Genomic DNA, 220032 nt, shown 5'->3' with positions numbered 1-220032 from the left:
GCACATCAGCTTCGGAGCCGCTCGCCTCGGAATTGAATACATTCGTACTGTCGCAAACAAGCGCCAGCACGCCCTCATCACCGATCGCGGTCAGCTCCTCGGGGGTCGAAGGCTGGCCCAGCAATGGCTTCTCGTCGATCTTCCAGTCGCCCGTGTGGAAAACACGTCCGTGAGGCGTGTCGATCAGCACAGCATTGCCCTCGGGGATCGAATGGGCCAGCGGCACATAGCGGAAGCCAAACGGCCCCAGCGCGAAGCTGCCTTCATTGTCGATGACATTCAGCTTGACCTCTTTGGTCAGCCCCTCTTCCTCCAGCTTCAACCTGATGAGGCCCGCCGTGAACGGCGTCGCATAAAGCGGCACGCCAAGGTCAGCGGCCAGATAGGGGATGGCACCGATATGATCCTCATGCCCATGGGTGAGCACGATGCCCAGCAGGTCGTCGCGACGCTCTTCGATGAAGGACAGATCGGGCAGCACCAAATCAACGCCGGGATAAGCCGGGTCCGCGAAGGTCAGGCCAAGATCGACCATCACCCACTTGCCCTGGCAACCATATAGATTGACGTTCATGCCAATCTCTCCCGACCCGCCAAGGGCCAGGAAGAGCAGCTCGTCTTTAGGTATCATCAGTTCTTCAAACTCCGTTCGTGCAACAGCGCCAGACCCAAAATGGTCAGGTCCGGCGCGATCGCATCGAAAATTTCACTATTCTCATCAAACAGGACGGCCAGGCCGCCTGTCGAAATCACTTTGGCTGGGCGGCCAATCTCCGCCCGCGTTCGGGCAACCAGCCCTTCCATCATCGCGACATAGCCCCAGAACACGCCGATGTGCATCTGCGCTTCCGTCGTGCGACCGATAACCGAACGGTTCTCCGGCGGCGCAATGGCAATCTTTGGAAGCTTGGCAGCGGCCGCGACCAATGCATCGAGCGACAGGTTGATCCCCGGCGCAATGATGCCACCCTTGTACGTCCCCTGATAATCGATGACGTCGAAGGTGGTCGCTGTTCCAAAATCGATGACGATCAAATCGCCTTCGTACAAATGGTGGGCGGCAATGGCGTTTACAACCCGGTCGGCACCCACGGAAGCAGGCTCCGCCACGTCCAGTTCAATGCCCCATTCGACCGGCGCCTGCCCCGCGACCAGCGCGGCTGTCTTGAAATATTTCTCCGCCAGCACCTGAAGATTATGCAGCGCGCGCGGCACGACGGTGGCGATGATGACCGCATCGACATCCGCAAGGGCATAGCCTTCCAGCATCAGTAACTGGTTCAGCCACACGGCATATTCATCCGCCGTCCGGCGAGGATCTGTCGCGATCCGCCAACGCGCGCGAATCTCCCGCCCTTCAAGCAGCGCGAAAACCACATTGGTATTGCCCGCGTCGATCGCGAGAAGCATGGCCCGTCCCCGGATATCAGATGAGAAGGATGTCGCCCGCATGAATGGCACGGGTGTCGCCATTCGCCAAGCGGAGGATCAGCATGCCCTGCTGATCAAGCGTATCGAAACTGCCCTCGACGGTCTCGCCGTCAGGCTGGACGACCCGCATCGCAGTGCCGCTGGGATGCGCGTTCAGCAACCAATGCGCCCGCACCGGCTCCAGCCCTTGCGCGCGCCAAATCGCCAGCCAATGTCCGAATAATTCGGCCAATCTCTCCAGAAGCGCGCCAGCTTCTGCATCGGCAGCCCCCTGCGCCGCCAGACTGGTAACAGGCCGGTCCAGCCCGACCGGATGACCCACTACATTGATGCCGATCCCGACCACGATGGCGTCACCCGCCCGCTCCAGCAGGATACCCGCGATCTTCGCGCCATCGACCAGAACGTCATTGGGCCATTTGATCCGCGCTTGCCCCTCGCACAAAGGGGCCACCAACGCATGCACCGCATTCGCGGCGACCAGCGCGAGTAGATGGGCAGGCGGATCACCCGCCCGCAACTGGACCAGCGTGGAACAATAGAGATTACCTACAGGACTTTCCCAGGTCCGGCCCATGCGGCCTCGACCACCCACTTGCCGTCCTGCGCGCAGCCACGTGCCTTCCGCCACGCCCTGCTCCGCCAACGCCAGCATATCGGCGTTGGTGGAGCCGGTCTCTTCGACGAAGCGAATATCGCTCAGAATAGCGACGCCGCAGCCGCCGCGCTTGCCTTGTCCAGCACGGGGTTCAACAGATATCCGACGACGATCACAGCCGCACAAGCGGTCAGGATGATATTCTCGACCGCCCCGCCCCGCGCTTCATAAGCTGCGGCAGGCTCATCGAAGTACATCGTCTTGATGATCTTCAGATAATAGAATGCGCCAATCACCGAAGCCGCGATACCGAACGCCGCCAGCGCGGTCAGCCCCGCAGCCACGGCCGCATCGAACACCAGGAACTTCGCCCAGAAGCCGAACAGGGGCGGGATCCCCGCCATGGAGAACATGAAGATCGCCAGCGCAGCAGCCAAGCCCTTACGCGACTGCGACAGACCCGCAAGGCTCGCAATGCTCTCCACCGGACGCCCTTCGGAATCACGCATTTGCAGGATGCAGGCAAAGCCACCGATCGTCATCACGACATAGATCGCCATATAGCTCATCGTCGCCGCCACGCCCGCAGGCGTCGCCGCGGCAAGGCCGATCAGCGCGAAGCCGACATTGTTGATCGACGAATAGGCCATCAGACGCTTGATGTTGGTCTGGCCGATGGCCGCCACCGCGCCGAAGATGATCGAAGCCAGCGCCACGAAGATAACGATCTGCTGCCAGTCGAGCCCCGCGGGACCCAGCGCCTCAATCGCGACACGCACGGTCAAAGCCATCGCCGCAACCTTGGGCGCGCTGCCGAAGAAGGTCGTAACCGGCGTCGGCGCACCTTCATAAACGTCGGGCGTCCACATGTGGAACGGCACCGCGCTCATCTTGAAGGCAAGACCGGCCAGCAGGAACACCATGCCGAACAGTTCGCCCTTACCCACGCCATCACCCAGCGCGACGGCGATGCCATCAAAGCTCGTGCTGCCGGTAAAGCCGTAAAGCAGCGCCGTGCCATAAAGCAGGATGCCGCTCGCCAACGAACCGAGCACGAAATATTTAAGGCCCGCCTCGGAAGACCGCTCGTCCTGACGCATGAAGCTCGCCAGCACATAGGCAGCCAAGCTCTGCATCTCCAACCCGACATATAGCGTCAGCAAATCACCGGCCGACACCATCATGCCCATGCCGATGCTGCTGAACAGAATCAGGACGGGATATTCCGGCCGCAACGCGCCATCGACGAGGAAGTAGCGCGGCGCGAGCAGGATCGCAGCGCCCGCCGATGCGTAGATCAGCGCCTTGGCAAAAACCGAAAACGCATCGGCCCGCACCAGCCCGTCAAAGGCGAGTGGCCCATGCGCCAAGGAAACCGGCAGCATCAAACCCGCAACGAGCAGGGTCAGCACCGACAGCCAGTTGACGGCGCGCGCGGTCCCGTCACCGCCAAAAGCGGCGATCAGCAGGAGGACCAGCCCACCCGCCGTGAGGACAAGCTCCGGCAGAACGGCAAGAAGGGAAGCGGAATCAATCATCAGTGCGCCTCCCCCGACGCTTTTTCATGGGACATTGCGCTATGGTCTTCGCCCTGATGAGCCGCCGCCGGTGGGACAGCCGGACCCATCTTGATCCTGGAATCGCCCACGGGAGCCGCAGAGGCAATGCGGGCTTCCAGCGCACGAATGTCAGACCGCATCGGCGCCAGGAAGCTCTCCGGATAGATGCCCATCCACAGGACGGCAGCAGCGATCGGCGCCAGCAGCCACATCTCCCGCATCGACAGATCCGGCATCGCCGCAGCATCGGCATTCTTCTGCTCGCCATAGCAGATGCGGCGGTAGAGATAGAGCATATAGGCCGCGCCCAGAATGATGCCTGTCGTGCAAACCAACGCGACCCAGCTCGAAGCCTGATAGATGCCCATCAGCGCCAGGAATTCACCCACGAAGTTGCTCGTGCCCGGCAGGCCGACGGACGCCATGGTGAACAGCAGGAACAGCACCGCATATTTCGGCATATTGATGCTAAGGCCGCCATAGCGCGAAATCTCGCGGGTATGCAGTCGATCATAGATGACGCCGACGCACAAGAACAGCGCGCCAGACACCAGGCCATGGCCCAGCATCACCATCATCGCGCCTTCGATACCCGCCTGGTTGAAGGCGAACAGGCCGACCGTCACGATCGCCATATGCGCGACCGAGGAATAGGCGATCAGCTTCTTCATGTCGGTCTGCACCAGCGCGACGAGGCTGGTGTAAACCACCGCCACCATCGACAGCCCCCACACCAGCCACGCCAGCTGCGCCGAAGCTTCCGGGAACATGGGCAGCGAGAAGCGGATAAAGCCGTAGCCACCCATCTTCAGCAGCACGCCAGCCAGAATGACCGAACCGGCCGTCGGCGCTTGAACGTGCGCGTCCGGCAGCCAGGTGTGGACCGGCCACATCGGCATCTTGACGGCAAAGCTCGCGAAGAAGGCCAGGAACAGCCAGACCTGCACATGCGGATCGAAATTATAGGCCATCAGCGTTGGGATGTCGGTGGTGCCCGCGTCGTGCACCATCCACATCATCGCGATCAGCATCAGCACCGAGCCGAGTAGCGTGTAGAGGAAGAATTTATAGGACGCGTAGATGCGATCCGCGCCGCCCCAGATGCCGATGATCAGATACATCGGAATCAGGCCAGCTTCGAACATCACATAGAAGAGGTACAAATCCTGCGCCGTGAAGACGCCGATCATCAACACCTCCATGAACAGGAACGCCGCCATATATTCGCCGACGCGCTTCTCGATCGCCTGCCAGCTCGCGCCGATACAGATCGGCATCAGGAACACGGTCAGCATGATCAGGACGAGCGCGATGCCGTCGATCCCGAGCGCCCAGGCGAAACGACCGAAAATCGGCGCATATTCCTGGAACTGCCACTGCGCCGCGCCGCCCGACTGATCGAAATTCGCCCAGAGCAGGACGCCTAGCGCCAGATCGACCAGCGTCGCCAACAACGCGATCCAACGCGCCTGGTTTGCACCGGCATAGAGACAGGCGATGGCCCCCGCCATCGGCACTGCCATCATCAGGGAAAGGATGGGGAAGCCGTCCATTATCGTGTCATCGCCCAGGTTGCGGCCGCGGCGAGGCCGATCAGCATCACCAGCGCGTATGTGTAGAGGTAGCCGGACTGAAGCCGACGGGTGACTTTATTGCCCTGCACGACCAGCGCGGCGAGCCCATTGGGACCGAAGCGGTCGATGAAGCCCACGTCACCGAACTTCCAGAAGAAGCGGCCGATGGCGAAGGCAGGCTTTACGAACAGGAAATGGTACAGCTCGTCAAAATACCATTTATTGAGCAGGAAGCGGTACAGCACGCCGAACTCGCCCACGAAACGGCGCGGCCAGTCGGTATTCTTGATGTAGCTGAGCCAAGCAATGACGAAGCCGGTCAGCATCACCGCGAAGGGCGAGAATTTGACCCAAGTCGGCACTTCATGTGCCGCGTGCATCAAATGGCTGTCGAACGCCAGCGCGCCCTTCCAGAACTCGACGCCGCCTTCGGCCCCGATAAACTGGTCGTGGAAGATCAAGCCAGCGAACACCGCGCCGAGGCTGAGCACCACCAGCGGCAGCAGCATGACCCAGGGGCTTTCGTGCGGATGATAGCCGCCGGTCCCGGTCGCGACATGACCATGATCGTCATGCGCCTCATGCCCATCATGCTCAGCCTCTTCCTCCGGCGATTCATGATGGCCATGGATCGCATGCTGGATATGCTCCGAAGCAGCCCAGCGCGGCTTGCCGAAGAAGGTGAGGAACACGAGGCGCCAGCTGTAGAAGCTGGTGAGCAGCGCAGCGAAAACCCCGACTAGGAACGCGCCGGTGCCATAGCCGCCAGCAGCGAAAGCCGATTCAAGGATCGCGTCCTTCGAATAGAAGCCCGCAAAGCCATAGCCGATCAGCGGAATGCCTACGCCCGTGATCGCCAGTGTACCCAGCGTCATCGTCCAGAAGGTGATCGGAATCTCCTTCCGCAGTGCGCCATAGTAACGCATGTCCTGTTCATGGTGCATCGCATGGATCACCGATCCTGCGCCCAGGAACAGCAGCGCCTTGAAGAAGGCATGCGTGAACAGGTGGAACATCGCCGCGCCATATGCGCCGACGCCCGCCGCGAAGAACATGTAGCCCAGCTGCGAACAAGTCGAATAGGCGATGACGCGCTTGATGTCGTTCTGCACCGTGCCGACCGTCGCCGCGAACAGGCAGGTCGCCGCGCCGATGAAGGTCACGAAACCCAGCGCCGTCGGCGACACCTCGAACATCGGCGACAGGCGACACACCATGAACACGCCTGCGGTCACCATGGTCGCCGCGTGGATCAGCGCCGACACCGGCGTCGGACCTTCCATCGCATCCGGCAGCCAGGTGTGGAGGCCAAGCTGCGCCGACTTCCCCATCGCGCCGATGAACAGCAGCAGGCAAAGCACGGTCATGGTATCAAAGCGATAACCAAGGAACCCGATGGTCGAACCGGCCATGGACGGTGCCGCTTCCAGGATTTCCGGGATCGAGATGGTGTTGAACACCAGGTAGGTGCCGAAAATCCCCAGCATGAAGCCAAGGTCGCCAACCCGATTCACAACGAACGCCTTGATCGCGGCGGCATTGGCCGAGGGCTTACGGAACCAGAAACCGATCAGCAGGTAAGAAGCAAGACCGACGCCTTCCCAGCCGAAGAACATCTGCAACAGGTTGTTCGCCGTCACGAGCATCAGCATCGCGAAGGTGAAGAGCGACAGATAGGCGAAGAAGCGCGGCTGATCCGGCTCTTCCTCCATATAGCCCCAGCTATAGAGGTGGACGAGGCTCGACACGCTGGTGATCACGACCAGCATGACCGCCGTCATCGCGTCAACGCGCAGCGCCCATTGAGCATCAAAACTGCCCGACTGAATCCAGGTGAAGGCAGGCGCCACATAGGGTTCTGCATGCCCGGTCAGGAAGGCGATGAAGATCGGCCAGCTAAGCGCGCAGGAAACGAACAGCGCGCCGGTAGTGATGATCTTCGCAGACAGCTTGCCCAGCGCCTTGTTGCCAAGGCCCGCGATGACAGCCGCGATGAGCGGAAGAAGGACGATAAGCTGGATCATCGAGCTTTAGCCCTTCATCCGGTTGACATCATCGACGGCAATCGTGCCGCGACCACGGAAATAGATGACGAGAATGGCAAGGCCGATGGCCGCCTCGCCCGCCGCAACGGTGAGCACGAACATGCTGAACACCTGCCCCACCAGATCGCCCAGGAAGGCGCTGAAGGCGACGAGGTTGATGTTCACGCTCAGGAGGATCAGCTCGATCGCCATCAGGATGATGATGACATTCTTGCGGTTTATGAAGATGCCCAGCACCCCCATCACGAACAGGATCGCGCTGACCACCATATAATGCTGAAGGCCGATCACAGCTCCACCCCCTGCCCCACGGGCTGATTGACGTTGCGCACGGCATCCTGCGGACGACGGCGGTTCTGACGGGCGATATTCTGACCCTTTACGCCGCCGCGTGCACGATGGGTCAGCACGATTGCACCGATCATCGCTACCAGCAGAACGATGCCTGCCGCTTCGAACAGGAAGATATAGCGCGTGTAGAGCAGCGTCCCGATCGCCTGTATATTGGACAGCTCCGGGTTCACCGGTGCCGCGCGCTGCGCAAGCTCAATCGGTCCCGCGCTCCAAATGCCAATACCCAACACAATCTCGGCCAGCAGAACCAGGGCGACCAGCATGCCAAAGGGCAGATAGTCGACGAACCCAGCCCGCAATTCCGCGAAGTCGATGTCCAGCATCATGACGACGAACAGGAACAACACGGCGACCGCGCCCACGTAGACGATGATGAGCAGCATCGCGATGAACTCGGCGCCCAGCAGGACCATCAGCCCCGCCGCGTTGAAGAACGCCATGATCAGCCACAGCACCGAATGGACCGGATTGCGCGACAGGATCGTCAGCGCGCCGCTGGACACCACCAAGATGGCGAACAGGTAAAAGGCAAGCACGTGAATCACAGGATCATATATCCTCTTCGATCGGGTCGCGGCTTAACGATAGGGTGCATCGGCGGCAAGGTTCGCGGCGAGTGCGCGTTCCCATTTGTCGCCATTTTCAAGAAGCTTCGCCTTGTCGTAGATGAGCTCCTCACGAGTTTCGGTCGAAAACTCGAAGTTCGGCCCCTCGACGATCGCATCCACCGGGCAGGCTTCCTGACAGAAGCCGCAATAGATGCACTTCGTCATGTCAATGTCGTAGCGCGTCGTCCGACGGCTGCCATCGTCACGCGGCTGCGCCTCGATCGTGATCGCCTGCGCCGGGCACACCGCCTCGCACAGCTTGCACGCGATGCAGCGCTCTTCGCCATTGGGATAACGACGCAACGCATGCTCCCCCCGGAACCGCGGCGAAATCGGGTTCTTCTCATAGGGGTAGTTGATCGTCGCCTTGGGCTTGAAGAAATATTTCAAGGTCAGGGCGTGCGCCTTCACAAACTCCCAGAGCGTGAAGGATTTGATATAGTAGCCGAGGCTCATTGAGCGCCTCCGTCTTTTTTGGGTGTTATATCACACGGACCGACAGCAGTGATCGGATAAGGGCGCGATTCCCAGACCAAGGGCGTATCGTCCTTCTGATCACGCAAAGTCGCAAATCCGTATCGGCCCCGAAGCTCAGAAACCTTCGCCGGGAAATTGAGATCGAGCGTATATACCTGATCGTCAAGCGAGCCCAATCCGCTATTCTGATTGCTTTTGGGATCGGTCAAATCAAGCATCACCCGGAACCAATCGGGACCGGTCCTAAAGTCTGCTCGCGTGCTGGCATTGAGAAAATGCCACTTCTTGTCAGCCGTTTCGACCCTTACTTGAATCGATCCACGACCGGGCGATCCATATTCACGAATATGATAATCGCCGGACAGCGCGATAGTTTTCCCTGCGGACGTCCTCAGCTGGCATTCGAAATTTTGTGCGACTTGTCGCTGAGGCAACGCCTGGGCTGAAGTCGATGCTAGTGCGAACGCTTCTATCATCCTCCATACCTCGTCAGCATCAAGAAGCCCGATACCAGGAACACAAACAACAGCGACGTCGGCAGGAATACCTTCCAGCCCAACCGCATCAGCTGATCATACCGGTAGCGGGGCACCGTCGCCTTCACCCAGGAGAAGACGAAGAAGAAGAACAGGATCTTGGCAAACAGCCAGATGATCCCGGGCACATAATAAAGCGGCGCCCAATCGATCGGGGGCAGATAACCACCCCAGAACAGGATCGCGTTCAGCGCGCACATCAGCAGCACGTTCGCATATTCGCCGAGCCAATAGAGCGCAAACGACATGGACGAATATTCGGTCTGATAGCCCGCGACCAGCTCGCTTTCGGCTTCGGTCAGGTCGAACGGGGCACGGCCCGTTTCCGCCATGGCCGATATCAGGAACATGATCGCCATCGGGAACAGCAGCGGATTGAACGCATGGCCGTTGATGAAGCCATAATAGCCGCGCTGGCTTTCCACGATCGTGGTCAGGTTGAAGCTACCCGCCCACAGCACCACGCAAACCAGGATGAAGCCGATCGACACCTCATAGCTGATCATCTGCGCGCTCGCGCGGATCGCGGAGTAGAAGGGATATTTGGAGTTGGACGCCCAACCCGCGAGCACGATGCCATAGACGCCCAGCGAACTGATCGCGAGAATATAGAGCAGGCCGACATTGATGTTGGCCAGCACCACGCCCGCCTGGAACGGGATCACCGCCCAGGCAATCAACGCCACCGTGAAAGTAATGATCGGCGCGATCAGGAACAGCGCACGGTTGGCGGCCGACGGAATGATGGTTTCCTGCAGGAACACCTTTGCCCCGTCCGCAAAGGACTGAAGCAAGCCGAAAGGACCTACGACGTTCGGCCCCCGGCGCAGCGCCATCGCCGCCCAGATCTTGCGATCCGCATAGATGATCATCGCCACCGCCAGCATCAGCGGCAGGGCAATCACTAATATGCCGATGACAGTGGACAGCAGCCACGCGCCGTTAAAGGGCATGCCCAGATTTTGGAAGAAAGCGGTCACTCTGCGGCCTCCGCGAAGCTCGTCTCATGGATCAGCTCGGCCGAGCATTGCTGCATCGTCGGGCTGGCGCGGCAGATGGCGTTGGTCAGGTAGAAATCCTTGATCGGCGAGCCAAACTCACCGCTGGCCCCGGTCGGCAGCGACGGTACGGACCAGCCATAATCGGCGAGGCCTTCGGCGCCCAGCGCCGGAACCGCCTTGGCCATTTCCGCCCGCAGCGCATCGAAGCTGTCGAACGGCAAAGTCGCGCCCAGAACTTCCGAAAGAGCGCGCAGGATCGACCAGTCCTCACGTGCATCACCCGGCGCGAACACGGCCTTTTCACCGCGCTGCACCCGGCCTTCCAGATTGACGTAGGTGCCCGCCTTCTCGGCATAGCTTGCGCCCGGCAGGATCACATCCGCCGCATGCGCGCCCTTGTCGCCATGGTGGCCGACATAGACCTTGAAGCTGTCGTCAAAGGCCGAATAATCGACCTCGTCCGCGCCCAGAGAGAAGAGCAGCTTGGGCTTGGCCGCAGCCACCGCCTTGATCCCGCCCTGCGTCGCATAGCCCAGCATCAGCCCGCCCATCCGCGCCGCCGCGAAATGCAGGACGTTATAGCCGTTCCAGCCGTCCTTGATCAGGCCCAGCGTCTCGACCAGCGCAAGCGTGTCGCCATGCGCGCCGTCCTTCGCCAGCACGCCGCCGCCGACGATCATCGCCGGACGCGCCGCCTTGCCGAAAGCCTCGACCACCGCTTCAGGCAGCTTTGCCAGCAACGACGCGTCATTGCCCAGCCACTCGACCTTATAGGTAAGATCGACTTGCGGGCCGAGCGCAAATACCTTCGCACCCCTCTTGATCGCCTTGCGAATGCGGGTGTTCACCAGCGGCGCTTCCCAGCGCAAATTGGTGCCGACCAGCAGAATCACGTCCGCCGTCTCGATGCCGTTCAGCGTCGTGTTAAAGTTCACCGCCGACAGGCTCGATACATCATAGGCAAGACCCGTCTGACGCCCTTCCAGCATCGAACCGCACAGCTTCTCGACGAGCAGCTTGCCCGCGAACATGGTCTCGCAATCGAGCAGGTCGCCCGCCAGCGCAGCGACGCTGCCGCCATGCTGGACAGCCGCGATCGCCTTGAACGCTTCTTCCCAGGTCGCTGGAACCAGCTTGCCATCCTTGCGGACGAAAGGCTTGTCGAGCCGCTTGCGCACCAAACCATCGACATTGTGCCGGGTCTTGTCGCTCGCCCATTCCTCGTTCACGTCGTCGTTGATGCGAGGCACCGCGCGCAGCACCTGACGGCCACGGCTATCGAGGCGGATATTGGTGCCGACCGCGTCCATCACGTCGATCGCCGGAGTCTTGCGCAACTCCCACGGACGCGCCTCAAACGCATAGGGCTTCGACGTCAGAGCGCCCACTGGACAAAGATCGACCACATTGCCCGAGAGCTCGCTCTTGGCGGCATGTTCGAGATAGGTGGTGATCTGCATATTCTCGCCGCGATAGATGGCGCCGATTTCCGGCACGCCCGCGACTTCCTCGGCAAAGCGCACGCAGCGGGTGCACTGGATGCAACGGGTCATGACCGTCTTGACGATCGGCCCCATATATTTCTCGGTGACGGCGCGCTTATTCTCGTCGAAGCGGCTGCCGCCACGGCCATAGGCGACCGACTGGTCCTGAAGGTCGCACTCGCCGCCCTGATCACAGATCGGACAGTCGAGCGGGTGGTTGATGAGCAGGAACTCCATCACCCCTTCGCGCGCCTTCTTGACCATTTCGGTCTGGGTGAAGATTTCCTGATTTTCCGCAGCAGGAAGCGCACAGCTTGCCTGCGGCTTAGGCGGACCCGGCTTCACCTCGACCAGGCACATGCGGCAATTGCCCGCGATGGACAGACGCTCATGATAGCAGAAGCGCGGAATTTCCTTCCCCGCCATCTCGCAAGCCTGAAGAACCGTAGCGCCCGCCGGGACTTCCAGTTCTACGCCGTCTACTTTGACTTTAGGCATCGATAAAAGTCCCGTCTTCCTTGATCCAATGGCATTTCTTCAAGCCACCGGAATTGGGCAGTCCGACACTGCCGCCGCCCTGCGCGGCGAAGAAATATGTAATGGATGAAATTATGTGCTCGTTAGAGCCTTCGCCGAACCCCCACGAATAAGCGGCAGGATTCTTGAACTCGGTATCGTTTAAGAAATAGCGCGTGCAGCGAAATGCCTTCGGATCAATCAGATCAGATCGCACTTCCAATGGCTTCGTCTTTTCTAACACAATTCGTATCGACTTTGCGTTGAAGCCTGGAGGTGATTTCTTGCCTATTGGAATTAGCTTTTGATGGCACGCGCCCTGCAAGCGATATTGAAGAACATACTCTGCCGGAGGTTGTGCCAAACCGTAGTCGCGCTTCGGCAAGGGCATTGCCAACCAATTATTGGCAGAACTCGGCACAGTTTCCCAAAGACATTTTGCCCACGCGTCATCGCTCTTGCCCGCATGAGCAGGCGCGTGGCCGAAACCAAGTCCAACTAAAAAGACAAAAAGGAGAAATGGAAGTCGTTTCACTCCGCCGCCTCCATCACAGGCACACCGCGCTCATTGATCCGCCGCTCGATCTCTGGCCGGAAATGCCGGATGAGGCCCTGGATCGGCCAAGCCGCCGCGTCGCCGAGCGCGCAGATCGTGTGGCCTTCGACTTGCTTCGTCACCTGCTGAAGCATGTCGATCTCGCCGATATCGGCTTCGCCTGAACGCAGTCGTTCCATTACGCGCCACATCCAGCCCGTGCCCTCACGGCAAGGCGTGCACTGGCCGCAGCTCTCATGCTTATAGAAGTAAGAGAGGCGACTGATCGCGCGGACGATATCCGTCGACTTGTCCATGACGATGACCGCAGCGGTGCCAAGGCCAGAGCCCACAGCCTTCAACCCGTCAAAGTCCATGGGCGCGTCCATGATCTGCGCCGCCGGAACCAGTGGAACAGAGGAGCCGCCCGGAATCACCGCGAGCAGATTGTCCCAGCCGCCGCGAATGCCGCCGCAATGCCGATCGATCAGCTCCTTGAAGCTGATGCCCATCGACTCTTCGACGACGCAGGGCTTGTTCACATGGCCGCTGATCTGGAACAGCTTGGTGCCCTTGTTCCCTTCGCGGCCGAAACTGGAAAACCATTCGGACCCGCGGCGCAGGATCGTCGGCGAAACCGCGATCGATTCCACATTGTTCACCGTCGTCGGGCAGCCGTAAAGACCCGCGCCCGCCGGGAAAGGCGGCTTCAGGCGCGGCTGGCCCTTCTTGCCCTCCAGGCTTTCGATCTGCGCAGTTTCTTCGCCGCAGATATAGGCGCCCGCGCCGCGATGGACGAAGACGTCGAAATCATAACCGGAGCCGCATGCGTTCTTGCCAAGGAAGCCCTTTTCATAGGCCTGCCCGACAGCGGCGAAGAGCACCTTCGCCTCATAAATGAACTCGCCGCGAATGTAGATATAGGCCGCGCGCGCCCGCATCGCAAAACCGGCGATCAGCGCGCCTTCGATCAGCTTGTGCGGATCGTGGCGGATGATCTCGCGATCCTTGCACGAACCCGGCTCGGATTCATCCGCGTTGATGACGAGGAAGCTCGGACGGCCATCCTTGCTTTCCTTCGGCATGAAGCTCCACTTCATGCCGGTGGGGAAGCCCGCGCCGCCACGGCCGCGCAGGCCCGACGCCTTGATGCGCTCGATGATCTCGTCCTGGCCGATCTCCAGCAGCTTCTTGGTATTATCCCAATCGCCGCGCTTCATCGCCGCGTCGATGCCCCAATCCTGGAAGCCATAGACGTTGGTGAAGATGCGATCCTTGTCGGCAAGGGGTGTGATGACGTCGCTCATGCGCGGCCTCCAGCATTCGTCATGCCAGCGCACGCTGGCATCTCAGGCGTTGGCGCGCTGAGGAGAAAGACCCCAGCCTTCGCTGGGGTGACGGAGTAGGGAGACGTCATTAGGCCCACTCCCCCCGATAATCATGATTTTCGCCGACCATCTCTTTCAGCGTCGTCGGCCCGCCTTCGGGGCAGCTCGTCTGACGCTCAATCTGCGGCCCGATCTTGGGCTGCTTGCCAGCGGCGAGATCGTCAAGGATCGCGCTCATGCTGTCATAGGTCAGGTCTTCGAAATTATCGTCATTGATCTGCACCATCGGCGCGTTGGCACAGGCCCCCAGACACTCGACCTCGCTCAAGGTAAACAAGCCGTCCGGCGTCGTGCCGCCCTTCACCAGCCCCTTGTTCTTGCAGGCCGAAAACACATCGTCGGAACCGCGCAACATGCAGGGCGTCGTGCCGCAAACCTGCACATGATAGCGGCCGACCGGAGCCAGATTGTACATGGTGTAGAAGGTCGCGACCTCGTAAACCCGCATATACGGCATTTCCAGCTGATCGGCGATATACTCCATCACCGGCACCGGCAGCCAGCCATTGGTCTGCGTTTCCGCGCCGACCTGCCGCTGAGCGAGATCAAGCAAGGGCATCACCGCCGACTGCTGACGACCGGCAGGATAGCGCGCGATGACCTTCTTCGCCTGCTCGGCATTATCAGTCGTCCACGCGAAATTGCCCCAACGGGCGCGCGTTTCCGCTTCGTCAGGGATATGAACTGCGTCAGCCATTAGCGGTCACATTCTCCGAACACGATATCCATCGCACCGAGGACGGCGGTGGTGTCGGCCAGCATGTGGCCCTTCATCATGAAATCCATCGCCTGCAGGTGCGAGAAGGCAGTCGGACGTATCTTGCAACGATAGGGCGAATTCGTCCCGTCGCTCACCAGATAGACGCCAAATTCGCCCTTGGGGCTTTCGGTCGCCACATAGACTTCGCCCGCCGGAACGTGGAAGCCTTCGGTGTAAAGCTTGAAGTGATGGATCAGCGCTTCCATTGATCGCTTCATCTCGCCACGACGCGGCGGCGCGACCTTGCGGTCAAGCGAAAGCACAGGACCTTCCGGCATTTCGCTCAGGCACTGTTTCATGATGCGCGCGGACTGGCGCACTTCCTCGACCCGGACCATGAAGCGGTCATAGCAGTCGAAATTGGTGCCCACCGGAATGTCGAAGTCCATGCGGTCATAGACGTCATAGGGCTGCGACTTGCGGATGTCCCAGGCAATGCCCGAACCGCGCAGCATGGGGCCGGAAAAGCCCCATTTCAGCGCATCTTCCTTGCTCACCACGGCGATATCGACGTTACGCTGCTTGAAGATGCGGTTGTCGGCCACCAGGCTGATCGCGTCCTCGAACAGGCGTGGCAGGCGCGTGTCGAGCCAGTCAGCGATGTCGGTGAGGAGCTTCAACGGCACGTCCTGATGGACGCCGCCCGGCCGGAAATAGGCCGCGTGCATGCGCGCGCCCGACGCCCGCTCATAGAAGTTCATGCAGTCTTCGCGCAGCTCGAACAGCCACAGATTCGGCGTCATCGCACCCACGTCCATGACGTGCGAACCGAGGTTCAGCATGTGGTTCTTGATGCGGGTCAGCTCCGCGAAGAACACGCGCAGATATTGGGCGCGCAGCGGCACTTCCAGGTTCAGCAGCTTTTCGATCGCCAGCACATAGCTGTGCTCCATCCCCATCGGCGAGCAATAGTCGAGCCGGTCGAAATAGGGCAGCGCCTGAAGATAGGTCTTATATTCGATCAGCTTCTCTGTGCCGCGATGGAGCAGCCCGACATGCGGGTCGCAGCGTTCCACGATTTCCCCGTCCAGTTCCATGACCAGACGAAGCACGCCGTGCGCCGCCGGATGCTGGGGACCGAAATTGATCGTGTAATTCTGGATCTCGGTATCGCCCAGCGTCGGATCTTCCGGGCTGGTCTTGTGCTCGAGTTCTTCGAGATAGGTAGACATCAGGCGTCACCCCCCTCATCCTTGGCGGGAGTTTTCGGCTTGCGCGTGCGTTTCGGCTTGGCGGTGTCCGCTTCGCCGGTTTCGGCCTTCGCGGCACGGGACCGGCGCACCGGCGTCGTCTGCGCGCCTTCGGCAAGCGGCTTCTCATCGGTCGCCTTGGCGGCTTCCGTGTTGGCGGGTTCGCCCGCGCCGGTATCTTCCTTCTTTTCCGTCACCTTGGGCGTCGCGCCAGCGGGCTCGCCCTTGGGCGCAGCGGGCGGCGGCGGTGGAGCGGCGACAGGCGACGGCGCACCCGGAGCCTGCGGCGCCTTCTCATCGCCCGGCAGCACATATTGCGCGCCTTCCCACGGGCTCATGAAGTCGAACTGACGGAAGTCCTGGGCCAGCTGCACCGGCTTGTAGACGACGCGCTTATCCTCCTCGCTATACCACATCTCGACATAGCCGGTCAGCGGGAAGTCCTTGCGCAGCGGATGCCCCTTGAAGCCGTAATCCGTCAGGATGCGACGCAGGTCGGCATTACCCTCGAAGATCACGCCGTACATGTCGAACACCTCACGCTCCAGCCAGCCAGCAACCGGCCAGATATGCGTGACGGTGGGCACGGGCGTATCCTCGTCGGTCGACACCTTGACGCGGATGCGATGGTTCTGCGTGACCGACAGCAGGTGATAGCAGACCTCGAACCGCTCAGCCCGCTCCGGGTAATCGACGCCCGCGATCTCCATCAACTGCTGATATTCGCCCTGTACGCGCAGCACATCCAGCGCCTCGGCCAGCCGATCGCGCACGACGGTGAAGCTCAGCTCATCAGCATGATCGACCGCTTCGATCAGCATCGGACCCAGCAACCCGGCGATCTTCTCCGCGAGCCCTTCCGGGTTCACGATCTTCGGTGCAGAATGACCCATATCAGCGCTCAATCGTCCCGATGCGGCGGATCTTCCGCTGCAACTGCATCACACCATAGAGCAGCGCTTCGGCAGTCGGCGGGCAGCCCGGCACATAGATATCGACCGGCACGATCCGGTCACAGCCACGCACTACCGAATAGCTATAGTGATAATAGCCGCCGCCGTTCGCGCAGCTGCCCATCGAAATCACATATTTCGGATTGGACATCTGGTCGTAAACCTTGCGCAACGCCGGAGCCATCTTGTTGCACAGCGTTCCCGCAACGATCATCACGTCCGACTGGCGCGGTGAGGCACGCGGCGCAGCCCCGAACCGCTCCATGTCATAACGCGGCATGTTGACGTGGATCATCTCCACCGCGCAGCAGGCAAGGCCAAAGGTCATCCACCACAGCGAACCCGTGCGAGCCCACTGGAACAGATCCTCCGTCGATGTGACGAGGAACCCCTTGTCACTGACTTCACTGTTCAGCGCGTTGAAGAAATTCTGGTCGGGCTGTGTCCCTGCGGGCGGCATCGTGCCGGGCGCGGGACTGGTCAGTTCTACTCCCAATCTAGGGCTCCCTTCTTCCACGCATAAACGAGGCCCAGCACCAGCTCCGCTATAAAGATCATCATCGTCGCCCATCCGGCCCATCCGATCTGGTCCAGGCTGACCGCCCAGGGATAGAGGAAGGCGGCTTCCAGATCGAAGATGATGAAGAGGATCGCGACCAGATAGAAGCGCACGTCGAACTGACTGCGCGGTTCTTCGAATGCCGGAAAGCCGCACTCATATTCCGACAGCTTCGCCGGATCGGGCTGATGCGCGCCGGTCAGGCGACCGACAAGCATCGGCAGGAACACGAATGCACCGGAAAGCAGCAATGCGATCCCGAGAAAGATAAGGATCGGCAGATATTGGGCTAGATCGACCAACGGAATCCCCTGGGCGAAAATGACTATGGGCGCGCTTTAGGCCTGCCGCATAAGCGAAGCAAGGCCCCGAGGCGTGAGAATGATTCGCAACAGTCTGCTTCTTGTACGCAGAAACAAATGCCCGCCTCAGCGCAGCGCACCAGCCACAAGCTTGTGCAATTTGCTGTGGATGGCATCATTGCCCGCGATCACTTCGCGGCGCTCGATCGGCTGATCGCCGCCCCTGAAATCGGTGGCGAACCCACCCGCCTCACGCACTAGCAGCAATCCAGCCGCGACGTCCCAGGGTTGAAGACCGCTTTCCCAGAAGCCGTCATAACGGCCGGACGCCACATGCGCCAAATCAAGCGAAGCCGCACCGAAGCGACGAATTCCCGCGACGGAGGGCGCGACCGCGCCGAAGATGCGAGTCCATTGCGCCATGTCGCCATGGCCCATGAAGGGAATGCCGGTCGCGATCAGGCAATCGCCCAGGTCGCGGCGTGCCGACACGCGAAGACGCTGGTCATGCCGCCACGCGCCCCGGCTCTTTTCCGCCCAATAGCTTTCGTCAGTCGCCGGCTGGTAGATAAGGCCGGTCGTCACTTCCCGCTTATTGCCGCCATAAAGCGGCTCTTCGACGGCGATAGAGATCGCAAAGTGCGGGATACCATGGAGAAAGTTGCTGGTGCCGTCGAGCGGATCGATGATCCAGCGCGGCTTGTTGGGATCGCCCTCGATCACCCCGCCTTCTTCCAGCAGGAATCCCCAGTCCGGCCGTGCCTTTTGCAGCTCTTCGACCAAAGTGCGCTCGGCTTGCTGATCGGCTTTGGACACGAAGTCCGCCGGTCCTTTGCGCGACACTTGCAGATGCTCGACTTCACCAAAGTCACGACGCAGCTTCGCGCCAGCCTTGCGCGCGGCGCGTTCCATGACGGTGAGAAGGCCGGAATGGGATACCATAAACAATACTCCCCCTCTCCCCTTCAGGGGAGAGGGTCGGGGAGAGGGGAACAACATATGCTCAGCTGCGGCCCCTCTCCCGCCTTCGCTGCGCTCGGCACCCTCTCCCCTGAAGGAGAGAGGGAATAATTAGCAGTTTAATCCGCCCGCTTCACATATTCCCGCTCATACACATCAACGATGATGCGCGTGCCAGTGACGATATGCGGCGGCACCATGACGCGCACGCCATTGTCCAGGATCGCGGGCTTGTAGCTCGCCGAAGCCGTCTGCCCCTTCACCACGGCGTCAGCCTCGACCACGGTCGCTTCGACCGTTTCGGGCAACTGCACGGAAATCGGCCGTTCTTCATACATTTCCAGCATGACCATCATGCCATCCTGCAGGAAGGCCGAAGCCTCGCCCACCAGATCCTGCGGCAAATTGATCTGCTCATAGGTTTCCGTATCCATGAAGACGAGCATGTCGCCTTCCGAATAAAGATACTGAAAATCCTTGGTATCAAGCCGGATGCGCTCCACCGTCTCGGCGGAGCGGAAGCGCACGTTATTCTTGCGCCCGTCGATCAGGTTTTTGAGTTCCACCTGCATATAGGCGCCGCCCTTGCCGGGCTGCGTGTGCTGGATCTTGACGGCACGCCACAGGCTTCCGTCATATTCGATATTGTTGCCGGGACGAATCTCGACGCCACTGATCTTCATGGGAAGAGCCTGCCTATATGTCTAAAAGTGAAAAGAGCCGGCCTGTTTAAAAGGCTGGGCGCGCCTCTACATCGTGCCGCCGCGAAGGGCAAGTAGGCTCATCGGATCGGCCGCGCCAGCAATGGGTAGGGATTGATCGCCCGGCCCCTGTACCATGGCTCGCCCGGCCTGATCTCATTGACGGCAAAATGCAGGTGCGGCGCTGCCGGATCGGCATTGCCGGTGCTGCCGACCACGGCGATCTTCTGCCCCCGCTTCACCATCTGCCCCTCCGCCAGTCCGGGGGCATAGGCATCCAGATGCGCATAATAATAGATGCGGCGTCCGTCCTGCGACCGCTGATAGACGGTCAATCCACCATCCTCACTTGTGAACAGCTTCTCGATACGTCCATCCGCAGCCGCCAGCACAGCCCGCCCCCGCGCCGCCATGATGTCGATCGCATCATGCGGCCGCGCGCCACCTGCCCTCGCCTGCGTGAAAGTGTCGGTCAACGCGGTCGGCGGCACACCCTCAACCGGGATCAGCAGCGACCCAGCCTCTGCCGCAGCCGGGCGCAGAGGCGGCGAAGCCGTCCTTTCCGGGCCACCCGGAACGATCCGTACGCACATTTTCAGGAACAGGAGCAGCAGCAGGACGGCAACTATGATGCCCAAAAATCCTCGCCGCCCCGGTCTCCTCATCCCTGGAACACCGCCTTCACCCCGCTCTTCACCATCTGCGCCAGCCTTGCTGCATCCCAGTTGGTCAGCCGGATGCAGCCATGGCTTTCGGTGCGGCCGATGGTCTGCGGTTCAGGCGTGCCGTGAATGCCATAATGCTGTTTGGACAGATCAATCCAAACGACGCCCACCGGGCCATTCGGCCCCGGCTTCAACACCGCCTTCTCATCCTTCGCATCGGCATCCCAGAACAGGTCGGGATTATAATGAAAATCGGGATTCCGGCTGATCCCCTTGATCTCCCAAGTGCCAAGCGGCAGCGGATCATGTTCCGATCCCATGGTCGCCGGGAATTGCGCGATCAGCTTGTTGGCCTTGTCAAAAACGCGCAGCACGCCGTCGGACTTGTCGACCACGATATGATCGGCCTGCGGCTGATCCTTCGCGACGGCCAGGCTAGCGAGCGTATTGCCCCAGCCGCGTTCATCGCCCTCGATCTGCGCCACCGGTTGATTGCCCACGGCTGGCACCCGCATCGTAGCCCCCGGCCCAAGCTTTGTATTGGGCGCATTCAACGCCACCAGCACTTCGGGCTTGGTATGAAATCGCTCGGCCAGCTTCTCGATCAAATTGCGATAACCCAGCGCAGGCAGCTTCGCCTGATCGGCATATTCCTTGGGAATTGCGGTGAACGGACCTCGCGCAAAACCTTCCGGGATCGTCACCAGCCATGTCGCGGGCGGCGGCTTGTCCCCCAGCAACGCCTTGGCTGTAGCCTCATCATATTTGCCGGTTTCCGGTAAGCCCTTCGCCTCCTGAAAACCCTTTAGTGCGGCGGTGAAGGACATCCCCTCCTTCCCATCCAGCACGCCGGGAGAAAAACCCGCCCGATCAAGCGCCACCTGTGCCTGCAAGATCGAATCCGCGCGAGCAGGCGCACCGCCCGGCTCGGGGACTATGGAGAAGGCATAAGGATCGCCAACAGGCTTAACCGCCGCACCCTGCGCTCCCTCCTTCTGATCTCCGGGAGCTGCTGTCCCGCTTTCATTGGCGTCGGTGACGGCAACCTTGCAAGCGGTGCAGAGCAGCGTGAGGGCGAACAAATATGTCTTCAAGGCGATACTCTCCCGATGTTCGGGGAGAGAAACGCGCAAATCTCAGGAAAGCTGCCTCCCTCGATCAATGCCCCTCGGGCGATCCCTTCAAGGCCCCGGCCAGCACAGCCGAAAATGCCGCAACACCCGCGCGCGGCCCGTCCGGATGCGCCCACACCGCGCTGCTCACCGCCAGAAAGTCCGCACCCGCCTCGACCAGAGGCGCGGCATTATCCGCCGTGATCCCCCCGATCGCCACACAAGGCAGCTCGAACAGGGTCGTCCACCAGCCAAGGATCGACGGCTCCGGCCGGTGATGCGTTTCCTTGGTCGTGGTGGGATAGAAGGCGCCGAACGCGACATAGTCCGCCCCCGCCTCGCCCGCTTCCATCGCAAGGTGACGGCTGTCATGGCAGGTCACGCCGATCTGCACCTTCGGCCCCAATATCTTCCGCGCCTCTCGCGGGTCGCCGTCCCCCTGCCCCAAATGCACGCCATCCGCGCCCAGCCGCTTGGCCAGCGCGACGCTGTCGTTGATGATAAAGGCGACCTCCCGCTCCGCGCACAGCTTCTGCAACGGCTCGGCCGCGAGGGCGATCGCGTCCTCATCCAAGCCCTTCAACCGCAACTGGAACGCCGCCACCTTGCCGCCGTCCAAAGCCTCGGCAAGCTGTGCCATGAAACCCTCGTCGATCGCGGGCGGCGATATGAGGTAAAGCTGGCAGGCCGGGCGGAAGCCCTTGTCGAACTGGTCGGCAAAATGCGGATCGAGCGCCAGCTCTTCGTCAGTAAAATCGGTCATGCGCAGCCCTTAGCGCGTTTCGCCGCCCAAGGAAAAGAATGGAACTGCGTTCAGGCCCGGCGGCTGGTCCTGCCATGATTGTGGTAGCTATCCGATTGTTCGAAAGACGAAGGCGATAAGCTGTCCAGCAGCTAACGACCATTTGCAGCCAGTAGGATGGTTTTTCTCTGTCTATACAATCGGACACAGAATTAATCAGCGCGACACGGGAACCTACCAATCTCGGCGCGAAGACCAAGCCGTTCGGCTTCCACCAAGTCGATGCACACCCCGTTCCTTACGGACCCTGTCCACACGATCTTTGGACCGGCTTCCGAAGGTTCAATGACCAGATAGTATCGTTTGCCCTTTCGCGGGCGCGCTGACGCTTGCATCCAAGAAACCGTAGATGTGGTCTTTGGCCCTGCAAGCAGCCGGTTTACCGTGAAGGTGACGCGAAACGAGCCATCGATTACGATTTGGCAATCGGCATCCACACATATTCGGGGAGCGTTTGGCATCTCGGAAACATCTTCAACGTGCGTGAGGGTGGCCTTGACCAATGATCCAGCAGGTTGAGCTGCAGGTGCAGGGAAGCAAACAACAGCGATTGCAAGACAGGCTCCTCGCACATTACCCCCGGCGTCAATTTTTTCGAACGTCCGCTTTGGTAGCGCAACTGCGGAAGACCAGACAATCCGGTAACCACCCCTTTCCCCGCACCGTTTCGCCGCTCATTTGCGCCCCATGCTAAGACAGGGAAAATGCCGTCGCAGCTATTTCACCAAACCACCCGGCTCCATGACGGCTGGTGACGCATATCGCCAACAGCCGTCATGTCAGGTCACGCCGCCTTCTTGGTCGAGGCGGTGTAGATTTCGTCGATCGCCTGACCCAGCGAAGCGTTGAACTCATCCTCGCTCATCTGGTGGCGCAGATCGTTCAGCAGCGCGCGGCTGAAGCTGGCGATGATGCCGCGATTCTTCGCCAGTTCGACGCATGCCTCAGCGCGCGAGAAGCCGCCCGACAGCGCGACGACGCGCAGCACCTTGGGATGGTCGACCAACGCGTCGAACAGGCCAGCCTTTGCCGGGAGCGACAGCTTCAGCATCACCTTCTGGCCTTCCGGCAGCGCGTCCAGGCCCTTGAGCAATTCCTCAAGCAGGATCTGGTCGGCGTCGGCGCGTTCGGGGCTCTTGATGTTGATCTCCGGCTCCAGCATCGGCATCAGCCCTGCGGCGAGCACCTGCGCGCCCACTTCGAACTGCTGCTTGACGATCGCGGCGATGCCCTCGCGGTTGGCGAGATTGATAACCGAACGCTCCTTGGTCCCGAACACCCCGAGCGACTTGGCGCGCTTCAGCAACGTATCGAGTTCCGGCATCGGCTTCATCATCTGAACGCCGTTCGCCTCATCTTCCAGCCCCTTGTCGATCTTGATGAAGGGCACGACGCCACGCTCGATCAGCGCCTGAGGCACGGACTTGCCGCCCGTCTGACCGTCCATCGTCCGCTCGAACAGGATCGCACCGATCACCTTCTCTCCCGAAAAAGCGGGCGAAGTGATGATGCGGCTGCGCATGTCGTGGATGAGGCCGAACATCTCCTCATCATTGCTCCACGCGCCTTCCTCGATACCATAGCCCTTGAGCGCCTTGGGCGTCGATCCACCGCTCTGGTCGAGCGCGGCGATAAAGCCGTTCCCGCCCGCAATCTTGCTCATCATGTCCTGATCCAGCATCTGCACATACTTTCTCTGTAGGAGTTTCACCGCCCCATCGGCGGCATCGGAAAGAGGAGAAGGCCGCCATCCTTTTGGACAGCGGCCTTCGAAGTTCACACCATCAATGCACTGACGCCGGGCAGGTCCTTGCCTTCCATCCATTCAAGGAAAGCGCCGCCTGCCGTGGACACAAACGTAAAGTCGCCCGCCACGCCCGCATGGTTGAGCGCCGCGACCGTATCGCCGCCGCCCGCCACAGACGTCAGCTGCCCTTCCTTGGTGAGCGCCGCCGCCGTCTTGGCCAGCGCCACCGTCGCCTTGTCGAACGGAGCGATCTCGAACGCGCCCAGCGGCCCGTTCCACACCAAAGTCCGGCAGTTCTTGAGCGCATCGCCCAGCGCCTCGACAGCAGCAGGCCCCACGTCCAGGATCATCTCGTCGGCGGCAACCTCATGCACATTGCATGTCCGCAGCGACGGCGGATTGGCCGCAAATTCCTTCGCCACCACCACGTCATAGGGCAAGTGGATAGTGCAGCCCGCAGCCTCGGCCTTGTCAAAGATCGCCTCGGCCGTCTCCGCCAAATCCTTCTCGCACAGCGACTTGCCGACATCGACGCCACGCGCGTGGAGGAAGGTGTTGGCCATACCGCCGCCAATGATCAGATGATCGACCTTGGCGACGAGGTTGTTGAGCACATCGAGCTTGGTCGAAACCTTCGCCCCGCCGACGACCGCCGCGACCGGCTTCACCGGCTCACCCAGCGCCGCCTGCAACGCATCGAGTTCCTTCTCCATAGACCGCCCCGCAAAGGCAGGCAGCTTATGCGCCAGCCCCTCGGTCGAGGCGTGGGCACGGTGCGCGGCGGAGAAAGCGTCGTTCACATAAAGGTCGCCAATCGCGGCCATGGCTTCCACCAGCGCCGGATCATTCTTCTCTTCACCGGGATGGAAGCGGGTATTCTCCAGGATCGAAATATCGCCCGGCCGCATCACCGCGATACCATCGACAGCCGCTTCGCCGCAGCAATCGGGAATGAATTGAACGTCACGCCCCAGCACTTGCGTCAGCGGACGCGTGATCTTCGACAGCGAATATTCCGGGTTCTTCTGCCCCTTGGGCCGTCCGAAATGCGCCAGGATCAGCACCTTGGCACCGCGATCTGCCAGCTCCAGGATCGTCGGCATCGCCGCCCGCAAGCGCGTGTCGTCGCTCACCGATCCATCCTGCATCGGCACGTTCAAATCTTCGCGCACCAGCACGGCCTTGCCGCGGATGTCGCCCATATCGTCCAGCGTCTTGAAGGGCTTGGCCACCATGATGCTCCCAGCCACCCTACCCGTCATCCCAGCGAAAGCTGGGATCTCATGCCTCCAGGCAGGGACTTGATAAACAAGATCCCAGCTCTCGCCGGAATCACGAAAAAGGGCGGGTTTTTAAGGCCCGCCCCGCTTCTCTTAAAGCAGGCCCGCAACCACGCCTGCGGTGTCGATCATGCGGTTCGAAAAACCCCATTCATTGTCGTACCAGCTCAGCACCCGTACCAGATTGCCGTCGATGACGGCAGTTTCCAGGCTGTCCACAGTCGAGCTACGCGCATCGCCATTATAGTCGATCGACACCAGCGGCTCGTCCGAATAGCCCAGCACACCCTTGAGCGGCCCCGCTTCCGAAGCCGCCTTCAGCAGCTGATTGACCTCATCCTTGGTGGTGCCGCGCTTGGCGATAAACTTGAGGTCAACGACCGAGACGTTCGGGGTCGGCACACGCACCGACGAACCGTCCAGCTTGCCCTTCAGCTCAGGCAGAACCTCGCCCACCGCACGGGCAGCGCCGGTGGTGGTCGGGATCATCGACAGCGCAGCAGCGCGGGCGCGGCGCATGTCGCTGTGCAGCTGATCCAGCGTGTTCTGGTCGTTGGTGTAGCTGTGGATCGTCGTCATGAAGCCCTTTTCGATGCCGATCGCATCGTGCAGGACCTTGGCGAGCGGGGCCAGGCAGTTGGTGGTGCAGCTGGCGTTGGAGATGACGATGTCGTCAGCGCCCAGCGCGTCATGGTTCACACCGAACACGATGGTCTTGTCGACGCCGGTCGCGGGGGCGGAAATGATGACACGCTTGGCGCCAGCGGTCAGATGAGCGCTCGCCTTTTCCTTGGACGCGAAGATGCCGGTGCATTCCAGGGCGATTTCCACACCCTGCGCCGCGTGCGGCAGCTTGGCGGGATCGCGCTCGGCGGTGACGGCAATGCGCTTGCCGTTGATGATCAGCGCATCGCCATCGACGCTGACGTCGCCAGCCCAATTGCCATGAACCGAGTCCCGCTTGAACAGCAGGGCGTTCGCCTTGGCATCGCCCAGATCGTTGATGCTGACCAGTTCCAGATCATGGTCGGTGCGCGACAGGATTGCGCGCGCCACCAGCCGACCGATACGTCCGAAACCGTTGATTGCTACCTTCGTTGCCACTGCACTAGCCTCCTGATTGGTAAATTATTCTCAATGATCGAGGGCGGCCGCAACCTGCGGCGCGATCTTGGCGGCCGTCAGGCCGAAATGGTCGTAAAGCGCTTCTGCTGGAGCCGACGCACCGAATGTGTCGATACCAAAACGCAAGCCTGCGATGCCGACATAGCGTTCCCAGCCAAATGTCGTGCCTGCCTCAATCGAGCAACGCAGCACATGGTGCGGAAGGAGATCATCCTTATACGCCTGCGGCTGCGCGTCGAAATGCGCCCAGCTCGGCATGGACACCACGTCCGCTCCGATGCCCTGCGCTTCGAGCAGGTCGGCGGTCGCAACGGCGATCTCAACCTCGGAACCGGTCGCGATCAGCACCACCTTGCGGCTGCCCGTCGCGGCGCGCAGGCGATAGGCGCCCTTCGCCGACAGATTTTCGCTCTTTTCCGTCCGCAGCTGCGGCAGATTCTGGCGGGTCAGCGCCAGTACCGAAGGACCATTTTGGTCCTTCAGCGCCAGTTCCCAGCATTCCGCCGTCTCGACAATGTCCGCCGGACGATAAACGTCCAGGTTCGGGATCATCCGCAACGACATGACATGTTCGATCGGCTGGTGGGTCGGACCATCCTCGCCAAGGCCGATGGAGTCATGCGTCAGCACATGGATGACACGCTGCTCCTGAAGCGCGGCCAGACGGATGCCGCCACGCATATAATCGGAAAAGACAAGGAAGGTGCCGCCATAGGGAATGACGCCGCCATGCAGCGCCATGCCGTTCATCGCGCAGGCCATGCCGAACTCGCGAATGCCGTAATAGACATAGCGCCCGGAATAATCGTCCTTGGTCAGCGGCCCGGTCGACTTGGTCTTGGTGTTGTTGGAGCCCGTAAGGTCCGCCGAACCGCCCAGCGTTTCGGGCAGCAGGTCGTTGATTGCGCCCAGAGCAAGCTCGCTCGCCCGGCGCGTCGCGACCTTCTGCGGATTGGCGATCAACGTGTCGATATAGCTATTGAGCGAGAAGTCAGCGGGCAACTCGCCAGCCATCCGGCGCTCAAATTCCGCTTTCTGACCATTGTCCGCCAGACGGCCTTCCCAGACAGAACGCGTCTCAGCGCCCTGTGAACCGATGCGGCGCCACTCGGCGGCAATATCCTCAGGAATAACGAAAGGCTCGGCCGTCCAGCCGAGGAACTCGCGCGCGGCGGCGACTTCCGCCTCGCCCAGCGCCGAACCGTGGACGCCCGACGTCCCCGCCTTGTTGGGCGCGCCGTAACCGATCTTGGTGGCGCAGGCGACCAGCGACGGGCGCGGATCGGCCAGAGCCTCATCAATGGCGCGGCGCACATCGGCGACGTCATGGCCATCGCACGAAACGACATGCCAGCCGGTCGCAGCATAGCGCGCCCGCACATCTTCGCTGCTCGACAGGTCAACCGCGCCGTCGATGGTGATTTTGTTATCGTCCCACAACACGATCAGGCGGCTCAGGTTCAGATGCCCCGCAAGGCCGATCGCCTCATGGTTGATGCCTTCCATCAGGCACCCGTCGCCCGCGATGACCCAGGTGCGGTGATCGACCAGATCGTCGCCGAACTGCGCATTAAGGTGCCGCTCGGCAATCGCCATGCCGACTGCGGTGGCTAGGCCCGAACCCAGCGGGCCGGTGGTCGCCTCGACGCCCGCCAGCTCGAAATTCTCCGGATGGCCAGCGCAGGGGCTGCCCAGCTGACGGAAATTCCGGATGTCCTCCATCGTCGGCCGCGCATAGCCGGTCAGGTACAGCAGCGAGTAGATCAGCATCGATCCATGGCCCGCCGACAGCACGAAACGGTCGCGGTCGGCCCATTTGGGCTGAGTCGGATCGAACTTGATATAGTCCTTGAACAATACCGTCGCGACGTCCGCCATGCCCATCGGCATGCCCGGATGGCCGCTGTTCGCCGCCTGCACTGCGTCCATGGAAAGCGCCCGGATGGCGCTGGCGAGCGACTTTTCGGATACGGTCATCTAGGCTGGCTTCTTCCCTGCTTGACTAAGCGGCCCCCTGCTGAGCCGACGAATCGAAATCCGGTCCCCTTTGTCGCGTTGCACCCAAAGCGTCAACCGTGGCAGGACCTCGGGAGACGCCAAGCCGTCCAATCACGGCTTTTGCAAGGCGAAAACTTTGTTTATGCGTGGGTCATGGCAAGCGATCGCATGATGCAGGCTATCGGCGCACTGGAGCGCGCGGTAAGTCGGCTGGAACAGGATGTGCAGGGTCTCGCGGTCGCGGGTCCGGCCTCTTCCGCCTCCCCCGGCATGGACCCGGCCGCCGCGCGCGCGGCGCTCCGCTCGCTCGATGAACTGATCGCCGATCTTAAAGGGGACTCGCGTGGCTGAAACCAACCTTCAGATCGCCGGGCGTCATTATGCGATCCGATGCCGCGATGGCGAGGAGGCGCATCTTGCCCATCTCGCCAGCCTGATCGAACGCAAGGCACGCCTTGCGCAGCAGAACACGCCGGGCCTTACCGAAGTGCGCACCCTGCTGTTCGCCGCTCTCTTCCTGGCCGACGAACTCAATGACCTGAAGCGAGAAGCGATCGGCCGCCAGCAGAGCCTGGCCCTCGATGGCGACGATGACGCGGCTGCCCGCGCGATCGAGGCGCTCGCCGCCCGGATAGAAAAGCTGAGCGACAGGCTTGCCGCACCGCAGCCGGACGCCTAGATAAGGGACGACGGGTACTGCCTCGTACGAGCTTTAGCGAACATCCCTGAGGCGATAATCACATCCAAGGGGGCTGTCCCTGGGCGGGTCCAGGCCCGATCTACATGGTCCCCACCTGACGTTGAGGCGTCAGAGGATATTCCAGCAAACGGCCAAGGCGGTCCCGTCACCCTCCTCGTTCTCCAAGCGCCATTCGTTTCGAGCAAAGCCTGTCCTGAGCTTCGGAGGGTTGAGAAACCGGTTTCCAGCCCCCTCCTCCGGGTCTAAACGCGGCCCCATGAGCGAAGACCTCGACAAGAGCGCCCTGCGCACCCTCGCCCGGACACGCCGCCGCGCCTTCGTGCAATCGCTCGATCCGCTGGCGCACCGGCTCGCCTTCAAGGCGCTCCCCTCTCCCCTCGCCCGCCGCCTCGATGATGCGCGGACCGTGGCCCTCTACATGGGCCTCGACGACGAAGCCCCCGCCCAACGCCTCGCCCCGCAACTCGCAGGGCTGGGCAAGACCCTCGCCCTGCCCCGCGTCATCGACCGGCTCGGCAGCATGGAATTCCTCGCCTGGACGCCGGAGGATCAGCTTCATCCCGGCCTCTACGGCACGCATCATCCCGAACCCAGCGGCCCGCCCGTCGCGCCGGACGTCATCATCGCCCCGCTGCTCGGCTTCGACCGTGCGATGAACCGGCTGGGGCAAGGCGGCGGCTATTATGACCGCGCCTTCGCCCGCCATCCCGACGCGCTGCGGATCGGCCTCGCCTGGTCGGTGCAGGAACAGGACGCCCTGCCCGCCGACCCGTGGGACCTGCCGCTCCACATCATCCTCACCGAAGTTGAACTGATCGAAGGACCCGACGCGTGAACCGCCAACCCGCTCCCTACGAACCCAGCTGGCGCAAGCCTGTGGGCGTACTCGCCATTGTCGGGCTCATCACACTTTGGGCAATCCTCATCGGCAGCCTGTCGGGGCTCATCGGCAGCCTGCCCATGATCGTGCAAGTGCCGGTCTATGCCTTCCTCGGCATCATCTGGATCTGGGTCCTGCCCCTGAAGCGCCTGCTCGCCTGGATGGAGACAGGACGCTGGCGGCGCGGCTGAGGCGCGTCCGTTCGCGCGGCCAAGGCGTCCAACTCCGCCGCTAGTAGCGCCCAACTCCGTCATCCCAGCGCATGCTGGGATGTAGATTCACGTTTGAAGTGCAACATTTGGATTGAAGCGTGAGAATGCCTCTGCGGGAGTAAGGAAGTCGAGGCATTTTCTTGGCGTATGATTGTATCGCTGTACGGCGGCGAGGATATCATCGGGGGTGATGGCATCGAGGTTGGTTTTGCGCGGCAGGCTGCGGCGGAGGCGTCCGATGGCATTTTCGACGCCGCCTTTTTGCCAGGGTGATCGGACATCGCAGAAGAAGGTCTGGATGCCGATCTGGCTTGCGAGCTGGTGATGCCGGGCGAACTCGGGTCCATTGTCAAAGGCGATGGAGCGTCGGAGGGTTTGGGGCAGGTCGGCCAGCATGTCCGCCAGATGGTCTGCGGTTCTGCGGGCCTTTCGATCCTGTGGCCGGTGGATGATCGTGAACCGGGAGGCGCGTTCATGGGCGACGAGGATGGCCTGGCCATAGCAGGCAAACAGCATGAAATCGGCTTCCCAATGGCCTGGGCTTTGCCGATCATCGGCGTCGGGCGGGCGCTCGGTCAAGGGGCGGCGATGCTTGATGATGTCGAGCATGCTCCCGCCGGTAGGGACAGGGTGACCGCGCCTGTGCCGGGCGCGTGGCAGCAGGCGATGCCAGTAATCCTTCTGTGCCGAACGGTGATAGATGAAGCGGTAGATTGACTCAGGGCTGATGAGGGTGCGACCATGTTCGCGCGTCAATCGGCCTGCGATCTGCTCGGGGGACCATCCCATCGCAAGGCCGTCCCTCACAAGGCCGCGCAGGTCCGGTTGGCGTTCCAGCTTGAAGCGGCAATCCCATCGGCGCCTGCGTTCGGCAAGCTGCTGGGCGCGGACAGGCTCATAGCCACCGGGCCAGACCTTGGTTCGCACGCTGTTGCGCCGCAGTTCGCGGCTGATCGTAGCCGGTGCCCGCCCGAGATGCGCCGCTATGGCTCTTTGCGATTTACCGCCTGCATGCAGGCGGTAAATCTCGATCCGCTCCTCAAGGCTGAGCTGGCCATATCTCTGTCCCATCGCAACAACACCCCTAGCAGGTGTTGCACTTGTTCCGTGAACTCAGCGGATCTCGTGAGGCTAGGCCGCACGCAAGGGCCTGAAATGCCAGCTTCCGCTGGCATGACACTCATCAAATTATTGTAAATTTTTGGCCCTTAAGGACCATCCACTCTTCCAAAAGAGTGGCGCGAGTGACGGGGCTCGAACCCGCGACCTCCGGCGTGACAGGCCGGCGCTCTAACCAACTGAGCTACACCCGCGTTCGGTGTGGGCGGGCATCTATGCGGGACCGCCGGACCTGTCAACCGGCTCTTTCGCCACTTTCTTCTTTCTCGTCATTTTCTTCGCGCAACGCCACCGTCAGCGTCCCCCGCTCGAACAGGAAACCAGCGATATCCGGTGTTCCAGCAGCCGCCACTACGGTCTGTATGATGATCAGCAACGGCACGCCCAGCAGCGCGCCCGGCGTCCCCCACACCCATCCCCAGAAAGTCAGCGACACCAGAATCAGCAGCGGGTTCATCGTCAACCGCCGCCCCAGCACCATCGGCGTGATCACATTCGCCTCCACCAGGTGAAAGCCGATCTGCGTCACCGCAGGCGCCAGCGCCCGCCACACATCGTCAAACACCATGAGGCCGCCCAGCGCCAACAAAGCCGCAGCCAACATCGGCCCAAAATAGGGCACGAAATTCAAGAGCGCGACGATCCCGCCCCACATCAGCGGCGAAGGCATGCCGATCAGCCACAGCGCAAACGCTACCGCCAGCCCAAGGCACAGGTTGATCGTCGCGATCGTCAGCACATAGGCGGATGTCGCATCGACCACATTCTGGATCACCCGCGCCACCGCCATCGCGCCGTCGAAGCTGCCCCGGCTGTTGATCGTCCGCCGCCGCAACCGCGTCCAACCGGCAAGGAAAAAATAGATGATGAGCAGCGCGAACACCATCTGGATGATCGCCGAAGGCGCCGATGTCGCGGCGAACTGCAACAGCGATCGTGGCGCATCCACCGCCGCCGTCTGCGCCGCCGCCACCGGCCCCGTCGCGAGCATCTGCACCGTCTCGTCAACGAAATGCTGCAACTGGGAATAAAAGTCGATCAGCGGCGCCAGATTGTCCTGAATCTTGGGCAAACGCTGTGGCAGCAGCCTGAACCAGTCGGTCGCCGGCACGACGATCAGCACCAGCGCGGTGTTCGCCACCACCAGGAACGCAATCACCGCCGCCAGCGCCGCCACGGCGGAAGGCACCCGCCGCCGCTCCATCCATTCGAGAAACGGCACCAGCGCAATGGCGATCACCACCGCCGCCGTCAGTGGCAGAAAAAACTCCGCCCCCTCACGCAAGGCAAAGGGCAAGGCAAGGAGCAGCCCAACGCCCGTCGTCAGCGCGATGGACGCCAGCAGCCGATCCCGCCGCCGGTTGATCTCCAGCTGTTCATGAGGTGTCACTGAATGATCGATCCTGCCCGCATGTCGACAATGTGTACGGGCAGCAACAGCCCGTCAATTTCATTCATCGGCCCGGACATGACTAAGGCTCATTAACCAAATTTTCGCTCCCCCTGTCCTAAGCAATAACGAAACAGGGATGGGGCTTTGAACGGATGATGCGTAAACTGGCGCTGCTGGGCATGGCGGGATGGGCACTGCTGTCCGCACCCTCGCTGGCCCGCACGAACCTGCGCATGGAAACGCAAATGTTCGTGGAGCGCGTCCATACCGATATCAACGGCCGAGCCCGCCGCACCCTCGCCAGCGCCAGCCGCGCAGCACCGGGCGCCCAGCTTCTTTTCGTCATCAACTGGCGCAACGAAGGCCGCCAGCCGGTACAGGGCATCGCCCTCACCAACGCGGTGCCTCGCGGCACCTTCCTCACCGCGCCCGATCCATCGATGCAAGTATCGGTGGACGGCGGTCAACGCTGGGGTCGTCTGGACGAGCTTTGGCTGCCCACCCCGCTGGGCGGCGTCCGCAGGGCCGTTCCCGCCGACATCACCCATATACGCTGGACCAGTCCCACGCGCCTGTCGCCGGGCGAGACTGCGCGCCTGAGCTACCGGGCGACAATGCGGTGACCAAATCCCCTCTCCCCTTCAGGGGAGAGGGTGGCGAGCGCAGCGAAGCCGGGAGAGGGGACTGTACTGAGCAAGTGTTGCTCCCCTCTCCCCAGCCTCGCAGGAAGTCGCGTGCCTTCCTGCGACCCCTGAAGGGGAGAGGGCGCAGCCATTCACTCCACGAACAACAGAACCGGCGTCTCCAGCAACCGCTTCACCGCCTGCACAAAATTCGCCGCGTCCCAGCCATCCACCACACGATGGTCGCAACTGATCGACAGGTTCATGAGCTTCGCCGCCACAACCTCCCGTCCTCGAAACACCGGCCGCTCGATCACCCGATTAGGCCCGATAATCGCCACCTCCGGCCGGTTGATGACCGGCGTAGTCGCCACCCCGCCCAGCGGCCCCAGCGACGTCAGCGTCAAAGTCGATCCGGAGAGCTCCTCCACTTTCGCCTTGCCCGATCGCGCGGCTTCGGCAAGCCGCCTGATCTCGCCCGCCAACTGCCAGATATTCCGGTCCTGCGCGTCCCGGATCACCGGCACCATCAACCCCGCGTCCGTCTGCGTAGCGATCCCCAAATGCAACGCGCCGAACCGCGTCACCACACCCGCTTCGTCATCATAGCGGGCGTTCAGCATCGGAAAGTCCGGCAGCGCCCGGCAAATCGCCACGATCAACAGCGGCAACATCGTCAGCTTCGGCCGATCGCCACGCTCATCATTCAACTGCGCGCGCATCCGTTCCAGTTCGGTGACGTCGATCTCTTCCACATAGGAAAAATGCGGGATATGCCGCTTGGACGCCGCCATATTCTCCGCGATGCGGCGGCGCAGGCCGATGACCTTCACCACCTCATCCTCGCGCCGCGCATGCTGTCCGGCGGGCCGATAGCCCTGCCCCGCGCCGTAGAGGAGGAAAGCGTCGAGGTCCGAATGGCGGATGTGATCGCCGGTCGGCTTCACTTGGGACAGGTCTATCCCGAGTTCCTTGGCGCGAGCACGAACGGCGGGGGAGGCAAGCACCTTCTTTCCCGCCTTCTCCTCCGAGAAAGACGCCTTCTGCCCCCTCTCCCCTTCAGGGGAGAGGGCTGGGGAGAGGGGCTGTGACGCGGACGTTTCGCCTAGCTCCCCCTCTCCCAACCCTCTCCCCTGAAGGGGAGAGGGTTCTTTGAGATTTCCTTCCGGAGAAGCTCGTTCAGCCCGCTCAACCGACGAAACAATCCCGTTCACCGACGAACCCGCTACCTCACGTCCTTCCGGTGTATCGGCTTCAATCTCCCCCTCAACCTCAATCTCCACCAACATCGCCCCGATCGCGACCTGCTCACCCGCTTCCCCTGCCAGCCGCGTCACCACCCCCGCGACCGGGCTCTCCATCTCGACCGTAGCCTTATCAGTCATCATGTCGGCGATAGGCTGGTCTTCCTCCACCCGGTCGCCGACCTTCACATGCCAGCCGACAATCTCCGCCTCGGAAATGCCTTCGCCAATGTCGGGCAGCCTGAACGTGAACAGGGGCATCGCTCAATCCCTCATGATCTTGTTGATCGCTTCCCTGATCCGCACCGGCCCGGGAAAATAGGCCCATTCCAGACTGTGCGGATAAGGCGTGTCGAATCCCGTCACCCGTTCGATCGGCGCTTCCAGATGATAGAAGCACCGCTCCTGCACCAGGGCGGAAAGCTCCGCGCCAAAACCGCTGGTCCGCGTCGCCTCATGCACGATCAGGCAGCGGCCAGTCTTCTTCACCGACTGCTCGATCGCCTCGATATCCAGCGGCACCAGCGTGCGCAGATCGATGATCTCAGCATCCACGCCCATCTCCGTGACGGTGCTCTCGATCACATGCTCCATCGTGCCGTAGCAGAGGATGGTCAGCGCCTCGCCCTCCCGCACCGTGCGCGCCTGCCCCAGCGGCACGCGATAATAGCCCTCCGGCACCATCGCGCCCGGATGCCCCGCCCAACTCTTCGCAGGCCGGTCATAATGGCCATCGAACGGCCCATTATAGATGCGCTTGGGCTCGAAGAAGATCACCGGATCATTATCCTCGATCGCCGCGATCAGCAGCCCCTTTGCGTCATAGGGGGTCGACGGGATGACCGTCTTGATCCCCGAAACATGGGTAAAGATGCCCTCGGGCGACTGGCTGTGCGTCTGCCCCCCAAAAATACCCCCGCCAAAGGGCGACCGCACCGTCATCGGCGAGATGAACTCCCCCGCCGACCGATAACGCAGCCGCGCCGCCTCGCTCACCAACTGGTCAAGCGCGGGATAGATATAGTCGGCAAACTGGATTTCCGGCACCGGCCGCAACCCATAGGCGCCCATGCCCACTGCGACGCCGATGATCCCGGTCTCGGTAATCGGCGTGTCGAACACCCGATTCTTGCCAAATTTCTTCTGCAACCCCGCCGTCGCCCGGAAAACGCCGCCAAAATAGCCGACATCCTCCCCCATCACGACGACATCGGGATCACGCTCCATCATCACGTCGAGAGCGCTGTTGACCGCCTGGATCATACTCATCTGGCGGGTGTCAGTCATTCCCCTCGCCCCTTCAGGGGAGAGGGTTGCGCAGACTTGGCGGCTCTGCCGCCTAGTCGAAGCTGGGAGAGGGGAACTCCGCCCTCTCCCCCCTCTCCAACCTCCGCTAGCCAGCGAGCTGGCAAGCTACGGTATCCTCTCCCCCGAAGGGGCGAGGAAAATTGCTTTACCCCCCTCACAACCCAGCCGCCTTCGCTTCATCCAGCATCTGCCGCTGCTGCTCCCGCAAGTGCCAGGGCATCTCCTCGAACACATCCTCGAACATGCTCTCCATCGGCTGATGGAGCCCATGTCCCAAAATCCCGTTCTTCTCCGATTCCTTCGCAGCCTCACGCACTTGCTCGGCCAGTTCCTTGTCCATCGCCGCGTGCCGTTCCTCGTCCCAGATGCCGATCGCGATACAATGCTGCTTCAACCGCGCGATCGGGTCGCCGAGCGGCCAGTGACTCCCCTCGTCCGCCGACCGGTAGGCGCTCGGATCATCGGACGTGCTGTGCCCCTCGGTCCGGTAAGTGAAATGCTCGATCAGCGTCGGCCCATGGTTGGCCCGCGCCCGGTCCGCTGCCCAGCGCGTCGCGGCATAGACCGCCAGCGCGTCATTGCCGTCGATCCGCAGCCCCGCGATGCCATAGCCGATCGCCCGCGCCGCAAAGGTCGTCGCCTCCGCTCCCGCAAAGCCGGAAAAGCTGCTGATCGCCCACTGGTTGTTGACCACGTTCAGGATCACCGGCGCGCGGTAGACGCTGGCAAAGGTGCAGGCGGAATGGAAATCCCCTTCCGCTGTCGAACCTTCCCCGCACCATGTCGCCGCGATCCGCGTGTCGCCCCGCGCCGCGCTCGCCATGGCCCAGCCCACCGCCTGCGGATATTGGGTGGCAAGATTACCGGAGATCGAGAAGAACCCCGCCTCCCGCGCCGAATACATGATCGGCAGCTGCCGCCCTTTCAGCCGGTCGCCCTTGTTTGAATAAATCTGGTTCATCATGTCGACCAGCGGCCAGCCACGCGCGATCAATATCCCCTGCTGGCGGTAGCTGGGAAAGCACATGTCGTCACTCGCCAGCGCCGCCGCCGCGCCGATCGACACCGCCTCCTCGCCGGTCGATTTCATGTAAAAGCTGGTCTTGCCCTGCCGCTGCGCGCGGAACATGCGCCCGTCGAAAGCGCGGGTCAGCGCCATGCCGCGCAGCATGCGGAGCAGCATCTCGGGTGGCAGTTTCGGGTCCCACGGCCCCACCGCGCGCCCTTCCTCATCCAGCACGCGGACAAGATCATAGGCCATTTCCCGCATCGTGCCCGCGTCCGCGGCCTCATCGGGCCTGCGCGAGGTTCCCGCGGGAGGAATGTCGAAATGACTGAAATCGGCTTCATCGCCCGGCCGAAATTGAGGTTCCGGCACATGCAACTGCAATGGCGGCAGGTTCCGGCCGCCCGCCGAAAGCTGCTCTCCGGCACCCCGGCCGCCTTGAGTCCCGGCCTTTCCAGCGCCCGAACCGTTCCGGTCGCCCATCCTGCCTCCTACTCGCATTTGCAATATTATTGCTTGATGCAATTATTATATTACAACGCTCCCGAAAAGCAAGAGTTCCGTCTTTTCGCTATTTCCTTCTCGACTTCAAACCGCCACCGGCGCCGCAATGTGGCTCTGCGGCGCATAATCCACCACCTCGAAATCCTCGATCCGATAATCGAAAATGCTCTCCGGCCGCCTCTTTATCCTGAGCTTCGGCGCCCCTCCCGGCGTCCGGCTGATCTGCTCCTCAACCAGTGCAGCATGGTTCAAGTAAAGATGCACATCCCCACCGTGCCAGACGATTTCCCCCGGCTCCAGATCGCATTGCTGCGCCAGCATCCGCGTAATCATCGACAGCCCGAAGATGTTGAACGCGAACCCAAGGCCAAGGTCACAACTGCGCTGGAACAGCAGCCCGTTGAGCCGCCCGTTCGCCACTTGGAATTGATAGGTCATATGGCAAGGCGGCAGAGCCATCTGCGCCACTTCCGCAACATTCCACCCGGTAAAAAGCAGGCGCCGCGATCCCGGGTTGTTCCTGATCCCCTGGACCAGTTCAGCAATCTGGTTGTGCCCCCTCTCCGCCCGCCGGAAGAGCCCGTCACCGACTGCTTCATAGCGCGGCCAGTTCACCCACTGCGCCCCATAGACCGGCCCCAGATCGCCCCACCGTCCCGCAAAGGCCGCATCCTCGACGATCCGCGCCTCAAAATCGTCCCGGCTGATGTCCTCGCCCGTAGCCTTGCGATAGGCATCCAGCGGCCAGTCGGTCCAGATATGCACCCCTTGACGCACCAGTTCACGGATATTGGTGTCGCCCGTCAGGAACCAAAGCATCTCCCGCGCGGCCACTTTCCAGTAAACACGCTTAGTCGTCAGCAATGGCACCGCATCATCGGCCAGCGAAAAACGCATGCTCGCGCCCAGCAGAGATCGCGTGCCCACTCCCGTCCGGTCGATCCGCTCGTCCCCGTCCGTCCAGATACGGCGCATCAGGTCCAGATATTGCTGTTCGTAATGCGCTTCGGCCGGAGTGACGGTACTGATCAACGGGGGTTCTTTCCTGCTGCGACGATTCCAAAATCGCCGCCCCGCTTTAGCCGAGCGAAGAGCCGCTAGCCAATCTTGCTTTCGCTTCGGATCATTCTACCTGCCTTCCCCTCCACAGTGGAGACAGTTGGCCGTGATTGCCGGTCGGCACGGCAGCATCCTGTCGCGATGACTATAACCGCAAACATGCAATTCCTGCTCTTGGACGATGATTGGCGCCCGTTGCACCGCGTGGATGGCAATGAAGATTGGCGTTGCATCGTGCGGGAACTGCTGCTGCGCGATAGCCACTGGCTGACAATCGAACAGCAGCGCCCCGACCAGCGATCCCCCTATCCATGTTGGAGCGACATTCGCCTTTCACGGACCGTTGCTCGCCGCTTCCGGCCTATGGAGGTCAAGCTCGCCGATCATATAATTCGGGGCACTGCGGACCAGTTCAGCTTTCGCGCGGCGGGCCTATTATGACCATGTCAAAAAAAGCACCCCCAGCCGCTTGCCAGCCCGAAAAGCCCCCTCTATAGACCCCGCCTGCCCAGCGGCGTTGCAAGCAATGCCGCTATCGGTCGGGGAGTAGCTCAGCCTGGTAGAGCACTGTCTTCGGGAGGCAGGGGCCGGAGGTTCGAATCCTCTCTCCCCGACCAATTTCTTTTCATATCAAAAGCCATAGAGGCGTCAGCCGCGCAACATGCGCCGCAGCCGACCACCCGTAGTTTTTTGCTGCATCCTGGCAGCACATAAAAAAGGGCGCGTTTCCGCGCCCTTTTATCATATGAGCTTTGCAGCGCCCGTCATGCTTCTCCAAACACGCGGCGGAAGATCGTGTCCACCTGCTTGAAGTGATAGCCGAGGTCGAATTTCTCTTCGATCTGCTCAGCGGTAAGAGCTGCGGATACCTCCGGATCGGCCTTCAGCAGTTCGAGAAGCGAAAGCTGGCCATCCGATTCCCAGACCTTCATCGCGTTGCGCTGGACATAGCGATAGCTGTCTTCGCGCGAGACGCCAGCCTGCGTCAGCGCCAGCAAGACCCGCTGCGAATGAACAAGACCGCCCATCTTGTCGAGGTTCTTCATCATGCGCTCGGGATAAACGAGCAGCTTGTCGATGACGCCGGTCATACGACCCAGGGCAAAGTCGAGCGTGATGGTGGCGTCAGGACCGATATAGCGTTCGACCGACGAATGGCTGATGTCGCGCTCATGCCACAAAGCGACATTTTCCATCGCGGGCAGCGCATAGCTGCGCACCATGCGCGCAAGGCCGGTCAGATTTTCAGTCAGAACCGGATTGCGCTTGTGCGGCATTGCCGAACTGCCCTTCTGGCCGGGTGAGAAATACTCCTCCGCCTCCAGCACTTCGGTGCGTTGCAGATGCCGGACCTCGACGGCAAGGCGCTCGATCGAGCTTGCGATAACGCCCAGGGTGGCAAAGAACATCGCATGGCGATCACGGGGAATGACCTGGGTCGAAACAGGTTCGACCGCCAGGCCCAGCTTGGCCGCGACATGTTCTTCGACACGCGGGTCGATATTCGCGAATGTGCCTACCGCGCCAGAAACAGCACAGGTCGCGATTTCTTCTCGTGCAGCGACAAGGCGGGTCCGGCACCGGCTGAACTCGGCATAGGCCTCAGCCATCTTGAGACCGAAAGTGACCGGCTCGGCATGGATGCCGTGACTGCGTCCGATCGTCGGCGTCAATTTATGCTCAAACGCACGGCGCTTGATGACATCGAGCAGCTGATCCAGATCCTCGATCAGGATGTCAGCCGCACGGGAAAGCTGCACGGCAAGGCAGGTGTCCAGCACGTCAGAAGAGGTCATGCCCTGATGCATGAAGCGCGCTTCGTCGCCGACCTGCTCAGCAACCCAGGTCAGGAAGGCGATGACGTCATGCTTGGTAACGGCCTCGATGGCGTCGATCGCTGGCACATCTATGGCCGGGTTGGTTGCCCACCAATCCCACAGCGCCTTGGCAGCTGATTTGGGCACCACACCCAATTCACCGAGTGCTTCGGTGGCGTGCGCCTCGATCTCGAACCAAATGCGAAATCGAGCCTCGGGCTCCCAGAGAGCTGTCATTTTCGGGCGGGCGTAGCGCGGGACCATCGAACGAATCCTGATTGCTGATAAAAGTTCGCGCGCCGCCTAGCAGTCCAGCCATTCAAGGGCAAATCGCGTCCTCATTTGAGTTCGCGCGTCCGTACCGGCAACTTCTTACCCCGAATATCGCAGCGTTCAAGGACGGGATGAGCCAGTTTCGCAGGCGAATTGCCGACGCTGAATGGATATTCAGGAAACGCAGTCGTCACTTATGTATTCATGGGTCAAGCTATCGAGCAACTGACCTGCTCGACAGCTGCCGAGGGAGAAAGTGATGTTACGCGGCCTCATATTTTCATTTGCGCTGTCTGCCGCCGTTCCGGCCATCGGACAGGTTGGCTCTGTGCCCGGTAGCCCACAGACAAGTGCGAGCACATCTCCTCAAAGCCCGGCGGCAACACAGACAGATACCGTTGCATCCATCGTCGATAGCGAATTCCCGGCCTATGATGCCAATGGAGACGGTCAACTCGACAAGGCCGAGTTTTCGCGTTGGATGGTTGCGCTCAAGGATCAGGAGATGAAAAACAGCGGTGAAAAACTATCCGCCGCTGACGTCACAACTTGGGCTGATGGCGCATTCAAGACAGCTGATGCGGACAAAAGCACGTCCGTGAGCAAGCCCGAACTCATCGCCTATCTGAGCCGCGGCGCCGCGTAATCTCCGCGCCGCTATTATCGAGGCTGACGAGAACCCGGTCTATGGGTCACAGCATGGGGCGGCGTGGAGCGAAGGCCATGCCGCCTCCCTTTTAGGCCGTACCAATCAGCCGCGTTTTTTATTCGTATATAGAAGGGCGGCAACGATAGCGGCCGATCCTATGCCGACTGCGGTGCCCATCCACACGCCTCGGCCCGCTGTCTTTCGTGCAGCCGTTGCCAGATCGGGCTTTGCTTCTGTTGCCTGTTCGGGGGCGCCCGCGTCGGGCGCGTCTTTGTCGGACTTGGTCATGGTGAATCGGCTTATGCAACAAGGTCGCGCCGGAGAAAAGATAGCTGTCAGATATCAGTTCAATAATCGGGCAGCGTCTGCCGCGCTTCTCCCCATCCCCGCATCTCTCGTGACGCCGCGCGGGTGATCAATTCATCCACGTCCGCGATAGTGAAAGCGCCCGGCCGATCAATATCCTCCAGTTCCTTCCAGTTGACGGGCACCGCCACCGGAGCATTCTCACGCGCCCTGACGACATAGGGAAGCACCGCCGTAGCCCCCCGCTGATTGCGCAGCCAATCGATGAATATCCGGCCCTTCCTCTTGGCCTTGCTCATCGTTGCCGTGAAACGATCGGGTTCGGCGGCGGCGAGCGCTCTTGCGAAGCGGTCTGCAAAATCCTTGACCTGCGGCCATTCGGCTTCGGGCGTAAGCGGGACAACCACATGCACGCCCTTCCCACCGGATAACATGGGAAAGCTGGTGAGCCCTATGTCCTCAAGCGTGCGGCGAATGTCGCGGGCAGCCTTCTTAACATCTTCAAAGTCGAGGCCTTCGTCCGGATCGAGGTCGAAGATCAGCCGGTCAGGCTTTTCGACATCCTCCACCCGGGAACCCCAGCCATGGAATTCAATCGTGCCCATCTGGACGCAAGCTATCAGCCCATCAATGTCGTCCACATAAAGATAGTCCTGCTCGTCACCGTCCTTCTCGCGAATGGGGACGTGCTTCACATGGTCACCAAAACTGCCGCTGTCATGCTTCTGGAAAAAGCATTTCTTCGCCCGTCCCTGTGGGCAGCGCACCAGGCTTATCGGGCGATGTGCTATCCAGGGCAGCATGATCGCCCCGGCCGCTTCATAATAGTCAGCCAACTGCCCCTTCGTCACCTTCGCTTCCGGAAAGATCAGCCGGTCACGATTTGAGACATGAACGTCGCTTTCCTGTTCAGGCACAGCCATCACCTTCTCCCGAGCTACTTCGCCCGCCTTCTTGTCCTCGCGTAGGCCAAGGAAACTCCCGTGACGCACGACATTGTCGCTCGTGAACTCGGCGAAGGCGATTTCGGCGACCAGGTCAGGGCGCACCCATTTAGCACCCCGAGTTTCGCTGCGTGGTACGTTCAAGGCAGGGGATTGGCGGGCACGTGTTTTCAGTTGGCGAAGCAGTCGATCACTGTTCCGCGCATTGAAACCCGTGCCGACCTTGCCCGCGTAGACGAGTCCCTGATCATCATTCTGCGCCAGAAGGATGTTACGGATCGCGCGCCCGCTTGCGGAACTGGGAGTCCATCCAACAATCACAAATTCCTGCCGACGGGTGCATTTGACCTTGAGCCAGTTCTTCGTTCGGGCGCCCCGATAAGGAGCATCCGCTCGTTTGCAGATTATTCCTTCCTGTCCGGCCTCGCACATCGTCCGGAACAGCTTTTCGCCAGCGCCGATAACATGGTCGGAAAAATGCACATGCGCGCTACCCTGACCCAGCAGAGCCGCGAGCTTTTCCTTACGCGCGACGTTGGGCTGCCATGTCAGATCCTCTCCTTCCAGTGAAAGAAGATCGAAGGCGAAGAGGTGGAGGGCACCTTGACCCTCGCCCTTCAACACCTGCTGCAATGTTGAAAAGTCCGGGTTTCCATCGACCCCGAGTGCGACGATTTCTCCATCTATCAGCATGGGTGGAAGGTTCATGCCGCCAATTTCCTTCGCTAGTGGGGCGAAGCGGTCAGTCCAGTCGAGACCAGTGCGCGTGAACAGCTGAACATGACTGCCAGAAACGCTGATCAGGCTGCGATAACCGTCATATTTGATTTCATGCAGCCAACCATTGCCCGTGGGAACGGCATCGACCAGCGTCGCTAGCTGCGGCGCCTGAAATGGCGGTGCTTTTTCCTGTCGGCGCTCGGCGGGAGGCTGAACCGGCGTCGCCCTCTTCGCTTGGTCCATGGCGGCATCGAAAGCCTTTCCGCGCTTGCCCTTTAGCGAGATCGCTGGCGCGTTGGCGGCAATCTCGCCCATGGTCCTGCCACTCTTGATGCTGGTCAGTTCCCGCCCCACGAGATCCTCGGCAGGGCCAGCATAAGCATCGTCGATCTTGCGGAGCAGCCAATTCTCCCTCTTTCCTTCGCCGGGCCGGGGCTTCAGGCGGATCAGAAGCCACTCCCCCTTCATGCGCTTGCCGTGAAGGACGAAGTGAAGATGGCCCTCCGCCAGGTCCTTCGCACTTTTCCCTGGCACGGGTTCCCAGCTGCCCTCATCCCACAGCATCACGGTCCCGCCGCCATATTCTCCCTTCGGGATCGTGCCTTCAAAGCTCGCATAGGATAGCGGATGATCTTCCGTGCGAACGGCAAGCCGCTTGTCGGCGGGATCGAGGCTGGGGCCGCGTGTCACCGCCCAGCTTTTCAGGACGCCATCCACTTCCAGCCGGAAATCATAATGCAGACGCGTCGCGTCATGCTTCTGGACGATGAAGCTATTGCCGCTTGTGCGTTTCCGTTTTCCCGCCGGTTCCTTCGTTCGGGTAAAGTCGCGCTTGCGATTATATTCCTTCAGAGGGTCGGCTTCGGCCATATGTCATGCCCGCTTGCGCGTGGTAGCCTTGGTGCTGGCGGTGCGCCGCGCAGCCGGTTTCTTGGCGGGCGCGCGTTTCGCCCCGGTATCGACGGATTTCTTCAGCGCCGCCATCAAATCGATAACGTTGCCGCTGCACTTGACCGGAGCCTCATCCTCGTCCTCGATGATGCGGCGGCCCTTGGCCTTCTTCTTCTTTTCGATCAGCCGCTCAAGCGCATCGACATAACGGTCGTGGAAGCTGTCGGGTTTGAAAGGCGCCGTTTTCTTTTCAATGAGCGCTTCGGCAAGGTCGAGCAGTTCCGGATCGGGCTTCACATCCTCAATTTCGCGAAAGTAGGACTGGGCGCGATTGACCTCATCGGCATAGCGAAGCGTCTCCAGCACCATGCCGCGACCACAAGGCTTTAAGGAAACGATATATTCCCGGCCGCGCATCGCGAGTTGACCCAGCCCGACTTTCTTCGCCCGCCGCAATGCCTCGCGCAGGACGATGAACGCTTCTTCGGCAAGATCATCTGCGGGCACGACATAATAGGGCCGCTCATAATAGAGAACGTCGATCTCGTCAGCGTCCACAAATTGCGTCAGTTCGAGCGTCTTCTTGCTGTCCAGCTTGACCGCATCAATCTCCTCGGGCTGAAGCAGGACATAGTCGCCCTTGCTGACTTCATAGCCCTTCACGATGTCCTCTGGCTTGACAGGACCAAGGCCGGGAACGGTCTTTTCGTAGCGGACGCGCTTGCCGCTTGGCTCATGAATCTGGTGGAAGGCAATCTGGGCGCCGGACTTGGTGGCCGCATAGATTTCGACGGGAATGGACACAAGGGCCAGCCTGATTTGCCCCTGCCAATATGCGCGCGCCGCCATGTCCTGAACCTCCTTGCCGCAAGGAAAATGCGCAGGCGGGCACAAGGGTTCCGGCATGCAAAAGAGCGGCTAATGCTCCACGGTGGCGAGCAAATCCGACGAGGCGCTTCCGAACTACGCCGAAATGGCCTAAGCTGGTTCGATTATCAGCTAGAGGACATGCCGAATGCAATTCCTGCGGACTGCCTTCTGGGTTGTCTTGGCCGTCGCGATTGCCTTGTTCTGCAAGGCGAACAACCGGCCTACCGAAATCAAGATATGGGGCGACATCGTGTGGGAAACGCGTATCTGGTTCCCCATACTCGTCGCCTTCCTGGTGGGCGCCGTTCCCTTCTGGATCATGGCCCGCACCACGCGTTGGCGGATGAAGAGGAAGCTGGAAAGCACCGAGCGGGCGCTGATCGCGGCAACCGCCACGGCTGGCCCCACCTTGCCGCCTGCCAGCAACGCCGACGACCTTTCCATTTCTTCTCCTTCCCTACCCGCTACAGGAACAGCATGAGCAGCCCAATTTACGTCGCGATTGATACACCCGACCTCACCAAGGCCCAGGATCTGGCCCGGCGTGTGCGCGGACATGTAGGCGGGTTGAAACTGGGGCTCGAATTCTTTTGCGCACACGGCCATCATGGCGTGCGGGAAATGATGAAATTCGATCTGCCGATCTTTCTTGACCTGAAGCTGCACGACATCCCGAATACGGTCGCAAAGGCCGTTCAGGCGCTCCATGGCCTCGAACCAGCGATCCTCACCGTCCATGCGGCGGGCGGGCGCGCCATGTTGGAGGATGCAAAAGCAGCTGCGGGCGTCAATACAAAGGTCGTCGCGGTAACCGTGCTCACCAGCCTGGATAATAGCGACCTTGTGGATATCGGGGTTGGCGGCAAGGCTGAAGATCAGGTGACACGGCTTGCCGACTTGGCGCGGAGTGCCGGACTGGACGGCATCGTCTGTTCCGGGGAAGAAGTTGCGCTAGCCAAACGTGCCTGGCCCGATGGCTTTTTCGTGGTGCCGGGCGTTCGGCCGCAAGGGGGCGCCATGGGTGATCAGAAGCGCGCCGTCACACCAAGAGAAGCATTGGACAGGGGTGCGTCCATCCTTGTCGTGGGACGGCCAATCAGCCTGGCGGAAAACCCGGACATGGCCGCACGGGAAATCGAAGCGACATTATAGCAGGAAGACGTGATAGGAGGATCAGCCGCGGCTGATCCTCCTGCCCCGTCAGAAGCGCCAGCCTACGCTGGCCACGACCTGATGACGATCCGTATCGATGTCGAATTCGCTGCTCGTCGCGCCATTCATGAAGTCAATGTGCGCGCTGTCATATTTTGAGTAGCGATATTCCAGCTTTCCGAACATATTTTCGTTGAAGGCGCGTTCAACGCCGCCACCTATGCGCCAGCCATCGAGCTTGAAGGCGGTGTCGGTGGTTTCGTCGGTATCGCCTGCAAGCACGTTCAGCTTGGTATTGGTGTAGCCACCCTTCACATAGACGAGAGTGTTCGGGCTTGCGAGGATACCCGCACGTGCGCCGATATACAGGTCACGGCCCTGGCTCACCCGGCCGAAACCAAACTGGCTGGTAAAGGGATTCCTGTTGCTCTTGGAAGTCGAATCCGTGAATTCGCCCTCAACACCCACGACAGCGCCACCCAGATTGAAATCGTAGCCCGCGCCTACGCCATAAAGCAGACCGTCGATCGACTGGTCATCTTCACCATTGTCATTGTCCACGCTGCTGCCTGCGCCGGTATGATCATAGCCCAAAATGGCTTCGACCCTTGGCCCGGTGAAAGTGGCACCGGCATCCTGTGCCAGGGCAGGAGAGGCTACGGCCGATCCAGCCAGCAGGGTTGCGACCATTATTTTCCGCATAGGATACTCCATTGTCACTCACCTCCTTGAGGAGGAAGTGGTGGAAGTCCCACGGACAGGCGATGGTTTCATGAACCTCAGATAAACAGCTGAAATTGTGGTATTTTGGCAACGGATAACGGCAATCCAGGTCAATAATCTTTCGATACGCGGACGTCCGCGCTTTCTCGGCCAAGAGTGGAAATCGACGCCAGCAGAGAAAGCCAACGGGTTACCTGATATTCCATGCGCGTCGCGGAATAGCCTTGGCCATCGGTTATGAGTTCAACATAGGTCTTGCGCGTCAGATATTTTCCAGCCGCGACTGAGGTCCCCTGCCCCTGCGTAGGATCGGCGGCGATGATGCGCAGCCGGTCAAGTCCGGCAGCCTTGCGCACGGCATTGATCGGATCAAGCCCTCCGCCACCCTGGAGCGATCCGACCGCAGAGGCGAGTTGCAACGCCTCCGGCGCGGAAAGATTGGTTATCGATGTTCCGAACAATATGCGGGAAAGCAGCTCGTCCTGCGGCAGGGCGGGCACGCTGGTGAAGCTGATGTCGGGCCTGAGACCTGTGCCACCCACATGGATCATCGCGGTGAGGTCGTTGACGTTGGCTTCCGCATCGATGTCGAGCATGGGATTCGTTGGCGTGCGACCATCAAACTGGATCTTGCCCTCACGCAGTTCGAAACGGCGCCCGGCGAAGGTGTAACCTCCACGAACGAGATCTGCCGTGCCAGAGATTGCAGGACTGGTCACGGTGCCAGCGATATCCAGATTGGCACGCCATTCACTATCAAGGCCCAAACCTGTGACCGTCAGGCGATTACGCGCCCGCGTCTTGATAGCGAGAGCCCACGGCCGATTTGTGCGGGGCCGTTCGATCTCTTCGCCGTTACGGTTGACCTCTGTGACGCGAAGCTCCGGAATCTGGGCGATTGCGGCTGCACGGCCCAAGGTGAAACGGCTGCGATTAAGCAACAGGTCGCCGCCGATAGTTCCATTGACGCCGTCAGAACGCAAGGTGATCGGGCCGGTGACCGTAGCGGCTATGTCGTCGCGGTCCAGCAGCGCGGCATCGTCCGCCTGCAACCGCAAATCCATGCCGACCCCGGCAATTCCGGCGAAGGTGAAGCTGCCCGTCCCGCTGACAGTTCCGCCATTCTTGGCATTGGCGGAAAAACTCGACATGACCAATTGCGCGCCGGAAAACCGTCCACGCGCCTTCACATTATGCAGCCGCATACCGGTCACGGCGCTGTTGATTGATGCCGTGTCAGTCGCGAGCGCGCCGGAAATCACGGGATTACCAAGCGTACCGCGCGCGTCGGCGGAAACACTCACGGGGCCGGAGATGTCGATTATCTCCACCCCGGTCAGGCGCCAAAGCGTATCCGCAGTCCCTCGGAATCGCAGCTGACCAAATAGAGGCGCCCGGTTCAGCCGATCGATCAGGCTCCCTTGCGTGCCAAGCGGCGTCAGCAAGACCTGCGCCCGCCCAATAGTCTGGCCCTCGGCGGCGAACAGCATGCGCGCCGCAAGCCGGTCATTGGTCAGAACCGCGTTCACCCCGGCATCGACGGGCCGGGAACTGAGCGACAATCCCGAACGCGACAGGCCGCGCACGCGTAGTTCCGCCTTTCCGGTGGGCATGCCGCCCCGGCTATGCACATAGCTGAGCGATCCTGTGGCGGTGCCGCCCAGGCCCAGATTATCGTAAGCGATATCCAGAAAGGAAAGCGGCAGCTTCTGCACGCGCCCTTCGATGCGCGTCGTCTGGCCGCTTAGCTCTCCACCCAATTGCAGGGAGCCGCCAGCATAGCTGATGGTCGCCGGTGACAATCGCCAACCGTCAGCACTGCGGGTCAAAAGCGCAGGCCGGGTCAGCCGGATCGCTCGCTTATCCACCGTGCCTCGTGCGGCGACGCGGATGCGATCGGGTTCGACCTGTGCTTCACCTTGCAAGTCAAAAAGACGGCCGCGCTGGCCCGAAAGACTGGCCTTCACCGTTCCGCGCCCGCCGGTCAGATCAGCATTAGCGGCCATCCTGCCGATCAGGATGCCCCCTACTCGCAAGCCTCTGGCCTGCGTCACGGCATTGATCGATGTCCCGGCGGGATCGAGCAGAACCGTCGCTTCCAGCTTGCCGCGACGCACCGCGATTTCCGTGGGACCATCAAAGCTGGCGTCCGTAGCGTCGAGCTTCAGGACCAGTTGCTGAATGTCGTTCACGGGGACAAATGCGATGCTTCCATTGACGGGACCAGCGACATTCAGCTGCCCTTCAAGGCCGCCCGTCATAGGACGCAGATCACCGCTGGCGGTTATCCCGGACAGGGCGAGCTTCGCCACCCTCACAACGGCCTGAGCGCCGCGTGGCAACAGAATTTGGCCCTCACCATTGAAGGCGCCCAGCGTCGATCCGCCTAGAGCTGTGAATTGATACCCGGCGTCGTCCGGGACCAGATGCACGCGCATGTCGGCGACGCCCAATGCGTCGAGTGGCCGTTGAAGCAGCAGGTCAATCGTCGGCTGCTCAATCCTGCCGTCAAGCGTCAGGCGTACCGGCCCATATCGCTGATGCGTGCCGCTGCCTTCAAAATGGAAGCTCCGGTCGGGCCGACGATATCCATCAGCCGAAAGACTGAGCAGCGGCGCTTCAAGGCGCAGCCCCGTGAACATCAGGCGTTTGTCGGCGCCAAGCGAAAGATTGCTCTTCACCACCGGGAGGCCGCCGCCCAGGCCTTGTAGGAAACTGTTGTCCAACCGGCGCACGCGCGCCATTGCCGTCCCGCTGAGGCTGAACGCGCCGTTTCTTCCCGGCACCGCGCGCAGCTTGGACGTCAGATCCACGATGCCGAGACCACGAATGGCCAAGCCGCGTATCTGTCCATCCAGACCGAAATCATAACGACCGGTCCTGAGATCGGCGAGCATGACCAGCTTGCCGCTCAGCTTGTCCGACCGAACCGGCATGGGATTGGTAAGAAGCTGCTGCCCCTTGATCTGCAACGCGCCACCCAGCACGAAATTGCGGATGATGCCTTCGACAAGGTCGCCCTGCCCATCCAGCCGCCGCGCACGCAGGTGCAACGGGATCAGCAACGGCCCATTGCCAACCTTGCGTCCTTTACCCTCTGCGCGCACGTCGCTGATCACCGTGCGGTCGAACGCAAGCTGTCTGGCTCTCAGCAGATATTCGTAGCCGACGCTGGAAAAGGCACCATCCAGCCGCACCCGCGCGGTGACGTCGCGTCCCCGCATCGACTTGAGCAAGGCTTGGGGCCGCGCAAGCTTCACATCGATCAGCAGATTATCAAATGCGGAGTTACGCAGATCGAGGGCGCCATCAGCACTCAACGCGATCGCTTCCGAACGCAGGGACAGTTTACCCTCCAGCACGCGGTCCTTCAGCTCTCCGTGCGCTTCCAGCGAAAGGCGCGGCGAAGCTAGACGCTGTACCAGCCCTTTTCCTGCTATGGCCGATGCTTCGATCGATCCGGTCGCGGAATAGATGCCACTGCGGGCTGCAAGCACCATGTCGACCGCAGGATCACCGTCCAGCGTACCAGCCAGCCTGCCATCCCAGCGTGTCCAGCTGCCCTCCCCCCGAATCCGCAGGTTGCCGTCCTGCCGTAATCCGGCCATGGTCGCTAGGACGCCGCCAGCGGGCGCATTGACAGTTACATCCAGGTCGAACCGATCGTCATCAGGGCGACTGTCGAGCGCGAGGTTGATCGCATCCTCCTGCCCCAGAACCCGGGCGGAAAGGTCGATGACCGCTCTTCGGTCACGTATGTCAGCGTCACCGGAAATGGTGGCCTGTTGAATGCGCCCGCTGATATTTTCGGCTATTATCAGTCGGCCTACCGAAAATTGCATCAACCGGATGTCAAAGCCGGGAAGGATCGGCCCCTTCTGCTTGCCGGGGTTAAGGCGTGGCAGCTTGTGCAGCGTCGCCACGGGAATGTTCAACCGGTCGATGTCCAGACGGTTTGAAAGCCAGGCCAGCGGCCACCAATCCAGTTCTATGCGCGGAGCCGTTAGAAAGGCGCCTTTGGGATCGGACAGCTTCACGCCATGAAGGATGGCGCGGCGGTAAATGCTGCCTTCGATCCGATCGACATGGATACGCAGGCCCGACGGCGGGCTGACCTTTTCGACACGCGCAACCAGGAAGCGGTGTCCGGCCGACGTATCGAGCCACACCAGCGCCGTCGCCGCGATGACCAGGAGAAGGGCAAGCATGCCGACTATCCAACGCTGCCATCGCCCGTCCCAGGCCCGATGGCGCCGCTGCGGCTGCTGCACCTCATCCTCGGCCATCAGAAGGCCTGCCCGAGAGAAACATAGACGGCAACCCGCGGATCACCCTTCTGCGGGTTCAGTGGCGTGCCAACGTCGATCCGGATCGGGCCGAAGCTGCTATAGTAGCGCAGCCCCATGCCCGCGCCGATGCGCATGTCTTTAAAACGTGGCAGGAAGCTGGTGGAGATATTGCCTGCATCCACAAATGGCACGACACCGAAGTTCCCGAAACGAACGCGGGTTTCCAGTGAGAATTCAGCAAGGCTTTTGCCGCCGATCGGATCATTGTTCGCGTCGCGCGGACCGATGTCCTGATAGCCATAGCCCCTGACCGAAGCGCCGCCACCGGCATAGAAGCGCCGCGACGGCGCGATCTGATCGACCGTGGAACCCAGGATCGTACCGAAGCGTGCGCGCGCCGCCAGCACTATCCGTTCATTCACCGGCTGATAAACGCTGCCGTCCAGCTGCACGCGGGAATAGCCGAAGGTCCCATTCTGGAAGGACAGTTCGGGACTGAACCGGCCGCCCAGACGGAAACCCCGGCTCGGGTTCAAAAGGTCGTCACTGCCATCATAGGTGAGAGTGAGCGGCACCGCTCCAATCAGGAATGTGCGCCTGTTACCGCCGCTGAAAGCATCTTTTTCATCCGACGCGATCAGTTCCGCCCCAACGCGCCAGACCCATTTCTTCTGAAACAAGATATTGGTTTGCCGTTCCAGCGCCCCCGACAGGGTAATCGTGCGCGCGTCATAGGCATCGCGCTTGATATTGCTGATCGACACCAGCCCGGTCAGCACATGGTCACGCTCCCGGAAGTTGTTGCGCCGGTAGGTGAAGGACGCGGTTTGTTCCTGCGTCCCAAGCACCCCGCGCAATGTGACGGCGCCTTCTGGCGGAAACAGGTTGCGGTGCTGCCAGCTTACGGCGGCGCGATAACCTTCGCCAGTGCCATAGCCCAGCTCGCCAGCAATGGTCCGCAGCGGCGCGGGCCGGACATCCACGGCCAGATCGACATGCTTCCCATCGCCAGCGTCCTTGGGCGTCAGCGTGACCGACGATACCAGACCGGTGGCAACGATCGCGCTGCGCAAATCCTCGACATCCGACGCCTTGTAAGGATCGTCACGTTCAAAGCGGGCGATGCTCTCCACATGGCGCGCGTTGAACAGCTTGTTGTCCTTAAGGATGACCGATCCAAAGGTGCGGTAGGCACCCGGCGTCACGATGATATCCAGATCGCCCTTGCGTTCTTCATGGTCGATCCGCACCTCCGGCTCGCCAACCCTTGCGAACGGGAAGCCATTTTCACTCATGGCGAGCGAAAGAGAAGCCTGCCCCGCCAGAATCGCATCGGCATCGATGGGATCGCCCGCATGGAGAGGGAAAGCTTCACGCAGCCTTGTTTGCTGCTCGCCCGCTTCGGCCAAGCCCTGGAGATCGACCGAGGAAAGCAGATAGCGCGTCCCCGGCACTATCTCGAACCGCACGGCCAGCCTGCCTTCCTTCTCAGGTGAAACGGAAATAGCGCTACGAACGCGGGCCGCATAATAGCCCTTCGCGCGCAGCAGCCGGTCGAGCAGCTCGCTATCTTCCTTGATCCGTCGGTTTATCTGCGCGAGATTTGCGGGCTTCCCTTCTCCTTCACGCAACACCGACAATTGCTTGAAGCGACTGTCGAACTGTGTGTCCGCTATCCCGTCCAAACCATTGAGCTGAACGGAATAACGCTTTTCCTCACCCGAATCCGCGAAGGCCGCGGCTTCATCAGGCACCTCGACATCGGGATTCTGAAGCCCGGGGCTTGTGACATCATCAGCAAGGTCGGGGGTATCAGCCGGATCGGGAGGCAGTGACGCAACCGCGTCGGGCTGCCCCAGGTCAGGCCATTCCACACCCAGATCAGGCATGGGGGCCAAGGGAAGCTCCTGGTCCGCCACATCCGCAGGCGGTTCCACGATTTGCGCATGCACGGCGGGAGCCGCCAAAAGCAGAGGCAGGATCAAAAGCCGGGAGGCTTGCGACATGGCTGATACGCGGCGAAAAGTCCGCAAGCCCGTGTTCATATCAACGGTCTAGCCCATTTGGGAAAGGAAGCGCCAGCCCGTACGATGATCCTCCGCAGGAAGAAGCGACGAAACGCTTTTCACAAGCCGACGTCAGAAGGCGGTGTTCAGGCGATCCATCAAGGCGCGAGCGGGGCTGTTGTCCACACGGCCGTGCGGACGAGCCATATGGTCCATCCTGTCTTGCAGGCGCGCGACGCGCCCGTACAGTTCCTGACTGGCCTCGATCAAGGCGCGGGCCGCGAAGGGGAAGGCTGCCGCAATATCCGGGTCAGTTTCCGTCGCGCGGCCCAGCCGGTATTTCTCGTCCATCAGGTCGGCGTCTGATAACTCGCCCCGCTGCCATGCCCGCTGGCTCAATAGCCAAGCGATGATGTGCATGAGCCGGGTCGTCACCTTAAGGGATTCGCAGGCGAACGAGACGCGGCGGAGGGGATCTTCGATCTCAGCTTCCGTCATATCACGGCGGTCGAAATAGGCGCGCGCCTCATCGGCCATAACCATGGCTTCAAGATAGAGGCCATCGACAAGACGCCGATGCAAGCCACGGTCCAGAGTGACGGCAGGAGACATAGGCCGAATCACTGACATAAAAGCGGCTGCTTGTCAGTCCCGATGCAGTGATCTGGGGGCAGATTGTATCATTCAGGGCCGTTGTTAACCAACAATCGCACGCAAGGGGCGGTCAGGCGATGATGTCGGGCACCAACGCATCCTCCAAAAGCGCGATCTCGTCGCGGAGTCGGAGCTTGCGTTTCTTGAGGCGGGCGATCTGCATCTGGTCGCGCCCTCCCGCGTCCACGAGCGCCTCGATGGCGCCATCAAGATCGCGATGTTCGACTCGCAGCAGTTCCAGCCGTCGCATGATATCTTCCCGGCTCACCCACTACCCACTTTCTCGGCCATGTTGCGGACAGGCTCCTGATAACTCCCCGGACACTATCGGACCATCGCAAATTTGCACGCGCCCCACCGCAAAGCACCGATTCCGGAAAGACAGGCGGGGCGAATCATGATCTACTCATTCGTCCATCACCCTCATCAGGAGAATGTCATGGAAAACAGCCACGTTTCAGCTCTTTCAGCCAAACATGCCGGGCTTGAGGCACGGATCAAGGCAGAGACGAGTCGGCCGATGCCCGACGCGATCCTGGTTGCCTCGCTCAAGAAGCAAAAGTTGCGGGTGAAAGAGGAAATGTCGCGAAATTGATCCGGCATTAAGATTGAGGGCACGGGGCCGCGGCAAAAGCGGCTCCGCCCTTACTTCCCGGACAATCGGGATTGGCGCGGCGCTGGGAAGCGGCGCGTTTTTTCGTGAAGGAAATGGCGAGAAGAACGCGTTTTGGTCAGCGGCCTATCTGGTGGAGGCGCAGATAGGAGGGGGCGCGGTGGGTGGCGCCGGAGGCTATGGGTTTGCGGGCGAGCCCAGGGTCGATCTCATGATCGAATGCAATACCGATCTTGCCATCTTTGGCCCACACGACCCGGCCGCTGACCCGCCCGACTCCGCGCAGTTCGAGCAGGATGTCGGCTCCCGAAGGGACAGGCCGTTCGCAATCGGCCATCAGGCCGGTTGCCGACAGATTACGCACGCGGGCGCGGCCTAGCGGCGTGCCCTCGTTCGTCGTGAGGTTGGTGAGCAGGAACAGGCTGTCCCGCGGGCCTGACCGTGCAGGTCCCCGTTCCGCCATTCCCTGATCGCTATCCATGCCCAATCCCTTGCAATGACCCGTTTATTTTGGGGCACATTGCCAACGACCAGTGGATAAAGTGTTAATCGTCGCGCGACACCTTTTCCTGCCGCTCATGACGCTCCTGCGCCTCGACAGTCATGGTCGCGATCGGGCGGGCTTCGAGGCGGCCGAGCGAAATGGGTTCGCCGGTCACTTCGCAATAGCCATATTCGCCCTCATCAATGCGGCGGAGCGCCGCGTCGATCTTGGAAATGAGTTTGCGCTGGCGGTCGCGGGTGCGCAGCTCAATCGACCAGTCCGTCTCGCTCGACGCGCGGTCGTTGAGATCGGGTTCGCGCAAGGGTTCATTTTGCAGCACGGCCAGCGTGCCTTCCGCCTCAGCCAGGATCTGCTTTTTCCAGTCCCAGAGCCGCTGGCGAAAATATTCAAGCTGGAGGGGATTCATGAACTCTTCGTCGGGCGAAGGACGATAATCGGGGGGAAGCGTAACAGCCGATTTCGGCGGATTATGGCCGTCTTTATCGGAATTCAGGACCGATGCCATCTGGCTCTCCGACTCGAGGGCTCCGGTTCAAAAGGGCCGGTAGCCCGTGACTTATGATTGACGGCGCCTAATAACGAGCGGCGCGGGGCGACACAAGCGCGCATTCAAGAGAGCGAGCCGAACGCCGGAATTTTGGAACGCTGGCAGCGCCATATGGGGCGATTTACGCGCGCTATCGACGGCATCGGTCACAAAGAAGAACTCAAGCCCGATCATTAACTCCCTTTGTATCAAAACGAGACGTTAACCATGAAGATTGGCGCTGTTCTATATCTGCCACCAACTTATAGCCTATATTCAAGGTTAATGGCGTTGAAGTTTAGCGGTTATCTTGTCTTGTTACAGGGCAGGAAACAGCTTCCGGGTCTCAGAAGGCAACTGACGCGACCAGAAGCTTGAAGACGAACAAGAGTGGATAGCTATGTCGGTACGGATGGCACTGGCCAAATTATGCGCCTGCACATGCGGTGGCGCGATCATCGGCGGTGGCGCCGTCCATGTCGCCGAGAGCGCCCGACCGGCAGGGGTCCAGAGCAGCAAGAGCGTGAAGGCCGCGCCCAAGCGCTATGCCGTTCGTCCGGTCAAGCGCAAGGTGGTGAAGACGGTATCCTGCGCACCGCAAACCGTGTCCGTAACGACGCATGCGGCGCCCATCCCCCTGCCCGCTCCGGTGGCTGCCGCTGAAATGCCGATCATGTCGGGCGGCGGCGGCGTCCCGGTCGTGATGGCAGGCGGCGGCGGCTTTGGCGGCGGCGGGTTCCTCGGCGGCTTCTTCGGCGGCAGCGGCGGTGGCAGCAGCGGCGGATCGGTGGTGATCTCATCGACCAGCAGCTCGACCGGGGGCATCAGCAGCTCGACCAGCTCGACGACGGGCGGCGTTTCGACCTCGACCGGAGGGGTATCGACCTCCACGGGCGGCGTGTCCACGTCCAGCGGGAATGTCTCCACCTCCAGCGGCAACGTGTCCACTTCGAGCGGGAATGTATCGACGTCGAGCGGCAACGTGACGAGCAGCTCGTCATCGTCGACGTCCAGCTCAACCTCTTCTTCCACGTCGTCAAGCACGTCCTCGTCCACTTCGACGTCGTCGAGCACATCCTCGTCCACCTCTTCGAGCAGCTCGGGCGGGTCCAGCAGCAGCGGGGGCCATGATGTGCCCGCGCCGCCAATGGTTCTGCTGTTCGGCGCGGGAGCTGTGGCGCTGATGGCGCGGCGGCGCTTTGCGGAGCGGAAGGCCAAGGCGGCTTGACAGCTTCAGCCCCGATCGGGGGCAGTGCAGCCTTTCACGCGGGGGCGTGAGGAGGGGCGGCCCGTGGGGGAGCCGCCCCTTTTTTGTGGTCAGCGCGTTCAGGCTTGCGCGATGATCTTTTCGATCTCCGGCACGGGGTGATTGGCGAGGTCCTTGGCAATTTCGCCGACCAGGCGGCTTTGCACCTCCTTGTGATAGCGTTTGCGCATTTGGCCGAGCGCAGTCGGCGGGGCGACGATGATCAGCTTATCAAAATCATTGGCGAGTGCGCGACGCTTGAGCAATTCGGTTGCCTCCACGGCAAAGCGCGTCTCTTCCTGCTCATGGAAATCGGTCTGTTGCATCGCGCTGCGATGGCTGCCCACCGAATTGAAGGCGCGGCCGGGCGCGTCGGACGCCTGATCGCGGTCGTAAGGATTTTCCTGAACCTTGACCGCCTCGGCTTCCAGATTGGGCGCCATGCGGTCGCCCTTGTTCCGGAAGAAAAGCATCTTGCGACCGTCGGCAACCAGCACCATCGCGTCATGATCGATCCACATTCCCGGCTCCTTTCCTAATGGCTTGCAATCCCTAACGGACAGGGGCGCACAGGGTTGCGCGGCTGGTCGCGGAACGGCATAGGGCGGACGCATGCATGATATCCGTTTCATCCGCGAAAATCCCGCAGCTTTTGACGCTGGCCTCGCCCGCAGGGGCTTTGCGCTTTCGAGCGCGGACATATTGGCGCTGGATGAGCGCAGCCGGGCGATCAAGACGGAATTGCAGCAGGGTCAGGCCCGCCGCAATGAAGCGAGCAAGGCGATCGGCGCGGCGATGGCGGCCAAGGACATGGAGAAGGCCGAGACGCTGAAGGCCGAAGTCGCGGCGCTGAAAGAAAGCATGCCCGCGCGGGAGGATGAAGACCGGGAAGTGAGCGAAAAGCTGCACGTCCTGCTGTCGGCCATTCCCAACCTGCCCGCCGCCGATGTGCCCGAGGGCGCGGATGAGGCTGACAATGTCGAGGTGAGCCGTTGGGGCGAGCCACGGGAGTTTGGCTTCACGCCGCAGGATCATGCGGATTTCGGCCCGGCGCTGGGGCTGGATTTTGAGGGCGGCGCGGCTTTGTCGGGCGCGCGATTTACGGCGCTGCGTGGGCAGATGGCGCGGCTGCACCGGGCGCTGGCGCAGTTCATGCTGGATCGCCAGTCGGGCGAGAACGGTTATGAGGAAGTGAACCCGCCGCTGCTGGTACGGGATGAGGCGCTATTCGGGACCGGGCAATTGCCGAAGTTCGCCGAAGACCTGTTCCGGACGACGGACGGGCGCTGGCTGATCCCCACCGCTGAAGTCTCCCTCACCAATCTGGTGCGCGAGCAGATTGTCGATGTGGCGAGCCTGCCCATGCGGTTGACGGCGCTGACCCCCTGTTTCCGGTCGGAAGCGGGATCGGCGGGGCGCGACACGCGCGGTTTCATCCGCCAGCATCAGTTCGAGAAGGTGGAACTGATCGCGATCTGCAAGCCGGAAGAATCGGAGGCCGAGCATGAGCGCATGTGCGCGGCGGCCGAGGGCGTGTTGCAGGCGCTTGGCCTGCCCTATCGCAAGGTGCTGCTGTGCACGGGCGACATGGGCTTTGCGGCGGCGAAGACATTCGACCTGGAAGTGTGGTTGCCGAGCCAGCAGACTTATCGCGAGATCAGCTCCATTTCCAACTGCGGCGATTTTCAGGCGCGGCGGATGAATGCGCGGTTCAAGCCCGAGGGTGAGAAGCAGACGCGGTTTCTGCATACGCTGAACGGGTCGGGGCTGGCTGTCGGGCGGACGTTGGTCGCGGTGCTGGAAAATTACCAGCAGGAGGATGGCAGCGTGATCGTGCCTGAGGCGTTGGCGCCTTATATGGGTGGGGTGACGCGGTTGGAGCCTCGGTGATACCAAAGGCCCTCCCGCATTTCGTCACCCCAGCGGAGGCTGGGGTCTCGGTCGGGGGTGGCGTGATCTGGCCTGAGATCCGCTGAGTTCACGGAACAAGTGCAACACCTGCTAGGGGTGTTGTTGCGATGGGACAGAGATATGGCCAGCTCAGCCTTGAGGAGCGGATCGAGATTTACCGCCTGCATGCAGGCGGTAAATCGCAAAGAGCCATAGCGGCGCATCTCGGGCGGGCACCGGCTACGATCAGCCGCGAACTGCGGCGCAACAGCGTGCGAACCAAGGTCTGGCCCGGTGGCTATGAGCCTGTCCGCGCCCAGCAGCTTGCCGAACGCAGGCGCCGATGGGATTGCCGCTTCAAGCTGGAACGCCAACCGGACCTGCGCGGCCTTGTGAGGGACGGCCTTGCGATGGGATGGTCCCCCGAGCAGATCGCAGGCCGATTGACGCGCGAACATGGTCGCACCCTCATCAGCCCTGAGTCAATCTACCGCTTCATCTACCACCGTTCGGCACAGAAGGATTATTGGCACCGCCTGCTGCCGCGCGCCCGGCACAGGCGTGGCCGCTATCCCCGTCAAGGGGGCAGCATGCTCGATATCATCCAGCAGCGCCGCCCGTTGACCGAGCGCCCGCCCGACGCCGACGACCGGCAAAGCCCGGGCCATTGGGAGGCCGATTTCATGCTCTTTGCCCGCTATGGCCAGGCCATCCTCGTCGCCCATGAACGCGCCTCCCGGTTCACGATCATCCACCGGCCACAGGATCGAAAGGCCCCAAGAACCGCAGGCCATCTGGCGGACATGCTGGCCGACCTGCCCCAAACCCTCCGACGCTCCATCGCCTTCGACAATGGACCCGAGTTCGCCCGGCATCACCAGCTCGCAAGCCAGATCGGCATCCAGACCTTCTTCTGCGATGTCCGATCACCCTGGCAGAAAGGCGGCGTCGAAAATGCCATCGGACGCCTGCGTCGCAGCCTGCCGCGCAAAACCAACCTCGATGCCATCACCCCCGATGACATCCTCGCTGCCATACAGCGATACAATCATACGCCAAGAAAATGCCTCGACTTCCTTACTCCCGCAGAGGCATTCTCACGCTTCAATCCAAATGTTGCACTTCAAACGTGAATCTACATCCCAGCGTCCGCTGGGATGACAGGAGTTTGGAGGGACCTGCGCGCACGATGAGGATCAATCCTGCCCGCCCTCCCCTGGCGCAGACCGGATTCCTGCGGCGGCGGTCTTCCATGCCGATATGGGCCGATCTGGCCTGGCGGGTGGGGCTGGTTTTCGGGCTGATCGCGCTGGTGCTGCTGATCCACTGGGTCGGGCGCGATGGACTGAAAGACAATCTGGACGACCATATAAGCTTCATCGACGTTTTGTATTTTACGACTGTGACGGTGACCACGGTGGGCTATGGCGACATTGTGCCGGTCAGCCCCGAAGCGCGGTTGTTCGAGGCGCTGCTGGTGACGCCGATCCGGCTGTTTGTCTGGCTGATCTTTCTGGGGACGGCCTATAATCTGTTTTTCCGCAACATCTTCTACAGGTGGCGCATGGCACGCATTCAGGCCGATCTGCACAATCATATCATCGTGACCGGATTTGGCACCAGCGGCGGCGAGGCTGTGCGGGAACTGCTGGCGCGCGGCATCGATCCGCGTGAGATCGTGGTGGTCGATCCCCAGGAAAGGCCGCTGGTCGAGGCGGAAGATCTGGGCTGCAACGTGATGTGCGGCGATTCGACGCGGGACAAGACGCTGAAGGATGTGGCGATCGACCGGGCGCGGTCCATGATCGTGTCGGCCGGGCGGGACGATACGTCGATCCTGATCACGCTGACGGCGCGGCATCTGGCCCCTCGTCTGCCGATCAGCATCGTCGTGCGGAACGAGGATAATGAGCTGCCCGCGCGGCAGGCTGGCGCGACGACGGTGATCAATCCGGTGAGCTTTGCCGGGCTGCTGCTGGCCGGAAGCACGAGCGGGCGGCATATCGCGGACTATATGGCGGACCTGGCCGCTTCGGGCGGGCGGGTGAAGCTGCACGAGCGCGTGGCGCTGGCGGAGGAGATTGGCGGGCCTTTGTCGGCGATCGGGACCGGGCTTGGCGTGCGAATCTATCGGGGTGAGCGGGTCATCGGCTTTTGGGAGGAAGGCGCGCAGAGACTCGAGCCGGGCGACCTTATCATCGAGATTGTTCAGGGGGATGGCGCGGACGAGACGCGCTAATCCGGCCGGTCTTTCGGGCGGGCGTGACATTTGGCGCAAAAATCCCTATGTGCGCGCCGATCATGGCAACCAAAATTCCTGAAGCGCCGAAGGTCGGCATGGTGTCGCTCGGCTGTCCCAAGAACCTGGTCGACAGCGAACGCATCCTGACCAAGCTGCGCTCCGACGGCTATCTGATGTCCGCCGACTATGCGGGCGCGGACGTGGTGCTGGTGAATACCTGCGGTTTCCTCGATTCGGCGAAGGAAGAGTCGCTGGAGGCGATTGGCGAGGCGATTGCGGAAAATGGCCGCGTCATCGTGACGGGCTGCATGGGTGACGAGGCGGACGTGATCCGCGCCAAGTTCCCGCAGGTGCTGGCTGTTACGGGCGCGCATCAATATGAGCAGGTGGTGAATGCGGTGCATGATGCGTCGCCGCCGGTGCCGAATGCCTTTGTCGATCTGGTGCCTGAGGGTGGCCTGAAACTGACGCCGCGGCACTACAGCTATTTGAAGATTTCCGAGGGCTGCAACCATCGCTGCTCCTTCTGCATCATTCCCTCGATCCGGGGCGATCTGGTGTCGCGCAGGATCGATGCGGTGCTGCGCGAGGCGGAGAAGCTGGTGCATGCGGGGACGAAGGAACTGCTGGTGATCAGCCAGGATACGTCGGCCTATGGCGTCGATACTCGGCATGAACCGCGCGCCTGGAAGGGCCGCGAAGTGCGGGCGCATATGACCGACCTTGCGCGTGAATTGGGGCAGCTGCGGACGAGCGAGGGCGTGGCCCCGTGGGTACGGCTGCACTATGTCTATCCCTATCCGCATGTGGATCAGGTGATCCCGCTGATGGCAGCGGGGCTGCTGACGCCCTATCTGGACATTCCGTTCCAGCATGCTTCGCCCACTGTGCTGAAGGCAATGAAGCGGCCCGCGAACGAGGCGAAGGTGCTGGACCGCATCCGCAAGTGGCGGAGCATTTGCCCGGACATCGCGATCCGTTCGAGCTTCGTCGTCGGCTTCCCCGGTGAGACGGAGGCGGATTTCCAATATCTGCTGGATTGGCTGGACGAGGCGCAGCTCGATCGCGTGGGGGCGTTCCGGTTCGAGCCGGTCGAGGGCGCGGCGGCCAATGAGTTGCCCGGCGCGGTGCCGGAAGAGGTCAAGGAAGAACGCTACCAGCGGATCATGGAGAAGACGGCTGCGATCAGCGCCGCCAAGTTGCAGGCGAAGGTCGGGCGCGTGCTGCCGGTGATCATCGACGAGGCCGGCGAGCCGGACGAGGACGGTTCGATCGGCGCAACCGCGCGTAGCCAGGCTGATGCGCCGGAGATCGACGGGAATGTTTTCCTGCGTGATGTCGGTGAAGGGCGGAAGGCTGGCGACATACTCGACGTGGTGATCGAGGATGCGGACGAGCATGATCTTTACGGAGCACCGGTGGCGTAATGTGAATCAACCCAGGAAGCATTACGCCTGGAAGAGAGTACTCTAATCTAAATCTCCTGACCCGTTCGGGCTGAGCCTGTCGAAGCCCTTCCCTTCTTAAGGAAGTAGAGCCCTTCGACAAGCTCAGGGCGAACGGAGGAGGGGTGGTGTTCTATGCAACAGCTATGGCCGGTCAGCCTCCCACGAACGCGTCCTGATATTCGGTCTTGATCGTTTTCAACATGACCCCATCGACGGCCAGCGGGACTTCATAGGTCCCTTCCGAATAGGGACCGGCGCTGTAGGGACCGACGACGACGACGATCCGGTCTATGAGCTTGCCGCCGCGCGAGGTGGGGACGAGGACTTCCTTCATCGGGTCGATGCATTGGGTGAAGGGATCATCGCCGCGCATGATCGGCCCGCCACGCTTTTTCGCGCGGGCCTTGTCCAGACCATCGCAGAAGGAATCGTGGATCGCGGCGGCGAAGGCGGTGGGCGAGGTCATGAGCGCCTGCACGCTGGTTTCCCGCTTGCGCGCCTTGTCCCATAGCAGCACGTCATAGCCAGTCATGCCATGCGCGCCGCCGGTGTAGGTGTAGCGGCTGGAACGGAGCGACAGGAAGCGCGGCGTGTCGGCGGCGACTGTCCAGCGCGTTTCCAGACTATGGGCGTGGAAGGGGAAGCCGGACTGCTGCGCCGATTTGCGGTCGTCCGCCGCCATCTTGAGCGCGTCGGCCTTTCCGCTTTCCATGTCCTTGCGCAATTTTGCGGCGATCTGCGGCACGGCGGAGGCTTGGGCAGGCCAGGCGTAGAGGAATTCCAGCGGGTCGGTCTTTTCAGCCTGTTGGAAAGGCTGGGACGGCGGCTTTGGCTGTTCGGCGCCTGCCATCCGGTTGACGAAATTGGCCGTGGCGACATCATTGCCGCTGTCAGCGACATTATCCGTTGCCTGGTCACCAACGGAGGGGGAGCAGGCACAGAGAAAGAGGGCCAGTCCTGCGACTGGCCCTGCCTTCATTCGCATCGGTAAGCGCTGCATCAGTGCGGCTTGGCCGCCAGACAACGCTCGCTGATCGCCTTGCGGGCATAGCTGCTCTGAAGAACGGCGGCGGCGTTGGGCCAACCTTCCGCGATCAGGGCTTGTTCAACCTGATGCGCGCCGTCAAACCGCCCGCTTTCGGCGAGTTGATAGGCACGCGCACGAAGCGCCTGCTGCCGCGCATTATCGCCATGCATTACCATGTCTCTCTCCTTGCCAGTTTGCGTTGACATCAATCTAGACCCTTTGCCGGTCAGGGGCAAATGCGGGATGGCCGCATCGAGGCGCCGACATCGCAAAAATGGGGCTTTCCAACCCCATCATCCTTGTCCAGAATCCTGCCCATGACCGATTATTCCGACCTGCTGAAAGCAGATAACAATCAGCCCGCTCATATGATCCAGATCATCGATGCGGAAAGCTTCGAAAGCTGGCTTTCCGCGCAGCCGCAGCGCGTCCGGACGATCATCGCGGCGCAGAAGTTCGCGGGCAAGGGATATGAGCATGCGATCATTCCGGGAGATGATCCGTCGGACTGGTCGGTGGTCGCGGGGGTCGCGAACAAAGCGAAACTCAGTAGCTGGTGCCTCGCCAAGCTGGCCGAAGCATTGCCCGAGGGTCAATATCGTCTGGCGGAGGGGACGGCCGGGCCAGCCATGCTCGGCTGGCTGACAGCGCAATATCGGTTTGACCGCTATCGCCGTGATGAAAATAGCGCAGGGCCGCGCGTGCTGCTGACCAGCGAGGTGGCGCAGATCGACCCGGCGGTCAGGCTGGCGGAGGCCGTGGCGCTGGTGCGCGACCTGGTCAATATTCCCGCTGGCGACATGGGGCCTCAACAGTTGGAGGAGGAAGCGGCGAAGGTCGCCGAAGCCTTTGGCGCGCGCTTCTCGGTGACGAAGGGGGACCCGCTGGAGCAGGGTTTCCCGATGATCCACGCCGTGGGCCGGGCAGCGGGCAAGGACTTTGCCCCGCGCCTGATCGAATTGCGCTGGGGCAATGCCAAGCATCCGCGCATCGCCATCATCGGCAAGGGCGTCTGTTTCGACAGCGGCGGGCTGGACATCAAGCCATCGTCGGCCATGCGCCTGATGAAGAAGGATATGGGCGGCGCGGCCCATGCGATCGCTCTCGCCCGGTTGATCATGGGTGCGCGCTTGCCGGTGCAGTTGCACCTGCTGATCCCGGCGGCGGAAAATGCGGTGGGGGGCAACGCCTTCCGCCCCGGCGACATATTGCGCAGCCGCAAAGGGCTGACGGTGGAGATCGGCAATACCGATGCGGAAGGGCGGCTGGTGCTGGCCGATGCCTTGGCGCTGGCGGGAGAGGATGAGCCCGAACTCGTCATCGACTATGCGACGCTGACCGGCGCGGCGCGGGTGGCGGTGGGTCCCGACCTCCCTGCCCTCTTCACCAATGATGATGCGCTGGCCGCTGAAATGGACGCGGCGGGCAGCGAAGTGGACGACCCGAGTTGGCGCCTGCCATTGTGGGATGGTTATGCCGACATGCTGAAGTCGGACATCGCCGATATCAACAATGCGGGCGAAGGGGGCTTTGCGGGCGCGATCACCGCCGCGCTGTTCCTGAAGCGGTTCGTGCCGGACAAGGCGAAGTGGCTGCATCTCGACACCTTCGCCTGGCGGCCGTCGCCAAAGCCCGGGCGGCCAAAGGGGGGCGAGGCATTGGGCCTGCGCGCCGTTTTCCGCATGCTGCAACAACGTTATGAAAAATCAGGGCAGAAATGACCTTTGGCATAGGGCCGTTACGCAACCGGATTGGCCATTGTGCGTTACGGGGGCATGGATGCCGCTTCTGCACAGGAACAGACGACTGAGCTGAACCGCCCAGGTCTGAAACAACTTGCCCAATGGATGCGCACGCTGGTCGATTATGTGCGATCCGGCAGGCCCGACCTTACCAACCGGCAAATGGCGTTGATGATGACCGTTTACATCAGCGCGGGGCCGCATACGGTGCGGGGACTCGCCGAGGCGCTGCATGTGTCGAAGCCGGTTATTACCCGCGCGCTGAACAAGCTTTCGGCGCTCGGATATCTTCGCCGGGAGCGGGATGCGGCCGATCGGCGTAATATTTTTATCACTCGCACCCCCAAAGGGGCGGAATTCCTTGACGCGTTTCACCATTTCATCGCAGGAACCGGCCGCGATGAACGCCACGACTTCAACTCCGCGGAACGCACCGCCTGAACGTATCCGGTTCAAACTAGACGGCCGCTCCGTCAAGCTGGACAGCCGCATCCACGCCGCGCGCGGAGACCTGGCTGACCTGTCGCTGGCAGGGGTGCTGTTCTCCGCGCATTATGCCCGTTCGATAGAACTGACCTGCGTTGCGGCGGGGACGCCTCTGCTGTCCTCGCCCGCCGTCACGGCTACGGCCGTCAGCGAATTGCTGCGCGGCGAAAGCTTCCATGCGCTGGACATGACCACGGACTGGGCCTGGGGCTTTTGCGGGCATGACGGCTATGTCGGCTATGTGCGGCGCGAGGCGCTGGACACGCATGAAGAGACGAACCACCGGATTTTCGCTGGCACCGCGCCGCTATTCAGCGCGGCCGACATCAAGTCGCCCATTCGCGATTACTGGCCGGGCGGCGCGCTGTTCACCGGACAGGCAGCGGACGGCTTCGTCGCTTGTGCCGAAGGATATGTCCATGAACGGCATGCCGTCAGCGCCGATGCCACGGAAAGCGATTGGGTCGCCGTGGCGCTGCGCTATCTGGGGCAACCCTATGTATGGGGCGGACGGGGACATCGGGGCATCGACTGTTCGGGACTTGTGCAGGTTGCTCTGGGCCAGTGCGAGATCAAAGCACCGCGCGACACGGATTTGCAGCGGGAAGGCATTGGCAACCCCCTGCCCTCCGACGAGCCGTTGAAGCGTGGCGACTTCGTCTTTTTCCCCGGCCATGTTGGCATCATGACGGACGGCGACAATCTGCTGCATGCCAATGCCCATTGGATGGCGGTAGTTGTTGAACCATTGGCGGATGTGGTCGCCCGGCTGGCGGCTGACCATGCGGAACCGATAATTTCGCGGCGGAGGATCGGCGCGTGACCCACAAGATTTTCATCGACGGCGGTGTCGGCACCACGGGGCTTGAGATTGTCGAGCGGTTGGCCGGAAGGCCCGAGCTGTCCTTTATCACGCTGGACGAGGACAAGCGGAAGGATGCGGCGGCGCGGCGGGAGGCTTTGAACGCCGCCAATATCGTGATCCTGTGCCTGCCCGATGATGCAGCGCGGGAAGCGGTGGCGTTGATCGACAATGACCGCACCCGCGTGATCGATGCATCGACCGCGCATCGCGTGGCGGACGGTTGGACCTATGGCTTTGCGGAGCTGGAGCCAGGGCATCGAGAAAAGCTGGCGAACGCGCGGTTCGTGTCCAATCCCGGGTGTTGGCCCACCGGCTTCCTGGCGCTGGTGCGGCCATTGGTGCTTGGCGGACTGCTGCCTGCCGACTGGCCGGTGACGGTGTCGGGCGCGTCGGGCTATTCCGGCGGCGGCAAGGCGATGATCGCGGAGTTTGAGGGGACAAGCGGCGCACCCAGTGCGTTCCGGCCCTATGGCCTGAGCATGACGCACAAGCATATCCCGGAGATGCTGCGCTATTCGGGGCTATCGCATCCGCCGATCTTTGCGCCTGCGGTGGCCAATGCCTATCGCGGCATGATCGTCGAAGTGCCATTGCAGCTGCGCGCTATGACGGGTGCGCCCAAGGTCGTGGACGTTCATGCCGCGCTGGCCGAGGCTTATGCGGGATCGCCGATCGTGAGCGTGGTTTCGCTTGAGGAGAGCGCTGCGATGGGTCAGGTCGCGATCGAGCATGTCGGTGCGACGGATCGACTGGCGCTGTTCGTGTTCGGCAATGAGGCGGCGGGTCAGGTGCGGCTGGTGGCGGCGCTCGACAATCTGGGCAAGGGCGCGGCGGGGGCTGCGGTGCAGAACCTCAATATTCTGGCGGGACTGCCCGAGACGGCTGGACTGCGGCTTTAGGGCACGCTGATGATAGGGCGCAGTGCGTCCAATCGAAACACTCAATCCGTTCGGGCTGAGCTTGTCGAAGCCCTCTTCTTCCTAAAAAAGTAGAGCCCTTCGACAAGCTCAGGGCGAACGGTATTGAGAGGGTGCCGATATAAAGCGCGAAGCTTAGTGAACCGTGCCGAGTGGCGCGTCGTAGGTGAGCAGCACGATCAGCCGCTCGATCTGACGCCAGTGGCAGAAATGGATATGGTTGCCGAGGTCGCGGCTGCGGTCGGCGCGCGCGGCGGCTTCATAGCCCGCATTGTCACCGAAGGCCGCCATCAGCTCCGCCGCGTCGTCATAGCTTTTGCGGTCGGAAAGATATGGCAACTGCATGTGAACCCCCGAAAAAATCTCGCCGCGATGGGAAACGAGGGTTCAATTGCCGTGCCAGTTTCCGGCTTCCACGGGTAGCAGCGGCTTTCGAGGGTGAATGGGACGTTAGGCAAGTCCCGTTGCGGTACAGTCGTCCTGCAACGGGACTGGGCTGTCTCGCGACGGGACTGGGCTGTCCCGCGACGGGGCGACCCGCAAAGGCTCTGGTCTTGGCGGGCGGGTCGTGGCAAGGGCGGTGCCGATGACCAATGGCAAGAAGAATCCGACCGGCGCGGGCGCCATTATCGCACTGCTGATAGTGGGCGGCGCGATCATCGGTGGCCTGATGGGGCAGCCGAGCGCGGGCCTGCTGACCGGCGCGGCGCTGGGGGGCATAATCGCGCTGCTGCTGTGGTTGCGCGAACGGGGCTGACGGGGCGCCTTGCCGCGCGGGAATTCGCAGCATAGACAGGCGGCATGAAGAAGCATCTGATCGCCATCACACTGATCCTCCTGCTGATCGCCGGGGGCGTCATTCTCTATCTGGCGCAAGGGGATACGGCGAAGCTGGCGGCGGGTGCGGACACGGGCAAAGAGCCTGTTTTCACCTCTCCTCGCAGCGAGCTCATACCCACCATCAACGTCGCTGAAGTGAAGCTGTGGACGGCGGGCGAGAAGCCGGTGGCGGCGAAGGGCCTTGCCGTTGCGCGCTTTGCCGAGGGGCTGGCGCATCCTCGATCGATGCTGGTGCTGCCCAATGGCGATATATTGGTGGCCGAGACGAACAGCCCGCCCCGTCCGTCTGGCGGGATCGTCGATCGGGTGATGACGTACCTGATGGACAAGGCTGGCGCGGGCGTGCCTTCGGCCAACCGCATCACCTTGCTGCGCGACGCGGATGGCGATGGGCGGGCGGAGGTGAAGACGCCGTTCCTGACCGGGCTCAATTCGCCCTATGGCATGGCGCTGGTGGAGGGCACGCTCTACGTCGCCAACACCGACGCGCTGATGGCCTTCCCCTATAAGGAGGGCGAGACGCGGATCACCGCCCAGGGGCGCAAGATTCTGAACCTGCCCGCGAATGCACCTAACCAACATTGGACGAAGAGTCTGGTCGCAGGTCCCACCGGGCTGCTCTATGTGGGCGTCGGGTCCAACAGCAACATCGCCGAGGGCGGCCTCGACGCGGAGGCGAACCGCGCGGCGGTGCTGGAGGTCAACCCCAGGACCGGCGACTATCGCATTTACGCTTCGGGCCTGCGCAATCCGGTGGGGCTGGCTTTCGAGCCCAATAGCGGGGCGCTGTGGGGCGTGGTGAATGAGCGCGACATGCTGGGCAGCGATCTGGTGCCGGACTATCTGACGCGGGTCGAATTTGGCGGCTTCTATGGCTGGCCGTGGAATTATTGGGGCGGTTATGAGGACCGCCGCGTCCAGCCGCAACGGCCGGAAGTGCGCGAATATACCAAGCGGCCCGACTATGCGCTGGGCAACCATGTCGCGCCGCTGGGGCTGGCCTTTGCCGACAAGGTGAAGATTGGCGAGGCGTTCGCGAACGGCGCCTTTGTGGGGCTGCATGGCAGCTGGAACCGGAAGCCTGCGGCGGGCTACAAGGTGGTCTTCGTGCCCTTTGCGGCGAATGGCGAGGTGGGCAAGGCGAAGCCCGTCGATGTGCTGACCGGCTTTCTGGATGCCGATGGCCATGCGCGGGGGCGGCCTGTGGATGTCGCGGGCGACGCGAAGGGTGCGCTGCTGGTCAGCGACGATGTCGGCGGCGTGATCTGGCGGGTGACTGGCGGCAAGTGATTGAGAGCGCGATCGCATTACGCGGGCCATCCGCATCAAGGCTTCTTTTCCGTCACCCCGGGCTTGACCGGGGTCCCGCTGCCTGGGCGGCGTAAGAAGCGAGACCCCGGATCAAGCCCGGGGTGACGATCACTCAAAACATGATCATGGTCTCGACCGATTCCCGAGCTTAAACCCAGTGCTGGTCTAAATCGCGGCAAACAAAGGATCAGAGCGCGCGGCCGTTGCGGCCCGCCAGTTCGACCACATATTGCCAGGCGACGCGGCCCGAACGGCTGCCGCGCTGGGTTGCCCACTGGACGGCCTCTAGCGGGTCGAAGCTGAGGCCTAGGCTGTCGGCATAGCCGGTGACGATGTCGATATAGGCCTGCTGATCCATGGCATGGAAGCCGAGGCTAAGGCCGAAGCGATCGGACAGCGCCATCTTGTCGTCGATCACGTCGCGCGGATTGACGGGGTCGTCCTGCTCCGACAGGTGACGCGGGACGATGTGGCGGCGGTTCGACGTCACATAGAGGCGGACGTTGGCGGGCCGGGCCGCCGTCCCGCCCTGAAGCAGCGACCGCAAAGCTCGCGCGTCACCGACGCCGCGTTCGTCGAACCCGAGATCGTCGAGGAAGAGGATGAAGGGCCGCTGCGTGCTGCGCAGGAGGGAGAAGAGGCGCGGGAGGCTGGCCAGTTCATCGATCGCGCATTGCAGCAGGGCGATGTCGGCGCCCTCCCGTTGGAGCCGGTCGATGACGGCGGCGACCACTGCGGACTTACCCGTTCCGCGTGCGCCCCAGAGCAGCGCGTCATGGGCAGCATGGCCAGCGGCGTGGCGGCGGGTGTTTTCGAGCAGCGTCGCCTTTTGCGCGTCGATGCCGGTCAACAGATCATAGTTCACCGGATCAAAGGCATCCACGGCCTGGATCGCGTGTCCATCCCAGACATAGGCGGACGCGGCGGCGAGGTCGGAGGAAATGGCCGGTGGTGGTGCGATCCGTTCCAGCGCTTGCGCGATGCGGCTGAGAATTTCGTCTTTCATGCGCCGGGCTTAATCCCCCTCCCCCGCCCCGGCAAGCCGTGCGGCCCTGTCATTCTTCTGTCGTAATGGACTTTTACTCTGCCGCGCTGGAGCTTATATCGCTGGGGCCGTGACCATCCCAAATCCTGTCTATTCCACCCGGATCAGCCGCTATGGCGCCGAAGCCCTGCGCGAGGCCGCATTGCTGATCCGCGCGGGCGAGCCGGTCGCGGTGCCGACGGAGACGGTCTATGGGCTGGCCGCCGACGCGACGGACGAAAGCGCGGTCGCGGCGATCTACAGCGCCAAGGGGCGGCCGAGCTTCAACCCGCTGATCGTGCATGTTTCGGACAAGGATATGGCGGAGCGGCTGGCGATCTTTTCGCCGGTGGCCGACAAGCTGGCGGCGCGATTTTGGCCGGGCGCGCTGACCATGGTGCTGCCGGTGCGGGAAGACAGCGGCCTGTCATCGCTGGTGACGGCGGGCTTGCCCACGGTCGCCCTGCGCTTGCCCGCCCATCCCGCGATGCGCGCGCTGATCCGGGAAAGCGGGCGACCACTTGCCGCGCCATCAGCCAATCGCAGCGGCGCGATCAGTCCGACACGGGCGGAGCATGTGCTGGCCAGTTTGAATGGCAAGGTGCGGCTGATCCTGGATGAGGGGCCGACGAGCGAGGGGCTGGAGTCAACGATCGTCGCCCCTGAGGATGGCCGTATCCGGCTGCTGCGGCCGGGTCCGGTGACGGCGGCGATGCTGGAGCAGGCGACGGGCCTTCCGGTCGTGACCGGCGTTGCCGATGCGAAGATCGAGGCGCCGGGTCAGTTGGAGAGCCATTATGCACCATCCAAGCCGGTGCGGCTGAACGCGCTGCGGGCGGAGAAGGACGAATATCTGATCGGCTTTGGCCTGATGCCGTGCAATATTAATTTGAGCCCGGATGCCGATGTGCAGGAGGCGGCGGCCAATCTGTTCGCGGCGCTGCATGTCGCCGATGCGAGCGCGGCGACGCATATTGCAGTGGCTCCGATCCCGGATGTGGGGATTGGAGTGGCGATCAATGACCGGCTGCGGCGGGCGGCGGCTTGAGGGTTCGAGAGCTTCGTGTTTTAGATAGGCATTACCTATTTTTTGCCCGTTCGCCCTGAGCCTGTCGAAGGGCTTTACTTCTTTTTGGAAAGAAGAGGGCTTCGACAAGCTCAGCCCGAACGGGGTGAGAGATTCAGATCAAAGTCGCGTCCTCAGCCGCAATCCCTGTAACCTGCCCGGCGGCATTCGCGACGGCGTTGCTCCTCGGCCTTCTTGCGTTCACGGGCTTCCTGGGCCTCCTGCTTGCGCATGCGGCGGCCGTAGTTGCGGTCGGATTCATCCTGGCTGGTGGTGGCCCAATCTGCGGCTTGTGCGCCGGCGCGGACAGGCATGGTGGCGACGTCGAGCGCCGTCTTTGCAATGCAGCCCGGGAGGGTCAGCATTATTCCGGCTGCGGCAATCGTCGCGAATGGGCGCATGGATATTCCCCTGTGAAATCCTCGCCTGAATGGCATGGTCGGGATTAACCTTAGCCTAAGCGATATTGGTGGGTTGGGGGAAAGTGTGAAGTTTCTCGTGGTTGTTAGTGTTTGAAGGCCACCCCCTCCCCGTTCGGGCTGAGCTTGTCGAAGCCTCTTCCCTTAAAAAAGAAGAGAAGCCCTTCGACAGGCTCAGGGCGAACGGGGGAGAGTTGGCGCGAACGGAACGGAGATAGGTCGAATACGGGCAGATCAGCCCTCGATCCGTTCCGCGAAGCCCTTGCGCAGTTTGGCGAGCTTGGGGGGGATGACCGCCATGCAATAGGGGTTACGGTCGCCGACGCGATCCCAATATTTCTGGTGATAATCCTCGGCCGGATACCATGGCGCGTCAGGTTCGATGGTGGTGACGATCGGGTTGCCATGATCCGGTTGCGCGCGGGCGATGGCGGCCTTGGCCTCCGCTTCCTGCTCCGGCGAATGCGGGAAGATTGCGGAGCGATATTGGGTGCCGATGTCGTTGCCCTGCCGGTTCAGCGTCGTCGGATCATGCGTCGCAAAGAAGATGTCGAGCAGGTCGCCATAGGAAATGACTTCCGGGTCAAAGGCGATGCGGATCGCTTCGGCATGGCCGGTCGCGCCGGAGCAGACCTGCTCATAGCTGGGATTGGGCAACTGACCGCCGAGATAGCCGCTTTCGACCGACCGGACGCCTTTCAGATTTTGGTACACCGCCTCGGTGCACCAGAAGCAGCCACCTGCCAGCGTCGCGATTTCCTCGGCCATTCGCCTGTTCCTTATCCTGTGTGGGGCACAAGATAGTTATGTTCAGGCGGCCGTTCCAGCCTGTCCTGCGGATGCCTCTGCCTTGGCGCGTTCTTCGGCGACCAGTTCCTTGCGCGACAGCTTGCCGACCAGCGTCTTGGGAAGGTTCAAACGAACCTCGACCTCGCAGACTTTTTCATGCTTTCCGAGTTGGGGATTAAGCCATGCCTTCAGCGCCTCGCCGTCCGTCTTAGCGCCTTCCTGAAGCGTGACGAACGCTTTGGGGGACTCGCCGCGATAGGGGTCGGGGATGCCGATAACGAGCGCCTCCTTCACTTCGGGGTGGTGGTAGAGCACCTCCTCCACCTGGCTGGGGAAGACCTTGAAGCCGCCGACCGCGATCATGTCCTTCAGCCGATCGACGATCTTCACATAGCCGTCCGCGTCGATCAGGCCGACGTCGCCGGTGCGCAGCCAGCCATCGACGAAGACTTCCTTGTCGGCGTCGGGGCGCTGCCAATAGCCCTTCATGATCTGAGGACCGGCAAAGACAAGTTCGCCCGGTTCGCCGGACGGCGGCGGCCGTGTCGGGTCCTCCCGATCCACGAGCTTGACGCGCGTTCCGGGGACGGGTTGACCCACGGTGCCGGGCTTGTTCAACCCCTCATAGGGATTGGAGCAGACGACCGGGCTGCTTTCGGTAAGGCCGTAGCCTTCGCACAGCTTCGCGCCGGTGGCGGCTTCGAACCGTTTCTTAAGTTCCAGCGGCAGGGGCGCGCCGCCCGAAATGCACAGGCGCAGCGATGAGAAATCGATGTTGGGCGTCGCCGGATGATCGAGCAGCGCCTGAAACATGGTGGGGACGCCGGGCATTGAGGTCGGGCTCGTCCGCTGAATGGCGGCGAGCACCTGCACGGCTTCGAACCGGGGCAGCATCACCATTTCGCCGCCGTTCAGCACCGTACGGTTAAGGACGCAGGTGTTGGCGAAGACATGGAAGAAGGGCAGGACCGCGAGGATGCGGTCGATGGCTTCGGGATGCGGATCGATGAGCCTGATTTGACGGGCATTGGCGGTCAGGTTCTGGTGGGTGAGCATCGCGCCCTTTGGCCGACCGGTGGTGCCGCCGGTATATTGCAGCAGAGCGACGTCGTTGACCGGATCGATCGCGACCGGCGTAGGATCCTCGCCATGGCGCAGTAGGTCGGCATAGTTCGTGATGCGCGGGTCGTTCGGGACCTGCGCGGTTTCCTTGCGCTTGAAGAGGCGGAACAGCACCGATTTGGCGGGCGGAAGCGCCTCTGCGATGCAGCCGACGATCAGCCGTTCGAGGCTGCTATTGTCCAGCACTTCCTGCGCCGTGGGCAGCAATGCCTTGGCAGAGAGGGTGAAGAGGATTTTGGTGCCGCTATCCTCGACCTGATGCTCCAGTTCGGCGGCGGTGTAGAGGGGGGAGAAATTGACGACGGTCGCGCCCGCCATCATGGCTCCATAATAGGCCGCAACATAATGGGGGACGTTGGGAAGGTAGAGGCCGACCCGGTCACCCTTGCGCACGCCCAGATCCTGAAGCCCCTTCGCGACCCGGCGAATGACATGGAGCATGTCGCCATAGGTCGTCTTGCGGCCGAGGAAATCGATCATCAACGCATCGGGATTGGCCGTCGCGCTGTCCACGACCATGTCCACCATCGACATGGGAGGAAAGGACTGATCCCAAGGATTGGGATGATTATAATGGTCTTTCCAGGCCGTCTCGATGCTCTCCATTAATGGAGGTGTAGGTCAGGCCCCTGCTTTACGCAAGCGTAAAGCAGGGCACGTCAGGGCAGGATCAGACCTGGCCCTGATTGTTGCTGAACGGGTCGATGATCGTGGCAGCGCCCGAGATCAGCTCCGCCTCGCTCTTCAACGCTGCCTCGGCACGGCGGGCGGCGTCGTCACGCTCGCGGCGCAGTTCCTCGATCAGCGCCTCGCGGTCGCCGTCCAGACGCGAGTCAGTCGGCGCTTCGATACCGAGCTTCTTCGCTGCCTTCGTCACCAGCGCGTCCAGTTCCCGCTGCGAACAGAGGCCGAGCGTCACCGGGTCCTTGGGCACGATGTTGGAGATGTTCCAGTGCGTGCGGTCACGAATGGCGGCGATGGTGGTGCGGGTGGTGCCGATCAGCTTGCCGATCGCGCCATCCGAGATTTCGGGGTGGTTGCGCAGGATCCAGGCGATGCCATCGGGCTTGTCCTGACGCTTGGAAACCGGCGTGTAGCGCGGGCCTTTCGTACGGCGGACCGGTTCGGGGCCTTTCAGCATCTTCAGGCGATAATCGGGGTTCGCCTCACCCTTGTGGATTTCCTCCATCGTGATTTCATGCGCGCGGACGGGATCGCGGCCGGTATATTTGGTGCCAGCCGTGTCATCGGCGATCGCCTGCACTTCCAGGATATGCAGCCCGCAAAATTCCGCGATCTGGTCAAAGCTGAGCGCGGTATTGTCGACCAGCCAGCTGGCTGTCGCATGGGGCATGAGAGGCTGGGACACGAGGATTCTCCGGCACTAAAAACAACAAGGGCCGCCCAAGCAGGGCGGCCACGCCCGTCCTGAGATAGTGCAAGAAGCCCCGTGGAGCAAGGAAAAGCGTCAGGCCGCGCTGTCTCTGACGAGGGGATCGATGCAGTGGAGGCCGGTCAGGAATTCGTCGGCGCTGCTTTCCCAGCTGAAGCTGCGGCCATGGGCGGCGCAGGCGGCACGGTCGCAATGCAGCGCGGCGGCGATGGCATCCTCCAGCCGTTCCGACAGTGCGCCGGTTTCGGGCGTCACTATGTCCATCGGCCCGCTGACCGGATAAGCGGCGACAGGGGTGCCACATGCCAGTGCCTCGATCATGACAAGGCCGAATGTGTCGGTGCGGCTGGGGAAAACGAAGACGTCGGCGCCCGCATAGGCGCCCGCCAGTTCCTCGCCGAACAATGGGCCAAGGAATTGCGCGTCGGGATAGGCGCGTTCCAGTTGCGCCCGTGCTGGACCAGCGCCGACGACCACCTTGCTGCCGGGGTGATCATTGGCAAGGAATGCCTCGAGATTCTTCTCGACAGCGACCCGGCCGACATAGAGCTGGATCGGGCGCGGGAGATTGGCGAATATCGCTGGCGGCGTTGCCACGGATGTGAAGGCGGACAGGTCCACGCCCCTGCCCCATGGCCGCACCTGCGCCAATCCATGGGCGCGCAATTGCTGCCGCACCGATCGGGTGGAGACCAGCACCGCGCGGGCAGGACCGTGGAACCAGCGGATGTAGGACCAGAACCAGCGGGCAGGCAGTCCGGTTCGGCGTGACACATAGTCAGGGAAATGCGTGTGATAGGCGGTGGTGAATGGCACCCCTCTACGCAAGCACCAGCGACGCGCGGCAAGGCAGAGCGGCCCTTCCGTCGCCAGGTGAACGGCATCCGGTTCAAAGGCCGCGATTGCGTCGCCCACCACGCCCGATCGCACGAAGGCCAGGCGGATTTCGGGATAGGTCGGACAGGGGAAGGAGCCGTAGAGATCGGGGGAGATGATCTTTACGGCATGCCCCCGCGCCTCCAGCTCCGCCTGAATGGTCTGGAGCGTTCGAACGACGCCGTTGACCTGCGGGGACCAAGCATCAGTGACGATCACGATGCGCATCAGGCGGCTATCCTCACCTGATCGCTGACGGCACGTGCCGCAACTTCATCAGCCCAATGCAGCACCTCCATGCGGCCGTCGAAATGTTCGACCAGGGCCGTGCATCCCTCGACCCAGTCGCCGTCATTATAATATTGGATGCCGCCAATCTCACGCATTTCGGCATTGTGGATGTGACCGCAAACCACGCCATCGACGCCGCGCGACCCGGCCTCATGCGATACCACTTCTTCAAAGCGGGAGATGAACTCGACGGCGTTCTTGACCTTGTGCTTGGCCATTTTGCTGAGCGACCAATAGGGCAGACCCATGCGCTGGCGCACCGCGTTCACCACGACGTTGAGGCGCATCAGCAAGCCGTAGGCGGCGTCTCCCACGAAGGCGAGCCAGCGGTGGGCCAGCATGATCGTGTCGAACTCATCGCCGTGCAGGACGAGGAGCTTGCGGCCGTCGGCGGTTTCATGGATCGCCTTGCGCCTGATCTCGACCCCACCGAAGCTGAGGCCCGTGAACTGGCGGAACATCTCATCATGATTGCCGGGAATATAGACGACGCGAGTGCCCCGCTTGGCCCGCTTCATGATGCGCCAAACGACGTCATTATGCGCGGCGGGCCAGTAGAAGCGCCGCTTGAGCCGCCAGCCGTCGATGATGTCGCCGACCAGATACATGGTCTCGCTATCGACGCTGTCTAGGAAGTCGATCAGCAGCTTTGCATTGCAGCCGCGCGTGCCGAGGTGGATGTCCGATATCCAGATAGTGCGGTAGCGGCGCCGCTTGCCATCCTGTTCCGGCGTATCGAAATGCTGGGCGCCTTCGTCCATGTCCGCCAGGAAAGGCAGGCGTGTGATGGCATTCATGATGCAACCCCTGGAGCTATTGTCCTCGGGGCCGAATCCTTAGCGGCGCAATGTTACAATCCCGCAGTGAATGTGACGGAAATGCTACCTCTGCGGGGTTTTAAGGCTAGAAAAATGAGAGTGGGCGACTGTTTTATAGCCAAGGAGAGGAGCTTTAATCCTCCCCATCGTCAGATGGGGAGGTGGCAGCGCGTAGCGCTGACGGAGGGGAAAATGCGCGACCTCGACCCATTTCCCCTCCACCAGCCTGCGGCTGGTCCCCCTCCCCACGCTTCGCGCGGGGAGGATTTGGGATGTCTGCAAGCCACCAAAAAAGGCGCTCAAACCGTCAGCACGATCTTCCCGAAATGCTCCCCCGCGTCCATGCGCGCATGTGCCCGCGCCGCCTGCGCCAAGGGGAAGCGCTGGTCCATCGCCGGACGGAGCCTGCCTTCTTCAACGAAGCTCCAAACCTCGCGGATGATCTCATCGGCCACCAGGCTCTTGAAAGCGGATGAGCGCGGCCGCAGCGTCGATCCGGTCAGCGTCAGCCGCCGGGTCATCACCGTGGGCAAGAAGATTTCCGCCTTTGCGCCGCCCAGCACCGCGATCGACACATGGCGGCCATCTTCGGCAAGGCACTGCAAGTTTCGGGGCACATAGTCGCCGCCGACCATATCCAGTACCGCCTGAACGCCTTGGCCAGCGGTAATACGCTTCACCTCTTCGACAAAATCTTGGGCACGATAATTGATGGCATGATGCGCGCCCCAAGCCTTCGCCTGCTCGCATTTCGCGTCGCTGCCGCAGGTGACGATGATGGTAATGTCGAAGAGCCGGCAGAGCGAAATCGCCATGGTGCCGATGCCGCTGGTCCCGCCATGCACCAGTACCGTATCGCCGCCGACGACATAGGCACGCTCGAACAGGTTGGTCCAGACGGTGAAGAGCGTTTCGGGCAAGGCCGCCGCCTCGACAATATCATAGCTATCCGGCACGGGAAGGCACTGGCCCGCGGGCGCAACCGCATATTCGGCATAGCCCCCGCCGGTGAGCAAGGCGCATACGCGCCGTCCAATCAGTTTCTCTGCGCTACCGCCAGCCGCGACGATCGTGCCGGAAACCTCCAGCCCCGGAATGTCCGACGCACCTGGGGGCGGCGGATATTTGCCCTGCCGCTGCAAGACATCCGGCCGGTTCACGCCTGCTGCCGCGACCCGGATCAGCACTTCATCCGCTGCTGGAACGGGAACCGGGCGACGCTCAGGCACTAGCGCCTCCGGGCCACCGGGCACCGGGATGGCAATCGCCGTCATCTCATCAGGCAGTGCCGCCTCAAACCCCATGATGGCCGTTCCCCCCGCAATAATCTGGCACCGCAGCTGAAAATAACAAGCGGCATAAGGGCGTTATTGACAGACCGGCCCCGGCGGTCAACATTGGCATCTATGGACATGGACGACGATCTGCCTCGCAAGATTGATGATCCGCTGGCCCAACTGCTTCGACAGGATTTGGGTCCACTATCCCTTGCCGATCTGGAAGAGCGCATCAGGGCGCTGGAGGGCGAAATCGCCCGAACCAGATCAAAGATTGAAAGCGCCGTTAACCACAAATCAAGTGCTGAGGCGTTATTCAAGCGATGAACCCGCGCTCCGCCCCTTGCGGCCCTGACATGGGCTTCACCGGGTACGGGCAGTCTGGCAATTCCGGCGATCAGGGACCCCTCCTTGTTCTGCCGTCGAGCAATGCCGACATATGGTTCAAGTCAGCCCCTCTTTGGGGCTCAGGAGTAGAATAGAAATGCCATCTTTCGCACCCGCCCTTGAAACCACGCTGCACAACGCGCTGACCCATGCGTCGGAACGTCGTCACGAATATGCGACGCTGGAGCATCTGCTTCTCGCGCTAATCGATGACGAACATGCGTCGAAGGTGATGCAGGCGTGCGGCGTGGAACTCGGCGAGCTGGGCGACGCCGTCACCCAATATCTCGACAGCGAACTCGACAGCCTGAAGGTGGAAGGGTCCAGCGACCCCTCCCCCACCAGCGGTTTCCAGCGCGTCGTCCAGCGCGCGATCCTGCACGTGCAATCTTCCGGAAAGGATGAAGTGACGGGAGCCAATGTGCTCGTCGCGCTTTTCTCCGAGCGGGAGAGCTATGCCGTCTATTTCCTCCAGCAGCAGGACATGAGCCGCCTCGACGCCGTCAGCTATATCAGCCACGGCGTCGGCAAGGGGACTGCAGCTCCTGAACAAAGCGCCGCCAAGGGCGCTCCGGAAGAGGAAAAGAAGGCGCAGGACAGCAAGGGCAAGAAGGACAGTGCCTTGGAGCAGTTCACGGTCAACCTCAACGAGAAGGCGATGCGGGGCAAGGTTGACCCGCTGATCGGCCGCAGCGCCGAAGTCGACCGGACGATCCAGATCCTGTGCCGCAGGTCGAAGAACAACCCGCTCTATGTGGGCGATCCGGGCGTCGGCAAGACCGCGATTGCGGAGGGCCTTGCGCGCAAGATCGTCGAGGGCGATGTTCCCGATGTCTTGAAGGAAGCGGTGATCTACTCGCTAGACATGGGCGCGCTGCTCGCGGGCACCCGCTATCGCGGCGATTTCGAGGAGCGGCTGAAGGCGGTCGTCACCGAACTCGAAAAGATGCCGCACGCGGTTCTCTTCATCGACGAGATCCACACCGTGATCGGCGCTGGCGCGACCAGCGGCGGGGCGATGGACGCGTCCAATCTGCTCAAGCCCGCTCTGTCAGGCGGCACGATCCGCTGCATCGGCTCGACCACCTACAAGGAGTTCCGCAACCATTTCGAGAAGGACCGCGCCCTGCTGCGCCGGTTCCAGAAGATCGACGTCAACGAACCGACCATCGAAGACACGATCAAGATTCTCGCTGGGCTGCGCAGCGCCTTTGAGGAACATCACAACGTCAAATACACTCCCGACGCGATCAAGGCGGCGGTGGAGCTGTCGGCGCGCTACATCAACGACCGCAAGCTGCCGGACAAGGCGATCGACGTGATCGATGAGGTCGGCGCGATGCAGATGCTGGTGGTGCCGTCGAAGCGGAAGAAAACGATCACCCCCAAGGAGATCGAGCAGGTCATCGCGACCATGGCGCGCATCCCTCCCAAGACCGTCTCGGCCGACGACAAGTCGGTGCTGGGTTCGCTGGACACAGACCTGAAGCGCGTCGTCTTCGGCCAGAACCGGGCGATCGAGATACTGTCCTCCGCGATCAAGCTGTCGCGGGCGGGACTGCGCGATCCGGAAAAGCCGATCGGCAGCTACCTCTTCTCCGGCCCCACCGGCGTCGGCAAGACGGAGGTCGCGCGTCAGCTCGCCAATCTGCTCGGCATTCCGCTCCAGCGGTTCGACATGTCGGAATATATGGAGCGACACTCGGTCAGCCGCTTGATCGGCGCCCCTCCGGGCTATGTCGGTTATGATCAGGGCGGTCTGCTGACCGATGCGGTCGATCAGAACCCGCACAGCGTGTTGCTGCTGGACGAAATCGAGAAGGCGCATCCTGATCTGTTCAACATCCTGTTGCAGGTCATGGACAACGGCCGCCTGACCGATCACCACGGCAAGACAGTGGATTTCCGCAACACCATCCTCATCATGACCACCAACGCCGGTGCGTCGGACATGGCGAAGGAGAGCATCGGTTTCGGCGAACTGACCCGCGACGATGTGCAGGAGGATGCGGTGAAGAAGCTCTTCACCCCCGAATTCCGCAACCGTCTCGATGCCATCGTTCCCTTCGGCTATCTGCCGCCGGAGATTGTGGCCCGGGTCATCGACAAGTTCGTGCTGCAACTCGAACTGCAACTGGCCGACCGCGACGTCCACATCACACTGGACGACGATGCCAAGGGCTGGCTCACCAAGAAGGGCTATGACAAGCTCTACGGCGCCCGCCCGATGGGCCGCCTGATGCAGGAGAAGATCAAGCAGCCGCTGGCCGAGGAACTGCTGTTCGGCAAGTTGGTGCACGGCGGCGAGGTCCATGTCCGGTTGAAGGACGAGGCGCTGGCCTTTGAGATCACCCCGGCTGCTCCGAAAAAGGGCAAGAAGGGTGGCAAGGCGAAGCCTGCGGAATCGGCCAAGTAAACAGGCCGAGGCACGAGATATGAAAGGGCGGCTCCCACGGCCGCCCTTTCTTTTTGGGCAGAGCCTGCGAGCGTCAGGAGGATCGCATCCCCCCTCCCGCAAGCGGGAGGGGGTTAGGGGGTGGGCAAGCGCAACATCAAAGGCGATCTGAAACGGCCACCTCACAATCAAAATTCTAATGGCCGACACCACCAGCATTTGCCAATCTGGTGCCCCCGAATTCCAACCACGTCTCCACGAGGTAAGAATCACATGGCTGCAGACATCACCTTCTACACCAACCCCATGTCGCGCGGGCAGATCGCCCGCTGGATGCTGGAAGAAGTTGGCCAGCCCTATGACATGATCATCCTGGACTACGGCACCACCATGAAGGCGGCCAATTATCTCGCCATCAATCCGATGGGCAAGGTTCCCGCCATCGTGCACAAGGGCAAGGTCGTGACCGAAGCCGCCGCGATCTGCGCCTATCTGGCCGACGCTTTCCCCGCCGCAGCCCTCGCGCCTCCGCCGGAGGATCGGGCAGATTATTATCGCTGGCTGTTCTTCGCGGCTGGCCCGGTGGAGGCGGCTGTTTCCAACAAGGCGACGGGCCTCACCGTTCCTGAAGACCGCGAACGCTCCATGGGCTACGGCACCTATGATCAGACACTCGCAACGCTGGAACAGGCCGTGTCGGGCGATCAATGGATCTGCGGCGACCAGTTCACGGCAGCTGATGTCTATGTTGGCTCCCAGATCGATTGGGGGATGAGTTTCGGCACTATGCCGGTTCGTCCTGCTTTCGAAACCTATGCCGCCCGCCTGCGCGAGCGCCCCGCTTACAAGCGGCAGAAAGAACTCGACGGCGTCCTAATCGCGCAGATGCAAAATTCGGCCTGAACCCTCAAAGCCTCCCATAACAAAAGGCCCGGCGGATCACTCCACCGGGCCTTTTCAATTCGTCTGCAAAAGCGCGATCAGTCGCGGTTGCCCATGAAGCGCAGCAGGAACAGGAACATGTTGATGAAGTCGAGATAGAGGTTCAACGCCCCCATCACCACCGACTTGCCCATCATGTCCGTGCCCGCAACATGAGCGTAAATGCTCTTGATCTTCTGCGTATCGTAAGCGGTCAAGCCAGCGAACAGCAGCACGCCGATGAAGCTCACGACCATGTCCATGGCGCTCGACCGCAGGAACAGGTTGATCAGCATCGCAACCAGCAGACCGACCACGCCCATGATCAGAAACGTGCCGAAGCCCGACAGATCCTTCTTGGTCGTGTATCCCCACAGGCTAAGGCCTGCAAAGGCCGCCGCCGTCGCGAAGAATGTCTGCGCAACCGACGTACCGGTATAAACCAGCAGAATGGAGGATAGCGAGAGCCCCATCGTCACCGCATAGGCCCAGAACATGGCCTGCATTGCGACAGTCGAGAGGCGATTCATGCCAAAGCTCATGACCATCACAAAGGCCAGAGGCGCGAACATGATGACATATTTCAGAATGCCAGGGCCAGCCAGGATCTGATAGGCGAACCCGCTGGAAGCGAACAACATGGCGACGATCCCCGTCAGCAGCACGCCACTCGCCATATAATTATAAACCGACAGCATATAGCTGCGCAGGCCAGCGTCGAAAGCCTCGCCGCGCGCAACCGTCGTCCCGCCGAAACCGGCAATGTCCGAGCGGGGGTCAGACCAATTGGCCATGAGATAATCTCCTTCACCGGCGCACTTCACCGACATTGCTATTATCGCCATATCTGGCCGCTAATTCAAGGGAAGAGCGACCGAAATGCCCTAACAACATGCTGGAGCATGATCCGATCAGATTGATCGGACCCTGCACTATATAATCTTCAGTTTTCCGCCTTTTCCGCCCAGCAGCTAGTGACACCCGCTTGGAAAACAGCCTGGGGCCTCGCGCCTTCTCATTCGGCGTACTCAACCGCTCCCGCTGACACCATCGCGCCGCCTTACTATACCGGCATGATGCACCGCCTGTTCGTTGCCATTCGCCCGCCGGAACAAATCCGGGCGCATCTCTTGTCGCTGATGAGCGGCATCGCTGGCGCACGATGGAAAATTGAGGATCAACTGCACCTGACCTTACGCTTTGTCGGAAACGCCGACCGGCACCAGGCCAACGACCTAGCCGGGGCATTATCAGCCGTGCGCTTCGCTCCTTTCGCGATCTCCCTGTCCGGCCTCGGACAATTCGAACGCAAAGGACGCACCGACACCTTGTGGGCAGCCGTTCAACCTCGCGATGCGCTCGACCAGCTTCATCGGAAGATCGACCGCGCCTGTGTTGCGGCGGGCTTTCCGGCTGAGCAACGCGCCTATCTGCCCCACATCACTCTCGCCCGCTTCGGCCGCGACGGAGGCAGCACCGACGGCTTCCTGACCTATCATGCCGGACTCGCCAGTCCCCCGTTCCTGGTGGATGAATTTGCCCTTTTCGAAAGCCACCTGACGCAGAATGGAGCGCATTATGAAATGGCGGCAGCATATCCTGCCGACCCCTCCGCCCTCTAAAATACTCGTCCGCCCGCCGGCTTCAGTCGGCGGACAATATACCACAGGCAATGCGCCCGCCTGCGTTACCCGCAGGATCGGTCTTGTTGTCATCCGCCTGAGCATGGATCACGATGGCGGCGCCATCTGCGTCCAGGACCGCATTGGTCCCACTGCGCAAGGTCGCGCCGGGGACCACGAACTCCATTCGCCCAGTCCCATCCGGTCCAGCGGTCAGGTTTGGCATGTCTCCCATATGCATGCCCGCCGGGTTATCCCGGCCATGTTGGCGCGCGGTTGGATTCCAATGGCCGCCCGCGCTGGTGAAGTCGGGCGGCGTGCATGTTCCGGTCATGTGGATATGGACCGCATGAATACCAGGCGTGAGTCCACTTGCCTGCACATCGACATGCAGGCCATCCGTCGCTTCCGTCACCTTGGCTTCGCCCCGAGCCGACCCGTCCGCAGCCAACAAGACAGCGCGGGCATTTAGCATCCCGGCCGACCCGGAATTCAAAGCCCCGCCATCCCCGCTCGCGCAGGCAGTCAGGCAAAGTGCGAGGGGCGCAAAGACGATTAGGGCGTTTTTCATGATCAAATGCACTCCCGGTGAAGCAATAGCTGGCGAACGCAACAAGTCGCCATTTGTTGCGCATATAGTCCACAATGCCAAGCGATCTCCCCAACGCTGACGGCCAGACGGTGGCTATGAAACCACTCGCTCGCCGATGCGCCTGATCACCGCAAAGGAAAAGGGGCCGGTCTTTCGACCAGCCCCTCAACCTTGTTCCATCCGCGAAGATGGAAATCTTGCTTACTGACCCGAACCCGGACCGTAAGTGATTTCCACGCGACGGTTCTGCAGTTCGCGAACACCGTCGGCGGTTTCGACGCGGGGGTTCGATTCACCGAACGCCTGGGTCGTGATCACGCCGTCAGGGATACCCTTCGACGAGATGTAGGCCTTGACCGCGTCAGCACGGCGCTGCGACAGGCCGACGTTGTACGATGCCGAACCCGAACGGTCCGCATAACCTGCCAGCATGACCTGGGCGCTGCCGCAGTTGCTGTAGGCCGAAACCGCGTTGTCCAGAATGGTGGCGGCATCAGGCGTGACGTCCGACTTGTCCCATTCGAAGAACACGATGTACGGCCCGGGGCTGCACTCAGCGACCGGCGGAGGCGGCGGAGGCGGCGGCGGGGGCGGCGGGGGCGGCGGCGGCGGCGGCGGCGGAGCAGCCGGTTCACCACCGAAGTTGTAGGTCAGGCCCAGCAGAAGGCTGTGCGTACGCAGCTTGGTGCTGACATCGCCACCGGCAACGCCCACCGCAGTGGTGTAGGCCGGAACCAGGTCGATGTTGTCCTGGTTGAAGAAGCGATACTTCAGCGACACGTCAACATTGTTGGTCAGCGGATAACGAACGCCCGCAATCGCCTGCCAGGCGAAGCCGGTGTCGCTGTCGTTGACCAGATCATTGGCCAGCTTGGCGCGCGAAACGCCAACGCCGCCACCGACGAAGCCCTGCAGGCCGTCGTCCGAACCGAAGTCAAGCAGACCGTTCAGCATGAACGAAAGGGCCGACGCGGAACCGCCGAAACCGCTGTTGTCCAGGTCAACCTTGGCACGCTTGTAACCAGCTTCGGCTTCAAGACGGAAACCGCCGAAGTCGTAACCGATGACCGCATCACCGTCCCAACCCTTGTGGTAGTCGACATTTTCCAGCGTGGTGCTGGCAGTGCCAAGACCAGTCGTCGGATCGATACCGGGCGTGAAGGTTATGTCCTGATCTTCAACAATGGTAACACCGGAATCGATTCCGATATACCAGCTGTTATCACGCGCCAGGGCCGGGGTGGCCAGGGCGGAGGAGGCAAGCACAGCCGCGAGGGCAAGCTTCCGCATTTGAATTCCCCTTTCAAAAGTGTCACGAAGGACTGCTGAAACCATGTATCGGCAAGAAAGTTTCATGGCAAGTCCACAATTGGTGAAACTGTTGCTCAAATACATCACACGGCTCCAGAAGCCCCGTAGCATAAGCATTTCCGCACGCCTCTATTGTAAAAGATGGACACCCCTCAAGTCATGGTTCGATCAGTCCGTGACTGCGCATCGCATTTAAAATCGCGACCAGGGAACTTCTCGCCTCACTGTCGACGGAGCTTCCCCCCACGGGGTTGGCTATGGCCGGTTGCCGCGCCCCCGCAATCCGCTCGCCCTCGACATAGAAGCCGTCGCTGCGAGCCGCTGCATCCTGCCAATCGCTGCCGTCGAAATACATCGAGTGCCCCCGGTCCACGACCCGCAGCCTCAAGCCCGCACGCGGCGCGACAAACCGCCATCCGCCTCCAGTCCAACAGGCGACCGACCCATCCTGCCCCGACCAGCTTTCTGAAGCGCCTTCCGCCACGATCCAACACTGGCCCTCATCGGGCGAAGTTGGCGGCACATCCTCGTCAGCGCTTTCCACCGCGCCATGCAGCAGCATGTCGATCCGTGCCAACGCCTCGTTGTGAAAGACTTCCTTCTGTGCCTGCCCGGCGAAAAGCTGGGGCAGTGCCCAGCGAGGCGTCGCATCGCTCGTCATGATCGAACTTCCTTTTTCCAATTGTCGGTTATCAAAGCGGCAAGACGATCCGCGCTGCCCGTCCCAGGGCGAAAGAGCCGATCTGCCGCACCTCGATCGTCAATGCGCCGCCGCCATCCGCGTCGAATGCGTCCGCGTCATATGTCCATGACGGCGATGTGGTTTCGATCCGGCGCATCAAGGTGCCATCCGCCAGCACGCGCAGTTCGTAACGCTCGCTCTCCTCGCCCAGCGGCACATCCGCCCCGCTGATCCAGCGCCAGCCATTCCTGCTCCGCCGGACCCAGCTCAGATTCCATCCCCCCGCCCCGTCGGCAACAGCGCGAAGGTGAACGGGCGCCACCGGCGTCACCGCTTCCCCGCTGACGGTCAGCTCTGCCTCTACCGGCTCCGCATCGCCAATCCCGACCGCCGAAAGCCGCAGCGTGCTGCCGATCTCGCCATTGCCCAAGCCTGCAAAAGGTTCGGCGAGCCGCTCCTCCTCGATCAGCAGAAACGGCTCGCCAGCGACATGCGCATCCATAGCCCATTCGGTCCCGAACAATCCCCGCCGCAGCCCTTCCAGCCGGAAGCTCGCCGCGCCCGTCTGCACCGCGCGGGAAAATTGCAGAAGCTCCCGTCCAACCATGCAAAGATTGCGTCCCTGCGCCAAAGCCGCCTCATCCGCATCGCCAAGCTCCATGTCCGCCGCCAGCAGCGTCACATGCAAGCTGTTGACCAGATCGATCAGAGCCCAGCTCCCCGGCCCCAACGCCTCGTCGGCCTCCCCCATCACGGCACGCGGCGCAGTGCGGCCGACCGGATTGGCTTCCCCCGTCTCACTCATCACGAACAGGGCCGCGTTCCTCCACCCCTCCCCGCCACTGGCCGCCGCAGCGATCAACGGCGCGGTGGCCGCCGCCTCCCGCAGCGGCGGAAGGTCGGTCAGCATCAATACAGTAGGTCCATGCGGCGCATCCGCCTGCCGCACGATCGCGCCGGAGGACGCTCCCGCAGGCAAGACGCCTCCCGCCCCCGGCACCCGCCGCAGCGCCAACCGAACGGCCATGGCTTCCCATTCCCGTTCCTCCACCCGCCAGCGGCCCGGCATGGCCTCGACCGTCACCAGATCACCGGGCTCATGGCGCAGGGCGTCCCACCCGCACCGCAGCGTCATGGCGGATCGGCCCGTCCAGTCATGACCAAGATGACGGGCCGCCAGACGGCGCGCAGCATCGCCAGACATGGTGACCGGCAGATCGATCCCGCGCTCGACCCGCCCCGCCCCCGGCCGACTGACGCGCTGCACCCCCGCCTGATAGTCCCGCGCCGCATCATAATGGCGCAGCGACAGCGCCAGCGGCACCGCATCGGCGCTTTCCCCCGACTGTTCGACGGCATCGATGGCACGCCCATTGATACGCTTGCACAAAGTGCCCGCGCCGATCTCACCACCCGTCTCATCGCCCCCCGTGCCGGTCAGCCGCAGCCCATCTTCACCAGCAACAAAGGCAAGGTCCCATGCCTCCACCAGCGGACCAATCGCATCGATCACATCAGCTCCGCCCGCCGCAAAGCCATCGACGGCCCCGTCTGCGGCAGCAGCAAGCGCGCCACCACTCAGATCGACGGCCACCGTCCCGATCGTCACCACCCCCTCATCCGCCTCCACCTCAAAGGTCAGCGAAGGAATGCGATTGCCATAATCGGCAAGCTGAAGATCCTCGAACACGGCATAGGCAATGCCCCGATGCCCCGGCGTCCGGTCAACGCCCTCCGCAGAAGCGATGAGTGGATCGGCAGCCTGATCTTCGCCCCCCAAATGCAGACGGAACGCACCCAACCCCGACTTGAAATCCCCCGCAGCCCCGCGCAGCAGATTGCCGTCCGCCCATATGCGCCGCACCGCCCGCACCCGCCGCGCCGACAACGCAACCGCGAAACTCGCGGAATAGCTGTAGCTGGTGACGCTCGGCCGCCCCTTGCCACCGCCACTCTTGTTGCGCTTTTCCTTAAGGTCGGTCGCCCAGATCACCGATCCGGCGGCCCGCATCGTGCCGAACAGCTTCGGGATCTGCGCGCCATAGCTCGATGTCTGCAACTGCAATTCGGTCAGCCGCCTGCCCTCGCGCCCCTTGGGCTTGAACAGCACCGCCTGATCCAGGCTGCCGCCGATCAATCCGCCGATCGCTCCGCCCAGAGGCCCGCCGATCGCCGTGCCCAGCGCCGTCAGCACTAAAGTCGCCATGTCCGCTCCTATATCGCCCGCCAATGGCCGATGACGGGCCAGGGCGAAGGCCCCGGCGTCTCGACCACGCGCCCCAGTCCCGCATGGGCATGCACATGCCCGCCGGGGACCAAAATCATTAGATGCAACTGCAACGGCCCCGGCCGCACCAGCGCCAGGTCGCCCGCCTGCCCCCGCTCAACCGCCTGCAAGCCCGCCCGCTCCAGCCAGTCGCGCGCCAGAGCCGCATCGCCCGACCGCAGCCCATAGCCTCGCGGCGGTGTACCCTTGTGCCCCGCCTCCGCCAGCGCCAAAGCCGCCAGCCCGACGCAATCGATGCCGCTCGTCCTGCTGCGCCCTTGCAGCCGGAAAGGCACCCCCACCAGATCGCGCGCCGCCGCCACGATCCGGTCCCCCATTGCGCCGCTCACGCGCCCGGATAGCGCGTCAGAAGGTCCGTCCCCGGCAAATAAGGCTCCCCCCTGAAGTTCACGACATTGGCGAAGCGCGTCCCGCACGTATCCAACTGCCGGTCACAACCTTCCGTCAGCAGCGCCAACGTCCTCGCCGCCACCGCAAAAGATGGCGGATCGGCCAGCGTCACCCCACTAGCCCCATTATCCACCACAGCCTGCACCGCGCCTGCATTAGCGCCCGTCAGCCACCGCAAAGTGCCAAAGGCATAGACACCCACAGCCAACCCCGCCGTACTCACCTCCACATCATCGACAGCCGACACCGCCACGACCTTCCGCCGCGCCGCCAGATCGACCCGGCACTGCCGGTCCCCCAGCCGCGCCCGGCAATCGGGCGAGGTAGAGGGCGCGACCGGAGCCTTCAGCGCTGCCATCGCCCCCACCAACTCCGCCGCGAAAGCCCCGCCCTTGCGCGCCACGCTGCCAATCTCGCCCTTCGCGAGCATCAGCCACATCTCGCCCGGCGCCTCCCACTCCGTCAGCCGCAACTCCAGCGCGGCCCCATCCCAGCGCCCCGCCATCAAATCCGCCTCATTGATCGCATCCGCAATCAGCGCGCCAGCCAAGTCGGTATCGCCCGCCTCCGCACTGATCCCGCTGCGAATGGCCGAAGGGGTCATCCCCGGCGCGGCACGATAGCGCACATGCCCAATCTCCAGATCGCGGTCATGGCTCGTCAGCCCGATCGTCACGCCATCCCGCCGCTCCAGCCGCCAGCAGAAAGCGAGCGTCGCCAGCGGCTTGTCCAAAGCCTCCAGCCCGCTCATTCCCGTATCTCCACGAGCGGCACCGAAGGCGCCTCCCCCGCCGCAAAGGTCGCGCGGTTCACGTCCAGCCTGTCCTCGGCAAAGCGCACCGGCACGTCGAATCGAAACCCCGCCGTCAGCAACGCGCCCACCGCCGGAGCCTCATCAAAGGCGATGACGCCCAATCCCGCATGGCTCCAGCCGTCAGTCAGCTCCACGCCGTCCACCGCCACGCGAATGCTGCCCGTCACCGGCCGGGTAATCCGCCGCACCTGCGCCTCCTCACCCTCGCCATAATAGCGCTGCAACGGAAACTCCGTCCGCACGCCATCCCCCGTCCCCAGACGCTGATCCAGCGCGCCCGGCGCCATCCCCGGCGCACAGCTCCGATCATCATAGGGATCGGTAAAGCGAAACCCCCGCGACGCCCCGCGACGCGCCCGGAAAAAGGCGATCAGCTCGACAATGTCCGCCTCCGATCGCACCCCCGGCCCCGCATCGAAGGACAGCCGCGCATCCGCCCAGTCGCTGCTCCGCCGCTCATGCCCGGACGGGCTTTCCACCACCTGCGTCGAAAAAGCAGGCGACAGGCTCGCGTCCCGCCCGATGGCGATCGGAAACGCCACATCGTCAAAGGCTTGCATGTCATCATCCCCCTGAAGTCTGAAGCAGGTGAAGCCATCCCGCGCCACCTGCGGCAGCGCCCAGACAAAGGTCGCCGCCGTCCCCCGCCGCACCGCCGCCTCCGCCGCGTCAGCAATCAGCCGCCACTGCGCCGCCTGCTCAGCCAGCAGCACGAAGCCCGAAAAATAATGCTGCTCGTCCACCGGATAACCGAGCCGCGCCGTCGCCACCTCGATCCCCCGAGCCGTGCGCGTAGGGCGCCCCTCCGTCACCCAGTCATAATCCTCCAGCTGCAACACATCGAAGGCAGGCGCAGCCCACCCCACCGGCATGTTCGCCCGCTTGGCCTCCGGCGCGAGCGGATCGAGCACCGTCGGCAGATAAGCGAGCAAATGCGTCACCGCCCCCGGCGCCACCCCCTTCACCCAGGCGCACAGCGCCGCCGTCGAAGCCGCCAGCACCGCCCCCGCCTGATCCAGCACAGCCTTTTGCGGCTCACTCAACGTCCCCCGCACATCGCTGATCGACACCCGACTCCCACCAAAGGCCACCTGCGCCGCCGCGTCATAAATGCAGATCCGCCCATCGACAGGCATCACCCACCACCACGGTTCACCCACCTGAAACTTGATCGAAATTCCGGCGCTCAAACCAATGGAAACAAACGCCCCCGCAACCAGCCGCAAATAACTCATCGCCCCATCATGCGCAGGCGACAGCAAAGTCGAAGGCGGCGACCATCCTGTCAGCGCCGGATCGCCATTCTCCGCCCGCTGCTTCCAATCATTCCAGCAATGCGCGTCCAGCAACTCGTAGGAAAGCGACCAGATCACCCCCAGCCCCAGCGCCTTTGCCCGCCGCGCAAAGTCCGCATGCCACGCCGCACAGGGCGCGTTCAACACGCCTCCCGCCAGGCTCACATAAAAACCGCCACCCAGCGGTTCGAGCCGGAAATAATGGCTCATCCCCACATAATGATTGATGTCGCCGCGATAGCCGAGCGCATGGATAGCATCGACAATCCGTTCAGGCGTCTGGTTGAAACAATCATCATAGCCCGTCGCCATAGACAGCCCATGTTCCGGCACCATCACATCGCCAACGCTCAGCACCGACCCCGCGCCATCGCAACGCATGCCCGACAGCTCGACCCAGCCCTCAACGCCCGCCACGAAAGCCGTAGTCCCAGCATCATAATCCGGCGCGCCGAGCGAAATGAACATCCGATCCACATCACCCGCCCAAACCGGATCAGCCTCGCCCGGCAGCAAGAACCCGCCATCCAAATCAGCGAAGTTCAGAACAATATCAGCATCTTCTGCCGATCCGCTCGCATAGTTCCAAAGCCGCACATACCAAGAGCGCGGACTACCTCCCGCATCCCGCCCCTCGATCGTCAGCGTAGGCCCATGCACCTCGTCCAGCCGCTTCAGTCCCCCGCTCCGCCAACGGAACCGCAACACACAAACCCGAAAATCGCGAGCCGTCTCATAAGCGAGAAGCGGATGGCTCCACTTGTCCTCCGCCTCCCAGATCAACCCCGCAAGATCGCCCGAGCCATAAAAGACCGCATCCACCCGCAATGCATCAGGCGCCGTCGTGACGACACTCGCCATCATCGGCCGCGGGAAATTCACCGTCCAATGCGTTGGCGCGAAACGCTTTATGAAGCGCTCCTCCTGCCCCCGCCGCGCGTCCGCCAGCCAATAGCCAAGCCCACTCATCCGTTCAGCGCCCCCCTGACCGCCCGCGCCACCTGCCGCGCACTCCGCGCCAGCATCCGCGCATTGTCGAACCCTTCGCCACGCCCCTGCACCGCGATGTTCACCCGCACATCCCGCGCACCCGCGCCACCATTCGCCATCACCTGCCCGCTCGCCGTGGGCACAAACAGTTCAGGCCCCCGCTCACCCACCACATAGGCCCGCCCCGGCGACACCGGCCCACCCGTCGCCCGCCCAGGCAGCCCGAGCGCCGCCGCTCCCAACGTCAGCAAGGAACCCCCGACGCCCCCAACACTCCCGGCACCAGACCGCACCGCCCCCGCCGCAATCTCTTCCAGCACCGACAGCGCGACCTGCTTCAGTTCCTCAAACCCAAAGCGCCCGCTCCGCACCGCACGAAGCAACCCCTGCTCAATCCGCCGCCCAGCCCGCTCCGCACCCGAAGCCAGCGGCCCTTCCAACGCCCCCCGCATCGCTTCCACATCCCGCGAAAGCCCCTGCGTATCCGCCCGAACCCGCACCACCAGCGTCTCGATTTCCTCGTCCATGACCCGCTCCCAACCTGCAATAGCCCCTCCCCTTCAGGGGAGGGGTTGGGGTGGGGGCTAGCCCCACATCACCCGCCTCAATCCGGCATCACCCCCCGAAGCCGCGCCAACTCCCCCTTATCAACCCCAACCACCGGCTCCTCCTCACCCCGAGCCGCCCGCAAAACCGCCTCCAGCTCCACCGGCGTCGCGCGCCAAAACTCATCCGGCCGCCACCCCAGCAACCATCCCGCGACGCCAGCCAGCCGCGCCGCCGCTTTGAAGAAGCTCATCGTCCCCCCAAAATCTGCCTGATGATCCCACTCAGCACCGGCGACAGCTTCGCCAGCCCCGCCTCAACAATCGCCTCGCCCAGCTTGTCGCGCGTCAGCCCCACAGGCGGATCGGCCAGGCAATGCCAAAACAGCCCCGCCATATCGGCAAGCGACAACTTCCCCTGCGCCGCCCGGTCCACCAGCTCAAACAGCGGCCCCAATTCCTGCTCCGCCGCCACCAGCGCCGCAAAGCTCGGCCGCAGCCGCAAAGCCTCGCCAGCCACCTCCAGCGCAGCCTCGCCGCGTGCCTCATTCACCGCGCTCATTCCGACACCACCGGGCCGGAGCTTTCCAGGCTAAGCGCATAATTACGCTCACCATTATAATCGCCCGCATAGTCGAGCCGCGTGACCAGAAAGCGCCCACGCATCCGTTCGCCACTTTCAAAGCTCAATTCAAACTGCTCGATAGTCCCAGCCAGCGCATGATTGCGAATGCGCACCTCCGCCGCCGACCCGGTAAATATCCCGGCCGCCGACACACTGACAGACCGCACCCCCGCGCCCGACAGCAACTCGCGCCACCCACCGGAATCCTTGGACGTCACATTGACGCCCTCGCCGTTCACCGACAGCTGCGTGGTCCGCATCCCGGCCACCGTCGCATAGGCCACAGGCGACCCGCCATCGCCTACTTTCAATAGAAACGCGCTTCCCTTTTCCACTGCCATGGAGCATTCTCCTGTAAGATAAACCGTGCCTGAATTGCGATTGGAGAGGTTCGAATGCTGTTCGTTGCTCCCCTCATGATGATGCTGGCCGCCTCGGCCCAAAACGGCGATGCCGTCGGCGCTGGCCGCAAGGCTTTTTCCGAGTGCTTGTCGAAAGAGATCAGCCCCGCGCTGGACAGGAAACTGTCGCTCAGCGACTTCCAGTCCACGCTGAAATCGAAATGCAGCGCCAAGGAAGCCGCCTTCCGCGCCGCGATCGTTGCCGACGACAAATCCACTGGCATGTCCGACAAGGACGCCCAAGCCGACGCCGACGACCAGATCGCCGAATATGTCGACAAGATCACCGGCGAGTTCGAGGATTATTCCAAGCCCGGCGGTTGAAGGGCGCGGAGTCCTACGCGCACAGCCCAACCACCCCCGTTCGGGCTGAGCTTGTCGAAGCCCTCCACTTCTTAAAAGAGAAGACCCTTCGACAAGCTCAGGGCGAACGGAGGAGAGGTGGTAGTCCCAATGGCAAGTGCTAGGGCCTAACCCGCCTCCCGAACCACCCGCACCCGATAATCGATCACCGCCTGCCACGCGTCCTTCTCGCGCCCCTTCACCACCCGCGACCGGATCAACCGCACCCCCACAATCCGCCAGCCCTCGGCCAATTCCAAAACCTGCATCACGCCATCAACGCGCTCCAGCAGCACCGCCAGCAGCCCCGGCGTCTCCCCCGCATCATTCAGCCCAATCGTCAGCCGCAGCTCACGCCCATCCACATCCTTCGCGCCCCACTCGCTGGCGATACACTCCCCAACCACCGCATAAGGCACGCTAGCCCGCACTGGCTGACCATCGAACAGGCCATTCAACCCGGCCATCAAGTCCGCATCACCGCCCAGAGCAGCAATCACCGCCGCCCGCACCTTCACTTCCGCACTCATCCCCCGCCCCTCACCCTCTCGCGCAGATCAAGGTCGCCCAGCCATCGCCGCATCAGCGCCCGCCCCGACAACAGCACAGCCTCCCCCTCGATCCGCGCATCCTCCATGCCAGCCGCCAGCATCGCCTCGGCCACTTGCCCACGCCGCCGCGCCGCCCGCGCCTCAACCAGCCGCGCCAACGTCGCCAGCTTCATGCCAGCCGCATCCGCCGCCACGGCCGCCACAGCGCGCTCACCACCGCAGGCGGGGTCGCCACATCACCGCCACGCGCGGAAAAATGCTCCGCCGCCAGCCGGACGATCCCCTGCCGGATCGGCTCGGGCAGTCCATCCGCGTCCTCGGCCATCCCCGCCCGGTAATGCACCGCCAGCACCCGCTCGCCAGCCAAGGGCCGCGCCCGCACCCAACCATCCCCCGCCGCATCGATATCAACCGAATAGGTATCGACAGCCAGCGCTTGCCCCGCGCCATCAGGCCCCACCGCATCGACCCCCAGGATCGCCACCACCGGTGTAGCGGACAGCCGCTGCCATCCCTCATCGGCCCGCACCGTCTCCCGCGCCTCGCCAATGATCAGCCATTGCCCCAGAAACTGCTCGCACAACGCCGTCGCACTTCTAAGCAGCCCCTCGAGCAACCCATCCTCGCCACTCCCACTAATCCGCAGATAATCCTTCAATTCCGCCAGCGACGCCGCCGCCACCCCAGCCTCTTCCCGCACCAACACCAACCGCCCCTCCCACAAAAAAGGAGGGCGCCCCGCACGGACGCCCCCAAACCTTCTCCCGCAGGCGGGAGAAGGATACGAAGCCTTGGCCCGGAACGGGCCTAGGCGCAGTTGGATGAGGGTTTAAGAAGCCGCGAACTTCATCAGCTTGATCGCCTCCGAGTTGGCAACCGCGCCACCAATCCGCTTCACCGCATAGAAATGCACGAACGGCTTGTTGCTGAACGGATCGCGCAGGATGCTCGTCTCGCTACGCTCCGAAATCACATAGCCCGCCTGGAAATTACCAAAGGCGATCGACAGCGAGCCCGCCGCGATATCCGGCATGTCCTCGGCCTCCACCACCGGATAGCCCAGCAGCGTCGCAGGCTGCCCAGCGCTCAGCGAAGGCTGCCAGATAAACGCCCCATCGCTCGTCTTCATCTTGCGAATAACGGCCAGCGTCGCCGAATTCATGACAAAGCACGCCCCCTGACGATAGGGCGCACGCAGGCTCTGCACCAGGTCGATCAGCTTCTCCTGACCCGACGCAGCAAAAGCACCCGAAGCCCCCGAAGCCACATATTGCAGCGATCCGAACGCACGCACGCTGTCCGCCTCATTGGTCGCCGTATAGGTCAGGAACCCCTTGGGCTTGTTCGTGCCATTGCCATTGACAAAGGCCGCCCCCTCCGCCGCCGCAAATTCACGGGCGATCTCGCCCGCCAGCCAGCCTTCGACATCAAACTGCGCATCATCCAGCATCGCCTGGCTTGCCGCCGGATTGGCATAAAGCTCACCATAAGGCGGCACGATCTCATTAAAGCTCGGCGTCGCCGTCTCGGCCCGAGCACCCGTCTCACTCGCCCAGCCCGACACGATGCCGCCCGAAGTCACCAGCTTGCGATAGCCAGCACTGCCGGTGCGCACGACATTGGCGACCGACCGGATCGGCGAGATGCTCTTCAGCGTAGCATCAATAATCTGGTCAATCTCACGCGGCACAGCATAGCCGCCCGCCGCACCACTCGCGCCGGAAAAGCTCTTCAGCTCAACCCCCGCCTCAAGCCCCTGCCGCACATAACGCTCCACAAAGGCGGCCCGCTTGGGATCGAACGTCCCACCCTTCACGCCATCCAGCGCAGGCCGCTGCTGCTGCACCAGCGCCCCTTTCAGCGCCACAACCTCACCCTCCAGCGCCTCGATACGCTCACCCTGCACCACCGCATCAAAGCTCGCTTCCAACTGATCCGTCATCAACCACTCCCACAAAAAAAGCGGCCCCAAAGGACCGCCCGAAAACTTCAAAATCCTCCCCATCACCGATGGGGAGGGGGACCGCCAAAGGCGGTGGAGGGGAGCGCCCAAAGGGCGCCAAAGCCTACCCCTCCACCGCAATCACCCGAGCCAAAGGCTGCATCGGGTGCGTCACCACGCTCACCTCCACCAGCTCCAGCGCCAGCAGCTCACGCGGCCCAGCTCCCCGCGCCTCCCGCACCCGATAGCCAAAGGACAGCCCATCCACCGCGCGATCCCTCAAAGCCCGCGCCGCTGCCCTCCCAGCGCCAGTCCGCCCCGACACTCGCCCGATCACGCGCAATCCGCGCGCATCCTCCTCGACCCGCTCGACCGTCCCGATCGCCTCACCCGGCAAATGCTGCCACAGCAGCGGCACCCCCGCCGCCACGCCCGCAAAGGCCCCCGGCCGCACCACGTCGCCGCCATGATCCACCCGATCGAACACCGCCGCATACCCCGCGAACCGAACATCCCCCTCTCCAACCTCCGTTCGCTTCGAGCGCAGTCGAGAAGCGTCAAGCACCCCCTCCCCACTCATCCGCGCACCATGCTGATCAGCCCAGCCTTCACCGCCACGCCCAGCAGCACCAGCGCCATCACGATCCGCACCGCCCATCCAACCACAGCCCCACGCGCCGCCTTCTTCGCGTCGCGCCAGGCGGACAACAGCTCACGCAACTCCCGCACATCGCCCTCCGCGCTCCGATCGCTAAGCCCCAGCCGCTCCAACGCCCGCCCCGCGCCCAACTCGCTCGCCTCCTCGATCAGCGCGCGGATCATCACCATGTCCATCTGCCCCGGCGCAGCCTCAGCCTGCGCCACCAGCCGCGCCAGCATCTCGCCATCATATTTCATCAAAACAGCCCTCCTTCCCCTCTCCCCTTCAGGGGAGTTCGGGGTCGGTCATGCCCCCAGCATGACCTAAACAACACGGGGTGTTGTTTACCCCGAACTGGCAGCGAGACTTGGCGGCGCCAGCCGCCTAGTCGCAGCGGGAGAGGGAAACACCCTCTCCTCAAACTCCCAACATCGCCCTCTTCTCATCCGCCGAGAGAAAATCCGCCGAAGCCACCCGCTCCCACAAAGCCGCCCGCTCATCCGACAATGCAGGCACCGCATCCATATCAACCGCCAAAGCCAAACCCGGCCACCACCCCTGCAACCCTTGCGCCAGCCCACCGCAGATCTTCGCCACCAACGGCAGGATCGTCTGCCGCCACAACGCCTTGTTCGCCTCACGATAATTGGCGTAAGCATTATCCCCCGGCAGCCCCATCAGCATCGGCGGCACCCCGAATGCCAGGGCGATCTCCCGCGCCGCCGCCGCCTTCAATCCGACAAAGTCCATCTCCGCAGGCGTCAGACTCATGGCCTTCCAATCCAGCCCGCCCTCCAGCAACATCGGCCGCCCGGCATTGGCCGCGCCGGAAAAGGCCACCTCCATCTCCCGCTTCACCCGCTCGAACTGCTCAGGCGACATCACCGACCCGTCCCCCGGATCGTAAACCATCGCTCCCGAAGGCCGCGCCGCATTGTCCAGCAAAGCCTTGTTCCAAACCGTCGCCGCATTGTGGATCGCCACCGCCCCCGCAGCCGCCCCAACACAACCCAGCCCATAATGATCATCCAGCGGATGCAGCGCCTTCAGATGCAGGATCGAAGCCCGCCCCGCCGCATCCTCAGGCAGCAACCGCGTCACGCTGTCCCCGACCCGATAGAGATAAGCCGCAGGCCACCCCCGCGCATCCGCCTCGACGCTCACGCGCTCAGGCCGGAGCGCGTACAATTCGACCGGCTTGCCGTCCGCCCCCGCCATCACCTGCACATAACCATTGCCATGCAACAGCAAATGGCTCGCCAACGTCTCCACCAACCCCTGCCCCGCCGAACAGCGCGTCAGCAGCGAAAGCACAGGCCCGCGCTCCTCCTCCTCAACCCCGTTCACCGTCAACGAAGTCGCCCCCGCACCCTCCGACACCAGCCGCAATGCCCGCTGCGCCACCGGATTACCGATCACGCCGCTCCGCACCTGCGCCTCATAGGAAGCCGGCCACTCCCCCAAAGCCACCGCGCCCGAACCCCAGGCACGCGCCAACACCGGCCGCGCGCCCCCGGGCGCCGCCCTCGCCCCAAAGAATTTCATGAGACCCCCAAAAACAAAAATCCTCTCCCCTTCAGGAGAGAGGATAGTGAAGCTTGGCGGCGCTCAGCCGCCTAGCGAAACTTGGAGAGGGGGAACCCCCTCGCCCCAACTCAAGGATTACGCCGCAAAACCCGATCGCATTCCGCGTTGGTCCCCTCACTCTTCCCAATAACACGCCCAGCCACAGCCCCAGCCGCACCCGCCAGCAAGGACTCACCCAAACTCCCGCCAGCCAGCGCACCGACGCCAGCACCGCCAGCCGCACCAATCACCGTCCCACGATCGCGCCCCTTCTTCGCCTGCAACAGGCAATAGCGCACATCGTCGCGATCACGCGGCGCCGCCCGCGCCACCCGCGCCCGTTCCTTCCCGTTGAGCGAAGCCGCCATCACCGGCGTCGCAACCAAAGTCGCGCCAACCGCCATCATCATGATCTTTGCAACCCTCATGACATTCTCCTTTGTAGGACTTCCGTTCGTTTCGAGCGAAGCCTGTCCTGAGCTTCGTCGAAGGATCGAGAAACGAGTTTAATAAGCTGACGAGGGTGCGAAAGTTCCTCAAACCGCCCGTACCCGCGCATCCCCGCGCCGTCCCAGCATCAACTCGGTCAAAGCCCAGACCAACGCATCCGCCCGATCCGGCGACCGCCCCGGCCCGACATAACCACCCCCGGCGATCAGCCCGCACATCTCATCCTCCAATGCCCAAAACGCCCCGCGATGCCGCACGCGCCCAGCCTCATAAAGCGCCGCCACCGGTTCAGCCCGCGCAGCCTTCCCCCGGCTCGCATGGACCAGCCGCACAGGCAGCGCCGCCTCCGCCGCACGCAGCACGCTTTCCACCATCGCCCCGCCATTATTCGCTTCAGCAATCACCCGATCAGCACCATGCACCGCCGCCGCATCAGCCACCGCCCGCGCCCAGCCTTCGGGGCTCGCCTTCTCCACGCTCGCGTCGGCGATGACATAGGCCCGGCCGTCACCGCCAATCCCTGCCACCACGATCCCGCAAGCATCACCATGCGCCGAAGCCGGAGGATCGACCCCGATCACGACCCGCGACAGCAACGCCCCGCCATCCCCACCACCCGGCACATGCGCCACCCGGCACCGCTCCAGCAGCGCCCGGTTCCAAAGCGCGCCCTCGACCTCCTCGATCAGCTCGCCATCCAGCTCCTGCCGCCCCAGCCGGGTCGCGCCATAGCTCCGCTCCATCGCCGCCACGAAGCCATCGGCAAGGTTCACTACATTGTCCGCCGTCCGCCCCCGCGTCACCGCGACATCGGCACCGTCCCGCGCCACCAGCCCGCGCACCAGCGCCACCGGGCGCGGCGTAGTCGTCGCCATCACCTGAGGCGCCTGCCCCAACCGCATCCCCATCATCATATTGTCCCACGCCGCTTCCCCCTGCGGCCATTTCGCAATCTCGTCCGCCCAGCCATGGCTGAACTGTGGCCCACGCAGCGATTCCGGGTCCGCCGCCCCAAACAGCAGCGCCATGGCTCCATTGGGCCACAGCAGCCGCCGCAGCGCAGGCGAAAAGACCGGCCGGTTCCACCAGGGCGCAATCGACAACAGCCCCGAAGGTCCCTCCACCATCACGCTCCGCGCCTCACCCAAAGTCGCGCCCACCAGCGCAATCCGCGCTTGACCGTCACTCTCCGCAACCCGCCGCACCCATTCCGCCCCGGCCCGCGTCTTCCCAAAGCCACGCCCCGCCATCATTAACCAGATGCGCCAGTCTCCCTCAGGCGCCAACTGCTCCGGCCGGGCGAGCCATCCCCACTCATGTTCCAAGGCCTGCGCCGCCGCGCCGTTCAGCCCCGCCAGCACCCGCTCACGCGCCGCATCAGGCAGGGCCGCCAACCTCTCGAAATCCGACATGCCACCCATCGGCTGCCCCTTTTGCGTCATATTTGGACCAGCCCCACCAACCAACATGTCCCCCTCCCGCAGGCGGGAGGGGTTAGGGGTGGGCGCGAGCGCAGCGAGCTCCAAAAATCAGCCGTCGCAAAGCGACGCCTATTGTAGCGCAAGCCCACCCCCGCCCCCACCAGGTGGGAGGGAAGATGAACCAAACTCACCCCTCGCCACGCCGCTCCCGCACCCGCTCCAACGCCTCCCGCAACCGCTCGACCGCATCCGCCCCATCCGGCCTCTCAACCGCATCCGCCGCCAGCCTCTCCCCCGCCTCGCGCCGATGCTGCACCAGCAATCGCACCCCCACCGCATTGGGATGCCCTCGCTTCACCTTGCGGCTCTTCACCATCCCCTCGCCGTCCAGCACCACCTCTTCCTCTTCCGTGCCGAACAAAGCCTGGCGCAACAGCAGCGCCTCCAGTTCGGCATAGCCGACGCTCAGCGCCTGCGCCCATTCGCGCGCAAATCCCGGATCGCGCCGCTTCTGATAATAGGCGCTCGACAGGTTCTTCCCCGCCACCCGCGCCGCCTCGCTGACATTACAAGTCGCCGCCAGCGTCTCCATGAAGACCTTGCGCCGCTCGGCCGTCCAGCCGTCCCGGCGCACCGCCCGCAACTGCGCGCCGCTCCCGGTGGCGCCGCGCTGGCTCCGCTGCACGGTCAACTCCCTGTCCGGCGCGTCGCTGGCTTTGCCTGAAAAGCGCCGAACCACCTTCGCGCCATTCTCATGCCCCATCCCCTCGCCCCTCCGCTATCCCAACGAAAAAGGGCCGGTCCCTTTCGGACCAGCCCTTGCCGCGTCACCGTTCCGGCGACTCACAATTCCCAATATCGACTTAACTGCCAGAACAGCGTGACGATGTCAAGATATATGTTCCAAATAGGTTCGTTCAGGATGCTCGCATGACTTCAATGCCCTTCATTTCCGCCACCAGCGCTTCGGCAAAGCTCGGCCGCGCGCAGATTTTCTCCAACCATTGCTCCAACCGGGGCCAGCGCCCACCTTTCAAGCTCGAACTGCAATAGCCGACATTGATCAGCGGACAGGCAACAGCAATATCGGCCAGGGTAAAGCGATCCTCCACCAGAAAGCCGCTTTCCGGAAGAATCTTCTCGACATAATCGCCAATCTTCGGAAGCTGCTCCGTCTCCGCCCGGTCTGCCGCCGCCAAATCCTGCGGCATCCCCAGCAACGGAGCAACCATGCGATTGAAGAAGATAGCGGCCCCGGCGGATTGCACAATGGTATCGCCAAACTCCTCATACCAGATCGTCCGCGCACGCGCTTTCGGTTCTGCCGGGATCAATGCGGGATCGGGCTTGACGGCATCCATATAGGTTATGATCGCGCTGCTGTCGCTGATCAGGAAATCACCATCCTGGAACGCAGGCATCTTTCCGAAAGGCGACGCCCGCTCGAAAATCTCCCCGCCCTGGCCAAAGCCGCCGGGCTTCACTTCCGCCGCCAGCCCCTTCTCGGCTGCAAATACGATAACCTTGCGCACAAAGGGCGATGGACGCGCGCCATAAATGATCATGAGAGTCTCCCTACTAATCGACGGGACACCTCATCTCACATCAGTATCGAAATGCAACCTAAATTCACATGCGCGCCCTGCCGCTGTCGGCAGGCGCACGGCTATAGTCGATCCTGATCCGCACCCAGCTTCCGACCATCGCCTTCCCATTGACGCGCGGCGGGCGCACAAGAAACTGCCACGCCGCCAATCGCACCGCGCGGGCAAAGCCCGATCCCTGCGGCGATTCTCCCAGCGCCTGGCAATTTTCCACGCGGAAATTTTCCACCGTCTTGCACGCCACCAGCCCCCATCCACCGGCAGGCGCATTGGCGGGCATATACCCGCCCAGTTCCGCTGGGGTTGGCCGCCTGTACCATTCCGCCTCGAACAGCTGAACGCCGCCCGGCCCTTCGCCCGGACCCGCCGCTGCCGGACTATTTCCCTGACCTTCCGTCCCCGATCCGGGCTCCTTCGGAGCCATCTTTCCGATATCCGCCGACGCCATCTGCGCGCTGTCGAGTTCCAGAAACGGCACGGTGACAGGCGGCGAAATCACCGGCAGCTCCACCAGCGGCTTTGGCACCGGCATTGGTGGTTGAATTTCCGCCTTTTTCTTCGGCACCGCCGCTTCGGCCCGTTTTTTCTGCGGCTCAACGCTTTTCTTCGCGGCAGCCTCGGGCGCGGCAGCCATTTCGAACGTCACGAGGTTACGCGGGTCCTCCTCGCGCAACTCGGGACGCGGCGCCAGAGTGAGCAGCGCCAGCAGAAGCAACCCGTTCAGCCCCAGCGCAAACAGCAGCCCACCCGCGCGTTCACGCACTTTCGACCAGGATGGAGAAGTCATCGTCACGTAATAGGGCGGCCGGGCTGTTGACACAGGAACGGGGTTGATGCCCAGACGCCACCCCCGCGTCAACGCCGCCACATTGTTTCGACTTCGCAATGAAATCGAAAGCGCTGGCCGTCCCCTGCAATCTCCGCTAGGCCCGCCTCCGATGCTCACCAAGCTTTATCAATGGACGCTGGCCAAAGCCGCCCACGCCCATGCCGAACGCTGGCTCTTCGTCATCTCCTTTATGGAGAGCAGCTTCTTCCCCATTCCCCCGCATCCGCTGCTCGGCCTGATGTGCCTTGCCCGGCCGGAACGGGCGATCCGCTTCGGCATCATCTGCACCATCGCCTCGGTGCTGGGCGGCATGCTCGGCTATGCGATCGGCCATTTCCTCTATGAGGCCATCGGACAACAGATCCTCCACGCCCTCGGCCTCGCCGCCAAATTCCCCGTAGCTGCCTGCTATCTGCGCGACTATGGCGCGGAAATCATATTGGTGAAGGGCGCAACGCCCATCCCCTTCAAGCTCATCACGATCACGGCAGGCTTCATTGGCCTGTCGCTCTTCACCTTCCTCTGGGCCAGCATCCTGTCCCGCGCCTTCCAGTTCATGCTGGTCGGCTTCCTCTTCTGGAAATTCGGCCGCCCCATAAAGGCGTTCATCGAGAAATATCTCGGCCTTCTCTCTGCGGGATTCCTCGTCCTGGTAGTCGGCGGATTCATCGCGGCTTCGATGCTGTCGGGCGGCGGGCACAAGAACGACAAGTGCAGCCACGCCACCATGGCCACCATCCGCTGATCCCTACCCGATGATCCAGCTTCCCGCCCGCTTCCCAAAGCTCACGGCCCTGCTCGCCGGTTTCATCGCCGCCACCGGATTTGAACCGCTCAAGCTCTGGCCAGTCACCCTCGCCTGCTTCGCGCTGCTCCTCTGGCTCATCGAAACCGCCCCCAACCGCCGCGCCGCTTTCACGCGTGGCTGGCTGTTCGGCCTCGGTCACTTCACCCTGGGCCTAAACTGGATCGCCCACGCCTTCACCTTCCAGGACGCCATGCCCCACTGGTTCGGCTACGGCGCGGTGGTCCTCCTATCCCTCTACCTCGCGATATATCCCGGCCTGGCAACGCTGGCGACGTGGTGGCTCTCCACAACCTTCCCCTCCCGCAAGCGGGAGGGGCAGCGAGACTTGGCGGCTATGCCGCCTAGTCGCAGCGGGGTGGGCACCAGCACCCTCCCCTTCACTCTTCTCTTCGCCGCCTGCTGGATCGCCAGCGAATATCTCCGCGCCACAGCCTTCACCGGCTTCGCCTGGAATCCGCTAGGCGTCGCCCTGCTCCCCACCGGCATAGCCATCTCTGCGACCCTGATCGGCACCTATGGCCTGGGCGCCCTCACCATCCTAGCCGCCGGAGCCCTCCTCCTAGCAACCCGCCGACACTTCCGCGCAGCAGCCGCCCTCACCGCACCCCTCGCCGCTCTCGCCCTCTGGGGCCTCCTCACACCTGCCCTGCAAACCCCCGCAGGCGCGCCCCGCATCCGCGTAGTCCAACCCAACATAGGCCAGGACGAAAAATACTCACCCGAACTGGAAGAAGCCCACTTCCGCACCCTAGCCACCCTCTCCGGCACACCCCGTCCCGCACCGCGCCTCATCTTCTGGCCCGAAGCCGCCATCCCCGCCTATCTCGACATGGAACCGCAATGGCGCGCGCGCCTCGCCGCGCTGCTCGGCCCCGGCGACCTGCTCATGACCGGCGCGACCAAAGTCTATTTCAAGCAGGTCGAGCAAAACGGCATCACCACCGACGCCCTCGCCGGAGCGAACAACAGCCTCTTCATCGTCTCTCCCCAGGCACAACTGCTCGGCCGCTATGACAAGGCGCACCTCGTCCCCTATGGCGAATACCTCCCCATGCGCGCCCTGCTCCAGCCGATCGGCCTCTCCCGCCTGGTCCCCGGAGACGCCGACTTCTGGCCCGGCCCCGGCCCGCAAAGCCTGACCTTGCCCGCCACCCTCGGCCGCCCGGACCTCAAGATGGGCGTCCAGATCTGCTACGAAATCATCTTCTCCGGCCATGTGATCGACGCAAAGAACCGCCCCGCCTTCCTCTTCAATCCCTCCAACGACGCCTGGTTCGGCAATTGGGGACCGGTCCAGCACCTCGCCCAGGCCCGCCTGCGCGCCATAGAAGAAGGCATCCCCATCATCCGCTCCACCCCCACCGGCGTGTCAGCGGTGATCGACGCGCGCGGCCACGTCCTGCGCGCGCTCGGCCTCCACCGCGCCGGCTATCTCGAAGGCGCGCTGCCCCCCGCGCTCCCGCCGACGCTGTTCGCGCATCTGGGCAATTGGGCGCCCTTCCTGTTCATGGTGCTGCTCGCCGGACTTGCCATTGCCATCCGCAAGGCGAAGGGCTAATAGGGCACATAAACTTTTCTTTATGTCGCTTTTGAAGCCATCCTGCTAACTGGAGTCCCATGCGCAGCAACTATCTCTTCACCTCGGAATCCGTGTCCGAAGGCCATCCCGACAAGGTCGCGGACCAGATTTCCGACGCCATCGTCGATCTGTTCCTGTCCAAGGACCCCGAAGCCCGCATCGCCTGCGAAACGCTGACTACAACGCAGCTGGTCGTGCTGGCTGGCGAAATCCGCTGCAAGGGCGTCTATGAAAATGACCAGTGGGCTCCCGGCGCACAGGAAGAGATTGAGCGCGCCGTCCGCGAAACCGTAAAGCGCATCGGCTACGAGCAGGACGGCTTCCACTGGGAAAGCTTCCGCTTCGAAAACAACCTCCATGCCCAGTCCGCCCACATCGCGCAGGGCGTCGACGCCGCCGGAAACAAGGATGAAGGCGCTGGCGACCAGGGCATCATGTTCGGCTTCGCCTGCGACGAAACGCCCGACCTCATGCCCGCGACGCTCGACTACAGCCACAAGATCCTCGCCAAGATGGCCCACGACCGCCACAGCGGCCGCGCGCCCTTCCTGGAACCGGACGCCAAGAGCCAGGTCACGCTGCGCTTCGAAAATGGCAAGCCCGCCGCCGCGACCGCCATCGTCGTCTCGACCCAGCATGCCAAGGGCTATGACGAAGGCGCCAACGAAGCGGAGCTGAAGGACTATGTGAAGGGCGTCATCGCCGAAGTCCTTCCCGGCGATCTGCTCTCGGACGAGACCGTCTATCACATCAACCCCACCGGCAGCTTCGAAATCGGCGGCCCGGACGGCGACGCAGGCCTCACCGGCCGCAAGATCATCGTCGACACCTATGGCGGCGCATCGCCTCATGGCGGCGGCGCCTTCTCGGGCAAGGACCCGACCAAGGTCGATCGCTCGGCGGCCTACATCACCCGCTATCTCGCCAAGAACATCGTCGCCGCTGGCCTCGCCCGCCGCTGCACGATCCAGCTCGCTTACGCCATCGGCGTGTCGGAGCCGCTCTCGCTCTATGTCGATACCCACGGCACGGGCACTGTCGACGATGCAAAGATCGAGGACGCGATCAAGTCGATCAAGGAACTGGGCGGCCTCACCCCGCGCGGCATCCGCACCCATCTCGGCCTCAACAAGCCCATCTATCGCCCCACCGCCGCCTACGGCCATTTCGGCCGCAAGGCTGAAGGCGACTTCTTCCCGTGGGAGCGCACGGACCTGGTCGAAAAGCTGAAGGCCGCGCTCTAAGCTTTCCTACTGGACAAAAAAGGCGCGCGCGGCACCTGCCACGCGCGCCTTTTTTTGACTAGCCGTCCATCCTATGGAGTGTGGTTACATTGGCGCGCTTTCCCATCACCGTTCGCCCTGAGCCTGTCGAAGGGCTTTACTTCCTTTTAGAAAGGAAGCGGCTTCGACAAGCTCAGCCCGAACGGATCGGGTGATCCATGTAAGAAGGCAGGCCCAACCAACCCCGCAAACCATCCCGCTTGCCCCCAAAGCCCCGCCCCGCTAAGCGCCCGCCCATGACCGCGCACAAATCCGGCGACCCCACCACGCTCAACCGCCTCTATGGCCGCCAGTCGGGCCACAAGCTCCGCGCCGGTCAGCAGGAGCTGGTCGATACCCTGCTCCCCGCCCTCTCCGTCCCGGAAGAAGGGGAGATCACCGCCGCCAACCTCTTCGGCTATGAGAGGCCGCTCCATTTCGAGATCGGCTTTGGCGGCGGCGAACATCTCGCCTACCGCGCCGACCTGCTGCCCGATCACGGCTTCATCGGCTGCGAGCCGTTCCTGAACGGCGTCGTCACCGCGCTCGGCCATGTCCGCGATCAGGCGCTCGGCAACATCCGCCTCCATATGGGCGACGCGCTTCAGGTGCTCAGCCGCATTCCCGACGGCGCGCTCAGCTTCGTCTACCTCCTCCATCCCGACCCCTGGCCCAAGGCCCGCCATGCCAAGCGCCGCATGATGAACCCCGGCCCGGTCGAAATGATCGCCCGCAAGCTGAAGCCCGGCGGCGAATTCCGCTTCGGCACCGACCATCCCGTCTATCTGCGCTGGGCGATGATGGTGATGAACGGCCACCCCGATTTCGACTGGCTGGCGAGCGAGCCCAAGGACTTCCTCACCCGCCCCGGCGGCTGGCCCGAAACCCGCTACGAAGCCAAGGCCCGCCGCCTCGGCCATGAAGTCTGGTATTTCCGTTACAGGCGCAAGTGAATGAACGATCATCCGACATCCGCAATCCCCTGGGATCAGCCCGCCACCCTCATCGACCTTGAAGGCCGCGCCCCCGTCATCGGCACGATCCGTGACTGCGCCCAGCATTTCGCGGTCTTCAAGCCGCACGCCCGCGAACAGGCCCGCGTCCTCCTGACGCAACCCATTCACCGGGCGGGGCGCAAGACTCGCACCTGGATCCTCGAACCCTTCGAAATCGAGCAACTCGCCGACCGGCTCCGCACAGAAACGCACTGATCGCAACCGGAAGCGGTGGCCCTGCGCCAAATGGGCCGTTAGAACAGCGGGATGAGCGTTCCTCCCCTGATCACCCGCCCCCTTTCGATGATGCGCGCCTTCCTCGCGGCGGAGGCAGCGGGCGGCATCATCCTGATCGCGGCTGCGGCTCTGGGAATGCTGGTCGCCAACTCCGCCCTGTCGGCCGACTATTTCCACACGCTCCACATCGACCTGGCGGGGCTCAGCCTGCTCCACTGGATCAACGACGGCCTCATGGCGCTGTTCTTCCTGATCGTGGGCCTCGAAATCAAACGAGAGGTGCTGGACGGGCAACTCGCCCGATGGCCTGACCGCCTGCTGCCCGGCCTGGCAGCAGCCGCAGGCGTGATCATGCCCGCCGTCATCTATGTCGCCATCAACCGGGGAGACGCTACCGGCCTTCGCGGCTGGGCGATCCCTGCCGCCACCGACATCGCCTTTGCCCTCGGTGTGCTGGCCCTCCTCGGCCCGCGCGTGCCCGGATCGCTCAAGATATTCCTGGCGGCGGTGGCGATCATCGACGATCTGATCGCCGTCCTCATCATCGCCCTCTTCTACAGCGGACAGCTGAGCCTCCTGCCCCTCGCCCTGGCCGTCGCAGGTCTCGCCTGCCTCGCGCTCTGCAATCGGGCGGGGGTCGACAGCCTCTGGCCCTATGTACTGATCGGCGTCTTCGTCTGGTTCTGCGTGCTGCAATCCGGCATCCACGCCACGCTGGCCGGGGTCGCCGTCGCAATGACCATCCCCTTGCGAAAGACCCCAGCCGCCCCCGACGACCAGCATTCGCCGCTGTCCCGCCTTGAACATGGCCTCCATCCCTGGGTCGCCTATGCCATCGTCCCCTTGTTCGGTTTCGCCAATGCCGGCGTGTCGTTAAGCGGGGTCGCGCTATCCGACCTGGCTCAGCCCGTCCCGCTCGGCATCGCGCTCGGCCTTTTCGCAGGCAAGCAACTGGGCATATTCGGCACCGTCTGGCTCCTGACCCGCCTCGGCTGGGCCAGCCGCCCGGCCCATTCCACATGGATGCAGGTCTATGGCGTCGCCCTCCTCTGCGGCATCGGCTTCACCATGAGCCTCTTCATCGGCGGCCTTGCCTTCGCGCCCCATCCCGATACAGGCGATGCGGCAAAGCTCGGCATCCTGCTAGGCTCTCTCGCCTCCGCCACCGCCGGTTTCCTTATCCTGCGGCTCGCGCCCGGCCTGATCAGAACGGAAAAAACATACTGATCGCCGCCACCGCGACCACGCAGGTGATCAGATTCAACGGCAATCCCACCCGCACGAAATCCATGTAGCGATAACCGCCCATCTGATAGACGATGACATTGGTTTGATAACCAAAGGGCGTCGCAAAGGCTGCGCTTGCCGCCATCATCACCGCGACCAGGAACGGCCGGGGACTGACCGCCAGACTATCGGCCAGCGCCACTGCAACCGGAGTCACCAGCACCGCCACCGTCGCGTTCGACAGCAACTCCGTCAGCACCATCGTCACCAGATACAGCACGACCAGCGCGATCAGCGGGCTCAGCCCATGCACGCTGCCGATCAGCATCCGGGAAGCATCCGCCGCCAGCCCGCTCTGCTCCATCGCGATGCCGATCACCACCATGCCCGCGATCAGGATCAATATCTGCGGCCGCAGCCCGCTATAGGCCTCATCCGCGCTGATCACCCGCAACAGGATCAGCACCACCGCCCCGGCAAAGGCGCTCGCCGCGATCGGCGCGACATCGATCGCCGCCAGCCCCACCGCCGCCGCAAAGACACCCAGCGCGATCGCCGCCTTCGCGGGCTTCAAAGGCCGAGGCTCGGCAAACACCGCCGGGTCGCCCACCTGCGCGCTGTACACATGCAGGGCATCGATCGGCTGCGCTTCTCCCTCCCGCTCGTCCGCCTCATGACGGCCGCCCAGCAGCTTCTTGCTGAACAGGAACAGGTAAAGCCCGCCGGCAAACGCCATCGGCACACCCACCGGCGTAATCTCGAAAATGCCAAAGCGCGGCTGCCCCGCCACGCTCGCCATGTCATCCACCAGCAGGTTGGTCGACGTGCCGATCAACGTGCAGCAGCCTGTCAGGATCGTGATGTAGGACAGCGGCATCAGGAACCGCTTGGGCGAAAGACCCAACGCATTGGCGACGTCGCGCACCACCGGCGCGCCCAGCACCACGATCGGCGTCGAATTGAGGAAGCAGGAGACCGCGCCGATCATCGACAACAGCAGCCACATGCCGGTCGCGCCCATCCGCCTGCACATCGCCACCGCCATCGCGATCGCCCGGTCGAGCAGGCCCGACAGCTCCAGCGCATAGGCAATGACGAACAACGACGCGAGCGCGATAATCGCGGGGCTAGCGAACGCGCCCTGCACATCGACCGGCCGCACCACGCCCGTCATCAACAGCACCGCCGCCCCGGACAGCGCGACGACATCGGCGCGCACCTTGTCCCAGATCAGCGCCGCGACGACGGCGGCCAGCACCAGCAGCGTCAGAACTTGGTCAATCGTCATGCGCCCCCTGCCTCGTGCCTGCCGCCGCCCCTGTCAACGCAGCAAGCGGGAAAAAAGATGTTTATGCTCTGGAGGATGAAGCCATTTTTGCTATCAATGGCTTATGCGTGAACCCAGTGCCAGAACCAGTCGGCTCGCCATAGCCGCAGGGTTAGCCGCTTTCATCGCCATCGGCGCGGGCGGTTTCCTGCTGGGCCGCGCCACCGCGCCAAAGGCTCCGCCCCCTGCCCCCACGCCGGTGGCCGTCATCCCGCCGCCATTCCCGGTCCAGCCGCAATTGCCGCGCCTCTGGGGCCGCGCAGAGATAGCCGACCTCACCCGTCGCGCCGCCGACGCCCTGTCATCGGGCAAGCCGCTGCCGGATGACATCGCCGGGGCCGTGGGTCAGCGGTTCGATCTCTCCCTCCCCTTCGGTTGCTCGGGCGCTGCGGAAAAGGACAGCTCCACCCCCATGCGCTGGCGCTATGATGAAGCGGCTGGCGTGCTCCGCGTCCATGTCATGCCGATTTCGTGGCAAGCCGCCGATTTCGGACTCCCCACCGAAGGGGAAGGCCATGATGCCGAGGGCTTCTGGATGCAGCGACCCTGGTCGACCAGCGACGAATGCCCCGCCCCTGCAAAAGCCACCGCGCCCGAACCGGACGGAACCACGCCCACGCCCGACCAAAGCCTGGCCCTCGCCCAATTCGGCCAGAATGACGGCAACGACCTATGGCGCCACGGCCGTCCCTTCGAAAAGGTGCTGCGCCTCGCCCCTGAAGACTTCACCCCCTCGCGCGGGCTGAGGCTCCGGCTCATCGGCCGCATTGAACGCGTGCCCGGAAACGGCCCGGTCCACTGCGCCCAGCCGCTTGGGATCGAACAACGGCCCGTCTGCGTCCTCGCCGTCACCCTGCGTGAAGTCCGCATGGAAATGCCGGGCGCGGACGCCCCGATCGCCATCTGGGAAAATCGCAGCACCAGCGGTTAAGCCGTCCGTCGCAACGCCATGAACCATCCCCTCCCCCAAGTGTTGGCCGGGAAAAGGAGATGCGCCATGCCCGACACCCCATCCGACAATCATGAAGATATGATCCACGAAGACGGCTTGCCCGGCCACGAAAGCAAGCTGGAACCGAAGCCCGAATGGGAACCCCGCTATCCCGGCTCCGGCCGCCTCGAAGGAAAAGTCGCTCTCATCACCGGCGCGGACAGCGGCATCGGCCGCGCCGTCGCCGCCCTCTACGCCCGCGAAGGCGCCGACGTCGCCATCCTCTACCTGTGCGAACATGACGACGCGAAGAAAACGGCGCAGATCGTGGAAGCAGAAGGCCAACAGGCCCTCACCATCGCCGGAGACATTGGCGAAAAATCCTTCTGCGACGACGCCGTCAAACAGGTGGTCGACCGCTTCGGCCGCCTCGACATCCTCGTCAACAATGCCGGGGAACAGCATCCCGATCAGGACATAACCGACATCAGCGAGGAACAGCTGCGCCGTACCTTCCAGACCAACATCTTCGGCATGTTCTTCCTGACCCAAGCCGCCCGCCCGCACCTCAAAAAAGGCGCGACAATCGTCAACTGCACCAGCGTCACCATGTATCAAGGCTCATCGGAACTGCTCGACTATTCAAGCACCAAGGGCGCCATCACCGCCTTCACCCGCAGCCTGTCGGAAAATCTCGTGAAGGACGGCATCCGCGTCAACGCGGTCGCTCCCGGCCCCATCTGGACGCCGCTCAACCCATCCGGCGGCGCAAGCCCGGAAAAGCTGGAACATTTCGGCGAATCCACCCCCATGGGCCGCCCCGGCCAACCCAATGAAGTCGCCCCCGCCTTCCTGTTCCTCGCCTGTGAAGACAGCAGCTATATGTCCGGCCAGGTCCTCCACCCCAATGGCGGCACGATAGTGAATGGATGAACCTCTCACAAAAATCGCTCCCCACGACTTGACGCTACGGACCCTAGGCCAAACGACAGTTGCGCAGCGCGCCGTCATCCGACAAGTGAATCCGATGGCAGAGGAACGCTTTGAATTTGTGGCAGGACACAAGCCCGGGACGCTGCGAATCGTCTTTCGAGGCTTTTGGGATGACGATGCCGTGGACAGCTATCTCGCGGCGCTACGGCAACGCGCCGCTATGACCGCCAGACCCTCACCGATCAACCGCGTCCTGCTCGATATGAAAGCATGCACCGTTCAATCCCAAACTGTCATGAACAGCTTCATGAAGATCATCACCAACTATGCCGCCCAGATCAGCGAATATGGAGTCCTTCTCCCCGAATCCGCTCTCCTCAGACTGCAGATGGAACGACTGATGCGAGACACCCCAGCGGTGTTCTTCAGCGAGGAAAGCCAAGCCCTGCAATGGCTGGCATCCTGAGTAGAGCAGGGGAAGCGCCCGAGAATAGCCTTCCCAAATCCTCCCTGCGCGAAGCGTGGGGAGGGGGACCAGCCGCAGGCTGGTGGAGGGGAAAATGGCACGACCTATGAGATTTTCCCTCCACCATCCGCTTCGCGAACGGTCCCCATCTCCCGATGGAGAGGATGAATGCCCCCAAACCACCCACCTCCGTCATCCCAGCGTTCGCTGGCATGACGCAATGGGGACCGTCGGCTAGCGACCAAAATCAGACGTTCCCCTCCCGCAGGCGGGAGGGGCTAGGGGTGGGTGCGAGCGGAGCGAGCTTCCGGGCAAGCCTTGGAATGAACTTCACTAAAGTTGCGCTAGCCCACCCCCGGCCCCTCCCGCCTGCGGGAGGGGAGAAAGTCCGTTATCCACCCATCGTTGCTATTCGGCCTCCTCGTTGCCGAACACGCGGTGGACTAATTCCCAGAATAACGCTGTGCCCATTACACCTGCTGCCGCAAGGGGTTGGCCATCGAATACCAACCAGCCTGCCAATGCGAGTGTGGAAACCCAAAGCGCGATAACCCATGGCTTCGTCATACGTCCGGCCTACAGCGAATTGCGTCAGCTTACCATTATGTCTGGCTCAACAGCGGACCATCTCCTTTCCACCCATCCAAAATGACGAACTGGCGCGCCCGTTACAGGATGTACCGCATCCTCAATGGCAAACAGTCCATGTCGCTCGTAGAAGCGATGTGCTGCAAGGTTGGTGGCAGGAGTACGCAGTGTTAACCCAGCAGGAAGTTGCCGCTTCGCTTCGTCAAGCAACGCTGCGCCAATACCTCGACGCTGCGCCTCGGGCGTCACGAACAGCTGATCGAGAACGTTGTCTTTCGGAATGGTGGCGAGAAGACCAACAATCTTCCCCTCAACGACGGCAACCTTCAAGCTCCACCCGTCCGCAAGACTGCTGATGATTCGACCGACTAGACTGTCTGGCTGATCGAGGATGGGCGCTCCCCCGTCCATTTGACTAGCGCTTTCATACCAGATAGCGGCTATAGCCTCATAATCTTCCGGCTGAGCAGTTCTTATCTCCATGGCCCTATGCTAGCGGGATGACTGCTTCTCCTCCAGTTTTCCATAGTGCCATCCCCGCCACCCCCAAAAAAGCAACAGCGCCACGAGCCCCGCCCGCAGCGCGGTCACACCCTCACCCCTCACCCCTCCACCGGAAGAGCGCCCGGACCTCAGTTCGCCTTACTCATATCCACCTTCTCCACCCACTCAGGGTAGAAGGTCGGCTCCCGGTTAGACCACCCGACAGCCGTCGCCGCAGCCTCACTGATCGACTGCAACAACGCCCGGCGCTTCTCCGGATGGAGATGCGGCAAGCTCGCCGCCGCGCAGAACGCCCCCGGCAACCACGGCCTGGCCCCCGCCCCCAACAGCCGTTCATACAAAAACCGATAGGCCGAAAAGCTGCTCAGTCGATCCTGCCCCAGATCAAAAGCGGACACGGTCACCAGCGGCGCCATGAACGGCTCCATCTGATCCAGCCCGCTGTCGTCGGGCACCCGCGCCTTGATCTCGTCCAGCCGCCCATAAATGCGGGCCTGCGCGCGGATGCTCGCTTCCTCCACCATGTCGCGCGACCATAGCTTCATGGCGTCACGACGGTGAAGGCCGATATCCAGCGATCGGCGAATATAGCGCTGCGTGGCAGACGGGAAACTGGCGAATTCGCGCAATTCCGCCAGGGTGATTGCCCCGTCAGCCGGTCTTGCATTGGTGCCCATGCTCTTGCCCTCCGACTTCAAGTCGATCAGCAGAACATGCGCTCAACATGGTTACTGTAAGATTAAGCGCCGGTTCTGCCGACAACCACAGGGAATCACGTTTCTTTGTGCGTCGCAACATGTAATTTTTGTGAATGCGCTAAATAGAAACGTTCCAGCTCCGAATCGGTTCTCTGTCAGCTGGTCAGAATGCATATTTTTGCAGGCCCGGATAAATCGGCAGGCCTTTTACTGCGCGCCCTGCCCCGGCAACGGCTCGCCCCGCAATTCCCGCGCAAGGTCAGGCCAATGCGACCGTCCCGCCGCGCTCGTCGCCGCCTTCTGCAACCCGCGATATTGGGCAAGCACGCTAAGCCCCAAATCCGTCAACACCGCACCCTCACTGGACGTCGCCACCAGCGGCGCAGACCAGCATCGGTTCATCACGTCCACCAGCATCCAGCACCGGCGATAACTCATCTTCAGCTTCCGACCGGCCGCCGAAATCGACCCCTCGCTGGCAATCGCATCCAGCAGGTCGGCCTTGCCCGGCCCCATGGCGATCTCGTCGCCACAATAAAGCTGTATCTTGATCTTCAGGGCCGGGCCGCTCATCCGCCCGTTATGGCATGGGCAGGCCGCCCCGCCAATCGCTGCGTCAGGTTCGCCGTTCCAACACCGCGCCGATCATGCTGCGCCACACGGCAACGTCGCCCGCCTGCGCCATCTGCTCATCAGGCTCGCGCAGCGTGTGCAGGATGGCATAGGCATCATCCAGATAGTTTTGCCAGCTCGCATCCACCGCGCCCGACGCATGGGGATCATCGCCCTCGCCATTCAGGCTCAGCTGGCGTCCGGCCAGCACCCGGGCAATGCGTTCGATCGCGGGAGTAGCGGAAGTCGGCATCAATAAGGCTCCTCTCACCTTGCAGCGTCGTGCGCTTGGCGAACCGCCCGGCCACCGCCGATCCGGTTCGCCTCGCCCTTGGATCATATCACCAATATCGCCGCCGTCTATCGCCCAGCCTTCTCATCCTCATCTTCTTCTTCGTGGAATCCCGACGAAGGAACCGGGTCGCCATGGTCGCCCGGCTTGGTGGCCGATGGCGGATCGGACGCATCCATGCTGTCCATCAACCCTTCCTCCAGCTGCTCCTCGGGGGTGACGGCATGGTCCTGCGCATCGGTGGGGCGCTCATCATGCGCTTCTTCACGGCTGTTGGGACGGATATCGGTCTTCTCGCTCATCTTGCTCTCCTCGGCGCAGCGAACGTCGCGCGCCACGCAGGATCAACGGCCAGTCCTGATAGCCGGTTCCAAACCAGCATCCTCCGCCGAACGGGTGCAAGCAGGCCATCGGAGGAACCAGACATGAGAACGCCCCCGGCGCAAGGGATGGCCGGGGGCGTATCCGGGATGCTGTCGGGCTATCCGGGATCTCTCATATCTACAGAAGCCGAGACGCCACCGCCGCAGCTTTGCCGTCGCGACCCTTATACACCCGATCGGTTAATATCGCTCTATCTTTCGGCGACCCGCCGCTTGCTCGCGCTGAAAAACATAGGCCGCTTGCGGGCCGCCACCTGCTATCCCATATCCGCGCCCAATAGCCCGGCAACGACCTTGCCCCCAAAGAACAAATCTGGAACAACACGCCCCATGAGTCTGACCACAATTTCCGTACGCGGCGCGCGTGAGCACAACCTCAAGGGCGTGGACGTCGATCTCCCCCGCGACAGCCTGATCGTCATCACCGGCCTGTCCGGCTCAGGCAAGTCGTCCCTCGCCTTCGACACCATCTATGCCGAAGGACAGCGCCGCTATGTGGAGTCCCTCTCCGCCTACGCCCGCCAGTTCCTCGAAATGATGCAGAAGCCCGATGTCGAGCATATTGACGGCCTCTCCCCCGCCATCTCCATCGAGCAGAAGACGACCAGCCGCAACCCGCGCTCCACCGTCGCCACCGTCACCGAAATCTACGACTATATGCGCCTCCTCTGGGCGCGCGTCGGCATCCCTTACTCCCCCGCGACCGGAGAACCGATCTCCGCCCAGACCGTCAGCCAGATGGTCGACCGCGTGATGCAGTTGCCGGAGGGAACCCGCTTCTACCTCCTCGCCCCCGTCGTCCGCGGCCGCAAGGGCGAATATAAGAAGGAGCTGCAGGAGTGGCAGAAGGCTGGCTACACCCGCGTCCGCATCGACGGCGAAATGTACCTGATCGAAGACGCCCCCGCCCTCGACAAGAAATACAAGCATGACATCGAAGTGGTGGTGGACCGCCTAGCCGTGGACGCCGACATGGGCACCCGCCTCGCCGACAGCTTCGAACAAGCCCTAAAACTCGCCGATGGCCTGGCCTATATCGACCTAGCCGACGGCACAGTCGACTCCCTCTCCCCTTCAGGGGAGAGGGCCGGGGAGAGGGGAGCAACCCCCGGCAAAATGAAAAACGCCGGCATCCCCGAAAACCGCATAGTCTTCAGCGAAAAATTCGCCTGCCCCGTCTCCGGCTTCACCATCCCGGAAATCGAGCCCCGCCTCTTCTCCTTCAACGCCCCCCAAGGCGCCTGCCCCGCCTGCGACGGCCTCGGAGAACGCCAGTTATTCGACCCCGAACTAGTCGTCCCCAACGAAGCCCTAACCCTCAAAAAGGGCGCCATAGTCCCCTGGGCCAAGTCCAACCCACCCAGCCCCTACTACATGCAAGTCCTAGGCTCCCTAGCCAAGGAGTTCGGCTTCAACCTCGAAACCCCGTGGCAAGACCTCCCCCCAGAGGTAAAAATCATCATCCTCCACGGCACCGCAGGCAAACCCGTCACGCTAAAGTTCGTAGACGGCAAAAAATCCTACGAAGTCAAAAAACCCTTCGAAGGCGTCATAGGCAACCTCAACCGCCGCCTGCTCCAGACCGACTCCGCCTGGATGCGCGAGGAACTGAGCAAATACCAGACCGCCATGCCGTGCGAGACCTGCCACGGCGCCCGCCTCAAACCCGAAGCCCGCGCCGTCAAGATCGCGGGAGAGGACATCTCCATGTCCACCCGCCGCAGCGTGGTGGACGCGCTCGGCTTCTTCTCCACCCTCCCCGCCCAGCTCAACGACCAGCAGAACCAGATCGCCAAGGTCATCCTCAAGGAAATTGTCGAGCGCCTCGGCTTCCTCAACAATGTCGGCCTCGATTATCTGAACCTCGACCGCACCAGCGGCACCCTGTCGGGCGGCGAGTCCCAGCGCATCCGCCTCGCCAGCCAGATCGGCAGCGGCCTGTCGGGCGTCCTCTACGTCCTCGACGAACCCAGCATCGGCCTGCACCAGCGCGACAATGACCGCCTGCTCGTCACCTTGAAGCGCCTGCGCGACCTCGGCAACACCGTCATCGTCGTGGAGCATGACGAGGACGCGATCCGCATGGCCGACTATATCGTCGACATGGGGCCGGGCGCGGGCGTCCATGGCGGCACCATCGTAGCCCAAGGCACCCTCAACGAACTGCTCGCCCACCGCGACAGCCTGACCGCGGATTACCTCAACGGCACCCGCCGCATCGAAGTCCCCACCAAGCGCCGCAAGGGCAATGGCAAGAAGCTCACCGTCCACAACGCCCGCGCCAACAATCTGCAGAACGTCACGGCCAGCATCCCGCTCGGCACCTTCACCTGCATCACCGGCGTGTCGGGATCGGGCAAGTCCAGCTTCACCATCGACACCCTCTACGCCGCGTCCGCCCGCACCCTGAACGGCGCCCGCATCGTCGCAGGCCCGCACGACAAGGTCACCGGCCTTGAACATTGCGACAAGGTGATCGACATCGACCAGTCGCCCATCGGCCGCACCCCCCGCTCCAACCCGGCCACCTATACCGGCGCCTTCACCAACATCCGCGACTGGTTCGCCGGCCTCCCCGAAGCGCAGGCGCGCGGCTACAAGCCCGGCCGCTTCAGCTTCAATGTCAAGGGCGGCCGTTGCGAAGCCTGCCAGGGCGACGGCGTGCTCAAGATCGAGATGCACTTCCTCCCCGACGTCTATGTCACCTGCGACGTCTGCCACGGCGCGCGCTACAATCGCGAAACGCTGGAGGTGAAGTTCAAGGGCCACAGCATCGCCGACGTGCTCGACATGACGGTCGAGGACGCGGTCGAATTCTTCAAGGCCGTCCCCCCCATCCGCGACAAGATGGCGATGCTCGCCGAAGTGGGCCTCGGCTATATCAAGGTCGGCCAGCAGGCCACCACCTTGTCCGGCGGCGAAGCCCAGCGCGTCAAGCTCGCCAAGGAACTCTCCCGCCGAGCCACCGGCCAGACCCTCTACATATTGGACGAGCCCACCACCGGCCTCCACTTCGAAGACGTCCGCAAACTGCTCGAAGTCCTCCACGCCCTGGTCGAACAGGGCAACAGCGTGGTCGTGATTGAGCATAACCTGGACGTCATCAAGACCGCCGACTGGATCATCGACATGGGGCCAGAGGGTGGCGTCAAAGGCGGCGAAGTCGTCGCCGAAGGCACGCCGGAAAAGGTCGCGAAGAACGCCCGGAGCTTTACCGGGCGGTACTTGGCGCCGTTGTTAGGGTTGGAGGCTGTGGCGGCGGAGTGAAGATATTGAACGGGAACTGGCTCTATCTGAAATGAGAGCGCCACTCCCTCAATATGCCACGATATCTCAGTCTGAAGCTATCTTCCTCAGAACCCTCCAGTGGAAACTTGTCGATGGAGAATGTTTCTCCTCGGATGACATCCAATATTCGCATGTCTCGAATATCCAAGTCAGGCAGCGCCTTACTCATAAGCCACAATCCCAATCGAGCCGCTGCGGGCGTGAGAGCTGGTTTTTCAGAGAAATAAGGATAAATATACCTATGCCTGTCTTCGCCTAATTGCAGAGACAAAAGGTTCTCTACTTTTACCACACCCTCTATCTCTTCAAAGCCGAAGCTCGAATTTATCGAGCGCGGCAGCTCCGAAATTGGTTCATTTATCCAGCGACGGTTCTCATTCCACCATGCCAAGAACCCTTTCTGAAGCAGAGGATAGAGTCGCTTACGGCGCCAGTTTTTCTCCACGAGATCTTCCACCTCGTGTCGAAGGTCGCATTTGTTCGCAGCGTGCCCTTTTGCCGCTTTCCAAAACGGCATTTGAAAATGGCCTCCCCCACCCGTGGGGCCTTCGTCACGCTTTCTCATTTCCTCCCGCGCATCCTTCCGAATAGCCGTAGATCGGTGCGCTTCCTTCAACACAAACAATCTCAGTAGCTTATTCAGGTGTATGCGGTCCAAAGCCATAGATTCCCCCATTGACCATAGGGAACATACATAGGTTATATTGGGAACAAAAGCGGGAAATCATTAAGGAGGAGTGCCACCAGTTACACAGATGATGCGCTCACAGGTGCGTGACCCAATGCTTTTCTGACACTATAGCAATAGGCAAGCCAGAATCACGAAGATCACACGCTTTTATTATCTTATTTCCAAACGAAGAATGCTTCCAAGATTCCGTGGCATAAAGACCTATCACAAGAAAATTGGTATTCTTTGTCAGGCCGCCGCATAGCCCCCCTCGTTCTACCACCGCCTCTTCACAGTATTTACGTTGTCCAAAATTAAACGTCCCGGTGAAGCAGTAGATTTTGTCTTCAAACGACATCACGGGGGCTGGATTACAAAGTGGCAAACTGGTTGATTTCAAAACTTCACCCAGTTCAAAGTCTCGATCGCAAAACTGGTTCAAAGTGTCGAGCAAATCGCGCGATTCCTCAGCATCAAGCGTCCCGTCCTGCAGCATCGCTGTAACACGATCATAAAGCGTCCGAATAACCGGCTGGTCGCTGATACCAAGATTGGCGGCGAGCCATTTCTGCAGAAACTCAGCTTCAGCCTGATTCACCTGGCCGTCCGCTGCCAGCCCTCGCGAAATGCCGATCAGTTCATCGACTTGACGAGACGAAATACGGTCGCCGCTCACCCTGTTGTAAAATGCTTCGTCCTTCATTGGTGTCCCCTCGATCAAATCAAATGACAGCATAACTTCGACTTGCTCTCAACCCCCGCCTCCGCAACCGCTCCATTTGCGACATTCCGAATCTCTGATACATAGCCTCTATGACTAAGTTCACTCCCATCGAGTCCGAGTTCGCGACGTCTGAGGATGCCGCCGCCCATGACGCATGGGTGCGCGCCAAGGTTGAAAGGGCGCTCGCTTCCAAAAAGCCTCGCATCCCCCACGATCAGGTGATGGCGAAGGCACAGGCGATCATCGATAAATATAAATGACCCTTCCCCTCGTCTGGAGTGACGAAGCGGAAGCCGATCTGCTCGACATTCTCGAATATATCTCGGTTCGTAATCCGTCGGCCTCGCAGCGGCTGCACGAAGCCATAATCTATGCAGCCGAACGCCTGCCCGACCACCCCTATATTCACCGCCCCGGCCGCATACCCGGGACACGTGAGGCGGTAGTGCATCCAAATTATATTCTCATCTACAATATCTCTGTCCACGCCATTGAAGTGCTCACCCTCATACACGCTCGCCAGCAATATCCTTGAGGGGACGACAAGGAGCGCACCGATGACCGACAAACTCGAGCGCCCCGTCATAGACATGGCCGAACTTGGCGCCCGCATCGCCCGCCGCCGCGCCGAACTCGGCATCACCGACGCCGACATACCCCGCAACAGCGGCCTCCGCCGCACCGCCTCCAAAAAGGCGCTGCTCAAAGCCATCAAGGACGCTGGCGGCAACTGGTAACCCCTCACACCACCGTTCCCATTTTGTTCTGTCCTACAACCCCTCACCTGTTATACCCTCCCGGGCAAACCCTCCCATAAAAAGGAGCTTGCCGCCCATGTCCTATCACTTCTCCTCCCTCCCCACGGCCGCCGATCAAGTCCGCGCCGACGGCTGGAGCCCCGCGCGCCAGCGGCTCTTCCTTGAAACCCTGGCCGCCACCGGCATCATCCGCTCCGCCTGCGACGCCGCGCAGATCAGCACCCGCGCCGCCTATGCCTTGCGCATCCGCCGCGACGGCGCGGCCTTTCGTCTCGGATGGGACGCGGCCATCCTCATCGCCCGCGCGCGCCTTGCCGACGAACTGCTCGCCCGCGCCCTCACCGGCCATGAGGAAGTGATCCGCAAAGACGCCGACGCAGGCGAAATCACCCGCCACCGCCACGACAACCGCCTCGCCATGTCGATGCTCTCCCGCCTCGACCGCATGGCCGACAACCCGCCGGAGGGCTCCGACGCCGCCCTCGCCCGCGTCGTCGCGCAGGATTTCGCCGCCTATCTCGACATGCTCTGCCCGCCCGAGCAAGCCGAAGCAGCCCACCCCGCCACGCCGGAGCGCCGCGAAGAAGCCCTCCCCGATCCCACCCTGTCCGACAGCATCGAAGCCACCGCCACCGCCCTCTCCCCCGGAGCCTCCGCCGCGCTCTTCATCGCCGCGCGCATGGCGCTGCATGAGGGGAAAAAGGCCGATCCCCACCCCTCTCATGAACGGTGTGAACTTCGCCCTCAAATCGTCGATCGCGCCACCCTTCCACCCGACGAAGCCGCCGCCCGCCTGCGCGGCGCATGGTGGGATGAGGAGCGCGAAGCCTGGCGCACCGACTATCCCGCCCCGCCCGGCTTCGACGGCGAAGAAAGCGGCACCATCTACGACATAGACGCTTACGAACGCGCCCTGACCCCACAGGAAAGCGAAGCCCTGTCCGCGCTGGAGGAAGCCCAACGCCGCCCCTATGAAGCCGCCGCCGCCCGCGCCCGCGACGCCTTTTTCGGCTTCGCGGCGCTGGAAGAGGCCGGGTGATGGGAGGGGCAGGCCGAGCAAGCAAGCCTGCGGGGCGTACGTCTCTTCTGCCCTACAACCCAACCTCCGTTCGGGCTGAGCTTGTCGAAGCCCTTCCCTTCTTCTTCTTCCCAGAAGGAAGTAGAGCCCTTCAACAAGCCTGTCCTGAGCCTGTCGAAGGGCTCAGGGCGAACGGAAGTGGGGATTGTCCCGTGACAAGCCCAGGCCGAACCGGAACCAGCCCCTCCAACCCCTCCCGCCAAGCCTCCACACGCCCCGCCCTTGCAATTTCCTCCCCCAAGCCCCACATAGGCCGGGCTACAGTCGCAAATCGACGGTCTTTCGGCGCTTTGCGGCACCAAACTTCCTTCTTTCCCTGCCCCTCTAGCGACCGGTCCGTCCACGCTGGACAGACCGTACGAACGAAGGAACTACCATGAGCATCACCGGAACCGTCAAATTCTTCAACGCCGACAAGGGCTATGGCTTCATCGCCCCTGACGACGGCACCCCCGACGCGTTCGTCCACATCACCGCTGTCGAGCGCGCTGGCCTGGCCACGCTGCGCGAAAAGGACCGCGTGACCTATGATCTGGAACAGGATCGTCGCGGCAAGATGGCGGCCGTAAATCTTCAGCACGCTGAATAAGCCATGCTGACCGTCCGGGCGCCGTTTCCATGGCGCCCGGGCACTATCTGACAAAGGAGCGCTTATGACGCACCCCGACTATCGCGCCCTCGCCGCCCAGGCTCGCAACGAAGCCCAGGCCGCCACCCTCACCAACGTCCGCGACCGGTGCCTCCGTTCGGAAGCGACCTTCCTCGCCATGGCCGAACGCCAGGACCTCGCCGACCGCAACCGCGCCCGCCGCGAAGCTGCCTCAGCCGCCGCGCTTGCACAAAGCAGCGCTGCCAACGCCTGAAGCATTGCTGGCCGGGCACACCCGGTCATGCCCCCTGCCGAGGCGATCGATCGACAAGGCTGGGAAATACGCACCGGGAAAAACACGCGGATTCCTGCGGCTCTGCCCTGTGACATCACCGCCCCGACGGCCCGCCCCTCCGGCACATCGCCACAGCCGCTCATCTTGTCGAATACTCCAAAGCGTCCGGAACCCGACGCCTCCTGACCGGTTATCTCCGCGACCCTGACAGGAACATCCGGCAAGGAGCTAGACGCAATGATCCGCACTCTGATTTTCGGCGCCATCGCAGGTTATGTCGGCAAAAAGCTGTATGACGAAGGCAAGCTGACCGAGTTCAAAGAAGACCTCGTCACCCGCTATAACAAGGCCCGCGACGACATCTCGAACCGCACCAGCAGCTCCACCAGCAGCACCCTCGGCGGCAGCAACATGCCCCCGGCGATCACGCCCACACAACCGCGCCACACGACGTCGGGCTCGCCCCTCGCCAGCTGACACGCGGCCGACACTTTTAAAATCCCAATCCGGCGGCTTATCCCTCTGGCCGCTGGCCACCGCCCGCCCGGCCCGCGTTTCCCCCCTTTCGCGGCGCCGTGGCGGGTGGACTATTTCTGCTCACCTCTCTCCACAAAGCCGTTCCGCCCACGCAACTTACCCCGATTTGAAGGGTTGTTACGCAACCGGGGGGCCAAAGAATAGGAGAGTGACTGATGCGCACCCCGATAATCGCCGCTGCCTTGCTGGCCCTGCCGCTGGCGGCCTGCACCACCGATCGCTACGGCGACCGCTATGGCTACAACCGCCCCGCAGGAGGCTATTACGGCCGGGTGATCACCGATGACGACTATATCTACCGCGACAATGACGGCCGCTATTATTGCAAGCGCAACGACGGCACCACTGGCACGATAGTCGGCGCAATCGCGGGCGGCGTTTTGGGCAACATCATCGCCCCCGGTGGCTCAAAGACGCTCGGCACCATCCTCGGCGCAGGCGGCGGCGCAATCGCGGGCAACGCCATCGACCGCAGCAGCGTCCGCTGCGAATAAGAAAAAGGGCGCGACCACCGGCCGCGCCCTCTTCACTACCTTTACGGAATGTGACTTCCGAAGCCTTACAGCTTGCCAGTCAACTCCGGCACAACCTTGAACAGATCACCGACCAGGCCGATGTCCGCGACCTGGAAGATCGGCGCATCCTCGTCCTTGTTGATGGCGATGATGGTCTTGCTGTCCTTCATGCCCGCCAGATGCTGGATCGCGCCGGAAATACCGACGGCGATATAGACCTCAGGCGCCACGATCTTGCCGGTCTGCCCGACCTGATAATCGTTCGGCACATAGCCCGCATCAACAGCAGCACGCGAAGCGCCAACCGCCGCGCCCAGCTTGTCCGCCAGCGGATAGATCACCTCTTCAAAGGTCGGCCCATCCTTCAGCGCACGGCCACCCGACACGATGATCTTGGCCGAAGTCAGTTCCGGACGCTCCTGCTTGGCGATCTCAGCGCCAACGAAGCTCGACAGACCCTTGTCGCCTGTCGAGGCCACAGCTTCCACCGCGCCCGAACCACCCTCGCGAGCCGCCTTCTCAAAAGCGGTGCCGCGCACGGTGATGACCTTCTTGGCGTCCTTAGACTTGACGGTCGCGATCGCGTTGCCCGCATAGATCGGGCGCGTGAAAGTGTTTTCGCTCTCGACCGACAGGATGTCGCTGATCTGCATGACATCGAGCAGAGCCGCGACGCGCGGCGCGATATTCTTGCCGTTGCTGGTGGCAGGCGCGACGAACGCGTCATGGCTGCCCATCAGTTCGACGATCAGCGGCGCGACATTTTCGGCCAGCGCATGACCAAATGCCGCGTCGTCAGCGACATGGACCTTGCCCACGCCAGCGATCTTCGCGGCAGCTTCACCCACGCCGCCGACGCCAGCGCCAGCGACCAGCAGATGCACTTCACCCAGCTTCGCAGCGGCGGTGACGGCGGAAAGGGTCGCGTCCTTGACGGCGCCGCCCTCATGTTCAACCCATACCAGAGTCTTCATGCTGCAACTCCCAGAGCCTTGAGCTTCGCGACCAGTTCATCGACATCGGCAACCTTGACGCCAGCCGAACGCTTGGCGGGCTCGGTGACCTTCAGCGTCTCCAGACGCGGCGAGATATCCACGCCATAATCGGCGGGCGCCTTCGTCGCGAGCGGCTTGCTCTTCGCCTTCATGATGTTTGGCAGCGAAGCATAGCGCGGCTCATTGAGGCGCAGGTCGGTGGTGACGATCGCGGGGATGTTCAGCTTCACCGTCTCCAGGCCGCCATCGACTTCGCGGGTCACGCTGACCTTGTCGCCCTCAACCTCGACCTTCGATGCGAACGTGCCCTGCGGCAGGTTCAGCAGAGCCGCCAGCATCTGGCCGGTCTGGTTGCTGTCATCATCGATCGCCTGCTTGCCCAGGATGATCAGGCCAGCGCCTTCCTCTTCCTGCACCTTGGCGAGCAGCTTGGCGACGCCCAGCGGTTCGACTTCATCGTCGGTCTGGATCAGGATCGCGCGATCCGCACCCATCGCCAGCGCCGTACGCAGCGTTTCCTGCGCCTTGGCGACGCCGATCGACACCGCGACGACCTCGGTCGCCACGCCCTTTTCCTTCAGACGGATGGCTTCCTCGACCGCGATCTCGTCGAACGGGTTCATGCTCATCTTGACGTTCGCCAGATCGACGCCCGTGCCGTCCGCCTTCACGCGCGGCTTCACATTATAGTCAATGACCCGCTTCACGGGCACAAGGATCTTCATCGCAACATCCTTTCGTTTCACGCCATCGCCCGCATATGCGGACAAGGACGCAGGCGGCCCCTAAAGACCGCCTGCGCCCCATGGTGTTCGGTTAAAGTGGCTTGGAAATCAGGCTGCCTTCCTCACTTCCGCCACGATCTTCTTGGCCGCGTCTCCCAGATTGTCCGCCGGGACGATGGCGAGGCCGGACGAGGCCAGAATGTCCTTGCCCTGCTGGACGTTCGTGCCTTCCAGGCGAACGACCAGAGGAACCGACAGGTCAACTTCCTTGGCGGCGGCGACGATGCCCTCGGCAATAATGTCGCACTTCATGATGCCACCGAAGATGTTGACGAGAATGCCCTTCACCGCCGGGTCCTTCAGGATGATCTTGAACGCCGCAGTCACCTTTTCCTTGGAAGCGCCGCCACCGACGTCCAGGAAGTTGGCGGGGAATTCGCCGTTCAGCTTGATGATGTCCATGGTCGCCATGGCGAGGCCTGCGCCGTTCACCATGCAACCGATGTTGCCGTCCAGCTTGATGTAGGCGAGGTCATATTCACTCGCTTCGACTTCGGCCGGATCTTCCTCGGTCAGGTCGCGCAGTTCGGCGATGTCCTTGTGACGGAACATGGCGTTGCCGTCGAAGCCAACCTTGGCGTCCAGCACCAGCAGGTTGCCCTGTTCGGTCAGAGCCAGCGGATTGACTTCGATCTGCTCGGCGTCGGTGTCCAGGAACGCGGCGTAGAGCGACGAGGCGACCTTGGCGGCCTGCTTCGCCTGATCGCCGGTCAGACCCAGAGCGGCAGCGATCGAACGGCCGTGGTGCGGCTGGAAACCAGCTGCGGGATCGACGGTAAAAGTGTGGATCTTTTCGGGGGTCGAATGAGCGACCTCTTCAATGTCCATGCCGCCTTCGGTCGATACGACGAAGGCGATGCGGCTGCTGCCACGATCGACCAGCAGCGCGAGGTAGAATTCCTTCGCGATGTCGGCGCCGTCGGTGATGTAGAGGCGGTTGACCTGCTTGCCCGCTTCGCCGGTCTGGATGGTGACCAGCGTGTTGCCGAGCATGTCGGTGGCGTGGGCCTTCACTTCATCCAGGTTGAAGGCCAGGCGGACGCCGCCCTTCGCTTCAGGAGCCAGTTCCTTGAACTTGCCCTTGCCACGGCCACCAGCGTGGATCTGCGACTTCACGACATAGAGCGGCCCGGGCAGCTTCTTGGCGGCTTCGACGGCTTCTTCAACGGAAAAAGCGGCGTAACCGGCGGCGATCGGCGCGCCATATTTCGCCAGCAGTTCCTTCGCCTGATATTCGTGAATGTTCATGGGCCTGGCCCGTCCTTTCGCCTGAAAAGCTGTTGGAGGGGCTAAAGCACAGGCGCCGAAGCTACGCCAGACTCATTTCGCAAACCAACTTTGCAAAATTGCAAAATCACTTCCCTGAATCGCGTTCAATTCACCACTTCCTTCATTCAATAGCGCAGACGATCGCCGCCTTGCTCGTCACCATGAATGTCTCCGGATCCTCCAGCGCCCGCACTTTGTAGAGGAATCGATCAACCGTCATCTCCCCCATGTGCGACTTGCGGAGCGACGCCAACGACTGCAACCGCCGCAGCTGCACCAGACTTAGCCGGTCCACCATCCGCTCCGCCATGCACCCGGCCATCCGCGGCGAAAGCCCCGCCTCGATCAGCCCCGCACGCGCTTTCGATTCGGGCGACACCGTCGCGCAGGAAGACAGCAGCAAAGCAGCGGCAGGCAAAGCGAGCGCAAAGGCGCGAATGGATATGGTCGTCATGCGCGCTTCATGGCAATCAGAGCCTGAACACAGGGTAAATGGGCCGCCACGGGGACAAGACATGGACAAAATTTTCGGAGCCTTCGCGCATCGCGTCGCCAGCTGGTCCGGGCAGCCTCTGGCGTTTATATTGGCGTCGGCCACCATCATCGGCTGGATCGCGACAGGCCCGATCTTCCATTATTCCGATACTTGGCAGCTCATCATCAACACGGGCACGACGATCGTGACCTTTCTCATGGTCTTCCTGATCCAGAACGCTCAAAATCGCGATGGGTCGGCGATCCAGGCAAAGCTTGACGAACTCATTCGCGCCGTCGGCGATGCCCGAAACGACTTCATCGGCATCGAACATCTGACAGAAACCGATCTTGATCGCCTGAAAGCTATGCTGGAAAGGGAATATGGCAGCGAAGAAAGCCACCACCAGTCAATAGAGCGGCTGATTCAGCGGCGCTGACGAGCGCCGCCGCCATCAGTGCGCGGTTCTCACCAGGCGAACATTCTCCTCGCGATATGCGACGATCTGGTCACTATAGCCACGAGCGAGCCCCTCATAGGCGGCACGCCCCTTTTTGGAATGGCTCATCTGTGCTCGTATCAACGATACCTGCTGCCTGTGCAGGAGGTAATTGACATCCATATCTCCGGTCATTCAAGCCCTCCTACCTATCGTTGATGAGACTGGTTGGGGTGCCGCGACTCTTTAGACGAGTCGTCTTTCCGGCAGTAGAGATGTTAGCACCGCCGCGTCAGCGAGGCCATTCCATCCAACGCACTGCTGGAGCAACTTGACGGAAATCGCGCCCGTTCGGAGCCTTCAGTGAATAGCCAAAGCTTTCCGCCCTGCGCAAAAAATATGCACGAGGGCTATGAAATCCCATGGTAATTTGCCAATGCGCCTCGGCTTGCAGGGGGCATTTCAACATGGCGCAATCGCTGACGGCGGTTCTGGCGATTATCTATCATGAGATTTTATTGTTCGCCGTGGTGGGACTGGCCATTGGCGGGATCGACGATTTTCTCGTGGATGTCCTGTTCCTGGGCCGCCGCTGGTGGCGAAACATAGCGGTCTATTCTCGCCACACACGGATGACGACGGCCACGCTGCCCGCCTCTTCAAAGCCTGGCAAGATAGGCATCTTCGTTCCCGCCTGGGGTGAAGCGGACGTGATCGGCCCGATGTTGCGCAATGCGCTCAATCAATGGTCTGTCGGCGACTATCGCATTTTCGTCGGTGTCTATCCCAATGATCTTGCCACCTTGGCGGCCGTCAACGCGATCGCGGACCAGGACGATCGTCTCGTCGTCTGTATCAACGACCGCCCGGGTCCCACGACCAAGGCGGACTGTCTCAACCTCCTCTGGCGCGCCATGCAGGAAGAGGAGGCGCGCGTCGGCAGAATGTTCAAGGCCATAGTCTTGCATGACGCCGAAGATGTCGTCCATGCCGACGAAGTCCGGCTGTTCGATGTGATGATCGATCGTTTCCAACTGGTTCAGTTGCCGGTTCTTCCACTCACCGGAGAAGGCGGTTGGTGGGCACGCTCCATCGCCAATCATTATTGCGACGAGTTCGCCGAGAGCCATGGGAAATATTTGACGATCCGCGAAGCTATGGGTGCGTCGGTTCCGTCCGCCGGAGTTGCCTGCGCATTCGAACGACTGACACTTGAACGGCTCGTCAATCCGGCGAACGGGGGTCCGTTCGACCCCGCTTCCCTCACGGAAGATTATGAAGTCGGCCTTCGGATCAAGAATATGGGCGGGCGCGGCGTTTTCGTGCGGATGCGCGATGCCGCAGGCGAGCTTGTCGCCACGCGTGAATATTTTCCGGACAGCCTGGACGGCGCCGTCCGCCAGAAAGCCCGCTGGATGGTCGGAATTTCGCTTGCTGGTTGGGACCGCATGGGCTGGCAGGGCGGCCCCACCGAATGGTGGATGCGCATCCGTGACCGGCGCGCGGCGATCGCCGCTTTTGTTCTCTTCGCGGCTTACGTCGCCTTTCTGCTTTGGGGCTTGCTTTTCATGGCAAGCTGGTTCGGCCTCGAAACCGCTTACCAGCCATCCCCGTTCGTCGAATTGCTGCTCTGGCTGAACTTCGCTTTCATGACCTGGCGCGCCGCGATGCGGGCCATTTTCGTCGGCCGCAGCTACGGATGGATTTATGGGATCGGCGCGATCCCCCGTTCCATTCTCGCCAATCTGATTGCGATGCTTGCGGCCCGCCGCGCGGTGTTCCTCTACCTCCGCTCCCTGTTCGGAAAGCCGCTGGTCTGGGACAAGACGCAGCATCGCTTCCCCCAGCTTTAAAGATCAACATGACCAACAGCGCCAGCGGACGGCCGGTCCGCTTTTTCCTGGTGCTTATGACCGGCTGGGTGATTATCCGGGTCGCAAGCGCCTTGTTTGGAGGAAGCGCCGTCGCGCCCTTGCTGCCACGACCGATCCCGGTTGCGACAGCACAGCTGATGGGATCTCCTCCACCAAAGGTTGTGCCGGTTGTCGCCCCGTCAGCCCAATTGCGTGTCGCCAAATGGCCCGCAAAGAACGTCTTCGCCGCAGGGCCGAAAAACGGCATTATCCCTGCCTCTACCACTTCGCCTCAGGGCGCCACGGACGAGCCTGAAGACACGTTAGTGACTTTCGATCGGGAAATCGCAGAAGCCGCTGAGAGCCGCAGACCATCCACCTTTGTTCAGCCCGCCCCGCCCGCATGGTCGCTAACGCCCTCGAACGGCACCAAAGTGCGCCGCTGGCGCGGCAGCCTGTGGCTCCTCTGGCGCGACGGCAGCGCAAATCCGCAGGATCTTGTCACGGGCGGCAGGCTCGGCGGGTCGCAAGCGGGGCTCCGGCTCGATTATGATCTGACGCCAGCCAGCACCGGCCGCGCCGCCCTCTATGGCCGCGTGAGCCGCGCCTTCAATCGCCCCGCCTCGCCTGACGCTGCCGCCGGGATAGCTTGGCAACCTTCCAGATCAATTCCGGTCTCCATCGCGGCGGAGCGCCGGATCTCCCTGGGAGATGGCGCACGCAATGCCAATGCGGTGTTTGCGGTAGGCGGTTTCGGTCCCACTCCAATTCTGGGTGAATTGGAAGCGGAGGCTTATGGGCAGGCCGGTCTGGTCGGGTTCAACCGGCGCGACCTGTTCGCTGACGGCAAACTGTCCCTGCTCACGCCCATATCGGGGACGCCAGTACGCACCGGCCTCAGCGTATCGGGAGGCGCGCAGCCACGGGTGGAGCGCGTTGATATCGGGCCGGAGGTTCAGGTCCGTCTGCCACTCCCCCGCGTCGCATCGCGGCTCAGCATCGAATGGCGGGGACGCGTAGCGGGAGAAGCATCGCCCTCATCCGGCCTCACTCTCACCCTTGGCGCGGATTTTTAACGCGGAGCGGAGACGCGGCGCCTTTATCTTGCCATCCATTCGGCCTAACCCTGTAGGCACATGGATCTCTACCTGCCCATCGCCAATCTGTCGGTGAACGCGCTGGTGATCATTGCCCTGGGTGGTGTGGTCGGCCTGCTCTCCGGCATGTTCGGCGTCGGCGGCGGCTTCCTGACCACGCCCCTGCTGATATTCTACGGCATTCCGCCAACCGTGGCGGCCGCATCCGCCGCGTCCCAGGTAACTGGTGCCAGCGTATCGGGGGTCGTCACTCACATGGCGAGGGGCACCGTCGATTTCCGGATGGGCGGCGTTCTGATCGGCGGCGGCGTGATTGGGGCAGGCATCGGCGTGCTGCTGTTTCGGCTGCTCCAGTCCATAGGGCAGATCGATACGGCGATCGGCATCCTTTATGTCCTGATGCTCGGCGGCATCGGCATTTTGATGGCCAAGGAATCCGTTCAGGCCCTTGTCATGTTGAAGACAGGCAAACGCATGCAGGCCCGCAAGCGCCGCCATCACCCCTTGGTCGCTGCGCTGCCGATGCGGTGGCGCTTCTATCGCTCGGGGCTCTATATCTCTCCCCTCGCGCCATTGCTGCTCGGTGTTGCGACGGGGATACTGACGACCCTGCTGGGCGTCGGCGGCGGCTTCATCCTTGTGCCCGCGATGCTATACCTGCTTGGCATGACCACCCAGTCGGTGGTGGGCACTTCGCTGTTTCAGATATTGTTCGTCACCATGGCAACGACGATGATGCACGCCATGACCACGAAGGCAGTCGATCTTGTCCTCGCGTTGCTGCTTCTAGTCGGCAGCGTGACGGGCGCGCAGATCGGCACCCGCATCTCGATGACCGTTCGCCCCGAATATCTGCGTATATTATTGTCCGTGATCGTGCTGCTGGTCGCCGCGCGCATGGCGTTGGGTCTCGGCTTCCGCCCGGATGAGATTTACACGGTGGAAGTGCGTTGAGCCTGCGCGCCCGTCTCGCTCTTCTCCTCCCCCTCTCCACATTGCTTGGCGCGGCAGGGGAGCCGACGCTAGTCCCCGACGTCTCGCAACGGGAAGTGGAAATCCAGTACAGCTTCACCGGCGCCGACCTCCTGCTGTTTGGAGCGATCGTCTATCCCGACGGTCGTCGGCCCAGCAAAGCCGCAGACATATTGGTCGTGCTGAAAGGTCCCGACCAGTCCATCACCATGCGCGAAAAACAAAAGGTCGCTGGCATCTGGGTCAATGCGGACAGCGCCCGCTTCCGCTCCGCACCCAGCTTTTATGCGGTCGCCTCTTCCCGTCCAATCGCCAATGTTGTCGATGAACGGACGGCAGCCATTTACGAGCTGGGCGTGGACAAGTTGCAACTGTCCCCGTCCTCTCTCAATGACAGCGCCGAGCTTGATCGCTTCCAGGCCGGGTTGATCGATCTGCGTGAACGATCGGGATTGTTCGCCGAAAGGCCCGGCTCGGTGGAGATCACCGATGGAGTGTTATACCGGGCACGCATCCCGCTCCCCGCGCGCGTCATCGTCGGCGATTATACAGCGGAAACCTTCCTCGTGCAGGATGGGCGGGTCGTTGCCGCCGCCGTGCGCGACATCACCATCCGCAAATCGGGGTTCGAACGTTTTATGGCGGTCGCCGCCGAACGATGGTCCTTCTTGTACGGCCTTACCGCCATTTTGCTGGCGGTCGGCATGGGCTGGACCGCTGGAGCCGTCGCGCGGCGATTCTGACGGTTCAGGGCTTCAGGTCCACACGCTCGTCATCCGGGAAAAGATATTCCAGCAATAGGGAGCGATGGCATCCGTCCGCCTCCCGCTCAAAACACAGCAAAGCCGTGGGCCGCTCCCGCGCCATATCACGCAACTGTTCCGCCTGGACGATAGCTTCCGGAAGGTCGAGTTGCCCCGAATAAGTCTCCCGAAGTTTCGCATGATTGCCCTTGCGAGCCGCCTCCCGACCCTCGGCGGGCGTACCCAGCGCCTTCAGCCCGACATAATCGATCCCGGCCTCCTTCAACCCCGCCGCCAGAATGTTCTTGGAAAAGCCCGGCCGTCGCGACAGCGGAACCGCCCTTATGTCCGCCAGCAGCTTGACGCCCGCGTCCCTCAGCGCCGCTATCAGCTCGCCTTGCGTAGCCCCTTCATACCCGATCGTGAAAATCCGCATCCCATGCAGATAGGAAAGCGGACGGAACTTCCAAGCTTCCCGACTTGCCCTCTTTCCTGCCCTCGCCTAAAGGGTCCGTTCATGCCCGACATAACCGTTCCCCCCGCCTCGTCCGACCTGACCGGCCGGGCGTTGTTTCCGCATCGGCATCTTCTCTCCATCGCCGACCTGAAGCCTTGGGAAATCCGCTTCCTCCTGGATGAGGCGGAACATTGGGCGCGAACCAACCGGGGTAATGCGCGCAAGCATGACGACCGCCTGGCAGGAATGACGCAAATCAACGCCTTCTTCGAAAACAGTACCCGCACCCTGCTGTCGTTCGAGATTGCGGGCAAGCGTCTGGGCGCCGACGTTGTGAACATGCATGCCGGGCAGTCGAGCGTAAAGAAGGGGGAGACCCTGATCGACACGGCGATGACGCTCAACGCCATGGCCGCCGACGTTATTGTCATCCGTCATGCCAGTTCGGGCGCTGTTGCCCTGATCTCGGACATGGTGGACTGCCCGGTCCTCAATGCTGGCGATGGCTGGCACCAACATCCGACCCAGGCCCTGCTGGACGCCCTCACCATCCGCCGCCGCAAGGGAGGGTTTGAGGGTCTTATCGTCGCGATTTGCGGGGATGTGCTGCATAGCCGCGTCGCGCGCTCCAACATGCTCTGCCTCGCGGCTTTGGGCGCGCAGGTTCGCGCCGTCGCGCCACCGACCTTGATGCCGCCCGAGGTGGAGATGCTGGGCGCCACGCCCTATAATCGGATGGACGAAGGGTTGGATGGCGCCGATGTCGTGATGATGTTGCGCCTTCAGAATGAACGGATGGACGGCGCCTTCATCCCCTCGCCTCGCGAATATCACATGCTTTACGGCCTGACGCCCGAGCGGCTTGCCATAGCCAAGCCGGACGCATTGGTCATGCACCCCGGCCCCATGAACCGCGGTGTCGAGATATCGAGCGTGGTGGCCGATGATCCGAACCGTTCCGCCATCACCGAACAGGTGGAAATGGGCGTCGCCATCCGCATGGCCTGCCTGGATGTGCTGACCCGTGGCGCGCGCGGTGTGGAGGGTTGGGCATGAGCAAGCTTGCCATCATCAACGCGAAGCTGGCCGACCCCGCTGCCCGCGACGTCCACACTGGTGCGATCCTGATCGAAGGCGACCGGATCATCGCCTCGGGCAATGTCGATATGCCGGACGACGCGGAAAAGATCGATGCCGCCGGGCTGGTGGTGGCACCGGGCCTCATCGATCTGGGCGTGTTCGCTACCGACAAGCCCGCCTTCCACTTCGGCGGGATCACGCGGGCCGCCCTGATGCCCGACCAGTCCTCCCCGCTAGATGAGGCTGGCCTCATCCGTCAGGCCGCGCGCGCGGGAAAGCCCGATTTCTGGGTCCATCCGATCGCTGCCGCCACGCGGGGCCTCAAAGGGGGTGAGCTGGCGGAAATCGGCATGATGCAGGCAGCGGGTGCCAAGGCTGTTGCCACCGGACGCCAATGGATAGCGGATTCAGGCGTGATGATGCGGGTACTCGCCTATGCCTCCGGCCTCGGCCTGACGGTCATCACGCATGCCGAGGACAGCGGCCTCGCGGGCAAGGCAGTCGCAACCAGCGGCGAAACGGCGACCCGGCTGGGCCTGCCCCACGCACCGGCCTGCGCCGAAGCAATCGCGATCGCGCGCGACCTCATGCTGGCGAAGGAAACGGGCGCCGCCATCCACTTCCGGCTCGTGACGACAAAGGCGGGCTTTGACCTGATACGCGCGGCAAAGGCGGAGGGCGTAAGGGTCACCTGCGGGATCAGCCCGGCCTATCTTTACCTTGCCGACAATGCCGTCACCAACTTCCGCACCTTCGCGCGACTGTCGCCGCCGTTAAGGTCGGAGGATGACCGCAAGGCCTCGATCGTCGCGGTCGCCGACGGCACGGTCGATGTGATCACCTCCAGTCACGATCCCCGTGGCCCCGAGGATAAGAGGTTACCCTTTGCCGACGCTTCTCCCGGCATGGCCGGAGCCGAAACATTGCTTGCCCTGTCGTTGAACCTCGTCCGAGAAGGACATCTGTCGATGACGCGGCTGATGACGCTGCTCAGCGCCAATCCTGCCCGCATATTGGGCGTCGATGCAGGAAGCTTCGCGGCCGGTAGCGCCGCCGACCTCATCTTCATCGATCCCGATGCGCCATGGATCATAGATTCTGCAAAAATGGCGGCGCAGGCGGGCAACACGCCCTTCGATCGGATGCCGGTACAGGGCCGCACCCGCCGCGTGATGAAGGGCGGCATTTTCCTCTAAAGTTTCCTGCTTGCTCTCCCCCGCAGGCCACGCTAAAGCGCCCTCCTTCGCCGGTACAGGAGTGTAGCTCAGCTGGTAGAGCGTCGGTCTCCAAAACCGAATGCCGGGGGTTCGAGTCCCTCCACTCCTGCCAGGTCGCTGAGCGCTGATCCTTGATTTTTCAAAGGTTCGCGGTTAGTTGCCCCAGCGAAGATGGGTCGCGGAGCCAGCGGCCGCACCCCGGGACGCCGACATGGCGGGGTCCGGAGGGCGGACTGTTGCTTCGCGCTTTGGTGTTTGTTCGAAAGTTGTTGAGGCAGTGATGGCGAAGGTTTCTCCGGGCGAATTCGTCAATCAGGTGAAGACCGAAGCGTCGAAGATCGTGTGGCCCACCGGCCGCGAAACGGTCATGACTGCGGTGATGGTCGGTATCATGACCACGCTGCTCGGCCTCTTCTTCTTCGGCATCGACACCTTTTTCGGTGCGGTTGTTCAGTGGCTGCTGAGCTTCGCCGCCGGAAGAGCTTGAGTTTTTTATCTGCCGCGGTTTCCCGGGAAATCGCTTGTGGGAGTTTGAAACGGTAACATGGCGCGCTGGTACATCATCCACGCCTATTCGGGCTTCGAAAACAAGGTCAAGGAATCGATCCTGTCCGAAGCCGAGCGCATGGGCCTCTCCCAGCTGGTCGAACAGGTGGAAGTCCCCACCGAGACCGTGACCGAAGTGAAGCGCGGCAAGAAAGTCCAGGTCGAACGCAAGTTCATGCCGGGCTACGTCCTCGCCAAGCTGGCGATGAACGACGACATCTACCACCTCGTCAAGAACACGCCGAAGGTCACCGGCTTCCTTGGCTCGAGCGGCAAGCCGCAGGCGATCAGCGAAGGCGAAGCCGCCCGCTATTTCGGCGCGCAGAAGGCCGCCGAAGCCGCGCCCAAGCACAAGGTCAATGTCGATTACGAAATCGGCGACAGCGTCAAGGTGCTGGATGGCCCCTTCGCCAGCTTCAACGGCACGGTCGAGGAACTGGATTTCGAAAAGAACCGCGTCAAGGTGTCCGTGTCGATCTTCGGCCGCGCCACGCCGGTCGAACTGGACTTCGAACAGGTCGAACTGTCGAAGTAACCCCTTTCCCTCTCCCGCAAGCGGGAGAGGGCAGCGAGACTTGGCGGCTCCGCCGCCTAGTCGCAGCGGGAGAGGGCACAGCCCCCTCTCCAACCTACGCTAGCCAGCAAACTGGCAAGCTACGGTATCCTCTCCCCTGAAGGGGCGAGGATAATACAGTGCGGAAGGCATCCTCAGGGATTGCTGCTTGACCGCTAAACTTGAACCGGGCGGGTCGCTTGCGATCCTCCCAGCAACAGAGTGAGTGAAAATGGCCAAGAAGATTACGGGCTATATCAAGCTCCAGGTGCCCGCTGGAGCCGCCAACCCCTCGCCGCCGATCGGTCCGGCGCTGGGTCAGCGCGGTGTGAACATCATGGAATTCTGCAAGGCGTTCAACGCCTCGACGGAAAAGATGGAAAAGGGCACCCCGCTGCCGACCATCATCACCGTCTATGCGGACCGTTCGTTCAGCTTCGTCACGAAGCAGCCGCCCGCCACCTACCTGATCAAGAAGGCCGTCAACCTGAAGTCGGGTTCCAAGGAACCGGGCAAGGTCGTCGCTGGCAAGATCACCCGCGCCCAGCTCGCTGAAATCGCTCAGGCCAAGATGGTTGACCTGAACGCGAACGACATCGACGCAGCGACGAAGATCATCGAAGGCTCCGCTCGCGCGATGGGCCTCGAAGTGGTGGAGGGCTAAGACCATGGCAAAGCTGACAAAGAAGGCGAAGGCTCTCGCCACTGCGGTTGACCGCGAAAAGCTGCACGGCGTTGACGAAGCGCTGGGCCTCATCAAGACCCACGCGACCGCCAAGTTCGACGAAAGCGTCGAAATCGCGATCAACCTGGGCGTCGATCCGCGTCACGCCGACCAGATGGTCCGTGGCGTCGTCACCCTGCCCGCCGGCACCGGCAAGGACGTTCGCGTCGCCGTGTTCGCTCGTGGCGACAAGGCTGAAGCCGCGACCGCCGCTGGCGCCGACATCGTGGGTGCCGAGGACCTGTTGGACAGCATCCAGGCTGGCAACATCGACTTCCAGCGCGTGATCGCGACCCCCGACATGATGGGTCTGGTCGGCCGTCTCGGTAAGGTTCTGGGTCCCAAGGGCCTGATGCCGAATCCGAAGCTCGGCACCGTCACCCCGAACGTCGCCGAAGCCGTGAAGGCCGCCAAGGGTGGTCAGATCGAATTCCGCGTCGAAAAGGCTGGCATCATCCACGCCGGTCTCGGCAAGGCGAGCTTCTCAGCCGAAGACCTGCGCAAGAATTTCGACGCTTTCGTTGACGCCATCGTCAAGGCGAAGCCGTCGGGTTCGAAGGGCAAGTATGTCCGCAAGATCGCCCTGTCGTCGTCGATGGGTCCGGGCGTGAAGGTCGACGTGGCGGAAGTCGCTTCGGTCTGATCCCTCGCAATAGTTAATATAGGGGCCGCCTTCCCTCTTTGCGGGGGAAGGCGGCCTTCTTATTTGGGTGCCTTCCGGCACCCATTTCTGCCTAGCGCAGAAGTCCCTCAGGGACGGTGTGAACTTCGGGGTGTGTGACCTTGCATCCCGGGCTCCGGCAGCGGCCGAAGCACATCAGGTCATCATGTATCCGTCGGGAATGGCGGGTCGCTTTACCGACGGAAAATATAATGTCTTTTGAACATCTCCCGCCCCTCCTCTCGGACGCCCTGACGCGAAAAGGCTATGAAAGCCTGACCCCCGTTCAGGCCGAAGTCACCCAGCCCGAAGCGGAAGGCCGCGACCTCATCGTCTCGGCGCAGACCGGTTCAGGCAAGACGGTCGCTTTTGGCCTTGCCATGGCAGGCGAATTGCTGGGTGAAGAGATGCGCCTGCCCGTGGCAGGAAAGCCGCTCGCGCTCGCCATCGCCCCTACCCGCGAACTGGCGCTGCAAGTCAGCCGTGAACTGGAGTGGCTCTATGGCGAAGCCCGCGCCCGCATCGCCACCTGCGTGGGCGGCATGGACGCCGCCAAGGAACGGCGCGCCCTTTCCCACGGCGCGCACATCGTCGTCGGCACGCCCGGCCGCCTGCGCGACCATCTCGAACGCGGCGCACTGGACCTGTCGGGACTCAAGACCGTCGTCCTCGATGAAGCTGACGAAATGCTCGACATGGGTTTCCGCGAGGATCTGGAAGAGATCCTCGACGGCGCGCCCGAAGGCCGCCGTACCCTCCTCTTCTCCGCCACCATGCCGAAGCCGATCGTTGCGCTCGCCAAGCGCTACCAGAAGGACGCGCTGCGCATTTCGACTGTCAGTGACGAGCGCGGCCATGGCGATATCAGCTATCAGGCCGTCACCGTTGCGCCCGCCGACATTGAGAACGCGGTGGTCAATTTGCTGCGCTATCATGAAGCAGAAACCGCGATCCTCTTCTGCGCCACCCGCGACAATGTCCGCCACCTCCACGCCAGCCTCACCGAACGCGGTTTCGCCGCCGTGGCGCTGTCGGGTGAGCATAGCCAGAATGAGCGCAACCATGCGCTGCAAGCCCTGCGCGACCGCCGCGCCCGCGTCTGCGTCGCCACCGATGTAGCCGCGCGCGGCATCGACCTTCCCAACCTCAGCCTCGTCGTGCACGTCGAAATCCCGCGCGATGCAGAAACGATGCAGCACCGTTCCGGCCGCACCGGACGCGCAGGCAAGAAGGGCACCGCTGTCCTCATCGTCCCCTACCCCCGCCGCCGCCGGGTCGAATCCATGCTGCGCGGCGCGAAAATCCCGGTTGAGTGGGGCACCCCCCCCAGCAAGGAAGCGATCCAACAGCAGGACAATTCCCGCCTCCGCGAGCGCTTGATGGAAAAGGCGGAGCTGGACGAGCTGGACTGGGCGTTGGGCGCCGAACTGCTGGAAACCAAGTCCGCCAAGGAGATCGCCGCGATGCTGGTCAAAAGCGCCCGCGCCGCCCTTCCCGCGCCCGAAGAACTGCTCGACGCCAGCGAGGCCCCGCCGCGCCGCGATGGGCCTCGTCCAGGCTTTGAGGATACCGTCTGGTTCCGCATGGACATCGGCCGCCGCCAGAACGCCGACCCGCGTTGGATCCTGCCGCTGATCTGCCGCCGAGGCCATGTGTCACGCCAAGACATCGGCGCGATCCGGATCGCCGCAAACGAAACGCTGTTCGAAATCCCCAGCGCCATCGTATCCCGATTCATCGGCTCAGTGAAGCGGACGGGCGAGGCGAGCGACGAGGGCGCTGAAGTCCAGTTCGAACAGATTGAGGGAACACCTCGGGACACGGCGCGCGAGAACCGCCGCGAAGGGCCGCCGCGCGGCAAGGGACGTCCCAATGAAGGTCGTGGTCCAAAGCCAGCCTATGGCGCCCGGCCGTTCAAGGGCGGCCCTCGCAAAGGCCCGCCTCGCAAGCCACGCGGATAAGACACCCGCTCCCAAAACGATGTGCTCCTGGCTTCACAGGAGCACATCGTTGACTGAGACAGCCTCAACCAACGTTCAGCCCGCGCCGGACAACTGAAGCATCCGCGCTGCCAGCTCGCGCTCTCCCATGACGACATGGGGCACGCCTATTCCTTCCAAGTGTGCAACCTCCGCGTCACTATGCGCCCGCGCAATCACCTGCAGATTGGGATTGAGGCGGCGCGCATGTTCATGAATCGCGCCACCTTCAAACCCTTCCGGCACCGCGATCAGTAGCCTTCGGGCCTCGCAAATACCGGCGGCTATCAGATAACGGTCCTCCAGCGCGCTTCCTCGTACTACCGGATGGCCCGCCTCCGCGGCCTCCTCCGCCCGTTCGGGGTCCGTCTCCAGCACAACGAAATGGGCATTGCGTTCGGACAGGCGCTCCGCGATCATCTTGCCGACCCGGCCATATCCGACCAAGATCACGTGGCCGATGTGCGGCCGCTGGCGCGCCCTTTCTGCTTCCGCCTCCTCCTCAATCTCCTCCTTCTTGTGCGCTCGCACGATCATCGAGAAGATGAACGGATTCAGAAAGATCGACACGATCGCCCCGGCAAGAATCAAGTCGCGTCCTTCCGCAGGCAGCACGCCTAGGCCAGTGCCCAATGTAGCAAGGATGAAGGAAAACTCGCCGATCTGCGCCAGGCTCGCCGCGATCGTCAGAGCCGTATCCCCTGGGTGGCCGAAGGCGCGTACGATCGCGAACGCGGCGATAGACTTGCCGACGATGATGATCGCCACGGTCGCAAGCAGGGGCAACGGCTGTTCGACAAGCACCGATGGATTGAACAGCATGCCCACGGACACGAAGAACAACACAGCGAATGCATCGCGCAGCGGCAGCGTTTCCTCCGTCGCGCGGCGACTGAGCGGCGTCTCGCCCAGTATCATGCCCGCGAAGAAGGCGCCCAACGCAAATGACACATCGAACGCCACGGCCGCGCCGAAGGCCACGCCAAGGGCGATCGCCAGCACAGCCAGGCGAAACAACTCCCGCGATCCGGTGTGAACTACCCAGTGCAGCGCCCAAGGAATGACTCGTCGGCCCACCACGAGCATCAGGGCTACAAAACCGGTGACCTTCAGCAAGGTGCTGAGCAGCGGTGCCAGCAGGTCACCCATTCCGGCCGATGCGTCTGCATTGTTCATAACCTTCGCCAGCGCCGGTAGCAGTACCAACGCCAGCACCATCACCAGATCCTCGACGATCAGCCAGCCAACAGCTATGCGCCCCCGCCGCGTCTCCACAAGATCGGCCCCCTGCAAGGCGCGCAGCAAAACGACTGTACTCGCCACCGAAAGAGCGAGGCCAAACACAATGCCGCCCATCACTGGCCAGCCCATATAGTGCGACAGTCCCATGCCGAGCAGCGTTGCCACCGCGATCTGCCCGATGGCGCCGGGTACGGCGATATTCTTCACCGACAGCAAGTCACGCAGCGAAAAATGAAGTCCCACCCCGAACATCAGCAGAATGACACCAATCTCGGCCAATTCGTTGGCCAGACTGGTGTTGGCGACAAAGCCTGGGGTGAAAGGACCAACCATGATCCCCGCGATAAGATAACCGACCAGCGGCGAAAGTTTGAGACGATGGGCAATGGCACCCATTATGAAAGCAACAACGAGGCCCGCGACGATTGTTCCGATCAGGGGCGTGTGATGAGGCATGGACGTCCTTCCCTGTCTGCCGGTGCGGCCCTCTGAACCTTCACCGGCAGCCTATCATATTTTCATTCTGCGACCGCTAGCATAGCGGCTGACAATAAGGCTCCGGCAGCACCCAGCCCAGTGAACACGGCGGGTACGAACCACCATGGCGGCCGTCGGTTGCTGCGGCGTGACCGTCTGCGGGTCATGGATCTCTCCTGTCTGACGATTAACGGAGTGGGCGTTAAGTCAGGACAGGCGGAGCGCGAGCGTGAAAGAAGTGTGAAATACGCCGACGCAAGAGCGAGGGGCGGGTACGGACATACAGGGGATTAGATCGCGACCACCCCACGGCGGCCAGCAGTCCCGCTACAGATACCAACCATGGCATCAATGACGATAACAAGGGGGTGTCGCCCGAACCATCGGGCTGGGTTAGGCGGTAGTCGGCCGGTGCCGATTGGGTCCGGGCCTTCAGCACAACGCCTGTGGTGGCAGGATTGAACGCCGAGCCCGTTGCCATGCTGGACGGTGGCCCCAATGGCGTGAGGGCACTTAATAACGCAACACTGATCGCCATCCACAGGGTCAGCATGAAGAGCAGCCTGCCTCTCATGCTGTCAGTCCTGTAAGATGTCGGCATCATGCGCGGCGGGTTCCCTTCGACACGGGAAGATAGGCACTGGCCCGCGCAAAAACCACCCCTAAGAAGGGGGCTTCCCGGTTGACAGAAGCGAGTCAGTCCACTACCGGGCCACATTCCCGCGCGGGTCAACAGGACGTCATGTCCTCGGCGATTTGCGTAAAGCAGATTTGAACGAGAAGAGAAGAGCCATGTTCGCAGTCGTGCGCACGGGCGGCAAGCAGTATCGCGTAGCCGCCGGAGACAAGATCGTCGTCGAGAAGCTGGCCGGTGAGGCCGGTGACAAGGTGACGCTGGATGACGTCCTGTTCGCCGGCGAAGGCAGCGACGTGAAGGACGCCAGCAAGCTGACCGTCGCCGCCGAAATCATCGCGCAGGCGAAGGGCGAGAAGGTCATCGTTTTCAAGAAGCGCCGTCGTCACAATTACCGTCGCAAGAACGGCCATCGCCAGAACCACACGATCCTGAAGATCGTGTCGATCGCCTGAGCCGCAGTAGAGTTTCGAGGAGTTTGAGTCATGGCACATAAAAAAGCTGGCGGTTCATCGCGTAACGGTCGCGATTCGGAATCGAAGCGCCTTGGCGTGAAGAAGTTCGGCGGTCAGGAAGTGATCGGCGGCAACATCATCATTCGCCAGCGCGGCACCCGCGTATATCCCGGCCGCAATGTCGGCATGGGTAAGGACCACACCCTCTTTGCCCTGGGCGAAGGCCGCGTGGTATTCCACACTGGCAAGCTCGGCCGCAAATATGTGTCGGTCGATGCCATGGCTGAAGCAGCCGAATAACGGACGATCAATGACGGATCGTCCCTCATTATTGGGGCGATCCTTCCAGAAGATGGTCTTGGACCATCTCTGATAATCCGAGGGAAAAAGGGGCGCCCCATCCGGGAGCGCCCCTTTTTCCATTCGGCGGCACCTCCCCTCATTTTCCCTCAAACCTCTGGAACCCTGAGCCTTCTCGCGCGTCATGCGGGCGGGGCACAGCCAGAGGAAAGAAGTCGTCAAGCCGTAACTTTTTACGGCCATTGACGTGTCGATCAGAGGAGAGATTTTCAAATGTTCGCCCGTACCCCCCGCCTGCTTCTGAGACCCGGCTGGATGGAAGACGCATCCGCGCTGGCCGAAGCGATTGGCGATCCGGCGGTCCTGCGCAACCTTGTCCGCGTGCCGGCGCCCTATGGCATTGATGACGCACGCAGCTTCCTTGCCCTTCCGCAGGATACACGCCTGCCGCGTCTTCTGGCTTTTTCCCGCACTCGCGGTGCTCCGCGCCTCGTCGGCGGGTGCGGCATCCATTTGACCGAAGATGGCACGCCTGAACTCGGCTATTGGATAGCGCGTCCCTATTGGGGGCTGGGCTTTGCGACGGAGGCCGCCAGCGCGGTGTACGGCATGGCACGGGCGGCAGGCGTCAGCGGGATTCGCGCGGCGCATTTCGCTGACAATCCGGCGTCGGGCAATGTGCTTCGGAAAATCGGCTTTCGTTACACCGGCCGGGTGGAGCAACGTTATAGTCCGGCGCGCGGAAATGCGGCTGAATGCCTGGTCTTTGAAGAAGGTGTGCCCGGACGCATGATGATTGATCCTGCAATGGACCTTTATCACGACGCCATGCCCGCGCTCGCGGCCTGAACGAAGAAGGGACGGGGCCAGCAGACGCCGTCCCGCATGGAAAAGGTGAGTTTCGAGCGATAGCAGACGGCAAGGTTTAATTCCGCGTCATAAGCGGCTATGGGCCAGCCCATGCATTTTTTGGATCAGGCGAAGATATACATAAAATCCGGCTGGGGCGGCCCCGGCGCGGTCAGTTTCCGGCGGGAAAAATATGTCGAATATGGCGGCCCTGATGGCGGCAATGGCGGCAAGGGTGGAGATATCATCTTCGAAGCCGTAGCTGGCCTCAACACCCTGATCGACTTCCGCTACACCCAGCATTTCAAGGCACAGCGCGGTATGCCGGGTGCGGGGAAGAATCGCTATGGCGCTGGCGGCAACGACCTCGTCATAAAAGTTCCCGTAGGAACGCAGATCCTCTCCGATCCCCAGCCCATAGAGGGCACGGAGGACGAGGATGGCTATCCGGACTATGAAGATCAGGAACTGCTCGCCGACTTCACAGAGGTAGGACAGCGCTTGGTCCTGTTGCGCGGCGGCGATGGCGGCCGGGGCAACCTGTCTTACAAGACCAGCACCAACCGCGCGCCACGGCAGCATGGAACGGGCTGGCCGGGACAGGAAATGTGGGTCTGGCTGCGGCTGAAATTGCTTGCCGACGTCGGCTTGGTCGGCATGCCGAATGCTGGCAAGTCGACCTTCATCAATCAGGTGACCAATACCAAGGCCAAAGTCGGGGCCTATGCCTTTACCACCACCAAGCCACAGCTCGGCGTCGTCACGCACCGTGACAAGGAATTCGTCCTGGCAGACATTCCCGGCTTGATCGAGGGTGCAGCCGAAGGTGCTGGCATCGGCGACCGATTCCTTGGCCATATCGAGCGCTGCCGCGTGCTGCTGCACCTAGTCGATGCCACTGGCGACGATCCGGTCGAACAGTTCCGGATCGTGCAGGATGAACTGGAAGCCTATGGCGAGGGGCTGGCCGACAAGCCTCAAATCGTCGCCCTCAACAAGGGCGACCTGCTCGGGCCGGAATTGATGGAGGACATCGCCACCCAAATTCGGCGCGAGGCTGGCGTGGAGAAGATATTCATCATTTCAGGCGCGACTGGCGAAGGTGTGCAACCACTGCTGGATGCTGTCCTGCCATTGCTTGCAGACGGCAGACCGATGGAGGAAAAGGCCAGTGACGAAGGCGACGCTTCATGGTCGCCAATCTGAACATTCATCAGTCGCCACTTATTCTTCACGTTCCAGGCGAACGGAACTGATCCCGTGACTTCCTCTCTTTCAGGCTTCCCACCCTTCCAAGTTCGGCGACTGGTCATCAAGATCGGCTCGGCCCTGCTGGTCGATGGGAATGGCGAGGTTCGCGAAGCGTGGCTCCGAACCTTGGTCGAAGATGTCGCTGACCGCAAAGCAGCCGGGCAGCAGATCATTATCGTTTCGTCAGGCGCAATCGCCCTGGGTGCACGGCGATTGAAACTGCCAAAGGGTGGGCGCGGCAGTCTGGAAGACGCTCAGGCCGCAGCGGCAACAGGACAGATCGCGCTATCGCAATGCTGGGCTCGGTTGTTGCAGGACAAGGGGATCACCGCCGCGCAGATGCTGGTGACGCTGGACGATCTTGAGCATCGGCGGCGCTACCTGAATGCTTCTGCGACTTTGGAACGCCTGATCACACTCAATGTGGTGCCGGTGGTAAATGAGAATGACAGCGTCGCCACAGCGGAGATCCGTTTTGGCGATAACGATCGACTAGCGGCACGTATCGGACAGGCAGCACGGGCCGACGCGGTGGTGCTGCTTTCCGACGTCGATGGGCTTTACACCGCCAACCCGCATGTCGATGCGAGCGCCATGCTGATAGACACAATCGAGCGCATCGACGCGCGGATCGCAAATATGGCGGACAGCGGATCCGCGTCCGGAATGGGGTCGGGAGGCATGACCTCCAAGATCGAGGCGGCGCGGATCGCGACGGGGGCCGGAGCGCATCTCGCGATCATTTCCGGCAAGGTCGATGCTCCGCTGTCACATTGGATCAATGGTGGCAAGGGATCGATCTTCCTCGCGGCACCTGCCAAGCGAGCGCGGAAGGGATGGCTCGCAGGACGTCTTACCGTTCGTGGACGCATAATCGTTGATGCGGGCGCGGAAAAAGCATTGGGACGCGGGAACAGCCTGCTGCCTGCCGGTGTGGCGAAAATAGAGGGCGCGTTCGTGCGAGGTGATGTCGTTGATATCGTCGCGCCGGACGGCCGGGTGATCGCGCGTGGGCTGAGCGAGTATGACAGCGAGGAAGCGGCGAGGATCGCGGGCAAACGCAGTGAGGATATCGCGGCTCTGCTGGGCCACCTGCCACGATCCGTACTCGTTCATCGCGATCAGATGGCCATGGTCTGATCCCCATGAAATTGCGCATTGCCATGACCGGCGCGACAGGTTTTGTCGGCGCCGAAACGCTCAATCAGGCTTTGGACGCTGGGCATCATGTGACAGCCATCACCCGAAAGGCGCAGCCGCCCCGCGCCCGGCTGAAATGGGTGCCCGGATCGCTTGAGGACCGTGCGGGGCTGAACACGCTGGTACGGGACGCCGACGTGGTGGTCCATATAGCAGGCGTCGTAAACGCGGCCGATCGCGACGAGTTCGAGGCCGGGAACGCGCGTGGGACGATGGCCGTCATCGATGCCATGCGGCAGCGTGGCGTCCGGCGATTGGTCCATGTGTCATCGCTGGCCGCGCGGGAACCTAAACTGTCCGACTATGGCTGGTCCAAAGCGCTCGCCGAACGTCACGTCAAGGCGAGCGGACTGGATTGGACGATCGTGCGGCCGCCTGCGATCTATGGGCCGGGTGATCGGGAAATGCTTGAGCTGTTCCGGATGGCGAAGCGGGGCATCATGCTACTGCCCCCGGGTGGGAGGCTTTCCCTGATCGAGGTAAGCGACCTTGGCCGGTTGCTGCTGCGCCTCGCTGGCGAGACGGAAATGAGCCTTGCTCACAGTTATGAGGCGGACGACGGCACGCCGGGCGGTTGGGACCACCTGGACTTCGGACAGGCGATCGGGCGAGCAGTCGGAAGGCCCGTGCGGACTTTTGCCACGCCCAACTGGGCGCTGGGGTTGGGTGCTCGGCTGGATCGCATGTTGCGGGGCAAGGCGGCGAAGCTGACGCAGGATCGGGTCAGCTATTTCTGCCATCCCGATTGGGTGGTCGCGAAGCGAAAGCAGCCTCCCAAAAAATTGTGGGTGCCTGAAGTTGCTACCGAAGAGGGATTGAAAGCAACAGCGGACGCTTACCGCGCAAAAGGCTGGCTGTAGCGATTAGTCGCTTTCGACGTCCGCCTTTGTGGCGCGGCGTTCGGCCACGAATTCGCTGATCGCCTGGCCGCTGGCGTTGAGCAGCGGATAAGTGCGGGCGTCGGACAACCAATCGGGGCGGCGCTCTCCGCTGCCGTAGAAGGTGTCGTAGGTCAGGCTGAACGCGAGGAAGACCAGCGTTGCCCCGATCAATCCCTTGATGGCGCCGAAGCCGCCGCCGAGGACGCGATCGATGGGGCCAAGAATCGACTGGCGGGTGCGGCGGCCGATGGCGTGGGCGAGGAGTTTTCCTGCGCCGAAGGTGATGCCGAAAACAAGAAGGAATGCGAGAATTGACGCGCCTCCGGAGGTTCCGACCAGAGGGGTGAGAAGTTCGGTGGCGGAGGGGTGGAAGAGGCGGATGGCGAAGATGCCGAGGACCCAGGCGATGAGCGAAAGGGTTTCAAGAACGAAACCACGAAGCAAGCCCAATACGGCGCACCCGCCAATGGCGAGAAGGACGAGGATATCGACGGCGTTCATGAGCGCGGGGCTATCCGCGGCCGAGCATCTGGTCAACCAGTTGGCTTAAGGCGCGGTAGCCGCTGACGGCTATCCCCTTCACCCCGTCGGCAACCGCGGAGGGAACATAAGCGCGTTCGAAGCCGAGCTTGGCCGATTCGCGCAGGCGCAGCGGGGCATGAGCGACGGGGCGTATTTCCCCGGACAGCGCGATTTCGCCGAAGAGGACCAGATCAGCGGGCACCGGCCGTTCCGCGAGTGCGGATATGAGCGCGGCGGCAACCGCCAAGTCAGCGGCGGGATCGGACAGGCGATAGCCGCCAGCGACGTTCAGATAGACTTCGCAGGTAGAGAAGCTGAGGCCGCAGCGCGCTTCCAGCACGGCAAGGACCATGGCGAGACGGCCGCTGTCCCAGCCCACCACCGCGCGCCGGGGGGTGGCCCCGCTGGACAGGCGGACGACGAGCGCCTGTATCTCCACCAACACGGGGCGTGTGCCCTCGAGCGCAGGAAAGACGGTCGCGCCGGTTACGGTTTCGTCACGATGGGTGAGGAACAGCGCCGATGGGTTGGAGACTTCCTCCAACCCCTCCGCGACCATCGCGAAGACGCCTATCTCGTCGGTGCCGCCGAAGCGGTTCTTGATCGCGCGCAGGATGCGATATTGATGGCTGCGTTCGCCCTCGAAGCTCAGGACCGTATCGACCATATGTTCGAGCACGCGCGGCCCCGCGATGCTGCCGTCCTTGGTCACATGGCCGACGAGGATGACGGCGGTGCCGCGCTGCTTGGCGAAGCGGATGAGTTCCTGACTTGATGCGCGCACCTGGCTGACGGTGCCGGGGGCGCCTTCGATCAGGTCACTGTGCATTGTCTGGATGGAGTCGATGACGAGCAGCGCGGGCGGCTCCCCCTCCCCCAGCGTCGTCAGGATGTCGCGGACGGAGGTCGCGCTGGCGAGTTGCACGGGCGCGTTGCCAAGGCCGAGGCGCTGCGCCCGCAGTCGCACCTGATCCGCCGCTTCCTCACCGCTGATATAAGCAACGGACAGGCCACGCGCGGCTATGCGGGCTGCGGCCTGAAGCAACAGGGTCGATTTGCCGATGCCCGGATCGCCGCCGATCAGCGTGGCGGAACCCGGAACGATGCCGCCGCCCAGCGCACGGTCGAACTCCGCGATGCCGGTGCTGGTGCGCTGAGGTAGTTCAACCTGACTGTTCAGGCCTACGAGCGTCAGGGCGCGTCCGCCGCTTTGCAGATCATGGCGCGCGGAAAAGATGGTTTCGGACGCTTCCTCGACAATGCTGTTCCATTCGCCGCAGTCATCGCATTGCCCCTGCCAGCGGGAGGAGAGCGTGCCGCACTGCTGACAGACGAATTTGCGCTTTGCCTTGGCCATGGGGGAGCTATGACTTGCCACGGTGAACGTTTCAAGAACAAAGAACGGATGGGCCACCCCCCTCGCCCCGTCCGCCTTATGACGAAGAAGTTTGGATACCGTCCAAGAGCGCTGGAAACTCATGCGGATGTGGCGCATTGTTTCGCCATGAAGTCGTTACGCGTTGCCAGCTACAATATCCGCAAAGCCATTGGCACCGACCGCCGCCGCAGCCCCGAACGAGTGCTGGAGGTGCTGGGAGAGTTGGACGCGGACGTGATCGCGTTGCAGGAAGCGGATCGCCGTTTTGGCGTTCGATCGGCCGCCATTCCGCCCTGGCTGCTGGAATCGATGAGCCAGTACAAGCCGGTGCCGTTGAACGTGCATGTCGATTCGATGGGCTGGCATGGCAACGCGATATTAGTGCGGAAGGAGGCGGATATCCGCACCCATGACGTGCTGCACCTTCCCTGCCTGGAACCGCGTGGCGCGACGATGGCGGAGGTTGAACTAGGCAAGGCGAAGTTGCGCGTCTTTGGCATGCATCTCGACCTGTCGGGCCTGTGGCGGCGCAAGCAGGCGGCGGCGGTCATCCACGCGGCAGCCCAACGCGACGCGATGCCAACCGTGCTAATGGGCGACCTCAACGAATGGAGCGCCAATCGGGGGTGTCTGGCGGACTTTGCGCGCCATTATAGTTTCGCGCCTTGCGGACGGAGTTTCCACGCGCGGCGGCCGGTCGCGCATCTCGACCGGATCATGCATTGCGGGCAATTGAAGCTGGTGGACAGCGGCGTGCATGACAGTGCGGCGTCGCGTAAGGCTTCGGATCATTTGCCGATCTGGGCGGAGTTTCGGTTGTGAGTTCGGTGTTTTCGTTTGGACTGGACCATACGAAGCCTTTGCCTGCGGCATCAAAGACAAGTGAAGCCCTTCGACAGGCTCAGGGCGAACGGGGGATGGGTTCGGGACAAGACTGCGGCACCTGCAGCATAAGGCCTGAGGGCTACGCATCATGAAGGAGCGCGAACTTCGACTGGCGCTGGTCTGCTATGGGGGGATCAGTCTGGCCGTCTATATGCACGGCATCACCAAGGAAGTGTGGCGGCTGGCGCGGGCAAGCCGGAGTTTTCATGACGGCACCCCGAGCAGCAGAGGCAGCGAGGCGGTTTACAGGAAACTGCTGGAAGATCTGGAAGCGGCAAGCGGCATCCGGTTGCGCGTGATGCCCGACATCATCGCCGGGGCGAGCGCGGGCGGAATCAACGGCATATTTCTGGCGCAGGCGATCGAAACGGGGCAATCGCTGGAGCCATTGACCGACCTGTGGCTGGAAAATGCCGATGTGGAGCAGCTGCTGCACCCGGATGCGCGTCCCGCGCGGCGGATCAGCAAATTCTGGGCGACGCCGCTGGTGTGGATGGCGGCACGACGGCCAGGCGACACGATCGAACGCACGGTCGCCCCGGACACGCGCGAGGAGGTGCGGCACAAGCTGTCCCACTTCATCCGCTCCAGATGGTTCGAACCTCCCTTTGGCGGCGAAATCTTCACCGGCATGATGCTGGACGCCTTCGACGCGATGGAAGCGGCAGAGCGCGGGCCGCCGCTGTTGCCCGAGGGGCACCCGTTGGACCTGTTCGTCACCGTCACGGATTTCGAAGGCCATCCGCAAAGCCTGAACCTGAACAGCCCACCACAGGTGGTGGAGACCGAACATCGCCTTTCCATCGGTTTCCACGCGCGGGGGCGTGGCGACCGCCTGTTCGCCGATCCGGCCGAGCTGGTATTCGCCGCGCGGGCGACGGCGAGCTTCCCCGGCGCATTCCCCCCCTTCACCGTGCGGGAGCTGGACCGCGTGTTGAAACAGCGGCATCGCGCATGGCCGACCCGGGATGCATTTTTGGCCCATGCCCTGCCCCGCCACTGGGCGCGCGGCAATGCAGAGGACGCGATACTGATCGACGGATCGGTGCTGGCGAATGCTCCCTTCGCACAGGCGATCGGCGCGCTGCGTAACCGTCCGTCGCGGCGCGAGGTCGATCGGCGTTTCGTCTATATTGATCCCAAGCCGGGCCGTCGATCCATCCGGCTGAACCGGGAGGGCGAGCAGGAAGACGCCACGCCAGAGGACAAGGCTCAGCTACCCGGTTTTTTCCGCACCATCTTCGGCGCTCTGAGCGATATTCCGCGCGAGCAACCGATCCGCGACAATCTGGAAGCGATTGATCGTCATTCTTCGCGCATCCGCCGGATGGTGCGCATTCTGAATGCTTTGAGACCGGGGATCGAGGCGGAGGTCGAAAACACGATTGGCGGCATGCTGTTTCTCGACCGTCCGACGCCCGCGCGGCTTTCCGCCTGGCGCGCGAAGGCGCAGTTGCGGGCTGCGAACTCGGCAGGCTTTGCCTTCCCGGCCTATGGTCATCTGAAACTTTCGGGCATCGTCGAGGATCTGGCCGGTCTGCTGTTCCGCCTGAGCGACGAGGACAGTCCATTGATGCGGGAAAATTTCCGGCAGGCGCTGTGGTCGCACGTCCGGACGATCGGCGCGGACAAGCTGATCGAGGATGTCGGGCCGGGATCGCCGCCGGTCGCCTTCTTCCGCACCCATGACCTGAGTTTTCGCATTCGTCGCCTGCGCTTTTTGGCGCGGCGGCTGGCCGAAACGCTGGAGATCGATTCTGAGGCTGGCGACGCCGCGATCCAGAAAATGCACGACGCCATCTATCAATCGATGGCGCATTATACGGAATGCGAAGGCACCGATTTCTATAATGGCGCGATCCGCGCCGCAGCCAAGGAGGTGCCGTCCGACCCGGCGGCAGCGCTGGACGCCATCGCACAGGCACGCGACCTGAAGGCGCGGGATGACATAGCGGAGATGATGCTGGCCGACGCGCTCGCGGGACTTCCCAAGGCGGAACGGCGGATCATGCTGCTCTCCTATCTGGGCTTTCCCTTTTACGACATCGCCACCCTACCGTTGCTCCAAGGCCACGCCATGGAAGAATATGATCCGGTGAAGGTGGACCGGATTTCCCCGGAGGATTGCAGCGCGATCCGATCAGGTGGGGCCGAAGCGACGTTAAAAGGCATTGAATTCAATAATTTCGGTGCGTTTTTTAGCCGGACCTATCGGGAGAATGACTATTTGTGGGGACGCCTTCATGGTGTCGAACGGCTGCTGGATATCGTAATTTCCGCATTACCCGCAGCAAGCCGCCTTTCGGAAGAACGCGTGCGCGATTATAGGCAAGCCGCATTCATGGCGATTCTCGATGAGGAGGAACAGCGGCTGCCGCATGTCGCTGATCTCATTGCCATTTTGCGGGAGGAAATCGGTGGGCGCACGGGTGGGGCTGGTTCCATTGGTGATGATTCTGGCGCTGACTGCGGCTTGCCGTGATGCGTCTGGCGATGCCGCGTCCGCGGACAATGCCTCGGCCCCGCCATCAGCGCTTTCTATGAACGCCATCGAGGGCGAGCCGATCGAGGTGGTCGCCGCGCCGCAGCGCCCGTCCGCCGAAGTCACCGTGCAGGCGCAGCCCGCGCCGCGCGGATCGCTGGACCTGCCCCCCTCTCCCGATGCCGCGCTGGCCATGCCCTTCCCGCAGGAAGTCACCAGCTTCATGGTCGATCGGGACAGTTGCGACCATTTTCGGGGTGAGGAGCCCTATGATGGGGACAGGCGCGTGTTCCTGATGGAAAGTATCGCCGAACTATGCACCGGCACCGACGCGAAACTCGCCATGCTGCGCCGCCGCTATGCCGGTGACCCGGCTGTGACCGCTGCGCTGCATGGTTATGAGGATCGCATCGAAGGGCGACCCTGATCAAGCCGTCCGCTCAAGCGGTGAGCAGCGCGTCGATCGCCTTTGCGAGATCTATGTCACGGCGCGACAGGCCGCCGGCGTCATGCGTCGTCAGAGTGATGTCCACGCGATTATAGACGTTGAACCATTCGGGATGGTGGTTCGCCTGCTCGGCCAGAAGCGCGACGCGGGTCATGAAGCCGAACGCGGCATTGAAATCCGCAAAGGTGAAGCGCCGCTGGATGCCCTCAGGGTCGTTCACCAGCGTCCAATCGACAAGAGAAGCAAGCTCCTGCGCCCGTTCGTCGCCGGACAGTTTACCAATCATGGCTCTATCCTCATAATATTGTTTCGCCTATGTCGCAGCCATGTCAGACACCGGTCAACCCCCTCTTTTCGCGCCAACCATAGCTCAGATCGAACGACTGGCGCTTGAGGCGCTGGGGCGGTTGCCCGATCCTTTCCGGTCCCATCTGTCCAACGTGGTCCTGTTCGTCGAGGATTTTGCCGACGAACGGATATTGAAGGAGATGGAGATTGACGATCCGTTCGGTCTGACCGGCCTTTATACCGGGCGGCCGGTGGGCGAGCCCGAGCAGACGGGCGACGGCCCGCCCATGGTGCATCTTTTCCGGCGGCCGTTGCTGGATGAATGGGTGGAAACGGGCGTGCCGCTGAACGCGCTGATCACGCATGTGGTGGTGCATGAGATCGGCCATCATTTCGGCCTTTCCGACATCGATATGCATGTGCTGGAGGACATGGTCGCGCCATGAGCGACGCGGCGCTGCGCTTGTCGGGCATCGCTTGCGCGCGTGGTGGGCGGCTGTTGTTCCGTGGCGTTGATCTGGCGCTGGAGCCGGGGGGCAGCGCTCTGCTGCGGGGGCCGAACGGGATCGGCAAGTCGAGCCTGATGCGTATTTGCGCGGGGCTGTTGCGGCCGATGGCGGGGGCGATCGAGCGGCGGGGAAGGATCGCGCTGGCCGATGAGCGGCTGGCGCTGGATCTGGAAGAGCCTTTGCGCGAGGCGCTTGGTTTCTGGGCGCGGCTGGACGGTGCGGATGCTGGTGCGCTGGACGGCGCGCTGGAGGCGATGGCGCTGGGGCCGCTTGGCGGGATTCCGGTGCGGATGCTTTCGACCGGGCAGCGCAAGCGGGCGGCGCTGGCGCGGGTGATTGCGAGTGGCGCTGGGCTGTGGCTGCTGGACGAGCCGGGCAATGGGCTGGACGATGCGTCGCTCGAGCTGCTGGGCGCGGCGGTGGCGGCGCATCTGGCAGAGGGTGGGATCGTGGTTGCGGCGTCGCATCAGCCGTTGCCGATGGCTTCGCCCGTGGTGATCGACCTTAGCGCTTATGTCGCGGAGGAGGCGGCGTGAGGGTGATGGCGCTGCTGGTCACGCGGGATTTGAGGCAGGCGTGGCAGTCGGCGGGCTTGTGGTTGCCGGTGGCTTTCTTGCTGCTGGTGGCCAGCCTGTATCCTTTTGCGGTGGGGCCGGACGCTGCGCTGCTGCGGCGGTCGGGTGGCGGGATGCTGTGGATCGCGGCGCTGCTGGCGAGCCTGTTGCCGGTGGACCGGCTGGTCGCGCCTGATCGGGATGCGGGGGTGCTTGATCAGATTGCGCTGCGCGGCGTCGGCGATGAAATGGTGATGCTGGCGCGGCTGATCGCGCATTGGCTGGGCTTTGGCCCGGCGCTGATGATCGCGACGTTGCCCGCTAGCGCGCTGCTGAAGCTGGATGGCGCGACGGTCGGGATGCTGGAACTGGGGCTGCTGATCGGCACGCCCGCGCTCGCGGCGCTGGGGCTGCTGGTGGCGAGTTTGACGGCAGGGCTGCGGTCGAGCGGGGCGCTGGCCGGACTGCTCGCGCTGCCGTTGGCGGTGCCGTTGCTGATATTTGGCGCGGGGACGCTGGGCGATGGGAGCGGAGCGGCGCTCAAGTTTCTGGGGGCTGCGTCGCTGTTGCTCGTCGCGATCACGCCCTTTGCGGCGGGCGCGGCGATACGGGCGGGGCGCGAGTGATAGGTTTCGGCGCTTCGCTGCTGTTCGTCCTGATCTGGTCGACAGGGTTCATCGTTGCGCGCGGGACGGTGCCCCATGGGGCGCCCGAACTGATCCTGAGCGTGCGCATGACGCTGACGGCGCTGCTGCTGGGGTTCGTCGCGTGGCGGGCCGGGCAGAAGCTCCCTCGTGGCAAGCGGCTGATGCTGCACCTGGTGGCGGGCGCGATGCTGCACGGCGTTTACCTGACCGTCAGCTGGTGGGCAGTTTATAATGGCATGCCCGCTGGCATCATGTCGCTGCTCGGCGCGCTGCAACCATTGATGGTGGCGGTGGCGGGCGCGTTCCTGCTCGGTGACCGGCTGCTGGCGCGCGGATGGGCGGGACTGGCGATCGCCATTGCGGGCGTGGTTTGCGTGCTGCTGCCGGCCATCGAGAAGTCGGGCGCGGGGGCGGTGCCGATTTTGCCTGCGATCGCTGGATTGCTTGCGGTGGTCGCCATGGCCGCAGGCACGCTGGTGCAGCGCGGCTCCATAGCGGGCGACGGCATCTGGATTTCCGGCGCGGTGCAGAATGCAGGCGGCGCGATTGTCGCGATCGCCGCCGCGCTGATTATGGGGGAGGCCCGTTGGGATGGCGCGCCCATATTATGGCTGGGCTTGGCTTGGTCAGTGCTGGGCCTGTCGGCAGGCGGCCTGTCGCTGCTGGTCTGGCTGGTGCGGACGCAAGGCCCGACACGGATGTCGATGCTGTTACTGCTGGTCCCGCCGCTTGCTGCGGTGGAGGCTTGGCTGCTGTTCGGCGAAAGGCTGGTGCCGGTTCAGCTGGCGGGCTTTGCGTTGGCGCTGACGGGCGTGCTGCTGGGGCGGTCGCAGGGCAAAAGAGAAACGGTTAGCGAACCGGCTTGAGGCACGGCGCCTTTTGGGCGTGGGATCAACAGTGGGGTTTCAACGGAGCCCCTTGCCTTCGGTATAATGGCCTTGCTTGCCTCCCGAAGAGAAGTAAGGCCGTTGGCTTCGCCGGCCTCCGGCTCGACAAGCTCAGGGCGAACGGGGAGAAAATAATTCCCTCAGGCGTCCCGCAACCGTTCGTGATGGCGGATTACTTCGTCGATGATGAAGCGCAGGAATTTTTCGGTGAAGTCGGGATCGAGATTAGCGTCCGTCGCGAGCTGGCGAAGGCGGCTGATCTGCCGTTCTTCCCGGCCCGGATCGGCTGGCGGCAGGGCGTGCGTCGCCTTATATTCGCCGACGGCCTGCGTGATCTTGAAGCGCTCGGCGAGCATGAACACGAGGGCGGCGTCGATATTGTCGATGCTCTCACGATACCGCTTCAAAGTGTCGTCCACGCTCATCCTCCAAATATCCGCGCGCTTTTTGCTCCATCCGTCGCTCCGTGCAAGCTATTCCCGCTTGCCATCTGCATTTTGCACCGCCACATGGGCCACGTCATGACCGCACCCGCCTCCGGCCCCTCCTCCGGCCCAATCTCCGGCAACGTCCACCCCATCGGCCGCGCCAACGGCGCGCCTTCGCTCACCCCTATGATGGCGCTGGTTGCCGACGGCATGAACCAGGTCAATGCGGTGATCCTGGATCGGATGCAGTCGCGCATTCCGCTGATCCCTGAATTGGCAGGTCATCTGATCGCGGGCGGCGGCAAGCGGATGCGGCCGATGCTGACCCTCGCCTGCGCGCAGCTGGTCGGCTATGCGGGCAGCCGCCATTACAAGCTGGCGGCGGCGGTCGAGTTCATTCACACCGCTACCCTGCTGCACGACGACGTGGTCGATGGGTCTGGCCTGCGCCGGGGCCGCAAGACAGCGAACATCATCTGGGGCAACAGCGCCAGCGTGTTGGTGGGCGACTTCCTCTTCTCCCGCGCTTTTGAGCTGATGGTCGAGGCCGAGTCGCTCAAGATCCTCAAAATCCTGTCCAACGCTTCGGCGGTGATCGCCGAGGGCGAGGTCAATCAGTTGACCGCCCAGCGCCGGATCGACACGAGCGAAGAGCAATATCTGGACATTATCGGCGCCAAGACTGCTGCCCTGTTCGCCGCCGCCTGCCGCATATCCGCCGTGGTCGCGGATCGGGACGAGGCCGAGGAAAAGGCGCTGGACGTCTATGGCCGGAACCTGGGTATCGCATTCCAGCTGATCGATGATGCCATCGATTATGAATCGGACGGCGCAACCATGGGGAAGGACGCGGGTGACGATTTCCGCGACGGCAAGGTGACGCTGCCCGTGATCCTAGCCTATGCGCGTGGCTCCGAGGAGGATCGCGCTTTCTGGAAGCAGGCGATCGCAGGCAATCGGGTGAGCGACGAGGATCTGGCGCATGCGACGCAGCTGCTTCGCAAGACCGGCGCTATTGACGATACGCTCGCGCGGGCGCGCCTCTATGGCCAGCGCGCCATCGATGCGCTGGGCCGATTCGATACGGGCAAGGCGAAGGCAGCGCTGACCGAGGCCGTCGAGTTCGCAATCGCCCGCGCTTATTGAGCCACGCCTCCTGCTCCAGCGGCGGCAGGCTCGGCGCGCATCGACGCCAAGTGGCGCGGCGGATAGCTGAGGTGAGGCGCCGTTGGACTTAATCCTTTCTCCTGAAACGCTGGCCTTCCTGATGGCTGCGGCTTTGATATCCGGGTGCATCGACGCCATGGCGGGAGGCGGCGGGCTGATCTCACTGCCCGCATTGCTGGCGGCGGGCGTCCCGCCCGTGGCCGCCGTGGGCACCAACAAGCTGCAATCATCGCTAGGCACCTTTGGCGCCTGCATCGCCTATGCGCGCGCCGGGCACATGGACCTGAGAGCCTATCGCTGGCCCATTGTTGCGGCATTTATAGGGTCAGTGGGTGGCGCCTGGCTGATCCAGCGGGTCGACCCGGCCATTTTGGCGGGATTGATGCCCGCGCTGCTGATCGCGCTGGCGGGCTATTTCACCTTCTCCCCCCGAATCAGCGAAATGGATCGGCACAGCCGGGTGGGATTGGCGGGACTAAGCCTGTTGATCGGCGCTATCGGCTTTTACGATGGCTTCTTCGGCCCTGGTGCCGGAGCATTTTACGCGACCATTTTCCTGGCGCTGGGGGGCCTCGGCCTCGTCCGCGCGACGGCTCAGACAAAGGCCGCCAATTTGGCTAGCAATGTGGCAGGGCTGTTGACGATGATGCTAGGCGGCCATGTCATGTGGATTGCGGGACTGACCATGGCCGTCGGCAGCATCACCGGCAGCCAGATCGGATCGCGTCTGGCCATGCGATTTGGCAGCAAGCTGATCCGGCCCCTGCTGATCATCATGTCGCTGGGGCTGACGGCGAAGATGCTGCTCGATCCGGGAAACCCGATGCACGAGTTGCTATTCGGATAAGCTCATTCTTTTCGGTGCTGCCTTTCGCCTCGCACAGCGGGATTGCACCGGATGCCGATTGGCGCGAGAGGGACGGACATGAATGCCGCGCTGCCGATCCATGATATCCTTCCCCGGCTGCTGGACGCATTGCGGCGGGGGAATAGCGCCGTTCTGGTCGCGCCGCCGGGAGCAGGCAAGACGACGGCGGTGGCGCCCGCGCTGCTGGATGAGCCATGGTGCACGGGGCAGGTGCTGCTGCTGTCGCCCCGCAGGCTGGCGGCTCGCGCGGCGGCAGAGCGCATCGCCGAATTGATGGGCGGCGTGCCGGGCGGGATCGTCGGCTATGCGACGCGGATGGACAGCAAGCAGTCCGCCGCGACGCGCCTGCTGGTGCTGACGGAGGGCATTTTCGTCCGCCGCATTCAGGATGATCCGGAGCTTACGGGCGTATCGGCTGTCCTGTTCGATGAAGTGCATGAGCGGAGTTTGGACAGCGACTTCGGGCTGGCACTGGCGCTGGATGCACAGGCGGCATTGCGCCCGGACCTGCGCATCGTGCCGATGTCGGCGACGCTGGATGGGGCGCGCTTTGCGGCGTTGCTGGACGATGCGCCGGTGCTGGAGAGCGAAGGGCGGATACAGCCGCTGGAGTTGCGGCATATCGGCAGGGCTGCGGAAAAACGGATCGAGGATGAGATGGCCGGGGCCGTGCGAAGGGCGCTGGCGGAAGAGGCGGAGGGCGACCTGCTCGCCTTCCTGCCCGGCGTGGCGGAGATTGAGCGGACGGCGGAACGGCTGGAGGGGCTTGGCGTCGAGGTGCATCGGCTGCACGGCAGTCTGGACCCGGCGGCGCAGCGGACCGCTATCCGTCCTTCGCGGGAGGGGCGGCGCAAGGTCATATTGGCGACGTCGATCGCGGAGACCAGCCTTACGATTGATGGGGTGCGGATCGTGATCGACTCCGGGCTGGCGCGGCGGCCGCATTATGACCGGGCGGCGGGGGTGACGCGGCTCGTCACGGAACGGGCGAGCCAGGCGGCTGCGACCCAGCGCGCGGGGCGTGCCGCAAGGCAACGGCCGGGCGTCGCCTATCGGCTGTGGGAGGCGGCGGCCACGGCGGGAATGCCGCCCTTCGATCCGCCCGAGATATTGGAGAGCGACCTTTCCAGCCTGCTGCTCGACTGCGCGCTGTGGGGGGTGAGCGATCCGGCGAGCTTGCGATGGCTCGACCCGCCGCCGCCCGCTGCGCTGGATGAGGCGCGCAAGCGGCTGACGGTGCTGGAGGCGCTGGACGAGGATGGGCGGATAACGGCGCATGGCAAAGCGCTGGCGCGATTGCCGGTGGAGCCGCGTATCGGGCATATGTTGGTGCGCGCGGGCGAGCTGGGACTCGCCGAGGTGGCGGCGGAGGTGGCCGTGCTGCTGGGAGAGCGCGGGGTTGGCGGGCAGGATGTGGACCTGTCGCAACGGCGGACGCGCTGGCGGCGGGAAAGCGGGAAGCGGGCCGATGCAGCGCGGGCGATGGCGAAGCGCTGGGCAAAGCTGGTTGCCTCCGGGCAGAAGGCAGCGGCGGGGGAGCATGATGTGGGGCTATGCCTTGCGCTGGCCTTTCCTGACCGGGTGGCCAAGCGGCGCTCCGCCGATGGTGCGGAATGGGCCAGCGTTGGTGGGCGCGGGTTCCGGCTTGATCCGTTGAGCCCGCTGGCGCGTGAGGAATGGCTCGCGGTAGGAGAAGTGCAGGGAAGCGCGGCTGGGGCGCGTATCCTCTCCGCCGCGCCGATCAGTGAAGTCGAAGTGCTGCGCCTGTTCGGCGGGCGGGTGAAGGAACATCGGACGGTGCGGTTCCGGGTGGGCACGGGCGGCGTAGAGGCTCTGCGGGAAAGGCGGCTGGGCGCGGTACGGTTGTCGTCGGGATCGGATGACAGGCCGGACCCGGAGGCTGTCGTCTCGGCTCTGCTGGAGGGCGTCAGGCAGGGTAGGCTTGACCTGCTGCCATGGTCTGATGCAGCGCGATCGCTGCGGATGCGGGCTGGCTTTGCGGGGGTGGAGGCGCTGTCGGATGCTTCGCTGCTGGCGACGCTCGACGATTGGTTGGCGCCCCTGCTCGCGGGCAAGCGGCGACTGTCCGACATTGACCGATCGCAATTGTCCGGCGTTCTGGAGGGCATCATTGGCTGGGATGGCAAGCAACAACTCGACAGGCTGGCTCCTCCAGCATTTCAATCGCCCGCCGGGAGCAGCCATGAGATCGACTACGCGGCCGAGGGCGGGCCGCGCGTGGAGCTTCGGGTGCAGGCGCTGTTTGGGCTTGCCGAGCATCCGGTCGTCGGCAGCGGGCGCATACCGCTGGTCCTGTCCCTCACCTCTCCCGCCGGACGGCCGATCCAGACTACACGGGACTTGCCGGGTTTCTGGGCGGGGAGCTGGAGCGCGGTCGCAAAGGAGATGCGCGGGCGCTATCCCCGGCATCCCTGGCCCGACGACCCGGCTGGCGCCGCCGCCACGCTGCGCACGAAACGCGCCGATGCCCGTGGCAAGCCTTGACTTCCGCCCGTCCGCTGGTGCAACGGACGCATCGCCCTTCCCAGGAGTTTGACGCCACGATGGTTGCGCGCATCTATCAGATTCAGAAGAACGCCCTCCAGTCCGGCAAGGCGCGGACCGACAAATGGGTGCTGGAATTTGCGCCGAGCGAGGCGAAGAAGCCCGACCCGCTGACCGGCTGGGCCGGATCGGGCGATACGCAGAGCCAGGTCAAGCTGACCTTCCCATCGCTGGACGCGGCGCGCGCCTACGCCGACAGATATGAAATCGGCTACACTTTCATCCCGACGCCGCCCAAGACGCTGAAGATCCAGGCCTACGCCGACAATTTCCGTTAAAGGCGCGCACGGGGCGGCTCATAATCGGGCGCGATGCTGCCCGATTGCCGCCTTATTCCCTTGCCAAAAGGCGGGACTTGGGGGCAAAAGTCGCCCTTTCATGGGAAAGCTTTGAACAGATAATGACGGATCGCCAGCAGATTTTCGACAGCATCGCCGCGCAGATCGCTCCTTTCAACAAGAAGGGCGTTGACCTCAGCGAGGCTACCAGCTTTGCGGGCGACCTGGAGTGGGACAGCCTGACCGTCATGGACTTCGTCGCAGCGATCGAGGATGAGTTCGATATCATCATCACGATGAACATGCAGGCCGAGATCGAAAATATCGGCCAGCTTGTGGACGCTGTTGCGAAGCTGAAGGCCGCCTGATTTTTTGGACGCCGTTCGTCCTGAGCGAAGTCGAAGGATGCTGCCGGGCGGAGGCGAGGATTGCGCCTCACCCGGCTCCGAACAGGGCTTTGATTTCACTCGGCCGGAACGGCTTGGGGACTCCTTATGACCGACGCTGCTGAAACCGCCACCGACGCCCACACGCCTGCTGAAGTGCCTGGCGCGCGCGACCTCTTCTCCAAATTCGATCCGCTGATCGCCGAGCGCGAGGCGCTGCTGGCGACCGGCGTGCGCGATCCCTTCGCGATCGTCATGGACGAGGTGAAGTCCCCCACCCAGGCGGTAATCAAGGGCAAGGACACGATCCTGCTCGGCACCTATAACTATATGGGCATGACTTTCGACCCGGACGTCGTCGCGGCGGGCAAGAAGGCGTTGGACGAGTTTGGTGCAGGAACGACCGGCAGCCGCGTGCTCAACGGCACCTATCAGGGCCATAAGGAAGTCGAAAACGCGCTGATGGACTTTTACGGCACTTCGGGTGCCATGGTGTTTTCGACCGGCTATCAGGCCAATCTCGGCATGATTTCCACATTGGCGGGCCGGGGCGACTATGTCGTGCTGGACGCGGACAGCCACGCGTCCATCTATGACGGCTGCTTCCTGGGCGATGCGGAAATCGTCCGCTTCCGCCACAACAGCGTCGAGGATCTGGACAAGCGCCTTGGCCGCTTGCCCGCCGACGCACAAAAGCTGGTGGTACTGGAAGGCGTCTATTCCATGCTGGGCGATGTCGCCCCCCTGCCCGAGATGGTGGCGGCGGTGCGCAAGCATCCCAACTGCATGATCCTGGTCGATGAAGCTCACGGCATGGGCTTTTTCGGCGCCAATGGCCGCGGCGTGTATGAGGAGCAAGGCGTCGAGAAGGATGTGGACTTCGTCGTCGGCACCTTCTCCAAGTCGGTCGGCACGGTTGGCGGCTTCTGCGTATCGAACCACCCCAAGTTCGAGGTGCTACGCCTTGTCTGCCGTCCCTATGTCTTCACGGCTTCCCTGCCGCCGAGCGTCGTCGCGACAGCCGCAACGTCCATCCGCAAGCTGATGCACGCGGGCGAAAAGCGCGCGCATCTGTGGAAGAATAGCCAGCGGCTGCACAAGGGCCTTACCGATCTTGGCTTCAAGCTCGGCACGGAGACGCCGCAGTCAGCGATCATTGCCGTGATCCTGACGGATCAGGCGCAGGCGGTCGCCATGTGGCAGGCGCTGCTGGAGTTGGGCCTCTATGTGAATATGGCGCGCCCGCCCGCCACACCGGCAGGGACCTTCCTGCTCCGTTGCTCGCTGTGCGCCGAGCATAGCGACGAGCAGGTTGGCCAGATTATCGGCATGTTCGAGGCAGCAGGCAAGGCAACGAAAGCAATCGGCTGACCGCGAGCGGCCACGATTGCCGCGATAGGAGGAGATAGAAGGGCAGTGAAGCGTAGCTGCCCATTGGCACCTTTTATTCCTTGATATTTCGTCTGTAATGCTGTTCGACTAAGATCTGGGGTTAATGGCAGACAGCTATTACATGGACGACCAGGATTCTGGCTGGCGGGCTGCGGTAAGACGCTTCCTTCCGCTGGTTCTCGTGATATTGCTGGTAGGGGCGCTTGGCACCCTGCTCTACAGCGCGAGCAACGCGTCGCGCGACCATGAACGAGCGTTGCAGGAACAACGCCGCAGCTTTGAAATCATCGCCCTGGCCAGAGCTTTTGAAGCCAAGACGGCACGCGCCGAAGTCACCCTCGCTCGATATGTGATCAGCCTCGATCCCGATGTTGGCCGTCTCTTTCAGGATCAGTGGCGCACGGCATCCAGCCAGCTCAAGCTGCTGAACTACGCCACCCGCCGGTCAGGATGGCAGCGCACCAATGTCCGCGAATTGCAGCAGGCATTCACACAGCGTGGCAAGACGCTGAGCGAAATCGGGCTGCGCACGACCTATGATCAGAAGATGGCCGCGCTCGCCCAATTCCACAGGGCTGGGCGATCCGAAGACCTGAAACACATCACCACGTTGCTGGATCGCGTCATCCAGGCTGAAAATGCCCGCCTGCGCGAGCGGAGCCTCGCCGTGAAACTGGCTGGCAACCGGACGCAATCTGTGGACCGCACGTCGCGGCTCTTCGGACTGGTGCTGCTGATATGCGTCCTCTTTGCCCTTTGGGTCGCCAATGCCGCCTATACAGAGCGGCGCAACGCGCGGCGCATGGCTGAAATGGAGGCCGAACGCGCCGACCGGCTGGAGGAAGCGGTGACGGCACGCACCGCCGAACTGTCCGATGCCTATGAACAGTTGAAGAAGGAAACGTCCGAACGCGCGGTGGCCGAAGAAAATCTGCGCCAGATGCAGAAAATGGACGCGGTCGGGCAGCTCACAGGCGGCATTGCCCATGACTTCAACAATATGCTGGCGGTGGTCGTCGGCGGACTGGAACTGGCCAAGCGCAGATTGCGTCTCAAGCCGCAGGAGGCCGCGCGTCATCTGGACAATGCGATGGAAGGCGCCAATCGGGCCGCCGCCCTGACCCGCCGCCTTCTCGCCTTTGCGCGGTCAGAACCGCTGCTGCCCAGCGCCGTGGACCCTGACGCTCTGGTCAGTGGCATGGTGGAGTTGATTGACCGGTCGATCGGCGATCAGATCACCGTTGCGATCGAGAACCAGGCCAAGGGCTGGCGCATCTTCGTCGATCAGCATCAGATGGAAAATGCCATTCTGAACCTGTGCGTCAATGCGCGGGACGCGATGGATGGACGCGGGCGGCTGGTGATCGGCACGGGCCAGGTGCATCTCGCGGACCACGAGATCGGCGAATGTGCCGAGGGCGATTATGTCACGCTGAGCGTCAAGGACGATGGCTGTGGCATGACGCCCGATGTGCTGGCCCGCGTGTTCGAACCTTTCTTCACCACCAAGCCGGTGGGCAAGGGAACAGGCCTGGGGCTCAGCCAGATTTTCGGCTTCGTCCGACAGAGCCAGGGTGAAATCCGTATCGAATCCCAGGTTGGTGAAGGCACCTGCGTTTCCCTATATCTGCCGCGCAAGGCAGTGGCCGACAGCGCGCTACAAACGGACCCGTCGCTGCCCGAACGCGAACCGGTACTGCATCCGCCGACACGCATATTGGTGGTGGAGGATGATCCCCGCGTGCTGAACCAGACGATGGCGGCTCTCGCGGAACTGGGCCATTTGCCCGTTGCCTGCGATCATCCGTCGAAAGCGGCGAAGCTGCTGACGAGCCATCGCGACATCGGCCTGATCATAAGCGACGTGCTGATGCCGGAAATGACCGGCCCGGAAATGGTCCGCACCCTACCCGCCGCCTATGCCAGCCTGCCAGTGTTGTTCGTCACCGGTTATGCGGGGGACATTGCGGAGGGCACTGACTTTGGCGGACATGAGGTGTTGCGCAAGCCTTACACACTGAAGGGCCTGTCACACGCGCTGTCCAACGCGCTTAGCGGATCGCACCACCCCGGAACAGCCGCGGCAGCAGAGTAAGCGCGCCGATCAGGGGCCAGCGGCGCTGCCAGGGCTTTATCTGGATCGCGGTTCCGGCATGGCGGTTGATCTTCCACGCCAGATAATCGATGCCGCTCGCATAGGTGAAGCTGGCCTTTGCCAGGCGAATGACGGACAGATATTTGCCGCGTCGTTGCAGCGCGCGCCAATGCTTGGCGGGTTTCGGCGGCGATGGCGGCAGGCCCTGTGCCAAGGCGGCTTCTCCGAAGCGGCGATAACGATCGGGGTCGGCATCGACGATCGAAACCGAACGCCCCTTCTTCTCCGCTCGTAATTCGGCATTGTAGGTAAGCGTGAAGCCAGCCTTCCACAGCGATAGGGCATCCTGCGCGTCCGTCATGGGACCAGCGAGCGACAACAAGGTGGGTGCGGCGCCCGCAACTGCGCTGATCGCTCGCTGCCGGGCGAGGTCGTCCGCTGCCCACAGCAGCCGGGAGGGTTGGGCAAAGCGCGCCCAGACCGAGACATTGTCAGCGGCTGGGCCGTTGAGGCGCGCGAAGTCCGCTTCCGACAGCACAGCATATTTCGCCATCAGGCCATTATGTTCGAACGGAAAGACATTGGGCGGGATCAGCCGGTTGGCCGTGGCGAGCCAGCGCTTTCCATAGGCCGCGCGATAGTCCGACACGATAAGGTAGAAATCGAGCATCAGCCCGTCGAGATTCTGCTCACGCAGACAGGAGCCGTAAAAGAGCACAGCGCGGGCGGCATGCGGATATTGCGCCGCCAGAGCCCCGCCCATCGCCGCCGCGCGTGGATCGGCGGGCGCGGTGAGTTCGGCGGTCACAAGGGGCAGGAGTTGATTGGGCATTGCGCTTCCCATATCCGTTCGGCCTAAGCTTGTCGAAGGGTCAGCGCGGGCCGGCTTTCAGGAAGAAGCCCTTCGGAACAACAGCGACAGATTGTTGGCGGGCATTTCCACAAGCCGCTCCAACGCCAGCCCGCTCGCCCCTGCGGCTGCGACAACATCCTCGACGCGGCGCAAGCCCCATTGCGGATCGCGCGCCTTTAGCGAGGCGTCGAAGGCAAGATTGCTGGGCGCGGTGTCCACATCATCGCGGATGAACGGCCCATAGAGGTAGAGCAATCCGCCCGGCGGCAGCGCCCTCCCCGCCCCCGCCATCAGGCCAAGGGTCGCCGCCCATGGGCTGATATGGGTCATGTTGATGCAAAGGATCGCGTCAGCTGTTGTGACCGGCCATGCGGCGGCGGCATCAAGTCTGATGGGGGCGCGAAGGTTCGGAAGCTGCGCCTCGGCGCGCCATGCCTCGATCGATGCCAGCGCAACGGGATCGGGGTCGCTCGGCTGCCATTCGAGGGCGGGCAGCGCCGCCGCGAAATAGCAGGCATGTTCGCCGCTACCACTCGCCACCTCCAGCACCAGGCCAACGGGCGGGAGCGCCTCACGCAATATCGCAAGGATGGCGTCGCGATTGCGCTGCGTCGCGGGCGCATGGCGCTTGCCCGACGCGACGGGACCGGAGCCGGGTTCCCACGGCTCCGGCCTGTCTGTCATTCGGCCGCTTCCGCGAGTGCCGGGTCGCTCCAGCTAAGGACAGGCTTGCGCGCGGCGAGCGTTTCGTCGAGGCGGCGGCGGGGCGCGAAATAGGGCGCGCCCTTGAGCGCATCGTCACCCGCCTTCGCGCGTTCAGCCAGGCTGCGCAGCGCCATGATGAACTGATCGAGCGCGGCCTTGCTTTCCGTTTCGGTGGGTTCGACCAGCATCGCACCGTGGACGACCAAGGGGAAATACATGGTCATCGGGTGGAAGCCTTCGTCGATCAGGCCCTTGGCGATGTCTAGCGTGGTGAAGCCTTCTGCCAGCCCCTTGTCGCTGAACAGCGCCTCATGCATGCAGGGGCCGCTCTGCCCGAACGGTGCGTCCAGTACATCGTCCAGGCTGCGCAGGATGTAATTGGCGTTCAACACCGCGTCGCTTGCGACCTGACGCAGGCCGTCCGCGCCGTGGCTGAGGATATAGGTCAGCGCGCGGGTGAACATGCCCATCTGGCCGTGGAAGGCGACCATGCGACCGAAGCTGCTGGCATGATGTTCGCCGGCGGTTTCTTCCTCGATCAGCACGAACTGGCCGTCCTGCTTTTCCACGAAGGGCAGCGGTGCGAAGGGGGTCAACGCCTCCGATAGCACCACCGGGCCGGAGCCAGGACCTCCGCCGCCATGGGGCGTCGAAAAAGTCTTGTGCAAGTTGATGTGCATTGCATCGATGCCGAGGTCGCCGGGGCGGACCCGGCCGACGATCGCGTTGAAGTTCGCGCCGTCGCAATAGACCAACGCCCCGGCGGCATGGACCGCATCGGAGATGGTCTTCATCTCGCGCTCGAACAGGCCGCAGGTGTTGGGATTGGTGATCATCACCGCCGCAACATCCGGGCCGAGGCGGGCTTTCAGAGCTTCGAGGTCGACGCGGCCGTCCGGGGTCGCGGGAATATCCTCGACCTTGTAACCGCAGAAGGCTGCGGTCGCCGGGTTGGTGCCGTGCGCGCTTTCGGGCACGAGGATGACGCTACGCGCGTCACCACGGGCTTCGAGCGCCGCGCGGATCGCGAGCAGGCCGCAGAGTTCGCCATGCGCGCCCGCCTTGGGGCTCATCGCGACCGAATGCATGCCCGTCAGCTTGATCAGCCATTCGGCGAGTTCATGGATCACCGCCAGCGCGCCTTGCACCGTCGACTGCGGGGCAAGTGGGTGAAGGTCGGCAAAACCGGGGATCCGCGCGACCTTTTCATTGAGGCGCGGGTTGTGCTTCATCGTGCAGCTGCCGAGCGGGAACAGGCCAAGGTCGATGGCGTAATTCTGGCGGCTGAGGCGGGTATAGTGGCGCACTGTCTCCTGCTCCGACAGGCCGGGCAGACCGATAGCGTCAGTGCGGGCGAGATTGCCGAGGCGGCTGGCGACCTTGGGTGCATCGGCAAAGTCAACGCCGGTGGTTTCGGTCGAGCCGATCTCGAAGATCAGGGCTTCTTCCAGCATCAGCGCGCGGTTGCCCGTGGCGGTTACGGGCGCGCTGTCGGCTCCGGTGATGGCCTGGGGCGCGGTGGGGCGGCCTTCCTTCAGCATGGTCATGCCAGTTCCTCCTCAAGCGCCTGAGCAAAGGTTTCGATATCCTCCGACGTTACGGTCTCTGTGACGGCGACAACCAGGCCGTTGCCGATCTCCGCCGCATCCGGGAACAGGCGGCCGAGCGACACGCCGCCAAGCACGCCCTTGTCAGCGAGGTTGCGGACGACATCGCGGGCATCTTTCGACAGGACCAGCGTGAACTCGTTGAAGAAGCTGTCGTTGAGCAGCTTCACGCCCGGCACCTTGACGAGGCGCTCGGCTGCCTGAACAGCGAGGCCATGGTTGAGCGTCGCGAGGTCCCGCAGGCCCTTTTCGCCCAGCAACGTCATGTGGATGCTGAACGCCAGCGCGCAGAGGCCCGAATTGGTGCAGATGTTCGACGTCGCCTTCTCACGGCGGATATGCTGCTCGCGGGTTGAGAGGGTCAGCACGAAGCCACGCTTGCCCGCCGCGTCCACCGTCTCGCCACAAAGGCGTCCGGGCATCTGGCGGACATATTTCTGTTTGCACGCGAAGAGGCCGAGATAAGGACCGCCGAACTGGAGGCCGACGCCGATCGACTGGCCTTCGCCAACCACGATGTCCGCGCCCATATGTCCCGGCGCCTTGATCGCGCCCAGCGCGACCGGTTCGGTCACGACCGCGACCAGCAGCGCGCCTGCTTCATGAGCGGCATCGGCGAGCGGGGTCAGGTCAGTGATGCGGCCGAGGATGTCGGGATATTGAACGACAACGCAGCTCGTATCCTTGTCGATCCCGGCGATCAGCGCATCGATATCGGTGGCAGCGTCGAGCGTAGGCGTCCGATGCACCAGCGCGTCGCCGGTGAACTTCGCCATGGTGTTGGCGACCGAGACATAATGCGGGTGCAGGCCGGAGGACAGGATCGCCTTGCCGCGCTTGGTGATGCGGCGGGCCATGCCGATCGCTTCCCAGCAGGCGGTCGAGCCGTCATACATGGACGCGTTGGCGACGTCGCAGCCAAGCAGACGCGCCACCTGCGTCTGGAATTCGAACAGCACCTGCAATGTGCCCTGCGCGATTTCGGGCTGGTAAGGCGTGTAGGCGGTAAGGAACTCGCCGCGCTGGATCAGATGATCGACGCTGGCGGGAACATGATGTCGATATGCGCCCGCGCCGAGGAAGAAAGGCGCCTCCCCCGCCGACAGATTCTTCCGCGCGAGAGCCGCCATGTGGCGCTCCACCGCCAGTTCGCTGGCATGATCGGGCAATCCCGCGATCTTGCCGGAAAGGCGGGCCTCGGCGGGCACGTCCACGAACAGGTCATCGACCGAAGAAGCGCCGATGACGGACAGCATGTCCTGCCGGTCGGTGTCGGTAAGGGGTAGGTAGCGCATTCATATCTCCTCTCCCCTCCCCTTCAGGGGAGGGGCCGAGGGTGGGGGCTTACCGCCGGGCACAGTGCGTTGGGCGATCCCCCACCCCACCCCCCCCTGAAGGGGAGGGGCTATTTGGTTCTCAAAGCGAGGCCACGAACTTCTTGTAGGCGGCTTCGTTCATCAGTCCTTCCAGCTCGCTGGCGTCGGCGATGCGCAGCTTGAAGAACCAGCCATCCTCTTCGGCATCGCTGTTCACGAGGGCGGGCTCTTCCTCCAGCGCGCCATTTGCTTCGACGACCTCGCCGGAAATCGGCGCATAGACGTCCGAAGCGGCCTTCACGGATTCCACGACGGCGGCGTCGTCGCCCTTTTCGAAGGTTGCGCCCTCGGCAGGCAGTTCGACGAACACGATGTCGCCCAACTGTTCCTGCGCATAATCGGTGATGCCGACGGTGGCGATCTCGCCCTCTACGTCGATCCATTCATGTTCGTCGGTGAAATAACGGCTCATTTTACTGCTCCCCTCGGAGTGATTTACTTGAAAATCACGACCAACAAAAAACCAGGAAATTCAGGCCTTGCGGCGGTAACGATGCGGCACGAACGGCATGGGTGCGACGGTGGCGGCGATGCGTTTGCCGCGCACTTCGATTTCCAGCGCGGTGTCGATGGCGCTGTGCGGCAGGCTGACCCAGCCCATGGCGATGGGAGCGCCTACGGTTGGCGCAAAGCCGCCAGAGGTGACCTCTCCCACCTTCACACCATCCGCAAAGATGGGCGCGCCTTCGCGGGCGGGCAGTCGGCCTTCGATCTTCAGGCCCACGCGCTTCGAGCCCGGCCCGTCGGCCAGTTCCTTCATAACCCGCGCATGACCGATGAAGCCGCCCTCCTCCCGGCGGCGCTTCTGGATGGCAAAGCCAAGATCCGCGCCGATGGTGCTGACAGCGGGCGTCAGGTCGTGGCCGTAAAGAGGAAGTCCCGCCTCAAGTCGCAGGGAATCGCGTGCGCCCAGCCCAATTGGCTTCACCTGCGGCAAGGCGCATAGCGCATCGGCCAGCAGGGTGACATCAGCGGCGGAGACGCTGATTTCGAACCCGTCTTCGCCGGTATAACCCGAACGGCTCACCCACAGCGAAACGCCCCGCCAGGTGAAAAGGCCCGACTGCATGAAAATGAGGTCGGCGGTGCCGGGGATCAGGCTGGCCAGCGCCTCGCCCGCTTCCGGACCCTGCAGGGCGAGCAGCGCCTGCTCGTCCATATGGTTCATGACGACCTCATCAGGCAGATGTTCGATCATCCAGCCCATATCGTCATATTTGGTCGCGCCATTGACGACCATATAGATGTCCGCGCCGTCAAACGCCCCCGCACCAAGGCGCGAGACCATGAGGTCGTCAAGGATGCCACCCTCTTGATCAAGCAGCATCGAGTAACGCTGGCGAAAGGGTTTCAGACCCTTGATGTCGCTGGGCAGCAAATGCTCCAGCGCCTCGTCAACGCCTTCACCAGAAAAGGTGAGCTGACCCATATGGCTGACGTCGAACAGCCCGGCATGTTCGCGGGTCCAGGCATGTTCGGCCATGATGCCTTCATATTGGATCGGCATGTGGTAGCCCGCAAAGCCGACCATGCGCGCACCCTTGGCGCGATGCCAGGCGTCGAGCGGCAGGTCCTGCAGCGGCAATTCTTCTTCGATATGGGCGATGTCGTCATTGCCGGACATGAGAGCGGCCTTTCGTGGCAAGGGTCATGGCGACAGACTAATGATCCGGAGTCGGAATCCCGGCGTCTGCCACCCCCTCTGTCACGGAACCTGAGAGCTTTGACCACCGGTCCAGCGACCGGATGGCTTACCCCTTCGGTGGGACGGAATGACCCGTCCGCTTTCCAGAGTGCCTGCCCATGATGCGGTCCTTTGGCCTGAGAGATTCCGGGGCGGTTGCTCCTTCGGCGACGGGGTGGCCTGAAAGGCTTCCCATGCTCTCCCGCATCATGTCCGGACCCGAATCTATCGGGCGCCGGGGACCCTCTCGCATTGCGGGAAATGGGAGGCGCCGTCAATTGCTCAATCGGCTGGCTTGTAGTGATGGTCTTGAAAATGGGGTGCGTTCAGACGAGCGCCGTCTCTCCGAAAATTTCCGCATGGCGCTTTTCTGCATAACGATCAGTCATGCCCGCGATGAAGTCGCCTATATGCCTGCTGCGACCCGGCTCATTCAGTAGACGCTCGTCCTGCCATTCGGATGGCATGAGTTCCGGTTGCTGCTGATAAGCCCGGAACAGGTCGCGCACGATGATCCGCGCACGGTTGGCGGCGGCGAGTTGCGCCGGATGGTGATAGAGCGACGCGTACATGAAGCGCTTCAGGTCGCGTTCCTGCGCCGCGAGTTCAGGCGAGAAGCAGACCAGAGGGCGTCCCGCGGATCGCACATCCTCGACCGTTTCAACGCGGGCCTCGGCGATGTTCCGCCGGGTGGAAGCGATGAGATCGTTTGCCATGAGGCCGATCTGTTCCCGCACCAGTTCGCGAAGCAGGCGATCCTGCGGGATGTCCGGATAGCGGGCGCGCACCCGGTCCCAGCAATGTTTGACGACGGGCACGGCAAGCAGCTGATCCAGCGTCAGCAGGCCCGCGCGCAGGCCATCGTCAATGTCGTGATTGTCATAAGCGATATCGTCGGCGAGCGCCGCCAGTTGCGCCTCCAGCGAGGCATGAGAGGACAGCTCCAGCGGAAAGAGCGCATCGACTTCCCGCATAGCCCAGCCGGGATGGTCGATGGGACCATTATGCTTCGCAAGGCCCTCCAGCATCTCCCAACTGAGGTTCAGCCCCTGGAAACAGGGATAAGGCGATTCAAGCAGCATAAGCGTGCGCAGGGTGTGCGCGTTGTGATCGAAGCCGCCATGATCATCCAACGCCGCTTCCAGCGCGTCTTCGCCCGCATGGCCGAAGGGCGGATGGCCGATATCATGGGCGAGGCACAGCGCTTCGGTCAGGTCCTCATTCAGGCCCAGAGTGCGTGCTGTCGTCCGGCCGATCTGCGCCACCTCCAGACTGTGGGTCAGGCGGACGCGGAAATGATCGCCATCGGGGGATACAAAAACCTGGGTCTTGTGCCGCAACCTGCGGAAGGCGATGGAATGGATGATGCGATCGCGGTCGCGCTGGAAGATGTCACGGGGACCACGCGTCTCGCCTCCCGCTTCGGGATGCAGGCGGCCACGGCTTCGGGCGGGGTGCGCAGCATAGGGGGCGAGCGTCGTCATCCGGACGCCCTTACTTGCCTCCGAGCTGTTCGACCACCTCGCCCGCGTCGCTTTGCCAGGCGAAGGCATCGGCACCGGCGGACTTCAGCTTCGCTTCCACCGCCTTGGCGCGCGTGAAGCTGGCGAAGGGACCGATCAGCAGGCGGTTGGTACGGCCCCAGCTGGCGACCCAACCGTCCTGCGGCGCAACAGCGTCATATTTCCGGCGAAGAGCTTTGAGCGTGAAGCCCAGCGCATTGCGGTTGGCGCCTGTGCCGATTTGCACCCAATTGCGCGAGGGATTGGCGGCGAGCCGCGCCTTTTCCTCGGCGGCCTTCTTCGCCTTTGCGTCAGCTTCCGCCTTCGCTTTGGCCTTGGCTGCTGCGTCGGCCTTTTCCTTGGCCGTAGCGGCTGCCTTCTTCGCCTTGTCGGCGGCGGCCTGTCGTTCTGCGCGGCGGGCGGCCTGAAGCGCTTCGATCTCGGACAGGTCGACAGCGGCTACGCTCGCCTGGCGTTCGGATTCGGGGACGTCGATGGCATGGATGATGTCGGCCAATGTCCGGGTCGCTTGCGGATCGGGCTGCTGGCGCTGGACGGGGGTGGCGGCAGCGGTCTGCTGCGGCGCTGAAACGGATGCTGGCGCGGGGGCGCTGGGCTGGCTTGCGGGAGCGGCCAGCGAGGCGGCCGGGCGGGTGGCCGGCGCCGGAAGCGGGTCGGGCGGCCCCTGTACCTGTGCCGGGCGTGTTTCAGTTGATGTCTGCGCGAAAGTGGAGGGCGCGGGGCTGGCAGGCGCCGGGCGGGCGGACGGCGCGGGCGGCGCTGGCGTGGCTGCTATCGAAGGCCGGGTTGGCTGTGGCAGTTGCGCGCGCGCCGCCGGGATGGCGGGCTGCGCGGGAGCCGTGGGCGCTGCCTGAGTTGGAGTCGGGGCCACCGTTGGCGCGGAAGGCCGGGGCGTTGCAGCCGCCAGCGACGTCCCCACATTGGTCGGGAAATGACCGAAATGCACCGCCGCCGCTTTCTGCGCCGGGGTGAGATAGGGCATCTTCTCCATATAGGGCGCCAAAGCTGCGGCAAGTTGCGCGGGCAGAGTCTGGCTGGCGATCTTTCGGGCTTCGGCCTGCTTGTTGTTCATCGCCAGAATGAACGCGCGGTATCGCCACGCGGCGCGGTCACTTTTGTACAGCAGTGGCTGGAGCGCCTTTTCGGCCGCATCGACCTGACCCGAAATCCCCAGCGACGCGGCATAGCGATAGGTTAGTTCGGCATCATCGGGGGCACGCTTGAGGGCCGCCTGATAATCGCGCTGAGCCCCGGCCTGATCGCCGGTCATGTCCCGCGCAAGGCCACGATCCGCCAACAGCGTTGCCTCGCCGTAGCCGAGACGGGTAGCCTGATCGAACAAGCGCAACGCCTCGGCGGGATTTTGCGCCTTGAGCGCGGCGCGGCCAAGCCCGGCCTTCACTCGACCATTATTCGGCTGGATCGCATCGGCACGCGAGAAGAAGCCCGCCGCCGCGCGCATGTCGTCCATCTCGATCGCAGCCTCACCCGCGCCGATCAGCGCATCGACGTCACGGGGATTGGATGCGAGGCGAGACAGGTTCCGGCTGAGATTTTCAGCGCCTGACGGCCTGATCGACTGAATCTGGGCGGGCTGTGCCTGGGCGGTTCCTGTCAGGAGCAGGCCGCCAAGGATCCATAAAGCTGAGCGTTTCACACTAGCCCTTTACCGGATCGATGCGTGAATGGGAAATTTACCGAAGGATAAAGCGCGCCCGACCGCCCGATGCAGTCGATGGCGCGCTTCAAAACATAAAACAGCCTATGGACCGCCGTCTTACTGGTTGCTTTGACGGTTGAGGAACCGTGGAATGTCGGGCGTCGATCCGGCATCGTCGCTCAATCCGGCATTCTTGTCGGAACCCCGCGTGAGACCGGCCATACGTTCGAACAGCGTTCCGCCAGAAGCGGCGCGCGGCGCGGCCTGAGGTCCTGGAGCCGGAGCGGGCGCAGGCTGTGCTTCAACTTCCTCTGCGCCGAGCAGCAGTTCATCCTGCGACGGGTCCTCATCCGAAAACACGGCAGCAGGACGCGCGGAGGCAGCCGCCGGGGCAGGCCGGGGCGCTGCGGCGGCCCGTTCCTCGACCGGCGCGGCGATCGGCGCAGGTTCGGGCGCGGCAGGCACATCGAGTTCGAGCGTTTCGGGCTCGGCTTCGGGAGCTGAAGCCGAAGCGGGCTGCGGAGCCGGACGCGATGCTGCGGCAGGAACGGCGACAGCCGGGCGGCTGGCGAAGCTGAACGGCTGGGTCAGCGGCGCGGCGCCGCCAGTCGCTTCGCTGTCGATGCCCGTGGCAACAACCGAAACGCGGATCTTGCCGTTGAGGCCGTCATTGAAAGCCGACCCCCAGATGATATTCGCATCCGGATCAACCAGTTCGCGAATGTGGTTCGCGGCTTCGTCGACTTCCATCAGGCGCATGTCGTCGCCGCCAACGATGGAAACGATGACGCCCTTTGCACCACGCATCGACACGCCGTCGAGCAGCGGGTTAGCGATCGCCTTTTCCGCCGCCTGAAGCGCACGGCCGTCGCCTTCGGCTTCGCCAGTACCCATCATCGCCTTGCCCATCTCGCCCATCACCGAACGGACGTCAGCGAAGTCGAGGTTGATGAGGCCCGGCATGACCATGAGGTCGGTGATGCCGCGAACGCCCTGTTGCAGCACCTCATCAGCCATCTGGAAGGCTTCCTTGAAGGTGGTGTTCGGGTTCGCGATCAGGAACAGGTTCTGGTTCGGGATGACGATGAGGGTATCGACATGCTTTTGCAGTTCCTCGATGCCACTCTCGGCCGACTTCATGCGGCGATTGCCCTCGAAGGTGAAGGGCTTGGTCACCACGCCGACGGTCAGGATGCCCTTGTCGCGCGCCGCCTTGGCGATGACGGGCGCAGCGCCGGTCCCGGTGCCACCGCCCATGCCGGCGGCGATGAAGCACATATGCGCGCCGTTCAGCGCCTCTTCGACCGAGACGATGGTTTCTTCAGCTGCCGCTTTGCCGATTTCCGGACGCGAACCTGCGCCCAGACCTTCGGTGATCTGCGGGCCAAGTTGAATACGGCGCTCGGCGGGCGAGGCGTTCAGGGCCTGCGCGTCGGTGTTGGCGACGATGAAATCCACGCCCTCAACCGACGCGGCGATCATGTTCGCGATGGCGTTGCCGCCCGCGCCGCCTACGCCGATCACCGCGATGCGAGGCTTCAACTCGTCCACATGCGGTGGGCTGATCTCAATGCTCATAAATTCTAGCTCCCTCCAGCTTCGGCGACATGAGCGAAACTGTCATCGAAAGTTAATGCAACAGAAAATAGCGTATTTCACTAGCAAAGTTCGTCTGGCTTTAGATTTATTCAATAGTTTGTCTTCATCGCCCGCACCATCCGCTGCCACCATTGGGGCGCGTTGATACGATGAACGGTCTGCGGCGCAGGCGCTATCGTTCTAAGATCAACCGGGTTTGATGCGCCGTAAAGCGCCAGACCGGCCAGCGTGGCGAAGGCAGGCCCGCTGTGCGCCTCCGGCAGCGCAGCCAATCCACGGGGCCTGCCGATCCGCACGGCCCGGCCTAACGCGCCTTGAGCATAGTCGGCAATGCCCTTCATTTCCGCGCCGCCGCCGGTCAGCACGACCTGACGCCCCGTCGGCGTATTGAAGCCCATGCCCGCGAGCGCCGCGTTGATTTCCGTCATCAACTGGTTCAGCCGCTCGCAGATGACGGCGACCAGCGCGGCCCGCGTGATCTTGCCGCCGTCCGCGTTCGGGCCAGCGCTCTGCCCCGGCACAGCCACGTCTCCATGGGGCGCCGCGATCTCAATCATCTCCCGGAAGTCCCGGCGGTTCTGCATTGCCGAACCGTAAAAACATTTGATCCGCTCGGCCTGGCTGCGGCGAATGCCGAATGCAGAGGCGATATCATCCGTAATGTCCGACGCGCCGATCGGGATGCTGTGCAGGCCGACCAGCATACCGCCTGCGTAAAGCGAGACATTGGTGACGCCTGCGCCCAGCTCCACCAAAGCGACGCCGAGGTCCCTCTCCTCCTCCGACAGGCAAGCAAGTCCCGTCGCAATCGGAGAAGCAACGATCGAATTGACGTTGAGATAGGCCCCACGCACGCACAGGTCGAGATTGGCGAGCGGCGCGCCATCCGCCAGCACGACATGGATATCGACGCCCAACAGGTCGGCATGCATGCCAAGCGGCTTCTTCACCGGCACCTTGCCGTTGATCGTGAAGCAGGTGGGCTGGGCATGAAGGACGACCCGCCCATCGGGATCGATGCCCTGCTGGCCCGTCGCGAGCAGATCATCGATATCGGGCTGCTCTACGCGATAGCCGCCCATATCGCGCTCGACCGTCACAACGTCGCTGACGAGGCTTCCGCCAGAGAAGCTGACCCACACATCCTCAATGTTGGTGCCCGCAACGCGTTCCGCCTGCTCGACCGTTTCGCGTACCGCCAGTTCGGTGCGCTCCATGTCGGCGATGAAGCCCCGCCGTACACCACGGCTTTCCCGTTGGCCCGTGCCCAAAATGGCCAATTCACCCGTTTCGGTCCGGCCAGCAATAAGCGCGGAAACCTTCCACGATCCGATGTCGATCGCGGTGACGAGCTTATCGACCTTGGGCTGGCCCATGCGCGTCAGCCTTCCTCGCCCTGAGGCGCGGCGGGAGCACTTACTTCGGCTTTATCGCTCACCTGGTTCTGCGGCAGGCGCAGGATGAAGCGATCCGGGTCGCGCATGTCGAACTTCACGATGCCGCGGCCCAGCAGGCGGTTGACGCCGTCCATGCGCGCGAAATTGACGAGCGCGGTCGCAGAGGCCCTGTCTCCTTCAGGCAGCGAAAGCGTTTCGCCGGACTGAAAGCGCAAATCCCAACGGCGGTTCCCGACCCAGGTCGCACCGGCCAGCATGGGCTTTAGCGCGGGCGCGTTTTCCATAAGCTTGTTGAGGCCCGCAGTCTGGCGGTTCGCGTCGGGGCCGACGACCAGCGGCAAGTCCGGCATCGCATCCGTAGACACGGATTGAAGCACCACGCCCTGAACGTCGATCAAGTGCAACTGCCCATCATGCTGCCACACAGCGACCGGATCGCGCTCCACAATATCGACCACCAGCGTGTCCGGCAGGCGGCGCGAAATGCGCGCGTCCTTGACCCAACCGAGCTTCAGCATTTCGTCGCGCACCTTGGGCAGGTCGAGCGACAGCATGGAGCGGTCTACCTGACCCAGCGCGATATTATAGACTGGCAGTTCGTCCATGCGCTCGACGCCGCGCACTTCGACCTTCTGAACCTCGAAACCGGCATTGGCTGCGACCTCCGCCGCCTTCTGTCCGGCCATTGCGGGCACGCCCAGCAGCATGGCGATGCCACCGACGGCGGCGATGACGATGCCCACGATGGCCCAGCTCGCCATGCGTTGCAGCGTGTCTTCGCTGACTGGAAGTGCATGAAGCATGCGACCAAACCAGGAACGACGCTTGCCCGGCTTGCCCCGACCCGATCCATTGCGGCCGCGAGGTCCACCCGCACCCGTCAGACGCGCCGTGCTTCCCCGCCGGATGCGTGCTTCAGCCATGCCCTGCCCCCTTAGCGCCCTGTTTCTGCATCAGCGCATCCTCGACAATACGCTCGACCAGCTCGGCATAGTCAATGCCCAGTTTCGCCGCCTGCTCCGGCACAAGGCTGAGCGGCGTCATGCCGGGCTGGGTGTTCACTTCCAGCAGGTAGAGCCCCTCTACCCCCTGCGTATCGTCCCAGCGGAAATCAGAACGCGAGGCACCCTTGCAGCCCAGCAACTGGTGCGCGCGCAGGGCGATCGCCTTGCACGCTTCGCCGATTTCGTTCGGGATTTCGGCGGGGCAGACATGCTCGGTCATGCCGTCCGTATATTTGGCGTCGAAATCATAAAAGCCGCTCTTGGGACGGAGTTCCGTGACCAACAGAGCCTCATCGCCCAGCACGGCGGTCGTCAGTTCCCGACCCCGGATATAAGGCTCGGCAAGCAGTTGATCGAAATGCTGCCAGGGGCCTTCAACATCACGGCCGATGGGCGATCCGTAATTGCCGTCCTGCGTCACAATGGCAACGCCGACGGAGCTGCCTTCGTTGACCGGCTTCACCACATAGGGGCGCGGCAGGGGATCGGCTTCGAACAGGCTGGCGCTGTCGACGATGTGGCCGCCGGGCATCGGGATGCCTTGGGGGACCAGCGCCTGCTTGGTCAGTTGCTTGTCTATGGCGATCACAGAGGTGGCGAGGCCCGAATGGGTGTAGGTGAGGCCCATCAGGTCCATCATGCCCTGTACCGTGCCATCCTCGCCCGGCACGCCATGAAGCGCGTTGAACACAACATCTGCCTTCGTTTCCGCCAACCGGGCGGCGACGTTGCGGTCCATGTCGATCCGCGTGACCTTGTGCCCACGCGATTCCAATGCCTTTGCAACGCCTTCGCCGCTCATCAGCGACACCGGGCGCTCGGCGGACCAGCCTCCCATGAGGACGGCGACATGCCAGGGGCCACGGGTCATTGGTAGAACTCCAGAACAAAAATATCCGTCATCTCAGCGAAAGCTGGGAAGGAGGAAGGAGATCCCAGCTTCCGCTGGGATGACGAGAAGGCGGAGAGGGTCACTTCTTCACTCCCACGCGCTGGATCTCCCATTCAAGCTCGACGCCGCTCTTTGCCTTCACCCGGCGGCGCACTTCCTCACCCAGCGCCTCGATGTCGGCGCTGCTGGCGTCGCCAAGGTTGAGGAGGAAGTTGGTATGCTTTTCCGAAACCTGCGCGCCACCCAATTGCAGTCCCCGGCAGCCCGCCTCATCGACCAGAGCCCAGGCCTTATGACCGTCCGGATTCTTGAAGGTCGATCCGCCGGTCTTGCTGCGGAGCGGCTGGCTTTCCTCGCGCGCTGCGGCAATGCGATCCATTTCGGCCTGAATAGCGGCAGGATCACCCGGAACACCCCGGAACACGGCGCTGACCACCACCGCGCCTTCGGGCAGGCTGCTATGCCGATAGGTGTAGCCTAAGGCGTCAAGCGGCAGCGTCACCCGCTCGCCGGAGCGTAGCACCACGTCGCATTCGACCAGAATGTCGCGGGTTTCACGGCCGTAGGCGCCGCCATTCATTCGCACGAAACCGCCCACTGTGCCGGGGATCGAGCGCAGAAACTCAAGCCCAGCGATGCCCGCGTCCCGCGCGGTCGAGGATACGAGGATACCGGACGCCCCTCCCCCACAGCGGAGCGAGGTGGCGTCGATCTGCTCAACCTTTGCGAAGGGCTTGCCCAGACGCACGACGACGCCCGGAACGCCGCCATCACGCACGATCAGGTTAGAGCCAAGACCAAGCGCCATGACCGGAATCGCCGGATCGAGATGCGCCAGGAACTCCGACAAATCATCGGCATCCTTGGGCTCGAACAGCCACTGCGCGACGCCGCCCGCCTTGAACCAGACGAGTGGAGCCAGCGGGGCGTCAGCCTTCAGCGACCCGCGAACCTGAGGAAGGGGCGCCACTGTCGTGGTCAACCCGATGCCCTCAGCGCCAAGGTTTGAGGCAGGCTCATCAGGCGGCTTCTTTCGCGGCGACGGCTGCGGCCAGACCGGCCGCCCACTTGGTGATGTCACCCGCGCCAAGGCAGATGATCATGTCGTCAGCCTGAAGATCGTCAGCGATCACGCGGGCCAGATCGTCCGCGCCCTCGACCGTAGCGGCGTGGCGATGCCCCCGACGCTTCAGGCCCGCGACAAGCTCAGCACTATCGACACCTTCGATCGGCTGCTCGCCCGCTGGATAGACTGGGGCCGCATAGACGATGTCGGCATCGTTGAACGCCTGCTGAAATTCATCCATCAGGTCACGCAAGCGCGTGAAACGATGCGGCTGGACGACAGCTATGACGCGGCCTTTCGCACCCTCGCGCGCAGCGGCGAGCACGGCCTTTATCTCGACCGGGTGGTGGCCATAATCGTCGATGACGGTCGCGATCCCCCGCCCCGCTGGAATCTCTCCGACTTTGGTGAAACGACGCTTCACCCCGCCGAACTTTGCGAAACCCGTCTGGATCGTCGCGTCATCGATGCCCATTTGCAGGGCCACGCCGATCGCCGCCATGGCGTTCAGTACATTGTGGCGGCCGGGCATCGGCATCTCAATGCCTTCGATCCGGCGGAGCGAGCCGTCGCGCTCGCGGATTTGCACATCGAAGCGGTTGCCACCGGGGATCGGCTGCACATTTTCGCCGCGAATGTCGGCCTGGGCCGAGAAACCATAGGTAACGATGCGCCGGTCCTGCACACGCGGCAGGATCGCCTGCACCTCCGGATGGTCGAGGCAGAGCATCGCCGCGCCGTAGAAGGGCACATTTTCGACAAACTCGACAAAGGCGTCCTTCACCTTGTCGAAGCTGCCATAATGGTCGAGATGCTCGGGATCGATGTTGGTGACGACCGCCAGCGTGCCGTCAAGGCGCAGGAAGCTGCCGTCGCTCTCGTCGGCCTCGACAACCATCCAGTCGCTTTTGCCAAGGCGAGCGTTGGAGCCATAGCTGTTGATGATGCCGCCGTTGATGACGGTCGGATCCACCCCGCCAGCGTCCAACAGCGCCGCGACCATCGAGGTCGTCGTGGTCTTGCCGTGGGTGCCCGCGACCGCGACGGTGGACTTGAGCCGCATCAACTCGGCCAGCATTTCCGCGCGGCGGATGACGGGCACACGCTTTTCCAGCGCCAGATCGACTTCCGGATTGCCCTTCTTGATCGCGGTCGACGTCACGACCACGGCGGCGTCGCCCAGATTTTCAGCCTTGTGGCCGATCATCACGTCGATGCCCTTCTTGCGCAGCCCTTCGACGACATAGCCTTCGGCTACGTCGGAACCCTGAACCTTGTAACCCAGATTGTGCATCACCTCGGCGATACCGGACATGCCGATGCCGCCGATGCCGATGAAATGGATCGTGCCGATGTCGGTGCCGACACCCTTCATGCTTGATATCCCTTATACAAACATCCGTTCGCCCTGAGCTTGTCGAAGGGCTCTACTTCTTTAAAAGAAGGAATGGGCTTCGACAGGCTCAGCCCGAACGGGGAGAGGTTGGTGTTCTTCATGCGGGCACGCCCTGCAAATTCAGGCTGGTCGGGATCGGGCCGACCTTCAAAGGATCGTTCATGATCGGCGCGGGGCCGATGCTTTCCAGCAGATCGGCCATGTCACGCGCCGCGTTGGGACGGCCACAGGCGCGGGCGCGCTTGGCCGCGTTCTGAAGCGCACCGGGCTCCATCGCCATCTTCTGCATCTGCTTGGCGAGTTCCACGGCGGTGAAGCGCGACTGCGGAATAGTCCGCGCGCCGCCTGCTTCCGTCATCTCACGCGCGTTGACGGTCTGATGATCATCCATCGCGCTCGGCAGCGGGACGAGGATGGCGGGACGACCTGCACAAGTCAGTTCCGCCAGCGTCGATGCGCCCGCGCGCGCAATTACCAGATGCGACCAACTCAGCTTTTCCGGCACATCATTGAAATAGGTCGCCAAATCCGCCGGAATCTCAAGGTCGGCATAGAAGCGCCGAACCCGCTCGATATCCTCGGCCCGGCATTGCTGCGTCACCTGCAAACGGCGGCGCAGGCTGAGCGGCAACATGCCAAGGCCATCCGGCACCACCGACGAAAGGATGCTGGCGCCCTGACTGCCGCCGATCACGAGCACGCGGAAGACGCTTTCGTCTGTCAGCGCCGGGAATTCCTCGTCCCGGAGCGCCTTCACTTCCTCACGAACCGGATTGCCGACCAAGTGGACCTTGCCCGCATATTTGTCGCGCAGGCGCTCAACCTTCGGGTAAGCCGTAGCGATCGCATCGACGCGGCGGGCGAGGAAGCGGTTGACGCGGCCCAGCACGGCATTCTGTTCGTGGATGGCGGTCGGGATGCCGTCCGCCAGTGCACCCAACAGCGCGGGCATGGCGGGATAGCCGCCAAAGCCGACGACGGCAGTGGGACGGAAGGTCTCGTTCAGGCGACGAGCCATGGCGCGGCCTGCGAGAATGGCCTTAAGCGCGCCCAGCCAGCTTTTCGGGTTCTTCGTCATGCGCCCGGCGGGCAGGACATGGACCTGCGCGCGATCGAAGATGCCGGGGATCTTGGCGCCGCGCTCGTCCGTCACCAGCGCGACATGATGGCCGCGCGCCATCAACTCTTCCGCAACCGCATGCGCCGGAATCATGTGACCGCCCGTCCCACCCGCGGCGAGGACGAAGTGACGGGAAATGCTCATCGACCACTCCATTTGACGACGGTATGCCGCCCCATGAAGGGATTGCGCCGTGTGAACGCAAGCAGCAGGCCGACCCCGATACAAAGGGCCAGCATAGAGGAGCCGCCATAGCTGATAAAGGGCAGCGTCATGCCCTTTGAAGGAAATATCTGGGCATTGACGCCCATGTTGATGATCGCCTGCAACCCGAACTGCGTTGTGAGTCCCGCTGCGGCCAGAATCGTGAAATTATCATCCTCATCCAGCATGCGCAGCAGGACGCGAACAACGATCGCCAGATAGACGCAGGCGATGCCGATACAGGCGAGCAGGCCGAACTCTTCGCCGATCACAGAGAAGATATAGTCGGTATGCGCTTCGGGCAGGCGGAATTTCTCCTGGCCGCCCCCCGGCCCAACCCCGGTGAAGCCGCCATGGGTGATCGTACGGAACGCCAACTCCGTCTGGTCCGGCCCCGTATCCTGCGCGACGCCGATGCCAAGGAAGTCATTGATGCGCTGACGGCCATTTTCGTAGAACATGTACATGGCGATCAGGCCAGCCAGCGCCACGCCGCCCATCATGCCAATGAACCGCATTGACACACCGGACAGCAGCAACAGGCAGCCCCAGCAGGCAAGGAAGATGACCGTCTGGCCAAAGTCCGGCTGCTTCATCAGGATCGCCGCAATCAACAGCGTCAACACGCCGGTCAGCGGAATGACCGGCAAGGACATGTCCTTGCCCCGCAGTGAAAGCAGCCATGCCATGGAGACGACATAGACAGGCTTCAGAAACTCCGAGGGCTGGAAGCGAAATCCGGGCAGGTCGATCCAGCGCCGCGCGCCGTTTACGGTCGATCCCAGGATCGGCACGCACAGCAGCATCACGATGAAGAAGGCCGTCATGAACATGGCCAGCCGCCTGGCCTGTTGGCGGGGCAACATCGATATGACGAGCATGATCGGCAGGCCGATGAAGACCCACATAAGCTGGCGATAGAAATAGATGAGCGGCGTGACGGATACGCTGCTGGTCGAACGATCGATCGCCGCCACGGGCGACGCGGCCGCGACCGCGACCAGCCCGATCGCCATCAGCGCGACGATCAGCGAGAGGAGAACGCGATCAATCTCCCAGAACCAGATGGCCAAGGCCGTGCGTTCGCGCGGAACGGTGCGGTTCTTGAACCCCTTCACCAGTTCGCCTGCCCTGAACATCTTATCTGTCGCCCCTTCTTCGCCCCTGCGCCGCCCTTAACCGTCCAGGCCCCCTTCTTCCAGCGCCGCGACCGCGGCGACGAAGGCATCGCCTCGCGCCTCGAAATCCCGGAATTGGTCGAAACTGGCACAGGCTGGCGAAAGCAGCACAACGTCGCCCGGCTGTGCTACACGCGCCGCGCGGCGAACGGCGGCCGATAGCATCTCGCTATCATCCACCGCCATATGATCTTTGAGCAGGTCGGCGAACATATGACCCGCTTCACCGATGGTGTAAGCGGCAGCGACATTGCCGAACCATGGCGCGCATTCGTCCAGATTATCGGTCTTTGCCAGACCCCCGACTATCCAGTGCAGGCGTGGACGACCTTCGACCGGGGGATAGGCCGCCAACGCGGGCGCGGTGGAGGCAGGATTGGTCGCTTTGCTGTCGTTGACGTAAAGAACGCCGTTCAGCTCCTTCACGCGCTGCATCCGGTGCGGCAGGCTGGCATAGCTTTGCAGCGCGGCCTCGATTGTCGCTTCATCGATGCCCAGCGCGCGCCCGACGGCGAGGGCTATCGCTGCGTTCTGCGCGTTGTGCGGCCCCTGAAGCGACGGCCAGTTCGCCTGCGCGGCGGGATCGATGTCCCCGGCCTTCACCTCTACCCGTCGAGCGCCCGGCTGAGCCGCGATGGATCGGCTCGGCTCGTCCTCAGTCGCGATCACCGCGACATGATCAGCTGACTGCATGGAGAACAGCCGAGCCTTGGAAGCGACATAGCCTTCAAAGCCATTATAGCGATCAAGATGATCCGGCGTGATATTGAGCAGCACCGCCACATCGCAGTCGAGGCTTTGCGTCAGATCGATCTGATAGCTGGACAGTTCCAGCACATAGATGCCGCCTTCCGGCAGCGGCTCCTGCCCCAAAATGGGCAGACCGATATTACCGCCCATGCGGGTCGGGATACCCGCCGTTTCTATGATGTGGTGAACGAGCGCGGTGGTGGTCGACTTGCCGTTGGTGCCGGTAATACCGACCACCCGATGTGCGGGAAGTGTCGGACGGGCGAGCGCGAAAAGCTCGATATCGCCGATGATGGGCACGCCTGCGAGCTTGGCATGCATGGCGATCGGATGTTTGTTGAGCGGCACGCCGGGAGAAACGACAACGCCGTCAAAGCCCGCGAGGTCGATCTCCAGCGGGTCCGCCAGTTCGGCCTTGTCCGCGACGGCCGCGCGTGCTTCGTCCCGATTGTCCCAGGCGACAACGCGGGCACCGCTGGCCACAAGTGCCTCTACGGTCGCCAGTCCAGACCGGGCTAGGCCAAGCACCGCATAGGTTTTGCCAGCGAAGGCGGAGGAGGTAAGGGTCATCCCGCTCACCGCAGCTTCAGCGTGGCGAGACCGGCAAGGGCCAGCACGAAAGAGATGATCCAGAACCGGATCACGACCGTCGGCTCGGCCCAGCCCAGCTGCTCGAAATGATGGTGGATCGGCGCCATCTTGAACACGCGCTTCCCGGTGCGCTTGTAGAAGAACACCTGGATGATCACGCTCATCGCCTCGACCACAAACAGGCCGCCGATCACGCCCAACACGATTTCATGGTGCGCGGTCACCGCGATGACGCCGATCGTGCCGCCAAGAGCAAGGCTGCCGGTGTCGCCCATGAAGACGGCGGCAGGCGGGGCGTTGAACCAGAGGAAGGCTAGGCCTGCCCCAATGATCGCACCGCACAATATGGTGAGATTGCCCGCGCCCGGCACATGCGGGATGCCAAGATAGGCCGCAAAGTCCGCGCGACCGACCAGATAAACGATCGCCATGAACGCCATGCAAGCGATGATAACCGGCATGGTCGCAAGGCCATCGAGACCATCGGTCAGGTTCACAGCGTTGCCGAACGCCACGATCACAAAGGCGGCGAAGAGGAAGTAGAAGGGGCCAAGCTCGATCGCCGGGCCATTATAGAATGGCAGGTAAAGCGCCGTATTCCCATGCTGGTTGACGATCAACCAGGCCGCTATGCCCGCAATCAGGAACTCGAACGCCAGGCGCATCTTGCCGGATAGCCCCTTGTGGCTGGCCTTCGTCACCTTGTCATAATCGTCCAGAAAACCGATCGCACCAAAGCCCAGCGTCACGAACAGGCATGCCCAGACGTAGATGGACGACAGGTCCATCCAGAGCAGCACCGATGTGATCATGGAGGTGAGGATCATCAGCCCGCCCATGGTCGGCGTGCCGCGCTTTGCCAGATGGGTCTGCGGACCATCATCACGGATCGGCTGCCCCTTGCCCTGCCGCACCCGAAGCCAACCGATGAAGCGCGGACCCAGCACAAGGCCAATGATGAAAGCCGTCGCAATCGTCGCGCCCGCGCGGAAGCTCAGATAGCGGATGAGGTTGAAAACCCCCGCGAAATCCATGGTCTGGGCGAGCCAGTAGAGCATCAGTTCCTATGTTCCCCAAGCGCGGCGACCAGGCGCGACAGGCCGATGCCGTTCGAGCCCTTTACCAATATGGCGTCGCCAGCGCGCATTTCCGTCCGAATGAGATTGGTGGCGGCCGCCGTATCCGGCACATGATCAAAGGCCAACTGCTGGCCATGCAGCGCCTCGGCCAGCGGTTTCATTTCATCGCCCACCAGAATGGCGTAGTCGACCTGACCGGCGGCAAGCGGCTCGGCGAGCCCGGCATGGAGTTCGTGGCTGCGATCGCCCAGTTCGCGCATGCCGCCCAGCACGGCGATGCGACGGCTCGCATTTTCCCTGCCCAACTGCTTGAGCGTGGCGGCCATGCTTAGCGGATTGGCATTGTAGCTTTCATCGATCAGCAGCGCTTCACCGCCTGTGACCGCGACAGACCGCCGCTCGCCACGGCCCGGCAGACCCGGCATTTCGGCGAGCGCCAGACCCGCAGCAGCCAGATCGCCGCCCAATGCCTCGACCGCCGCCAGCACGGCCAGCGCGTTGGAAACCCAATGTTCGCCGGGCGCACCCACGGTGAAGCAGAGTTCGGCGCTGGGCAGCGTAGCCGTGACCAATGTGCCGCCATTCGCCGCCGGAACCATATCACGCGCGCGCACATCGGCCTCTTCGTCAAAACCGAAGGTCAGGATGCGGGAGGCATGCTGCTCTGCCTTCGCGTAGAGCGTCGCGACATGCGGGCTGTCATAGGGGATGACCGCCGTGCCGTCGGGCTCAAGCCCTTCGAATATCTCCGCCTTGGCCTGCGCGATCTTCTCTTCGGTGCCGAAAAATTCGATGTGCGCCGGGGCGATGGCGGTCACGATGGCGACATGCGGCCGCACCTGCCGCGTCAGCTGCGCCAGTTCACCGGCATGGTTCATGCCCATTTCGAAGACGCCAAAGGCCGACGCACGGGGCATGCGCGACAGGCTGAGCGGCACACCGACATGATTATTATAGCTCTTGACCGAACGATGCACTTGACCCGAGCAAATGCGGTCCAGCGCTTGAAACAAGGCTTCCTTGGTGCCGGTCTTGCCGACTGACCCCGTGACCCCGACCACCTTGCCCTGCATGCGCGTACGCGAAGCGCGACCCAGCGCTTCCAGCGCAGCGGCACTGTCGGGGACCAATATATGAGGTTGAGAAACAGGTTCGCTGACGATCGCGCCAGCGGCGCCCTGGCCGAAAGCTTTGTCGATGAAATGATGGCCGTCCGTCGTCTCGCCCTTCATCGCAACGAACAAGTCACCATTCGTCACTTCGCGGCTATCGAAGGCGACGCCCGAAACGGCGAAGGGTGCCGAAGCGGCACCCCCTGTAGCCTGCGCTATTTCCTCGGAAGTCCAAAGCTCGCTCACCCAGCGCACTCCCGGGCAACAGTAACATCGTCGAACGGTAACACCCGATCGCCGATGATCTGCCCCTGTTCATGCCCCTTGCCCGCGAGCAGCACGATATCATCCCCTCCGGCCCGCGCAATGGCGGCGGCGATGGCGGCGCGGCGGCCACCGATTTCCTCCGCGCCCGACGCCCCCGCCATGACGGCGGCGCGGATGGCGGACGGATCTTCCGACCGGGGATTATCATCCGTGACGATGACATGATCAGCCAGCTCTGCGGCAACCTTGCCCATCTGCGGCCGCTTGCCAGCGTCGCGATCGCCGCCAGCGCCGAACAGCGCAATCAGCTTGCCGCGCGTATGGGGCCGCAGCGCTTCGATTGCGGCGCGCAGTCCATCGGGCGTATGCGCATAATCGACATAGACAGGGGCGCCCGCCTTGGTGATCACCGCGCGTTCCAGACGACCGCGCACAGGCTGAACCCGGCCAAGCAGTTCCAGAACTTTGGCCACATCCTCGCCACCGGCGATCACGAGGGCAGCAGCGGTCAGGGCATTAGCGGCCTGATAGGCTCCGATCAGCGGCAGGTTGACCTTGTAGAGCCTACCCCCAGCCTCGACTTCCAGCGTCTGGCCCAACTGGGTCGGGGTGCGGTTGGCAAGGCGCAAAGCCTGCCCCTGCACCCCGACGCTCAGCACACGAAGCCCCCGCTTCGTAGCTCGCTGGATGACCTTTTCGGACCATGCGTCGTCGGCCCAGACGACCGCCGCGCCGTCGGGCGCGACCACTTCGTCGAACAGCCGCATCTTGGCGTCGAAATAGCTGTCCATGTCGCCATGATAATCGAGATGATCGCGCGACAGGTTGGTGAAAGCGGCCGCCGACACCGGCAGGCCCTCCGTCCGATATTGCGCAAGGCCATGGCTCGAAGCCTCGAAGGCTGCGTGGGTAATGCCCTCGCGCTTCAAGCCCGACATGTTTGACAGGAACGTCACGATGTCCGGCGTCGTCAGCCCCGTCGACACCTGATCGACCGAGGTGGTGACGCCGAGCGTGCCGATCGAAGCGGAATGATGGCCCAGCATCCGCCATAGCTGGCGGGCCAGTTCCACGGTCGATGTCTTGCCGTTGGTGCCGGTGACGGCAACGGTTACCTCTGGGAAAGGTGCGAAATAGCGAGCGGCAAGCAAGGCAAAGAGGCGGCGGGGGTTGTCATGGGCGATATGGACCGCCCCCTCCACCTTCGCCTCTGGCCGCGCGACGACCGCAACAGCACCCGCGCGCACGGCGTCGGCAATAAAATTCTCGCCATTCACCCGCAGTCCCTGGAAGGCGCCAAAGACCGTGCCCGGCGCAACCTTCCGATTATCGATCGCGAAGCCCGACACCGAAGCGTCCATCGGCACCCCGGCGTCGAGCTTCACATCCAGCCCCTCGATAAGCGACCCGAGGCGCATCTCAATCCTTGTCCTTGTCCTGCCCAAGCAGGGGCATGAGGTCGGAAATATCGACGTCCCGCCGCTCGTCAGGCAGCACGCCCAACATCGGCGCAGTGCGTTCGATCACGCGCTTGACCACCGGCGCGGCGGTCCAGGCAGCCGTGCGCAGACCGAAAGTCTGCGCGTTGCCCTTGGGCTCGTCCATCATCGTCAGCACGACGTAGCGGGGATTATCCATCGGAAATGCGGACGCGAAAGTCGTCACCAGTGAACTCTTGTTGTACCGGCCTTCTTCAGGCTTCTCGGCGGAACCCGTCTTGCCGCCCACCCGGAATCCCTTGGCGTCGGCGCTGCGACCTGTACCCGCCGCGACGATCATCCGCAACAGCTGCCGCATCCGCGCGCTGGTGGCGGCGGAAAAGACGCGATGGCCTTCGGGCACCTCATTGGTGTGCAGCTTGCGCAAGGTCGCAGGCCGCCAGATGCCGCCATTCACTAGCGCGGCGTAAGCGGTGGCGAGGTGCAGCGGCGTCACGGCGATGCCATGACCATAGGACACGGTCATCGTCGTGATGCGGCCCCAATTATAAGGCCAGATGCTCTTGGCGCGTTCTTTCAGCTCAATGGGCGCGCGCTGGTCGAATTGCAGGTTGCGGAACAGCTGCTGCATGGGCGCGGCGCCCATTTCATCGGCGATCCGTGCCGTTCCGATGTTGGAACTGTGCACCAATATTTCGGGCACATTGAGCCAGCGGCCGAGCGCGTGGTCGTCCTTGATCTTGAAACCGGCCACAGCCAGCGGCGCGGTCGCATCGTAACGCTTGCCCATGGAGGTGACGACGCCACGATTCATCGCCTCGGCGATCGACAGCGGCTTGAAGGTCGAACCCAGTTCGTAGCGCGCCTGAACCATGTGGTTGCAGAGCGGCGATTCGCTGCAATTCTTGCCCGCGTAATTCTGAAGCTTGTTGGGATCGAACACGGGGATCGACGCCATCGCGATCACTTCCCCGGTGTTCGCGTCCATGATGATGCCGCCTGCGCCCCTGGCATTTTGCGCGACCATCTGCGCATAAAGTTCGCTTTCGAGCGCGCCCTGCACCCGGCTGTCGATCGAAATGGCAAAAGGCTGACCACGCAGCGCCGGATCGGTCAGCCGGTCATTGAACGCCGCCTCCACCCCCATGCCGCCCTGCCCGTCGGCATTAGGCGCAAAGCCGAGCACATGCGCAGCCAGGCTGCGCTGCGGATACAGCCGTTCCTTCTCACGGGGAAATTCGATGCCGATCTCGCCCAGCGCATTCACCGCCGCAACTTCTTCCGGCAGCGCGCGGCGGCGCAGATAGGCCCAGCCCTTGCCCGTCAGCTTCTTGTAGAAAGCCGCTTCTGGCTCGTCGGGGAAAATTTCGTGAAGTTTGCGCGCAAGCTCGGCAGGCTCACCAATCAGCTTCGACGGGCGCACGGCGATGGAATAGGCATCCATCGTGCGGGCAAGGGGCACGCCATTGCGATCGACAATGTCGGCGCGGGCGGGAAGCAGGCCCGAAACGGCGCCATCGCCGCTTGCGCCATGCGCGAAGATGCCCACCCAGGTGAGCCGCAGAATTACCACCGCCGTGATTGCCATGAACAGGATCAGCAGCAACATCAGCCGGTTGTGCGCAACCGCCGTCAGGTCAACCCGCTGCTTGCCTGCCCTGGCGCCGCCCGGCTGAACGATGATCGTTGCCATCAGCGCGCGCCTTTCTTGCGTTCGCGCGCCGCTTTGGCGCTGATGTCGCCCATGGTGCTGTCGTCAAGCAGCTTGGCATCCAGCATCGCCATCCGCTCCGCACGGCGAGCCACCGGATTGGGCTTCGACACGTCGGCATCGTCCTTCGCCTTTTCGGCAGCGGTCTTGGCGGCCGGTTTGGCAATCTTTTCAACATTGTCAGCCGCATGCGCTTCACGGATCACCGCAATATCGCTGCGGATCTGGGTAGCTGCGGGACTCGCCGGGGCGGCCTGCGGCGCAGATGGCAGGTCGGCGGGGCTTTCGACCATCGCCACCATCACAGGCGGCGCGATATAATCGGGGCCATTGGGCTGGATGCCGTCGAGGTTAGCCAGCGCCCGCTCACCGCCCAGATACTGCTGGGCGGTGGGCGTTGCGTACATGAAATCATCCTGATTCCACCGCTCCAGCTGCCGCATGCTGGCCCGCGCGCTGAATTCCGTTTCCAGATAGCGAATGTCCGCCCGCGCCCGCGCGATCTGCGCCTGCACCTTCATCAGTTCGTTACGCTCGGTCGCGACCTTCAGCGATACCAGATAGGCGCCAAGCGCACCCAGCGCGACGAGCAGTATCCAGATCAGGCTCTGCAACCTCTTCACCGCGATCATGGGCGGGCGCTCCTGGAACTGGACCGGGAAGGAATGGCGGCTGATGTACGAACGGCGCTGCGCAGGGTCGCGGAGCGTGCACGCGGGTTGCGGGCCAGCTCTGCCTCGCCGGGGCGAATAGCTTTGGCTGGTTTGTGAAAGGTAGGCTCGGCGGCCGCTTTGCGTTCCGGCAGGTGGCGCGATCCAGCGCCTTCACCACCGCTGCGCTGGCGCAAGAACTGCTTGACGATACGATCTTCCAAGCTGTGGAAAGTCACCACGGCCAATCGACCACCCTCTTCCAGCATCGCTTCCGCGGCTTCCAGCCCACGCTCCAATTCTTCCAGCTCGCGATTCACATGGATGCGGATCGCCTGGAAGGTGCGGGTTGCCGGGTCCTTCTTGTCATGCGGCTTGTGGCCCAGTGCCCGACGAACGACGCTGGCAAGCTGACCGGTGCGCTCCAACGGGCGAGCCTCCACGATCGCGCGGGCCACCCGGCGCGAGCGCGGCTCCTCGCCATAGCGATAGAGGACGTCGGCAATCTCCTGCTCAGGGGCATTGTTCAGGAAATCGGCGGCACTCATCCCGCTCTGGCTCATCGTCATGGTGAGGGGGCCGTCCGCCTGAAAGGAAAAGCCGCGCTCCGGCCGGTCGAGCTGCATCGAGGACACGCCGATGTCGAGCGTCACGCCTGCGACGGAATTGATGCCCCGATCAGCCAGCAATTGCTCCATCCGGGAAAATTCCCCGGCGATAAGGGTGATACCCTTCTCCGTCGCCAGCGCCTCGCCTTCCCGAATGGCATCGGGATCGCGGTCGAAGGCAAAAACCTTCGCGCCCTGCGCCGCCATCGCACTGGAATAGCCGCCCGCGCCGAACGTGCCATCCACATGAATCTCGCCGGGGTTGATGGCGAGGGCATGAAGCACTTCATTGAGCAGAACCGGGATGTGACGATCCAGATCGGCAGGAGCGGTCACTTGCCGTCCCCCGCCATCCGCTGGTCCAGCCAGCGACGCACCTTGTTGCGGATCAATTCCGGACGATCCTTGCTATCGACCAGCGTTTCCGGCTTCCAGATCTGGATGTAGCGGCCAACGCCATAGAAGAAGACAGCGTCGGTGATGCCATATTCATCCTTGATGTCCGGATGCATGGCGAAACGGCCGCCGTCGTCGAAATTCACCTCCTCGATCGTGCCGAGTCGGCGTTCCAGCTCCAGATCGGCATTATAGTCGCGACCCTGCGCGCGCGCTTCGCGAGCCAGCTCCTCGACCTCGGTGAACAGGAAACGGCGATGCGATTCTCCAAAGCCCGTGGCGCAGGGGTTGTCGCCATGAACGGAGAGATAAAGCCGCGTTTCGCCGCCGCTGGACAGCTTGACCTGCCGACGCATCTCCAAAGGCAGCACGAAACGGCCTTTGCCGTCCGCTACGCTGAACGCGTTGCCTGTAAAGAGAATGATTTCCGGCACGTGCGGACTGCTGCCCCTCTGTTCGCAGGGCGCAGGCAGCCGCTCACCAACCCGCGTCATTGCGGCCCGGTGCGCAGGACTAGCAAAGCCTGACAAACCCCTATGCGAATTAGATACCAAGCACGGGGCCACAAGAAAAGGGAAAAGTCGGGAGATTTTGGGAAATCCCGTTTTGTTCTGGTTCTAAGTCATGTTTCGGCCACCGGACGGCGTTTTGAACCGGACATATGCAGCTCAGTCGAACCCAGCCTCCGCCTCAAAGCGACCCCTCCCAACATTGCCCAGAATATCCCTCCCCGATGGCACGAAGCGATCGGCGCCTGAGAGTAAATAAAAGAGCGAAGAGAATAAGATTCGACGCTCGCCACATCCAGCTTCGCACGTCCACCTGCCCCATCCGCAACAATGGCGGCAAGCCAGCCAGCAGGACCAGCGTCGGCCCCAGCCAAAGCATTGCAAATGTGCGTAGCGCCGCCTTATGCAATGCGCGGCCCGGTTCGGGTTTTCAGCGGCCGGATGGCTGTGGATCGCGATCCATCGGCTTGCGCAGATTGGGGTCGGGCTGAAGATCCGGAACGATCGGCTGTTGTTCCGGCGCGGGCTGCACGCCCAGCTCCGCCAAAGGCTCCTTGGGCGCGACTGCATTGACGTCCAAAGTGGGCACGGTCGGCGGCGGCACCGCCGGATCATCGATCCGCGCCTTTTCGATCACGATATTCGCCAAACCTACGAGGAGCACCACGCCCGCCAGCCCCGTCAGGCCGATCTGGACACGCTGCAACCCTTCCTGTCGGCGGGGATGTTCAGCCATCAAAGCGCTCTTTATCTTGTCGCCGCGACCCTTGTCGGCGATCAGCGATTGTGCGCGAGCCAGGGGAAGACCGTCAAGCCCTTCGCTTCCAGCCACTCACGATTGTAGAGGGTCGACAGATAACGGAAGCCCGTGTCGCACAGGATGGTGACGATCCGCTTGCCTGGCCCCAGCTCCCTCGCCAGCGCCACCGCGCCTGCGACGTTGATCCCGGAGGACAGGCCAAGGCAAAGCCCCTCCTCCGCCAGCAATCGTTCGACCCAGTGCAGCCCTTCCTCATCCGAGATGCGGAACTGGGTGTCGATCGGCGCGCCTTCCAGATTCGCGGTGATACGACCCTGTCCGATCCCTTCCGCGACTGACGACCCTTCGGCCTTCAACTCGCCATGCGCATAATAATTATAAAGCGCAGCGCCATGGGGATCGGTCAGCGCGATCGTGATATTCTCGTCATGCGCCTTGAGGCCCAGGCCGACACCCGCGATCGTGCCGCCAGTGCCCGCCGCGCAGGTAAAGCCATCAATCTGCCCGTCCAGCTGCTGCCAGATTTCCTCGGCCGTGCCGACGATATGCGCCTTGCGATTCGCGATATTGTCGAACTGATTGGCCCAGACCGCATTCTCCGTCTCTTCGGCAATCCGGCGCGACGTGTGGACGAAATGACCGGGGTTGGAATAGGCTGCGGCAGGCACTGTCACCAGTTCGGCACCCAGTGCGCGCAGCGTGTCCATCTTCTCCCGGCTCTGGGTCTCGGGCATGACGATGATCGTCTTGTAGCCCTTCGCATTGGCGACCAGCGCCAGGCCGATGCCGGTATTGCCCGCCGTCCCTTCCACGATCGTGCCGCCAGGTTTCAGCAGCCCTTTTTCTTCGGCGTCATTGACGATGAAGAGCGCGGCACGGTCTTTCACCGACGCGCCGGGATTGGCGAATTCGCACTTGGCGAAAATGTCGCAGCCCGTCTCTTCCGATGGACCGGCAAGGCGTACCAGCGGCGTGTTGCCAATCAGGGCGAGGCTATCATTCTGAACCAGCATATTCCACGCATAGCGGAGCGGATGCACGCTTGCCAAGCAAGGGAATGCTGATCCACCCAAAGAGCCCGTTTGCAATGCCGCGCAATGATCGCATCGGCCGGGAAGAAAGTGGCAAGGCTTTTGCGCTAAAGAGGGGGCGTGCGGCACACCGCCGCGATGAATTTGTGAGAGCAGACGGCTTCAGACATGGCACGCGCGCGATTATGGCATATGGCATTGGCAGCGCTAGCGCTGGTCGCGCTTGCCTTGCCGCGCCTGATCACGGCCGCTCCGCTCGATATGCTGGCAGACGCGGCGGCACGCGATGCTGTCGCGGAGAGGCCGGGCGAAAATTTCCCCGGCTCCGCCTACTTCTTCGTCGACGGCGTCTTTCAGGATCTGCCCGCTTCACCCGGCAACAGCCCACATGTCCTGAAGCTCGACACCGTCGATGCCGCTCCAGCCGCAGCCTTTCGCGGGCAAACGCCGCTGGACAGCTATCGGGCAATCAACTGCCTGACCTCCGCCATCTATTATGAGGCCGGCAACGAACCCGAAGAAGGCCAGCGCGCCGTCGCTCAGGTCGTTCTCAACCGCGTTCGCAATCCGCTCTGGCCGCATAGCGTCTGCGGTGTCGTCTATCAGGGGTCGGAGCGCACCGATTCCCTGTGCCAATTCACCTTCAGTTGCGATGGCTCCATGGGCCGGGCCAACCATGTGCAAAGCTGGGCGCGCGCCCGACGCATAGCGGAACAGGCGCTCGCGGGCCGTGTCTATGCCCCGGTGGGGCTCGCGACCTTCTACCACACGCTGGCAGTCCGGCCAGGATGGGCTGCGTCAAAGCGCGCCGTCGCCGTGATCGGCGCGCACATCTTCTATCAGATGCCCGGCTTTCACGGAACGGAAGCGGCGTTTCGCATTCCCTATCCCGGCCGGGAATGGCAGTCAGGCCCCTCTCTTCGCGCTTGGCCGAGCAGTCCACGCGCCGCTGAGCACTTTGCCGAACCCGTCGGCGCGGATGTCACAGCACCTATCGTCACCCCGCCCCCGGCATCTCAAGACACGCTCCCGCCGTCCACCATCCGGCCCGAATACAGAAACAGCGGGCGACCGCTCATCTGAAGGAAATAGCGTGAGATATTTTCCACGCGTTATCCAAATGACTGATTTTGCTATAAAATAAAAAATATAGCTGAGTTTAAAAACAGCGGAACCAAATATCGCGATGGAGGGTTCTGCATACCGGATAGCAAATCTTTTGCCCCCCGCTCTTGCTATCCAAAAAACATGAGCCCGGAACGCATCCCCCCCCCCGACGCGTTCCGGGCTCAGACTTTTCGGGGGTTTTCCATTGAAAACCAGAGATATTTCCGGAAGCGGAACGTATTTCACGGCCGTGGGTTCTCTTCCTCGCCGCTGGATAGCGACGGCGTCCGGCTCAAGTTTTTTACCAGGAGACGACCATGACCAAGAAGATCCTTGCCGCTCTGCTGCTTACCGGTTCGCTGATGGTAGCTGCGTGCAACACCGTCGAAGGCGCAGGCAAAGACGTGCAGAGCGCTGGCGAGGCTGTGGAAGACGCCGCGAAGTAAACAGCAAAAGGCTCCCACCCTTGCGGCCCGCCTATGGCGGGCCTTTTTTTTAGCTCGTGGAAGCGTCCGCGCTCTCTTCCGTGGCTGCTTCACGCGACTGCTTGCGATCGGTAAACCAGATCGCGACGATCGTGATCTCGTAAAGCAGCAGCAGCGGAATGGCGAGCATCAGCTGAGACACGACGTCGGGCGGCGTCAGTACAGCGGCGAGGATGAAGGCGCCGACGATCATGTAGCGGCGCAGACTGATTAGTTGGGCGCGGGTGACGAAACCAGCGCGGTTGAGCAGCATCAGCAGGACGGGCATCAGGAAACTGATGCCGAATGCAAGAATGAACTGCATGACCAACGTAAGATAGGCGTCAGTACTGGGGAGGGCCTCTACCGCGAGACCCCCACTATCGCCTTGAAATTGCAGGAAAAAATGGAAAGCCGTGGGCATCACCACATAATAAGCGAGGCTCGCGCCCATCAGGAACAGGACCGGCGTCATCACCAAAAACGGCAATAAGGCCTTCTTTTCCTTGGCATAAAGGCCCGGCGCGATGAAGGCCCAGAGCTGGTTCGCGATGATCGGGAAGGACAGGCAGAAAGCGCCGAAGATCGCCACCTTCACCTGCACGAAAAAGGCCTCGTACAGCTTGGTATAGACAAGCCGCCCGCCCCCATCGCCAAAAGCTTCCTTCAACGGATGCACCAGAAAGGCGAACAGCTTGTCCGAAAAGTAAAAGCAGACCACACCGGTAAGCAGCAGCGCCCACACGCATTTCATCAGCCGTCCACGCAGTTCGATCAGATGGTCGAGCAGCGGCGCTTTGGTATCGTCAATGTCCTTCATGCCTGCGCGTCGCCCTTACCGGCCGGAGCGGACTGCGCCGCGATATAGGGTGGGCCGTCAGCGGCGGGGGCCGGAGCAGCGGGTGCCGATTGGGCGACAAAGGGCGGCGGAGGCGTGGTGGCAGGCGCCGCGCCATCGGCCGAGGACTCCGGCAACGGCTCCATCGCGGGAGCGGCGGCCGGATGTTCCTGCATGATCCGCCGGTTCTGGTCAGCCCACTTTTTTTCCAGTTCCTCCATCTCGACTTCCCGCACCATGGCATCGATGCCTGTGCGAAAATGGCGCGCCATTCCACGCGCCTTGCCGACGACCTGCCCGACCTTGTACAAGGCACGCGGCAAATCCTTCGGACCGATCACGATCACCGCAATGATCACGATCAGCAGGAGTTCGGTCGAGCCGATATCGAACATGCGCGCCTACCGCTTGGGCGTGAAATGAAAATCAGGCCTTGGTCTTTTCTTCGGACGTGGCGGTCGGTGCGTCCTGCTCAGGAACACGATGTCCTTCGATCCGCGTAGCGGGCTTGGCGGACGCGGCGTCGTCATCATCGTCGGCCATGCCCTTCTTGAAGCTCTTGATGCCCTTGGCAACGTCGCCCATCAGCCCGGAAATCCGGCCACCACCAAACAGCAGCATGACCACCAGGAGAACGATGACCCAGTGCATCAACGAAAAGGAACCCATTTTAACTTTCTCCTGAAGAAAGCCCTTTCTAGGCTTCTTCCTCATCATTTTCCAGAACGGATTGAGCCCCCAGGCCCTCCAGCGCAAGATCGACCGGATCGAGCAATCCGGCAGCGCGCAGATCATCCATGCCCGGCAGATCCCGGCGGCTGCTAAGCCCGAAATGTGACAGAAATTCGTGCGTGGTGGCATAGATTAGCGGGCGCCCGGGCACTTCCCGCCTGCCCGCTGGCCGGACCCAGCCCGCTTCCATCAGCACGTCCAGCGTTCCCTTGGCCACCTGCACGCCGCGAATAGCCTCTACCTCCGCGCGGCTGACAGGTTCATGATAGGCGATGATGGCGAGCGTCTCCATCGCCGCGCGGGACAGCTTGCGCGTCTCATCCTTTTCCCGCCGCAGGATATGGGCAAGGTCCGCCGCCGTTTGAAAATGCCAGCGCCCGCCGCGTTCGACCAGATTGATGCCCCGCCCGGCATAATGATCCGACAGCGCGGCAAGCACGGCGGCGATGTCCCCGGCATCCCCCACATGTTGCCGCAGTTCGACGGTGGTCAACGGATGTTCAGCAACGAACAGGGCGGCCTCCACCGCGCGCATGAAATCGTCCGGTTCCTGCATTACAACAAACGTCCCCCATTCTGTTCCGGCAGCGCGGCGCGCAGGTAAATGGGCTCGAAAATGCCGTCCTGCTGAATTTCCAGCCGCCCCTGCCGCGCCAGTTCCAGCGCCGCGACAAAGCTGCTGGCGAGCGCGGACTTCGCCATCGGCCCATCCTGACCATCGGGCAGGAAGGATTCCAGCACCGTCCAGTCGATCGCCGACCCGACCAGCGCGCCGACCCGCTGGATGGCTTCGTCAAGGGTCATCACCGGCCGGGCGACGACCATGTGAACGACAGGCCGCGTCCGCGCGCGTACCTGCCCGTAACATTGCAGGAGATCGTAAAGGCTGGCGGCCCATCTCGCCTTGCGCACCAGGCGTAGTCCCTCCGGACGGGGGCGGACGAACACGTCCCGGCCGACGCGGTCGCGCGCCATCAGGCGGGCACCGGCTTCCCGCATGGCCTGCAACCGCTGAAGCCGCAATTGCAGGCGCAGCGCCAGTTCGTCGGGGTTGGGATCAGGCTGGGCTTGCTTGGGCAACAGCAGCGAGGACTTGAGGTAAGCGAGCCACGCCGCCATCACCAGATAATCGGCCGCCAGCTCCAGCTTCAGCTTCCGCGCGCCCTCAATATGAGCCAGATATTGTTCGACCAGCGCGAGGATGGAGATTTCGCGCAGGTCGACCTTCTGCGAGCGGGCCAGCGCGAGGAGAAGATCGAGCGGTCCTTCCCAGCTTTCGAAGCTGACGGTCAACATGTCTTCGCGTGGCTGCGGTGGAGGGATGAAGAGGTCTTCCATGGTTCAGGCGGCTCTCTGGCGTGTAGGCCGTGCGAAGAGCGATTTCTCACGTGGAGGCGCGGAGACGCGGAGGGTTTGGGGCGAGCGCAGCGCTCTGAAAGTTGCCTGGAAAGTGAGAGTGAAGGTAGCGGGATTAGCGGCTTCGCCGGTGACACCGCCCCTCCGCGTCTCCACGCCTCCGCGTGAAAATTTATGTGCGCAGAGCCCGCAGAAGGCGCAGAGAAAGCGCGATGCTGCATCTCTGCGTCCTCGGCGGGCTCTGCGCGAACATTGAAGCGGCTCCGCCGGAAGGTGGCAGATGGCGTTCGCCTTCACGCAGCCACCACGGAGAGCAGGCTGTCGCGGGTGGCAAGCAGTTGTTCAAGGGGCAGGCTGTCCTGATCGAGTTTCGCCGACGCCATGGCGCGGTCCAGCCGGGCTTTTGACTGCGTGCTGATATCGGGAAGACTATTGGCGATGCCGATCATGTCGTCCATTCGCGCCCAACAGTTGAGCGCCAGGTCACACCCGGCCGCGACGACGCCTGCCGCCAATTCAGGAATGCTGCCGTTCAGCGCCTTCATGTCGAGGTCGTCCGACATGAGCAGGCCGTTAAAGCCGATCCGCTGACGAATGATCGTTTCGATCACCGAGGCGGAAAGGCTGGCGGGCAAGTCCGGGTCCCAATTGGTATAGATGACGTGGGCGGTCATGCCGATGGCTGCGTCCTTCAACGCCTGGAAGGGCGCGAGGTCAATGGCGAGTTCTTCCTCGCTCGCGGTTACGATCGGCAGCTCATGATGACTGTCCACCATCGCTCGGCCATGGCCCGGCATATGCTTGACGATGCCGACGACCCCGCCCCTCGCCAATCCTTCGATGATGGCACGGCCAAGCGCGGCGACCCGCATCGGCTCGGCGCCCAGCGTGCGGTCGCCCATGATGTCGCTGGCCCCGTCCTGCCGCACGTCGAGCAGGGGGAGAGCATCGACATTGATGCCTACCTCGGCCAGCGTCGCCGCGATGGCGTGCGCATTGGCGCGGGCGGCGGCGATCGCGCTCGACGGGGCGATGTCATAGAGCCGGTCGAACACCGCGCCGGGCGGGAAGTTGGGCCAGACGGGCGCCTGCATGCGGGCGACGCGACCCCCTTCCTGATCGATCATGATCAGCAGATCGTCGCGGCCATGGAGGGCGCGCAGGTCGTCCGTGAGCGCACGCAATTGGGCGCGATCGGCGATGTTGCGGCGAAAGAGGATATAGCCCGCAGGCTGGGCGTCGGCGAAGAAGGCGCGTTCGTCAGCAGTTAGCGTCTCGCCAGAGAGGCCGAAGATTACCGGTTTCATGAGGCAGGATGGTAGCGGCGAAGGAGCGTCGTGTCGAAGGGGTTGTTGGGGGTACGAGGCCCGGATTACTCCCTCTCCCCTTCAGGGGAGAGGGTTGGGGAGAGGGGAAAGCGCTGCGCTATCGTGGATAGGACGGCTTCAAGGTTGTGTATAACATCGGCGTTAGTGAAGCGGATGACGCTTGTCTTATGACATTGCGGTCCGTTTGGGTCATGCTGGATTGCCCGGGCCGGGGTGGCCACCCCGGCCCGGGCGGAAGGGGACGGATCGTGAAAACGCCGGTCGTTGTGGGACCGGGCTAGAGTAGGATCGCCCCTTTCTTTTCCATCAGGCCCGAACGGATACCGGGGTTTTGGACCCGGATGACAAGCATGGGATAGCGGAAAAGATGAGCGACAATCTACCACAGACGATCGGCATCGACATCTCCAAAGCGAGCCTCGACTGCCATGTCCACCCTGCCGGCGCCGAACGTCAGTTCGCCAACACCGCCAAGGGCCACAAGGCGCTGATCGCCTGGCTGCGACAATGGCCGGTCGAGCGGATCGCCTATGAGGCAACCGCAACCTACCATCGAGCGCTGGAGGCGGCTCTGGCCGACTGGCCCTGCGTTAAGCTCAACCCAGAGCGCGCCCGGCGCTTCGCCCAAGCGACTGGCACTCTGGCCAAGACCGATCGCATCGATGCCATGTTGCTGGCCCGTATGGCGGCCACCTTGCAGCCGCCGGTCAGACCCGCTCGAAGCGCACAGCAGGCGCAGATGGCGGAGCTCATCAATGCCCGAGACGGCCTCGTGCGCGATCGCACCGCGCTCAAGAATCGCGAGAAGAACCTCACCATCGCCTTCCTCAAGCGCCAGTGCCGGCAGCGGCTCGAGCAGATCGATCGGCATATCGAGGCGCTCGATACCGAGATCGCCAACCTGATCGCCGCGGATGCCGCGCTCGCCCGCCGGCATGAGATCCTCACCAGCATCGCCGGCGTCGGAACGCTGACCGCCAACCAGCTCATCGCCACCATGCCCGAACTCGGCAGCCTCGAGAATAAGCAGGCCGCATCCCTCGCCGGTCTCGCCCCCGTCGCTCGACAGTCCGGACAATGGAAAGGCAAGAGCTTCATCCGTGGCGGACGCGCCAACGTGCGGCAGGCTCTCTATATGCCGGCCCTCGTCGCCGCCCGGTACAATCCCGATCTCAAGGCAAAATATCAGCAGCTCGTTACTGCCGGGAAGCCCGCCAAGATCGCCATCACCGCCGTCATGCGAAAGCTCGTCGTCACCGCGAACGCCCTGCTCAAAGCCGATCGATGCTGGATGCAATCTCCAGCTTGATCATCACGGATACTCTAGCCTTGTTGTTTGAGATAGAGGGTGCGTTCCGCGTCATATTCGACGGTCGAGCCATGGGTGTCGCCGTCAATCTCTATTACGAGCATCGCAGCTCGACACGTGAAGTCGGCTATGTACGGGCCAATCACGGTCTGGCGGCGGAACTTGGCCCCGGAGAAGCGCTTCGCGCGCAGGTGATACCAGAGGCGAGCTTCGGCAGGGGTTAGGGTAGATCGCAGCTGCTTTGCAAAACCTAGCGATTTTCGATCTCGCACCGTTGTTCCCCTCTCCCCAGCCCTCTCCCCTGAAGGGGAGAGGGAGTTAGGGGCAGCTTAGTTCACCACGATGCAACTCTCACCAGCAACCTTGAGCTTGCCGCAGAGCGTATTTGCCTGAGCCCCCGCCGTCGCGCGCAGGCGGTAGAGGGTGCTGCCACCGACTTCTGTAGGTTCCACCGACATGGTGAGCGGAGCGAGATAGGCGAAGCGTTTGGAGAGGCGCGCCCAGGCGTCGCGCGCGCCGGACTGGCTGCCATAGGCGCCGAGCTGGATCACCGCGCCGCCCTTGCGGACGGGCTGGGTTGCAGCGGGCCGAACGTTAGTTTCGTCAGCCACACGCGCGGTCACGCTCTGCGACGGCTTGCCGGGCACGGCCTGACGCGTTTTTGCAGGCGTGGTGGCGGTCACGGGCGCTTCGGGCACCCGGCTGGGATCGATGCGGCCGTCGCGTGCGACGCCTTCGCTGGCGGCGAAGCTCGCATCGCCCTCACCCTCGAACTTCCTGGCATCGGCCTCGCGCGCGGGAACCTTGTAATCGCCAGCAGGTGCGGCGATCAGCTTGCCTTCGCCGCCGTCGGTCGACCGATTCTTCAGCAGCCAGACGCCAGCAATCACGCCACCGAACAGGACAAGCGCAACCAGGATGAAGCCGAGCAGGCGGACGGGGGACAGGCCCTCATCCTCCTCATCCTCGATACCAGGCTCCAGCCAGGGCAGACGCTCGTCATCGTCGAGATCGAGCCGCCCCCTCGCAAAGTCGCCCATTTATCCGTGCCTCCGCCTGGCTATTGCATTTCCGTCAACGCAGCCACGCCCATCAGGGCAAGGCCATTACGGATGATTTGCCCGATTCCACGGCTTAAGAAAAGGCGCGCAGAAGTTACGTCCGGATCGTCCGTCAGGATGACGCGGGCACGCGGATTGTCGTTCCCCAAATTCCACCAGCTGTGGAATTCAGAAGCCAAGTCGTTGAGATAAAAAGCGATTCTATGCGGCTCACGGGCCGATGCAGCCCCTTCCACCACCCGTGGGAACTGCGCCGCTAACTTAACAAGGTTAAGTTCTTCAGTCCCAAGGCGGGACAGGTCGGGCGCGGGAAGTGCAATTTGTGCCTCTTCGGCGCGGCGGCCGAGCGAGGAAATGCGGGCGTGGGCGTATTGGACGTAGAAGACCGGATTGTCCTTCGACGCCTCCACCACCTTGGCGAAGTCGAAGTCCATCTGGGCATCAGCCTTGCGGGTCAACATGGTGAAGCGGACCACGTCCTTGCCCACTTCGCGGACGACATCGGCCAGCGTCACGAAATTGCCCGCGCGCTTGGACATCTTCACCGGCTCGCCATCGCGCAGCAGGCGGACCATCTGGATGAGCTTGACGTCGAAGCGCGCCTTGCCCTCGGTCAGCGCGGCGACGGCGGCCTGGATGCGCTTCACCGTACCGGCATGGTCGGCGCCCCAGATGTCGATCAGCTGGTCGGCGGTCTGCGCCTTCTGGAAATGATAAGCCATGTCGGCGCCGAAATAGGTCCAGGCGCCGTTCGACTTCTTGATCGGGCGGTCCTGATCGTCGCCGAATTTGGTGGAGCGGAACAAGGGAAGTTCGACCGGCTCCCAATCTTCGGGCGTTTCGCCCTTGGGCGCTTCGAGGACGCCGTCATAGACGAGATCATGGTCGCGCAGCCACTTTTCGGCGGCTTCGGGCTTTCCGGCGGCCTGTAGTTCGGCTTCGGATGTGAAGATGTCGTGAACGATCCCCAACAGCTCTAGGTCAGCCCGAATCATCTCCATCATGGCGGCAACGGCTGTGGTACGGAACAGGGTCAGCCATTCGCTCTCAGGAGCACCGATGAATTTTTCACCGAATTCGAGCGCCAGTTTGCTAGCAACTGGCTTTAAGTATTCACCAGGATAAAGCCGATTATTTTCTAAGGCTAGATCGACCGGTGTCTTGAATTCTTCTGCGTCTCTAGGGAAATTGTTAAGCAGGGGAATTGAAAATCCAGGATAAATTCCTTCTGGAATGTCCCCTTCCCATTTCATCACATTCTGCCAGTATCGGACGTAGACTGAGCGGGCGAGCACATCGACCTGGCCGCCCGCGTCGTTGATATAATATTCGCGGATGACCTTGTGCCCGGCATATTCGAGCAGGGTGGCAAGGGCGTCACCGACCACTGCGCCCCGGCAGTGGCCCATATGCATGGGGCCGGTGGGGTTGGCGGAGACATATTCGACGTTGACGGTGACGCCCTTGCCCGTGTCCGACCGGCCGTAATCAGCGCCTTCGGCATGGATGGCGGCGAGTTCGGCGCGCCAGGTGGCGTCGGTCAGCGTCAGGTTGATGAAGCCGGGACCAGCGATGGTGGCGCTTTCCACCTCGTCCAGCTTTTCAAGGCCCGCGACGATCTTTTCCGCCAGCGCGCGCGGGTTGGTGCCTGCGGGCTTGGCAAGCACCATGGCTGCGTTGGTGGCGAGGTCGCCATGGCTGGGATCGCGGGGCGGCTCGACGGTGACGGGCTTGCGGTTGAGGCCAGCGGGCAGCGTGCCGTCCGCCTCCAGCGCGTCGAGCACGGCGTTCAGATGGGCAGTGAAACGAATGTAGAGAGACAAGGGTGTTTCCTCGAAAAGCACAAGACCCGTCCGGGCTGGGCTAAAATCGAAGCCTCATCCTTCCCTGCAAGAAGTAGAGCCCTTCGACAAGCTCAGGGCGAACGGAAGATTAAGGTTCGCTCTTAACGTGTCGCGTTATATCGGAGCTGGTCCTGGGTCAGGTTGAAACCCACGAGCAGTTCAAAGCTGGTTCGTTGCAGCGCCGCCTTGACGTCGGGCTGGGCGAAGGGGTCGATCGCCGCGTCGGCATCGCCCGCCTTGCGCTTCTGCGTGATCTTCGCCTGAATGTCGGCGGGCAGCGTCGCTGCGGCCTTGTCAACGAAAGAGCCTGCCTTGGCGGTCGCGCTGGCGCGATACTGGCCTGCTGGGAAGTCCAGCACGACCTGACCGACGCGCTTGGCGACGACGGCGTTGCCGCCACGCACCACGGCGGAGAAGAAAGGCAGCGTCACCTGCCGCGCGGCGGTGGCGTCGGAGCGGCGGGCGTTCACCGTGAAGCTCGCCTCGCTGTAGAATTGCGCGCCTTCCGCACAGGTGGCGCGCAGGTCTGTGATGTTCGCCACCACATCGATCGCGCGGGCATCGGTGCTGCCAGCAGGATTGAACAGCGTCACGTCACCCGTATAGGCGGGGATCGCGGCGGTCGGGCAGGCCGAGCGGACGGCGACGACGCCACCCGTGGCATCGATTTCTCCCCGGCGCGAGCAGCCCGCAAGGGCAAGGGCGAGCATTCCGGTCAGCGCAAGTCGAGAAAAGGTCACGAGGCAATCCCTTGGGAACAGGCTGGGGCTTCTTATCCATACCCCGCCGCTCACGCAACCGAAAGGAACGTGCCTCCCCTCACCCCTTCCTTCCGGCGCGACATTGGCCTAAGCGGCAGCCATGACCGCCCGTCTTCCCTTAAAGCTATTGATCGCCGCCCCGCGCGGCTTTTGCGCTGGCGTGGACCGCGCCATCATCATCGTCGAAAAGGCGATCGAGAAATATGGCGCGCCCGTCTATGTCCGGCACGAGATCGTCCATAATAAATATGTCGTGGACAATCTGCGGGCGCAGGGCGCGATTTTCGTCGAGGAACTGGATCAGGTGCCCGACGGCGTGCCCGTGGTCTTTTCTGCCCATGGCGTGCCCAAGGCGGTGCCCGCAAAGGCGGAAGAGCGCGGCCTTGATTATCTGGACGCCACCTGCCCCTTGGTCAGCAAGGTGCACCGGCAGGCCGAACGGCAGGTCGAGGCAGGGCGCCATATCCTGTTCATTGGCCACAAGGGGCATCCGGAGGTCGTCGGCACCTTCGGGCAGGTTGACGCGGGCAACATGACATTGATCGAAACGGTCGAGGATGCGGAGAGCTTTACGCCGGAAAATCCCGACAATCTTGCCTTCCTGACCCAGACCACCCTGTCGGTGGACGATACCACCGCGATTGTCGAAACGCTTCAGCGCCGATTCCCGTCAATCCACGCGCCCAAGGGCGAGGACATCTGCTACGCGACGTCGAACCGGCAGGCGGCCGTGAAGGCAATCGCCGCCGCCTGCGACGCGGTCTATGTGATCGGCGCGCCCAACAGCTCCAACTCGCTGCGCCTGGTCGAGGTCGCCGAGCGCGAGGGCACGCCAGCCCGGCTGATCCAGCGCGCGGACGACATCGATTTTGCATGGCTGGAGAATGTAGCGACCCTCGGCCTGACCGCAGGCGCGTCCGCCCCCGAAATATTGGTGCGCGAAGTCGTGGACCGGCTCGCCGCCCGATTCGACGTGACGGAGGAGCAGGTGGAGACGGCGCGCGAAACCATCTCGTTCAAACTTCCCCGCGAATTGGGAGCGGCATAAGGCTATGGCGGTCTATACCCATGTCCCGGCCGAGGAAATCGACGCCTTCCTGACCCGCTATGACGCGGGACGGCTGGTCTCTGCGAAGGGGATCGCCGAGGGGGTGGAAAACAGCAACTATCTGCTGGAGACCACCGGCGCGGACGGCAATGGCCACCGCTATATCCTCACTCTCTACGAAAAGCGGGTTGATGAGGCCGACCTCCCCTTTTTCATGGATCTGCTCGATCATCTGGGCGCGCGCGGCTGTCTGGTGCCGCGCTTCATCGCTGATCGGGAGGGGAAGCGCCTGCAACAGCTCGGTGGAAGGCCCGCCTGCCTGATCGAGTTCCTGACCGGCATATCCGTCACCGAACCTACCGCCGGACAGGCGAAAGCCGCAGGCGCGGCGCTAGGCCAGCTGCATCGCGCGGCGGAAGGCTTTGCGGGCGAACGCCGCAACGCGCTCGACATCGCTGGCTGGCACGATCTGGCGGCCAAGTGCGGCGATCATTTCGATGATATCGCGCCCGGCCTTGGCCAGCGGGTCACGGATGAACTTGCCTATCTCGACGCGCACTGGCCCGCCGAACTGCCACGCGCGGTGATCCATGCGGACCTCTTCCCGGACAATGTCCTGATGCTGGGCGATGAGGTTACGGGCCTGATCGACTTCTACTTCAGCTGCACCGATATTCGCGCCTATGACCTGGCCGTCACGCACAGCGCATGGGTGTTCAGCAATGATGGCGCGCACTTCTTTGCCGATCGGTCGGCCGCAATGCTCGCTGGCTATCAGGCGGCGCATGGGCTTTCGGATGCCGAGCAGGCCGCCTTCCCGATCCTGTGCCGGGGTGCGGCGCTCCGCTTCCTGCTGACGCGGGCCTATGACTGGATCAACACGCCCGCCGACGCGCTGGTGACGCGCAAGGACCCGCTGGCCTATCTGCGGCGCCTGGATTTCTATGCGCAGACTGTGCCGTCGGAGTTGTTGCGGGCGTGAGCGCGCTTTCAAAGGTCGAAATCTTCACCGACGGCGCGTGCAAGGGCAATCCCGGCCCTGGCGGCTGGGGCGCGGTGATGCGCTCTGGAGCCACGGAAAAGGAAATTTCCGGTGGAGAGGCGCAAACGACCAATAACCGCATGGAAATGACGGCCGCCATCGAAGCGCTGAATGCGCTCAAGCGGCCTTGTCAGGTGACGCTCTACACCGACAGCAAATATGTGATGGACGGCATCACCAAATGGGTGTTCGGCTGGCAAAAGAACGGCTGGAAGACCGCCGATCGCAAGCCGGTAAAGAATGCCGAGCTATGGCAGGCGCTACTCGCCGCCGCCGCGCCGCATAAGGTCAGCTGGCAATGGGTGAAGGGCCATGCCGGTCACCCTGAAAATGAGCGCGCCGATCAGCTGGCCTGCGCGGCCGCCGAACTCTTCCGCGTCTGAACGGGGGAGCGATACGCCGCTCCCACTGCAAGGGTCGAAAAAGGAGGCGGGGCGATGACGCTATGTCCGATTCGCTCGACTTGCCGCAAAGCATAGCTGACGCCCTGCGAAAGGACCGTCCGTTCGTTCACTTGAAACGGGCGGGAGAATAAGCGGCGGGATCAATCCCGCCCACCGCTTCGGGCATCGATCCGCCGGTCACCAGCACCGATCCCAGCAACGCCGCTGCGGGTGCAGTCTGGATGCCGAAACCGCCCTGCCCCGCGAACCAGAAGAAACCCGTTGCGTCGGCGTCAAAGCCATAGACGGGCGCACGATCGGGCGCGAAGCTGCGCAGCCCCGCCCATTTGCGTTCGACCGCCTCGACCGGCCAGTCCACGACATCTTCGAAGCGGGCGATCGCCTGCGCCACCGCCAGCTCTTCAGGCGCGGCGTCGCAGGGTGGCGAAGGTTCTTCATCATGCGGGGTCAGCCAGATGCGCCCCTCCCCCTCCGGCTTGAAATAGAAGCTGGAACCAAGGTCCATGACCAGTGGCAAGTCGGCTGACGGCATCGCGGGCACGCGCAATTGCACGACGGTGCGGCGCAGTGGGGCTATGCCGATAGGCGCGACGCCGCTGCGCCGTGCGACGTCATCGGCCCATGCGCCAGCGGCGTTCACGATGATGCCGCAATCGATGACGCCGCCGTTCGTGTGAATGCGCCAGCCGCCCGGCGTTGCGGTCGCCTGATCGAAAGCAGTGCCCAGCCGCAATTTGCCACCCTTCGCGTGGAAGCGCCGCAGATACGCCTGGTGCAGCGCGGCGACGTCGATGTCGCACACGCCCGGTTCCAGCAGGCCGATCGTCCAATGAGGTCGCAGCCCCGTTACCAGCGCGGCGGGATCAACAGGGCGCAGTTCGACGCAGCCCGAAAATTCCCGCATCAACTGGTCGCGCTCTGCCCTATCGGCCTCCCGCCCGACGAACAGCGTCTGCCGGGGGGTGAGGAAGGATCGGCGTGCAAAAGTCGGATCGGGCGAGCGCAACAACGGCCCGGACGCCGTGGTCAGCGGCTGTACCCGCCGCCCGCCATAGGTCTCCTCCCAGAAAGCGACGGAGCGGCCGGTGGCGTGATAGCCAGCGCTTTCCTCCTGTTCCAGGATCAGCACCGACGCCTGGCCCGCCAGTTCCGCGCCCAGGCTGGCGCCTGCTATGCCGCCGCCGACGATCACGATGTCGAAACGGCTCATGCTGGCGCGTTCTCATCCAGAAAGGCATCGATCCGCCGCAGGGCATCCAGCCGCACCGGATCGATTTCACGCAGTATCTCATGCGCAGCCTCTGGCCCATAGACGTGCAGGCGCGCGCCCCGAATGCGCGCGGCGATGCGGCGGATGGCGGGCGTGGACACCAGCCGGTCGGCACTGGTGGCAAGGATCAGCAGCGGCACGGCGATGCGCCCCAGCTTCCCGCCCTTCTCCAGCGCGAAGGTCGATTGCAGCGCCTCCAACACCCAGCGCCAGCTTGGCGAACCAAGCGCAACGTCCCGGCTATGATCGCGCCACCAGAGTTCGTCGGCATAACGTTCCGGATCATGCGTCAGCCGCTTCTGCCGCATGGCCCGTTGCCGCTGCGAATTCTCCTTCTGCGTCCAGGCCTGCCGGTCGGAAAAGCCGAACGCGCACATGGACCGGGCGATCAGCACCGCCAGCCAGCGTGGCAGCGGGGCGGTATGGACGCCCATCATCGGCGCGACGGCGACCGCAGCGTCAGGCGGGTCCATGCCCTCGGCCAGCGCGCGCAGCAGCAGATGCCCGCCCATGCTGTGCGCTACGATCACGCATGGCCCTGTCCCTTGTGCCCGCCAATCGGCGACGAAAGCTCCAAGGTCCGCAATCCATAGCGCGAAATCATCGATATGGCCGCAGAGCGGATCGCTGCTCAGCCTGCCCGAGCCGCCCTGTCCGCGCCAGTCGAAGGCGGTGACCGCCCAGCCCTGCCTCGCCCAGTGATCGATGACTTCGAGATATTTCTCGATCATGTCGCCGCGCCCGCCGAGCATCAGCAACCGCCCGCGCTGTCCCTCGCCCAGCCGATATCGGCGCAACGGCCAGCCATCGGGCGCGGCCCAGTAATCGAGCCGCCCATCCATCGGCCATGCGCGGCGGTCAAAGGCCGGGGGAACAGACACGGGCGAATCCATGGGGCGCATGGTTACGGTTTGGTAAGCCATTCGGTCTAGGGTTTAGATTCATGACGGGGGAATATTTCACGACGGCGCTGCTGTGCGCCCTTGGCGTGCTGCTGGTCGTCGCATCCGTGACGGATTTGCGGTCCCGGATCATATCCAACCGGCTGAACCTGACCATCGCTGCGCTGGCTCCACTGTGGTGGATCGCCAATGGCATGCCGGTCTGGCCAGGCATGGTCTTGCAGATCGCACTGGCGCTCGCCGTGTTCGCGCTTTTCGCCGCACTCTTCGCCATGGGATGCATGGGCGGGGGCGACGTCAAGCTGCTGGGCGCGCTGGCGCTGTGGTTCCCATGGGAAGCCGTGCTGTCGATGTTGATGGTCATGGCCATGGTCGGGGGCGTGGTGACGATCATCACCGTGGTCCACCACCGGACGACCCGGCGGCTGGGCCAGCCGCAGATTCCTTACGGCATAGCAATATCCGTCGCCGCTCTTTGGTTGATTGGCGAACGATATCTTAACCATTTTGCGTAAAATTCGGGGGCTCGGGCGAAACTTGCCTGATTGAGGGAGGCGAATTTCATCATGGACGGCAAGAAAATCGTGCTGCTGGTGGGGGCGCTTATCATAGCGGTCACAACAGCTCTTCTCGCGCGCAACATGCTGAGTTCGTCTAGCGCGCCTCAAGCCAACGCTTCCAACATGCCCGTTGCAGCGGATCAGCCTCATGTGCTGGTCGCGACCAAGGCATTGCCGGTCGGCACCATCCTCGACGCGGAAAGCTTCCGCTTCCAGCCCTGGCCCAAGGATCTGGTCGAGCAGGCCTATTATATCCAGGGTCAGGCCGATCCCGCAAAGCTCGTGGGCAGCGTCGTACGCACAGCCATCTCCGCTGGCCAGCCGATGACCGTGGGCTCGGTGATCAAGCCGGGTGAGCGCGGTTTCCTCGCCGCAGCGCTCGGGCCGGGCATGCGCGCTGTCACCGTGCCGGTGTCGGCGCAGAATTCGGTCGCGGGCTTCGTCTTTCCGGGCGATCGCGTCGACCTGATGCTGACGCAGAGCGTCTCGGGCGGCGGCGACGGCGAACCGCTCAAGGTTTCCGAAACCATCCTGCGCAACCTGCGCGTGCTCGCCACCGACCAGCGCATGGACGCGCTGGGCGCGGACGGCAAGCCGGTCGTGCAAACCTATTCCAACGTCACCATCGAAGTGACGCCCAAGATCGCGGAAAAGATCGCGGTGGCGCAGACCATCGGTTCGCTGTCGCTGACGCTGCGGTCGATCGCGGACAATGCGTCCGACCTCGACGCCGCCATCGCCGGCTCTGACGTCGATCTGCCCGATGGCGCCAATCCGAACGCGGAAAAGAAGATCATCGCAAAGCTCGCCGCGCGCCCGGTCGATAAGGGCAGCACCTATTCCACGGGCGCGGACGTATCTCGCTACCAGCGCAGCTCCGTCCCCGCCAAGCCGTTGCAGTCCGCAGGGGTCGCAGTGCCCGCAGGTGGCTCGTCGGCAGCGCCGGGGGGCGTCAGCGGACCGGTTATCCGCATTGCGCGCGGCACCAATGTGACCGTCGTTCCGGTCGGGGGGAAGTAAGATGAAGCGTATCAACCTTCAGGCGGGCAAGAAGGCGGTGAAGCCGCTCATCGCTCCCGCGATCGCGCTGGGCCTCGCCGCCGCCATGGCCGCCGCGCCGACCACCGCGCTCAACGCCGCGCCTTCATCGATGCAGGACAATGCGATCCTGATGTCAGTGGGTGGCAGCAAGGTCATCAATCTGGGCGCAAAGATGTCCGACGTGGTGATCGGCGACCCCAATGTGGTCGACGTCCATGTCCGCGCCCAGAACCAGCTTTACCTGATCGCGAAGGCAGCGGGCGAAACGACCGTCTTTGCCACGGCGACCAACGGCAAGGTGCTGTTTTCCGGCACCGTCCGCGTCGGCAACAACCTGTCGAACATCGACGACATGCTGAAGCTGGCGATGCCCGAGGCCGCTATCGCCGTGAACAAGATGAACGGCATGGTCCTGCTGACCGGCACCGTCGCCGCGCCAGAAGATGCCGCCGAAGCCGAACGGCTGACACAGGCCTTCGTGGGCAAGGAGGTGACCGTGGTCAGCCGCCTGCGCACCGCGACCCCGCTTCAGGTCAACCTTCAGGTCAAGATCGCTGAAGTCAGCCGCGACATAGGCCATCAGATCGGCGCAAATCTAAGGGGTCTGGGGACGGGATCGGGGAGCTTCAGCGGCTACATGAACCGATCGGATCGTGGCTTCGCGACTTCGGGCAGTTTCGTGCCGGGCCTTTCCAACGGCGATATCACTCGCCAATGGACGTTCAACAGCCCAATCGATGGCACCACGTCGCTCGGCTTCGTAGCCAAATTACTAGGCATGGATGTCGCGGGCGCGCTGGACCTTGCCGAATCGAGCGGCCTTGCCACCGCCTTGGCCCAGCCGAACCTGACCGCGCTGTCGGGTGAGACGGCCAGCTTCCTCGCGGGTGGTGAATATCCCTACACCGTCAGCAACGGCACGCAGGGCAACAGCATCGAGTTCAAGCAATATGGCGTGCAGCTGGCCTTCACCCCGACCGTGCTGGCCGATGGCCGCATCTCGCTGCGCGTACGCCCGACCGTGTCCAGCCTCGACTTCTCGGTGAACACCACCGTCCCGGCGCTCAAGAGTCGCACGGCCGAAACCACGGTCGAACTGGGTTCGGGTCAGGCGTTCATGATCGCGGGCCTGCTCAACAACGACACCGCCAACTCGATCAGCAAGACGCCGGGCTTCGGTGAAATCCCGATCCTGGGCAGCCTGTTCAAGTCGCGCCGGTTCCAGCGTCATGAGACCGAACTCGTCATCGTCGTTACCCCTTATCTGGTGAAGCCGATGAACGCGTCCGACGTGCACCTGCCGACCGATGGCTACCGCAATGCCAATGCCGCACAGGGCTTTCTGCTCCAGCAGGGCCATGACGGCGTGAGCGGCGCTCGCAGGCCCATGCCGCGCCGTGAGCCCGGCCCGGCCCCCGCGTCCGGCCCGCAGGCAGCGGCTCCCCGCGACTCAGGCAAGCGTTCGGCGAAAGCCGACGCCGCGCCTGGCTTCAGCTTCTGATCGGAAGGACGACAGTCATGACTTCCCTGTCCGCCAAAAATATCCTCCGCTTCGGCACGCTCGCCCTGTTGGCGCTGCCGCTTGCTGCCTGCAATTCCAGCGTCAATCGCGGCGTTGAATCGGTGCATCAGCCGGTCGTCAGCCACGATGCCTACACCTTCGACGTTCAGGCTGGCCCTGACGGCGCCCTCGCCGCTTCGGAGGCGCGCCGCCTGGAAGATTGGTTCACCTCCATCGGCCTTGGCTATGGCGATCAGGTCGCGATCGTGACCGACGCCTATTACAGCCCGGAACTGCGCGAAGGCATCGCGGACGTTGTCGCTCGTCACGGCATGCTGGTGGGTGAGGACAGCTCCGCCGCCGCAGGCTCCGCGCCTGCTGGCAGCGTCCGCCTGGTGGTGCGTCGTGCGACGGCCCGCGTGCCGGGCTGCCCCGACTGGTCCAGCAGGCAGGAAACCGAATTCCAGCTTGGCACCACCTCCAATTTTGGGTGCGGCGTCAATGGCAACCTCGCCGCGATGGTCGCCAATCCGGAAGATCTGGTGCGCGGCCAGAGCAGCGCAAGCGACCTGCGCACCGCCACTTCGAACCGGGCCATTTCGACCTATCGCGAAAAGACCCCGACCGGGTCGGGCGATCTTAAATCGCTGTCGGGAGGCAACTGATCATGAACGCACCCTGGAAACCTGCCATGTCTGGACAGCGCGACCCCTTCCACGCCTTTGTTTGCGACGATCATAGCCATGACCTGCTGGCCATGGTCGCGGCCGAGATGGGCTGGGCACCGGAAAAGGTGAACAAGGGCGGCATGCGCAATGCCGTGCAGAGCCTGTCGGTCAGCGCCAGCCCGCAAATCCTGTTCGTCGATATGTCCGAAAGCGGCGACCCGCTGAACGACATCAACAGTCTGGCCGAGGTATGCGAGCCCGGCACGGTTGTGATCGCCGCCGGTCAGGTCAATGACGTCCGGCTTTACCGCGACCTCGTCGCCAGCGGCATTCAGGATTATCTGCTGAAACCCTTTGGCGCGGATCAGCTTCGCGACGCGCTGGCACAGGCGCAGGCCGTGTTCTTCGCCCCGCGCGACGCAGGCCCCGAGCGACCGCACCTCACCACAGCCGTCATCGGCACGCGTGGTGGCGTGGGCGCTTCCAGCATTGCGACTTCGCTCGCCTGGCTGCTGAGTGACAAGCAGAAGCGGCCGACCGCGCTGCTCGACCTCGACGTCCACTTCGGCACCAACGCGCTGGCGATGGACCTGGAGCCGGGCCGTGGCCTGACCGACGCGATCGATAACCCCAGCCGTATCGATGGCCTTTTCATCGAACGCGCGATGGTGCGCGCCAGCGACACACTGGCCATCCTGTCGGCCGAAGCGCCCATCAGCCAGCCGATGCTGACCGACGGCGGCGCCTTCTACCAGCTGCTGGAGGAATTCCGCGCCGCTTTCGAATGCAGCGTCGTCGACCTGCCGCGCCATATGCTGATCCAGCATCCGCACCTGATGAGCGACGTGAATGTCGCCGTGGTGGTCACGGAACTGACGCTGGCGGCGGCGCGCGATTCGATCCGCATCCTGTCCTGGTTGAAGAGCAATGCGCCCCAAACGCGCGTGATCGTGGTTGCCAACCGCGTTCACGCGGGCGCCCAGGAAATCAGCCGCAAGGATTTCGAAACCTCGATCGAGCGGAAGGTGGACATCCTCGTGCCGTTCGACCTGCGGATCGCGGCGCAGTCCGCAAAACTCGGCAAGACATTGGCCGAAACCGCCAAGGGCAACAAGGTTGGCGCGGCTTGCATGTCACTGCTCGACGCCATCATTGGGGCCGCCGAGGATGGCGAAGCCACCGATGGCAACCCCGCGAAGAAAAAGGGCGACTCCCTGCTCGGCAAGATCGGCGACCTCCGGGGGCTGATCCCGGCGCGCAAGGACAAGGCCAAGGCCTAGATTTGGTTCTGGCATGCCGTCATCTGGCGGCATGCCCCTTTACGGAACGGGCGATACCATGAGCAATTCCATATTGCTGATCATGCTGCTGACGGCCTTCCTGGGTCTGATAGCGATGGCCTTTGCTGGCCCTTCGGCTGAAAAGGCCAGCAAGCGCCGTGTCGCCCTGATCCGCGAACGTCACAGCGGATCGACCGACGCGCTGATGGAAGCGCGCATGCGCAAGGCCATTTCCAACCGGCAGCCGGGCAGCGAGATGAAGATGCTCGTGTCGCTGGTTCCCAACCCGGAAAATCTGGCCAAACGTATCCGCATGACCGGCAAGAAATGGACGGTCAGCCAATATATGACCTCCTGCGCCTTCATTGCGCTGGGCATGTGCGCCTTTCTGTTCGTGCGCGGCTTCGCGCCGCTGCTCGCCATCATGATGAGCCTGGCGGCAGGGCTTGCGCTGCCGCACATGTGGGTCGGCCGCCTGATCAACAAGCGGGTGATGCAGTTCACCATGAAATTCCCGGACGCGCTCGAGCTGTTGACGCGCGGTCTGCGATCGGGCCTGCCCATCACCGAGACCCTGGGCGTCGTGGCAAGCGAAGTGCCCGGCCCGGTGGGCGAGGAATTCAAGCTGATCACCGAACGCATCAAGATCGGCAAGACGATGGATCAGGCGTTGCAGGAAACGGCCGATCGCCTCGGCACGCCGGAATTCCAGTTTTTCGTCATCAGCCTCGCGATCCAGCGGGAAACGGGCGGCAACCTTGCCGAAACCCTTTCCAACCTAGCGACCGTGCTGCGTCAGCGCGCCCAGATGAAGCTGAAGATTCGCGCCATGTCGTCAGAATCCAAGGCATCGGCCTACATTATCGGCGCGTTGCCGTTCCTTGTGTTCGGCATGATCTGCTACATCAACTTCGGTTACATGCACCCCTTCTTCACGCCTGATCCGGCGGGCCTTTTCGGCCTGTCGACAATGCAGGTCGTCGGTCTGGGCGGCATGTGCTGGATGGGGATAGGCGTCTTCATCATGGCGCAGATGATCAACTTCGAAATCTGACGGGGGAAAGAAAGACATGGAAACCGCTTCCCCCGCCGGCACCCTTTTCGGCATGTCCGCCACGGACTTCGGCACCTTGCTGGCCGCCATGGCGACGCTGGCCATGCTGTTCGTGCTGTACACGGTGATGACCGTGCGCGACCCGATGGCAAAGCGGGTCAAGGCGCTCAACGAACGGCGCGAACAGTTGAAGGCGGGGATTACCGCCTCCACTGCGCGTCGCCGCGCCAAGCTGGTCAAGAAGAGCCAGACGACCGATCAGATGCGGTCATTCCTGTCCAGCCTGAAGGTGCTGCAGGACGACCAGCTGAAGGAGGCACAGCTGAAGCTCGCGCAGGCGGGCATCCGGTCGAAGGATTTGGCGGTCGCCGTCATCTTCGGCCGCATGGTGCTGCCGATCGCCATCGGCGGTCTGGCCGCGCTGCTGCTCTATGGTGTCGGCATCTATCCCGACTGGGGCGGCGGCAAGCGTTTCATGGCCTTCGCCGTAGCACTGCTGCTGGCCTACAAGGCGCCCGACATCTTCATCGACAACAAGATCCAGAAGCGCTCCGCCGCGATCCGCAAGGGGTTGCCCGACGCGCTCGACCTGCTCGTCATCTGCGCCGAGGCGGGTCTGACCGTCGATGCCGCCTTCAGCCGCGTCGCCAAAGAATTGGGCAAGGCCTATCCCGAGCTGGGTGACGAGTTCCAACTGACGGCGATCGAACTCAGCTTCCTGACCGAACGGCGCATGGCCTTCGAAAATCTCGCGAACCGCGTAAAGCTGGACGCGATCAAGGGCGTGGTCACGACCATGATCCAGACCGAGAAATACGGCACGCCGCTCGCTTCTGCTCTGCGCGTGCTATCCGCCGAATTCCGCCACGAACGCATGATGCGCGCCGAGGAAAAGGCCGCGCGCCTGCCTGCCATCATGACTGTGCCGCTCATTCTGTTCATTCTGCCGACGCTGTTCGTCGTGATCCTTGGCCCTGCGGCCTGCTCGATCAGCACGGCCTTCTGAGACACTCTAAAAAGGGGAGGTAGGGGGACGTCCGAAGGGGCGCCCCCTTTTCTTGTCCGGTCTGTTCGTTTCTCGACAGCGCTCGAAACGAACGGGGTGTTCGGGTCAATCCCCTAGGATCACATCCACCCCGGCCCGCGCGTGGATCGCCGTGCCGTCATAGATGGGCAGGACGTTCGCCTTCACATCGACGATCATTTCCAGTTCGGTGCAGGCAAGGATCGCCGCCTGCACATTCTCCTTGGCAATGTCGGTCAGTTCCGAGCGCATATAGCGTTCGGATTCGCGGCTGACCTTGCCGATCGTCAGTTCCTCATAAACGATGCGGTCGATCCGCTCGGCGAGTTCCAGGTCCGCAGGTAGCAGGGAAATGCCGTGGCCAACCAGCCGCTGCCGGTAGAATTTCTCGGTCATGACGTTGCGGGTGCCGATCAAGGCGCCCCTTTGCACGCCGTCCGCCTTCATCTTGCGGCCGACCGCGTCGGCGATGTGGATGATCGGCGTATCCACCCCGCCCTGCACTTCTTCATAGACGCGGTGCATGCTGTTGGCGCAGATCAGCAGCGCCTTTGCCCCGGCCTGCTCCAGCCGCCGGGCGGACGCGGTCAGCACTTGCGCGGCATGCGCCCACTCCTCCTCCGTGGCGGAGCGGCCGATGTCGGCGAAGTCAAGACTTTCGATCAGCAGGGGCGCGCTGTGCTGCCCGCCCTTCGCGCGGTAGACCGCCTGATTGATGATCTGATAATAACGTGCCGTCGATGTCCAGCTGAGACCGCCGATCAGGCCGAGCTTCTGCATGGTGCGTCTTTACCCCAATTGCCGTCCGGGGGTGCCCCGGCGTCTGTCCGCTTCAGCGTTACGGACGGGCCTGCGCGTCGGCAAGCCCCTTCCCGCGCGCGCCACCGCATAAGCGTAGCGTAATTCCCGTTCCCGCCGCTCCGCCAAGCCCTCCGGCAACGGCCAGGCCCATATTTTCCAGCAGAAAAGCGAAGGCTGCGGCGGCCCAGCCGACCATGCCGATGCCGATCGCAAGCAACGCCATATTTCCACCCCCACGCCTCAGCAGCGCGGCGACAGCAGCGGTACAGGCACCACTTCCCGCCAGTGCCACCGCGCCAAGAGCCAGCAAATGGCGCGTCGCGACATCGGCGCTCCCCTCATCAACCAGTCCGAAGGCGAAGGGATTGAGCCAGGCGGCGGCGGCGGCGGAAATCATCGCCGCTCCCGCAAACCCGGCGAAAATCGTCAGCAGCACCGTCAATCGGCTTTCCGGCCATTCCCGTCCGAGCAACAGGCCAACCGCCCCGCCGATCAGCAGCGCGCCGATGATCTCCGGCCCGTTCAGCACATCCATGTCATAGACGGCGGCTGCGGACAGGATCACCGTCCCTGCCAAAGCCGCCTGGCGCCGCCGCCTGCCCGCGACGGTCCCCAGTGGCCATAGCGCGAAAACGAACAGCGCCGCCGCCACGGTCTGAGCAAGGATGATCGCGTCAAAGCTCAGGCTCACGGGCGTTTCGCTGCCTGTTGCGATTTTTCAGCCCGGCGCGTCGCGACATAGCCGCCGCAAAAGGTAGCGCTGGCAAGAATGAGGGCGATCAGGCTCAGATAGCGCGCCCAACTGCTGCTCACTTCTGCCGCGACCACCAGCGTTCCGGCAATGCCAGCGGTGATAAGCAGGAATAGCGGTACAATTCGGCTGTTCAGCTCGTCCATCGACAGGCGCCATGCGGCTGTCGCACCAACCGCGCAGGCAAGCAGGATATAGAAGAGGAGAAGCCCGCTCATTCCTGCCTTCTGAAGGTCATGTTGAGGCCGTTCGAAACGGAGATCCGCACGGTGGGGCCGCCGCTACTGCTAGGCCCCCAAAACGAAGACCTCCTCCCCCGCGCAAGGCACGGGAGAGGAACAGCCGCTTATTGCAATCGGTCGCTGACGACCTTGCCGCCCTGCGTCAGGCGGATGGCGTTGCCGATTTCCTCGTCCAGCACCGGCGCATTCTGGTCCTTGTTCCAGAAAGCCGAGAGGAAATTATAGAGGTTGCGGGCAAACAGCGCCGAAGCATCGGCGGCCAGGCGCGAGGGTACGTTCTTGTGCCCGACGATCTTCACGCCATGACGCTCGACCACCTGGCCCAGCACCG

Annotated in this window: 233 protein-coding genes, 3 tRNA genes, 1 other RNA gene and 1 riboswitch (2 of these 238 running past the window's edge); of the genes, 92 read left to right on the top strand and 145 right to left on the bottom strand. The window is 62.9% G+C overall.

Translation table 11 applies throughout. The features are described 5' to 3' along the window. The 28 genes from ACZ5U1_RS02360 to tkt all read right to left on the bottom strand — a co-directional run. Positions 1-631, bottom strand: the 5' end (the start) of a protein-coding gene (locus ACZ5U1_RS02360; RefSeq protein WP_464779206.1) for a ribonuclease J. Its footprint begins 1007 nt before the window's first position; the window shows 631 of its 1638 coding nt (coding positions 1-631); it begins with the start codon at positions 629-631; its stop codon lies off the left edge, out of view. Further along, positions 631-1410, bottom strand: a complete 780-nt coding sequence (locus ACZ5U1_RS02355; RefSeq protein WP_464779205.1) for a type III pantothenate kinase — start codon at positions 1408-1410, stop codon at positions 631-633. The genes ACZ5U1_RS02360 and ACZ5U1_RS02355 overlap by 1 nt, the downstream gene beginning before the upstream one ends. Positions 1411-1426: 16 nt before the next feature. Next, positions 1427-2086, bottom strand: a complete 660-nt coding sequence (locus ACZ5U1_RS02350) for a biotin--[acetyl-CoA-carboxylase] ligase (protein ID WP_464779204.1) — start codon at positions 2084-2086, stop codon at positions 1427-1429. 44 nt (positions 2087-2130) lie between these two features. Then, entirely contained in the window at positions 2131-3567 is a 1437-nt protein-coding gene (gene nuoN, locus ACZ5U1_RS02345) for an NADH-quinone oxidoreductase subunit NuoN (protein WP_464779203.1), read from the bottom strand. Further along, on the bottom strand, positions 3567-5141 hold the full coding sequence (locus ACZ5U1_RS02340; protein WP_464779202.1) for an NADH-quinone oxidoreductase subunit M: 1575 nt from the start codon (positions 5139-5141) through the stop codon (positions 3567-3569). Before ACZ5U1_RS02340 ends, nuoN begins: the two co-directional genes overlap by 1 nt. Further along, positions 5141-7186 (bottom strand): NADH-quinone oxidoreductase subunit L, encoded by a 2046-nt coding sequence (nuoL, locus tag ACZ5U1_RS02335; RefSeq protein WP_464779201.1) that lies wholly within the window; start codon positions 7184-7186, stop codon positions 5141-5143. The genes ACZ5U1_RS02340 and nuoL overlap by 1 nt, the downstream gene beginning before the upstream one ends. A 6-nt stretch (positions 7187-7192) precedes the next feature. After that, positions 7193-7477, bottom strand: coding sequence for an NADH-quinone oxidoreductase subunit NuoK (gene nuoK, locus ACZ5U1_RS02330; protein WP_019053664.1), 285 nt, complete (start codon positions 7475-7477; stop codon positions 7193-7195). Between the two features lie 17 nt (positions 7478-7494). Continuing rightward, on the bottom strand, positions 7495-8106 hold the full coding sequence (locus ACZ5U1_RS02325) for an NADH-quinone oxidoreductase subunit J (protein ID WP_464779200.1): 612 nt from the start codon (positions 8104-8106) through the stop codon (positions 7495-7497). Positions 8107-8139: 33 nt separating this feature from the next. Then, positions 8140-8625: an NADH-quinone oxidoreductase subunit NuoI gene (nuoI, locus tag ACZ5U1_RS02320; RefSeq protein WP_464779199.1), complete on the bottom strand. Its 486-nt coding sequence runs from the start codon at positions 8623-8625 to the stop codon at positions 8140-8142. After that, the gene (locus ACZ5U1_RS02315) at positions 8622-9122 is read right to left on the bottom strand and encodes a hypothetical protein (RefSeq protein ID WP_464779198.1); all 501 of its coding nucleotides are present in this window, start codon (positions 9120-9122) and stop codon (positions 8622-8624) included. The genes nuoI and ACZ5U1_RS02315 overlap by 4 nt, the downstream gene beginning before the upstream one ends. After that, positions 9119-10162 (bottom strand): NADH-quinone oxidoreductase subunit NuoH, encoded by a 1044-nt coding sequence (gene nuoH / locus ACZ5U1_RS02310; protein WP_464779197.1) that lies wholly within the window; start codon positions 10160-10162, stop codon positions 9119-9121. Before nuoH ends, ACZ5U1_RS02315 begins: the two co-directional genes overlap by 4 nt. Continuing rightward, on the bottom strand, positions 10159-12165 hold the full coding sequence (gene nuoG, locus ACZ5U1_RS02305; RefSeq protein ID WP_464779196.1) for an NADH-quinone oxidoreductase subunit NuoG: 2007 nt from the start codon (positions 12163-12165) through the stop codon (positions 10159-10161). The genes nuoH and nuoG overlap by 4 nt, the downstream gene beginning before the upstream one ends. Further along, the gene (locus ACZ5U1_RS02300) at positions 12158-12718 is read right to left on the bottom strand and encodes a hypothetical protein (protein ID WP_464779195.1); all 561 of its coding nucleotides are present in this window, start codon (positions 12716-12718) and stop codon (positions 12158-12160) included. Before ACZ5U1_RS02300 ends, nuoG begins: the two co-directional genes overlap by 8 nt. Next, positions 12715-14025, bottom strand: coding sequence for an NADH-quinone oxidoreductase subunit NuoF (nuoF, locus tag ACZ5U1_RS02295; protein ID WP_464779194.1), 1311 nt, complete (start codon positions 14023-14025; stop codon positions 12715-12717). Before nuoF ends, ACZ5U1_RS02300 begins: the two co-directional genes overlap by 4 nt. A gap of 109 nt (positions 14026-14134) precedes the next feature. Beyond that, complete coding sequence (gene nuoE / locus ACZ5U1_RS02290; protein ID WP_464779193.1) at positions 14135-14803, bottom strand: NADH-quinone oxidoreductase subunit NuoE; 669 nt, start codon at positions 14801-14803, stop codon at positions 14135-14137. Then, positions 14803-16038, bottom strand: a complete 1236-nt coding sequence (locus ACZ5U1_RS02285) for an NADH-quinone oxidoreductase subunit D (RefSeq protein WP_464779192.1) — start codon at positions 16036-16038, stop codon at positions 14803-14805. The genes nuoE and ACZ5U1_RS02285 overlap by 1 nt, the downstream gene beginning before the upstream one ends. Then, the gene (locus tag ACZ5U1_RS02280) at positions 16038-16949 is read right to left on the bottom strand and encodes an NADH-quinone oxidoreductase subunit C (protein ID WP_464779191.1); all 912 of its coding nucleotides are present in this window, start codon (positions 16947-16949) and stop codon (positions 16038-16040) included. Before ACZ5U1_RS02280 ends, ACZ5U1_RS02285 begins: the two co-directional genes overlap by 1 nt. Before the next feature lies 1 nt (position 16950). Further along, positions 16951-17505 (bottom strand): NuoB/complex I 20 kDa subunit family protein, encoded by a 555-nt coding sequence (locus ACZ5U1_RS02275; RefSeq protein WP_443020059.1) that lies wholly within the window; start codon positions 17503-17505, stop codon positions 16951-16953. After that, a complete protein-coding gene (locus tag ACZ5U1_RS02270) occupies positions 17496-17870 on the bottom strand; it encodes an NADH-quinone oxidoreductase subunit A (RefSeq protein ID WP_097091191.1) in 375 nt (124 codons plus the stop codon). Before ACZ5U1_RS02270 ends, ACZ5U1_RS02275 begins: the two co-directional genes overlap by 10 nt. Positions 17871-17996: 126 nt before the next feature. Continuing rightward, entirely contained in the window at positions 17997-18812 is an 816-nt protein-coding gene (locus tag ACZ5U1_RS02265; RefSeq protein WP_460987694.1) for an inositol monophosphatase family protein, read from the bottom strand. A 137-nt stretch (positions 18813-18949) separates the two neighbouring features. Beyond that, positions 18950-19513 (bottom strand): elongation factor P, encoded by a 564-nt coding sequence (gene efp / locus ACZ5U1_RS02260; RefSeq protein ID WP_037463291.1) that lies wholly within the window; start codon positions 19511-19513, stop codon positions 18950-18952. Between the two features lie 98 nt (positions 19514-19611). Beyond that, positions 19612-20196 carry a M23 family metallopeptidase gene (locus ACZ5U1_RS02255; protein WP_464779190.1) on the bottom strand — a complete coding sequence of 195 codons (585 nt, stop codon included), beginning with the start codon at positions 20194-20196 and terminating at the stop codon, positions 19612-19614. After that, a complete protein-coding gene (locus tag ACZ5U1_RS02250; RefSeq protein ID WP_464779189.1) occupies positions 20193-21290 on the bottom strand; it encodes a L,D-transpeptidase family protein in 1098 nt (365 codons plus the stop codon). Before ACZ5U1_RS02250 ends, ACZ5U1_RS02255 begins: the two co-directional genes overlap by 4 nt. Positions 21291-21354: 64 nt before the next feature. Further along, complete coding sequence (thiE, locus tag ACZ5U1_RS02245) at positions 21355-22071, bottom strand: thiamine phosphate synthase (RefSeq protein ID WP_464779188.1); 717 nt, start codon at positions 22069-22071, stop codon at positions 21355-21357. An 823-nt stretch (positions 22072-22894) separates the two neighbouring features. Continuing rightward, a complete protein-coding gene (locus ACZ5U1_RS02240) occupies positions 22895-23791 on the bottom strand; it encodes a fructose bisphosphate aldolase (protein WP_464779942.1) in 897 nt (298 codons plus the stop codon). Between the two features lie 95 nt (positions 23792-23886). Then, positions 23887-25092 (bottom strand): phosphoglycerate kinase, encoded by a 1206-nt coding sequence (locus ACZ5U1_RS02235; RefSeq protein WP_464779187.1) that lies wholly within the window; start codon positions 25090-25092, stop codon positions 23887-23889. 138 nt (positions 25093-25230) lie between these two features. After that, positions 25231-26241 (bottom strand): type I glyceraldehyde-3-phosphate dehydrogenase, encoded by a 1011-nt coding sequence (gene gap, locus ACZ5U1_RS02230; protein WP_464779186.1) that lies wholly within the window; start codon positions 26239-26241, stop codon positions 25231-25233. A gap of 30 nt (positions 26242-26271) precedes the next feature. Next, complete coding sequence (gene tkt / locus ACZ5U1_RS02225; protein ID WP_464779185.1) at positions 26272-28239, bottom strand: transketolase; 1968 nt, start codon at positions 28237-28239, stop codon at positions 26272-26274. 174 nt (positions 28240-28413) lie between these two features. On the opposite strand from tkt, the gene ACZ5U1_RS02220 reads away from it, so the two are divergent. The 5 genes from ACZ5U1_RS02220 to ACZ5U1_RS02200 all read left to right on the top strand — a co-directional run bounded on the left by ACZ5U1_RS02220 (position 28414) and on the right by ACZ5U1_RS02200 (position 30031). Then, positions 28414-28611 carry a hypothetical protein gene (locus ACZ5U1_RS02220; RefSeq protein WP_464779184.1) on the top strand — a complete coding sequence of 66 codons (198 nt, stop codon included), beginning with the start codon at positions 28414-28416 and terminating at the stop codon, positions 28609-28611. Further along, positions 28604-28939 carry a cell division protein ZapA gene (locus ACZ5U1_RS02215; RefSeq protein ID WP_464779183.1) on the top strand — a complete coding sequence of 112 codons (336 nt, stop codon included), beginning with the start codon at positions 28604-28606 and terminating at the stop codon, positions 28937-28939. Before ACZ5U1_RS02220 ends, ACZ5U1_RS02215 begins: the two co-directional genes overlap by 8 nt. 11 nt (positions 28940-28950) lie before the next feature. After that, positions 28951-29107: non-coding RNA, 6S RNA (ssrS, locus tag ACZ5U1_RS02210), on the top strand. 109 nt (positions 29108-29216) lie between these two features. Next, positions 29217-29795, top strand: a complete 579-nt coding sequence (locus tag ACZ5U1_RS02205) for a 5-formyltetrahydrofolate cyclo-ligase (protein WP_464779182.1) — start codon at positions 29217-29219, stop codon at positions 29793-29795. After that, positions 29792-30031: a DUF2842 domain-containing protein gene (locus ACZ5U1_RS02200; protein ID WP_464779181.1), complete on the top strand. Its 240-nt coding sequence runs from the start codon at positions 29792-29794 to the stop codon at positions 30029-30031. The genes ACZ5U1_RS02205 and ACZ5U1_RS02200 overlap by 4 nt, the downstream gene beginning before the upstream one ends. Positions 30032-30118: 87 nt before the next feature. Here the strand turns inward: ACZ5U1_RS02200 and ACZ5U1_RS02195 are convergent, their stop codons facing one another. The 3 genes from ACZ5U1_RS02195 to ACZ5U1_RS02185 form a co-directional block, all read right to left on the bottom strand. Then, complete coding sequence (locus ACZ5U1_RS02195; RefSeq protein WP_464779180.1) at positions 30119-31123, bottom strand: IS30 family transposase; 1005 nt, start codon at positions 31121-31123, stop codon at positions 30119-30121. Positions 31124-31288: 165 nt separating this feature from the next. Then, positions 31289-31365 (bottom strand) — tRNA-Asp (locus ACZ5U1_RS02190). A 41-nt stretch (positions 31366-31406) separates the two neighbouring features. Continuing rightward, positions 31407-32561, bottom strand: coding sequence for an AI-2E family transporter (locus ACZ5U1_RS02185; protein ID WP_464779179.1), 1155 nt, complete (start codon positions 32559-32561; stop codon positions 31407-31409). Positions 32562-32716: 155 nt separating this feature from the next. Between ACZ5U1_RS02185 and ACZ5U1_RS02180 the strand changes: the two genes are divergently transcribed. After that, the gene (locus ACZ5U1_RS02180) at positions 32717-33187 is read left to right on the top strand and encodes a hypothetical protein (RefSeq protein WP_464779178.1); all 471 of its coding nucleotides are present in this window, start codon (positions 32717-32719) and stop codon (positions 33185-33187) included. A 152-nt stretch (positions 33188-33339) separates the two neighbouring features. On the opposite strand, the gene ACZ5U1_RS02175 is transcribed toward ACZ5U1_RS02180, so the two are convergent. The 4 genes from ACZ5U1_RS02175 to thyA all read right to left on the bottom strand — a co-directional run bounded on the left by ACZ5U1_RS02175 (position 33340) and on the right by thyA (position 38224). After that, positions 33340-34692: a dihydrolipoamide acetyltransferase family protein gene (locus ACZ5U1_RS02175; protein WP_464779177.1), complete on the bottom strand. Its 1353-nt coding sequence runs from the start codon at positions 34690-34692 to the stop codon at positions 33340-33342. A gap of 3 nt (positions 34693-34695) precedes the next feature. Beyond that, positions 34696-35700, bottom strand: coding sequence for an alpha-ketoacid dehydrogenase subunit beta (locus ACZ5U1_RS02170; protein ID WP_464779941.1), 1005 nt, complete (start codon positions 35698-35700; stop codon positions 34696-34698). A 193-nt stretch (positions 35701-35893) separates the two neighbouring features. Beyond that, the gene (locus tag ACZ5U1_RS02165) at positions 35894-37228 is read right to left on the bottom strand and encodes a thiamine pyrophosphate-dependent enzyme (protein ID WP_464779176.1); all 1335 of its coding nucleotides are present in this window, start codon (positions 37226-37228) and stop codon (positions 35894-35896) included. Between the two features lie 105 nt (positions 37229-37333). Further along, positions 37334-38224, bottom strand: coding sequence for a thymidylate synthase (gene thyA, locus ACZ5U1_RS02160; RefSeq protein WP_464779940.1), 891 nt, complete (start codon positions 38222-38224; stop codon positions 37334-37336). 225 nt (positions 38225-38449) lie between these two features. Here thyA and ACZ5U1_RS02155 point away from each other — a divergent pair, with 225 nt between their 5' ends. Together ACZ5U1_RS02155 and ACZ5U1_RS02150 are read left to right on the top strand one after the other, a co-directional pair. Next, positions 38450-38749, top strand: a complete 300-nt coding sequence (locus ACZ5U1_RS02155) for a JAB domain-containing protein (protein WP_464779175.1) — start codon at positions 38450-38452, stop codon at positions 38747-38749. 99 nt (positions 38750-38848) lie between these two features. Continuing rightward, positions 38849-38925, top strand: a tRNA-Pro gene (locus ACZ5U1_RS02150). Between the two features lie 147 nt (positions 38926-39072). On the opposite strand, the gene purB is transcribed toward ACZ5U1_RS02150, so the two are convergent. Next, positions 39073-40389, bottom strand: a complete 1317-nt coding sequence (purB, locus tag ACZ5U1_RS02145) for an adenylosuccinate lyase (RefSeq protein WP_464779174.1) — start codon at positions 40387-40389, stop codon at positions 39073-39075. A gap of 268 nt (positions 40390-40657) precedes the next feature. On the opposite strand from purB, the gene ACZ5U1_RS02140 reads away from it, so the two are divergent. After that, the gene (locus ACZ5U1_RS02140) at positions 40658-41044 is read left to right on the top strand and encodes an EF-hand domain-containing protein (protein WP_464779173.1); all 387 of its coding nucleotides are present in this window, start codon (positions 40658-40660) and stop codon (positions 41042-41044) included. A gap of 105 nt (positions 41045-41149) precedes the next feature. Here the strand turns inward: ACZ5U1_RS02140 and ACZ5U1_RS02135 are convergent, their stop codons facing one another. Genes ACZ5U1_RS02135 through ku form a run of 3 tightly spaced genes read right to left on the bottom strand, consistent with a single transcriptional unit; the run spans position 41150 to position 44757 of the window. Continuing rightward, positions 41150-41335 (bottom strand): hypothetical protein, encoded by a 186-nt coding sequence (locus tag ACZ5U1_RS02135; protein WP_449471522.1) that lies wholly within the window; start codon positions 41333-41335, stop codon positions 41150-41152. Positions 41336-41394: 59 nt separating this feature from the next. Beyond that, on the bottom strand, positions 41395-43887 hold the full coding sequence (ligD, locus tag ACZ5U1_RS02130) for a DNA ligase D (protein ID WP_464779172.1): 2493 nt from the start codon (positions 43885-43887) through the stop codon (positions 41395-41397). 3 nt (positions 43888-43890) lie between these two features. Next, positions 43891-44757, bottom strand: coding sequence for a non-homologous end joining protein Ku (ku, locus tag ACZ5U1_RS02125; RefSeq protein WP_464779171.1), 867 nt, complete (start codon positions 44755-44757; stop codon positions 43891-43893). Between the two features lie 166 nt (positions 44758-44923). Here ku and ACZ5U1_RS02120 point away from each other — a divergent pair, with 166 nt between their 5' ends. Further along, positions 44924-45259, top strand: coding sequence for a hypothetical protein (locus ACZ5U1_RS02120; protein ID WP_464779170.1), 336 nt, complete (start codon positions 44924-44926; stop codon positions 45257-45259). Continuing rightward, on the top strand, positions 45256-45930 hold the full coding sequence (pyrF, locus tag ACZ5U1_RS02115; RefSeq protein WP_464779169.1) for an orotidine-5'-phosphate decarboxylase: 675 nt from the start codon (positions 45256-45258) through the stop codon (positions 45928-45930). Before ACZ5U1_RS02120 ends, pyrF begins: the two co-directional genes overlap by 4 nt. A 48-nt stretch (positions 45931-45978) precedes the next feature. On the opposite strand, the gene ACZ5U1_RS02110 is transcribed toward pyrF, so the two are convergent. The 5 genes from ACZ5U1_RS02110 to ACZ5U1_RS02090 all read right to left on the bottom strand — a co-directional run bounded on the left by ACZ5U1_RS02110 (position 45979) and on the right by ACZ5U1_RS02090 (position 53852). Beyond that, positions 45979-46632, bottom strand: a complete 654-nt coding sequence (locus ACZ5U1_RS02110) for an outer membrane protein (protein ID WP_464779168.1) — start codon at positions 46630-46632, stop codon at positions 45979-45981. A 131-nt stretch (positions 46633-46763) separates the two neighbouring features. Continuing rightward, a complete protein-coding gene (locus tag ACZ5U1_RS02105) occupies positions 46764-50861 on the bottom strand; it encodes a translocation/assembly module TamB domain-containing protein (RefSeq protein ID WP_464779167.1) in 4098 nt (1365 codons plus the stop codon). 77 nt (positions 50862-50938) lie between these two features. Next, positions 50939-52987, bottom strand: a complete 2049-nt coding sequence (locus ACZ5U1_RS02100; RefSeq protein ID WP_464779166.1) for an autotransporter assembly complex protein TamA — start codon at positions 52985-52987, stop codon at positions 50939-50941. Between the two features lie 93 nt (positions 52988-53080). Continuing rightward, positions 53081-53560 (bottom strand): DUF1465 family protein, encoded by a 480-nt coding sequence (locus tag ACZ5U1_RS02095; RefSeq protein ID WP_196225703.1) that lies wholly within the window; start codon positions 53558-53560, stop codon positions 53081-53083. A gap of 112 nt (positions 53561-53672) precedes the next feature. Then, on the bottom strand, positions 53673-53852 hold the full coding sequence (locus ACZ5U1_RS02090) for a YdcH family protein (RefSeq protein WP_464779165.1): 180 nt from the start codon (positions 53850-53852) through the stop codon (positions 53673-53675). A 189-nt stretch (positions 53853-54041) separates the two neighbouring features. Here ACZ5U1_RS02090 and ACZ5U1_RS02085 point away from each other — a divergent pair, with 189 nt between their 5' ends. Then, a complete protein-coding gene (locus ACZ5U1_RS02085; RefSeq protein ID WP_196225701.1) occupies positions 54042-54197 on the top strand; it encodes a YdcH family protein in 156 nt (51 codons plus the stop codon). 136 nt (positions 54198-54333) lie between these two features. Here ACZ5U1_RS02085 and ACZ5U1_RS02080 read toward each other — a convergent pair whose 3' ends face one another. From ACZ5U1_RS02080 to ACZ5U1_RS02065, 4 genes are all read right to left on the bottom strand, one after another. Next, positions 54334-54696, bottom strand: a complete 363-nt coding sequence (locus ACZ5U1_RS02080; protein WP_464779164.1) for a PilZ domain-containing protein — start codon at positions 54694-54696, stop codon at positions 54334-54336. 64 nt (positions 54697-54760) lie between these two features. Continuing rightward, positions 54761-55225 carry an RNA polymerase-binding protein DksA gene (gene dksA / locus ACZ5U1_RS02075; protein ID WP_464779163.1) on the bottom strand — a complete coding sequence of 155 codons (465 nt, stop codon included), beginning with the start codon at positions 55223-55225 and terminating at the stop codon, positions 54761-54763. A 564-nt stretch (positions 55226-55789) separates the two neighbouring features. Further along, positions 55790-56464: a hypothetical protein gene (locus ACZ5U1_RS02070; RefSeq protein WP_464779162.1), complete on the bottom strand. Its 675-nt coding sequence runs from the start codon at positions 56462-56464 to the stop codon at positions 55790-55792. Between the two features lie 108 nt (positions 56465-56572). Continuing rightward, entirely contained in the window at positions 56573-57013 is a 441-nt protein-coding gene (locus tag ACZ5U1_RS02065; RefSeq protein ID WP_464779161.1) for a host attachment family protein, read from the bottom strand. 91 nt (positions 57014-57104) lie between these two features. On the opposite strand from ACZ5U1_RS02065, the gene serS reads away from it, so the two are divergent. The 4 genes from serS (at position 57105) to rimO (ending at position 62051) form a co-directional block, all read left to right on the top strand. Continuing rightward, positions 57105-58382 carry a serine--tRNA ligase gene (serS, locus tag ACZ5U1_RS02060; protein ID WP_464779160.1) on the top strand — a complete coding sequence of 426 codons (1278 nt, stop codon included), beginning with the start codon at positions 57105-57107 and terminating at the stop codon, positions 58380-58382. A 128-nt stretch (positions 58383-58510) separates the two neighbouring features. After that, positions 58511-59515, top strand: a complete 1005-nt coding sequence (locus tag ACZ5U1_RS02055; protein ID WP_464779159.1) for an IS30 family transposase — start codon at positions 58511-58513, stop codon at positions 59513-59515. A gap of 56 nt (positions 59516-59571) precedes the next feature. Next, positions 59572-60621, top strand: a complete 1050-nt coding sequence (locus ACZ5U1_RS02050; protein WP_464779158.1) for a potassium channel family protein — start codon at positions 59572-59574, stop codon at positions 60619-60621. Positions 60622-60668: 47 nt separating this feature from the next. Then, a complete protein-coding gene (rimO, locus tag ACZ5U1_RS02045) occupies positions 60669-62051 on the top strand; it encodes a 30S ribosomal protein S12 methylthiotransferase RimO (RefSeq protein WP_464779157.1) in 1383 nt (460 codons plus the stop codon). A gap of 172 nt (positions 62052-62223) precedes the next feature. Here rimO and ACZ5U1_RS02040 read toward each other — a convergent pair whose 3' ends face one another. Then, the gene (locus ACZ5U1_RS02040; protein ID WP_464779156.1) at positions 62224-63072 is read right to left on the bottom strand and encodes a DUF4163 domain-containing protein; all 849 of its coding nucleotides are present in this window, start codon (positions 63070-63072) and stop codon (positions 62224-62226) included. Beyond that, positions 63072-63275 (bottom strand): hypothetical protein, encoded by a 204-nt coding sequence (locus ACZ5U1_RS02035; RefSeq protein WP_196225693.1) that lies wholly within the window; start codon positions 63273-63275, stop codon positions 63072-63074. The genes ACZ5U1_RS02040 and ACZ5U1_RS02035 overlap by 1 nt, the downstream gene beginning before the upstream one ends. 141 nt (positions 63276-63416) lie before the next feature. Between ACZ5U1_RS02035 and ACZ5U1_RS02030 the strand changes: the two genes are divergently transcribed. The 4 genes from ACZ5U1_RS02030 to argC are packed head-to-tail and all read left to right on the top strand — an operon-like array spanning position 63417 to position 67091. Next, on the top strand, positions 63417-64820 hold the full coding sequence (locus tag ACZ5U1_RS02030) for a leucyl aminopeptidase family protein (RefSeq protein ID WP_464779155.1): 1404 nt from the start codon (positions 63417-63419) through the stop codon (positions 64818-64820). Positions 64821-64874: 54 nt separating this feature from the next. Then, the gene (locus ACZ5U1_RS02025; protein WP_196225691.1) at positions 64875-65282 is read left to right on the top strand and encodes a MarR family winged helix-turn-helix transcriptional regulator; all 408 of its coding nucleotides are present in this window, start codon (positions 64875-64877) and stop codon (positions 65280-65282) included. Next, on the top strand, positions 65242-66150 hold the full coding sequence (locus tag ACZ5U1_RS02020; RefSeq protein ID WP_464779154.1) for a C40 family peptidase: 909 nt from the start codon (positions 65242-65244) through the stop codon (positions 66148-66150). Before ACZ5U1_RS02025 ends, ACZ5U1_RS02020 begins: the two co-directional genes overlap by 41 nt. Then, complete coding sequence (gene argC / locus ACZ5U1_RS02015; RefSeq protein WP_464779153.1) at positions 66147-67091, top strand: N-acetyl-gamma-glutamyl-phosphate reductase; 945 nt, start codon at positions 66147-66149, stop codon at positions 67089-67091. Before ACZ5U1_RS02020 ends, argC begins: the two co-directional genes overlap by 4 nt. A gap of 153 nt (positions 67092-67244) precedes the next feature. On the opposite strand, the gene ACZ5U1_RS02010 is transcribed toward argC, so the two are convergent. After that, complete coding sequence (locus ACZ5U1_RS02010; RefSeq protein WP_464779152.1) at positions 67245-67454, bottom strand: hypothetical protein; 210 nt, start codon at positions 67452-67454, stop codon at positions 67245-67247. A gap of 241 nt (positions 67455-67695) precedes the next feature. On the opposite strand from ACZ5U1_RS02010, the gene ACZ5U1_RS02005 reads away from it, so the two are divergent. Together ACZ5U1_RS02005 and ACZ5U1_RS02000 are read left to right on the top strand one after the other, a co-directional pair. Then, entirely contained in the window at positions 67696-67866 is a 171-nt protein-coding gene (locus ACZ5U1_RS02005; RefSeq protein ID WP_464779151.1) for a hypothetical protein, read from the top strand. A 44-nt stretch (positions 67867-67910) separates the two neighbouring features. Beyond that, positions 67911-69239, top strand: coding sequence for a PQQ-dependent sugar dehydrogenase (locus ACZ5U1_RS02000; protein ID WP_464779150.1), 1329 nt, complete (start codon positions 67911-67913; stop codon positions 69237-69239). A 208-nt stretch (positions 69240-69447) separates the two neighbouring features. Here the strand turns inward: ACZ5U1_RS02000 and ACZ5U1_RS01995 are convergent, their stop codons facing one another. After that, a complete protein-coding gene (locus ACZ5U1_RS01995) occupies positions 69448-70266 on the bottom strand; it encodes an ATP-binding protein (protein ID WP_464779149.1) in 819 nt (272 codons plus the stop codon). 109 nt (positions 70267-70375) lie between these two features. Between ACZ5U1_RS01995 and ACZ5U1_RS01990 the strand changes: the two genes are divergently transcribed. Next, positions 70376-71332, top strand: a complete 957-nt coding sequence (locus tag ACZ5U1_RS01990; RefSeq protein ID WP_464779148.1) for an L-threonylcarbamoyladenylate synthase — start codon at positions 70376-70378, stop codon at positions 71330-71332. A gap of 152 nt (positions 71333-71484) precedes the next feature. On the opposite strand, the gene ACZ5U1_RS01985 is transcribed toward ACZ5U1_RS01990, so the two are convergent. From ACZ5U1_RS01985 to ACZ5U1_RS01955, 7 genes are all read right to left on the bottom strand, one after another. After that, positions 71485-71751, bottom strand: coding sequence for a hypothetical protein (locus ACZ5U1_RS01985; protein ID WP_464779147.1), 267 nt, complete (start codon positions 71749-71751; stop codon positions 71485-71487). 252 nt (positions 71752-72003) lie between these two features. Further along, complete coding sequence (gene msrA / locus ACZ5U1_RS01980; protein WP_464779146.1) at positions 72004-72537, bottom strand: peptide-methionine (S)-S-oxide reductase MsrA; 534 nt, start codon at positions 72535-72537, stop codon at positions 72004-72006. Between the two features lie 42 nt (positions 72538-72579). Then, positions 72580-74286, bottom strand: a complete 1707-nt coding sequence (locus tag ACZ5U1_RS01975; protein WP_464779145.1) for a long-chain-fatty-acid--CoA ligase — start codon at positions 74284-74286, stop codon at positions 72580-72582. Between the two features lie 64 nt (positions 74287-74350). Then, complete coding sequence (locus ACZ5U1_RS01970) at positions 74351-75034, bottom strand: DUF1013 domain-containing protein (RefSeq protein WP_464779939.1); 684 nt, start codon at positions 75032-75034, stop codon at positions 74351-74353. 114 nt (positions 75035-75148) lie between these two features. After that, the gene (locus ACZ5U1_RS01965; protein ID WP_464779144.1) at positions 75149-76177 is read right to left on the bottom strand and encodes a glycosyltransferase family 4 protein; all 1029 of its coding nucleotides are present in this window, start codon (positions 76175-76177) and stop codon (positions 75149-75151) included. Continuing rightward, positions 76177-77037: a UDP-2,3-diacylglucosamine diphosphatase gene (locus ACZ5U1_RS01960; protein ID WP_464779143.1), complete on the bottom strand. Its 861-nt coding sequence runs from the start codon at positions 77035-77037 to the stop codon at positions 76177-76179. The genes ACZ5U1_RS01965 and ACZ5U1_RS01960 overlap by 1 nt, the downstream gene beginning before the upstream one ends. Before the next feature lie 320 nt (positions 77038-77357). Further along, entirely contained in the window at positions 77358-78362 is a 1005-nt protein-coding gene (locus ACZ5U1_RS01955; RefSeq protein ID WP_464779142.1) for an NAD(P)H-quinone oxidoreductase, read from the bottom strand. A 102-nt stretch (positions 78363-78464) separates the two neighbouring features. Here ACZ5U1_RS01955 and ACZ5U1_RS01950 point away from each other — a divergent pair, with 102 nt between their 5' ends. From ACZ5U1_RS01950 to ACZ5U1_RS01940, 3 genes are all read left to right on the top strand, one after another. Further along, on the top strand, positions 78465-78662 hold the full coding sequence (locus tag ACZ5U1_RS01950) for a DUF1192 domain-containing protein (protein WP_196225680.1): 198 nt from the start codon (positions 78465-78467) through the stop codon (positions 78660-78662). 157 nt (positions 78663-78819) lie between these two features. Beyond that, the gene (gene clpA, locus ACZ5U1_RS01945; protein WP_464779141.1) at positions 78820-81138 is read left to right on the top strand and encodes an ATP-dependent Clp protease ATP-binding subunit ClpA; all 2319 of its coding nucleotides are present in this window, start codon (positions 78820-78822) and stop codon (positions 81136-81138) included. A 252-nt stretch (positions 81139-81390) separates the two neighbouring features. Continuing rightward, a complete protein-coding gene (locus ACZ5U1_RS01940; protein ID WP_464779140.1) occupies positions 81391-82020 on the top strand; it encodes a glutathione S-transferase family protein in 630 nt (209 codons plus the stop codon). A gap of 77 nt (positions 82021-82097) precedes the next feature. Here the strand turns inward: ACZ5U1_RS01940 and ACZ5U1_RS01935 are convergent, their stop codons facing one another. Beyond that, positions 82098-82832 carry a Bax inhibitor-1/YccA family protein gene (locus ACZ5U1_RS01935; protein ID WP_464779139.1) on the bottom strand — a complete coding sequence of 245 codons (735 nt, stop codon included), beginning with the start codon at positions 82830-82832 and terminating at the stop codon, positions 82098-82100. A gap of 282 nt (positions 82833-83114) precedes the next feature. Between ACZ5U1_RS01935 and thpR the strand changes: the two genes are divergently transcribed. Further along, a complete protein-coding gene (gene thpR / locus ACZ5U1_RS01930; protein ID WP_464779938.1) occupies positions 83115-83660 on the top strand; it encodes an RNA 2',3'-cyclic phosphodiesterase in 546 nt (181 codons plus the stop codon). Between the two features lie 22 nt (positions 83661-83682). Here thpR and ACZ5U1_RS01925 read toward each other — a convergent pair whose 3' ends face one another. The 11 genes from ACZ5U1_RS01925 to ACZ5U1_RS01875 form a co-directional block, all read right to left on the bottom strand. Then, on the bottom strand, positions 83683-84231 hold the full coding sequence (locus ACZ5U1_RS01925; RefSeq protein WP_464779138.1) for a superoxide dismutase family protein: 549 nt from the start codon (positions 84229-84231) through the stop codon (positions 83683-83685). A gap of 222 nt (positions 84232-84453) precedes the next feature. Then, positions 84454-85542: an OmpA family protein gene (locus ACZ5U1_RS01920; protein WP_464772004.1), complete on the bottom strand. Its 1089-nt coding sequence runs from the start codon at positions 85540-85542 to the stop codon at positions 84454-84456. A 178-nt stretch (positions 85543-85720) separates the two neighbouring features. Beyond that, positions 85721-86224, bottom strand: coding sequence for a DUF2793 domain-containing protein (locus ACZ5U1_RS01915; RefSeq protein ID WP_464772003.1), 504 nt, complete (start codon positions 86222-86224; stop codon positions 85721-85723). Positions 86225-86255: 31 nt separating this feature from the next. After that, the gene (locus ACZ5U1_RS01910) at positions 86256-88451 is read right to left on the bottom strand and encodes a phage tail protein (RefSeq protein WP_464779137.1); all 2196 of its coding nucleotides are present in this window, start codon (positions 88449-88451) and stop codon (positions 86256-86258) included. 8 nt (positions 88452-88459) lie between these two features. Continuing rightward, positions 88460-88849, bottom strand: coding sequence for a peptidoglycan endopeptidase (locus ACZ5U1_RS01905; RefSeq protein WP_464775201.1), 390 nt, complete (start codon positions 88847-88849; stop codon positions 88460-88462). A gap of 8 nt (positions 88850-88857) precedes the next feature. Continuing rightward, positions 88858-89673 carry a DUF2163 domain-containing protein gene (locus ACZ5U1_RS01900; protein ID WP_464779136.1) on the bottom strand — a complete coding sequence of 272 codons (816 nt, stop codon included), beginning with the start codon at positions 89671-89673 and terminating at the stop codon, positions 88858-88860. Beyond that, a complete protein-coding gene (locus tag ACZ5U1_RS01895) occupies positions 89670-92000 on the bottom strand; it encodes a DUF2460 domain-containing protein (RefSeq protein WP_464779135.1) in 2331 nt (776 codons plus the stop codon). Before ACZ5U1_RS01895 ends, ACZ5U1_RS01900 begins: the two co-directional genes overlap by 4 nt. Further along, positions 91997-92548: a tail tape measure protein gene (locus ACZ5U1_RS01890; protein WP_464779134.1), complete on the bottom strand. Its 552-nt coding sequence runs from the start codon at positions 92546-92548 to the stop codon at positions 91997-91999. Before ACZ5U1_RS01890 ends, ACZ5U1_RS01895 begins: the two co-directional genes overlap by 4 nt. Before the next feature lie 77 nt (positions 92549-92625). Then, the gene (locus ACZ5U1_RS01885; RefSeq protein WP_464779133.1) at positions 92626-92820 is read right to left on the bottom strand and encodes a phage tail assembly chaperone; all 195 of its coding nucleotides are present in this window, start codon (positions 92818-92820) and stop codon (positions 92626-92628) included. Further along, complete coding sequence (locus ACZ5U1_RS01880; RefSeq protein WP_464779132.1) at positions 92817-93128, bottom strand: gene transfer agent family protein; 312 nt, start codon at positions 93126-93128, stop codon at positions 92817-92819. Before ACZ5U1_RS01880 ends, ACZ5U1_RS01885 begins: the two co-directional genes overlap by 4 nt. Continuing rightward, positions 93125-93532, bottom strand: a complete 408-nt coding sequence (locus ACZ5U1_RS01875; protein WP_196225666.1) for a phage tail tube protein — start codon at positions 93530-93532, stop codon at positions 93125-93127. Before ACZ5U1_RS01875 ends, ACZ5U1_RS01880 begins: the two co-directional genes overlap by 4 nt. Before the next feature lie 54 nt (positions 93533-93586). On the opposite strand from ACZ5U1_RS01875, the gene ACZ5U1_RS01870 reads away from it, so the two are divergent. Further along, positions 93587-93916 carry a hypothetical protein gene (locus ACZ5U1_RS01870; RefSeq protein WP_464779131.1) on the top strand — a complete coding sequence of 110 codons (330 nt, stop codon included), beginning with the start codon at positions 93587-93589 and terminating at the stop codon, positions 93914-93916. A gap of 146 nt (positions 93917-94062) precedes the next feature. Here the strand turns inward: ACZ5U1_RS01870 and ACZ5U1_RS01865 are convergent, their stop codons facing one another. From ACZ5U1_RS01865 to ACZ5U1_RS01810, 12 genes are all read right to left on the bottom strand, one after another. Further along, the gene (locus tag ACZ5U1_RS01865; protein WP_464779130.1) at positions 94063-94464 is read right to left on the bottom strand and encodes a DUF3168 domain-containing protein; all 402 of its coding nucleotides are present in this window, start codon (positions 94462-94464) and stop codon (positions 94063-94065) included. After that, a complete protein-coding gene (locus tag ACZ5U1_RS01860; RefSeq protein WP_464779129.1) occupies positions 94461-94658 on the bottom strand; it encodes a hypothetical protein in 198 nt (65 codons plus the stop codon). The genes ACZ5U1_RS01865 and ACZ5U1_RS01860 overlap by 4 nt, the downstream gene beginning before the upstream one ends. Beyond that, a complete protein-coding gene (locus ACZ5U1_RS01855; protein ID WP_464779937.1) occupies positions 94655-95191 on the bottom strand; it encodes a head-tail connector protein in 537 nt (178 codons plus the stop codon). Before ACZ5U1_RS01855 ends, ACZ5U1_RS01860 begins: the two co-directional genes overlap by 4 nt. Before the next feature lie 123 nt (positions 95192-95314). Further along, a complete protein-coding gene (locus ACZ5U1_RS01850) occupies positions 95315-96427 on the bottom strand; it encodes a phage major capsid protein (protein WP_464779128.1) in 1113 nt (370 codons plus the stop codon). Positions 96428-96551: 124 nt separating this feature from the next. Further along, positions 96552-96992 (bottom strand): HK97 family phage prohead protease, encoded by a 441-nt coding sequence (locus ACZ5U1_RS01845; RefSeq protein WP_464779127.1) that lies wholly within the window; start codon positions 96990-96992, stop codon positions 96552-96554. An 11-nt stretch (positions 96993-97003) separates the two neighbouring features. Next, positions 97004-97324, bottom strand: coding sequence for a DUF6127 family protein (locus tag ACZ5U1_RS01840; protein WP_464779126.1), 321 nt, complete (start codon positions 97322-97324; stop codon positions 97004-97006). Positions 97325-97484: 160 nt separating this feature from the next. Continuing rightward, positions 97485-98612, bottom strand: coding sequence for a phage portal protein (locus ACZ5U1_RS01835; RefSeq protein ID WP_464779125.1), 1128 nt, complete (start codon positions 98610-98612; stop codon positions 97485-97487). A gap of 110 nt (positions 98613-98722) precedes the next feature. Next, positions 98723-99061: a hypothetical protein gene (locus ACZ5U1_RS01830; RefSeq protein ID WP_464779124.1), complete on the bottom strand. Its 339-nt coding sequence runs from the start codon at positions 99059-99061 to the stop codon at positions 98723-98725. Positions 99062-99169: 108 nt separating this feature from the next. Continuing rightward, entirely contained in the window at positions 99170-100504 is a 1335-nt protein-coding gene (locus tag ACZ5U1_RS01825) for a DNA-packaging protein (protein WP_464779123.1), read from the bottom strand. A 187-nt stretch (positions 100505-100691) separates the two neighbouring features. Then, complete coding sequence (locus ACZ5U1_RS01820; RefSeq protein ID WP_464779122.1) at positions 100692-101267, bottom strand: hypothetical protein; 576 nt, start codon at positions 101265-101267, stop codon at positions 100692-100694. A 154-nt stretch (positions 101268-101421) separates the two neighbouring features. Beyond that, the gene (locus tag ACZ5U1_RS01815; protein WP_464779121.1) at positions 101422-102069 is read right to left on the bottom strand and encodes a glutathione S-transferase family protein; all 648 of its coding nucleotides are present in this window, start codon (positions 102067-102069) and stop codon (positions 101422-101424) included. Between the two features lie 64 nt (positions 102070-102133). Continuing rightward, entirely contained in the window at positions 102134-102895 is a 762-nt protein-coding gene (locus ACZ5U1_RS01810; RefSeq protein WP_464779120.1) for a hypothetical protein, read from the bottom strand. Positions 102896-103046: 151 nt separating this feature from the next. Here ACZ5U1_RS01810 and ACZ5U1_RS01805 point away from each other — a divergent pair, with 151 nt between their 5' ends. The 6 genes from ACZ5U1_RS01805 to nhaA all read left to right on the top strand — a co-directional run bounded on the left by ACZ5U1_RS01805 (position 103047) and on the right by nhaA (position 109045). Beyond that, complete coding sequence (locus ACZ5U1_RS01805; protein ID WP_464779936.1) at positions 103047-103682, top strand: YqaA family protein; 636 nt, start codon at positions 103047-103049, stop codon at positions 103680-103682. A 10-nt stretch (positions 103683-103692) separates the two neighbouring features. Beyond that, on the top strand, positions 103693-105303 hold the full coding sequence (lnt, locus tag ACZ5U1_RS01800; RefSeq protein ID WP_464779119.1) for an apolipoprotein N-acyltransferase: 1611 nt from the start codon (positions 103693-103695) through the stop codon (positions 105301-105303). Positions 105304-105362: 59 nt separating this feature from the next. After that, positions 105363-106568, top strand: a complete 1206-nt coding sequence (metK, locus tag ACZ5U1_RS01795) for a methionine adenosyltransferase (RefSeq protein WP_464779118.1) — start codon at positions 105363-105365, stop codon at positions 106566-106568. 275 nt (positions 106569-106843) lie between these two features. Continuing rightward, a complete protein-coding gene (trmB, locus tag ACZ5U1_RS01790) occupies positions 106844-107539 on the top strand; it encodes a tRNA (guanine(46)-N(7))-methyltransferase TrmB (RefSeq protein WP_464779117.1) in 696 nt (231 codons plus the stop codon). After that, positions 107540-107797 carry a hypothetical protein gene (locus tag ACZ5U1_RS01785; protein ID WP_464779116.1) on the top strand — a complete coding sequence of 86 codons (258 nt, stop codon included), beginning with the start codon at positions 107540-107542 and terminating at the stop codon, positions 107795-107797. It abuts the gene before it with no gap. Between the two features lie 51 nt (positions 107798-107848). Further along, entirely contained in the window at positions 107849-109045 is a 1197-nt protein-coding gene (gene nhaA, locus ACZ5U1_RS01780) for a Na+/H+ antiporter NhaA (RefSeq protein ID WP_464779115.1), read from the top strand. Here the strand turns inward: nhaA and ACZ5U1_RS01775 are convergent. Beyond that, positions 109023-110333 carry an SLC13 family permease gene (locus tag ACZ5U1_RS01775; RefSeq protein ID WP_464779114.1) on the bottom strand — a complete coding sequence of 437 codons (1311 nt, stop codon included), beginning with the start codon at positions 110331-110333 and terminating at the stop codon, positions 109023-109025. The two genes, nhaA and ACZ5U1_RS01775, sit on opposite strands and share 23 nt — an antisense overlap. 103 nt (positions 110334-110436) lie before the next feature. Between ACZ5U1_RS01775 and ACZ5U1_RS01770 the strand changes: the two genes are divergently transcribed. The 3 genes from ACZ5U1_RS01770 (at position 110437) to ACZ5U1_RS01760 (ending at position 112702) form a co-directional block, all read left to right on the top strand. Beyond that, positions 110437-111303: a hypothetical protein gene (locus tag ACZ5U1_RS01770; RefSeq protein ID WP_464779113.1), complete on the top strand. Its 867-nt coding sequence runs from the start codon at positions 110437-110439 to the stop codon at positions 111301-111303. A gap of 66 nt (positions 111304-111369) precedes the next feature. After that, the gene (locus ACZ5U1_RS01765) at positions 111370-112236 is read left to right on the top strand and encodes an SDR family oxidoreductase (RefSeq protein WP_464779112.1); all 867 of its coding nucleotides are present in this window, start codon (positions 111370-111372) and stop codon (positions 112234-112236) included. Then, entirely contained in the window at positions 112229-112702 is a 474-nt protein-coding gene (locus ACZ5U1_RS01760; RefSeq protein WP_464779111.1) for a hypothetical protein, read from the top strand. The genes ACZ5U1_RS01765 and ACZ5U1_RS01760 overlap by 8 nt, the downstream gene beginning before the upstream one ends. A 591-nt stretch (positions 112703-113293) precedes the next feature. Here ACZ5U1_RS01760 and ACZ5U1_RS01755 read toward each other — a convergent pair. From ACZ5U1_RS01755 to ACZ5U1_RS01735, 5 genes are all read right to left on the bottom strand, one after another. After that, entirely contained in the window at positions 113294-113773 is a 480-nt protein-coding gene (locus ACZ5U1_RS01755; protein WP_464779110.1) for an N-acetyltransferase family protein, read from the bottom strand. Between the two features lie 149 nt (positions 113774-113922). Beyond that, positions 113923-114471, bottom strand: coding sequence for a hypothetical protein (locus ACZ5U1_RS01750; protein ID WP_196225515.1), 549 nt, complete (start codon positions 114469-114471; stop codon positions 113923-113925). 228 nt (positions 114472-114699) lie between these two features. Then, the gene (locus tag ACZ5U1_RS01745) at positions 114700-115065 is read right to left on the bottom strand and encodes a winged helix-turn-helix domain-containing protein (protein ID WP_464779109.1); all 366 of its coding nucleotides are present in this window, start codon (positions 115063-115065) and stop codon (positions 114700-114702) included. A 43-nt stretch (positions 115066-115108) separates the two neighbouring features. Then, positions 115109-115357: a hypothetical protein gene (locus tag ACZ5U1_RS01740; protein WP_464779108.1), complete on the bottom strand. Its 249-nt coding sequence runs from the start codon at positions 115355-115357 to the stop codon at positions 115109-115111. 107 nt (positions 115358-115464) lie between these two features. Then, positions 115465-115698, bottom strand: a complete 234-nt coding sequence (locus tag ACZ5U1_RS01735; RefSeq protein WP_464779107.1) for a hypothetical protein — start codon at positions 115696-115698, stop codon at positions 115465-115467. Positions 115699-116109: 411 nt separating this feature from the next. On the opposite strand from ACZ5U1_RS01735, the gene uvrA reads away from it, so the two are divergent. After that, positions 116110-119046: an excinuclease ABC subunit UvrA gene (gene uvrA, locus ACZ5U1_RS01730; protein WP_464779106.1), complete on the top strand. Its 2937-nt coding sequence runs from the start codon at positions 116110-116112 to the stop codon at positions 119044-119046. 22 nt (positions 119047-119068) lie between these two features. On the opposite strand, the gene ACZ5U1_RS01725 is transcribed toward uvrA, so the two are convergent. Next, positions 119069-119632: a hypothetical protein gene (locus ACZ5U1_RS01725; RefSeq protein WP_464779105.1), complete on the bottom strand. Its 564-nt coding sequence runs from the start codon at positions 119630-119632 to the stop codon at positions 119069-119071. Between the two features lie 199 nt (positions 119633-119831). After that, the gene (locus tag ACZ5U1_RS01720; RefSeq protein WP_464779104.1) at positions 119832-120440 is read right to left on the bottom strand and encodes a BRCT domain-containing protein; all 609 of its coding nucleotides are present in this window, start codon (positions 120438-120440) and stop codon (positions 119832-119834) included. 110 nt (positions 120441-120550) lie between these two features. On the opposite strand from ACZ5U1_RS01720, the gene relB reads away from it, so the two are divergent. The 8 genes from relB to ACZ5U1_RS01680 all read left to right on the top strand — a co-directional run bounded on the left by relB (position 120551) and on the right by ACZ5U1_RS01680 (position 124212). After that, the gene (relB, locus tag ACZ5U1_RS01715; protein WP_464779103.1) at positions 120551-120721 is read left to right on the top strand and encodes a type II toxin-antitoxin system RelB family antitoxin; all 171 of its coding nucleotides are present in this window, start codon (positions 120551-120553) and stop codon (positions 120719-120721) included. Continuing rightward, entirely contained in the window at positions 120718-120996 is a 279-nt protein-coding gene (locus ACZ5U1_RS01710) for a type II toxin-antitoxin system RelE/ParE family toxin (protein WP_464779102.1), read from the top strand. The genes relB and ACZ5U1_RS01710 overlap by 4 nt, the downstream gene beginning before the upstream one ends. A gap of 22 nt (positions 120997-121018) precedes the next feature. Continuing rightward, complete coding sequence (locus tag ACZ5U1_RS01705; protein WP_464779101.1) at positions 121019-121198, top strand: hypothetical protein; 180 nt, start codon at positions 121019-121021, stop codon at positions 121196-121198. A gap of 97 nt (positions 121199-121295) precedes the next feature. After that, positions 121296-122258, top strand: coding sequence for a hypothetical protein (locus tag ACZ5U1_RS01700; RefSeq protein WP_464779100.1), 963 nt, complete (start codon positions 121296-121298; stop codon positions 122256-122258). A 415-nt stretch (positions 122259-122673) separates the two neighbouring features. Next, positions 122674-122886 (top strand): cold-shock protein, encoded by a 213-nt coding sequence (locus ACZ5U1_RS01695; RefSeq protein ID WP_449471421.1) that lies wholly within the window; start codon positions 122674-122676, stop codon positions 122884-122886. Between the two features lie 64 nt (positions 122887-122950). Next, positions 122951-123160 (top strand): hypothetical protein, encoded by a 210-nt coding sequence (locus tag ACZ5U1_RS01690; RefSeq protein ID WP_464779099.1) that lies wholly within the window; start codon positions 122951-122953, stop codon positions 123158-123160. Positions 123161-123418: 258 nt separating this feature from the next. Next, a complete protein-coding gene (locus tag ACZ5U1_RS01685) occupies positions 123419-123658 on the top strand; it encodes a hypothetical protein (protein WP_464779098.1) in 240 nt (79 codons plus the stop codon). Positions 123659-123873: 215 nt separating this feature from the next. Next, positions 123874-124212 carry a glycine zipper 2TM domain-containing protein gene (locus ACZ5U1_RS01680; RefSeq protein WP_464779097.1) on the top strand — a complete coding sequence of 113 codons (339 nt, stop codon included), beginning with the start codon at positions 123874-123876 and terminating at the stop codon, positions 124210-124212. A 65-nt stretch (positions 124213-124277) separates the two neighbouring features. On the opposite strand, the gene ACZ5U1_RS01675 is transcribed toward ACZ5U1_RS01680, so the two are convergent. The 4 genes from ACZ5U1_RS01675 to ACZ5U1_RS01660 form a co-directional block, all read right to left on the bottom strand. Beyond that, positions 124278-125207, bottom strand: a complete 930-nt coding sequence (locus ACZ5U1_RS01675) for an electron transfer flavoprotein subunit alpha/FixB family protein (protein ID WP_464779096.1) — start codon at positions 125205-125207, stop codon at positions 124278-124280. After that, positions 125204-125953 (bottom strand): electron transfer flavoprotein subunit beta/FixA family protein, encoded by a 750-nt coding sequence (locus ACZ5U1_RS01670; RefSeq protein WP_464779095.1) that lies wholly within the window; start codon positions 125951-125953, stop codon positions 125204-125206. Before ACZ5U1_RS01670 ends, ACZ5U1_RS01675 begins: the two co-directional genes overlap by 4 nt. A 108-nt stretch (positions 125954-126061) precedes the next feature. Next, a complete protein-coding gene (gene sucC / locus ACZ5U1_RS01665; protein WP_464779094.1) occupies positions 126062-127261 on the bottom strand; it encodes an ADP-forming succinate--CoA ligase subunit beta in 1200 nt (399 codons plus the stop codon). A gap of 142 nt (positions 127262-127403) precedes the next feature. Further along, the gene (locus tag ACZ5U1_RS01660; RefSeq protein ID WP_464779093.1) at positions 127404-127736 is read right to left on the bottom strand and encodes a hypothetical protein; all 333 of its coding nucleotides are present in this window, start codon (positions 127734-127736) and stop codon (positions 127404-127406) included. A gap of 61 nt (positions 127737-127797) precedes the next feature. Between ACZ5U1_RS01660 and ACZ5U1_RS01655 the strand changes: the two genes are divergently transcribed. After that, positions 127798-128196 carry a low affinity iron permease family protein gene (locus ACZ5U1_RS01655; RefSeq protein ID WP_464779092.1) on the top strand — a complete coding sequence of 133 codons (399 nt, stop codon included), beginning with the start codon at positions 127798-127800 and terminating at the stop codon, positions 128194-128196. 15 nt (positions 128197-128211) lie between these two features. Here ACZ5U1_RS01655 and ACZ5U1_RS01650 read toward each other — a convergent pair whose 3' ends face one another. Beyond that, a complete protein-coding gene (locus ACZ5U1_RS01650) occupies positions 128212-128391 on the bottom strand; it encodes a hypothetical protein (protein WP_464779091.1) in 180 nt (59 codons plus the stop codon). Positions 128392-128663: 272 nt separating this feature from the next. Here ACZ5U1_RS01650 and ACZ5U1_RS01645 point away from each other — a divergent pair, with 272 nt between their 5' ends. From ACZ5U1_RS01645 to ACZ5U1_RS01630, 4 genes are read left to right on the top strand one after another with little or no spacing between them, the layout of a single operon-like run. After that, positions 128664-130049, top strand: coding sequence for a glycosyl transferase family protein (locus ACZ5U1_RS01645; RefSeq protein ID WP_464779090.1), 1386 nt, complete (start codon positions 128664-128666; stop codon positions 130047-130049). Positions 130050-130057: 8 nt separating this feature from the next. Continuing rightward, a complete protein-coding gene (locus ACZ5U1_RS01640) occupies positions 130058-131125 on the top strand; it encodes a hypothetical protein (protein ID WP_464779089.1) in 1068 nt (355 codons plus the stop codon). Between the two features lie 60 nt (positions 131126-131185). Further along, positions 131186-132100 carry a sulfite exporter TauE/SafE family protein gene (locus tag ACZ5U1_RS01635; RefSeq protein WP_464779088.1) on the top strand — a complete coding sequence of 305 codons (915 nt, stop codon included), beginning with the start codon at positions 131186-131188 and terminating at the stop codon, positions 132098-132100. Positions 132101-132102: 2 nt separating this feature from the next. After that, positions 132103-132861, top strand: coding sequence for a TIGR02186 family protein (locus tag ACZ5U1_RS01630; protein WP_464779935.1), 759 nt, complete (start codon positions 132103-132105; stop codon positions 132859-132861). Positions 132862-132865: 4 nt separating this feature from the next. On the opposite strand, the gene ACZ5U1_RS01625 is transcribed toward ACZ5U1_RS01630, so the two are convergent. Continuing rightward, entirely contained in the window at positions 132866-133297 is a 432-nt protein-coding gene (locus tag ACZ5U1_RS01625; RefSeq protein ID WP_464779087.1) for a DUF488 domain-containing protein, read from the bottom strand. An 81-nt stretch (positions 133298-133378) separates the two neighbouring features. Between ACZ5U1_RS01625 and ACZ5U1_RS01620 the strand changes: the two genes are divergently transcribed. The 8 genes from ACZ5U1_RS01620 (at position 133379) to ACZ5U1_RS01585 (ending at position 140060) form a co-directional block, all read left to right on the top strand. Further along, positions 133379-134374 carry an aspartate carbamoyltransferase catalytic subunit gene (locus ACZ5U1_RS01620; RefSeq protein WP_464779086.1) on the top strand — a complete coding sequence of 332 codons (996 nt, stop codon included), beginning with the start codon at positions 133379-133381 and terminating at the stop codon, positions 134372-134374. Continuing rightward, on the top strand, positions 134371-135594 hold the full coding sequence (locus tag ACZ5U1_RS01615) for a dihydroorotase (RefSeq protein WP_464779085.1): 1224 nt from the start codon (positions 134371-134373) through the stop codon (positions 135592-135594). The genes ACZ5U1_RS01620 and ACZ5U1_RS01615 overlap by 4 nt, the downstream gene beginning before the upstream one ends. 57 nt (positions 135595-135651) lie before the next feature. After that, positions 135652-135727 (top strand) — tRNA-Trp (locus ACZ5U1_RS01610). Positions 135728-135895: 168 nt separating this feature from the next. Continuing rightward, positions 135896-136102, top strand: coding sequence for a preprotein translocase subunit SecE (gene secE, locus ACZ5U1_RS01605; RefSeq protein ID WP_464779084.1), 207 nt, complete (start codon positions 135896-135898; stop codon positions 136100-136102). Between the two features lie 57 nt (positions 136103-136159). Continuing rightward, positions 136160-136696 carry a transcription termination/antitermination protein NusG gene (gene nusG, locus ACZ5U1_RS01600; RefSeq protein WP_464779083.1) on the top strand — a complete coding sequence of 179 codons (537 nt, stop codon included), beginning with the start codon at positions 136160-136162 and terminating at the stop codon, positions 136694-136696. Between the two features lie 250 nt (positions 136697-136946). Then, complete coding sequence (gene rplK, locus ACZ5U1_RS01595) at positions 136947-137378, top strand: 50S ribosomal protein L11 (RefSeq protein WP_007709087.1); 432 nt, start codon at positions 136947-136949, stop codon at positions 137376-137378. Positions 137379-137382: 4 nt separating this feature from the next. After that, positions 137383-138081, top strand: a complete 699-nt coding sequence (gene rplA, locus ACZ5U1_RS01590) for a 50S ribosomal protein L1 (RefSeq protein ID WP_196225489.1) — start codon at positions 137383-137385, stop codon at positions 138079-138081. A 230-nt stretch (positions 138082-138311) separates the two neighbouring features. Next, a complete protein-coding gene (locus ACZ5U1_RS01585; RefSeq protein WP_464779082.1) occupies positions 138312-140060 on the top strand; it encodes a DEAD/DEAH box helicase in 1749 nt (582 codons plus the stop codon). A gap of 75 nt (positions 140061-140135) precedes the next feature. On the opposite strand, the gene ybaL is transcribed toward ACZ5U1_RS01585, so the two are convergent. Then, positions 140136-141776, bottom strand: coding sequence for a YbaL family putative K(+) efflux transporter (ybaL, locus tag ACZ5U1_RS01580; RefSeq protein ID WP_464779081.1), 1641 nt, complete (start codon positions 141774-141776; stop codon positions 140136-140138). An 813-nt stretch (positions 141777-142589) separates the two neighbouring features. Between ybaL and rplU the strand changes: the two genes are divergently transcribed. From rplU to ACZ5U1_RS01550, 6 genes are all read left to right on the top strand, one after another. Then, positions 142590-142886: a 50S ribosomal protein L21 gene (gene rplU, locus ACZ5U1_RS01575; protein WP_340265563.1), complete on the top strand. Its 297-nt coding sequence runs from the start codon at positions 142590-142592 to the stop codon at positions 142884-142886. Between the two features lie 30 nt (positions 142887-142916). Next, positions 142917-143186 (top strand): 50S ribosomal protein L27, encoded by a 270-nt coding sequence (gene rpmA, locus ACZ5U1_RS01570; RefSeq protein ID WP_007683600.1) that lies wholly within the window; start codon positions 142917-142919, stop codon positions 143184-143186. A 273-nt stretch (positions 143187-143459) separates the two neighbouring features. Beyond that, on the top strand, positions 143460-144035 hold the full coding sequence (locus tag ACZ5U1_RS01565; RefSeq protein ID WP_464779080.1) for a GNAT family N-acetyltransferase: 576 nt from the start codon (positions 143460-143462) through the stop codon (positions 144033-144035). Between the two features lie 111 nt (positions 144036-144146). After that, on the top strand, positions 144147-145241 hold the full coding sequence (gene obgE, locus ACZ5U1_RS01560) for a GTPase ObgE (protein WP_464779079.1): 1095 nt from the start codon (positions 144147-144149) through the stop codon (positions 145239-145241). Positions 145242-145295: 54 nt separating this feature from the next. Then, positions 145296-146426, top strand: coding sequence for a glutamate 5-kinase (gene proB, locus ACZ5U1_RS01555; RefSeq protein WP_464779078.1), 1131 nt, complete (start codon positions 145296-145298; stop codon positions 146424-146426). A gap of 5 nt (positions 146427-146431) precedes the next feature. Next, entirely contained in the window at positions 146432-147346 is a 915-nt protein-coding gene (locus ACZ5U1_RS01550; protein WP_464779077.1) for an NAD-dependent epimerase/dehydratase family protein, read from the top strand. A 3-nt stretch (positions 147347-147349) separates the two neighbouring features. Here ACZ5U1_RS01550 and ACZ5U1_RS01545 read toward each other — a convergent pair whose 3' ends face one another. Together ACZ5U1_RS01545 and radA are read right to left on the bottom strand one after the other, a co-directional pair. Continuing rightward, entirely contained in the window at positions 147350-147868 is a 519-nt protein-coding gene (locus ACZ5U1_RS01545) for a CvpA family protein (RefSeq protein ID WP_464779076.1), read from the bottom strand. 10 nt (positions 147869-147878) lie between these two features. Further along, complete coding sequence (gene radA, locus ACZ5U1_RS01540; RefSeq protein WP_196225480.1) at positions 147879-149246, bottom strand: DNA repair protein RadA; 1368 nt, start codon at positions 149244-149246, stop codon at positions 147879-147881. A 147-nt stretch (positions 149247-149393) separates the two neighbouring features. On the opposite strand from radA, the gene ACZ5U1_RS01535 reads away from it, so the two are divergent. From ACZ5U1_RS01535 to ACZ5U1_RS01525, 3 genes are all read left to right on the top strand, one after another. Next, positions 149394-150089 (top strand): endonuclease/exonuclease/phosphatase family protein, encoded by a 696-nt coding sequence (locus ACZ5U1_RS01535; protein WP_196225479.1) that lies wholly within the window; start codon positions 149394-149396, stop codon positions 150087-150089. A gap of 151 nt (positions 150090-150240) precedes the next feature. Further along, on the top strand, positions 150241-152634 hold the full coding sequence (locus ACZ5U1_RS01530; RefSeq protein ID WP_464779075.1) for a patatin-like protein: 2394 nt from the start codon (positions 150241-150243) through the stop codon (positions 152632-152634). A 58-nt stretch (positions 152635-152692) separates the two neighbouring features. After that, on the top strand, positions 152693-153061 hold the full coding sequence (locus ACZ5U1_RS01525; protein ID WP_464779074.1) for a hypothetical protein: 369 nt from the start codon (positions 152693-152695) through the stop codon (positions 153059-153061). A 13-nt stretch (positions 153062-153074) separates the two neighbouring features. Here the strand turns inward: ACZ5U1_RS01525 and ACZ5U1_RS01520 are convergent, their stop codons facing one another. Continuing rightward, entirely contained in the window at positions 153075-153368 is a 294-nt protein-coding gene (locus ACZ5U1_RS01520) for a 4a-hydroxytetrahydrobiopterin dehydratase (RefSeq protein WP_464779073.1), read from the bottom strand. 40 nt (positions 153369-153408) lie between these two features. Here ACZ5U1_RS01520 and ACZ5U1_RS01515 point away from each other — a divergent pair, with 40 nt between their 5' ends. From ACZ5U1_RS01515 to ACZ5U1_RS01500, 4 genes are read left to right on the top strand one after another with little or no spacing between them, the layout of a single operon-like run. Beyond that, entirely contained in the window at positions 153409-153816 is a 408-nt protein-coding gene (locus ACZ5U1_RS01515) for a metallopeptidase family protein (RefSeq protein WP_464779072.1), read from the top strand. Further along, positions 153813-154415 carry a heme ABC exporter ATP-binding protein CcmA gene (ccmA, locus tag ACZ5U1_RS01510; protein WP_464779071.1) on the top strand — a complete coding sequence of 201 codons (603 nt, stop codon included), beginning with the start codon at positions 153813-153815 and terminating at the stop codon, positions 154413-154415. Before ACZ5U1_RS01515 ends, ccmA begins: the two co-directional genes overlap by 4 nt. 5 nt (positions 154416-154420) lie before the next feature. Beyond that, positions 154421-155059: a heme exporter protein CcmB gene (locus ACZ5U1_RS01505; protein ID WP_460988170.1), complete on the top strand. Its 639-nt coding sequence runs from the start codon at positions 154421-154423 to the stop codon at positions 155057-155059. Continuing rightward, positions 155056-155946, top strand: coding sequence for a DMT family transporter (locus ACZ5U1_RS01500; protein ID WP_464779070.1), 891 nt, complete (start codon positions 155056-155058; stop codon positions 155944-155946). Before ACZ5U1_RS01505 ends, ACZ5U1_RS01500 begins: the two co-directional genes overlap by 4 nt. Positions 155947-156107: 161 nt before the next feature. Here the strand turns inward: ACZ5U1_RS01500 and ACZ5U1_RS01495 are convergent, their stop codons facing one another. Next, the gene (locus ACZ5U1_RS01495; RefSeq protein WP_196225472.1) at positions 156108-156392 is read right to left on the bottom strand and encodes a chorismate mutase; all 285 of its coding nucleotides are present in this window, start codon (positions 156390-156392) and stop codon (positions 156108-156110) included. 84 nt (positions 156393-156476) lie between these two features. Here ACZ5U1_RS01495 and ACZ5U1_RS01490 point away from each other — a divergent pair, with 84 nt between their 5' ends. The 7 genes from ACZ5U1_RS01490 (at position 156477) to ACZ5U1_RS01460 (ending at position 165146) form a co-directional block, all read left to right on the top strand. Next, positions 156477-157541 (top strand): polyprenyl synthetase family protein, encoded by a 1065-nt coding sequence (locus tag ACZ5U1_RS01490; protein ID WP_464779069.1) that lies wholly within the window; start codon positions 156477-156479, stop codon positions 157539-157541. A gap of 121 nt (positions 157542-157662) precedes the next feature. After that, a complete protein-coding gene (locus ACZ5U1_RS01485) occupies positions 157663-158409 on the top strand; it encodes a TSUP family transporter (protein ID WP_464779068.1) in 747 nt (248 codons plus the stop codon). 78 nt (positions 158410-158487) lie between these two features. Next, entirely contained in the window at positions 158488-160935 is a 2448-nt protein-coding gene (gene hrpB / locus ACZ5U1_RS01480; protein ID WP_464779067.1) for an ATP-dependent helicase HrpB, read from the top strand. A gap of 59 nt (positions 160936-160994) precedes the next feature. Continuing rightward, on the top strand, positions 160995-161273 hold the full coding sequence (locus tag ACZ5U1_RS01475; RefSeq protein ID WP_464779066.1) for an ETC complex I subunit: 279 nt from the start codon (positions 160995-160997) through the stop codon (positions 161271-161273). A gap of 122 nt (positions 161274-161395) precedes the next feature. Next, complete coding sequence (locus tag ACZ5U1_RS01470; RefSeq protein ID WP_464779065.1) at positions 161396-161641, top strand: acyl carrier protein; 246 nt, start codon at positions 161396-161398, stop codon at positions 161639-161641. 126 nt (positions 161642-161767) lie between these two features. Then, positions 161768-163030, top strand: coding sequence for a serine palmitoyltransferase (spt, locus tag ACZ5U1_RS01465; protein ID WP_464779064.1), 1263 nt, complete (start codon positions 161768-161770; stop codon positions 163028-163030). Between the two features lie 142 nt (positions 163031-163172). Next, positions 163173-165146: an ATP-binding protein gene (locus ACZ5U1_RS01460; RefSeq protein ID WP_464779934.1), complete on the top strand. Its 1974-nt coding sequence runs from the start codon at positions 163173-163175 to the stop codon at positions 165144-165146. Here ACZ5U1_RS01460 and ACZ5U1_RS01455 read toward each other — a convergent pair. The 27 genes from ACZ5U1_RS01455 to ACZ5U1_RS01325 form a co-directional block, all read right to left on the bottom strand. After that, positions 165103-165978 (bottom strand): hypothetical protein, encoded by an 876-nt coding sequence (locus ACZ5U1_RS01455; protein ID WP_464779063.1) that lies wholly within the window; start codon positions 165976-165978, stop codon positions 165103-165105. The two genes, ACZ5U1_RS01460 and ACZ5U1_RS01455, sit on opposite strands and share 44 nt — an antisense overlap. Positions 165979-166035: 57 nt before the next feature. Then, on the bottom strand, positions 166036-166683 hold the full coding sequence (locus ACZ5U1_RS01450) for a DUF938 domain-containing protein (protein ID WP_464779062.1): 648 nt from the start codon (positions 166681-166683) through the stop codon (positions 166036-166038). Continuing rightward, on the bottom strand, positions 166680-168251 hold the full coding sequence (gene gcvPB, locus ACZ5U1_RS01445) for an aminomethyl-transferring glycine dehydrogenase subunit GcvPB (protein ID WP_464779061.1): 1572 nt from the start codon (positions 168249-168251) through the stop codon (positions 166680-166682). The genes ACZ5U1_RS01450 and gcvPB overlap by 4 nt, the downstream gene beginning before the upstream one ends. After that, positions 168248-169606, bottom strand: a complete 1359-nt coding sequence (gene gcvPA, locus ACZ5U1_RS01440; RefSeq protein ID WP_464779060.1) for an aminomethyl-transferring glycine dehydrogenase subunit GcvPA — start codon at positions 169604-169606, stop codon at positions 168248-168250. Before gcvPA ends, gcvPB begins: the two co-directional genes overlap by 4 nt. Before the next feature lie 121 nt (positions 169607-169727). Beyond that, positions 169728-170099, bottom strand: a complete 372-nt coding sequence (gene gcvH, locus ACZ5U1_RS01435; RefSeq protein ID WP_464779059.1) for a glycine cleavage system protein GcvH — start codon at positions 170097-170099, stop codon at positions 169728-169730. A gap of 60 nt (positions 170100-170159) precedes the next feature. Further along, entirely contained in the window at positions 170160-171311 is a 1152-nt protein-coding gene (gene gcvT / locus ACZ5U1_RS01430) for a glycine cleavage system aminomethyltransferase GcvT (protein ID WP_464779058.1), read from the bottom strand. A gap of 175 nt (positions 171312-171486) precedes the next feature. Continuing rightward, positions 171487-171586, bottom strand: a riboswitch (glycine riboswitch). A 111-nt stretch (positions 171587-171697) separates the two neighbouring features. After that, positions 171698-172855: a deoxyguanosinetriphosphate triphosphohydrolase gene (locus tag ACZ5U1_RS01425; RefSeq protein WP_464779057.1), complete on the bottom strand. Its 1158-nt coding sequence runs from the start codon at positions 172853-172855 to the stop codon at positions 171698-171700. Between the two features lie 10 nt (positions 172856-172865). Continuing rightward, a complete protein-coding gene (locus ACZ5U1_RS01420; RefSeq protein ID WP_464779056.1) occupies positions 172866-174551 on the bottom strand; it encodes a tetratricopeptide repeat protein in 1686 nt (561 codons plus the stop codon). Positions 174552-174671: 120 nt separating this feature from the next. Continuing rightward, positions 174672-176132 carry a cell division protein FtsZ gene (gene ftsZ / locus ACZ5U1_RS01415; protein ID WP_464779055.1) on the bottom strand — a complete coding sequence of 487 codons (1461 nt, stop codon included), beginning with the start codon at positions 176130-176132 and terminating at the stop codon, positions 174672-174674. Positions 176133-176242: 110 nt separating this feature from the next. Next, positions 176243-177529, bottom strand: a complete 1287-nt coding sequence (ftsA, locus tag ACZ5U1_RS01410) for a cell division protein FtsA (protein WP_464779054.1) — start codon at positions 177527-177529, stop codon at positions 176243-176245. 5 nt (positions 177530-177534) lie between these two features. Then, positions 177535-178473, bottom strand: a complete 939-nt coding sequence (locus tag ACZ5U1_RS01405; protein WP_464779053.1) for a cell division protein FtsQ/DivIB — start codon at positions 178471-178473, stop codon at positions 177535-177537. Next, on the bottom strand, positions 178466-179425 hold the full coding sequence (locus ACZ5U1_RS01400; protein ID WP_464779052.1) for a D-alanine--D-alanine ligase: 960 nt from the start codon (positions 179423-179425) through the stop codon (positions 178466-178468). The genes ACZ5U1_RS01405 and ACZ5U1_RS01400 overlap by 8 nt, the downstream gene beginning before the upstream one ends. A gap of 100 nt (positions 179426-179525) precedes the next feature. Then, positions 179526-180416, bottom strand: coding sequence for a UDP-N-acetylmuramate dehydrogenase (gene murB, locus ACZ5U1_RS01395; RefSeq protein WP_464779933.1), 891 nt, complete (start codon positions 180414-180416; stop codon positions 179526-179528). Positions 180417-180465: 49 nt separating this feature from the next. After that, entirely contained in the window at positions 180466-181887 is a 1422-nt protein-coding gene (gene murC, locus ACZ5U1_RS01390; RefSeq protein WP_464779051.1) for a UDP-N-acetylmuramate--L-alanine ligase, read from the bottom strand. After that, positions 181884-182009 (bottom strand): hypothetical protein, encoded by a 126-nt coding sequence (locus ACZ5U1_RS01385; protein ID WP_464779050.1) that lies wholly within the window; start codon positions 182007-182009, stop codon positions 181884-181886. Before ACZ5U1_RS01385 ends, murC begins: the two co-directional genes overlap by 4 nt. Next, entirely contained in the window at positions 182006-183172 is a 1167-nt protein-coding gene (gene murG / locus ACZ5U1_RS01380) for an undecaprenyldiphospho-muramoylpentapeptide beta-N-acetylglucosaminyltransferase (RefSeq protein ID WP_464779049.1), read from the bottom strand. Before murG ends, ACZ5U1_RS01385 begins: the two co-directional genes overlap by 4 nt. Further along, positions 183169-184371: a putative lipid II flippase FtsW gene (gene ftsW, locus ACZ5U1_RS01375; protein WP_464779048.1), complete on the bottom strand. Its 1203-nt coding sequence runs from the start codon at positions 184369-184371 to the stop codon at positions 183169-183171. The genes murG and ftsW overlap by 4 nt, the downstream gene beginning before the upstream one ends. A 36-nt stretch (positions 184372-184407) precedes the next feature. Beyond that, positions 184408-185730, bottom strand: a complete 1323-nt coding sequence (gene murD / locus ACZ5U1_RS01370; protein WP_464779047.1) for a UDP-N-acetylmuramoyl-L-alanine--D-glutamate ligase — start codon at positions 185728-185730, stop codon at positions 184408-184410. Between the two features lie 5 nt (positions 185731-185735). Continuing rightward, positions 185736-186809, bottom strand: coding sequence for a phospho-N-acetylmuramoyl-pentapeptide-transferase (gene mraY, locus ACZ5U1_RS01365; protein ID WP_449471341.1), 1074 nt, complete (start codon positions 186807-186809; stop codon positions 185736-185738). After that, on the bottom strand, positions 186809-188188 hold the full coding sequence (locus ACZ5U1_RS01360) for a UDP-N-acetylmuramoyl-tripeptide--D-alanyl-D-alanine ligase (RefSeq protein ID WP_464779046.1): 1380 nt from the start codon (positions 188186-188188) through the stop codon (positions 186809-186811). Before ACZ5U1_RS01360 ends, mraY begins: the two co-directional genes overlap by 1 nt. Continuing rightward, the gene (locus ACZ5U1_RS01355) at positions 188185-189627 is read right to left on the bottom strand and encodes a UDP-N-acetylmuramoyl-L-alanyl-D-glutamate--2,6-diaminopimelate ligase (RefSeq protein WP_464779045.1); all 1443 of its coding nucleotides are present in this window, start codon (positions 189625-189627) and stop codon (positions 188185-188187) included. Before ACZ5U1_RS01355 ends, ACZ5U1_RS01360 begins: the two co-directional genes overlap by 4 nt. Position 189628: 1 nt before the next feature. Beyond that, positions 189629-191341, bottom strand: coding sequence for a peptidoglycan D,D-transpeptidase FtsI family protein (locus tag ACZ5U1_RS01350; RefSeq protein ID WP_464779044.1), 1713 nt, complete (start codon positions 191339-191341; stop codon positions 189629-189631). Further along, positions 191341-191991, bottom strand: coding sequence for a colicin transporter (locus ACZ5U1_RS01345; protein ID WP_464779043.1), 651 nt, complete (start codon positions 191989-191991; stop codon positions 191341-191343). The genes ACZ5U1_RS01350 and ACZ5U1_RS01345 overlap by 1 nt, the downstream gene beginning before the upstream one ends. Beyond that, positions 191988-192953, bottom strand: a complete 966-nt coding sequence (gene rsmH / locus ACZ5U1_RS01340; protein WP_464779042.1) for a 16S rRNA (cytosine(1402)-N(4))-methyltransferase RsmH — start codon at positions 192951-192953, stop codon at positions 191988-191990. The genes ACZ5U1_RS01345 and rsmH overlap by 4 nt, the downstream gene beginning before the upstream one ends. After that, positions 192950-193447: a division/cell wall cluster transcriptional repressor MraZ gene (locus tag ACZ5U1_RS01335; protein ID WP_464779041.1), complete on the bottom strand. Its 498-nt coding sequence runs from the start codon at positions 193445-193447 to the stop codon at positions 192950-192952. Before ACZ5U1_RS01335 ends, rsmH begins: the two co-directional genes overlap by 4 nt. Positions 193448-193952: 505 nt before the next feature. After that, positions 193953-194258 carry a hypothetical protein gene (locus ACZ5U1_RS01330; RefSeq protein ID WP_464779040.1) on the bottom strand — a complete coding sequence of 102 codons (306 nt, stop codon included), beginning with the start codon at positions 194256-194258 and terminating at the stop codon, positions 193953-193955. A gap of 41 nt (positions 194259-194299) precedes the next feature. Next, positions 194300-195295, bottom strand: coding sequence for a cysteine synthase A (locus ACZ5U1_RS01325; protein ID WP_464779932.1), 996 nt, complete (start codon positions 195293-195295; stop codon positions 194300-194302). 186 nt (positions 195296-195481) lie between these two features. On the opposite strand from ACZ5U1_RS01325, the gene ACZ5U1_RS01320 reads away from it, so the two are divergent. Next, positions 195482-196396 carry a cell wall hydrolase gene (locus ACZ5U1_RS01320; protein ID WP_464779039.1) on the top strand — a complete coding sequence of 305 codons (915 nt, stop codon included), beginning with the start codon at positions 195482-195484 and terminating at the stop codon, positions 196394-196396. A 341-nt stretch (positions 196397-196737) separates the two neighbouring features. Beyond that, complete coding sequence (locus ACZ5U1_RS01315) at positions 196738-196866, top strand: entericidin A/B family lipoprotein (protein WP_464779038.1); 129 nt, start codon at positions 196738-196740, stop codon at positions 196864-196866. Positions 196867-196915: 49 nt separating this feature from the next. Here ACZ5U1_RS01315 and tatC read toward each other — a convergent pair whose 3' ends face one another. From tatC to nagZ, 6 genes are all read right to left on the bottom strand, one after another. Continuing rightward, positions 196916-197704 carry a twin-arginine translocase subunit TatC gene (tatC, locus tag ACZ5U1_RS01310; protein WP_464779037.1) on the bottom strand — a complete coding sequence of 263 codons (789 nt, stop codon included), beginning with the start codon at positions 197702-197704 and terminating at the stop codon, positions 196916-196918. Continuing rightward, positions 197701-198117, bottom strand: coding sequence for a Sec-independent protein translocase protein TatB (gene tatB, locus ACZ5U1_RS01305; protein ID WP_464779036.1), 417 nt, complete (start codon positions 198115-198117; stop codon positions 197701-197703). The genes tatC and tatB overlap by 4 nt, the downstream gene beginning before the upstream one ends. A 31-nt stretch (positions 198118-198148) precedes the next feature. Beyond that, complete coding sequence (locus tag ACZ5U1_RS01300; RefSeq protein ID WP_464779035.1) at positions 198149-198391, bottom strand: twin-arginine translocase TatA/TatE family subunit; 243 nt, start codon at positions 198389-198391, stop codon at positions 198149-198151. Between the two features lie 28 nt (positions 198392-198419). After that, entirely contained in the window at positions 198420-199010 is a 591-nt protein-coding gene (gene scpB, locus ACZ5U1_RS01295) for an SMC-Scp complex subunit ScpB (RefSeq protein WP_449471322.1), read from the bottom strand. Then, positions 199010-199792, bottom strand: coding sequence for a segregation and condensation protein A (locus tag ACZ5U1_RS01290; protein ID WP_464779034.1), 783 nt, complete (start codon positions 199790-199792; stop codon positions 199010-199012). Before ACZ5U1_RS01290 ends, scpB begins: the two co-directional genes overlap by 1 nt. Positions 199793-200103: 311 nt before the next feature. Continuing rightward, entirely contained in the window at positions 200104-201117 is a 1014-nt protein-coding gene (gene nagZ / locus ACZ5U1_RS01285) for a beta-N-acetylhexosaminidase (protein ID WP_464779033.1), read from the bottom strand. A 388-nt stretch (positions 201118-201505) separates the two neighbouring features. Between nagZ and ACZ5U1_RS01280 the strand changes: the two genes are divergently transcribed. Then, complete coding sequence (locus ACZ5U1_RS01280; RefSeq protein WP_464777874.1) at positions 201506-202447, top strand: IS110 family RNA-guided transposase; 942 nt, start codon at positions 201506-201508, stop codon at positions 202445-202447. Positions 202448-202461: 14 nt separating this feature from the next. On the opposite strand, the gene ACZ5U1_RS01275 is transcribed toward ACZ5U1_RS01280, so the two are convergent. The 4 genes from ACZ5U1_RS01275 to ACZ5U1_RS01260 all read right to left on the bottom strand — a co-directional run bounded on the left by ACZ5U1_RS01275 (position 202462) and on the right by ACZ5U1_RS01260 (position 206062). Then, entirely contained in the window at positions 202462-202719 is a 258-nt protein-coding gene (locus tag ACZ5U1_RS01275; RefSeq protein ID WP_464779032.1) for an endonuclease domain-containing protein, read from the bottom strand. A 57-nt stretch (positions 202720-202776) separates the two neighbouring features. Then, positions 202777-203487: an SPOR domain-containing protein gene (locus ACZ5U1_RS01270; protein WP_464779031.1), complete on the bottom strand. Its 711-nt coding sequence runs from the start codon at positions 203485-203487 to the stop codon at positions 202777-202779. A gap of 20 nt (positions 203488-203507) precedes the next feature. Then, positions 203508-205331: an arginine--tRNA ligase gene (argS, locus tag ACZ5U1_RS01265; protein ID WP_464779030.1), complete on the bottom strand. Its 1824-nt coding sequence runs from the start codon at positions 205329-205331 to the stop codon at positions 203508-203510. Between the two features lie 122 nt (positions 205332-205453). Continuing rightward, entirely contained in the window at positions 205454-206062 is a 609-nt protein-coding gene (locus ACZ5U1_RS01260) for a hypothetical protein (protein ID WP_464779931.1), read from the bottom strand. A 151-nt stretch (positions 206063-206213) separates the two neighbouring features. On the opposite strand from ACZ5U1_RS01260, the gene ispH reads away from it, so the two are divergent. Genes ispH through rnhA form a run of 3 tightly spaced genes read left to right on the top strand, consistent with a single transcriptional unit; the run spans position 206214 to position 208586 of the window. Then, a complete protein-coding gene (ispH, locus tag ACZ5U1_RS01255) occupies positions 206214-207161 on the top strand; it encodes a 4-hydroxy-3-methylbut-2-enyl diphosphate reductase (protein ID WP_464779029.1) in 948 nt (315 codons plus the stop codon). 4 nt (positions 207162-207165) lie between these two features. Then, positions 207166-208143: a homoserine kinase gene (thrB, locus tag ACZ5U1_RS01250; protein ID WP_464779028.1), complete on the top strand. Its 978-nt coding sequence runs from the start codon at positions 207166-207168 to the stop codon at positions 208141-208143. Continuing rightward, positions 208140-208586 (top strand): ribonuclease HI, encoded by a 447-nt coding sequence (gene rnhA, locus ACZ5U1_RS01245; RefSeq protein ID WP_464779027.1) that lies wholly within the window; start codon positions 208140-208142, stop codon positions 208584-208586. The genes thrB and rnhA overlap by 4 nt, the downstream gene beginning before the upstream one ends. A gap of 127 nt (positions 208587-208713) precedes the next feature. Here rnhA and ACZ5U1_RS01240 read toward each other — a convergent pair whose 3' ends face one another. After that, positions 208714-209817, bottom strand: coding sequence for an NAD(P)/FAD-dependent oxidoreductase (locus ACZ5U1_RS01240; protein WP_464779026.1), 1104 nt, complete (start codon positions 209815-209817; stop codon positions 208714-208716). After that, complete coding sequence (locus ACZ5U1_RS01235) at positions 209814-210779, bottom strand: alpha/beta fold hydrolase (protein WP_464779930.1); 966 nt, start codon at positions 210777-210779, stop codon at positions 209814-209816. The genes ACZ5U1_RS01240 and ACZ5U1_RS01235 overlap by 4 nt, the downstream gene beginning before the upstream one ends. 41 nt (positions 210780-210820) lie before the next feature. On the opposite strand from ACZ5U1_RS01235, the gene ACZ5U1_RS01230 reads away from it, so the two are divergent. The 7 genes from ACZ5U1_RS01230 to ACZ5U1_RS01200 are packed head-to-tail and all read left to right on the top strand — an operon-like array spanning position 210821 to position 217889. Further along, on the top strand, positions 210821-211294 hold the full coding sequence (locus ACZ5U1_RS01230; RefSeq protein ID WP_464779025.1) for an A24 family peptidase: 474 nt from the start codon (positions 210821-210823) through the stop codon (positions 211292-211294). Between the two features lie 51 nt (positions 211295-211345). Beyond that, the gene (cpaB, locus tag ACZ5U1_RS01225) at positions 211346-212359 is read left to right on the top strand and encodes a Flp pilus assembly protein CpaB (protein WP_464779024.1); all 1014 of its coding nucleotides are present in this window, start codon (positions 211346-211348) and stop codon (positions 212357-212359) included. Between the two features lies 1 nt (position 212360). Further along, on the top strand, positions 212361-213881 hold the full coding sequence (locus ACZ5U1_RS01220) for a type II and III secretion system protein family protein (RefSeq protein WP_464779023.1): 1521 nt from the start codon (positions 212361-212363) through the stop codon (positions 213879-213881). 17 nt (positions 213882-213898) lie between these two features. Continuing rightward, on the top strand, positions 213899-214546 hold the full coding sequence (locus ACZ5U1_RS01215) for a CpaD family pilus assembly protein (protein ID WP_464779022.1): 648 nt from the start codon (positions 213899-213901) through the stop codon (positions 214544-214546). A 2-nt stretch (positions 214547-214548) separates the two neighbouring features. Next, positions 214549-215829 (top strand): AAA family ATPase, encoded by a 1281-nt coding sequence (locus tag ACZ5U1_RS01210; RefSeq protein WP_464779021.1) that lies wholly within the window; start codon positions 214549-214551, stop codon positions 215827-215829. Between the two features lie 58 nt (positions 215830-215887). Beyond that, the gene (locus ACZ5U1_RS01205) at positions 215888-216883 is read left to right on the top strand and encodes a type II secretion system F family protein (protein WP_464779020.1); all 996 of its coding nucleotides are present in this window, start codon (positions 215888-215890) and stop codon (positions 216881-216883) included. 16 nt (positions 216884-216899) lie between these two features. Next, complete coding sequence (locus tag ACZ5U1_RS01200) at positions 216900-217889, top strand: type II secretion system F family protein (RefSeq protein WP_464779019.1); 990 nt, start codon at positions 216900-216902, stop codon at positions 217887-217889. A gap of 105 nt (positions 217890-217994) precedes the next feature. On the opposite strand, the gene ACZ5U1_RS01195 is transcribed toward ACZ5U1_RS01200, so the two are convergent. The 4 genes from ACZ5U1_RS01195 to ACZ5U1_RS01180 all read right to left on the bottom strand — a co-directional run. Next, positions 217995-218687 (bottom strand): aspartate/glutamate racemase family protein, encoded by a 693-nt coding sequence (locus ACZ5U1_RS01195; RefSeq protein ID WP_464779018.1) that lies wholly within the window; start codon positions 218685-218687, stop codon positions 217995-217997. A gap of 58 nt (positions 218688-218745) precedes the next feature. Continuing rightward, positions 218746-219399 (bottom strand): NAD(P)(+) transhydrogenase (Re/Si-specific) subunit beta, encoded by a 654-nt coding sequence (locus tag ACZ5U1_RS01190; protein WP_464779017.1) that lies wholly within the window; start codon positions 219397-219399, stop codon positions 218746-218748. Continuing rightward, complete coding sequence (locus ACZ5U1_RS01185) at positions 219396-219677, bottom strand: proton-translocating transhydrogenase family protein (protein ID WP_464779016.1); 282 nt, start codon at positions 219675-219677, stop codon at positions 219396-219398. Before ACZ5U1_RS01185 ends, ACZ5U1_RS01190 begins: the two co-directional genes overlap by 4 nt. 128 nt (positions 219678-219805) lie before the next feature. Next, positions 219806-220032: the 3' portion of an NAD(P) transhydrogenase subunit alpha gene (locus tag ACZ5U1_RS01180; protein ID WP_464779015.1), read on the bottom strand. The gene runs 892 nt beyond the window's last position; the window shows 227 of its 1119 coding nt (coding positions 893-1119); its start codon lies off the right edge, out of view; the stop codon is at positions 219806-219808.

The organism is Sphingobium sp. TomTYG72, from assembly GCF_055394715.1.
Note: the sequence above shows the minus strand (reverse complement) of the source record. Positions and strands in the feature narration are given on the sequence as shown.

Excerpts from the sequence above, each read along its gene's own strand:
- ACZ5U1_RS01220 (WP_464779023.1), top strand. The coding sequence starts at position 212,361 with ATGAAGCGTATCAACCTTCAGGCGGGCAAGAAGGCGGTGAAGCCGCTC.
- ACZ5U1_RS01400 (WP_464779052.1), bottom strand. The coding sequence starts at position 179,425 with ATGACCCGTGGCCCCTGGCATGTCGCCGTCCTCATGGGAGGCTGGTCC.
- ACZ5U1_RS01770 (WP_464779113.1), top strand. The coding sequence starts at position 110,437 with ATGCGTGAACCCAGTGCCAGAACCAGTCGGCTCGCCATAGCCGCAGGG.
- ACZ5U1_RS01750 (WP_196225515.1), bottom strand. The coding sequence starts at position 114,471 with ATGGGCACCAATGCAAGACCGGCTGACGGGGCAATCACCCTGGCGGAA.
- ACZ5U1_RS02050 (WP_464779158.1), top strand. The coding sequence starts at position 59,572 with ATGAGGATCAATCCTGCCCGCCCTCCCCTGGCGCAGACCGGATTCCTG.
- ACZ5U1_RS01695 (WP_449471421.1), top strand. The coding sequence starts at position 122,674 with ATGAGCATCACCGGAACCGTCAAATTCTTCAACGCCGACAAGGGCTAT.
- ftsZ (WP_464779055.1), bottom strand. The coding sequence starts at position 176,132 with ATGAGCATTGAGATCAGCCCACCGCATGTGGACGAGTTGAAGCCTCGC.
- ACZ5U1_RS01890 (WP_464779134.1), bottom strand. The coding sequence starts at position 92,548 with ATGGACGAGGAAATCGAGACGCTGGTGGTGCGGGTTCGGGCGGATACG.
- ACZ5U1_RS01620 (WP_464779086.1), top strand. The coding sequence starts at position 133,379 with ATGCCCGACATAACCGTTCCCCCCGCCTCGTCCGACCTGACCGGCCGG.
- ACZ5U1_RS02100 (WP_464779166.1), bottom strand. The coding sequence starts at position 52,987 with ATGAACACGGGCTTGCGGACTTTTCGCCGCGTATCAGCCATGTCGCAA.
- ACZ5U1_RS02085 (WP_196225701.1), top strand. The coding sequence starts at position 54,042 with ATGGAAAACAGCCACGTTTCAGCTCTTTCAGCCAAACATGCCGGGCTT.
- lnt (WP_464779119.1), top strand. The coding sequence starts at position 103,693 with ATGATCCAGCTTCCCGCCCGCTTCCCAAAGCTCACGGCCCTGCTCGCC.
- ACZ5U1_RS01985 (WP_464779147.1), bottom strand. The coding sequence starts at position 71,751 with ATGCGCCCATTCGCGACGATTGCCGCAGCCGGAATAATGCTGACCCTC.
- ACZ5U1_RS02105 (WP_464779167.1), bottom strand. The coding sequence starts at position 50,861 with ATGCTTGCCCTTCTCCTGGTCATCGCGGCGACGGCGCTGGTGTGGCTC.
- ACZ5U1_RS02280 (WP_464779191.1), bottom strand. The coding sequence starts at position 16,949 with ATGGGTCATTCTGCACCGAAGATCGTGAACCCGGAAGGGCTCGCGGAG.
- ACZ5U1_RS01995 (WP_464779149.1), bottom strand. The coding sequence starts at position 70,266 with ATGAAAGACGAAATTCTCAGCCGCATCGCGCAAGCGCTGGAACGGATC.
- ACZ5U1_RS01625 (WP_464779087.1), bottom strand. The coding sequence starts at position 133,297 with ATGCGGATTTTCACGATCGGGTATGAAGGGGCTACGCAAGGCGAGCTG.
- ACZ5U1_RS01405 (WP_464779053.1), bottom strand. The coding sequence starts at position 178,473 with ATGGCTGAAGCACGCATCCGGCGGGGAAGCACGGCGCGTCTGACGGGT.
- ACZ5U1_RS01470 (WP_464779065.1), top strand. The coding sequence starts at position 161,396 with ATGACGGATCGCCAGCAGATTTTCGACAGCATCGCCGCGCAGATCGCT.
- ACZ5U1_RS01765 (WP_464779112.1), top strand. The coding sequence starts at position 111,370 with ATGCCCGACACCCCATCCGACAATCATGAAGATATGATCCACGAAGAC.
- ACZ5U1_RS01195 (WP_464779018.1), bottom strand. The coding sequence starts at position 218,687 with ATGCAGAAGCTCGGCCTGATCGGCGGTCTCAGCTGGACATCGACGGCA.
- ACZ5U1_RS01530 (WP_464779075.1), top strand. The coding sequence starts at position 150,241 with ATGAAGGAGCGCGAACTTCGACTGGCGCTGGTCTGCTATGGGGGGATC.
- relB (WP_464779103.1), top strand. The coding sequence starts at position 120,551 with ATGACTAAGTTCACTCCCATCGAGTCCGAGTTCGCGACGTCTGAGGAT.
- ACZ5U1_RS02195 (WP_464779180.1), bottom strand. The coding sequence starts at position 31,123 with ATGGGACAGAGATATGGCCAGCTCAGCCTTGAGGAGCGGATCGAGATT.
- purB (WP_464779174.1), bottom strand. The coding sequence starts at position 40,389 with ATGGTCCCGCGCTACGCCCGCCCGAAAATGACAGCTCTCTGGGAGCCC.
- ACZ5U1_RS01260 (WP_464779931.1), bottom strand. The coding sequence starts at position 206,062 with ATGCTCGCCCTTGCCCTTGCGGGCTGCTCGCGCCGGGGAGAAATCGAT.
- ACZ5U1_RS01935 (WP_464779139.1), bottom strand. The coding sequence starts at position 82,832 with ATGGCCAATTGGTCTGACCCCCGCTCGGACATTGCCGGTTTCGGCGGG.
- clpA (WP_464779141.1), top strand. The coding sequence starts at position 78,820 with ATGCCATCTTTCGCACCCGCCCTTGAAACCACGCTGCACAACGCGCTG.
- ACZ5U1_RS02255 (WP_464779190.1), bottom strand. The coding sequence starts at position 20,196 with ATGAGGAGACCGGGGCGGCGAGGATTTTTGGGCATCATAGTTGCCGTC.
- mraY (WP_449471341.1), bottom strand. The coding sequence starts at position 186,809 with ATGCTCTACTGGCTCGCCCAGACCATGGATTTCGCGGGGGTTTTCAAC.
- obgE (WP_464779079.1), top strand. The coding sequence starts at position 144,147 with ATGCATTTTTTGGATCAGGCGAAGATATACATAAAATCCGGCTGGGGC.
- ACZ5U1_RS01680 (WP_464779097.1), top strand. The coding sequence starts at position 123,874 with ATGCGCACCCCGATAATCGCCGCTGCCTTGCTGGCCCTGCCGCTGGCG.
- ACZ5U1_RS01910 (WP_464779137.1), bottom strand. The coding sequence starts at position 88,451 with ATGGCGACTTTAGTGCTGACGGCGCTGGGCACGGCGATCGGCGGGCCT.
- nuoK (WP_019053664.1), bottom strand. The coding sequence starts at position 7,477 with ATGGTGGTCAGCGCGATCCTGTTCGTGATGGGGGTGCTGGGCATCTTC.
- ACZ5U1_RS01450 (WP_464779062.1), bottom strand. The coding sequence starts at position 166,683 with ATGACAGACAGGCCGGAGCCGTGGGAACCCGGCTCCGGTCCCGTCGCG.
- ACZ5U1_RS01230 (WP_464779025.1), top strand. The coding sequence starts at position 210,821 with ATGACGGGGGAATATTTCACGACGGCGCTGCTGTGCGCCCTTGGCGTG.
- ACZ5U1_RS01820 (WP_464779122.1), bottom strand. The coding sequence starts at position 101,267 with ATGGGGCATGAGAATGGCGCGAAGGTGGTTCGGCGCTTTTCAGGCAAA.
- murG (WP_464779049.1), bottom strand. The coding sequence starts at position 183,172 with ATGAGCATTTCCCGTCACTTCGTCCTCGCCGCGGGTGGGACGGGCGGT.
- ACZ5U1_RS02170 (WP_464779941.1), bottom strand. The coding sequence starts at position 35,700 with ATGAGTATGATCCAGGCGGTCAACAGCGCTCTCGACGTGATGATGGAG.
- ACZ5U1_RS02020 (WP_464779154.1), top strand. The coding sequence starts at position 65,242 with ATGAACGCCACGACTTCAACTCCGCGGAACGCACCGCCTGAACGTATC.
- gcvT (WP_464779058.1), bottom strand. The coding sequence starts at position 171,311 with ATGTCCGGCAATGACGACATCGCCCATATCGAAGAAGAATTGCCGCTG.
- ACZ5U1_RS02120 (WP_464779170.1), top strand. The coding sequence starts at position 44,924 with ATGCAATTCCTGCGGACTGCCTTCTGGGTTGTCTTGGCCGTCGCGATT.
- ACZ5U1_RS01505 (WP_460988170.1), top strand. The coding sequence starts at position 154,421 with ATGGCGCTGCTGGTCACGCGGGATTTGAGGCAGGCGTGGCAGTCGGCG.
- thiE (WP_464779188.1), bottom strand. The coding sequence starts at position 22,071 with ATGACCGATTTTACTGACGAAGAGCTGGCGCTCGATCCGCATTTTGCC.
- secE (WP_464779084.1), top strand. The coding sequence starts at position 135,896 with ATGGCGAAGGTTTCTCCGGGCGAATTCGTCAATCAGGTGAAGACCGAA.
- ACZ5U1_RS01460 (WP_464779934.1), top strand. The coding sequence starts at position 163,173 with ATGGACGACCAGGATTCTGGCTGGCGGGCTGCGGTAAGACGCTTCCTT.
- ACZ5U1_RS01495 (WP_196225472.1), bottom strand. The coding sequence starts at position 156,392 with ATGAGCGTGGACGACACTTTGAAGCGGTATCGTGAGAGCATCGACAAT.
- ACZ5U1_RS01720 (WP_464779104.1), bottom strand. The coding sequence starts at position 120,440 with ATGAAGGACGAAGCATTTTACAACAGGGTGAGCGGCGACCGTATTTCG.
- ACZ5U1_RS01965 (WP_464779144.1), bottom strand. The coding sequence starts at position 76,177 with ATGCGCATCGTGATCGTCACTGATGCTTGGTCCCCGCAGGTCAACGGC.
- scpB (WP_449471322.1), bottom strand. The coding sequence starts at position 199,010 with ATGCAGGAACCGGACGATTTCATGCGCGCGGTGGAGGCCGCCCTGTTC.
- ACZ5U1_RS01535 (WP_196225479.1), top strand. The coding sequence starts at position 149,394 with ATGAAGTCGTTACGCGTTGCCAGCTACAATATCCGCAAAGCCATTGGC.
- ACZ5U1_RS02030 (WP_464779155.1), top strand. The coding sequence starts at position 63,417 with ATGACCGATTATTCCGACCTGCTGAAAGCAGATAACAATCAGCCCGCT.
- nuoI (WP_464779199.1), bottom strand. The coding sequence starts at position 8,625 with ATGAGCCTCGGCTACTATATCAAATCCTTCACGCTCTGGGAGTTTGTG.
- ACZ5U1_RS01185 (WP_464779016.1), bottom strand. The coding sequence starts at position 219,677 with ATGAGCGGGCTTCTCCTCTTCTATATCCTGCTTGCCTGCGCGGTTGGT.
- ACZ5U1_RS01350 (WP_464779044.1), bottom strand. The coding sequence starts at position 191,341 with ATGGCAACGATCATCGTTCAGCCGGGCGGCGCCAGGGCAGGCAAGCAG.
- ACZ5U1_RS02040 (WP_464779156.1), bottom strand. The coding sequence starts at position 63,072 with ATGCAGCGCTTACCGATGCGAATGAAGGCAGGGCCAGTCGCAGGACTG.
- trmB (WP_464779117.1), top strand. The coding sequence starts at position 106,844 with ATGACCGCGCACAAATCCGGCGACCCCACCACGCTCAACCGCCTCTAT.
- tkt (WP_464779185.1), bottom strand. The coding sequence starts at position 28,239 with ATGACCGTATCCGAAAAGTCGCTCGCCAGCGCCATCCGGGCGCTTTCC.
- ACZ5U1_RS02025 (WP_196225691.1), top strand. The coding sequence starts at position 64,875 with ATGGATGCCGCTTCTGCACAGGAACAGACGACTGAGCTGAACCGCCCA.
- nuoG (WP_464779196.1), bottom strand. The coding sequence starts at position 12,165 with ATGCCTAAAGTCAAAGTAGACGGCGTAGAACTGGAAGTCCCGGCGGGC.
- ACZ5U1_RS01565 (WP_464779080.1), top strand. The coding sequence starts at position 143,460 with ATGTTCGCCCGTACCCCCCGCCTGCTTCTGAGACCCGGCTGGATGGAA.
- ACZ5U1_RS01745 (WP_464779109.1), bottom strand. The coding sequence starts at position 115,065 with ATGAGCGGCCCGGCCCTGAAGATCAAGATACAGCTTTATTGTGGCGAC.
- gcvPA (WP_464779060.1), bottom strand. The coding sequence starts at position 169,606 with ATGCGCTACCTACCCCTTACCGACACCGACCGGCAGGACATGCTGTCC.
- ACZ5U1_RS01315 (WP_464779038.1), top strand. The coding sequence starts at position 196,738 with ATGACCAAGAAGATCCTTGCCGCTCTGCTGCTTACCGGTTCGCTGATG.
- thrB (WP_464779028.1), top strand. The coding sequence starts at position 207,166 with ATGGCGGTCTATACCCATGTCCCGGCCGAGGAAATCGACGCCTTCCTG.
- ACZ5U1_RS01825 (WP_464779123.1), bottom strand. The coding sequence starts at position 100,504 with ATGGGTGGCATGTCGGATTTCGAGAGGTTGGCGGCCCTGCCTGATGCG.
- ACZ5U1_RS01455 (WP_464779063.1), bottom strand. The coding sequence starts at position 165,978 with ATGCCCAATCAACTCCTGCCCCTTGTGACCGCCGAACTCACCGCGCCC.
- ACZ5U1_RS01740 (WP_464779108.1), bottom strand. The coding sequence starts at position 115,357 with ATGCCGACTTCCGCTACTCCCGCGATCGAACGCATTGCCCGGGTGCTG.
- ACZ5U1_RS01280 (WP_464777874.1), top strand. The coding sequence starts at position 201,506 with ATGAGCGACAATCTACCACAGACGATCGGCATCGACATCTCCAAAGCG.
- ACZ5U1_RS01775 (WP_464779114.1), bottom strand. The coding sequence starts at position 110,333 with ATGACGATTGACCAAGTTCTGACGCTGCTGGTGCTGGCCGCCGTCGTC.
- ACZ5U1_RS01885 (WP_464779133.1), bottom strand. The coding sequence starts at position 92,820 with ATGAGCTTCTTCAAAGCGGCGGCGCGGCTGGCTGGCGTCGCGGGATGG.
- ACZ5U1_RS01875 (WP_196225666.1), bottom strand. The coding sequence starts at position 93,532 with ATGGCAGTGGAAAAGGGAAGCGCGTTTCTATTGAAAGTAGGCGATGGC.
- ACZ5U1_RS01865 (WP_464779130.1), bottom strand. The coding sequence starts at position 94,464 with ATGAGTGCGGAAGTGAAGGTGCGGGCGGCGGTGATTGCTGCTCTGGGC.
- nuoN (WP_464779203.1), bottom strand. The coding sequence starts at position 3,567 with ATGATTGATTCCGCTTCCCTTCTTGCCGTTCTGCCGGAGCTTGTCCTC.
- rplU (WP_340265563.1), top strand. The coding sequence starts at position 142,590 with ATGTTCGCAGTCGTGCGCACGGGCGGCAAGCAGTATCGCGTAGCCGCC.
- ACZ5U1_RS01840 (WP_464779126.1), bottom strand. The coding sequence starts at position 97,324 with ATGAAATATGATGGCGAGATGCTGGCGCGGCTGGTGGCGCAGGCTGAG.
- ACZ5U1_RS02065 (WP_464779161.1), bottom strand. The coding sequence starts at position 57,013 with ATGTGGATCGATCATGACGCGATGGTGCTGGTTGCCGACGGTCGCAAG.
- ACZ5U1_RS02155 (WP_464779175.1), top strand. The coding sequence starts at position 38,450 with ATGACTATAACCGCAAACATGCAATTCCTGCTCTTGGACGATGATTGG.
- thyA (WP_464779940.1), bottom strand. The coding sequence starts at position 38,224 with ATGCGCCGTATCTGGACGGACGGGGACGAGCGGATCGACCGGACGGGA.
- ACZ5U1_RS01205 (WP_464779020.1), top strand. The coding sequence starts at position 215,888 with ATGAGCAATTCCATATTGCTGATCATGCTGCTGACGGCCTTCCTGGGT.
- ACZ5U1_RS01920 (WP_464772004.1), bottom strand. The coding sequence starts at position 85,542 with ATGCGGAAGCTTGCCCTCGCGGCTGTGCTTGCCTCCTCCGCCCTGGCC.
- ACZ5U1_RS02135 (WP_449471522.1), bottom strand. The coding sequence starts at position 41,335 with ATGACCAAGTCCGACAAAGACGCGCCCGACGCGGGCGCCCCCGAACAG.
- nusG (WP_464779083.1), top strand. The coding sequence starts at position 136,160 with ATGGCGCGCTGGTACATCATCCACGCCTATTCGGGCTTCGAAAACAAG.
- ACZ5U1_RS02355 (WP_464779205.1), bottom strand. The coding sequence starts at position 1,410 with ATGCTTCTCGCGATCGACGCGGGCAATACCAATGTGGTTTTCGCGCTG.
- rplK (WP_007709087.1), top strand. The coding sequence starts at position 136,947 with ATGGCCAAGAAGATTACGGGCTATATCAAGCTCCAGGTGCCCGCTGGA.
- nuoF (WP_464779194.1), bottom strand. The coding sequence starts at position 14,025 with ATGAGCGACGTCATCACACCCCTTGCCGACAAGGATCGCATCTTCACC.
- ACZ5U1_RS02240 (WP_464779942.1), bottom strand. The coding sequence starts at position 23,791 with ATGCTGGATCAGGACATGATGAGCAAGATTGCGGGCGGGAACGGCTTT.
- uvrA (WP_464779106.1), top strand. The coding sequence starts at position 116,110 with ATGAGTCTGACCACAATTTCCGTACGCGGCGCGCGTGAGCACAACCTC.
- ACZ5U1_RS02000 (WP_464779150.1), top strand. The coding sequence starts at position 67,911 with ATGAAGAAGCATCTGATCGCCATCACACTGATCCTCCTGCTGATCGCC.
- ACZ5U1_RS01650 (WP_464779091.1), bottom strand. The coding sequence starts at position 128,391 with ATGACCGGAGATATGGATGTCAATTACCTCCTGCACAGGCAGCAGGTA.
- ACZ5U1_RS01545 (WP_464779076.1), bottom strand. The coding sequence starts at position 147,868 with ATGAACGCCGTCGATATCCTCGTCCTTCTCGCCATTGGCGGGTGCGCC.
- nagZ (WP_464779033.1), bottom strand. The coding sequence starts at position 201,117 with ATGAAACCGGTAATCTTCGGCCTCTCTGGCGAGACGCTAACTGCTGAC.
- nhaA (WP_464779115.1), top strand. The coding sequence starts at position 107,849 with ATGAGCGTTCCTCCCCTGATCACCCGCCCCCTTTCGATGATGCGCGCC.
- ACZ5U1_RS01785 (WP_464779116.1), top strand. The coding sequence starts at position 107,540 with ATGAACGATCATCCGACATCCGCAATCCCCTGGGATCAGCCCGCCACC.
- ACZ5U1_RS01270 (WP_464779031.1), bottom strand. The coding sequence starts at position 203,487 with ATGGGCGACTTTGCGAGGGGGCGGCTCGATCTCGACGATGACGAGCGT.
- ACZ5U1_RS02090 (WP_464779165.1), bottom strand. The coding sequence starts at position 53,852 with ATGCGACGGCTGGAACTGCTGCGAGTCGAACATCGCGATCTTGATGGC.
- ACZ5U1_RS02010 (WP_464779152.1), bottom strand. The coding sequence starts at position 67,454 with ATGCAGTTGCCATATCTTTCCGACCGCAAAAGCTATGACGACGCGGCG.
- ACZ5U1_RS01235 (WP_464779930.1), bottom strand. The coding sequence starts at position 210,779 with ATGCGCCCCATGGATTCGCCCGTGTCTGTTCCCCCGGCCTTTGACCGC.
- ACZ5U1_RS01880 (WP_464779132.1), bottom strand. The coding sequence starts at position 93,128 with ATGAGCGCGGTGAATGAGGCACGCGGCGAGGCTGCGCTGGAGGTGGCT.
- ACZ5U1_RS01975 (WP_464779145.1), bottom strand. The coding sequence starts at position 74,286 with ATGGAGAGCATCGAGACGGCCTGGAAAGACCATTATAATCATCCCAAT.
- ACZ5U1_RS02140 (WP_464779173.1), top strand. The coding sequence starts at position 40,658 with ATGTTACGCGGCCTCATATTTTCATTTGCGCTGTCTGCCGCCGTTCCG.
- murD (WP_464779047.1), bottom strand. The coding sequence starts at position 185,730 with ATGACCCTTACCTCCTCCGCCTTCGCTGGCAAAACCTATGCGGTGCTT.
- ACZ5U1_RS01950 (WP_196225680.1), top strand. The coding sequence starts at position 78,465 with ATGGACATGGACGACGATCTGCCTCGCAAGATTGATGATCCGCTGGCC.
- ACZ5U1_RS01905 (WP_464775201.1), bottom strand. The coding sequence starts at position 88,849 with ATGGGGGACCGGATCGTGGCGGCGGCGCGCGATCTGGTGGGGGTGCCT.
- ku (WP_464779171.1), bottom strand. The coding sequence starts at position 44,757 with ATGGCGGCGCGCGCATATTGGCAGGGGCAAATCAGGCTGGCCCTTGTG.
- ACZ5U1_RS01635 (WP_464779088.1), top strand. The coding sequence starts at position 131,186 with ATGGATCTCTACCTGCCCATCGCCAATCTGTCGGTGAACGCGCTGGTG.
- ligD (WP_464779172.1), bottom strand. The coding sequence starts at position 43,887 with ATGGCCGAAGCCGACCCTCTGAAGGAATATAATCGCAAGCGCGACTTT.
- spt (WP_464779064.1), top strand. The coding sequence starts at position 161,768 with ATGACCGACGCTGCTGAAACCGCCACCGACGCCCACACGCCTGCTGAA.
- ACZ5U1_RS02235 (WP_464779187.1), bottom strand. The coding sequence starts at position 25,092 with ATGGTGGCCAAGCCCTTCAAGACGCTGGACGATATGGGCGACATCCGC.
- ACZ5U1_RS01640 (WP_464779089.1), top strand. The coding sequence starts at position 130,058 with ATGACCAACAGCGCCAGCGGACGGCCGGTCCGCTTTTTCCTGGTGCTT.
- ACZ5U1_RS01655 (WP_464779092.1), top strand. The coding sequence starts at position 127,798 with ATGGACAAAATTTTCGGAGCCTTCGCGCATCGCGTCGCCAGCTGGTCC.
- ACZ5U1_RS01805 (WP_464779936.1), top strand. The coding sequence starts at position 103,047 with ATGCTCACCAAGCTTTATCAATGGACGCTGGCCAAAGCCGCCCACGCC.
- ACZ5U1_RS01615 (WP_464779085.1), top strand. The coding sequence starts at position 134,371 with ATGAGCAAGCTTGCCATCATCAACGCGAAGCTGGCCGACCCCGCTGCC.
- hrpB (WP_464779067.1), top strand. The coding sequence starts at position 158,488 with ATGAATGCCGCGCTGCCGATCCATGATATCCTTCCCCGGCTGCTGGAC.
- ACZ5U1_RS01835 (WP_464779125.1), bottom strand. The coding sequence starts at position 98,612 with ATGAAATTCTTTGGGGCGAGGGCGGCGCCCGGGGGCGCGCGGCCGGTG.
- ACZ5U1_RS01735 (WP_464779107.1), bottom strand. The coding sequence starts at position 115,698 with ATGAGCGAGAAGACCGATATCCGTCCCAACAGCCGTGAAGAAGCGCAT.
- ACZ5U1_RS01760 (WP_464779111.1), top strand. The coding sequence starts at position 112,229 with ATGGATGAACCTCTCACAAAAATCGCTCCCCACGACTTGACGCTACGG.
- ACZ5U1_RS01425 (WP_464779057.1), bottom strand. The coding sequence starts at position 172,855 with ATGACGACGCTCGCCCCCTATGCTGCGCACCCCGCCCGAAGCCGTGGC.
- ACZ5U1_RS02110 (WP_464779168.1), bottom strand. The coding sequence starts at position 46,632 with ATGCGGAAAATAATGGTCGCAACCCTGCTGGCTGGATCGGCCGTAGCC.
- ACZ5U1_RS01355 (WP_464779045.1), bottom strand. The coding sequence starts at position 189,627 with ATGCGCCTCGGGTCGCTTATCGAGGGGCTGGATGTGAAGCTCGACGCC.
- ACZ5U1_RS01810 (WP_464779120.1), bottom strand. The coding sequence starts at position 102,895 with ATGACTTCTCCATCCTGGTCGAAAGTGCGTGAACGCGCGGGTGGGCTG.
- ACZ5U1_RS01755 (WP_464779110.1), bottom strand. The coding sequence starts at position 113,773 with ATGGAGATAAGAACTGCTCAGCCGGAAGATTATGAGGCTATAGCCGCT.
- ACZ5U1_RS01850 (WP_464779128.1), bottom strand. The coding sequence starts at position 96,427 with ATGACGGATCAGTTGGAAGCGAGCTTTGATGCGGTGGTGCAGGGTGAG.
- ACZ5U1_RS01675 (WP_464779096.1), bottom strand. The coding sequence starts at position 125,207 with ATGAAGACTCTGGTATGGGTTGAACATGAGGGCGGCGCCGTCAAGGAC.
- tatB (WP_464779036.1), bottom strand. The coding sequence starts at position 198,117 with ATGTTCGATATCGGCTCGACCGAACTCCTGCTGATCGTGATCATTGCG.
- ACZ5U1_RS01685 (WP_464779098.1), top strand. The coding sequence starts at position 123,419 with ATGATCCGCACTCTGATTTTCGGCGCCATCGCAGGTTATGTCGGCAAA.
- ACZ5U1_RS01725 (WP_464779105.1), bottom strand. The coding sequence starts at position 119,632 with ATGAGAAAGCGTGACGAAGGCCCCACGGGTGGGGGAGGCCATTTTCAA.
- ACZ5U1_RS01815 (WP_464779121.1), bottom strand. The coding sequence starts at position 102,069 with ATGATCATTTATGGCGCGCGTCCATCGCCCTTTGTGCGCAAGGTTATC.
- dksA (WP_464779163.1), bottom strand. The coding sequence starts at position 55,225 with ATGGCATCGGTCCTGAATTCCGATAAAGACGGCCATAATCCGCCGAAA.
- ACZ5U1_RS02165 (WP_464779176.1), bottom strand. The coding sequence starts at position 37,228 with ATGGGCGACCGGAACGGTTCGGGCGCTGGAAAGGCCGGGACTCAAGGC.
- ftsW (WP_464779048.1), bottom strand. The coding sequence starts at position 184,371 with ATGTTCAGGGCAGGCGAACTGGTGAAGGGGTTCAAGAACCGCACCGTT.
- ACZ5U1_RS01700 (WP_464779100.1), top strand. The coding sequence starts at position 121,296 with ATGTCCTATCACTTCTCCTCCCTCCCCACGGCCGCCGATCAAGTCCGC.
- ACZ5U1_RS01940 (WP_464779140.1), top strand. The coding sequence starts at position 81,391 with ATGGCTGCAGACATCACCTTCTACACCAACCCCATGTCGCGCGGGCAG.
- ACZ5U1_RS01900 (WP_464779136.1), bottom strand. The coding sequence starts at position 89,673 with ATGAGCGGGCTGGAGGCTTTGGACAAGCCGCTGGCGACGCTCGCTTTC.
- rimO (WP_464779157.1), top strand. The coding sequence starts at position 60,669 with ATGTGCGCGCCGATCATGGCAACCAAAATTCCTGAAGCGCCGAAGGTC.
- ftsA (WP_464779054.1), bottom strand. The coding sequence starts at position 177,529 with ATGGGCCAGCCCAAGGTCGATAAGCTCGTCACCGCGATCGACATCGGA.
- ACZ5U1_RS01215 (WP_464779022.1), top strand. The coding sequence starts at position 213,899 with ATGACTTCCCTGTCCGCCAAAAATATCCTCCGCTTCGGCACGCTCGCC.
- sucC (WP_464779094.1), bottom strand. The coding sequence starts at position 127,261 with ATGAACATTCACGAATATCAGGCGAAGGAACTGCTGGCGAAATATGGC.
- msrA (WP_464779146.1), bottom strand. The coding sequence starts at position 72,537 with ATGGCCGAGGAAATCGCGACGCTGGCAGGTGGCTGCTTCTGGTGCACC.
- ACZ5U1_RS02220 (WP_464779184.1), top strand. The coding sequence starts at position 28,414 with ATGGCAAGCGATCGCATGATGCAGGCTATCGGCGCACTGGAGCGCGCG.
- ACZ5U1_RS01970 (WP_464779939.1), bottom strand. The coding sequence starts at position 75,034 with ATGCCCCATGCGACAGCCAGCTGGCTGGTCGACAATACCGCGCTCAGC.
- ACZ5U1_RS01705 (WP_464779101.1), top strand. The coding sequence starts at position 121,019 with ATGACCGACAAACTCGAGCGCCCCGTCATAGACATGGCCGAACTTGGC.
- ACZ5U1_RS01330 (WP_464779040.1), bottom strand. The coding sequence starts at position 194,258 with ATGGCTGAACATCCCCGCCGACAGGAAGGGTTGCAGCGTGTCCAGATC.
- ACZ5U1_RS01860 (WP_464779129.1), bottom strand. The coding sequence starts at position 94,658 with ATGAAGCTGGCGACGTTGGCGCGGCTGGTTGAGGCGCGGGCGGCGCGG.
- efp (WP_037463291.1), bottom strand. The coding sequence starts at position 19,513 with ATGAAGATCAGTGGCGTCGAGATTCGTCCCGGCAACAATATCGAATAT.
- cpaB (WP_464779024.1), top strand. The coding sequence starts at position 211,346 with ATGGACGGCAAGAAAATCGTGCTGCTGGTGGGGGCGCTTATCATAGCG.
- nuoL (WP_464779201.1), bottom strand. The coding sequence starts at position 7,186 with ATGATCCAGCTTATCGTCCTTCTTCCGCTCATCGCGGCTGTCATCGCG.
- ACZ5U1_RS01485 (WP_464779068.1), top strand. The coding sequence starts at position 157,663 with ATGGCTGCGGCTTTGATATCCGGGTGCATCGACGCCATGGCGGGAGGC.
- nuoE (WP_464779193.1), bottom strand. The coding sequence starts at position 14,803 with ATGGCTGACGCAGTTCATATCCCTGACGAAGCGGAAACGCGCGCCCGT.
- ACZ5U1_RS01925 (WP_464779138.1), bottom strand. The coding sequence starts at position 84,231 with ATGAAAAACGCCCTAATCGTCTTTGCGCCCCTCGCACTTTGCCTGACT.
- metK (WP_464779118.1), top strand. The coding sequence starts at position 105,363 with ATGCGCAGCAACTATCTCTTCACCTCGGAATCCGTGTCCGAAGGCCAT.
- pyrF (WP_464779169.1), top strand. The coding sequence starts at position 45,256 with ATGAGCAGCCCAATTTACGTCGCGATTGATACACCCGACCTCACCAAG.
- ACZ5U1_RS01345 (WP_464779043.1), bottom strand. The coding sequence starts at position 191,991 with ATGATCGCGGTGAAGAGGTTGCAGAGCCTGATCTGGATACTGCTCGTC.
- ACZ5U1_RS02265 (WP_460987694.1), bottom strand. The coding sequence starts at position 18,812 with ATGGTATCCCATTCCGGCCTTCTCACCGTCATGGAACGCGCCGCGCGC.
- ACZ5U1_RS02055 (WP_464779159.1), top strand. The coding sequence starts at position 58,511 with ATGGGACAGAGATATGGCCAGCTCAGCCTTGAGGAGCGGATCGAGATT.
- ACZ5U1_RS02205 (WP_464779182.1), top strand. The coding sequence starts at position 29,217 with ATGAGCGAAGACCTCGACAAGAGCGCCCTGCGCACCCTCGCCCGGACA.
- ccmA (WP_464779071.1), top strand. The coding sequence starts at position 153,813 with ATGAGCGACGCGGCGCTGCGCTTGTCGGGCATCGCTTGCGCGCGTGGT.
- ACZ5U1_RS01960 (WP_464779143.1), bottom strand. The coding sequence starts at position 77,037 with ATGAATGCCATCACACGCCTGCCTTTCCTGGCGGACATGGACGAAGGC.
- ACZ5U1_RS01525 (WP_464779074.1), top strand. The coding sequence starts at position 152,693 with ATGAACGCCATCGAGGGCGAGCCGATCGAGGTGGTCGCCGCGCCGCAG.
- ACZ5U1_RS01200 (WP_464779019.1), top strand. The coding sequence starts at position 216,900 with ATGGAAACCGCTTCCCCCGCCGGCACCCTTTTCGGCATGTCCGCCACG.
- ACZ5U1_RS02080 (WP_464779164.1), bottom strand. The coding sequence starts at position 54,696 with ATGGATAGCGATCAGGGAATGGCGGAACGGGGACCTGCACGGTCAGGC.
- ACZ5U1_RS01645 (WP_464779090.1), top strand. The coding sequence starts at position 128,664 with ATGGCGCAATCGCTGACGGCGGTTCTGGCGATTATCTATCATGAGATT.
- ACZ5U1_RS01210 (WP_464779021.1), top strand. The coding sequence starts at position 214,549 with ATGAACGCACCCTGGAAACCTGCCATGTCTGGACAGCGCGACCCCTTC.
- ACZ5U1_RS01915 (WP_464772003.1), bottom strand. The coding sequence starts at position 86,224 with ATGACGAGCGATGCGACGCCTCGCTGGGCACTGCCCCAGCTTTTCGCC.
- ACZ5U1_RS01585 (WP_464779082.1), top strand. The coding sequence starts at position 138,312 with ATGTCTTTTGAACATCTCCCGCCCCTCCTCTCGGACGCCCTGACGCGA.
- ACZ5U1_RS01690 (WP_464779099.1), top strand. The coding sequence starts at position 122,951 with ATGACGCACCCCGACTATCGCGCCCTCGCCGCCCAGGCTCGCAACGAA.
- ACZ5U1_RS01325 (WP_464779932.1), bottom strand. The coding sequence starts at position 195,295 with ATGCTGGTTCAGAATGATAGCCTCGCCCTGATTGGCAACACGCCGCTG.
- ACZ5U1_RS02035 (WP_196225693.1), bottom strand. The coding sequence starts at position 63,275 with ATGGTAATGCATGGCGATAATGCGCGGCAGCAGGCGCTTCGTGCGCGT.
- ACZ5U1_RS01660 (WP_464779093.1), bottom strand. The coding sequence starts at position 127,736 with ATGACGACCATATCCATTCGCGCCTTTGCGCTCGCTTTGCCTGCCGCT.
- radA (WP_196225480.1), bottom strand. The coding sequence starts at position 149,246 with ATGGCCAAGGCAAAGCGCAAATTCGTCTGTCAGCAGTGCGGCACGCTC.
- ACZ5U1_RS01955 (WP_464779142.1), bottom strand. The coding sequence starts at position 78,362 with ATGGGGTTTGAGGCGGCACTGCCTGATGAGATGACGGCGATTGCCATC.
- ACZ5U1_RS01475 (WP_464779066.1), top strand. The coding sequence starts at position 160,995 with ATGGTTGCGCGCATCTATCAGATTCAGAAGAACGCCCTCCAGTCCGGC.
- serS (WP_464779160.1), top strand. The coding sequence starts at position 57,105 with ATGCATGATATCCGTTTCATCCGCGAAAATCCCGCAGCTTTTGACGCT.
- ACZ5U1_RS01520 (WP_464779073.1), bottom strand. The coding sequence starts at position 153,368 with ATGATTGGTAAACTGTCCGGCGACGAACGGGCGCAGGAGCTTGCTTCT.
- ACZ5U1_RS01300 (WP_464779035.1), bottom strand. The coding sequence starts at position 198,391 with ATGGGTTCCTTTTCGTTGATGCACTGGGTCATCGTTCTCCTGGTGGTC.
- ACZ5U1_RS02095 (WP_196225703.1), bottom strand. The coding sequence starts at position 53,560 with ATGTCTCCTGCCGTCACTCTGGACCGTGGCTTGCATCGGCGTCTTGTC.
- ispH (WP_464779029.1), top strand. The coding sequence starts at position 206,214 with ATGACCGCCCGTCTTCCCTTAAAGCTATTGATCGCCGCCCCGCGCGGC.
- rplA (WP_196225489.1), top strand. The coding sequence starts at position 137,383 with ATGGCAAAGCTGACAAAGAAGGCGAAGGCTCTCGCCACTGCGGTTGAC.
- ACZ5U1_RS01895 (WP_464779135.1), bottom strand. The coding sequence starts at position 92,000 with ATGAGTGGGCTTGGCTATTGGCTGGCGGACGCGCGGCGGGGGCAGGAG.
- ACZ5U1_RS02180 (WP_464779178.1), top strand. The coding sequence starts at position 32,717 with ATGATGCGTAAACTGGCGCTGCTGGGCATGGCGGGATGGGCACTGCTG.
- ACZ5U1_RS02285 (WP_464779192.1), bottom strand. The coding sequence starts at position 16,038 with ATGTCTACCTATCTCGAAGAACTCGAGCACAAGACCAGCCCGGAAGAT.
- ACZ5U1_RS01830 (WP_464779124.1), bottom strand. The coding sequence starts at position 99,061 with ATGAGGGTTGCAAAGATCATGATGATGGCGGTTGGCGCGACTTTGGTT.
- ACZ5U1_RS01385 (WP_464779050.1), bottom strand. The coding sequence starts at position 182,009 with ATGAAGAACACCAACCTCTCCCCGTTCGGGCTGAGCCTGTCGAAGCCC.
- thpR (WP_464779938.1), top strand. The coding sequence starts at position 83,115 with ATGCACCGCCTGTTCGTTGCCATTCGCCCGCCGGAACAAATCCGGGCG.
- gcvH (WP_464779059.1), bottom strand. The coding sequence starts at position 170,099 with ATGAGCCGTTATTTCACCGACGAACATGAATGGATCGACGTAGAGGGC.
- ybaL (WP_464779081.1), bottom strand. The coding sequence starts at position 141,776 with ATGCCTCATCACACGCCCCTGATCGGAACAATCGTCGCGGGCCTCGTT.
- ACZ5U1_RS01870 (WP_464779131.1), top strand. The coding sequence starts at position 93,587 with ATGCTGTTCGTTGCTCCCCTCATGATGATGCTGGCCGCCTCGGCCCAA.
- ACZ5U1_RS01240 (WP_464779026.1), bottom strand. The coding sequence starts at position 209,817 with ATGAGCCGTTTCGACATCGTGATCGTCGGCGGCGGCATAGCAGGCGCC.
- ACZ5U1_RS02350 (WP_464779204.1), bottom strand. The coding sequence starts at position 2,086 with ATGCTGGCGTTGGCGGAGCAGGGCGTGGCGGAAGGCACGTGGCTGCGC.
- ACZ5U1_RS02340 (WP_464779202.1), bottom strand. The coding sequence starts at position 5,141 with ATGGACGGCTTCCCCATCCTTTCCCTGATGATGGCAGTGCCGATGGCG.
- ACZ5U1_RS01290 (WP_464779034.1), bottom strand. The coding sequence starts at position 199,792 with ATGGAAGACCTCTTCATCCCTCCACCGCAGCCACGCGAAGACATGTTG.
- ACZ5U1_RS01490 (WP_464779069.1), top strand. The coding sequence starts at position 156,477 with ATGGGCCACGTCATGACCGCACCCGCCTCCGGCCCCTCCTCCGGCCCA.
- ACZ5U1_RS01710 (WP_464779102.1), top strand. The coding sequence starts at position 120,718 with ATGACCCTTCCCCTCGTCTGGAGTGACGAAGCGGAAGCCGATCTGCTC.
- ACZ5U1_RS02175 (WP_464779177.1), bottom strand. The coding sequence starts at position 34,692 with ATGCCCCTGTTCACGTTCAGGCTGCCCGACATTGGCGAAGGCATTTCC.
- ACZ5U1_RS01515 (WP_464779072.1), top strand. The coding sequence starts at position 153,409 with ATGTCAGACACCGGTCAACCCCCTCTTTTCGCGCCAACCATAGCTCAG.
- ACZ5U1_RS01320 (WP_464779039.1), top strand. The coding sequence starts at position 195,482 with ATGGCACGCGCGCGATTATGGCATATGGCATTGGCAGCGCTAGCGCTG.
- tatC (WP_464779037.1), bottom strand. The coding sequence starts at position 197,704 with ATGAAGGACATTGACGATACCAAAGCGCCGCTGCTCGACCATCTGATC.
- murC (WP_464779051.1), bottom strand. The coding sequence starts at position 181,887 with ATGAAGGGTGTCGGCACCGACATCGGCACGATCCATTTCATCGGCATC.
- ACZ5U1_RS02005 (WP_464779151.1), top strand. The coding sequence starts at position 67,696 with ATGACCAATGGCAAGAAGAATCCGACCGGCGCGGGCGCCATTATCGCA.
- ACZ5U1_RS02315 (WP_464779198.1), bottom strand. The coding sequence starts at position 9,122 with ATGATAGAAGCGTTCGCACTAGCATCGACTTCAGCCCAGGCGTTGCCT.
- gcvPB (WP_464779061.1), bottom strand. The coding sequence starts at position 168,251 with ATGACCATGCTGAAGGAAGGCCGCCCCACCGCGCCCCAGGCCATCACC.
- ACZ5U1_RS01670 (WP_464779095.1), bottom strand. The coding sequence starts at position 125,953 with ATGAAGATCCTTGTGCCCGTGAAGCGGGTCATTGACTATAATGTGAAG.
- ACZ5U1_RS01550 (WP_464779077.1), top strand. The coding sequence starts at position 146,432 with ATGAAATTGCGCATTGCCATGACCGGCGCGACAGGTTTTGTCGGCGCC.
- rpmA (WP_007683600.1), top strand. The coding sequence starts at position 142,917 with ATGGCACATAAAAAAGCTGGCGGTTCATCGCGTAACGGTCGCGATTCG.